At 69.3% G+C, this 172,468-nt stretch carries 176 protein-coding genes (1 of these 176 only partly in view); 106 read left to right on the forward strand and 70 right to left on the reverse strand.

The window, feature by feature from the left end; translation table 11 throughout:
• A protein-coding gene (locus BM109_RS21445) for a LysR substrate-binding domain-containing protein (RefSeq protein WP_093346788.1) crosses the window boundary here: on the reverse strand, positions 1-240 show its 5' end (the start). Its footprint begins 648 nt before the window's first position; only the first 240 of its 888 coding nucleotides appear in the window; the start codon lies at positions 238-240; its stop codon lies off the left edge, out of view.
• Positions 241-385: 145 nt separating this feature from the next.
• Here BM109_RS21445 and phnD point away from each other — a divergent pair, with 145 nt between their 5' ends.
• From phnD to psrA, 4 genes are all read left to right on the forward strand, one after another.
• A complete protein-coding gene (phnD, locus tag BM109_RS21450) occupies positions 386-1,264 on the forward strand; it encodes a phosphonate ABC transporter substrate-binding protein (RefSeq protein ID WP_093346791.1) in 879 nt (292 codons plus the stop codon).
• Positions 1,261-2,067, forward strand: coding sequence for a phosphonate ABC transporter ATP-binding protein (phnC, locus tag BM109_RS21455; RefSeq protein ID WP_093346793.1), 807 nt, complete (start codon positions 1,261-1,263; stop codon positions 2,065-2,067). Before phnD ends, phnC begins: the two co-directional genes overlap by 4 nt.
• Complete coding sequence (gene phnE / locus BM109_RS21460) at positions 2,064-2,888, forward strand: phosphonate ABC transporter, permease protein PhnE (protein ID WP_093346796.1); 825 nt, start codon at positions 2,064-2,066, stop codon at positions 2,886-2,888. The genes phnC and phnE overlap by 4 nt, the downstream gene beginning before the upstream one ends.
• Before the next feature lie 76 nt (positions 2,889-2,964).
• The gene (gene psrA / locus BM109_RS21465; protein WP_093346798.1) at positions 2,965-4,062 is read left to right on the forward strand and encodes an iron-containing alcohol dehydrogenase PsrA; all 1,098 of its coding nucleotides are present in this window, start codon (positions 2,965-2,967) and stop codon (positions 4,060-4,062) included.
• Here the strand turns inward: psrA and BM109_RS21470 are convergent, their stop codons facing one another.
• On the reverse strand, positions 4,063-5,208 hold the full coding sequence (locus BM109_RS21470; protein WP_093346801.1) for a DJ-1/PfpI family protein: 1,146 nt from the start codon (positions 5,206-5,208) through the stop codon (positions 4,063-4,065).
• A 40-nt stretch (positions 5,209-5,248) separates the two neighbouring features.
• Here BM109_RS21470 and BM109_RS21475 point away from each other — a divergent pair, with 40 nt between their 5' ends.
• Positions 5,249-6,241, forward strand: a complete 993-nt coding sequence (locus tag BM109_RS21475; RefSeq protein WP_093346803.1) for a GlxA family transcriptional regulator — start codon at positions 5,249-5,251, stop codon at positions 6,239-6,241.
• A gap of 15 nt (positions 6,242-6,256) precedes the next feature.
• Here BM109_RS21475 and BM109_RS40840 read toward each other — a convergent pair whose 3' ends face one another.
• A complete protein-coding gene (locus tag BM109_RS40840; protein WP_143129227.1) occupies positions 6,257-6,763 on the reverse strand; it encodes a hypothetical protein in 507 nt (168 codons plus the stop codon).
• Positions 6,764-6,922: 159 nt separating this feature from the next.
• Positions 6,923-7,420, reverse strand: coding sequence for a glutaredoxin family protein (locus tag BM109_RS21480; protein ID WP_093346806.1), 498 nt, complete (start codon positions 7,418-7,420; stop codon positions 6,923-6,925).
• Positions 7,421-7,522: 102 nt separating this feature from the next.
• Here BM109_RS21480 and BM109_RS21485 point away from each other — a divergent pair, with 102 nt between their 5' ends.
• Positions 7,523-9,052: an FAD-dependent monooxygenase gene (locus tag BM109_RS21485; RefSeq protein ID WP_093346809.1), complete on the forward strand. Its 1,530-nt coding sequence runs from the start codon at positions 7,523-7,525 to the stop codon at positions 9,050-9,052.
• A gap of 12 nt (positions 9,053-9,064) precedes the next feature.
• On the opposite strand, the gene BM109_RS21490 is transcribed toward BM109_RS21485, so the two are convergent.
• Entirely contained in the window at positions 9,065-9,418 is a 354-nt protein-coding gene (locus tag BM109_RS21490) for a DUF1161 domain-containing protein (RefSeq protein ID WP_093346812.1), read from the reverse strand.
• Positions 9,419-9,441: 23 nt separating this feature from the next.
• Positions 9,442-11,679 carry an NADP-dependent isocitrate dehydrogenase gene (locus BM109_RS21495; protein WP_093346814.1) on the reverse strand — a complete coding sequence of 746 codons (2,238 nt, stop codon included), beginning with the start codon at positions 11,677-11,679 and terminating at the stop codon, positions 9,442-9,444.
• A gap of 323 nt (positions 11,680-12,002) precedes the next feature.
• Here BM109_RS21495 and BM109_RS21500 point away from each other — a divergent pair, with 323 nt between their 5' ends.
• On the forward strand, positions 12,003-12,752 hold the full coding sequence (locus BM109_RS21500; protein WP_093346817.1) for a response regulator transcription factor: 750 nt from the start codon (positions 12,003-12,005) through the stop codon (positions 12,750-12,752).
• A gap of 67 nt (positions 12,753-12,819) precedes the next feature.
• Here the strand turns inward: BM109_RS21500 and oxlT are convergent, their stop codons facing one another.
• Complete coding sequence (oxlT, locus tag BM109_RS21505; protein WP_093346820.1) at positions 12,820-14,151, reverse strand: oxalate/formate MFS antiporter; 1,332 nt, start codon at positions 14,149-14,151, stop codon at positions 12,820-12,822.
• A 283-nt stretch (positions 14,152-14,434) separates the two neighbouring features.
• Here oxlT and BM109_RS21510 point away from each other — a divergent pair, with 283 nt between their 5' ends.
• Entirely contained in the window at positions 14,435-16,264 is a 1,830-nt protein-coding gene (locus tag BM109_RS21510) for a sensor histidine kinase (RefSeq protein WP_093346822.1), read from the forward strand.
• On the opposite strand, the gene BM109_RS21515 is transcribed toward BM109_RS21510, so the two are convergent.
• The 4 genes from BM109_RS21515 to BM109_RS21530 are packed head-to-tail and all read right to left on the reverse strand — an operon-like array spanning position 16,246 to position 21,411.
• Positions 16,246-17,952 (reverse strand): FAD-dependent oxidoreductase, encoded by a 1,707-nt coding sequence (locus tag BM109_RS21515; protein ID WP_093346825.1) that lies wholly within the window; start codon positions 17,950-17,952, stop codon positions 16,246-16,248. The two genes, BM109_RS21510 and BM109_RS21515, sit on opposite strands and share 19 nt — an antisense overlap.
• Before the next feature lie 35 nt (positions 17,953-17,987).
• Positions 17,988-18,980 carry an NADPH:quinone reductase gene (locus tag BM109_RS21520; RefSeq protein ID WP_256222698.1) on the reverse strand — a complete coding sequence of 331 codons (993 nt, stop codon included), beginning with the start codon at positions 18,978-18,980 and terminating at the stop codon, positions 17,988-17,990.
• Complete coding sequence (locus tag BM109_RS21525; protein WP_093346827.1) at positions 18,977-20,197, reverse strand: CaiB/BaiF CoA transferase family protein; 1,221 nt, start codon at positions 20,195-20,197, stop codon at positions 18,977-18,979. The genes BM109_RS21520 and BM109_RS21525 overlap by 4 nt, the downstream gene beginning before the upstream one ends.
• Positions 20,194-21,411, reverse strand: coding sequence for a cytochrome P450 (locus tag BM109_RS21530; protein WP_093346830.1), 1,218 nt, complete (start codon positions 21,409-21,411; stop codon positions 20,194-20,196). Before BM109_RS21530 ends, BM109_RS21525 begins: the two co-directional genes overlap by 4 nt.
• Positions 21,412-21,603: 192 nt before the next feature.
• Here BM109_RS21530 and BM109_RS21535 point away from each other — a divergent pair, with 192 nt between their 5' ends.
• Positions 21,604-22,812, forward strand: a complete 1,209-nt coding sequence (locus BM109_RS21535; protein ID WP_093346833.1) for an ABC transporter substrate-binding protein — start codon at positions 21,604-21,606, stop codon at positions 22,810-22,812.
• Between the two features lie 12 nt (positions 22,813-22,824).
• Here the strand turns inward: BM109_RS21535 and BM109_RS21540 are convergent, their stop codons facing one another.
• The 4 genes from BM109_RS21540 to BM109_RS21555 form a co-directional block, all read right to left on the reverse strand.
• The gene (locus tag BM109_RS21540) at positions 22,825-23,127 is read right to left on the reverse strand and encodes a hypothetical protein (RefSeq protein ID WP_143129228.1); all 303 of its coding nucleotides are present in this window, start codon (positions 23,125-23,127) and stop codon (positions 22,825-22,827) included.
• Between the two features lie 116 nt (positions 23,128-23,243).
• On the reverse strand, positions 23,244-23,660 hold the full coding sequence (locus BM109_RS21545) for a MarR family winged helix-turn-helix transcriptional regulator (RefSeq protein ID WP_093346839.1): 417 nt from the start codon (positions 23,658-23,660) through the stop codon (positions 23,244-23,246).
• A 43-nt stretch (positions 23,661-23,703) separates the two neighbouring features.
• The gene (locus BM109_RS21550) at positions 23,704-24,129 is read right to left on the reverse strand and encodes a type II toxin-antitoxin system VapC family toxin (protein ID WP_093346843.1); all 426 of its coding nucleotides are present in this window, start codon (positions 24,127-24,129) and stop codon (positions 23,704-23,706) included.
• A gap of 46 nt (positions 24,130-24,175) precedes the next feature.
• Complete coding sequence (locus BM109_RS21555; RefSeq protein WP_177239426.1) at positions 24,176-24,439, reverse strand: type II toxin-antitoxin system Phd/YefM family antitoxin; 264 nt, start codon at positions 24,437-24,439, stop codon at positions 24,176-24,178.
• 235 nt (positions 24,440-24,674) lie between these two features.
• On the opposite strand from BM109_RS21555, the gene BM109_RS21560 reads away from it, so the two are divergent.
• From BM109_RS21560 to BM109_RS21600, 9 genes are read left to right on the forward strand one after another with little or no spacing between them, the layout of a single operon-like run.
• Positions 24,675-26,111 (forward strand): amidase, encoded by a 1,437-nt coding sequence (locus tag BM109_RS21560; RefSeq protein WP_256222699.1) that lies wholly within the window; start codon positions 24,675-24,677, stop codon positions 26,109-26,111.
• Between the two features lies 1 nt (position 26,112).
• Entirely contained in the window at positions 26,113-26,991 is an 879-nt protein-coding gene (locus BM109_RS21565) for a polysaccharide deacetylase family protein (protein ID WP_093346852.1), read from the forward strand.
• Between the two features lie 38 nt (positions 26,992-27,029).
• The gene (locus BM109_RS21570) at positions 27,030-28,445 is read left to right on the forward strand and encodes an MFS transporter (protein ID WP_093346855.1); all 1,416 of its coding nucleotides are present in this window, start codon (positions 27,030-27,032) and stop codon (positions 28,443-28,445) included.
• 12 nt (positions 28,446-28,457) lie between these two features.
• Entirely contained in the window at positions 28,458-29,237 is a 780-nt protein-coding gene (locus tag BM109_RS21575; RefSeq protein WP_093346858.1) for an SDR family NAD(P)-dependent oxidoreductase, read from the forward strand.
• 16 nt (positions 29,238-29,253) lie between these two features.
• A complete protein-coding gene (locus BM109_RS21580; RefSeq protein ID WP_093346861.1) occupies positions 29,254-30,009 on the forward strand; it encodes an SDR family NAD(P)-dependent oxidoreductase in 756 nt (251 codons plus the stop codon).
• 22 nt (positions 30,010-30,031) lie between these two features.
• Positions 30,032-30,319 (forward strand): hypothetical protein, encoded by a 288-nt coding sequence (locus tag BM109_RS21585; protein WP_256222711.1) that lies wholly within the window; start codon positions 30,032-30,034, stop codon positions 30,317-30,319.
• A complete protein-coding gene (locus BM109_RS21590; RefSeq protein ID WP_093346866.1) occupies positions 30,316-31,419 on the forward strand; it encodes a CobW family GTP-binding protein in 1,104 nt (367 codons plus the stop codon). The genes BM109_RS21585 and BM109_RS21590 overlap by 4 nt, the downstream gene beginning before the upstream one ends.
• Positions 31,420-31,421: 2 nt before the next feature.
• Positions 31,422-32,609, forward strand: a complete 1,188-nt coding sequence (locus BM109_RS21595; protein WP_093346868.1) for an ABC transporter substrate-binding protein — start codon at positions 31,422-31,424, stop codon at positions 32,607-32,609.
• Between the two features lie 50 nt (positions 32,610-32,659).
• Positions 32,660-33,679 carry a GntR family transcriptional regulator gene (locus tag BM109_RS21600; protein ID WP_093346873.1) on the forward strand — a complete coding sequence of 340 codons (1,020 nt, stop codon included), beginning with the start codon at positions 32,660-32,662 and terminating at the stop codon, positions 33,677-33,679.
• Positions 33,680-33,699: 20 nt separating this feature from the next.
• On the opposite strand, the gene BM109_RS21605 is transcribed toward BM109_RS21600, so the two are convergent.
• Genes BM109_RS21605 through BM109_RS21615 form a run of 3 tightly spaced genes read right to left on the reverse strand, consistent with a single transcriptional unit; the run spans position 33,700 to position 37,309 of the window.
• Entirely contained in the window at positions 33,700-35,700 is a 2,001-nt protein-coding gene (locus BM109_RS21605; RefSeq protein WP_093346877.1) for an oxidoreductase, read from the reverse strand.
• A gap of 7 nt (positions 35,701-35,707) precedes the next feature.
• On the reverse strand, positions 35,708-36,439 hold the full coding sequence (locus tag BM109_RS21610; RefSeq protein ID WP_093346880.1) for an SDR family NAD(P)-dependent oxidoreductase: 732 nt from the start codon (positions 36,437-36,439) through the stop codon (positions 35,708-35,710).
• 39 nt (positions 36,440-36,478) lie between these two features.
• On the reverse strand, positions 36,479-37,309 hold the full coding sequence (locus BM109_RS21615; protein WP_093346884.1) for an SDR family NAD(P)-dependent oxidoreductase: 831 nt from the start codon (positions 37,307-37,309) through the stop codon (positions 36,479-36,481).
• A gap of 167 nt (positions 37,310-37,476) precedes the next feature.
• On the opposite strand from BM109_RS21615, the gene BM109_RS21620 reads away from it, so the two are divergent.
• The 19 genes from BM109_RS21620 (at position 37,477) to BM109_RS21705 (ending at position 50,765) form a co-directional block, all read left to right on the forward strand.
• The gene (locus BM109_RS21620; RefSeq protein WP_093346886.1) at positions 37,477-38,283 is read left to right on the forward strand and encodes an ABC transporter ATP-binding protein; all 807 of its coding nucleotides are present in this window, start codon (positions 37,477-37,479) and stop codon (positions 38,281-38,283) included.
• Positions 38,283-38,996 carry an ABC transporter ATP-binding protein gene (locus BM109_RS21625; protein ID WP_093346890.1) on the forward strand — a complete coding sequence of 238 codons (714 nt, stop codon included), beginning with the start codon at positions 38,283-38,285 and terminating at the stop codon, positions 38,994-38,996. The genes BM109_RS21620 and BM109_RS21625 overlap by 1 nt, the downstream gene beginning before the upstream one ends.
• Positions 38,997-39,010: 14 nt before the next feature.
• On the forward strand, positions 39,011-39,883 hold the full coding sequence (locus tag BM109_RS21630) for a branched-chain amino acid ABC transporter permease (RefSeq protein ID WP_093346894.1): 873 nt from the start codon (positions 39,011-39,013) through the stop codon (positions 39,881-39,883).
• Between the two features lie 2 nt (positions 39,884-39,885).
• Positions 39,886-40,923: a branched-chain amino acid ABC transporter permease gene (locus BM109_RS21635; protein WP_093346896.1), complete on the forward strand. Its 1,038-nt coding sequence runs from the start codon at positions 39,886-39,888 to the stop codon at positions 40,921-40,923.
• Between the two features lie 31 nt (positions 40,924-40,954).
• A complete protein-coding gene (locus tag BM109_RS21640) occupies positions 40,955-41,278 on the forward strand; it encodes a 2Fe-2S iron-sulfur cluster-binding protein (protein WP_093346899.1) in 324 nt (107 codons plus the stop codon).
• Positions 41,279-41,320: 42 nt separating this feature from the next.
• A complete protein-coding gene (locus BM109_RS21645) occupies positions 41,321-41,977 on the forward strand; it encodes a VOC family protein (protein ID WP_256222700.1) in 657 nt (218 codons plus the stop codon).
• A 19-nt stretch (positions 41,978-41,996) separates the two neighbouring features.
• Entirely contained in the window at positions 41,997-42,458 is a 462-nt protein-coding gene (locus BM109_RS21650; protein ID WP_093346903.1) for a DUF3237 domain-containing protein, read from the forward strand.
• Complete coding sequence (locus BM109_RS21655) at positions 42,455-43,243, forward strand: SDR family NAD(P)-dependent oxidoreductase (RefSeq protein ID WP_093346906.1); 789 nt, start codon at positions 42,455-42,457, stop codon at positions 43,241-43,243. Before BM109_RS21650 ends, BM109_RS21655 begins: the two co-directional genes overlap by 4 nt.
• 17 nt (positions 43,244-43,260) lie before the next feature.
• Complete coding sequence (locus BM109_RS21660) at positions 43,261-44,025, forward strand: SDR family NAD(P)-dependent oxidoreductase (protein WP_093346908.1); 765 nt, start codon at positions 43,261-43,263, stop codon at positions 44,023-44,025.
• A gap of 41 nt (positions 44,026-44,066) precedes the next feature.
• Entirely contained in the window at positions 44,067-45,317 is a 1,251-nt protein-coding gene (locus BM109_RS21665) for a cytochrome P450 (protein WP_093346910.1), read from the forward strand.
• Positions 45,314-46,090, forward strand: coding sequence for an SDR family NAD(P)-dependent oxidoreductase (locus tag BM109_RS21670; protein WP_093346912.1), 777 nt, complete (start codon positions 45,314-45,316; stop codon positions 46,088-46,090). Before BM109_RS21665 ends, BM109_RS21670 begins: the two co-directional genes overlap by 4 nt.
• 82 nt (positions 46,091-46,172) lie before the next feature.
• Positions 46,173-46,442 carry a hypothetical protein gene (locus tag BM109_RS40845; RefSeq protein ID WP_143129229.1) on the forward strand — a complete coding sequence of 90 codons (270 nt, stop codon included), beginning with the start codon at positions 46,173-46,175 and terminating at the stop codon, positions 46,440-46,442.
• Entirely contained in the window at positions 46,439-46,864 is a 426-nt protein-coding gene (locus BM109_RS40850) for a type II toxin-antitoxin system PemK/MazF family toxin (protein ID WP_218159404.1), read from the forward strand. The genes BM109_RS40845 and BM109_RS40850 overlap by 4 nt, the downstream gene beginning before the upstream one ends.
• A 113-nt stretch (positions 46,865-46,977) precedes the next feature.
• Entirely contained in the window at positions 46,978-47,397 is a 420-nt protein-coding gene (locus tag BM109_RS21680; protein ID WP_093346917.1) for a hypothetical protein, read from the forward strand.
• Positions 47,398-47,480: 83 nt separating this feature from the next.
• Positions 47,481-47,948, forward strand: coding sequence for an antitoxin PaaA2 family protein (locus BM109_RS21685; RefSeq protein ID WP_093346920.1), 468 nt, complete (start codon positions 47,481-47,483; stop codon positions 47,946-47,948).
• On the forward strand, positions 47,945-48,241 hold the full coding sequence (locus BM109_RS21690; RefSeq protein WP_093346923.1) for a type II toxin-antitoxin system RelE/ParE family toxin: 297 nt from the start codon (positions 47,945-47,947) through the stop codon (positions 48,239-48,241). Before BM109_RS21685 ends, BM109_RS21690 begins: the two co-directional genes overlap by 4 nt.
• 182 nt (positions 48,242-48,423) lie before the next feature.
• Positions 48,424-48,720 (forward strand): iron uptake protein, encoded by a 297-nt coding sequence (locus tag BM109_RS21695; RefSeq protein ID WP_093346926.1) that lies wholly within the window; start codon positions 48,424-48,426, stop codon positions 48,718-48,720.
• A 40-nt stretch (positions 48,721-48,760) separates the two neighbouring features.
• The gene (locus tag BM109_RS21700) at positions 48,761-50,434 is read left to right on the forward strand and encodes a PepSY-associated TM helix domain-containing protein (protein ID WP_093346929.1); all 1,674 of its coding nucleotides are present in this window, start codon (positions 48,761-48,763) and stop codon (positions 50,432-50,434) included.
• Entirely contained in the window at positions 50,427-50,765 is a 339-nt protein-coding gene (locus tag BM109_RS21705) for a DUF3325 domain-containing protein (protein WP_256222701.1), read from the forward strand. Before BM109_RS21700 ends, BM109_RS21705 begins: the two co-directional genes overlap by 8 nt.
• On the opposite strand, the gene BM109_RS21710 is transcribed toward BM109_RS21705, so the two are convergent.
• Positions 50,686-51,564, reverse strand: coding sequence for a helix-turn-helix transcriptional regulator (locus BM109_RS21710; RefSeq protein WP_093346936.1), 879 nt, complete (start codon positions 51,562-51,564; stop codon positions 50,686-50,688). The genes BM109_RS21705 and BM109_RS21710 overlap by 80 nt on opposite strands.
• A gap of 109 nt (positions 51,565-51,673) precedes the next feature.
• Between BM109_RS21710 and BM109_RS21715 the strand changes: the two genes are divergently transcribed.
• Positions 51,674-53,287, forward strand: coding sequence for an MFS transporter (locus BM109_RS21715; protein WP_218159405.1), 1,614 nt, complete (start codon positions 51,674-51,676; stop codon positions 53,285-53,287).
• Here BM109_RS21715 and BM109_RS21720 read toward each other — a convergent pair.
• Together BM109_RS21720 and BM109_RS21725 are read right to left on the reverse strand one after the other, a co-directional pair.
• Positions 53,235-54,764, reverse strand: coding sequence for an esterase-like activity of phytase family protein (locus BM109_RS21720; protein WP_093346939.1), 1,530 nt, complete (start codon positions 54,762-54,764; stop codon positions 53,235-53,237). The two genes, BM109_RS21715 and BM109_RS21720, sit on opposite strands and share 53 nt — an antisense overlap.
• A gap of 20 nt (positions 54,765-54,784) precedes the next feature.
• Positions 54,785-57,022 carry a metallophosphoesterase gene (locus BM109_RS21725; RefSeq protein ID WP_093346943.1) on the reverse strand — a complete coding sequence of 746 codons (2,238 nt, stop codon included), beginning with the start codon at positions 57,020-57,022 and terminating at the stop codon, positions 54,785-54,787.
• Positions 57,023-57,274: 252 nt separating this feature from the next.
• Between BM109_RS21725 and BM109_RS21730 the strand changes: the two genes are divergently transcribed.
• Together BM109_RS21730 and BM109_RS21735 are read left to right on the forward strand one after the other, a co-directional pair.
• Positions 57,275-57,835: a hypothetical protein gene (locus tag BM109_RS21730; protein ID WP_057594117.1), complete on the forward strand. Its 561-nt coding sequence runs from the start codon at positions 57,275-57,277 to the stop codon at positions 57,833-57,835.
• Complete coding sequence (locus BM109_RS21735) at positions 57,832-59,037, forward strand: PrsW family intramembrane metalloprotease (RefSeq protein ID WP_256222702.1); 1,206 nt, start codon at positions 57,832-57,834, stop codon at positions 59,035-59,037. The genes BM109_RS21730 and BM109_RS21735 overlap by 4 nt, the downstream gene beginning before the upstream one ends.
• Before the next feature lie 24 nt (positions 59,038-59,061).
• On the opposite strand, the gene BM109_RS21740 is transcribed toward BM109_RS21735, so the two are convergent.
• Positions 59,062-59,970 (reverse strand): LysR family transcriptional regulator, encoded by a 909-nt coding sequence (locus BM109_RS21740; RefSeq protein WP_093346945.1) that lies wholly within the window; start codon positions 59,968-59,970, stop codon positions 59,062-59,064.
• A 117-nt stretch (positions 59,971-60,087) separates the two neighbouring features.
• Between BM109_RS21740 and BM109_RS21745 the strand changes: the two genes are divergently transcribed.
• A complete protein-coding gene (locus BM109_RS21745; RefSeq protein WP_093346948.1) occupies positions 60,088-60,921 on the forward strand; it encodes a hypothetical protein in 834 nt (277 codons plus the stop codon).
• 2 nt (positions 60,922-60,923) lie between these two features.
• A complete protein-coding gene (locus BM109_RS21750; protein WP_093346951.1) occupies positions 60,924-61,910 on the forward strand; it encodes a Bug family tripartite tricarboxylate transporter substrate binding protein in 987 nt (328 codons plus the stop codon).
• 57 nt (positions 61,911-61,967) lie between these two features.
• Here BM109_RS21750 and BM109_RS21755 read toward each other — a convergent pair whose 3' ends face one another.
• From BM109_RS21755 to BM109_RS21775, 5 genes are all read right to left on the reverse strand, one after another.
• Positions 61,968-62,498: a hypothetical protein gene (locus BM109_RS21755; protein WP_093346953.1), complete on the reverse strand. Its 531-nt coding sequence runs from the start codon at positions 62,496-62,498 to the stop codon at positions 61,968-61,970.
• A 43-nt stretch (positions 62,499-62,541) separates the two neighbouring features.
• Positions 62,542-66,885 (reverse strand): RHS repeat-associated core domain-containing protein, encoded by a 4,344-nt coding sequence (locus BM109_RS21760; RefSeq protein WP_093346956.1) that lies wholly within the window; start codon positions 66,883-66,885, stop codon positions 62,542-62,544.
• Between the two features lie 34 nt (positions 66,886-66,919).
• A complete protein-coding gene (locus BM109_RS21765) occupies positions 66,920-68,515 on the reverse strand; it encodes a hypothetical protein (RefSeq protein ID WP_093346958.1) in 1,596 nt (531 codons plus the stop codon).
• Between the two features lie 11 nt (positions 68,516-68,526).
• A complete protein-coding gene (locus BM109_RS21770; RefSeq protein WP_093346961.1) occupies positions 68,527-70,917 on the reverse strand; it encodes a type VI secretion system Vgr family protein in 2,391 nt (796 codons plus the stop codon).
• A 324-nt stretch (positions 70,918-71,241) separates the two neighbouring features.
• A complete protein-coding gene (locus tag BM109_RS21775; protein WP_093347291.1) occupies positions 71,242-72,213 on the reverse strand; it encodes a GlxA family transcriptional regulator in 972 nt (323 codons plus the stop codon).
• A gap of 113 nt (positions 72,214-72,326) precedes the next feature.
• On the opposite strand from BM109_RS21775, the gene BM109_RS21780 reads away from it, so the two are divergent.
• Positions 72,327-72,632: a DUF3817 domain-containing protein gene (locus tag BM109_RS21780; RefSeq protein WP_256222703.1), complete on the forward strand. Its 306-nt coding sequence runs from the start codon at positions 72,327-72,329 to the stop codon at positions 72,630-72,632.
• A complete protein-coding gene (locus tag BM109_RS21785; protein WP_093346963.1) occupies positions 72,629-73,054 on the forward strand; it encodes a CopD family protein in 426 nt (141 codons plus the stop codon). Before BM109_RS21780 ends, BM109_RS21785 begins: the two co-directional genes overlap by 4 nt.
• On the opposite strand, the gene BM109_RS21790 is transcribed toward BM109_RS21785, so the two are convergent.
• Positions 73,044-73,949 carry a LysR family transcriptional regulator gene (locus tag BM109_RS21790; protein WP_093346966.1) on the reverse strand — a complete coding sequence of 302 codons (906 nt, stop codon included), beginning with the start codon at positions 73,947-73,949 and terminating at the stop codon, positions 73,044-73,046. The genes BM109_RS21785 and BM109_RS21790 overlap by 11 nt on opposite strands.
• Before the next feature lie 118 nt (positions 73,950-74,067).
• On the opposite strand from BM109_RS21790, the gene BM109_RS21795 reads away from it, so the two are divergent.
• Positions 74,068-74,937, forward strand: coding sequence for an NmrA family NAD(P)-binding protein (locus tag BM109_RS21795; RefSeq protein ID WP_093346969.1), 870 nt, complete (start codon positions 74,068-74,070; stop codon positions 74,935-74,937).
• Positions 74,934-75,185 carry a DUF2798 domain-containing protein gene (locus BM109_RS21800; protein WP_093346974.1) on the forward strand — a complete coding sequence of 84 codons (252 nt, stop codon included), beginning with the start codon at positions 74,934-74,936 and terminating at the stop codon, positions 75,183-75,185. The genes BM109_RS21795 and BM109_RS21800 overlap by 4 nt, the downstream gene beginning before the upstream one ends.
• A 23-nt stretch (positions 75,186-75,208) precedes the next feature.
• Here BM109_RS21800 and BM109_RS21805 read toward each other — a convergent pair whose 3' ends face one another.
• Positions 75,209-75,844, reverse strand: coding sequence for a cysteine hydrolase family protein (locus BM109_RS21805; protein WP_093346978.1), 636 nt, complete (start codon positions 75,842-75,844; stop codon positions 75,209-75,211).
• A gap of 115 nt (positions 75,845-75,959) precedes the next feature.
• On the opposite strand from BM109_RS21805, the gene BM109_RS21810 reads away from it, so the two are divergent.
• The 3 genes from BM109_RS21810 to BM109_RS21820 are packed head-to-tail and all read left to right on the forward strand — an operon-like array spanning position 75,960 to position 80,275.
• Positions 75,960-76,892: a helix-turn-helix domain-containing protein gene (locus tag BM109_RS21810; RefSeq protein ID WP_093346981.1), complete on the forward strand. Its 933-nt coding sequence runs from the start codon at positions 75,960-75,962 to the stop codon at positions 76,890-76,892.
• A gap of 20 nt (positions 76,893-76,912) precedes the next feature.
• Positions 76,913-77,287, forward strand: a complete 375-nt coding sequence (locus tag BM109_RS21815; protein WP_093346983.1) for an iron chaperone — start codon at positions 76,913-76,915, stop codon at positions 77,285-77,287.
• 60 nt (positions 77,288-77,347) lie between these two features.
• Positions 77,348-80,275 carry a hypothetical protein gene (locus BM109_RS21820; RefSeq protein ID WP_093346985.1) on the forward strand — a complete coding sequence of 976 codons (2,928 nt, stop codon included), beginning with the start codon at positions 77,348-77,350 and terminating at the stop codon, positions 80,273-80,275.
• A gap of 48 nt (positions 80,276-80,323) precedes the next feature.
• Here the strand turns inward: BM109_RS21820 and BM109_RS21825 are convergent, their stop codons facing one another.
• Positions 80,324-80,593, reverse strand: coding sequence for a hypothetical protein (locus BM109_RS21825; RefSeq protein WP_093346988.1), 270 nt, complete (start codon positions 80,591-80,593; stop codon positions 80,324-80,326).
• 77 nt (positions 80,594-80,670) lie between these two features.
• Positions 80,671-81,804 (reverse strand): ABC transporter substrate-binding protein, encoded by a 1,134-nt coding sequence (locus BM109_RS21830; RefSeq protein ID WP_371268829.1) that lies wholly within the window; start codon positions 81,802-81,804, stop codon positions 80,671-80,673.
• A 204-nt stretch (positions 81,805-82,008) separates the two neighbouring features.
• Here BM109_RS21830 and BM109_RS21835 point away from each other — a divergent pair, with 204 nt between their 5' ends.
• Entirely contained in the window at positions 82,009-82,458 is a 450-nt protein-coding gene (locus tag BM109_RS21835; protein WP_143129232.1) for a hypothetical protein, read from the forward strand.
• A gap of 21 nt (positions 82,459-82,479) precedes the next feature.
• Here the strand turns inward: BM109_RS21835 and BM109_RS21840 are convergent, their stop codons facing one another.
• From BM109_RS21840 to BM109_RS21860, 5 genes are all read right to left on the reverse strand, one after another.
• The gene (locus tag BM109_RS21840) at positions 82,480-82,914 is read right to left on the reverse strand and encodes a hypothetical protein (protein ID WP_093346994.1); all 435 of its coding nucleotides are present in this window, start codon (positions 82,912-82,914) and stop codon (positions 82,480-82,482) included.
• A gap of 91 nt (positions 82,915-83,005) precedes the next feature.
• Positions 83,006-84,217 (reverse strand): MFS transporter, encoded by a 1,212-nt coding sequence (locus tag BM109_RS21845; protein ID WP_093346998.1) that lies wholly within the window; start codon positions 84,215-84,217, stop codon positions 83,006-83,008.
• Positions 84,218-84,292: 75 nt separating this feature from the next.
• Positions 84,293-85,423, reverse strand: coding sequence for an ABC transporter substrate-binding protein (locus tag BM109_RS21850; RefSeq protein ID WP_093347002.1), 1,131 nt, complete (start codon positions 85,421-85,423; stop codon positions 84,293-84,295).
• Positions 85,424-85,548: 125 nt separating this feature from the next.
• Positions 85,549-86,760 carry a cytochrome P450 gene (locus BM109_RS21855; RefSeq protein WP_093347004.1) on the reverse strand — a complete coding sequence of 404 codons (1,212 nt, stop codon included), beginning with the start codon at positions 86,758-86,760 and terminating at the stop codon, positions 85,549-85,551.
• Between the two features lie 13 nt (positions 86,761-86,773).
• Positions 86,774-87,229, reverse strand: coding sequence for a nuclear transport factor 2 family protein (locus BM109_RS21860; RefSeq protein ID WP_093347007.1), 456 nt, complete (start codon positions 87,227-87,229; stop codon positions 86,774-86,776).
• 137 nt (positions 87,230-87,366) lie between these two features.
• On the opposite strand from BM109_RS21860, the gene BM109_RS21865 reads away from it, so the two are divergent.
• Genes BM109_RS21865 through BM109_RS21880 form a run of 4 tightly spaced genes read left to right on the forward strand, consistent with a single transcriptional unit; the run spans position 87,367 to position 90,682 of the window.
• The gene (locus BM109_RS21865; protein WP_256222704.1) at positions 87,367-88,272 is read left to right on the forward strand and encodes a branched-chain amino acid ABC transporter permease; all 906 of its coding nucleotides are present in this window, start codon (positions 87,367-87,369) and stop codon (positions 88,270-88,272) included.
• On the forward strand, positions 88,269-89,207 hold the full coding sequence (locus BM109_RS21870) for a branched-chain amino acid ABC transporter permease (protein WP_093347010.1): 939 nt from the start codon (positions 88,269-88,271) through the stop codon (positions 89,205-89,207). The genes BM109_RS21865 and BM109_RS21870 overlap by 4 nt, the downstream gene beginning before the upstream one ends.
• Positions 89,204-89,962: an ABC transporter ATP-binding protein gene (locus BM109_RS21875; protein WP_057594135.1), complete on the forward strand. Its 759-nt coding sequence runs from the start codon at positions 89,204-89,206 to the stop codon at positions 89,960-89,962. Before BM109_RS21870 ends, BM109_RS21875 begins: the two co-directional genes overlap by 4 nt.
• Positions 89,963-89,965: 3 nt before the next feature.
• Positions 89,966-90,682 (forward strand): ABC transporter ATP-binding protein, encoded by a 717-nt coding sequence (locus BM109_RS21880; RefSeq protein WP_093347013.1) that lies wholly within the window; start codon positions 89,966-89,968, stop codon positions 90,680-90,682.
• Positions 90,683-90,697: 15 nt separating this feature from the next.
• Here the strand turns inward: BM109_RS21880 and BM109_RS21885 are convergent, their stop codons facing one another.
• On the reverse strand, positions 90,698-92,116 hold the full coding sequence (locus tag BM109_RS21885; RefSeq protein WP_093347016.1) for an aldehyde dehydrogenase family protein: 1,419 nt from the start codon (positions 92,114-92,116) through the stop codon (positions 90,698-90,700).
• Between the two features lie 113 nt (positions 92,117-92,229).
• Here BM109_RS21885 and BM109_RS21890 point away from each other — a divergent pair, with 113 nt between their 5' ends.
• The 3 genes from BM109_RS21890 to BM109_RS21900 all read left to right on the forward strand — a co-directional run bounded on the left by BM109_RS21890 (position 92,230) and on the right by BM109_RS21900 (position 94,066).
• Positions 92,230-93,201: a LysR family transcriptional regulator gene (locus BM109_RS21890; RefSeq protein WP_093347019.1), complete on the forward strand. Its 972-nt coding sequence runs from the start codon at positions 92,230-92,232 to the stop codon at positions 93,199-93,201.
• Positions 93,202-93,423: 222 nt separating this feature from the next.
• Positions 93,424-93,774 carry a type II toxin-antitoxin system RelE/ParE family toxin gene (locus BM109_RS21895; protein WP_093347022.1) on the forward strand — a complete coding sequence of 117 codons (351 nt, stop codon included), beginning with the start codon at positions 93,424-93,426 and terminating at the stop codon, positions 93,772-93,774.
• Positions 93,755-94,066, forward strand: coding sequence for a helix-turn-helix domain-containing transcriptional regulator (locus BM109_RS21900; protein ID WP_093347024.1), 312 nt, complete (start codon positions 93,755-93,757; stop codon positions 94,064-94,066). The genes BM109_RS21895 and BM109_RS21900 overlap by 20 nt, the downstream gene beginning before the upstream one ends.
• Positions 94,067-94,129: 63 nt before the next feature.
• On the opposite strand, the gene BM109_RS21905 is transcribed toward BM109_RS21900, so the two are convergent.
• The 6 genes from BM109_RS21905 to BM109_RS21930 all read right to left on the reverse strand — a co-directional run bounded on the left by BM109_RS21905 (position 94,130) and on the right by BM109_RS21930 (position 99,377).
• Complete coding sequence (locus BM109_RS21905) at positions 94,130-94,939, reverse strand: AadA family aminoglycoside 3''-O-nucleotidyltransferase (RefSeq protein WP_093347026.1); 810 nt, start codon at positions 94,937-94,939, stop codon at positions 94,130-94,132.
• 69 nt (positions 94,940-95,008) lie between these two features.
• Positions 95,009-95,632: a hypothetical protein gene (locus tag BM109_RS21910; protein ID WP_177239427.1), complete on the reverse strand. Its 624-nt coding sequence runs from the start codon at positions 95,630-95,632 to the stop codon at positions 95,009-95,011.
• Positions 95,633-95,654: 22 nt separating this feature from the next.
• Positions 95,655-96,425 carry a DUF899 domain-containing protein gene (locus BM109_RS21915; RefSeq protein ID WP_093347028.1) on the reverse strand — a complete coding sequence of 257 codons (771 nt, stop codon included), beginning with the start codon at positions 96,423-96,425 and terminating at the stop codon, positions 95,655-95,657.
• A 29-nt stretch (positions 96,426-96,454) separates the two neighbouring features.
• Positions 96,455-97,117 (reverse strand): Vgb family protein, encoded by a 663-nt coding sequence (locus BM109_RS21920; protein ID WP_093347031.1) that lies wholly within the window; start codon positions 97,115-97,117, stop codon positions 96,455-96,457.
• 48 nt (positions 97,118-97,165) lie between these two features.
• Positions 97,166-98,386 carry a helix-turn-helix domain-containing protein gene (locus BM109_RS21925; RefSeq protein ID WP_093347033.1) on the reverse strand — a complete coding sequence of 407 codons (1,221 nt, stop codon included), beginning with the start codon at positions 98,384-98,386 and terminating at the stop codon, positions 97,166-97,168.
• Positions 98,387-98,399: 13 nt separating this feature from the next.
• The gene (locus BM109_RS21930; protein WP_256222706.1) at positions 98,400-99,377 is read right to left on the reverse strand and encodes an AraC family transcriptional regulator; all 978 of its coding nucleotides are present in this window, start codon (positions 99,375-99,377) and stop codon (positions 98,400-98,402) included.
• Positions 99,378-99,503: 126 nt separating this feature from the next.
• On the opposite strand from BM109_RS21930, the gene BM109_RS21935 reads away from it, so the two are divergent.
• From BM109_RS21935 to BM109_RS21955, 5 genes are all read left to right on the forward strand, one after another.
• Positions 99,504-100,208, forward strand: a complete 705-nt coding sequence (locus tag BM109_RS21935; protein WP_177239428.1) for a fumarylacetoacetate hydrolase family protein — start codon at positions 99,504-99,506, stop codon at positions 100,206-100,208.
• 25 nt (positions 100,209-100,233) lie between these two features.
• Positions 100,234-101,112: a polysaccharide deacetylase family protein gene (locus tag BM109_RS21940; RefSeq protein ID WP_093347036.1), complete on the forward strand. Its 879-nt coding sequence runs from the start codon at positions 100,234-100,236 to the stop codon at positions 101,110-101,112.
• A 77-nt stretch (positions 101,113-101,189) separates the two neighbouring features.
• Positions 101,190-102,440 carry an MFS transporter gene (locus BM109_RS21945; protein ID WP_093347039.1) on the forward strand — a complete coding sequence of 417 codons (1,251 nt, stop codon included), beginning with the start codon at positions 101,190-101,192 and terminating at the stop codon, positions 102,438-102,440.
• A gap of 5 nt (positions 102,441-102,445) precedes the next feature.
• On the forward strand, positions 102,446-103,195 hold the full coding sequence (locus tag BM109_RS21950; protein WP_093347306.1) for a sulfite exporter TauE/SafE family protein: 750 nt from the start codon (positions 102,446-102,448) through the stop codon (positions 103,193-103,195).
• Between the two features lie 41 nt (positions 103,196-103,236).
• The gene (locus BM109_RS21955) at positions 103,237-104,658 is read left to right on the forward strand and encodes an amidohydrolase family protein (RefSeq protein ID WP_093347042.1); all 1,422 of its coding nucleotides are present in this window, start codon (positions 103,237-103,239) and stop codon (positions 104,656-104,658) included.
• A gap of 18 nt (positions 104,659-104,676) precedes the next feature.
• Here the strand turns inward: BM109_RS21955 and BM109_RS41275 are convergent, their stop codons facing one another.
• Positions 104,677-105,036 (reverse strand): hypothetical protein, encoded by a 360-nt coding sequence (locus tag BM109_RS41275; protein ID WP_093347044.1) that lies wholly within the window; start codon positions 105,034-105,036, stop codon positions 104,677-104,679.
• On the opposite strand from BM109_RS41275, the gene BM109_RS21965 reads away from it, so the two are divergent.
• Positions 105,036-106,091: a hypothetical protein gene (locus BM109_RS21965; RefSeq protein ID WP_143129234.1), complete on the forward strand. Its 1,056-nt coding sequence runs from the start codon at positions 105,036-105,038 to the stop codon at positions 106,089-106,091. The two genes, BM109_RS41275 and BM109_RS21965, sit on opposite strands and share 1 nt — an antisense overlap.
• A gap of 117 nt (positions 106,092-106,208) precedes the next feature.
• Complete coding sequence (locus tag BM109_RS40865; protein WP_143129235.1) at positions 106,209-106,403, forward strand: hypothetical protein; 195 nt, start codon at positions 106,209-106,211, stop codon at positions 106,401-106,403.
• A 3-nt stretch (positions 106,404-106,406) separates the two neighbouring features.
• Here BM109_RS40865 and BM109_RS21970 read toward each other — a convergent pair whose 3' ends face one another.
• From BM109_RS21970 to BM109_RS21990, 5 genes are all read right to left on the reverse strand, one after another.
• The gene (locus BM109_RS21970) at positions 106,407-107,390 is read right to left on the reverse strand and encodes a Bug family tripartite tricarboxylate transporter substrate binding protein (RefSeq protein ID WP_093347050.1); all 984 of its coding nucleotides are present in this window, start codon (positions 107,388-107,390) and stop codon (positions 106,407-106,409) included.
• A 28-nt stretch (positions 107,391-107,418) separates the two neighbouring features.
• Positions 107,419-109,200, reverse strand: a complete 1,782-nt coding sequence (locus BM109_RS21975) for an FAD-dependent monooxygenase (protein ID WP_218159406.1) — start codon at positions 109,198-109,200, stop codon at positions 107,419-107,421.
• Positions 109,197-109,787, reverse strand: coding sequence for a hemerythrin domain-containing protein (locus BM109_RS21980; protein WP_093347053.1), 591 nt, complete (start codon positions 109,785-109,787; stop codon positions 109,197-109,199). The genes BM109_RS21975 and BM109_RS21980 overlap by 4 nt, the downstream gene beginning before the upstream one ends.
• Positions 109,788-109,870: 83 nt before the next feature.
• Positions 109,871-110,719: a helix-turn-helix transcriptional regulator gene (locus tag BM109_RS21985; protein WP_093347057.1), complete on the reverse strand. Its 849-nt coding sequence runs from the start codon at positions 110,717-110,719 to the stop codon at positions 109,871-109,873.
• A gap of 154 nt (positions 110,720-110,873) precedes the next feature.
• Complete coding sequence (locus BM109_RS21990) at positions 110,874-111,746, reverse strand: IclR family transcriptional regulator (RefSeq protein ID WP_093347060.1); 873 nt, start codon at positions 111,744-111,746, stop codon at positions 110,874-110,876.
• Positions 111,747-111,832: 86 nt separating this feature from the next.
• On the opposite strand from BM109_RS21990, the gene BM109_RS21995 reads away from it, so the two are divergent.
• Together BM109_RS21995 and BM109_RS22000 are read left to right on the forward strand one after the other, a co-directional pair.
• The gene (locus BM109_RS21995; protein ID WP_177239429.1) at positions 111,833-112,540 is read left to right on the forward strand and encodes an NIPSNAP family protein; all 708 of its coding nucleotides are present in this window, start codon (positions 111,833-111,835) and stop codon (positions 112,538-112,540) included.
• The gene (locus BM109_RS22000; protein ID WP_093347064.1) at positions 112,540-113,139 is read left to right on the forward strand and encodes an NAD(P)-dependent oxidoreductase; all 600 of its coding nucleotides are present in this window, start codon (positions 112,540-112,542) and stop codon (positions 113,137-113,139) included. Before BM109_RS21995 ends, BM109_RS22000 begins: the two co-directional genes overlap by 1 nt.
• 18 nt (positions 113,140-113,157) lie before the next feature.
• Here the strand turns inward: BM109_RS22000 and BM109_RS22005 are convergent, their stop codons facing one another.
• From BM109_RS22005 to BM109_RS22020, 4 genes are all read right to left on the reverse strand, one after another.
• Positions 113,158-113,574, reverse strand: a complete 417-nt coding sequence (locus BM109_RS22005) for a DUF1801 domain-containing protein (protein WP_093347067.1) — start codon at positions 113,572-113,574, stop codon at positions 113,158-113,160.
• A 112-nt stretch (positions 113,575-113,686) separates the two neighbouring features.
• Positions 113,687-114,880 (reverse strand): MFS transporter, encoded by a 1,194-nt coding sequence (locus BM109_RS22010; RefSeq protein ID WP_093347070.1) that lies wholly within the window; start codon positions 114,878-114,880, stop codon positions 113,687-113,689.
• Positions 114,877-115,695: an SDR family NAD(P)-dependent oxidoreductase gene (locus BM109_RS22015; protein WP_093347073.1), complete on the reverse strand. Its 819-nt coding sequence runs from the start codon at positions 115,693-115,695 to the stop codon at positions 114,877-114,879. The genes BM109_RS22010 and BM109_RS22015 overlap by 4 nt, the downstream gene beginning before the upstream one ends.
• Positions 115,696-115,699: 4 nt before the next feature.
• Positions 115,700-116,023, reverse strand: a complete 324-nt coding sequence (locus tag BM109_RS22020; RefSeq protein WP_093347077.1) for a 2Fe-2S iron-sulfur cluster-binding protein — start codon at positions 116,021-116,023, stop codon at positions 115,700-115,702.
• 86 nt (positions 116,024-116,109) lie between these two features.
• On the opposite strand from BM109_RS22020, the gene BM109_RS22025 reads away from it, so the two are divergent.
• The gene (locus BM109_RS22025) at positions 116,110-117,108 is read left to right on the forward strand and encodes a quinone oxidoreductase family protein (RefSeq protein WP_093347081.1); all 999 of its coding nucleotides are present in this window, start codon (positions 116,110-116,112) and stop codon (positions 117,106-117,108) included.
• A gap of 24 nt (positions 117,109-117,132) precedes the next feature.
• On the opposite strand, the gene BM109_RS22030 is transcribed toward BM109_RS22025, so the two are convergent.
• Positions 117,133-117,621, reverse strand: a complete 489-nt coding sequence (locus tag BM109_RS22030; RefSeq protein ID WP_093347084.1) for a carboxymuconolactone decarboxylase family protein — start codon at positions 117,619-117,621, stop codon at positions 117,133-117,135.
• Positions 117,622-117,884: 263 nt separating this feature from the next.
• Between BM109_RS22030 and BM109_RS22040 the strand changes: the two genes are divergently transcribed.
• The 4 genes from BM109_RS22040 to BM109_RS22055 all read left to right on the forward strand — a co-directional run bounded on the left by BM109_RS22040 (position 117,885) and on the right by BM109_RS22055 (position 120,558).
• Entirely contained in the window at positions 117,885-118,826 is a 942-nt protein-coding gene (locus tag BM109_RS22040; RefSeq protein ID WP_256222707.1) for an AraC family transcriptional regulator, read from the forward strand.
• 129 nt (positions 118,827-118,955) lie between these two features.
• Positions 118,956-119,321, forward strand: a complete 366-nt coding sequence (locus BM109_RS22045) for a VOC family protein (protein ID WP_093347087.1) — start codon at positions 118,956-118,958, stop codon at positions 119,319-119,321.
• Between the two features lie 24 nt (positions 119,322-119,345).
• The gene (locus tag BM109_RS22050) at positions 119,346-119,987 is read left to right on the forward strand and encodes a hypothetical protein (protein WP_143129237.1); all 642 of its coding nucleotides are present in this window, start codon (positions 119,346-119,348) and stop codon (positions 119,985-119,987) included.
• A gap of 160 nt (positions 119,988-120,147) precedes the next feature.
• Positions 120,148-120,558 (forward strand): hypothetical protein, encoded by a 411-nt coding sequence (locus tag BM109_RS22055; protein ID WP_057594179.1) that lies wholly within the window; start codon positions 120,148-120,150, stop codon positions 120,556-120,558.
• A 61-nt stretch (positions 120,559-120,619) separates the two neighbouring features.
• Here the strand turns inward: BM109_RS22055 and BM109_RS22060 are convergent, their stop codons facing one another.
• The gene (locus BM109_RS22060) at positions 120,620-121,558 is read right to left on the reverse strand and encodes a LysR family transcriptional regulator (protein WP_093347092.1); all 939 of its coding nucleotides are present in this window, start codon (positions 121,556-121,558) and stop codon (positions 120,620-120,622) included.
• Positions 121,559-121,680: 122 nt separating this feature from the next.
• On the opposite strand from BM109_RS22060, the gene BM109_RS22065 reads away from it, so the two are divergent.
• The 7 genes from BM109_RS22065 to BM109_RS40875 all read left to right on the forward strand — a co-directional run bounded on the left by BM109_RS22065 (position 121,681) and on the right by BM109_RS40875 (position 129,966).
• Complete coding sequence (locus BM109_RS22065; RefSeq protein ID WP_093347096.1) at positions 121,681-122,913, forward strand: MFS transporter; 1,233 nt, start codon at positions 121,681-121,683, stop codon at positions 122,911-122,913.
• Positions 122,914-123,014: 101 nt separating this feature from the next.
• On the forward strand, positions 123,015-123,290 hold the full coding sequence (locus tag BM109_RS22070; RefSeq protein ID WP_143129238.1) for a hypothetical protein: 276 nt from the start codon (positions 123,015-123,017) through the stop codon (positions 123,288-123,290).
• Between the two features lie 34 nt (positions 123,291-123,324).
• The gene (locus tag BM109_RS22075; RefSeq protein WP_093347103.1) at positions 123,325-123,747 is read left to right on the forward strand and encodes a GNAT family N-acetyltransferase; all 423 of its coding nucleotides are present in this window, start codon (positions 123,325-123,327) and stop codon (positions 123,745-123,747) included.
• A 549-nt stretch (positions 123,748-124,296) separates the two neighbouring features.
• Entirely contained in the window at positions 124,297-125,046 is a 750-nt protein-coding gene (locus BM109_RS22080) for a hypothetical protein (protein ID WP_143129239.1), read from the forward strand.
• Between the two features lie 114 nt (positions 125,047-125,160).
• Positions 125,161-126,465, forward strand: coding sequence for a DnaB-like helicase C-terminal domain-containing protein (locus tag BM109_RS22085; RefSeq protein WP_093347108.1), 1,305 nt, complete (start codon positions 125,161-125,163; stop codon positions 126,463-126,465).
• Positions 126,466-126,560: 95 nt separating this feature from the next.
• Positions 126,561-127,733 (forward strand): hypothetical protein, encoded by a 1,173-nt coding sequence (locus BM109_RS40870; protein ID WP_143129240.1) that lies wholly within the window; start codon positions 126,561-126,563, stop codon positions 127,731-127,733.
• A 1-nt stretch (position 127,734) separates the two neighbouring features.
• Positions 127,735-129,966, forward strand: coding sequence for a hypothetical protein (locus BM109_RS40875; protein WP_143129241.1), 2,232 nt, complete (start codon positions 127,735-127,737; stop codon positions 129,964-129,966).
• Positions 129,967-130,277: 311 nt separating this feature from the next.
• On the opposite strand, the gene BM109_RS22090 is transcribed toward BM109_RS40875, so the two are convergent.
• Together BM109_RS22090 and BM109_RS22100 are read right to left on the reverse strand one after the other, a co-directional pair.
• Positions 130,278-130,787, reverse strand: coding sequence for a DUF1993 domain-containing protein (locus BM109_RS22090; protein ID WP_093347111.1), 510 nt, complete (start codon positions 130,785-130,787; stop codon positions 130,278-130,280).
• A 926-nt stretch (positions 130,788-131,713) separates the two neighbouring features.
• Positions 131,714-132,565, reverse strand: a complete 852-nt coding sequence (locus BM109_RS22100) for a LysR family transcriptional regulator (protein WP_093347116.1) — start codon at positions 132,563-132,565, stop codon at positions 131,714-131,716.
• A gap of 89 nt (positions 132,566-132,654) precedes the next feature.
• Here BM109_RS22100 and BM109_RS22105 point away from each other — a divergent pair, with 89 nt between their 5' ends.
• The 5 genes from BM109_RS22105 (at position 132,655) to BM109_RS22125 (ending at position 138,854) form a co-directional block, all read left to right on the forward strand.
• A complete protein-coding gene (locus BM109_RS22105; RefSeq protein WP_093347119.1) occupies positions 132,655-133,542 on the forward strand; it encodes a DMT family transporter in 888 nt (295 codons plus the stop codon).
• An 88-nt stretch (positions 133,543-133,630) separates the two neighbouring features.
• On the forward strand, positions 133,631-134,809 hold the full coding sequence (locus BM109_RS22110) for an alpha/beta hydrolase family protein (RefSeq protein ID WP_093347122.1): 1,179 nt from the start codon (positions 133,631-133,633) through the stop codon (positions 134,807-134,809).
• Between the two features lie 4 nt (positions 134,810-134,813).
• Positions 134,814-136,055, forward strand: a complete 1,242-nt coding sequence (locus BM109_RS22115) for an MFS transporter (RefSeq protein ID WP_143129242.1) — start codon at positions 134,814-134,816, stop codon at positions 136,053-136,055.
• A gap of 31 nt (positions 136,056-136,086) precedes the next feature.
• The gene (locus tag BM109_RS22120; protein ID WP_093347129.1) at positions 136,087-137,262 is read left to right on the forward strand and encodes an acetyl-CoA acetyltransferase; all 1,176 of its coding nucleotides are present in this window, start codon (positions 136,087-136,089) and stop codon (positions 137,260-137,262) included.
• Between the two features lie 14 nt (positions 137,263-137,276).
• Entirely contained in the window at positions 137,277-138,854 is a 1,578-nt protein-coding gene (locus tag BM109_RS22125) for an acyl-CoA synthetase (protein WP_256222712.1), read from the forward strand.
• Between the two features lie 13 nt (positions 138,855-138,867).
• On the opposite strand, the gene BM109_RS22130 is transcribed toward BM109_RS22125, so the two are convergent.
• A complete protein-coding gene (locus BM109_RS22130) occupies positions 138,868-139,692 on the reverse strand; it encodes a glycerophosphodiester phosphodiesterase (protein ID WP_143129243.1) in 825 nt (274 codons plus the stop codon).
• Positions 139,693-139,837: 145 nt separating this feature from the next.
• Between BM109_RS22130 and BM109_RS22135 the strand changes: the two genes are divergently transcribed.
• On the forward strand, positions 139,838-140,128 hold the full coding sequence (locus BM109_RS22135) for a DUF1330 domain-containing protein (RefSeq protein WP_093347137.1): 291 nt from the start codon (positions 139,838-139,840) through the stop codon (positions 140,126-140,128).
• A gap of 33 nt (positions 140,129-140,161) precedes the next feature.
• Here BM109_RS22135 and BM109_RS22140 read toward each other — a convergent pair whose 3' ends face one another.
• Both BM109_RS22140 and BM109_RS22145 read right to left on the reverse strand, forming a co-directional pair.
• Positions 140,162-141,142 carry a tripartite tricarboxylate transporter substrate-binding protein gene (locus BM109_RS22140; protein WP_093347140.1) on the reverse strand — a complete coding sequence of 327 codons (981 nt, stop codon included), beginning with the start codon at positions 141,140-141,142 and terminating at the stop codon, positions 140,162-140,164.
• The gene (locus BM109_RS22145; protein WP_057594162.1) at positions 141,139-142,035 is read right to left on the reverse strand and encodes a LysR family transcriptional regulator; all 897 of its coding nucleotides are present in this window, start codon (positions 142,033-142,035) and stop codon (positions 141,139-141,141) included. The genes BM109_RS22140 and BM109_RS22145 overlap by 4 nt, the downstream gene beginning before the upstream one ends.
• 314 nt (positions 142,036-142,349) lie before the next feature.
• Here BM109_RS22145 and BM109_RS22150 point away from each other — a divergent pair, with 314 nt between their 5' ends.
• Entirely contained in the window at positions 142,350-144,644 is a 2,295-nt protein-coding gene (locus BM109_RS22150) for a TonB-dependent receptor (RefSeq protein ID WP_093347145.1), read from the forward strand.
• A gap of 15 nt (positions 144,645-144,659) precedes the next feature.
• Here the strand turns inward: BM109_RS22150 and BM109_RS22155 are convergent, their stop codons facing one another.
• Positions 144,660-145,127: a YybH family protein gene (locus BM109_RS22155; RefSeq protein WP_093347148.1), complete on the reverse strand. Its 468-nt coding sequence runs from the start codon at positions 145,125-145,127 to the stop codon at positions 144,660-144,662.
• Positions 145,120-145,527, reverse strand: coding sequence for a hypothetical protein (locus BM109_RS22160; RefSeq protein ID WP_093347152.1), 408 nt, complete (start codon positions 145,525-145,527; stop codon positions 145,120-145,122). Before BM109_RS22160 ends, BM109_RS22155 begins: the two co-directional genes overlap by 8 nt.
• A 271-nt stretch (positions 145,528-145,798) precedes the next feature.
• Between BM109_RS22160 and BM109_RS22165 the strand changes: the two genes are divergently transcribed.
• The 3 genes from BM109_RS22165 to BM109_RS22175 all read left to right on the forward strand — a co-directional run bounded on the left by BM109_RS22165 (position 145,799) and on the right by BM109_RS22175 (position 149,035).
• Positions 145,799-146,302: a hypothetical protein gene (locus tag BM109_RS22165; RefSeq protein ID WP_093347153.1), complete on the forward strand. Its 504-nt coding sequence runs from the start codon at positions 145,799-145,801 to the stop codon at positions 146,300-146,302.
• Between the two features lie 51 nt (positions 146,303-146,353).
• Positions 146,354-148,588: an LVIVD repeat-containing protein gene (locus BM109_RS22170; RefSeq protein WP_143129244.1), complete on the forward strand. Its 2,235-nt coding sequence runs from the start codon at positions 146,354-146,356 to the stop codon at positions 148,586-148,588.
• Between the two features lie 192 nt (positions 148,589-148,780).
• Positions 148,781-149,035, forward strand: coding sequence for a FitA-like ribbon-helix-helix domain-containing protein (locus tag BM109_RS22175; RefSeq protein WP_093347159.1), 255 nt, complete (start codon positions 148,781-148,783; stop codon positions 149,033-149,035).
• A gap of 106 nt (positions 149,036-149,141) precedes the next feature.
• Here the strand turns inward: BM109_RS22175 and BM109_RS22180 are convergent, their stop codons facing one another.
• From BM109_RS22180 to BM109_RS22195, 4 genes are all read right to left on the reverse strand, one after another.
• Complete coding sequence (locus BM109_RS22180; RefSeq protein ID WP_093347162.1) at positions 149,142-150,464, reverse strand: hypothetical protein; 1,323 nt, start codon at positions 150,462-150,464, stop codon at positions 149,142-149,144.
• A 142-nt stretch (positions 150,465-150,606) separates the two neighbouring features.
• Positions 150,607-150,963, reverse strand: a complete 357-nt coding sequence (locus BM109_RS22185) for a hypothetical protein (protein ID WP_143129245.1) — start codon at positions 150,961-150,963, stop codon at positions 150,607-150,609.
• 14 nt (positions 150,964-150,977) lie between these two features.
• Positions 150,978-151,949, reverse strand: a complete 972-nt coding sequence (locus tag BM109_RS22190) for a tripartite tricarboxylate transporter substrate-binding protein (RefSeq protein WP_093347169.1) — start codon at positions 151,947-151,949, stop codon at positions 150,978-150,980.
• A gap of 140 nt (positions 151,950-152,089) precedes the next feature.
• Positions 152,090-152,836 (reverse strand): GntR family transcriptional regulator, encoded by a 747-nt coding sequence (locus tag BM109_RS22195; protein WP_093347174.1) that lies wholly within the window; start codon positions 152,834-152,836, stop codon positions 152,090-152,092.
• Positions 152,837-152,898: 62 nt separating this feature from the next.
• Between BM109_RS22195 and BM109_RS22200 the strand changes: the two genes are divergently transcribed.
• From BM109_RS22200 to BM109_RS22270, 15 genes are all read left to right on the forward strand, one after another.
• Complete coding sequence (locus BM109_RS22200) at positions 152,899-153,876, forward strand: Bug family tripartite tricarboxylate transporter substrate binding protein (protein ID WP_093347177.1); 978 nt, start codon at positions 152,899-152,901, stop codon at positions 153,874-153,876.
• Between the two features lie 10 nt (positions 153,877-153,886).
• Positions 153,887-154,735 carry an HpcH/HpaI aldolase/citrate lyase family protein gene (locus tag BM109_RS22205; protein ID WP_093347180.1) on the forward strand — a complete coding sequence of 283 codons (849 nt, stop codon included), beginning with the start codon at positions 153,887-153,889 and terminating at the stop codon, positions 154,733-154,735.
• A 38-nt stretch (positions 154,736-154,773) separates the two neighbouring features.
• A complete protein-coding gene (locus BM109_RS22210; RefSeq protein WP_093347183.1) occupies positions 154,774-155,904 on the forward strand; it encodes a CaiB/BaiF CoA transferase family protein in 1,131 nt (376 codons plus the stop codon).
• A 76-nt stretch (positions 155,905-155,980) separates the two neighbouring features.
• A complete protein-coding gene (locus BM109_RS22215; RefSeq protein ID WP_093347187.1) occupies positions 155,981-156,274 on the forward strand; it encodes a type II toxin-antitoxin system prevent-host-death family antitoxin in 294 nt (97 codons plus the stop codon).
• 85 nt (positions 156,275-156,359) lie between these two features.
• A complete protein-coding gene (locus BM109_RS22220; protein WP_093347190.1) occupies positions 156,360-156,677 on the forward strand; it encodes a toxin-antitoxin system YwqK family antitoxin in 318 nt (105 codons plus the stop codon).
• 116 nt (positions 156,678-156,793) lie between these two features.
• Positions 156,794-157,303 (forward strand): hypothetical protein, encoded by a 510-nt coding sequence (locus BM109_RS22225; RefSeq protein ID WP_093347193.1) that lies wholly within the window; start codon positions 156,794-156,796, stop codon positions 157,301-157,303.
• Between the two features lie 217 nt (positions 157,304-157,520).
• Complete coding sequence (locus tag BM109_RS22230; RefSeq protein WP_218159407.1) at positions 157,521-158,135, forward strand: isochorismatase family protein; 615 nt, start codon at positions 157,521-157,523, stop codon at positions 158,133-158,135.
• Positions 158,132-159,637 carry a GMC family oxidoreductase gene (locus BM109_RS22235; RefSeq protein WP_093347199.1) on the forward strand — a complete coding sequence of 502 codons (1,506 nt, stop codon included), beginning with the start codon at positions 158,132-158,134 and terminating at the stop codon, positions 159,635-159,637. Before BM109_RS22230 ends, BM109_RS22235 begins: the two co-directional genes overlap by 4 nt.
• Positions 159,637-160,536: an alpha/beta hydrolase fold domain-containing protein gene (locus BM109_RS22240; protein ID WP_093347202.1), complete on the forward strand. Its 900-nt coding sequence runs from the start codon at positions 159,637-159,639 to the stop codon at positions 160,534-160,536. Before BM109_RS22235 ends, BM109_RS22240 begins: the two co-directional genes overlap by 1 nt.
• Before the next feature lie 88 nt (positions 160,537-160,624).
• A complete protein-coding gene (locus BM109_RS22245) occupies positions 160,625-161,539 on the forward strand; it encodes a LysR substrate-binding domain-containing protein (protein ID WP_093347205.1) in 915 nt (304 codons plus the stop codon).
• A gap of 141 nt (positions 161,540-161,680) precedes the next feature.
• Positions 161,681-162,208 carry a 2,4'-dihydroxyacetophenone dioxygenase family protein gene (locus BM109_RS22250; RefSeq protein ID WP_093347207.1) on the forward strand — a complete coding sequence of 176 codons (528 nt, stop codon included), beginning with the start codon at positions 161,681-161,683 and terminating at the stop codon, positions 162,206-162,208.
• On the forward strand, positions 162,205-162,945 hold the full coding sequence (locus BM109_RS22255) for an SDR family NAD(P)-dependent oxidoreductase (RefSeq protein ID WP_093347210.1): 741 nt from the start codon (positions 162,205-162,207) through the stop codon (positions 162,943-162,945). Before BM109_RS22250 ends, BM109_RS22255 begins: the two co-directional genes overlap by 4 nt.
• Before the next feature lie 55 nt (positions 162,946-163,000).
• The gene (locus tag BM109_RS22260) at positions 163,001-163,984 is read left to right on the forward strand and encodes a tripartite tricarboxylate transporter substrate binding protein (protein WP_093347213.1); all 984 of its coding nucleotides are present in this window, start codon (positions 163,001-163,003) and stop codon (positions 163,982-163,984) included.
• A gap of 25 nt (positions 163,985-164,009) precedes the next feature.
• Complete coding sequence (locus BM109_RS22265; RefSeq protein WP_093347216.1) at positions 164,010-164,729, forward strand: SDR family NAD(P)-dependent oxidoreductase; 720 nt, start codon at positions 164,010-164,012, stop codon at positions 164,727-164,729.
• 95 nt (positions 164,730-164,824) lie between these two features.
• Entirely contained in the window at positions 164,825-165,667 is an 843-nt protein-coding gene (locus BM109_RS22270; RefSeq protein WP_093347219.1) for an IclR family transcriptional regulator, read from the forward strand.
• 12 nt (positions 165,668-165,679) lie between these two features.
• Here BM109_RS22270 and BM109_RS22275 read toward each other — a convergent pair whose 3' ends face one another.
• Both BM109_RS22275 and BM109_RS22280 read right to left on the reverse strand, forming a co-directional pair.
• On the reverse strand, positions 165,680-166,900 hold the full coding sequence (locus BM109_RS22275; protein ID WP_093347222.1) for an NAD(P)/FAD-dependent oxidoreductase: 1,221 nt from the start codon (positions 166,898-166,900) through the stop codon (positions 165,680-165,682).
• Positions 166,885-167,064: a hypothetical protein gene (locus BM109_RS22280; protein WP_093347225.1), complete on the reverse strand. Its 180-nt coding sequence runs from the start codon at positions 167,062-167,064 to the stop codon at positions 166,885-166,887. Before BM109_RS22280 ends, BM109_RS22275 begins: the two co-directional genes overlap by 16 nt.
• A 200-nt stretch (positions 167,065-167,264) precedes the next feature.
• Here BM109_RS22280 and BM109_RS22285 point away from each other — a divergent pair, with 200 nt between their 5' ends.
• Both BM109_RS22285 and BM109_RS22290 read left to right on the forward strand, forming a co-directional pair.
• Positions 167,265-167,687, forward strand: a complete 423-nt coding sequence (locus tag BM109_RS22285; protein WP_143129246.1) for a hypothetical protein — start codon at positions 167,265-167,267, stop codon at positions 167,685-167,687.
• Between the two features lie 388 nt (positions 167,688-168,075).
• On the forward strand, positions 168,076-170,031 hold the full coding sequence (locus BM109_RS22290) for a hybrid sensor histidine kinase/response regulator (RefSeq protein ID WP_093347230.1): 1,956 nt from the start codon (positions 168,076-168,078) through the stop codon (positions 170,029-170,031).
• Between the two features lie 22 nt (positions 170,032-170,053).
• On the opposite strand, the gene BM109_RS22295 is transcribed toward BM109_RS22290, so the two are convergent.
• Positions 170,054-170,524, reverse strand: coding sequence for a surface-adhesin E family protein (locus BM109_RS22295; RefSeq protein ID WP_093347233.1), 471 nt, complete (start codon positions 170,522-170,524; stop codon positions 170,054-170,056).
• 66 nt (positions 170,525-170,590) lie between these two features.
• Entirely contained in the window at positions 170,591-171,877 is a 1,287-nt protein-coding gene (locus BM109_RS22300) for a retroviral-like aspartic protease family protein (protein ID WP_177239430.1), read from the reverse strand.
• 165 nt (positions 171,878-172,042) lie between these two features.
• Here BM109_RS22300 and BM109_RS22305 point away from each other — a divergent pair, with 165 nt between their 5' ends.
• Complete coding sequence (locus BM109_RS22305; protein WP_093347314.1) at positions 172,043-172,378, forward strand: YnfA family protein; 336 nt, start codon at positions 172,043-172,045, stop codon at positions 172,376-172,378.
• Positions 172,379-172,468: the final 90 nt, after the last annotated feature.

Raw genomic sequence — 172,468 nt, forward strand, 5'->3', positions numbered from 1 at the left:
GTTGTACGAATCGAGCTCGAGCGCCGCGATCTGGCGCGCGATGGGCAGCAGGCGCTCGCCGACGCTGGTGAGCTCGATGCGGTGACCCTGGCGGTGGAACAGCATCACCTTGTGCTGGCGCTCCAGCGCCTGGACCTGGGTGGTCAGCGTGGGCTGGCTCAGGCCCACGGCGCGCGCGGCGGCGCTGAAGCTGCCGTGCTGGGCGACGGCGAGGAAGGCGCGGAGTTTGGCAGCGGACATCCATAGATTGTTTGAATGGAATCGTGACAAATCCGTGATCGATCTGATATGCGCCTGTCACATGGCGTTCTTAGCCTTGGGGTAGTCGCAGGCCGATGCCTGCCGTTCCGGTCCCATTCCGTCCTCTTTCACCCCAGACACCACCATGAACACCCTCCTTCGCCTGCGCCGCAGCCTGATCGCCCTGGCCCTTTCGGCAGTTTCCGCGGTCGCCGCCCTGCCGGCCCTGGCCGCGCAGCCCCTCACCATCGGGCTGATCCCGGCTGAGGACTCGCAGGCCATGATCGAGAGCAGCCGCCAGGTGCTCGACAGCCTGCAGCAGCAGCTCGGCATGCCGGTCAAGCCCTTCGTGGCGACCGACTACAACGGCGTGATCGAGGCGCTGCGCTCCAAGAAGCTCGACGTGGCCTACCTCGGCCCGTTCTCGTACGTGCTCGCGAACCAGGTCGCGGACGTGGAAGCCTTCGCGGTGGCCGTGACGAAGAAGACCGGCCAGAGCTCCTACAAGAGCGTGATCATCGCGCGCAAGGAAAGCGGCATCGCCAAGACCGCCGACCTCAAGGGCCGCAGCTTCGCCTTCGTCGACCCGACCTCGGCCTCGGGCCACCTGTTCCCCAAGTCGGGCCTGCTGCAGGCCGGCTACGACCCCGAGACCTTCTTCGGCCGCGTGATCTTCTCGGGCTCGCACGACGCCAGCATCCTGGCCGTGGCCAACAAGAAGGTCGATGCCGCCGCCGTGGCCGACCGCATCCTCGCGAGCGCCATCGCCAAGGGCCAGGTCAAGCAGGACGAGCTCGAGATCGTCTGGTCGTCGAACCCGATCCCCGAGTCGCCGATGGTCTGGCGCAAGGACCTCGATCCGGCGCTGAAGGCGAAGATCGCGAAGGCGCTGGCCAACGTGAAGGACCTGCCCTGGGGCGACCAGGGCGTGCTCAACGGCTTCCAGCCCACCACCGACGCGGCCTACAACGTGGTGCGCGACACCGCCAAGGTGCTCAAGCTCGACCTGCGGAGCATGAAGTGATCCGCATCCGGCAGCTCACCAAGCGCTATGGCGACAACGCCGTGCTGCGCGGTGTGGACCTCGATGCCGCGGCGGGCGAGTTCGTGGTGGTGCTCGGCGAATCGGGCGCCGGCAAGTCGACCCTGCTGCGCTGCGTGAACCGGCTGGCGCTGGCCGACGGCGGCGAGCTCAGGGTCGACGGCATGGACGCCGTGAACTGCGCCGACACGCGCGCGCTGCGCCAGCGCGTGGCCATGATCTTCCAGCACCACAACGTGGTGCCGCGGCTCAGCGCGCTGAAGAACGTGCTCACGGGCCGGCTCGGCGCGGTGTCGACCCTGGCCTCGGTGCTGCATTTCTTCAGCCGCGCCGACATCGCGCTGGCGCACGAATGCCTGGGCCGCGTGGGCCTCGCGCACAAGGCCCATGCGCGCACCGATTCGCTCTCGGGCGGCCAGATGCAGCGCGTGGGCATCGCGCGCGCGCTCGCGCAGCAGCCGCGGCTGATCCTCGCCGATGAGCCAGTGGCGAGCCTCGACCCGCAGACCTCGCGCAAGGTGCTGCAGTACCTGCGCGATGCCTCGCGCGACCTCGGCATCACCGTGCTGTGCAACCTGCACCAGGTCGACTATGCGCGCGAGTTCGCCGACCGCATCGTCGGCCTCTCGCAGGGCCGCGTCGTGTTCGACGGCGCGCCGCAGGCCATGGGCCCCGACGACATCGACCGCATCTACGTGCCGCAGCCCGCGGCCGACCGCAAGGAGCCCGCCGCCCCGGCGGCCGTGCCGCTGCCGCTGCTGGCACGCACCGAAGGACACGCATGAACACCCCCTCGACCCGATATGCCTGGACCGGCCCGCTGCCCGAGAGTCGCCGCGGCTGGTTCAACCTGCTGATCGGCCTGTGCGTGGTCGGCTGGGCGCTGCAATGGAGCGCCGGCGGCGCGCAGCTCAGTTGGTCCGAACTGGCGGCGGGCCTGCCGCAGATCCTCGATTTCCTGGGCCGCACCATGCCGCCCGACACGAACATCCTGGGCCGTCTGGTCGCACCAGCGCTCGAGACCATCCAGATCGCCGTCTGGGGCACGCTGCTGGCGGTACTGCCGGCCATTCCGCTGTCCTTCCTGGCGGCGCGCAACCTGCAGAGCCGGCGCTGGGTCTACCAGTGCACGCGCCAGGCCCTCAACGTGGTGCGCAGCATCAACGAGCTGATCCTCGCGCTGGTGTTCGTGTCGGCCGTGGGGCTCGGTCCGTTCCCCGGCGTGCTGGCGCTCGCGCTGCATGGCGCGGGCATGCTCGGCAAGTTCTTCGCCGATGCCATCGAGGAGATCGACCAGGGCCCGCTCGAGGCCCTGCGCGCCACCGGCGCGCGGCCGTTGCAGGTCATCGTGTTCGGCGTGCTGCCGCAGGTCGTCACGGCCTGGATCGCCGTCGTGCTGTACCGCTTCGAGGTGAACCTGCGCTCGGCCACCGTGCTGGGCATGGTGGGCGCGGGCGGGCTGGGCTTCGAGCTGGTGAGCAGCCTCAAGCTGTTCCGCTACCAGGAGACCGCCACCTGCATCATCGTGATCACCGTGATGGTGATCGTGGCCGACCTGCTCTCGAGCCAATTGCGCCACCGCATCCAGCACAGCGGCCGGCACTGAAGGCCGCGCGGATCTTTTCTCTCTCGCGCGCCCGGCCGCATGACGCGGCCGTGGCGCCAGCTTTCCCGAACCCATCATGTGGACCTATTACAACCCCGTCGACGTGCATGCCGGCTGCGGCTCGCTCGATGCGTTGCCCGGGCTGCTCGGCGCACGCCGCGCGATCCTGATCGCCTTCCCCGAGGCGGTCGGCCTCGGCCTCGTCGATCGCATCCGTGGCCTGCTGGGCGAGCGCCTCGTGGCCGTCGAGACCGAGGTGCTGCCGAACCCCGACGTGGCCTGGCTGGCGCCGATGTACGAACGGCTGTGGCGCGAGCATGCGGAGGTCGATTGCGTCATCGCACTCGGCGGCGGCAGCGTGATCGACTGCGCGAAGGTGATGCTCACGCGCCCCGCGGCCGGGCGCTTCGACGAACTGCTCGCGCTACTCGAAGGCGCGGACAGCGCGCCGGCCGCGGTCCGGCGGCACCGACAGCTGCTGGCCATTCCCACGACCGCGGGCACCGGCAGCGAGGTCACGCCCTGGGCCACCGTGTGGGACCAGGCGCGCGCGCGCAAGCTGTCGCTGCAACTGCCGTGGACCTGGCCCGAGGCCGCCATCGTCGATGCCGACCTGATGCTGAGCCTGCCGCATGCGGCCACCCTGGCCAGCGGCCTCGATGCGCTGTCGCATGCGCTCGAGTCGCTGTGGAACGTGCACCGCAACCCGGTGTCGGCAAGCCTGGCCGTGAGCGCGGCCCGCAGCATCGTCGCCACGCTGCCCGAACTGCTGGCGCGGCCCGACCGGCCCGAGCTGCGCGAGCGCCTGGCCACCGCGGCGCTGCAGGCCGGCCTGGCGTTCTCCAACACGCGCACCGCGCTCGCGCATTCGCTGTCCTACGACATCACGCTGCGGCATGGCGTGCCGCATGGCATCGCGTGTTCGTTCAGCCTGCCGCGCATCATGCAGCTCGCGGCCGGGCGCGATCCGGCGCTCGATGCGTTGCTGCTCTCGGTGTTCGATGCGCATGACATCGAGCATGCCGTCGCGTCGCTGAGCGCCTTTCTCGAGGGACTGGGCGTGAGCGTCGATCCGCTGAGCTATGGCATTCCCGAGGCGGACTGGAGCGAACGCATCCTGCAGGCGCTGGCCGGCGCGCGCGGGCGCAACTTCATCGCCGCGGACGGTGGCTGATCAGGACGCGCAGGCCGTGTTCGCCGCCGTGCGCGGGTACTCCATCTCCTGCATCACCCAGTCCCGCCGCGCGTTGCCGTAGCGACCCGCGATCTCGCACAGCGTGCGGTCGAGCTGCTGCACCGGCTTCAGGGTGACCACCAGCGGCAGGGGCTCTGCCTCGCGCGTGGCGGGGCCGGCCACCAGCACGAGCCCGCTGCGCAGCTTCACCGGTCCCGAGGCCGAGACCGCCTCGACATCGACATGCCCCGTGCGCGTCCACGCATCGGTGGCCAGCGCGAGCGCGATGTCGTCGGCACCGTCGCGCACCTCGAGCTGCCGACGCTCGCCGCGCCAGAACGCGGCCTTGTTGAACAGGTACTCGGCACCGCGGCCGGTCGTGAGGCCGAAGGGCGCGCTCGCATGCGCCGGACCCCAGCTGCCCACGCCGAGTTCGGCCGCCATCGCCGCGGCCTTCGCGGGCCCGCCGATCGCCTCGACCAGCGCGAGCGTCGCGGGCACCGAGGCCGTGATGCCGGTGGTCGTCGCCACGTCGCGATCGACCAGGTAGCGCCGGTCGGGCACATGCGTGGCGCCGGGCCGCTGGCGCAGCGTGCCGCGGTCGTACCAGTGGCCGGCAAAGCGCCGGCCGTCGAGCAGGCCGGCCTGCGCGAGCACGAGCGCGCCCGAGCACACGCCGATCACGCGCGCGCCTCGGCTGGCCTGTTGTTGCAGCCAGGCCCTCACCGCGGGTGCGTCGGCTGGCTCCATCGCGGGCACGATCACGTAATCGGCGCCCGCGGGATGGGCGCGGTCGAAGGTGGCGAAGTCCTGCGCGCCCTCGACCTGCAGCGCCGGGAACAGCGTGACCCGGCCCGCGCGCGGTGCCACGATCCGCACTTCGGCCACGTCGGCGTGTTGCAGCACCGCGTGCGGCAGCAGCAGGTCGGTGAGCTCGGTGCCTTCGTTGAGCGCCAGCATCGCGACCACCGGCCGGCCGGGCCGGCGCGGCTTCATGGCCTCGACGAAGGCCTGCCGGTCGCGCGCGAGCGCCGCCTCGTCGTGCGCCGCGGGCGGCACCGCCGCATCGCGCGTGCCCGTGCCGCATCCCGCCAACCCGATCGCCGCCATACTCGCGCACAGCAGCGCACGCAGCCCGTTCCACATGGAGAATCCCCTTCATGACCTCGATGCACCGAGCTTAGGAATGCCGACCCCCACCCACAAGGACGAAGAAGCCGCGGTTCCTGCCAGCACCGTCGTGCTGATCGCGTTCGACGGCGTCGAGGCCATCGACGTCGCGGGCCCCGCCAGCGTGTTCAGCAAGGCCGAGCAATTGCGCCCCGGCAGCTACGAAGTGCTGATCGCCTCGCCGGACGGCGGCACCGTGTCGACCAACAGCGGCCTGCAGCTGGGCGACACCCGCAGCCTCGACGCGCTGCCCGCCGCCATCGACACCCTGATCGTGGCCGGCGGCGACGAGCCCGCCGTGCGCCACGCCATCCTCGAGCAGCGCATCGGCGACTGGATCGCCCAGGCCGCGCCGCGCGCGCGCCGCGTCGCGAGCGTGTGCAGCGGCGCCTTCGCGCTCGCCGCGGCCGGCCTGCTCGACGGGCGCGAGGCCACCACCCATTGGCGCGTGTGCGAGATGCTGCAGGAACTGCGGCCGCAGGTGCGCGTGCGGCAGCAGCGCATCTACGTGCGCGACGGCAAGGTCTGGACTTCAGCGGGCGTGGTCACCGGCATCGAACTCGCGCTCGCGCTGGTCGAGGACGATCTGGGCCATGAGGTCTCGATGGACATCGCGCGCACCCTGGCGCTGCCGATGCTGCGCGGCGGCGAGCAGCCGCAGCTCACCCCCGCGCTGCAGGCGCAGGCCAGCGCGAGCCACCGGCTGCGCGAACTCGTGGCGTGGATCGGCACGCATCCGCAGGAAGAGCTCGCCGTCGAGGTGCTGGCCGAACGCGTGGGCATGAGCCCGCGCAACTTCGCGCGTGCCTTTGCGGCCGAGACGGGGTGCACGCCCGCGCGCTTCGTCGAGCGCACGCGCGTGGCGGCGGCGGCGCAGTTGCTGCGGCAGACCGGGTGGACGCAGGAACGGATCGCGAGCCGCAGCGGGTTCCGGTCGGTGGATGCGTTGCAGCGGGCGTTCGTGCGGCTGCATGGGGTGACGCCGGGGGGGTGGAGGGAGGGGAGTTAGGCTGAGGCCCGCTTGCTATTCCGTGGGCTTCACGACTTCGCACCATTGGGGGCCGAACGCTGGTCGATGAACCTTGATGAGTACCAGTGGAATGTCCTTCTTGCCTGTCGCGCTGTTCTGAGTAGCCGTGAGCCAGCAAATCTTGCTATCCCTGCGCAGGGTGATCTCATACTCGCCATTCGGTTCGGGAACGAGTCCGGCGGGAACGCCACAGAGCTTCAGAGCGCTCACACCCGAGAAACTGACGACGAACAGCTTGTTGGGCCGGGCCTGTGTCGATGCCGATTGGCCATGTCCCACGCCCTCTCCCGTCTTGGCGAGGTGGTTGCCGAATACCTGGGTGTCCCTGCAATCGCCCTGAGGTGACTCGAACGGAATCACGTTGTCGAAGCCCAGATTGACGAACCGTACGGTTGCCAGATCCGGACCTTCGGCCGAATGGTAGGGGAATGCGCATCCCGACAGCGCGGCGGCTATCGTCGCGAGGAGGCCGGTGTTGGGTCTTGCGGTTCCGGGCAGCATGGGAATTTTCTTCTCGATGAGCGTCGATTGTGTCTATCCCATGCGGTCGCGCTCGATATGCCGCATTCGACCCGCGACATCCTGGACGTTCTTCGCAGTTGGGTCGAAAAGCCCGACACGAAAAAATCGCAATCCGAATGAGCTCGCTTCGACGCGGTCCTATTTGCGGGGCTGCAGAAAGGCGTCGTAAGCAGAGGCCGTGAAGCCGGTGAGACCTCGGCCATTCACGAACAGTTGGGGCACGCCATTGTTGCCACCCAGTTGCGCATAGGCCAGCTTGCCTTCGTTGGTGTCGATGTCCACTTCACGATAGCCGATGCCCTTGGCCGCCAGGTAGGCCTTCGCCTGCCGACAGAAGCCGCACCACTTGGCCGAGAACAGCACCGTGTCGCGAGGAGGCGGTGCCGATGCCCGGCTGTCCGCGGATTGGCGCAACTGCTCGATGTAAGCGAGGGTCTCCGCGGACAGGGGGCTGGCCGGCAGGTTCTTGAACGTCAGCGTTTTCGATTCGCGTGCCTGTGGCGGTGGAACGTCGCTGTAGATCGTTCGGCCGTCGGGGCCGATGGACTTGTAGAGCGTGGTCGTCGTGGCGGTCGGGCCGTCGGCGGCGGATGCCGCGCTCGCAAGCAGAACCACGAAAATGGGGAGCAACCGCATGGGGGCGTACCTGTTGTCTGGTCGAGGCCAAGCAGGGCGATGTTACAGGGCCCTGGTGGTATCCGAACAAGCCGTACGCCATCGCATGGAGGACCGCAGGCAATGAGTCGATCGAACGAGACGGGCCGAACCCAGGACGAGATTTCCGCAAGCGTCACTGCGCCTGGCGATGGGCATGCGGTGCTGATCGCGGGCGCGGGCCCGACCGGCATGATGCTCGCGGGCGAACTGGCGCTGGCCGGCGTCGATGTCGCGATCCTCGAGCGGCGCTCGAACCAGGAGATCGAAGGATCGCGCGCCGGCGGCCTGCATGCGCGCACCCTCGAGATCTTCGACCAGCGCGGCATCGTCGACCGGTTCCTGGCCGAAGGGCAGACCGCCCAGGTGGCCGCGTTCGGCCTCAACCGGCTCGACATCAGCGACTTTCCGACGCGGCACAACTACGGACTGGCGCTGTGGCAGAAGCACATCGAGCGCATTCTTGCGGGCTGGATTGCCGAACTGGGGGTGACCACGTATCGGGAGCGCGAGGTGGTCGGTTTCGATCAGGACGAGGCCGGTGTCGACGTCCATCTGCGCGACGGCCAGACGCTGCGTGCGCAATACCTGGTTGGTTGCGATGGCGGGCGCAGCGTGATCCGGAAGGCGGCGGGGATCGAGTTTCCGGGATGGGACCCGACCGTGAGCCACATCCTCGCCGAGGCCGAGATCGCCGACGAACCCACCTGGGGCATGCGTCACGACGCGATCGGCATCCATGGCCTCAGCCGGATGGACGACGGGAAGACTGTGCGGATCATGGTGACGGAGCGCGAAGTGGGGCGCGCGGACCCGCTCACGCTGCGCGATCTGAGCGAATGCTTGATGGCGCACTACGGCACCGACTTCAGCGTCCACAGCCCGCTTCATATCTCGCGATTCACGGACATGGCCCGGCAGGCCGCCAGCTATCGGCAGGGGCGCGTGCTGTTGGCTGGCGATGCGGCGCATGTGCACTACCCGGCGGGCGGGCAGGGGCTCAATCTCGGCGTGCAGGATGCCTTCAACCTCGGGTGGAAGCTGGCGCAGGTGGTGAAGGGGATCTCGCCGGACAGCCTGCTCGATACCTATCAGGCGGAGCGGCATCCGGTGGGGGCGCTGGTGCTGCGCAATTCGCTGGCGCAGGTCGCGCTGCGGCGGCAGGACGAACGCAGCAAGGCGCTGGCGGAAAGCATGTCGGAGCTGCTTCGGATGGAGGAGCCGCGCAAGCGCTTCGCGGGGATGATGTCGGGATTGGATATCCGGTACGACCTGGGAGAGGGGCATCCACTGGTGGGCAGGAGGATGCCGGATCTCGAGGTCGTGACCGCGGAAGGTACGAAGCGCGTCTTCACGCTGATGCACTCGGCGCGGCCGCTGCTGCTGAATTTCGGGATGCCGGGCAGCCCCGATGTGGAACGCCTGGCCGACAAGGTCCAGGTGGTCGATGCCAGCTTCGATGGCACCTGGGAGCTTCCGGTGATCGGCGAGGTCGGTGCACCGGCGGCCGTGTGGGTCAGGCCCGACGGCTACGTGGCATGGGTTGGAGGGCCATCGTGGGAGGGTCTTGAAGAAGCCCTGACCACCTGGGTTGCAGCGCCACGCAGGACGTGATGCCTCAGGAAACTACTTGCAGTCCCCACCCATCGACACAGTCCCGTCCCTGCACTCGGTCAACATCGGCTCCCCCACCGAAGCCGAGCCCGGTCCCGCCGCCACCGGCGCCGACCCCGCCCCAGTGCCGACGTCCCTTTCATAGACGATCTTCCTGCTGCCAAGCTCGCAGCTCCCCACCACCTGCCCGTTCGTCGACGCATTGGCATCGACGACGGCCACGGTGAAGCGCGCCACGCCGGCGGCGGCGATCTTCGACTCGATGCGGGTGCGCAGGGCCTCGCAGTCCTCGGCCGCGTGGACGGTGCCCGCCGCGCCGGCCAGGGCCAGCACGGCGGGGAGCATCGCGAGCCAGGAGGGCTTCACGGCTGCCACCCGCGCGCTGTCGATCAGCCCTGGGCCGAGGCCAGCGCTGCGTTGAGCGTGGCGCTCGGGCGCATCACGGCTTCGAACTTCGCCTTGTCGGCCAGGTAGTAGCCGCCGATGTCCACGGCCTTGCCCTGCACGGCCGCGAGTTCGTCGACGATCTTCTGCTCGTTGGACGAGAGGGCCTCCGCCAGCTTCTTGAAGCGGCCCTGCAGTTCCGTGTCGTCGGTCTGCGCGGCGAGTTCCTGTGCCCAGTACATCGCCAGGTAGAACTGGCTGCCGCGGTTGTCGAGCTGGCCGGTCTTGGGCGAGGGGTTCTTGTTGTTGTCGAGCAGCTTGCCGGTGGCGGTGTCGAGCGTCTTGGCCAGGATGGCGGCCTGCTTGTTGCCGGTCTTCAGGCCCAGGTCTTCGAGGCTCACGGCCAGCGCGAGGAACTCGCCCAGCGAGTCCCAGCGCAGGTGGTTCTCTTCCACCAGCTGCTGCACGTGCTTGGGGGCCGAGCCGCCCGCGCCGGTCTCGTACAGGCCGCCGCCGGCCATCAGCGGCACGATCGACAGCATCTTGGCCGAGGTGCCCAGTTCCATGATCGGGAACAGGTCGGTCAGGTAGTCGCGCAGGATGTTGCCGGTGGCGCTGATGGTGTCGAGGCCGCGGACCACGCGCTCCAGGGTGTAGCGCATGGCGCGCACCTGGCTCATGATCTGGATGTCCAGGCCCGAGGTGTTGTGCTCGTGCAGGTACATCTTGACCTTGGTGATCAGCTGGGCCTCGTGCGGGCGATAGGCGTCGAGCCAGAACACCACCGGCATGCCGGAGTTGCGCGCGCGGTTGACGGCCAGCTTGACCCAGTCGCGGATCGCGGCGTCCTTGACCTGGCACATGCGCCAGATGTCGCCCTGCTCGACGTCCTCGCTCATCAGCACTTCGCCGGTGTCCAGGTCGGTGATGTTGGCGACGCCGTCTTCCGGGATCTCGAAGGTCTTGTCGTGCGAACCGTATTCCTCGGCCTTCTGGGCCATCAGGCCGACGTTGGGCACGGTGCCCATGGTCTTGGGGTCGAAGGCGCCGTGCCACTTGCAGAAGTTGATGATCTCCTGGTAGATGCGGGCGAAGGTCGATTCGGGCATCACGGCCTTGACGTCCTTCAGGCGGCCGTCGGCGCCCCACATCTTGCCGCCGTTGCGGATCATCGCGGGCATGGAGGCGTCCACGATCACGTCGTTGGGCGAGTGGAAGTTGGTGATGCCCTTGGCCGAGTCGACCATCGCGAGTTCGGGGCGGTGCTCGTGGCAGGCGTGCAGGTCGCGCTTGATCTCGTCCTGGGTGCTCTGGGGCAGCGTGGCGATCTTGGTGTAGAGGTCGACCATGCCGTTGTTGACGTTGATGCCCAGTTCGTCGAACAGCTTGCCGTGCTTCTCGAAGGCTTCCTTGTAGAAGATCTTCACGCAGTGGCCGAACACGATGGGGTGCGAGACCTTCATCATGGTGGCCTTGACGTGCAGCGAGAACATCACGCCGGTCTTGTGCGCGTCCTCGATCTCCTTCTCGTAGAAGGCCAGCAGCGCCTTCTTGCTCATGAACATCGAGTCGATGACCTCGCGGTCCAGCAGCGCGACCTTGGGCTTGAGCACGATGGTCTTGCCGCTCTTGGTGATGAGCTCCATCTTGACGTTGCGCGCGCGGTCCAGGGTCATGGACTTCTCGCCGTGGTAGAAGTCGCCGCCGTGCATGTGCGAGACGTGCGAGCGCGAGGCCTGGCTCCAGTCGGCCATGCTGTGCGGGTTCTTGCGGGCGTATTCCTTGACGGCCTTGGGCGCGCGGCGGTCGGAATTGCCTTCGCGCAGCACGGGGTTCACGGCGCTGCCGGTGCACTTGTTGTAGCGCGCGCGGATGTCCTTGTCCTCGTCCGTGGTCGGGTTTTCGGGGTAGTCGGGGATCTTGTAGCCCTTGCCCTGCAGTTCCTTGATGGCCGACTTGAGCTGGGACACCGAGGCGCTGATGTTGGGCAGCTTGATGATGTTGGCTTCGGGCTTGAGCGTGAGCTTGCCCAGCTCGGCGAGGTTGTCCGGCACTTTCTGGTCGTCGCTCAGCAGCTCGGGGAACTCGCCCAGGATGCGGGCCGCCACGGAGATATCGCTGGTTTCGACGTTGATGCCGGCCGGGTTCGCGAAGGCGCGAATGATGGGCAGGAATGCGTAGGTCGCCAGCAGGGGCGCCTCGTCGGTCAGGGTGTAGATGATGGTAGGTTGCTTCGTGCTCATGCGCTTCTTCCGTAGATGCTGGGCTGTCGGGTCACTGGGATTTCCGGCCGTCGGGGGGCCCTTTTTCTGGCCGTAGACCCGGATTGTCGCGCGGACGGGACCCGGTTCCGCCGCGCGGGCTCCGAAACCCTGGCGTGGGGGTATGTCTCCAGGGGGCACCGACCGGCCGGATACGGTCTTTTTCGGGGTATTTTCGCGCCACGCCGGGGGCGGCGGCCGGCCCGGGCCCCGGGGCCCGAAAATACCCGGCTGCCTCAGGGCCATCCCTGTCCGCCACGGGCCATCCTGCATCGCACAATGGGCGCATCTCCCCCGATGCCCCCATGAGCGCCACCACCGTTTCGCCCGTTCCATCCCTTGCGCCCGCCGACCCGCGGATCCGGGTCCTCGTCGCCGACGACCAGCCGCTGATCCGCCGCGGCATGGCCATGCTGCTCGATGCGGCATCCGACATCCAGGTCGTCGGCCAGGCCGCCGACGGCATGGAGGTGGTGGAACTCGCCCGGCGCCTGCTGCCCGACGTGGTGCTGATGGACCTGCGCATGCCGCGCCAGAGCGGCGTGCTGGCCACGCGCGAGATCACGGCCGCGCTGCCGCGCACCCGCGTGATGGTGCTGACCACCTTCGACCGCGACGACCTGGTGTTCGACGCGGTGCGCGCCGGCGCGCAGGCCTACCTGCTCAAGGATGCGTCGGAGGAGGAGGTGCTGGACACGGTGCGCGCGGTGCACCGCGGCGAGTCGCGCATGACGCCGCAGATCGCGCGCAAGGTGATGGACCAGTTCCGGCTGCTGGCCAACCACGTGGCGCAGGACGTGACGGTGGAAGACCCGCCGGCTTCCGCCGAGCCCGCGTCGGCCGAGCCGCAGGAGGCGCCCGATCCGCTGACCGAGCGCGAGGCCGTGGTGCTCGACCTGATCGCCAAGGGGCAGAGCAACCGCCAGATCGCGGCGGCGCTGAACCTGGCCGAGGGCACGGTGAAGAACCACGCGAGCCGCATCATGCAAAAGCTTCACGCGAACACGCGCACCGAACTGGCGGTGCTCGTGCTCGCGCGAAGAAAACAGTCCTGAAGAAAAAAAGACGCCGGGTCGTGCCCGGCGTCGTTCATTCGCTCAGTCGCTCATTTGCTCGAGCGGGTCATTCGCTCAATCCGAAGCGTCCATGCTTGCCCGCGGGATTCGCGGACGAGGCCTCGACGTGCGCCTTGAGCATCGGCCGCAGCGCCACGATGGCCAGGAAGGCGGCGAACAGGTCCAGCGCCGCCACGGTGTAGAGCACGGTCGACCAGGTGCCGGTGGCTTCCATCATCAGGTTGCCGATGGGCACGAACAGCGCGCCGACGCCCTTGGCGCAGTACAGCACGCCGTAGATCTTGCCGATGTGCTTGGTGCCGAAGGCATCGCCGGCCAGCGCGGAGAACAGCGAATAGACCTCGCCCCAGGCCAGGAACACGACGCCCGACAGGATCAGGAAGGCCCACGGGTTGTGGCCGAAGTAGCCCAGCGCGATGATGCCGATGCCCTCGAGCGTGAAGGCGATCACCATGGTCTTCTCGCGGCCGATGTGGTCGGAGATCCAGCCGAACAGGGGGCGCGAGATGCCGTTCATCACGCGGTCGAGCATCAGCGCCAGCGGCAGCGCGGCCATGACGAAGAAGTACAGGTCGACCTTGAACTCCTTCACGCCCAGGTCCTGCGCGATCACGCCCAGCTGCGCCACGGCCATCATGCCGCCGGTGACCACGCACGAGAACATCAGCAGCATCAGCCAGAACAGGCGGGTGTTCAGCGCTTCCTTCAGCGTGTAGTCGCGGCGGCTCTGCGTGAGCTTGGCCGAGGCGCGGATCTCGTGCGCCTTCGGGGCGCGCAGGAACCACGCGGCCAGGAAGGCCAGCGAACCCTGCATCACGCCGAAGAAGAAGAAGGCTTCCTGGAAGCCGGACGACTCGATCATCGCGGCGATCGGCAGGATGGTCGCGGCCGAGCCGGCGCCGTAGCCGCCGGCCGTCAGGCCCACGGCCAGGCCGCGGCGGTCGGGGAACCACTTGAGCGCGTTGTTGATGCAGGTGGCGTAGATCGATCCCACGCCGATGCCGCCGACGGCCGCGCCGATGTAGAAGCCCAGCAGCGTGGTCGCCTGCGAGTTGATGACCCAGGCCGCGCCGATGAACAGCGCGCCGAAGGCCACGATCAGCCGTGGCCCGAACTTGTCGATGAAGTAGCCCTCGATCGGCGCGAGCCAGGTCTGGACCAGCACGAAGATGGTGAAGGCGATCTGGATCGAGGCGCGCTCCCAGCCGAAGGACTTCTGGATTTCCGGCACGAACAGCGTCCACGCGTACTGGATGTTCGCGGTCGCGATCATGCAGACGATGCCGACGACCAGCTGCGTCCAGCGGCTGGCGTACCAGCGTACCGGGACGCCGGCTGAGGCGCCGACGGCCGGCGAGAGGGATGTGGGGGTGCTCATTGTCGAATGTCTCCTTGGCAGGTCACGCCGATCGCGTCGCGGCGTTGTCGAACGGGGTGGATGTGGCGCATCTCTCGACACGCTGCGCGATGGACGCAACTGTCGTCTCGAAAATAACTGCTCGCGCCTGCCGGAAGTCACGCCGCGACCCGAGGAAAACCCCGAGATCTCAGGGTAAGTGCCCATACCGAAAGTCATGGGCTGACGCGCCCCGGGTCCTTTGCGACAATGCGCCGCCCATGACCGCGCGCCCCCCTCCCGCCCCGCCGGCTTCGACCTCTCGATGAGCCTGCTGCAGCGCATCGACCCCCGACGCAGCCTCGCCGCCGCGATCGGCTGGCTGATGATCGCGCTGGCCATCTGCCTGGCGCTGGCGGCCAACCTCTGGCTGCGCAGCTTCGTGCGCTCGACCCTGCTCGAGGTGCACTCGCAGCGGCTGGAGACGGCCGGCGAGCACGTCAGCGCCGAGCTCGACACCGCGATGCTGCTGCGCCTGCAGTCGGTGAGCGTGGTGGCCTCGATCCTGTCGCAGGACGTGCAGGGCGACGACGCCGCGTGGCGGCAGCGCTCGCTCGAGGCGGTGCACCGCGGCGTGCCGGACCTGATCTGGCTGGCGCTGACCGACGCGGACGGTTTCATCGTCGCGGCCACCGACCCGAAGGTGGTGGGCGAGAACGTCAACCAGCATGCGTGGATCTCGCAGGGGCTGGCCGATGCGTGGATCGAGGAGGGCCGCTCGCCGGGCGAGCACTTCCTCAAGCTCAGCGCGCCGGTGAGCAACGCCGACGGCGCCATCGTCGGCGTGGTCGCGGCGCAGCTCAGCTGGCAATGGGTGGACCACACGGTGTCCGGCATCAAGGCCTCGCCGGGCGAGTGGCTGCTGATCGACCGCGACGGCATGGTGCGCCACGGCCCGGCGGCCCTGCTCGGCACGCGCTGGCGCGAGAGGGGCGACCTGGCCGCGCCCTTCGACCCGACGGTCGCCGGGCTGGGCACCGATGGCGCCGACCTGCCGGCGCGCATCCGGGTGCGGCGGCTGGTCGACAACAAGCCCTTCCTGGTGGCGGCGCCGCGCACCGAGCGCGACGGCACCCTGCGGCGCCTGGGCTGGCGCGTGGTGGTGGTGGAGCCGGTGGCCTCGCTGGCCTCGTTCGCGACCGCCATCGAATGGCGCATCACGCTGGTGCTCAGCATGCTGGGCCTGTGCGCCGCGGTGGTCGGCGTGGCCATGACGCACCGCCTGACCCACCGCGTGAGCGTGATCGCGAGCTCGGCCGACGCGGTGCTCGCCGGCAGCGCCTCGCGCATCGAGGTGCCCGAGGGCGCCGACGAGGCCGCGCGCCTGGGCACGGCGCTCGACCGGCTGCTCGACACGCTGCAGCGCGAGCGCGACGAGCTGCGTCTGCTCAACGCCGAACTCGACGAGCGCGTGCGCCAGCGCACCGCCGAGATCAGCCGGCTGGCGCAGGAGTCGCGCGAGTCCGCCGTGATGCGCGAGCGTCTGCGCATGGCGCGCGACCTGCACGACACGCTGGCGCATTCGATGATGGCCATGCTCACCGAGATCCGCGTGCTCAAGCACATCGCGACCACGCAGCCGCAGGAACTGCCCGACGAGCTGATGCGCGCCGAGCAGGCCGCGCGCGAGGGCCTGGACGAGGCGCGCCGCGCCATCGAGCAACTGCGCAGCAACCCGGTGCGCGACATCGGGCTGGGCGCGGCGCTGGTCGAGCTGGCCCGGGGCATGAACGAGCGCACGGGCATCGTGCTCGACTGCGAGCTCGCGCCCGACCTGCCGGCGCTGGCCGCCGAGCCCGCCGAGACCGTGTACCGCATGTGCGAGGAACTGCTGCGCAATGTCGAGCGCCATGCGGGCGCGCGGCACCTGGGCCTGCGCCTGCAGCCTGCCGACCCGGGCGTGCTGCAGCTGGAGATCGTCGACGACGGCGTGGGCTTCGACAGCCGGGCCATCGCGCCCGGGCACTACGGGCTGGTGGGGTTGCGCGAGCAGGCCGAGGCCATGGGCGTGCGGCTGGCCATCGACAGCCGGCCCGGCCAGGGCACGCGCGTGACCCTGCGCTGGGCCGCGCCCGGCTACGCGCCGATCGTCTGAGCGCGGGCCTCGGCCGGCCGCGTCGCCGGGCGCGCCTGCGCCATCTGCCGCGCCGCGATGTAGCCGAAGGTCATCGCCGGCCCGATGCTGCTGCCGCCGCCCGGATAGCGCCCGCGCATGATCGAGTTCATGTCGAGCCCGGCCGCGTAGAGCCCCTCGATCGGCGTGCCCTGGGGCGTCAGCACCCGTGCCTCGGCATCGGTCTCGAGGCCGCCCACCGTGCTGAGATCGCCCGGATGCAGCGCGAGCGCGTAGTAGGGCCCGTCGCCGATCGGTGCCACGCCCGGATTGGGCGCATGCGCCTGGTCGCCGCGAAAGCGCGAGTGCGCGTCGGCGCCCTTGCCGAACTCGGGGTCCTCGCCGCGCGCCGCGCCTTCGTTGAAGCGCCGCACCGTGGCCTCGAGCTCGTGCGGATCGATGTGGAGGCGCCCGGCCAGCTGCGCCAGGGTCGGCGCCTCGATCAGGTAGCCCGCCTCGATCAGCGAGCGTGCGCTGAAGGGCGCGGGCCGCGCGAGGCCGAGGCCGTAGCGGCGCAGGAAGTCGCGGTTCGCGATCAGGTGCGCGGTGGTGATGCCCCGCCGGTGCATCGTGCCCACGAAGGTCTGGTACGACCCGCCTTCGTTGACGAAGCGCCGCCCGTCGGGCCCGACCGCGATGCAACCGGGCATGGCACGGTCGATGAAGATGTGCGGGTACTTGACGATGCCGCCGTCGGGCTTGCGCAGCACCGACACCGGCGTCCAGATGCAGTCGCCCGCGTGGGCCGGATCGTGCAGGCCGCCGACCGCCACGCCGAGGCGCACGCCGTCGCCGACGTTGCCCTCGGGCTGCAGCGAATGGTGGTGCTCGGCGAAAGGAATGTGCTTGCGGCGCATCGCCTCGCTCGCGCCATAGCCGCCGGTGGCCAGCAGCACGCCGCGCCGCGCGACCACCTGCAGGCGGCGGCCCTCGCGCTCGATCTCCACGCCGGTCACGCGGCCGTCCCGCATCGTGAGCTCGAGCGCGGGCGTGTTCTTCCACAGGGTCACGCCGGCCTGGATCGCCGAATGGAACAGCCGCGCGGCCAGCGCGTTGCCGTTGACGATGCGCGTGCCGCGCCCGTAGCGCAGCCGGTCGGCGACGAAGCGCCGCATCACGCGCGCGGTGTGGCGAAACCCGGCCCAGGTCTTGAGCGCATGGCGCATCGGATGGATGTCGGCGCCCTCGATCTGCATGCTGCCGAACAGCATCAGCTGCGGCAGCGGCATGCGCAGGTCGGCCAGGCGGTGGCCGAGCAGCCGGCCGTCGAAGGCCTGCGTCAACAGCGAGCGGCTGCGCGCCGCGCCCGGCAGGTCCGATTCGTAGTCGGGCAGCGGAAAGGGCTTGAAGCGCACCTCGGAGTGCCGCTCCATGAAGGCCAGCATCTCGGGCGCATGGTCGAGGTAGCTGGCGACGAGCTCGTCGCGGTAGGCGTCGCCGAGCACGGCGCGCAGGTAGGTCTCGGCGGCCGCGCGCGAATCGTCGAGGCCGATCTGCTTCATCACGTGGTTGCACGGAATCCACGGCGCGCCGCCCGAGTAGGCGGTGGTGCCGCCGAACAGCGCGGTCTTCTCGACCACCAGCACCTCCAGGCCCGACTGGCGCGCGGTGATGGCGGCGGTGAGTCCGGCCGCGCCGCTGCCGATGATGACCACGTCGGTTTCGATCATGGGGAACCTCTGGGAAACGATGGGGTGGAAGGGCGTCAGTCGATGCCGAGCACGACGTTGCCGAGGACCTCGCCGCGCTCGACCAGCTCGTGCGCGCGCACGATCTCCTCGAGCGGCAGCAGCTGGCCGATGGTGTGCAGCAGCAGGTCGTCCTCGAGCAGCGGCAGCAACTCGCGCAGGCAGGCCTCGCGCTCGCCCGGCGCGATCTCGTAGATGGTGAAGAAGCTCAGCGCGGCGCTCTTCTGCATCAGCACCACGGCCGGCAGCACGGCATCGAGGCCGGTCGTGCCGTAGACCACGACGCGCGCGCCGGGCTTCAGCAACTTCGGGTAGTGCGCCGCGTTGTTCGCGAGATCGACCTCGATCACGCGGTCCACGCCCGCGCCGCCCGTGAGGGCCTGCACGCCGTCGCCGAGCTCCTGCTCGCGGTAGTCCACGACATGGTCGGCACCGGCCGCGATGGCGTGCGCGGCCTTGCGCGCCGAACTCACGCTGGCGATGACCTCGGCGCCGCGCAGCTTCGCGAACTGGATCGCGTAGTGGCCCACCGATCCCGCGCCGCCCGCCACCAGCACGCGTTGGCCGGGGCCGCAGTCGGCCAGGCGCACGGCATGCAGCGCGGTGAAGGCCGGAATGCCGAGGCAGGCGCCCTCGGCGAAGCCCAGCGCGGCCGGCAGCGGCACGGCCTGCGCCGACGGCAGCGCGACGTAGTCGGCCGCGGTGCCGAAGGCGCGCCGCCACTGGGCGTTCCAGGTCCACACACGTTCGCCGATGCGCGCGGCGGGCACGCCATCGCCCACGGCGTCGATCACGCCGGCGCCGTCGCTGTGCGGAACGATCAGCGGCGCCACCAGCGCGCGACCACCGCCGCCGCGCCGCATCTTCCAGTCGGAGGGGTTCACGCCCGAGCTGCGAAGCCGCACCCGCACTTCGCCCGGGCCGGGCTCGGGCCGCGGCTGCTCGCCGATGCGGATCACCTCGGCCGCCTCGCCCTGCCGCGTGTAGAAGGCGGCGCGCATCGTGCTCATGCCTCGCAGCCCGCGACGACGCCGCGCCGCTTGAGCTCGGCGATCTGCGCGGGCGTGAGGCCGATCTCGGCGAGCACCGCGTCGGTGTCCTGCCCGAGGCGCGGTGCGTTGCGCCGCTGCGCACCGGGCGTGCGCGAGAGCTTGGGCACGATGCCCGGCACCTGCAGCGCATCGCCGTCGCCCATGGCGATGGTCTGCAGCATGCCGCGCGCGAGGTAGTGCGGATCGGCCGCGATGTCGGCCACCGAGTAGATGCGGCCGGCCGGCACCGAGGCCTCGTCGAGCCGCGCGAGCACCTCGGCCACGTCGCGTTGCGCGGTCCAGGCGCCGATGGCGGCATCGAGTTCCGCCACGCGCGCCACGCGGCCGGCGTTGTCGGCCAGCGCCGGATCGGCCGCGAGATCGGGGCGCTCGATCGTGGCCATGAGCCGGCGGAAGATGCTGTCGCCGTTGCCCGCGATCAGCGCATAGCCGCCGTCGCCGCAGAGGTAGGCGTTGCTCGGCGCGATGCCGGGCAGGGCGCTGCCGGCCGCGCCGCGCACCGCGCCGAAGGCGCCGTACTCGGGCAGCAGGCTTTCCATGCAGTTGAACACCGCCTCGTAGAGCGCCACGTCGATCACCTGGCCGCGGCCCGAGCGCTGGCGCTCCTGCAGCGCCATCAGGATGCCGATCACGCCATGCAGCGCGGCCAGCGTGTCGCCCAGCGAGATGCCCACGCGCACCGGCACCCGGCCGGGTTCGGCCGTGAGATGGCGCAGCCCGCCCATGGCCTCGGCCACCACGCCGAAGCCGGGGCGGTCGCGGTAGGGGCCGGTCTGGCCGTAGCCGCTCACGCGCAGCACGATCAGCCGCGGGTTGGCCTCGAGCAGCGCCTCGGGGCCGAGCCCCCAGCCCTCGAGCGCGCCGGGGCGGAAGTTCTCGATCAGCACGTCCGACTCGGCGGCGAGACGGCGCACGATGGCCTGCGCCTCGCTGTCCTTGAGGTCGAGCGCGATCGAGCGCTTGTTGCGCGACTGCACCTGCCACCAGACCGAGGTGCCGTCCTTCAGCAGCCGCCACTTGCGCAGCGGGTCGCCGGCGCCGGGCGGCTCGATCTTGATGACCTCGGCACCGAAGTCGCCGAGCGTCTTGGCGGCGAAGGGGCCCGCGATGAGCTGGCCCATCTCGAGCACCTTCAGGCCCGCGAGCGGACCGCGCGCTTCGCTGCCTGTTGTCATGCCGGCACGATGCGCATCGGCAGCCGGTCGAGCGTGCGCATCTGGTTGATCGGCCGGTAGCTGGCCGGCGCCGTGAGTTCCATGCGCGCCACGCGGCGGCTCAGCGCGCCGATCAGCGCTTCCGATTCCTGGCGCGCGAGCATCTGGCCGATGCAGGCATGGATGCCGTTGCCCAGCGCGACGTGGCTGCCCGCGAGCGCGGGGCGGTCGACGTCGAAGCGCTCGGGCTCGGGGAACTGGCGCGGGTCGCGGTTGGCCGCGCCCATGAACACGCCGATCTTGGTGTCGGGGGCCAGGCGCACGCCCGAGAGCTCGGTCTCGCCGCGCGTGGTGCGGTAGGTGACCTGGAACGGCGTCTCGTGGCGGATGCCTTCCTCGAACGCGGCCTTGACCTTGGCCGGCTCGTTGCGCACGCGCTCCCACTGCGCGGGATTCCTCGCGAGCTGGTGCAGCGTGAAGCCGATGCCGGCGATGGTCGAGTCGGTGCCGCCGCCCACGAAGCTGCGCACCACGTTCGAGGCGATGCCCTCGTCGAGTTCGCCCGCGTCCTCGGCGCGGAACAGCAGCTCGGCGATCGAGTCGGGAATCACGCCCTGGCGCGACACGCTCTGCTCGAACCACGCGAGATAGGGCTGCGCGGCCTGCATCGCGCGTTCGTAGAGCGCGTTGCGCGGGCCGCTCTGGTTGAAGCGCATCTCGCCGATGGCCAGGGTCTCGGTGCGCGGCAGGCGCACGCCCACCGCGGCCGGAAAGGCCTCGAGCACGAAGCGTTCGGCGCAGTCCTCCACGCCGTCGAACTCGCGTTGCTCGAGCAGTCGTTCGACCAGCGACTCGGCCTTGCGCTCGAAGCCTTCCTTCCAGCGCCGGATCACCAGCGGCGACAGCAGGCGCGTGACCACCGAGCGGATCTTCGTGTGGTCGGGCGGGTCGGCCTCGAGCAGCCGGCTCGGGATGCGGAACTCGCCGGGCTTGCGGATGTCCTGGATGCCGATGCCGCCCGCGTTGGTGAAGCGCGCATGGTCGGCCAGCACGGTCTTGGCCTCGGCATGGCGGCCCACGGCATAGATGCCGTGCGGCGCGATGTAGGCCACGGGACCGGCTTCGCGCAGCGCCTCGTGGAACGGATAGGGATCGAGCAGCACCTCGATCGCGTACGGGTCGATGTCCAGCACGGGCGCGTCGCGCAGCGCGACGGGTTCGGCGGTGGTGGTCATGCAGGGGCTCCTGGCGTGGGGGAATGCATCGAGTCTCGATGGCTGTCCGCCGCGCGTCAGTCCCCTTGACGGGGACGGCGCGGGCCCGTCGAGAGGCTGCGTCCCCGGCAAGGGGACAGACGCCGCGCGCGCCGCTTGATGTACTCGCGCCGGCTCGAAGAACGACCATCCCCGGAACCAGGAGACACACACATGCGCGCTTCCCTGCTAGCCCTCGTGGCCTGCACCGCCTTCGCGACCGCGGCGACGGCACAGGCCCAGAAGACCTACGGCCCCGGTGCCAGCGACACCGAGATCAAGCTCGGCCAGACCGTGGCCTACAGCGGTCCCGGCTCGGCCTATTCGATGGTGGGCCGCATGTCGGTGGCCTACTTCAAGATGCTCAATGACACCAAGGGCGGGGTCAACGGACGCAAGATCAACCTGCTGTCGGTCGACGATGCCTACAGTCCGCCCAAGACCGTGGAGGGCACGCGCAAGCTGGTCGAGTCCGACCAGGTGCTGGCGCTGGTCAATTCCATGGGCACGGCCTCGCAGACCTCGGTGCAGAAGTACCTCAACGGCAAGAAGGTGCCGCAGGTTTTCTTCTATGCCTCGAGCCCGAACCTGCACGACTCCGCCACCACGCCGTGGACCGTGCCCTTCTCCTTCGCCTACGACATCGAGGGCTCGATCTACGGCAAGTACCTCGTCGAGGCCAAGCCCAACGCGAAGATCGGCGTGCTCTACCAGAACGACGACGTGGGCAAGTCGTACATGCGCGGTTTCCGCAAGGCGCTGGGCGCGAAGCAGTCGAACATCGTGAAGGAGGTGAGCCAGGAGATGAGCGACCCGACCGTCGACTCGCAGATCCTGCAGCTGCAGGCTTCGGGCGCCGAGGTGCTGGTGGCCTTCACCTCGAACAAGGCGCAGGCGCAGGCGATCCGCAAGGCGGCGGCGATCGGCTGGAAGCCGTTCTACATCGTGCCCTACGTGTCGAGCTCGATCAGCGGCGTGCTGACGCCGGCCGGCCTCGACAACTCGGTGGGGCTGGTGTCGAGCTACTGGTTCAAGACGCCGTCGGACCCGACCTGGAACAACGACAAGGCGATGCAGGAGTACCTGGCCTTCTTCAAGAAGTACCTGCCCAACGACGATCCGGGCGACACCACCTCGGTCTACACCTACATGGGGGCGCAGCTCACGGCGCTGGTGCTCGAGCGCTGCGGCGACAACCTCACGCGCGAGAACTTCCTCAAGCAGGTGCAGGGGCTGAAGGACATCGAGCTCGGCATGCTGCTGCCCGGCATGAAGATCAACTTCCGCGCCGACGACTACTACCCGATCCGCCAGGCGCGGCTCGCGCAGTTCGATGGCAAGTCATGGAAGCCCATGACTGAACTCATCACCATCGAGCGCTGAGCATGCGCGGTGTCAGGGCCGCGGCTGGCGCTCGATGCTCAGTTCGCGCCGGCAGCTCATGTCGGCCATGCGGATCGCCTGCGGCGCGCTGTCCATCGAGCGGCCCGTGGGCTCGAGCGCGCCCCACTGGTTGCGCGCGAGTTCGACGCCATAGCGCATCTCCCAGCGCTTGCCGACGATCTGCTCCATGCAGTGCTCGGCATCCGCATAGCGCTCGGCCATCTCCATCGCATCGGCGGGCTCCGCTCGAACGGCGGCGGTGGCGAGCAGCGAACACAGGAGGAGGGCGGAGCGTGCGGGGAAGCGAAGGAGCATGGGGAGGCGAATGAGGGGATTGAAGGAAAGTCGCGGATTTTAACGACCGGCCCGCGCACGATGCCGGCCGTTGCGGATGCCCGACCCGCGGGCGCAGCAGGTTCATTCACACCTTATCAGTCGCGCAGGCTGCTCGCGAGCCGCACCACCTCGGCCAAGGTCGCGAGCTGGTCGGCATGCGCGGTCGCGAGGCGCGCGAGCTTCTTGCGGCCCGCGGGCAGCAGGTGCACTTCCACCTGCCGGCGATCGACGGTGCTGGGCTTGCGCACGACCAGGCCCGCTTCCTCGCAGCGCGACACCAGGGCCACCACGCCATGCGGCTGCGCCTGCAGCCGTTCGGCCAGCTCGCCGATCGAGGCCCAGTCGCGGTCCGGAAAGCCCTGTGTGTGAAGCAGCAGCTGGTACTGCAGCGCCGTGATGCCTTGCTCGCGCGCGGCGTCCTCGCTGAAGCGCAGGAAGCTGCGCAGCGTGTGGCGGAAATTGGAGAGGGCCTCGAAGCGCTGCTTCTGGGCTGGGCCGGAGGAGGTCGACATGGGCGGGATCGGCGGGGGACGCGGGAATGTAGCAGCCGGTCCGTCAGCCGCCTGTGTAGTCCCAGGGATTCATCAGCGGCACGCCGGACGCTTCGAAGTGCTTGAGGTTGCGCGTCACCACCGTGGCGCCGTGCACCAGCGCCGTCGCGGCGATCAGGGGATCGCGGTAGTCGCGGCCATCGGCCCAAGCAAGGCTGGCGGCACGCCGGGCCACCACGTGATCGACGGGCAGGATCCGGCCGGCGAAGGCCGGGAGCACCATGGTCTCGAGCCAGCGATGGAAGACCTCGGCCTGCAATTCGTCGCCGCGCTGCGCGGCCTGGCTGATGCCGCGCTGGATCTCCAGCACCGTGACGGCGGACAGGTACATGTCCCCGGTGGCATGAGCGACCATCCAGGCCTGCACGTTCGCATGGCAACTGCTCTTGCGGACTTCGGAAACGACGTTGGTGTCCAGCAGCCACATCATGCGCGCCGTCCTCCCTCGGGCTCGTTCGTGTGCGAGCAATCGCGCGTCATGCGTCGATGTCCTTGGCGCCGATGCGGATCGGCTCGACGTCCAGGTCGAAGGCGTCGGCTTCGGGCATGCGCAGCAGCTCGACCAGGTTCTTGTCGGTCTTCGTGAGGCGGCGGTATTCGGCGATCGGAATGAGCGCCTGGGTCGGCTCGCCGCGGTCGGTGATGATGACCGTGCCGCCCTCGCTCACCACGCGCCGGGCGGCGCTGACGTTGTGCACGAACTCGCGGCTGGAAACCGTCTTGATCTGTGCGTGTCCCATGGTGCGTCCTTTCGATGAGGCGGAACCCGCCATGCAATGTGCATCGCGCCGTTGTCGCCTTCTATGAGAATGTTAGCTACGTTGCTAACTTGCGTCAAGACAAGCGTTCGCGCACGCGTGATCCAAAGATCGAGTCCACGCGTCAATAAGCATTAACGCCTAAGGCAGGCACGTCAAAAGCACCTACGATCCGCCTGAAATGTACTTTGTCATCAAAGTACAAAACAAACGGATCATGAACTTCACCGACGCACAACAAGCAACGACGGCCAGTGCCTTGGCCGCCGCCTACGCCCGGCGCGAGCTCACGCCCACGCAGGTCGCCGAGCGCTGCCTGGCGCGGGCGCAGACCGCGCGCGGCGTGTTCACGCAGCTCACCGTGTCGCGCGCCCTCGCGCAGGCCGAACGGGCCACCGCGCGCTGGCGGGCCGGCACGCCGCTCGGTCCGATGGACGGCGTGCCGCTGACCTGGAAGGACCTGTTCGACATCCGCGGCACACCGACCACGGCCGGCTCGGCCTTGCTCGCGCACGCGGAACCGGCGAAGGCCGATGCCACGCTGGTGGCGCATGCCGAGGCGGCCGGCATGGTCTGCATCGGCAAGACCAACCTGAGCGAGTTCGCCTATTCGGGGCTGGGCCTGAATCCGTTCTTCGGCACGCCGGTGAACCCGGCCCTCGGCACGCGTGCCAGGGCACCCGGCGGATCGTCCTCGGGGGCCGCGCTGGCCGTCGCGCTCGGCATCGCGCCGATCGGCATCGGCACCGACACCGCCGGCTCGGTGCGCGTTCCGGCATCGTTCAACGGGCTGGTCGGCTACCGGGCCAGCAGGCTGCGCCATGCGATGACGGGCGTGTTCGCGCTCGCCCCGTCGCTCGACACCGTCGGGCCGCTCGCGCACTCGGTGGCCGATTGCATCGCCATGGATGCGGTGCTCCAGGGCGGCCGCGGCGACGAAGCACGCGAACTGCTCGCCGGCGGCTTCGACGCAGCCCGCCGCACCCTGGCGCAGCAGACCTTCGTTGTCGACCCCGCCATCCTCGACAGCGAGCGCGTCACGACGGCGGTGCGCGAGAACCTGCGGGCGCGGATGCGCTGGCTGCGCGCCGCGGGCGCGACGGTCGTGGAGCGCGAAGCGAAGAGCCTGCACCTCGTGCAGGCGCTGATCGACAACCACGGCTGGCTCGGCGCCAGCGAGGCCTTCGCGATTCACCAGGCGCGGCTCGATGCGCCGCAGGCCGAGGCCATGGACCCGCGCGTGCGCCGCCGGCTCGAAGCGGCGCGCGATGTCAGCGCCGCGCGCTATCTGCACCTGCGCTGGGAGCGGCAGCGGCTGATCGCCGCCTTCGAGCGCGATCTCGAGGGCGCGACCCTGGTGCTGCCCGCCACCGCGCACACCGCGCCGCTGCTGCAGCCGCTGGAGGCCGACGACGAGCTCTTCGCGCGCACCAACCTCGCGACGCTGCGGCTCACGATGCCCGGCAGCTTCCTCGACACGCCCGCCGTCGCGATGCCCAGCGGCGTCGAGCGCGTGGCCGCGCCCGATGGCAGCACCGATCTCCTGCCCACCGGCCTGCAGCTGATGCGCCCCCGCGGCGAGGACGCACGGCTGCTGCAGATCGCCCTTTCCCTCGGGCACCTGTTTTCTTCACCCCACTTCAAGGAGCAATGACATGACCAAGGAAATCTTCATCACCTTCGGCGTCGACGTGGACGCCGTCGGCGGCTGGCTCGGTTCGTACGGCGGCGAGGACTCGCCGGACGACATCTCGCGCGGCATGTTCGCGGGCGAGGTGGGATCGCCGCGGCTGCTGAAGCTGTTCAGGAAGTACGGCCTGACCACCACCTGGTTCGTGCCCGGGCACTCGGCCGAGACCTTTCCGGACCAGATGAAGGCCGTGGTCGACGCGGGCCACGAGCTGGGCATCCACGGCTACAGCCACGAGAACCCGATCGCGATGACGCCCGAGCAGGAAGAGGCCGTGCTCGACCGCAGCATCGACGTCATCACGCGCCTCGCGGGCCGGGCGCCGACCGGCTATGTCGCGCCGTGGTGGGAGTTCAGTCCTGTCACCAACGAGCTGCTGATCAAGAAGGGCATCAAGTACGACCACAGCCTGATGCACAACGACTTCCACCCTTACTACGTCCGCGTCGGCGACCGGTGGACCCGGATCGACTACAGCAAGCATCCGGACAGCTGGATGAAGCCGCTCGAGCGCGGTACCGAGACCTCGCTGGTCGAGATCCCGGCCAACTGGTACCTGGACGACCTGCCGCCGATGATGTTCATCAAGAAGGCGCCCAACAGCCACGGCTTCGTGAACCCGCGCGACATCGAGCAGATGTGGCGCGACCAGTTCGACTGGGTCTACCGCGAGCACGACTACGCGGTGTTCCCGATCACGATCCATCCGGACGTCTCGGGCCGGCCCCAGGTGCTGCTGATGCTCGAGCGGCTGATCGAGCACTTCCAGTCCCACGCCGGCGTGCGCTTCATGACCTGCGACCAGATCGCGGACGACTTCCTGCGCCGCCATCCGCGCGGCTAGGCCCCGGCATTGCACCGCCCCTTCCACAGAGAACGACCATGACCGCCTCGATCCCTCCCCAAGCCGCGGCCGACGCCGCCTGGACGCCGCCGACCGTGACGAAGAAGCAGGTGAACTACGCCACCTGGGTGTGCTTCTTCGCCTGGGTGTTCGCCGTCTACGACTTCATCCTGTTCGGTACGCTGCTGCCCCGGCTCGGCGACCACTTCAAGTGGACCGCCGACCAGCAGACCAACCTCAACACCTGGGTCACGCTCGGCACGGTCATCGTGGCCTTCGGCATCGGGCCGATCGCCGACCGGCTGGGCCGGCGCAAGGGCATCATCATCGCGGTCGCCGGCGCGGCCCTGTGCTCGGGGCTGACGGCCTTCGCGGGCTGGGTGATCGGCCTGTCGGCCGGGGTGGGCTTCGTGCTGCTGATCCTGGTGCGCTCGCTGGCCGGGCTCGGCTATGCCGAGCAGAGCATCAACGCCACCTACCTCAGCGAACTGTTCTCGCTGGTGCACACCGATCCGGCCGCCACCAGGCGGCGCGGCTTCATCTACTCGCTGGTGCAGGGCGGCTGGCCGGTGGGCGCGGTGCTCACCGCGGCGCTGGTGGCGGCGCTCTATCCGCTGGGCGAACGCTGGTTCGGCGAAGGCGGCGGCTGGGCGCTGTCCTTCGTGTTCGCGATGTTCCCCGCCATCGTGATCGCGATCCTCGGCCGCCGGCTGGTCGAGACGCCGCAGTTCATCACCGGCCAGCGCATCGCGCGGCTGCAGCGCGAAGGCCGGGCCGCCGATGCGCAGCGGCTCGCGCAGGCACAGGGCATCGACCTGTCGGCGCGGCATCACACCGGCATCTCCGCCATGTTCAAGGGCGCGTCGCTGCGGCCCACGCTGTCGCTGGCCCTGAGCTTCTTCCTCAACTGGTTCGCCATCGTGATCTTCGCGGTGCTGGGCACCTCGGTGCTCGGCGGTTCGGGCGGCACGCCCGGCAAGGGCGTGGACTTCTCCAATGCGCTGCAGGTGCTGATCGTCTCGAACCTGGCCGGCTTCCTCGGCTACATGTTCCACGGCTGGCTCGGCGACCGCATCGGCCGGCGCAATGCCGTCGCCATCGGCTGGGTGCTGGGCGGGCTCGCGTTCTACCTGATGCTGCAGGCGCCGCAGGGCGACTTCTGGCGCATCGTGCCGCTGTACTCGCTCGGCCTGTTCTTCCTGATCGGCCCCTATGCCGCGGTGCTGTTCCTGGTCGGCGAGAGCTTCCCGAGCCACATCCGCGCCACCGCCAGCTCCTTCGTCAACGCGATGGGGCAGGTGGGCGCCATCGCGGCGGGCTTCGGCGTGACCTACACGCTGTCGCACGGCGCCGACTGGGTGCAGGCCGCGGTCTACTGGGGCGCGATTCCCTGCACGATCTCCGGCGTCGTGATGCTGCTGGTGCCGCACGTCGACCCGAAGTCGGTGCGCTGAAGGAGCAACCCGATGACTACATCAGGAGCACGAACAGGCCGCGTGGCATTGATCACCGGCGCCGCGAGCGGCATCGGCCAGGCGCTGGCGCTGGCCTATGCGCAAATCGATGTCGCGGTCGTGGGCGGCTATTTCCCCGGCGATCCGCACGACCCGGCGCAGACCGAGCGGCTGGTGAGCGACGCCGGCGGCCGCTGCGTCATGGTGCCTGTCGACGTCGGCGATGCCGACCAGGTCGAGCGCTTCGCGCAGACCGCCATCGAGCGTTTCGGCCGCCTCGACCATGCGGTGGCGAACGCGGGCCTGCTGCGCCAGGCGGCGCTCACCGCCATGAGCGATGCGCAATGGATGGACGTGATCAACGTCGACCTCAGCGGCGTGATGCGCACCTTCCGCGCCGCGGCGCGCCACATGGGCGAGGGCGGCGCGATGGTCGCGGTGTCGTCGATCGCCGGCGGCGTGTACGGGTGGGAGAACCATGCCCACTACTCGGCCGCGAAGGCCGGCGTGCCCGGCCTGTGCCGTGCCGTGGCGATGGAGCTCGCGCCGCGCGGCATCCGCTGCAACTGCGTGATTCCCGGACTGATCGAGACGCCGCAATCGCTCGACCCGGTCAATTCGCTCGGTCCCGAGGGACTGCGGCAGGCGGCCGCCGGCATTCCGCTCGGCCGGGTCGGCAGGGCGCGCGAGATCGCGACGCTGATCCGCTTCCTGACCGGCGACGACGCGTCGTACATCACGGGCCAGTCGGTGATCGCCGATGGCGGCCTCACCGTGCGCTGGCCCGGTTGAACCGGCAGGAGCACCCATGAACGACAGACTCCTCAACGGGCGGCGCGCCGTCGTGACCGGCGCCGGCAGCGGCATCGGCGCCGCCATCGCGCTGGCCTATGCGCGCGCCGGCGCCGACCTGCTGCTGGCCGACATCGATCGCGCGCGGGTGGACGACACCGCGCGCCGCTGCCGCGAAGCCGGTGGCCGCGTCGAGACCGCCGTCGGCGACATCGGCGACGAGGCGGTGGCCAACGCGGCCATCGATGCCTGCGTGGCGGCCTTCGGCGGCATCGACATCCTGGTCAACAACGCCGGCATGCTGACCCAGTCGCGCTGCGCCGACATGCCGACCGCCATGTGGGACGACATGCTGCGCGTCGACCTGCGCAGCGTGTTCCTCTGCGCGCGCCGCGCCATTCCGTACATGGCGGCGCAGCGCTGGGGGCGTGTGATCAACGTGGCTTCGCAGCTCGGCATCAAGGGCGGTGTCGAGCTGTGCCACTACGCGGCCGCCAAGGCGGGCGTGATCGGCTTCACCAAGTCGCTGGCGCTCGAGATGGCGCCGGCCAACGTGCTGGTCAACGCCATCGCGCCCGGTCCGATCGCCACGCCGCTGGTCGACGGCATCAGCGCCGACTGGAAGCGGGCCAAGGAGGCCAGCCTGCCGCTGGGCCGCTTCGGCCGCGTGGAAGAGGTGGCGCCCACCGCGGTGTTGCTGGCCTCCGATCCCGGCGGCAATCTCTACGTGGGCCAGACGCTCGGGCCCAATTCCGGCGACGTGATGCCCTGAAAGGCGGTGGACCATGTGCGGGATGTGCGGCTTGCTGCAGGGGACGGCGCACTGGAGCCATGCGGCGGCCGGTTCGGTGCAGGGACGGCGCCAGCGGCTGCTCCAGGTGGCGCGGGCCAACCGCCTGCTGCGGCTGTTCCGGCTCGAGCTGCAGGACTTCCACGGGCAGTCCTACCTGCTGCAGGGCCCGACCGGCGCGAGCGTGCTGGTGCCCGATTTCAGCGCGCTGTGGAGCGCGGCCGAGCAGCTGCTGGGCCGCACCATCGATCCGCTGGCCATGCCATGGCCCGCGAAGGACGACGCGCCATGAAGGACATCGCCTTCGAGGTCCTGCCCGTCGGCATCCTGACCGGCTTCCTGGGCAGCGGCAAGACCACCTTGCTGCGGCGCTGGCTGCAGGGCAGCGCCGCGGGCGACACGGCCGTGCTCATCAACGAGTTCGGCGATGTCGGCCTCGACCACCTGCTGGTCGGCGCGATCGACGCCGACACCGTGCTGCTCGACAACGGCTGCATCTGCTGCTCGATCCGCGGCGAACTCAAGGAGGCGCTGATGCGCCTGCTGTCGCGCCGCCAGCGCGGGGAACTGCCGGCCTTCCGCCGCGTGCTGATCGAGACCACGGGCCTGGCCACGCCGGGGCCGGTGCTGGGCACGCTGCTGGGCGATGCGCAGCTGCGCCATCACTTCCGGCCGGCCTTCGTCGCCACCGTGGTCGATGCCCTGCATGCCGAGCGCCAGCAGGCGCAGCATCCCGAATGGATCGCGCAGGTCGCGGCGGCCGACACGCTGTGGCTCAGCAAGACCGACCTGGTGGCACCCGGGCAGGCGACGCGGCTGCGGGCGATGCTGGCGGAACTCAACCCCGTGGCCCGCCAACTGGACGCGCCTTCGGCGGCGTCCGTGCCCTGGCTCGACGATCTCGCGGACGGCGCTTCTCGCGACGACACCGCGGGCTGGATCGCGCGCGTCGCCGCGGGCACGCTGCGGCCGCGTGCCGGCGCACGGCCGGTGCCCGCGCGCATCGGCGGCACCCATGCGCAGCAGCTGGCCGGCACGGGCGCGCGCTCGTTCTGCCTGGTGTTCGAGCGGCCCCTAGAATGGTTCACCCTCACTCTCTGGCTCACGCTGCTGGTGCATCGTCATGGCGATCGATTGCTGCGCATCAAGGGCTTGCTGGGCATCGCGGCCGACGGTTTCGCGCACGGGCAACCCACGGTCTTGCACGGGATCGGGCACCTGATGCACCCGCCCGAACACCTGGCCGACTGGCCCGACGACGACCGGCGCTCGCGCCTGGTCTTCATCGTGCAGGGCCTGTCCGAGGCGGACGTGCGCGCTTCGTGGGAAGCCTTCGAACGCTTCTACGCGCCGCGGGAAGCCGGGCCGAATCCTCTCACCTCGAAAGCGTAGCCATGGCCGCCCTGGCATCGAAGAGAACCGAGCTGCGCGTGCTGGGCACGTCGGTCACGCTCACGGAAGCCGTGCGCAAGCGCGCCATGTCGGACCTCGGCCTGCGCATCCACTTCGAGGTGCTCGACGGCTTCGACGCGCAGCGCCAGGCCGTGATCGAGCAGGGCAGCTTCGACGTCTACGACCAATGGTTCCACAGTATCGACTACCTCTGGCCGGCCGGCGCGCTGCAGCCGATCGAGCTGGACCGGATCGAGCACTGGTCCGAGGTCAATGCGCTGCCCAAGACCGGGCGGATCGCGCCGGACGCGCGCTACGGGCAGGGCTGCAATCCCGTGACGCGCCTCTACGTGCAGCCCGACGGCAGCGTGGGCGACGCGCCGAGCGCGCAGATCAGCATGCTGCCGCTCACGCACAACGCCGACAGCTTCGTCTACCTGCCGGCCGAGATCCCGTCGCTGTTCGGCACCGAGGAGAGCTGGTCGTGGCTGGTGTCGCCGGCCTGCAATGGCCGCGTGGCGCTGCAGGCCGATGCCGCGATCGGCGCGCTCGACGCCGTGCTGGCGCTGCGCGCGAGCGGCGAGATGGCGTTCGGCGACATCAGCAACCTCGAGATCGAGGAGGTCGACCGGATGATCGCGCTGCTGATGGCCAAGAAGAAGGCCGGCCTGTTCCGCGGCTTCTGGGGCAACTACGCCGATGCCGCGCGCATGATGATCGATGCGCGCGTCGCGATCCAGAGCAACTGGTCGCCCGCCATCGCGCAGTACGAGCAGGCCGGCCTGGCCTACCGGCTGGCACGTCCGCGCGAAGGCTATCGGGCCTGGTACGGCGGCCTGGGCATCGCGCGCCGCGCGCAGGGGCCCAAGCTCGACGCGGCCTACCGCTACCTGAACTGGTGGCATTCGGGCTGGGCCGGCGCGGTGATGGCGCGCCAGGGCTTCTACATCTCGAACCCGCTGCGCACGCGCGCGCACCTGAGTGCGGCCGAATGGGGCTATTGGTACGCGGGCCTGCCAGCGGCCGAGGACCTGCCGGGAACTGACGGTACCATCCTGATCCGCCAAGGCAGCGTGCGCGACGGCGGTTCCTACGCGCAGCGCATGAGCGACGTGGCCGTGTGGAACACCGTCATGGACGAGCACAACTATCTGGTGCGCAAATGGACCGAGTTCCTGCGCAGCGGCTGAACCCCTGTTGAGACACCGAGACGCGACTGCACGACAGCGATGAGAAGACCATGAGTCCGCCAGCCTCCGACCCCGCGTCGGCCGAGGAAAGCACCGAAGCTGGTGAACGGAAGCTGCGCTACGAACTGATCCGCCACCGGCTGCGCCAGGCCATCGTCGACCGGCGCATCGTGCCCGGGCTGGTGCTGCTCGAAGGTCCGGTCGCCGACGTGTTCGGCACCAGCCGCGTGCCGGTGCGCAAGGCCTTCCACCTGCTCCATGAAGAAGGCCTGCTGCAGAAGTTCATGGGCCGCGGCTACATGGTCGCGCCGCGCGGCCAGCAGGTGGAGCCGCTGCGGCTGCCGATCGACGAGGCCTCGCTCGGGCAGGATGCGCAGGACGCGACCATCTACATCCCTTCCGAGAGCGAGCGCATCTACAGCGAGTTCGAGCAGTCGATCTCGGCCGCCATCGTGTTCGGCCACTTCCGCATCGACGAAGCGCAGGCCATGCAGCATTTCAGCGTGAACCGCGGCGCGCTGCGCGAGGTGCTGAGCCGGCTGGTCGACCGCGGCCTGGTCGAGAAGAGCGCCTATGCGGCCTGGCGTGCCGGCCCGCTGACGGCACGTGCCATGGCGCAGGACTTCGAGGTCCGGCTGCTGCTGGCGCCGGCCGCGCTGCGCGAGAGCGCACCGAAGCTCGATGCGCAGTTCCTGTCGGGCCTGCGCGAGGTGCTGCGCGATCCCGCGGCCGTCGACACGGAAGAGCTGCTGCGCATCGAGAGCCAGATCCACGACACCTGCCTGGCGCACCACCCCAACACCAAGATGCTCGGCATCCTGCGGCAATGCCAGATGCCGCTGATCGTCCATCAGACCTTCTGCCGCATGTTCCACCAGCCGGTGCATCCCGCGCTGATCGAGGAGTACCGGCAGATCGTCGAGCACCTGTGCGAGGGCCGTTTCGCGCAGGCGGCCGAGGCGCTCGCGGCGCACCTGCAGGCCGCGCGCAAGCGCACGCAGCAGCAGCTCAAGGTGCTGGCCGTGCTGCCCGAGCCGCCGTTGCCGGCTTACCTCGTGCGCATTGCCTGAACGCGGGCCGTGGCCCGGCCTCAGCCGATCGCCTGCGCCTCCCTGAAGCCCTCGAGCACCGCATCGTCCACCTCGCGCGGCGCCACGCAGTCGCCGATGCGGCGCACCGCGAGGCCGCGTGACCTCAGCTGGTGGTACAGCCCGTCCTCGCTCTCGCGCAGCATCGACAGCACGACCGTGTCGGCCGCCAGCGTCTCGCTCGCGCCACCCAGCGTGCTGCGCAGCACCACGCGGCCCGGCTCGATGCGCTCGACCGTGGTCGAGGCGCGCAGCGCCACGCCGGCCGCGGCCACGCGCGGCATCAGCCAGGGCCAGTCGAGCGTGGGCTCGAGCTTGCGGCCGAGCAGCGCGTCGGCGCCGACCACCGTGACCTCGCGGCCCGCGGCGCTCAGCAGCCGGGCCAGGCCCAGCGGCAGGTAGTCGCCGTTGTCGTCGACGATCAGCACGCGGCGTCCGCAGGCGGGCAGGTCGTCGAGCGCCGAGAGCGCGTCCGTCACGTGTGGCAGTTCCGCGCCCGGGATCGCGTCGCGGTCAGTGCGGAACATCGAGCGGCCGCCGCGCTGCCAGCGCGCGCCGGTAGCCACCACGACCTCGTCGGCGCCGAAGGCGGCCACCGCGTCGGCCGTGGCCTCGCGGCGCAGCACGATCTCCACGCCGCGCCGGCGCAGCGAGGCCTCGAGGTCGTCGACCAGGAAGTTCCAAGAGGCGTAGTCGGGCAGCAGGCCGGCGCGGCGGATCTGGCCGCCGAGCCGGTCCGTGCGTTCCCACAGGGTGACGCGATGGCCGCGCGCGGCCGCGCTGTCCGCGAACTTAAGGCCGCCCGGGCCGCCACCGATCACGAGCAGCGTGCGCGGCGTGGCGGCGGGACGCGGCAGCGCCGCGCCGAACTGCAGTTCGCGGCCCGCCTCGGGGTTCACGGTGCAGCTCACGTTCTGCCCCAGCCGTCGCCAGCAGCCCTGGTTGGCGCCGACGCAGCGCCGGGTCTGGTCGGCGCGGCCCTCTTTCGCCTTGCGCACGATCTCGGGGTCGGCGATCTGGGCGCGCACCAGGCCGACCATGTCGGACTGTCCGTGCGCGACGATCCGTGCGGCCGTGGCGATGTCGCGCACCGAACCCTGGATCAGCAGCGGGATGCGCCCGCGCAGCGCCTCGCGCACGCGCGCGGCGTTGGCGGCCAGCGGCGCGGTCTCGCCGCTCGACTGCGGCGGCACCAGCCGGTGGTTCTGGTGGTAGTCGGTGTGCGAGAGGCACACGTAGTCGAACAGGCGCTCGGCTTCGAGCAGCGCGACCACGCGCAGCGTTTCCTCGGGCGTGGTGCCGGCCTCGCCGAGGTATTCGTCGAGGCTCAGCTTGATGCCGATCGCGAAATCGCTGCCGCAGCGCGCGCGCACCGCGCGGCCGATCTCCAGCGCGAGCCGGGTGCGGCGCTCGGTGTCGCCGCCCCATTCGTCATCGCGCCGGTTCCAGTACGGCGAGAGGAAGTTGCTCAGCAGGTAGCCGTGCGAGCCGTGAATCTCCACGCCGTCGCCGCCACCGGCCTTCACGTTGGCGCAGGTCGCGGCGAAGCCTTCGATCACCGCGCGGATGTCGTCCTCCTCCATCGGCTGCGGCATCGCACGGTGCACCGGCGAGGCCAGCTGCGAAGGCGCGAGCACGGCGCCCCAGTGCGCGATGTCGTCGGTGCGGCGCGTGCCGCTGGCACCCATGTGCGTGACCTGCACGATCACCGGCACGCCGAGCCGCTTGCTTGGGGTGACGAAGGCTCGTACCGCATCGGCCCAGCCGGGCTCCCACGGCGACACGCCGGCGCGCGCGCTGGCCGGATGCACATGGAAACCGTGCGTGACGATCAGGCCGACGCCGCCGCGCGCGCGTTCGGCCAGGTAGGCGCCATAGGCCAGCGGCGGCAGGCTGACCTGGTGCGCGGGCAGGTAGATGCGGTTGAGCGCCTGCACGGGGCCGATGCGCACCGGCTCCCACAGGCCGTCGAGCGCGGTGGGCGTCGCAGGCTGCGTCGTCATGCGCGGCTCAGGAGAAGCACATGCCGCCGTTGACGTCGAGCACTGCGCCGGTGGTGAAGCTGGCGCCGCGCGAGGCCAGGAAGGCGGCGGGCCAGCCGATCTCCTCGGGCTGGCCCAGGCGCTTCATCGGGTACTGGTCGACGGTGAAGGGCTGGTTCGCCGACACCAGCAGCGGCGTGAAGATCGGCCCCGGCGCCACGCCGTTGACCACCACGCCCGAGGCCGCGGCCTGGCGCGCGAAGTAGCGCACCAGCGCCGACAGCCCGCCCTTCGAGGCCGCGTAGGCCGGCTCCACCGCCAGCGTCGAGCCCGCGTTGCGCGCGGCCATCGAGCTGGTCAGCACGATGCGGCCGCTGCCGCGCTTCATCATCGCGGGCAGGGCCGCGCGCAACAGGTTGACCGGGCCCTTCACGTTCACGGCCATGGTGCGCTCGAACAGCTGCTCCCATTCGTCGCCGCCATCGAGCCAGTCGCCCTTGACGTAATAGCCGCTGGTGTCGATCAGCGCGTCGATCTCGCCGATGTCCTGCAGCAGTGCATTGACGTCGTCGCGCTTCGTGTTGTCGAGCGCGGCGGCGCGTGCCTTCAGCTCATCGGCCAGCTCGGTCGGCGCCTTCAGGTCGGCGAGGAACAGCTCGGCACCGAGCGCGGCGCACACGCGCGCGGTGGCGCCGCCGATGGCGCCGCCGGCGCCGGTGATCAGGATGCGCTCGCCGCGCAGGTCGAAGAGGTTCTTCATGGGTGGTTGTCCTTCAGGGAGTGGTGCAAAGAGTCCGGTTCAGTCGGGCGCGCCGTAGGCGCCCGCCTCGAGCAGCGCGCGCGAGCCGAGGTCGGCGCCGTTCCAGCGCGTGAAGAAGCCCGCGGCGCTGCCGCCGTCGACGGTCATCACCGAGCCGGTGACGTAGCTCGCGGCGTCGGATAGCAGGAACAGCGCGGGGCCGGCCTGCTCCTCGGCCCGGCACAGGCGGCCCAGCGGGTTGCGGTCGACCATCGCGTACTGCAGGTGGTCGGGCGGGATGTTGGCCTGCACGAGCGGCGTGTCGACCACGCCCGGCGCGAGCGCATTCACGCGCACGCCGAAGCGGCCCCACTCGATGGCGAGCGCGCGCGTGAGGCCGATCACGCCATGCTTCGAGGCGCTGTAGTGCGCGCGGCCCGCATGGCCGCCGAGGCCGTCGATCGAGGCCACGGTGACGATCGCGCCGCGCCGGCGTTCGAGCATGCGCCGGCCCACGGGCTGCAGCGAGCGGAACATGCCCGTGAGGTTGACGTCGAGGCAGCGGGTCCAGAGCTCGTCGGGCATGGTGTGGGCGGGCGCCGGCGGCGAGATGCCGGCGCAGGCCACCATGCCGTCGATGGCGCCGAGCTGTTCTTCGATGCGCGCCACCGCGGCTTCGCAGGCGGCGGCATCGCGCACGTCGAGCGTCCGCGCGACGGCTTGCGCGCCGAGTTCGCGCAGCTCGGCCGCCACGCTCGTGGCGCGCTCGGCCACCGCGTCGACGACGGCGATGCGCGCGCCGCCGCGCGCGGCCTCGATGCCGATCGCGCGACCGATGCCGCTGCCGCCGCCGGTGACGAGGATCACGCGGTCCTGCAGTCCGTAGTCCATGGCTGTGCCTCCACGAGGGAATGAGTGAATGAGGAGTGGGAAGAGGGGAGTGCGGCGAATGTGGCAGCCGCGTCGCGCGGCGTCTGTCCCCGTGGCAAGGGACAGCGCGGCCTGTACCACGGGCAGGGGACTGACGGGCCCGCGATGCGCGGCGAATACTGCCCGCCATGACAACCCCCTCCGCCTCCACCACCGCCGCCGCCGACGACGTGCTGCTGCGCGTCAGCGGCCTCGGCGTGCGCTTCGGCGGCATCGTGGCGCTCGACGGCATCTCCTTCGAGGTGCGCCGCGGCCAGATCTGCGGGCTGATCGGTCCCAACGGGGCCGGCAAGACCACGCTGTTCAACTGCCTGAGCCGCATCTACACGCCGGCCGCGGGAGCTATCGTGTTCGATGGTGTCGACCTGCTCGCGCAGCCGCAGCACGCGATCGCGGCGGCGGGCATCGGCCGCACCTTCCAGAACGTGGCGCTCTTCCCCGCGATGACGGTGCGCGAGAACGTGATGGTGGGCCGCCATTGCCGTACCGGCACGGGCTACCTCGCCAATGCCTTCCGCCTGCCTTCGGTGCGGCGCGAGGAGGCCGAGGTGCGCGAGCGCACCGAGCGGCTGCTGGCCCTGCTCGACCTCTCGGCGCTGGCCGAGACGCCGGTGAAGAACCTCTCGTTCGGCACCCGCAAGCGCGTGGAGATGGCGCGCGCGCTGGTGGCCGATCCCAAGCTGCTGCTGCTCGACGAGCCCGCGGCCGGCCTCAACCACGAGGAGGTCGACGGGCTGCGCCAGCTGATCCTCGACGTGCGCGAGCGCTTCCACGTGACCGTGCTGCTGGTCGAGCATCACCTGAACCTGGTGATGCGGGTGTCCGACCAGGTGGTGGCGATGAACTTCGGCCGCAAGATCGCCGACGGACCGCCCGCGCAGGTGCAGGCCGACCCGGAAGTGGTGCGCGCCTACCTCGGCACGGAGACCGCCTGATGGCCGCGCTGCTGGAGGTGAAGAACCTCGAGGCCTTCTACGGCCCCACGCGCGTGCTCGAGGGCATCGACTTCGAGGTCGCCGAGGGCGGCATCACCACCATCCTCGGCGCCAACGGCGCGGGCAAGACCACGACGCTGCGCGCGCTGAGCGGCCTGGTGCGGCGCACCGGCGAGATCCGCCTCGCGGGCCAGCGCATCGATGGCCACAGCACCGAGAAGACCGCGGCGCTGGGCATCGCGCACGTGCCCGACGGCCGCGGCACGCTGGTCAACATGACGGTGGAGGAGAACCTGCGCGTGGGCGCCTACCTGCGCCGCGGCAAGGCCGAGGTCGAGCAGGACATGGCGCGCATGTTCGGCTACTTCCCGCGGCTGCGCGAGCGGCGCGGGCAGCAGGCCGGCACGCTCTCGGGCGGCGAGCAGCAGATGCTGGCGATCAGCCGCGCGCTGATGCAGCGCCCGCGCCTCTTGCTGATGGACGAGCCCTCGTTCGGCCTCGCGCCGCTGGTGATCCGCGAGATCTTCGAGATCATGCGCGTGGTCAATCGCGAGGAGGGCGTGGGCATCCTGCTGGTCGAGCAGAACGTGGCGCGCGCGCTCGAGATCGCCGACCACGCCTGGCTGCTCGAGACCGGCCGCACCGTCATCTCGGGCACCGCGAAGCAGCTGCGCGACGACGCGCAGATCCGCCGCTCCTACCTCGGCTTCTGACAAGGACCCATCCCATGTACAGCCTGCTGCAACAGATCGCCTCCGGCATCGCCATGGGCGGCATCTACGCCTGCCTCGGCCTGGCGCTGGTGATGATCTACCAGTCCACCCACCACATCAATTTCGCGCAGGGCGAGATGGCGATGTTCTCCACCTTCATCGCCTTCCTGCTGCTGAAGTGGGGCCTGCCGTACTGGGCCGCCGCGCTCGCCACGCTGGCCTTCGGCTTCGTGGCCGGCTTCGCCATCGAGCGGCTGGTGCTGCGGCCGCTGGGCGACGTGCCCGAGCTGTCGGTGATCGTGGTCTTCATCGGCCTGTTCGTCGGCATCAACTCGCTGGCCGGCTGGATCTTCGGCCACCAGCTCGAACCGTTCCCGAGTCCGTTCCCCGACAAGCTGCCCGGCGGCAGCATGCTGATCTCGGGCCACGAGCTCGGCACGGTGGCGGTGGTGCTGCTGGTGATGGCGCTGCTCTATGTCTTCCTGCGCTTCACCAAGGTCGGGCTCGCGATGCGCGCCTCGGCCGAGAACCCGGTGTCCTCGCGCCTCGCGGGCATCCCGGTGTCGCTGATGCTCTCGCTGGGCTGGGGCCTGTCGGCGCTGATCGGCGCGGTGGCCGGGCTGATGGTGGCGCCCGTGGTCTTCCTCGAGCCCAACATGATGGGCGGCGTGCTGATCTACGCCTTCGCGGCGGCGCTGCTCGGCGGCATCGACAACCCCTGGGGCGCGGTGGTCGGGGGCCTGATCGTGGGCGTGGTCGAGAACCTCGCGGGCACCTACCTCGTGGGCACCGAGCTCAAGCTCACGCTGGCCCTGGTGCTGATCGTGGCCGTGCTGCTGGTGCGGCCCTCGGGCCTGTTCGGCCGCAAGCTGGTGGCGAGGGTCTGACGATGTCGGCCCTGCCCTTCATTCCCGACCAGGCACCGGCCCTGGCCGCCGATGCCGCGCCCGCGCGCTCGCCCTGGCGCATCGCCGCCTTCGCGCTGCTGGCCATCGCATCGCTCGCGCTGCCCTTCGCGCTGTCGGACTACCGCCTCTTCCTCGTCACCATGACGCTGATCACCGCCATCGGCGTGCTCGGCCTCAACATGCTGGTGGGCTACAACGGACAGCTCTCGCTGGGCCATGGCGCGCTGTACGCGCTCGGTGCCTATGTCACCGCGGTGCTGATGGAGCACGGCGGCGTCGCCTGGTGGGCCACCCTGCCGGTGTCGGCCGCGGTGTGCTTCGGCTTCGGCTTCCTGTTCGGCTGGCCGGCGCTGCGGCTCAAGGGCCACTACCTCGCGCTCGCCACCTTCGCGCTCGCGCTGGCCACGCCGCAGCTGCTCAAGCACAAGGCGCTCGAGCCCTGGACCGGCGGCGTGCAGGGCATCGTGCTGACGAAGCCCGAGGCGCCCTTCGGCCTGCAGCTGTCGGCCGACCAGTGGCTCTACCTCGTGGTGCTCGCGATCGCGGCGCTGATGTTCGTCTGCGCCTGGAACATGCTGCGCGGCCGGCTGGGCCGCGCCACCATCGCGATCCGCGAGCAGCCGACCGCGGCGGCCGCGATGGGCGTCAACGTGCCGCACGTGAAGGCCATGACCTTCGGCATCAGCGCGCTCTACACTGGCGTGGCCGGCTCGCTCGGCGCCATCGCCACCGCCTTCGTGGCGCCCGACAGCTTCGGCATGTTCGTGTCGGTGTTCTTCCTCGTGGGCGTGGTGGTGGGCGGGCTCGGCACCATCTCGGGCGCGCTGGTGGGCGCGGCCTTCATCCAGTTCATACCGAACGTCGCCGACCAGATCTCGAAGTCGGCGCCCTCGGCGATCTTCGCGGGCTTCCTGATCCTGTGCATGTTCCTGATGCCGCAGGGCTTCGTGGGGCTGGTGCGCAATGTGCTGCGCCGCCTGCGCGGTGGCGAGGCCCCACGTCCCCGTCGAGGGGACTGACGCGAACGGCCGCCTGAGAGAAAGTCCTTCCATGCCCCGTGCCATTTACATCCATCCCGACGGCCAGCGCACCGAGCTCGAGGTCGCCGACGGCCAGAGCCTGATGCTGGCCGCCACCAGCCACGACCTGCAAGGCATCGTCGGCGACTGCGGCGGCGTCATGAGCTGCGCCACCTGCCACGTGATCGTCGACGCGGCCTTCATCGACAGGCTGCCGCCCGCGGTCGACACCGAGAACCAGATGCTCGACTACACGGCCGCGCCGCGCGAAGCGGGCAGCCGGCTGTCGTGCCAGATCGTCATGAGCGAGGCGCTCGACGGCATCGCCGTTCGCATCGCCGACCCTCAGCTGTAAGAACCAGTTCCAAGAGCCGACATCAACACGGAGAAACGCTTCATGCAAGCCACTGCACCCGATCTCAGCACCAAGCCCAAGGCCCCGCTGACCCCGAACCCCGGCCTCACGCCGATGATGCTGAACCATGCGGCCTGGGTCACGCCCGACGCGGCGGCCACCACCGACTTCTACACCCGCATCATGGGCATGGAGCTCGCGAGCACGGTGCTCGACGACAGCGTGCCCTCGACCGGCGACGCGATTCCCTACTTCCACATCTTCTTCCGCATGGGCGACGGCTCCACGCTGGCCTTCTTCGAGGCACCGGGCGTGCCCGCGCCCTCGAAGTCCAGCCATCCGGCCTACGACATCTTCAACCACATCGCGCTGCAGGCGAAGGATCGCGCCGAGGTGACGAAGTGGTACGAGTGGCTGACCTCGCAGGGCGTGGAGGTGATCGGGCCGACCGACCACAAGGGGCTGATCCTGTCGATCTATTTCCACGACCCGGCCGGCGTGCGCCTCGAGATCACCACGCCGCTGGACAAGGAATGGAACCGCCACACCGACAAGGGCTATGCCGACCTCAAGCTGTGGGAGGACTGCAAGCGCAAGGCCAAGGCGGAGGGCCGCGACGTGCCCGAGGCGCTGCTGGAACTGATCCAGGACGTGCGCAAGCGCTACGGCGGCGGCCACGGCGAGAAGGCCGGCGAGTGAGTGGTTTGTGGGCACGACCATGATCGAATTGCGTCCGCTTTTCAAGATCAAGGCTGAGGTCACTGCACCGCCCCAGCTCATCGGAGCCGTGCCACTTGGCTACACGCGGCGCGTGATGTGCGTGAGCGGCGGCAGTTTTGAGGGAGAACGGCTGCGCGGCCGGGTGCTGCCTGGCGGCGCCGACGTGGTGCTCGAGCGGCCGGATGGCGGCCTGCACCTCGACGTGCGGCTGGTGCTCGAGGCCGAGGGCGGCGGACTCATTTACATGACCTACAACGGACGTCGCAACGGGCCCACTCGCGAGATCATGCGCAAGATCGTGAATCGTGAGCCGATCGCGCGCGGAGAGGACTACTTCCGCGTCGCGGTGCAGTTCGAAACGGCTGTACCAAACCTAGAGTGGCTCAACGACCGCATCGCCATTGGTACCGGTACGCGCGAGAGCGACGGGCCGATCTACGAAGTGTGGGAAGTTGTATGAAACGCTTCGACGGCCGGGCCGCCATCGTGACCGCCGCGGCCTCGGGCATCGGCCGCGCCATCGCGCTGCGCCTGCATGCCGAGGGCGCGCGCGTGCTCGCGGTCGACATCAACGCCGAGGGGCTCGCGCAACTGCCGCGCGACGAGCACCTGCAGGTCTTCGCCGCCGACGTCACGGCCGATGGCGCGCCGCAGGCCATCGTCGACGAATGCATGGAGCGCTTCGGCGACCTGCGCGTGCTGGTCAACAACGCGGGCCTGGGCAACTGCCCGCCGTTCCACGAGACCACCGACGACGACTACCGCAGGTTCGCCGACATCAACCAGAAGGCCACCTTCATGGTCACGCGCGCGGCCTTCCCGGCGCTGATCGCGGCGCGCGGCGTGGTGCTCAACATCGCGTCCACGCTGGGGCTGGTGGGCTACCGCCGGCAGGCCGTGTACTCGATGGCCAAGGCCGGCGTGATCGGCCTCACGCGCAACCTCGCGGCCGACTATGCCGACCAGGGCATCCGCGTCAACGCGATCGCGCCCGGCATCATCGCCACGCCGCAGACCGCAGGGCGGCTGAATACCGCGCGCTTCCAGGCCACTATCGTCGGCACCACGCCGATGGGCCGGCCCGGCCTGCCCGAGGAGGTGGCCGGCGCGGCCGCCTTCCTCTGCAGCGACGACGCGGGCTACGTCACGGGCCAGGTGCTGGCGGTCGACGGGGGCCAGACCACGAGCGCCTACATCAGCGAACCGCTGGTGCAGTGCTGGGCCGACGCCCATCCAGACCGCTGAATCCCAGGAGTCTTCTCATGCGCATCGCACTCATCACCGGCGCCGCTGGCGGGCTGGGGCTGGCCAGCGCCCGGCGGCTGGCCGAGGACGGCCTGACCGTCGCCGTGGCCGACCTGCATGCGGAGGCCGCCGAGCGCGCCGCCGCCGCTCTGCCGGGCCAGGGCCACATCGGCCTGGGCTGCAACGTGGCCGACGAGGACAGCGTGCGCGCCGCCTTCGACACGGTGCAGGAGAAGCTCGGCAGCGTGGCCGTGCTGGCCTGCTTCGCGGGCATCCTCAGCGCGCAGCCCGCGCCGGGGCGGCTGCCCACGGTCGACATCACGCTGCAGGAGTGGGACACCGTGCTGCGCGTGAATGCGCTCGGCACCTTCCTCTGCGTGCGCGAGATGCTGCGCCGCTGCGGCGGCCAGGCCATCGAGCATGGCCGCATCGTCACCGTCGCCTCGCTCGCGGGGCAGATGGGCGGCATGCAGAGCGGCGCGGCCTACAGCGCCTCGAAGGGCGCGGTGCTCGCGCTGGCGAAGGTGGTGGCGCGCGAGGCCGCCGCGCTGGGCATCACCGTCAACACCGTGGCGCCGGGACCGATCGACACGCCGATGCTGCAGCAGACCGTGCCCGAGGCGCAGCGCGGCCAGAAGTACCTCGGCACCGCGGCCGTGCCGCTGGGCCGCATCGGCACGCCCGAGGAGATCGCGGCCGCGGTGTCCTACCTCGTGTCGCCCGGTGCCGGCTTCGTGACGGGCGCCACGATCGACGTCAACGGCGGCATGTTGATGCGCTGACGCTTCCTCTTCCAAGACAACCCACGCCAGGAGACTTCCCGATGAATGCCATTGCCGGTTGCCCCTTTCATGCGGGGACTTCGCCGTCCGCCGACTTCAAGCCCTACTTCAGCCCCGAGCTGCATGCGGCCTTCGAGACCCAGCGGCGCGACGAGCCCGTGTTCTGGTGCGAGGAGATCGGCTACTGGGTGCTGACCAGGCATGCCGACGTCTACAGCGTGCTGCACGACGGCGCGCGCTTCTCGTCGCAGAACACCACGCGGCCCGTGACGCCGATGCATCCCGATGCGCAGGCGATCCTGAAGGAGGGCGGCTATGCGCAGACCGGCAGCCACTCGAGCCTCGACGGCGCGGTGCACAAGCGCATCCGCGGCGTGACAGGACAGGTGCTGAACCTGCGCGAGTTCGTCAAGCTCGACGGCCACATCCGCCGGCTCGTGAACGAGGCCATCGACCGCGTCGAGGGCAAGGATGCCGTCGACCTGCTGCGCGAGGTCAACTACGAGCTGCCGGCGCAGGTGGTGTTCAAGGTGCTGGGCATTCCCGATTCGGACATTCCGAGCGTCAAGCACTGGGCCGGCGCACGCAGCGTGATCGACTTCAGCCCCGCCACCCATGCCGAGCAGCTCGAGGGCGCGCGCAACATGGTGGCGTTCTGGCAGTACTGCACCGAGATGGTCCGCGAGCGCGAGAAGCATCCGCAGGACGACTTCACCAGCCGCATGCTCGCGATCCGCAATGGCGACGACGCCGTGATGACCATTCCCGAAATCATCACCCACACCTTCGGCGTTGCCTTCGCGGGCCACGAGACCACCACCAACCAGCTCACCAACACCTTCCGCAGCCTGCTCGAGAACCGCGAGCAGTGGGAGGCGCTGTGCGCCGATCCCTCGCTCGCGGCCAACACCGTGGAGGAGGGCATGCGCTATGCCGGCGCCGTGATCGGCTGGCGCCGCATCGCGCTCGAGGACGTGGAGTTCCGCGGCGTGACGATCCCGAAGGGCGCGCCGATCGTGCTGTCCTTCGCCTCGGCCAACCGCGACGAGGAGGTGTTCGAGAACCCGCAGCGCTTCGATATCCGTCGCGCGAATGCGCGCAAGCAGCTCACCTTCGGCAACGGCGTGCACTTCTGCCTGGGTGCGCCGCTCGCACGGCTCGAGATGAAGATCGTGTTCGAGGAGTTCGCCAAGCGCTTCCCGCGCATGCGGCTGGTCGAGCCCGACCGCGCGACGCACCTGCATACCTTCGTGTTTCGCGCGCCGAGCGCGCTGGAGGTCACGCTGCAATGAGCGCGCCCGTGTTCGAGGGCCAAGTGGCGGTCGTCACCGGCGGTGCCAGCGGCGTGGGGCTGGCGCTCGCGCGCCAATTGCTCGAGGCCGGCGCGCGTGTCGCCATCGTCGACCGCGACGAGGCCGCGCTGGACCGCGCGCTCGAGGGGCTCGATGCGCGCGACGCGATCGGCGTCGCGGCCGATGTCGCGCAGGAGGCGGATGTGCAGCGCTACGTCGACACGGCACTGCGCAAGTTCGGCCGCATCGACCTGTTCCACAACAACGCCGCCATCGTCGGCCCGCAGTCCTCGCTGCTCGACTTCCGCATGCAGGACTTCGAGTGCATCTTCGCGGTCAATGTGCGCGGCGTGCTGCTCGGCATGCAGGCCGTGGCGCGCGCGATGCGCGACCAGGGCGGCGGCACCATGGTCAACACCGCTTCGGTGTCGGGCCAGCGCAGCAGCCGCGCCGAGGCCGGGCTCGGCGTCTACGGCGCCTCGAAGGCCGCGGTGATCCGCATGACGCAGCAGGCGGCGCTCGAGTTCGCGCCGCTCGGCATCCGCATCAACGCCATCTGCCCGGGGCCGATCGACACGCCGCTGTTGCGCAGCACCTTCCTCGTCGACGGCCGCACCGAGGCGCAGGCCGAGGCGGCGCTGAAGCAGCACTTCCTGAACCAGCCGCTCAAGCGCGCGGCGAGCGCGCAGGAGGTGGCGAACCTGGTGTTCTGGCTGCTGGGGCCGCAGGCGAGCTTCGTGACGGGTGGGGTTTACAACGTGGATGGGGGATGACGGCTTGAGCGTATGGCAGCAGCCTTGAGATGCCTATTCGATGCATATAAAATATGCATCCTGTACCCATCTCGGAGGCCCCATGCCCGCCACCACCAACCAACAATCGCTGAAGCTGAACTTCAAGGATGACACGCTGACCACTGTGTCGAGAGATGCATTGCGGGCGCTGGCCAAGAAGTTGGGCTTCAACGAAACCCAGACGGTCTTGTACGCCCTTGCCAGGCTGCGAGACGAAGTCTTCATCGAACAGGACAGAGAGCGTCTGGTTCCGCTCACGAAGACGCAGCATCAGGCCATCGCGCAGGCCGAGCCGAAGAAAAAAGGCAAGGTCATCGACTCGCTGCTGTGAGCGGGCTCTACTGGAAACCCCGGCCGCGGCTCGGGGACATCGTCGAATGCTGCTTTCCGCAGCAGGTGGGAGTTCCCGGTCCCAAGAACCGTCCGGCATTGGTGCTCCAGATCGAAGAGGCGAACGATGACCCGAGCGGCTCGGTGGTGGTGGTCGCTTATGCCACTTCCCAGAACACCTCGATGGTGTATCCGGGAGAGTTCGTCATCGAGGCCAGCGAAAAGACGGGCCTGACCAAGGCAACCAAGTTCGATCTGGTCAACCATCATCGCCTGCCCTTCGATGACGTCTGGTTCGCCCCTGTGCCCGGAAAGACGCCGAGGTATCCGCGGCGCGGGCGGCTCGACCTGCAGGATGGGGTCGTGAAGCGAAAGCTGCAGTCGGCCATTCTGGAAGCCAGGAGCCAACCCAAGGGCTTCTGAGACGGCGATCGCACCCAACGCGGTGGCCCGCCGAAGCACCTTCGCAATGTCTGCATGAACGGCTACAGTCCGCCTCGGCCCCGGCAAGCGCCGCGAGGTCGCGGAGGATCCCGATGCTCCCTATCGTCGTCGCGCTCGCTGCCACCGTCGTCCTGCTGGTCTGGATGGGCTTCTTCATGATGGGCTCGTTGCCCTTGCTCGTGCTCAAGCACGACACGCCGCTGGACGGACGCTTCATCCGGGGCCTGTTCAACGTCTACTACGTGGCGGTGATCCTGACGGCGAGCGCCGCGGCGCTCAGCTATGTCTGGTCGGGCAAGCTCGTCTTCGCATTCGGGGCCGCAGTCATCGGAGGGCTCGCCTTCGCCCTGCGGGGCTGGATCATCATCCCGCGCATGGACGCGCTGCGCGGCACGATCCCGGGCGTCGACGCCTCGATCGTCGCGTTCCGCAAGCTGCACATCGCGGGGATGCTGGTGAACGTCGCACAGCTGGCGATGGTGGCCTGGGCGCTGACGCAATTGAAGATGTGACGGGGGCCTCGAACCGGCGCCGCGATTTGCACGATTTCAACAAGTCTTGCACAATGGACGTTGTTTGACTGCAAGGAGGCACCATGCAGAGCATGACCCTGGAGCAACTCCGCACGGCCTCCGAAGCCGGCGGTGTTTCGAGCGTGACGCTCAAAGGGCAGGGGGGCGCGTTTCTCGTCCAGATCGCCACGCGCAACGGCGACGGCGCCGTTCTGGCGAAGGCCCGCAGCACCGAGCCGCGCCGCTTCGGAAATCCGGCCACCGCACTGAGCGTGCTGCGCGACCTGGGCATCACCGTCGGGCAGTTCGATGCCAGCGAGTGGAATCCGGCCGAGCGCGAGCCCGTGGAGCGTTCCACCGACAACCGTGCGCAGGCCCTGCGCAAGGCGCACGAAGCCGCTGCCTACAACGAGTGGCTGGCAGCGGAAATCCAGGAGGCCGTCGACGACCCCCGGCCGAATCTTTCGCACGATGAAGTGATGGCCCTCATCGAGGCCGACATCGCGGCCCCGACGGCCGGACGAAAGCCCGCCGCGAAGAAACGCGCATGACGCCTTGCCGCATCGAGTGGCGGCCGAAGGCGGTCGACGATCTGCGTGCCATCGTTCGCTACATCGGCAAGGACAACCCGGCGCGGGCACGCAGCTTCGGCCAGGAGTTGCGCGACAAGACCCTGCCCCTTGCGCAACACCCCGAACTCGGCCGAAGTGGAAGGCCCGGTCTGCCGAGCCACGTGCGCGAGCTGGTCGTGCACCGGAACTACATCGTGTTCTATCGCGTGCTGCGCGAAGCGCGCATCGTCGAGATCCTGCGCGTCAAGCACGCGGCGCAGCAGACCCCTTGACTGCCGCTTCGAATCGAATGCCCTTCGGATCGTGACGAGATCGGGCCCGCCCGAACCTGCTTGATAGAATGAGAACGACTATCAATTGCCTCGAACAGCCGCGCATGCGGGCCCACTGAAACGAGGCTGGCATCGGCAAGGCATCACGCCTGCCGCCGTCATCCATCCCGTCGAAGAAAGCCATGGCCCAGAACGCTGTCCCCGCCCTGCAGATCGTCTCCCGCATCGGCGCCGCCGTGCTCGGCGGCTATGCGTTCTCTTGGGGCTTCGTCGCGCTCGGCATTGGGTTGCTGTTCGCCGCGGGCATGCCGTTCCACGACGCGGAGTCGCTCGCCAGCATGCTGGCCTTCCTGGTGTTCCTGGTCGCGTTCCTCTGGGCGTTCTCGGCCGCCAACATCAAGCGCGTGTGGCTGGTGCTGGCCGGCGGCGGCCTGTCGATGACGGCGGCGGCTTCCCTGGTGCAGCGGGCGCTGCTCTGACCCGACCCGACCCGAACCATTCCCGCGAGGAGAGACTTCCGTGTTCCAGAACTTCCGCCTCTCGATGGCCTGGCTCCACACCTGGTTCGGGCTGGTGCTCGGCTTCGTGCTGATGGTCGTGTTCTTCTTCGGCTCGCTGTCGGTGTTCGACCGCGAGATCGACCGCTGGGCGATCCCCGAGACGCGCTTCGAGCCGCAGCGCATGCCCTCGTTCGACCAGGTGCTGCTGCCGCTGTTCAAGGAGGTGAAGCCCGCCCCCGCCAACATCGAGCAGGCGCGCTCGCGCGTGAACGGCCCGATGGCGACGAGCTTCGAGCCCAAGCAGTGGCTGGCCTACACCACGCACCGCGACCCGGTGCTGAGCATCTATTCGGGCTTCATCCTGCCCAATGCCAAGGACCCCGAAGACGCGGTCTGGGGCTACGCCACCATCGACCCGCGCACCGGCAAGACGCTGTCGGAAGACCGCCTGAAGATCGGCAGCGACTTCTTCTATCCGCTGCACTACAGCCTGCACATCAACTGGCTGAACCTCGGCACCTGGATCGTCGGCTTCGCGGCGCTGGTGATGCTGATCGCGCTGGTGAGCGGCGTGGTGATGCACCGCAAGATCTTCCGCGAGCTGTTCACCTTCCGTCCGGCCAAGCACGTGCAGCGCAGCGCGCTCGACCTGCACAACCTCACGGGCGTGGTCGCGCTGCCCTTCCATTTCATCTTCGCGCTGTCGGGGCTGGTGGTGTTCGCGGGCGTCTATTTCCCTGTCAGCCACACCCAGCTCGAGCCGCTGCACGAACTGCACGAGAAGCTCGAGGCCCAGGAGACCGGCCTGCCGCACGACCGCGCGGGCACGCCGGGCACGCTGGCCTCGGTCGACGCGATGGTGGCCGAGGCCCAGCGCCGCTGGGCCAGCCGCGGCATGGCGGGCGAGGTCGGCATGCTCAACGTGCAGCACGTGAACGATGCCAACGCCTACGTCAGCGTCTACCGCGCGGGCACCGACCGGGTCACGCTCACGGGCGAGGGCATCCACTTCAACGGCGCGACCGGCGAAGTGATCCGCGAGGATCCGGCGCCCACGGTGGTCGCGGGCATCAAGGACTTCCTGACCGGGCTGCACCTGCAGCACTTCAGGCACTGGCTGCTGCGCTGGTTCTACGTGCTGGGCGGGCTGGCCGGCTGCGCCTGCATCGCCACCGGCTTCATCTTCTTCGTCGAGAAGCGCAAGCGCCAGCATGCGAAGCAGGGCCTGCAGGGCGCGCGCTGGGTCGATGCCTTCGCGGTCGCGACGGTGCCGGGCCTGCTGATCGCGACCTTCTCCATGCTGGTCGCCAACCGCCTGCTGCCGGCCGAGCTGCCGCTGCGCGGCAACTGGGAGATCGGTGTCTTCGCGGGCGCCTGGCTGGTCTCGCTGCTCCATGGCCTGTGGCGCACCGCGCCCACGGCGCAGGGCCGTCTCGCACCGGCCTGGGCCGAACAGTGCTGGGCCGTGGCGCTGCTGGGCGTGGCCGCGGTGCTGCTGAACTGGATCACCACGGGCGACCACCTGCTGCGCACCATCGGCAGCGGCTACTGGCCGGTGGCGGGCGTCGACCTGTCGGTGCTCGCGGCGGTCTCGCTGGCCGTGGTGGCCGCGCGCAGGCTGCGGCGCCGTGCCGCCGCGACTGCCGTTACCACCGTGTCGGCGTCGAACGGATCGGCGGTGGCCCGTGTCTGAGGCCCTGATGCTCGCGGCCGCGCTGGCCGCCAACCTCGTGGGCGCGGGCCTGTTCGCGCTGTCGATGGACGTGCACTGGGAGCAGGCGCGCCCCGGCACGGCCTACCCGGTGCGCATGGCGCGCGTGTTGCGCGTGCTGGGTGCCGCCTGCCTGGTGGTGTCGTTGCTGCTGTGCCTGCGCGTCGACCATGTCTCGATGGCCTCGCTGGTCTGGTTCATGGCGCTCGCGGGTGCCGCGCTCGCCGTGACCTTCACGCTGAGCTGGCGACCGCGCTGGCTGGCGCCGCTGGTGGCGTGGATTCCCGCGCGGCCGGCAACGAGCTCTCGCTGAGCGGCCCGGCGCCGTCCTCGAAGTACACCACCATGCGCAGGTGGCGGTACTCGTCCACCGTCAGCGCCTCGTGTTCGAAGGCCACGCGCCGGCCCTCGGCCAGCAGGGCCGAGATGCCGCGCGAGGGCTGCGGATCGCGCGGCGTGTCCCACCAGCGCCGGAAGTCGGGCGACAGCCGCCGCAACTGATCGACCAGCTCCAGCATCGCGGGATCGTCGGGCGCGACCGCGAGCTCGCGGCGAAACGCGGCCAGCAGGCGCGGCGCATCCTCCTTCCAGTCCGGCAAGCGCCGGCGCAGCTCGGGATCGGCGAAGGCCAGGCGCAGGAAGTTGCGCTGCGCGGGCTCCCGGCCCGAGAAGCCGAACAACCGGTCGGCCGCGGCATTCCACGCGACCACGTCCCAGCGCAGGTTGGTGACGTAGGCGGGGCGCGCGACCAGCTCGTCCATCAGGCGTTGCACCAGCGGAGGGATGCTCGGCCAGTGATGGGCCTCGGCCGAGGGCGGCCGCTGCTGCGCGAGCAGAAACAGGTGGCAGCACTCGGCATCGTCGAGCCGCAGGATCTTGCCGATGCGCAGCAGGAAGGCTTCCGAGACACCGATCTCGCGGCCCTGTTCGAACCATGTGTACCAGGTGATGCCCACGCCCGCGAGCGCCGCCACCTCCTCGCGGCGCAGGCCCGGCGTGCGGCGCCGTCCGCCGCTGGGCAGGCCCACGTCCGCGGGCGCGAGCCGCTCGCGATGGGCGCGCAGGAAGGCCGAGAGTTCGGTGCGCGTGCGGTCGAGCGATCTAGACGCCATGGCGCACCGCGCTTCGTATTGCTGCCAGTAATAGCATGAGAGGAAATATTGTCCTGTTGCCGCTCCGTTCCCAGAATGATCGCTCCTTCATCATTCAGGAGTGGCTCGCATGGCTTTCGGTCTCAAGAAGCACAACGGCAACAGCGTTGCGACAACGCCGCCGGCGCGCGCGGGCCTGGCCCAATGGGCCGGCCTCGCCATGCTCGCGCTGCCCACGATGCTGCTCGGGCTCGACGTGACGCTGCTCTACCTCGCGCTGCCCAAGCTGGCCGAGGACCTGCAGCCCAGCGCCACGCAGGCGCTGTGGATCATGGATGCCTACGGCTTCATGATCGCGGGCTTCCTGGTCACGATGGGCGCGCTGGGCGATGCGATCGGGCGCCGCCGCCTGTTGCTGATCGGCGCCGCGGCCTTCGCCGTCACCTCGGTGCTGGCCGCGTTCGCGCCCAGCGCCAACCTGCTGATCGCCGCGCGGGCCCTGCTCGGCATCGCGGGCGCGGCGCTGATGCCCTCCACGCTGGCGCTGATCCGCAACATGTTCCTCGATGCGCGCCAGCGCGCGCTGGCGATCGGCGTGTGGGCCACCATGTTCGCCTTCGGCATGGCCGCGGGGCCGCTGGTCGGCGGCCTGCTGCTCGCGCACTTCTGGTGGGGCTCGGCCTTCCTGGTGGCGATTCCCGTGGTGCTGCTGCTGTGGATCGGCGGGCCGCTGCTGCTGCCCGAATACCGGGCACCGGAACGCGCGCGCCTCGACCTCGCGAGCGTCGCGCTGTCGCTGGCGGCGATCCTGCCGCTGGTCTACGTGGTCAAGCAGAGCGCGAAGAGCGGCTGGGGCATTGCCACCACGCTGGCGCTGCTGCTCGGCATCGCCTGCGCGATCGCGTTCGTGCGGCGCCAGCGCAGACTCGCGAATCCGCTGCTCGACATCGGGCTGTTCGCCGACCGCAGCTTCAGCGTCGCACTCGGTGTGCTGCTGGTCGGGCTGACCGGCGTCGGCGGCGCGTTGCTGCTGGTCACGCAGTACCTGCAGCTCGTGATCGGCCTGCCGCCGGTGACGGCCGGCCTGTGGATGGCGCCGCCCGCGCTCGCGATGCTGGTGGCCGGCATCGGCGCGCCGCTGGTCGCGCGGCGCGTGCGCCCGGGTTTCGTGATGGCCGCGTCGCTCGCGCTGTCGGCGCTGGGCCATGGCCTGCTCGCGCTGCTGCCCGTGCTGCCGGCAACGCAGGGCCTGGGCTGGGCGGTGGCCGGCTATTCGCTGATCTACCTGGGACTGGGAACGCTGGCCGCGCTGGGCACCGACCTCGTGATCGGCGCGGCGCCGGCCGCCCATGCGGGCTCGGCCTCGGCGTTGTCGGAAACGGTGCAGGAACTCGGCGTCGCACTCGGCGTGGCGATCTTCGGCAGCCTGACGACCGTGGTCTATCGCGCAGGCGTCGCCGAGCACCTGCCGCGCGGGTTGCCCGAACAGGCCGCCCGCGCGGTGGAAGAGGGCCTCTGGACCGCGACCTCGCTCGCGCAAAGCCTGCCCGCGGGCCTGCTCGACGAGGCCCGGCACGCCTTCGTGGCCGGGCTCGGCGTGTCGTCCGCCGTGGCGGCCGTGGGGATCGCGGCCCTGGCCGTGGTGTCGGCCGTGGCGCTGCGGCGCATCGCGATCCCCGCGCCGCGCGCGCTCAAGCCTTCGCGGGCGGCAGCGCCAGCGGCTTCGGCAGCCGGATGCGGATGAACTCGTTGCCGTCCACCTTGTTCGGCAGGCGCGAGGGCGAGCCGCCGGGGTAGTTGTTGTCGTTCACCAGCATCAGCGTCTGCGCGTCGGCGATCGTCACCACCTCCACGCACTCCATCGGGAACGCGAAGACGCCGTCGATGGTGGCATCGCCGCCCAGGCCCTTCGGGTCCCTCAGCGCCATCAGGTCGACGATCTCCTCCTTCTTGAGGTAACCGCTGCTGTCGACCTGCGCGAGGTCGATCCTGTAGACGCGCTTGAAGCGCGCCGCGTTGCGCCAGGTGCCCGAGGCCGGGAACTTGCCGCTGCGCACATCGCCCGCGCCGCTGTCCTTCTCGACCACGAGGAACTCGGTGTCGTTGATCGCGACCATGTCGTTGACGCTGTAGACCTCGGTCTCGAGGTTGCCGTCGCCGTTGATGCGCTGGCCGGTGCTGACCTTGTAGGCGTAGACGCGCGGCTCGAAGTTCTGCGAGGCCAGGTCGAACACGCTGATGATGCGGCGTTGCGCGTTGTCGCCGTTCATCTCCTTCTCGTACATCGCATAGAGCTTGGTGCGGCTGGCGTTGATCGCCATGCTTTCCAGGCCGCCCGAACCGCCGAGGTTGGCCACCGAGGTGTTCGACTGGATGTACGGGTTGTTCGGCGTCTGCACCAGCGGATTGCCGCCGATCTTCGCGAGGTTGGGCATCTGCACCTCGCGTGCGACCAGCCGGCCCTGGCGGTCGAACTTCAGCAGGAAGGGACCGAACTCGTCGCCGATCCAGAAGTTGCCCTGCGCATCGACCTGCAGCGACTCGGGGTCGATGTCGTAGCCGGTCAGCAGGCGGCCCGAGACGATCGCCGGGTCCACGGCCAGCGTCTGGCCGGCCGGCGACACCGAGGCGCCGGGATAGTTGACCATGTCGGCCACGGCCGGATAGCCGAGGTTGCGATAGGGGTCGCTCAGGCGGATGTAGCTCTGCTCGCTGAAGGACGCGAGCGTCTCGCCGGTCTGGAAGTTGGCCGGGATCACCTGGCCCTTGGCCCAGTCGAACTTCACCGCGTAGATGTGCAGCAGGGCATCGGGCGAGGCGGCGCGGCCGCCGAAGCCGTTGTCCTGCATCGCGTAGAAGACGCCCGGCATGCCGCTGGGCACCAGCGCCGAGAAGCCCTGCATTGGCTGCTTGCCCTGGAAGGGCAGGGTGTAGCCATAGGTGTCCTTGGCGCGCGTGTAGTCGCCGCCCGAGATGAACTGGCCCGAGGTCGGGCCGGCCACGTAGCTGTCGGCCGGCAGCACGGCGCGGCCGGTCAGCGTGGGGGCGGTGACCTCGGGTTCTGCCACCGGCGCGGGTGCCGGTGCGGGAGCCGGGGCCGGCGCGGGTGCCGGCACGAAGGGGAAGCCGCCACTGCTTCCGCCGCCGCCGCAACCGGCCAGCAGCGCGCCGCCCGCGCCGAGCAGCAGGCCGCGGCGCTGGATGTTGTTCTTCGATGTCATGTCTGGGTCTTCGCTGCGATTCAGAAGGGCGCCGGTGCCGACGTCATGTCGGTCAGCTTGTTGGTCTGCAGATCGATCACGAAATGCTGCGTCGGCGCGCCGCGGGCGAGCTTCAGCAGGATCTGCATCAGCGGCTTGAAGCGCGCCTGGAACACCGCATGGGCCGGGTTGTCGTTCATCACCTGCTGGCTGCCGTTGAGCGTCAGCGCGGTGTTGGTGCCTTCGAGGGCCTGGGCGATCAGCTTGTACTGGCGCGCGCGGTCGGCCGGGATGTCGGTGAACGCGAGGTCGCCGGCATTGGCCAGGCGCACGAAGTCGCCAGCCAGGTCGATCGCCTTCCACTGGTTGAAGTCCTCCAGCCGCATGCCGTTGGCACCCGCGAGCGCGCGCGCCCTGGCTTCCGCATCCGCGTAGTCCTTGGCATAGGCCGCCTGCTGCGCGCTGCCGTCGCCGCCGGCGTCGCCCAGGCACGAGAAGAAGGCGCTGCTCAGCAGGCCGCGGTTGCCGGTGTTGCCCAGTTGCTTGAGCGTGACCTTGGTCTGCAGCTGCGACAGCACCAGCAGGTCGGAGCCGTAGATCGGGCTCTTCACCAGCTCGCGCATCTCGCAGCGCCAGTCGTCGTTGAGCAGCCGCAGGCGCACCAGCTCCGACATGTAGCGCGTGCTGAACTCGCCGTAGCTCTTCGCGTCGAGCACGGTCCGGTCCCACAGCACGCCGTTGCTGCCGCCCGGCAGCCGGCCCGGGAAGTCGGTGAAGAAGCGGTGTTCCTCGCGGTAGAGGTCGAACAGCTCGTCGAAGCGCGCCACGTTGTCCAGGCGCACGGTCTGCACGTCGATGTGCGTCGCGTCCTTGAAGGTCAGCAGCTTGTAGGCCGGCACGTAGGCGGCCATCGACGGTGCCTGGATGTTCACCAGGCCATGGCCGTCGTCGTAGTTGCGCACGGCGGTGTCGTTGAAGTGCATGTGGCCGCCCACGTGCACCTGCAGGCCGGTGTCGGCCAGTGCCTTGGTCACGTCCTCGGCGGGACGGCGCACCATCTGCATCTTGCCCGCGCCGAGCAGCGCGATGATGTCGTCGGAGGCGCCGTTGAAGAACTCGCTCATCGGGAAGTGGCTGAAGGCCACGACCTGCTTGCCCTGCTTCTTGCCGCGTGCCACCACGTCCTTGAGCCACGCGATCACGTGCGGCTTGTGGGTCAGCATCTTGTTGTAGCCGGCGTCGCCCGAGCCGTTGAAGTCGTTGGGGCCGGTGCCGGTGGGCACGTAGACGTTGGCATCGATGCCCACGAGCCACAGGCCTTCGACCGGCTCGACCAGGTAGCTGGTGTCGGGCACGTCATGGCAGAAGGTGTAGCCGTCCTTCTTGTAGGTGCCGCCCGCGCCCTGCGCGCAGATCTCGAAGGTGCGCTTGCTCCAGGCCGCCTGTTCCTTCGCCTTCGCGAAGTCGTAGTTCTGGTAGCTGTAGCTGCTGTAGGGCGTCTCGAAATAGCGGTAGCCGGCCTTGGGCATCAGGCCGTGCTGGTCGAGCGCCTCGGTGATGCCCGCGTAGCCCTGTTCCTTGACTTCCTCGGTGCAGTAGCTGCTGTTGACCTTGGCCCATTCGCCGCTGTAGTTGGACGCCGCGCAGTCGCCGTTGCCGCCGCGGCTGTAGATCGGCTGGGGCGCGCCGACGCGGTTGGTCGTGGGGTCGATGCCCAGGTAATCGGCCTTGCCGCCCGCGCGCTCGAGCGGCTTGTTCGGGTCGTGGTTGCCGGGGGCCGCGAAGAACTGGATGCCGTGCTTGTTCGCATAGTCGTCCAGCACCTTCTTCAGGCCGCGCATGTGCACCGGTTGTCCGTCGTCCGAGAAGTCGCCGGGCAGCGCGATCAGCTTCACGCCGCGCGCCACCGCGTCGTCGAGCGCGGTGATGAAGGCGAAGTAGTTCTCGTTGAACAGGCGCGTCGAGGTCATCTGCGCATGCATCAGGCGGATCGTCGCGTTGCGGCCCGACTTCTGATTGAACACGCCGGGGAACGAACCGTCCTTGAAGTTGGCGTAGACGTCGTGGAAGTGGATGTCGGGCATGAACGCGACCTGCACCGGCGGCGCGGATTCGGCCGGCGGGGGCGTGGTCTGGCCGGGGTTGGAGCCCGAGGGCGGCAGCGGGAAGAAGCCGGCGTTCTGGTTGTCGCTGCCGCCGCAGGCGGACAGCAGCAGCACCGCTGCGGCGACGGCGATCGTCGAGGTCGCGCGCGCAGTGCGAGGAAGGGAAAAAATCATGAAAAAAGATCCGCGAAAAAGGTGACGAAACGCCCGCCGCCCCTGCGAAGGGGCCGGCGGGCGCGGGGCGGATCATGCGGGGGTCGTATGACCTCCCGGTGGCAGATGCATGACATAGGACGACTGACCGCACACTGACGCCGAAGTGAAAAGTTCGCATCGGATGCGCGCCGCTTCGCGGGCCCTCGCCGCGCCGCGCCGGCCGCGCGCCAGGCGGAATCGCCCCCGCCGCGCCATGGCACCATCGCCCCCATGCACGAGCCCTCCCGCCGCATCCCCTACCGCACCTGGCCGGGCGCCCTCGCGGTCTTCCTCGCCATCGCCGCCTATGTCGGCGGCCTGATCTTCTGGGACCGCCACACGCCCGGCGCGCGTCCGCTGCCGGCCGGCGAGACCGTGTCGGTCGGCCATGCGCGCTTCGAGCCCGCGCGCGGCTGGCAGATGGACGTGGCGCGCTCCAAGGCCGGGCGCTCGCTGATGCTGTTCAAGGGCAACCACAAGTTCCTCGTGACCACGCTGCCCTGGGCCGGCGGGCCCGACGGTCCGCTGGTGCGCCAGCAGCGGCTGATGGAGCGCGGCCAGGGCCTGAGCATCGAGGGCGACGTGTCCGACTTCGTCACCATGTGGGGCCTGCAGGGCAAGACCTTCGCCTACTACGGCAGCAAGATCGCCGGGCGCTTCTGGCAGGTGGTGGACCAGCGCCGCAAGTCGCTGGTGCAGATCGACGTCTACGGCGGCAGCGACGGCCTCGACGAGGCCATGGCCGACGCGCGCAGCATGCTCGAGTCGATGGACCTGGAGGCGCCGCTGTGAGCCACGACACCACCATCACCACCACCGCCTTCGACAGCGACGAGTCGCCGTGGCCGGTCGGCACCGACTCCTTCTTCCAGCCGCGCCGCGCCGCCTTCTGGCTGCTGAGCGCGCTGATCGTCAACGGCCTGTTCTACACCGTGCAGATGTTCTCGATGGGCTTTCGCGTGGTGCCCATCACGGCCTTCCTGGGGCTCGTGGTGTGGGGCCTCTACACGCTGGCCTTCCTGCTGGTGTTCCGCACGCTCGACCTGCTCGAGCAGCATCCGCCCGAGGCCTTCGTGCTGGCCTTCGCCTGGGGCGGCATGGGCGCCGTGTACTTCGCGGCGCCGGCCAACATCGCGATCCAGAGCCTGTGCGCCAAGCTGATCTCGCCCGAATTCGTGGCGGCCTGGGGGCCCGCGGTCGCGGGACCGATCACCGAGGAATTCCTCAAGCTCGCGGGCGTGGTGCTGCTGGTGCTGGTGGCGCGCAACCAGTTCCAGACCTATCTGTCGGTGCTCATCGTCGGCGCCATGGCGGGGCTCGGTTTCCAGGTGGTCGAGAACCTGACCTACACCGTCAATGCCTCGATGCGCTTCCCGCTCGAGAACCAGGTCTACCCGGTGCTGCTGAACCTGCTCACGCGCGGACTCATGAGCGGGCTGTGGAGCCACGCGGCCTACACCGCCATCGCCTCCTTCGGCGTCGCCTGGTTCCTGCTGCATCCCGAGCGGCGGCTGGTCACGCGCATCGGCGCCGCCGTGCTGTGCTTCGTGCTGGCCTGGGCCATGCACTTCGTCTGGAACTCGCCGCTGCTCGAGGACTACTTCGACGGCGGCTATGGCGAGATGGCGCTGCTGCTGCTGGTCAAGGGCATCCCGGTGCTGATCGCGGCCTGGCTGTTCTGGCGCGAGGCCGCGCGCGAGAACGGTGCCTACCTGCACGCGCTCGCGGCCTACTTCGTGCCCGAGCGCGAACTGATCCGCGACGACGAGTGGGTGCGCCTGGGCCAGCCGCTGGCACGCTGGCGCGTGCGCCGCGAAATGGGCCGGGCCTTCGGCGCCAGGGCGCGGCGGCTCAAGACGCGGCTGCAGCGCGAGCAGCTGCGGCTGATCCGGCTCGCGGGCACCTATGGGCGCGGGCCGCAGACGCTGGCGAGCGAGCTGGCGGTGCGGAGGATCCGGGCGGCGCTCGATCCGTTGATACAGGCGCCGCGCTGAGGCCGGGGCCTGCCCCGGAACCGCTCAAAGCCCCATCAACGCCTGCAATAGCATCCGGCTCGCCGGCGCCGGCTCGGCCAGCGCGGGCACCGCCAGGTAGCTGACCCGATGCGCCCAGGGCTCGTCGAGCGGCACGAAGGCCAGGTTCGGAAACTTCGCCTGCTGCTCCAGGCTGGCCTGGGGCAGCAGCCCGATGCCGAGGCCGCACTGCACCATGCGGCTGGCCGAGTCCATGCCCTTGACCTGGATGCGCGTGCGCAACCGAACGCCGTGCCGCAGCGCTTCCTTGGCCACGCGGCTCGCGAGCGCGGTGCCGGGCGGCAGCTCCACCCACTCCTCCTTCAGCAACTGCTCGAAGCGCAGGCGCTTGCGTTTCGCGAGCCGGTGGTTCATGGGCAGGATCACGACCAGTTGCTCGGTGCGGTAGGGCTGCAGCTTGAGGCCCGGGATGTCGCCCTCGGCGACGAACACGCCGACGTCGGCCTTGCGCTGCAGCAGCAGCTCGACGATCTCCGCGCTCGTGTGCTCGGCCAGCTCGATCTTGATGCCCGGGTGCTGCTGCAGGAACAGCGCGAGGTCCTGCGGCAGGTGCTGCACGATGGCCGAGATCGAGGCGACGAGCTGGATGCGGCCCGACACGCCGGCCTGCAGGTTCTGCAGCTCTGCATCGAGGGTGTCGACGTCCTCCATCATCGCGCGCGCATAGCGCGCGATCGACAGGCCCGCCGCGGTCAGGCCGGCGCCGCGCGCGGTGCGGTGCAGCAGCTCGACGCCCATCGCGTTCTCGAGTTGCGTGATGCGGCGGCTCGCGGCCGAGGGCACGATGTGCAGCGTGGCGGCCGCGCGCGACAGGCTGCCTTCGTGCTCGATCGCCGCGACGAGCTTCAGGGTGGCGAGGTTCAGATGGTCGAGCAGGGGGCGTCGGGGTTTCATGGTGGGCTGCGAGCAGCGTTGCCGCAATGGCAACGCTGCCGTGAATTAATGTCGCTGGGCTTGTGGCGGGGACTGCGTCAGCATGCGGACTATTCCAACAAGGAGACGAGTTCTTCCATGCAGCAGATTCTGAACCTGCGCGATCTCACGATGATCGAGCGCACCCATGCCCGCGGCGGCAAGTTCCGCTACCACCCGCTGCTGTCCGGCCGCGATGGCAGCGCGGGCAACTTCTTCCTCCAGCTCTCGAACACCTTCAACGACTTCGACTCGCCGCGCCATCGCCACAACTTCGACCAGGTGCGCGTGCAGCTCGAGGGCGACGCCGACTTCGCGCGCGACGGCGTCATGAAGCCGGGAATGATCGGCTACTTCCCCGAGGGCGTGTTCTACGGCCCGCAGAGCATCGCGGGCGAGTCGCTCACCCTGGTGCTGCAGTTCGGCGGCGCGAGCCGCAGCGGCTACGTGTCGGAGGCGGCGTTCCAGCGCGGCATCGCCGAACTGAAGAAGAACGGGCGCTTCGAGGCCGGTGTCTACAAGGTCGACAAGCCCGAGGGCGGCACGCGCAACCAGGATGCCTACGAAGCCGTCTGGGAGCACATCAACGGCCGCGAGCTGCGCTATCCCGAGAGCCGCTACGACAAGCCGATCTTCATTCGCCCCGCTGCCGCGCAATGGCTGGGCGATGCGCAGCGGCCCGGCGTGTCGCGCAAGCACCTGGGCAGCTTCTCCGAGGCGCGGACCGTGCTGTCGCTGATCGCGCTCGAGGCGGGCCGGAGCATCGAGGTGCCGCCGAACACCATCGTGTTCGTGCTGGCCGGCAAGGGTCACGCGGATGAAGGCAAGCGCGACTGGGAAGCGCGGTCTTCGCTCTACAGCGGCGAGGCGGCCAGCGCGATGACGGCCGATGCCGCGAGCGAGCTGCTGCAGATCGAGCTGCCGAGGCTGTGAGCATGCGCGACCTTCAGTCCGGCGGCCGACGCCGTCGCATCGTGCTGGGGCTCGGTGCGGCTCTTGCGGCATCGCCGCTGCCGCGCGCATGGGCTGCCGAGGAATTCCCATCGCGCCCGATCTCGATGGTGGTCCCGTTTCCGCCGGGCGGCGGTTTCGACACCATCGCGCGGCCCTTCGCGGAGCGGCTCGGCCAGCTGCTCGGACGCGCGGTGGTCGTGGACAACCGCCCGGGCAGTGGCGGCAACATGGGCACCGACTTCGTCGCGCGCGCGCCGGCCGACGGCCACACGCTGCTGTTCGCCAACGACTACCTCGCGACCAACCCGAGCGTGAACCGCAACACGCGCTTCGATCCGCTCAAGGACTTCGCGCCCGTGAGCATGGTCGGCAGCACGCAGGTGGTGATGGCCGTGCGGCCCGACTTCCCCGCGAAGAATTTCGAGGAGCTGGTCGCGCTATCGAAAAAGCGCTCGCTGAGCTACGGCACGCCGGGCGCGGGCACCTCTCCGCACCTGGTGGGCGAGTACCTCTCGACCATCTCGCCGCTGCAGTCGCTGCACGTGCCCTACAAGGGCACGGCGCCGGCGGTCAACGATGCGATGGGCGGGCAGATCGACATGGTCTATGCCACCTCGCCCTCGGTCGCGAGCCAGATCGCGGCCGGGCGGCTGCGCGGCATCGCGGTGTTCGGCGCGCAGCGCAGCACGCAGCTGCCCGAGGTGCCCACGCTCAGGGAGATCGGCGGGCCCTCGGTCGACTACGAGGTTTGGTACTGCCTGCTGGCACCGGCCGGCGTGCCGGCCTCCGTGCTCGCGACGATCCGCTCCGCCACGCGCAAGGCCCTCGATGCCGAGCTGGCCGCGCGGCTGGCGCGCCTGGGCTATGCGGTGAAATCCAGCGAGCCCGAGGCGGTCACGCAGGCGATCCGGCAGGGGCTGGAGCGCTGGAGGGACGTGGTCGCGCGGGCGAAGATCGCGATCGACTAGGCGCGACCTCTCTCGACGCCGGCGGGCGGATCAGGCGGATCAGGCGGATCAGGCGGATCAGGACACGGACGACTTGTCGCCCTCGTACTCGGCGGCCACGGCCTCGAAGGCCTGCGTCATGGTCCGCGCCAGCGCGTCCACCGACACTTCGACGACCCGGATCCCGGGCTGCTGCGGCGTCTCCCGCGAAGGCGTTTCGCAGCTCAGGTACACGCCGTGCGCGGTGGGGATCAGGAAGCTCATCACCCGCAGCGTGACGTCCCCGAACTGGAGGAAGGCCCAGAGGTCCGGCAAGTCGCCGGGATCGGGCGATGGCTCCGGCGCGTCGGCGAGTATCCGGTGGATGTCCACGGGTCCGCGGTCGCCGAAGATGTCCGCCCTGGGCTGGAAGCGGGCCGGGTTGCGGAAGCTCTTCAGGGTCCTGTGCAGCGTGAAGAGGAAGCTGGGCACGTAGACGCCGTTGTCGGTCGCGGTCACGTGCGTGCCGGCCGCGTGGATGTCCACCTGCCGCATCGCGAAGCTCTCGGGGTCCTTGGGCGCGATGTCGAACTGCAGGGTCTCCCGGGTACCGAAGATGTGTGCGGGCATGGTGGTGCGATTGTCCTTGAAGCCGTCGGTTCGAGGCGCGCCGCTAGGCGCGGCACACGGGCACGGTCGACGCGAAGCGGCGCCGCGCGGCATTGATGCGCAGGTGGTCGACCGTGCCGTGCAGCGAGACGCCGTTGTCGGAACCGGCCCAGTGGAAGATCCGCGCGCCCGAGTCCTGGAACTGGTGCACGTTGCCTTGGCTGTCGCGGGCATAGCGCACGCTGCGATCGCCAGGGTAGGAGCGGCTGCTCTCGAACAGTTCGCGATGGTTGGCGGGCAGCACGCTCTTGCCCGTGTTGTAGCGATCGGTTCCGCGGCCGGGCGAGCGCATGTTGGGATCGTGATGGCCAGGGTTCTCGTAGTGGTCGAACTTGCCGTCGTCGCCGGTGACGCGCGCGAGGATGGGGCGCCCGTGCTGGCCCGTTTCGTTGATCTCCCAATAGGGGATTCTTTCGCCGCCCACCAGCCCCAGCGGATCGATGCCCAGCAGCGGGTTCTCGGCATAGCGCACGAGGTTCTCGCCCGCGCCCAGGCGCAGCGGATCGAGCGAGACGAACTGGCCGCTGCGGGGATCGAAGTAGCGGTGGCGGTTGTAGTGAAGCCCGGTCTCCTGGTCGAAGTACTGGCCCTGGAAGCGCAGCGGATTGCCGACCTCCTCGCACTGCAGCGCGCGGATCGCGCCCCAGGCCGCATGGCTCGCCGACCAGACCGTGCGGCCTTGCCCGTCCGTGAGGCGGGTCGGACAGCCGTTCGGATCGACGTGGTAGTGGAAGACCGCGCTCCGGACGCCGTCGTGCTCGACGAGGGCGAGCGGCACGAAGGTGGATGGATAGTGCACGTACTCGCGCGCCGTCAGGTAGCGCGCGTCGTTCGTTCCGGAGGCCGCCGAGGAACGGCGCGCGCCCGCCAGTTGGAGCACGGGATTCGACGGCAGGGCCGGCGGTGGCCGCGGCGCGTCGTTGTCCTCGGTCAGCTCGCCCAGCAGGGTGTTCCCGTCCCAGAAGAACCACGTGGTGCGCTGAGGACCGCGCTTGAAGACGCGCCGGCCGACCGGGTCGTAGCCATAGCGGGTGACAGCCGTTCCCCTGCGGCTCTCGACCAGCCGGTGGTTGGCATCCCAGACGAGCTGCAGCGCGTCCCCGGCCGGCATGCCATCGTGCATCTGCACGAGGTCGCCCGCGCGGTCGAACACGTAGTGGGTGCCGTCGAGGCTGCCCTCGCGCGTCCAGTGCACGGCCTCGGGGTCGTTCTCGCCGCCGGCAACGCGGGCCCGCGGCGCCTGCCGCACGCGCGTGTGCAGCCGGTCGCCGGCCGGATCGTGCAGGAAGCGCTGGATCCGGCCCTGCGGGTCCGCATGTTCGAGCAACTGGCCGAGCGCGTCGTAGCGGTAGAGATCGGTCCCCTGCCGGCTGTCGGCGCGGCACTCGAGGTTGCCGGCGCCGTCGTAGTCGTAGCGCGTGTCGAACACCGGACCCGCATCCTCGAGCAGGCGCTGCGCGGTCAGCAGGTCGCGCTCGTCGTAGGCGAAGCGGCGCTCCAGCCCCGTTCCCAAGCGCTCGCTCAGCGTGCGGCCCAGCGCGTCGCGCGTCATGGCGATCAGCGGGTCGTCGTCGATCGTCATGCCCTGCAGCTGGTTGCCCAGGTCGAACGCATAGCGCAGGCGATGGCCCGCGCTCGTCTCGCGCAGGATCCGATGGCCGACCTCGTCGTAGCGGTAGCTCGCGCGAAAGCCGCCCTGGCGCTCCTCGAGCAGGTTGCCGACGGCATCGAAGCGACGCCGCACGTGCATCGCGTCGTTGCGCATCTCCACCAGCTGGCCGAGGCGGTCGTAGACGAAATGCTCCTGGCGCTGGCGCCCCGCCTGCAGCGGATCGTCGAAGGTCTTGCGCGTGATGCGGCCCATCGCGTCGCACGCGAAGGCCACGCGCTGTCCCAGCGCGTCGACGGTGGCGCTCAGGCGGCCCGCGCCGTCGTAGACATAGCGGCGCGACTGGTTCCAGTAGTCCACCTCCTCGACGATCCGGCCGAGCGCGTCGCGCCGCAGCGCATAGCGCTCGCCGCGCTGGTTGGTCAGCCCGACCAGCCGTTCCTCGGTGTCGTAGTGGTAGCGCACCGCCTGGCCGTCGGGCTGCACGCGCGCGGCGAGGCTTCCGGTCCCGAAGTACTGCATGCGCGTGCGCGCGCCTGCTTCGTCGACGTAGAGCAGCAGTTGATCCTCGGCGTCGTAGGCGCAGGCGGCATGTCCGCCCCCGGGGCGCTCGATGCGCAGCGTGCGCCCCTTGGCATCGTGGTGGTAGTGCGTCGTGCGCCCGAGCGCGTCGCGCTGCGCCTTCAGCCGACCCAGCACGTCGTGTTCGAAGCGGGTGCGCGCGCCCAGCGGATGGGTCAGCACGAGAAGCCGTCCGTGCCGGTCGTACTGGAGCTGCGTGACGGCGCCGCGCGCATCGACATGGCGCACGAGCTGTCCGTGCGCGTCGTGCTCGAAGCGCGTGACCGCGCCGCGGGGATCGCGCTGGTTCGCCAGCAGGCCGCGTTCGTCGTAGCCCTGCGACCAGCGCTGGCCGTTCGGGTCGACGACCGCGAGCACGCGATCCTCGTCGTCGAATTCGTTGCGGATCGTGCTGCCGTCGGGCCAGCGCGTGCTTTGCAGGTTGCCGTGCGCGTCGTAGACGAACGCGGTGCGCAGCCCCTCGGGCCGTGTCACGGCCACTGTGCGGCCCGAGTCGTCGTACTCGAAGGTGGTCACGCCGTCGAGCGGGTCGATCTCCGCGAGCGGCAGCCCGGATTCGTCGAACTTGACCACCGTGAGATGACCGAGCGAGTCGGTCGCCTCCGTCTGCCGCAATGCCTCGTCGTAGGCGAAGCGGTAGTCCTGCAGGCCGCCGTCGCCCCAGGCATGCGCCACCCGCCACCGGTCGTCGTAGGCGTAGTGAAAGCTCAGGCCCAGGCGATCCGTGTGGCGGACCATGCGGTGCTGCAGGTAAGCGAACTCGCGTGCCGCGCCGAGCGCGTCGATGGCCGCCACGAGATCGCCGCCGGCATGGCGATAGCTCACCAGCGGATGTTCCAGCCCGGTGAGCGGGTCGCGCAGCGCCATCGCCTCGATGCGGCCGCCGCCGGACCGCACTTCGATGCTGCGCCCCGGCTGCCCGTGCGCGCCGCTCTCGACGATGCGCACCAGCGCGCCGCCCTCGTCGCGCACGAAGCGCCAGCCGTTGCCGCAGGCATCCTCGATGCACGCGATCGGCAGCGCCGCCGCCCGCAGTTCGTCCGCCGGCGAGAGGGCATCGTCGAAGTGCAGGCGCAGCCCGTCCTTGAATCGCACCGTCAGGCGCATGCCCTGCCGCTCGAGGCGCGCGCCGTCCACCAGGTCGCGCACCGGCTCGCGCTCGGACCGGGGCAGGGAGGGGAAGAGCGCGCAGCTCTCCGGCCCGTGCAGGCTCAGCAGGCCGTCGGGTTCGGCCACGAGGCGCAGGTCCGCCGGCGTCTGCCAGCCCCGGCCGCAGTGGCCCGCGAAGTCGTGGTCGCGCGATGCGTAGGCGCGGGTCCAGGTCAGCGGCAGGCGCCCGGGAACGTGGAAGTCCTCGTGCGTCACGCAGACGCTGCCGTCGCGGATGTCCACGGGCTCGGCGCGCAGCACCCGGCACTTGAGGAAGCCCGGCGGCATGTTCTTGAACACGCGCCGCGCGATGCGCGTGTAGGCGCGGCCCAGCGCCTTGAACAGGCCGCGCTGGATCATCGCGCCCCAGGAGATGGTGGGCGGTCCGCCGACGAACACCTGCGGCGGGATCGCCACGTTGAAGGTGGTCGGCAGCATCAGGCTCAGGCGCACGGGCTTGACCAGCTTGCGCGGACGAAACGGCGGCACCAGGCCGACGATGTTGCAGCCGAGCACCGGCATCGTGATGCGCGAGAACGGATCGCCATCGGCGAGCACGGTGCGGCTGCCCATGAACAGCTCGTCGTCGAACTGCGGGCCGCCCGGCCCCTTGATGATTGGCATCGGCGCGCCGACCAGGATGTGGAAGTCCACGCCGCCGGTGCCGGCGTTGGCGCGCCGCACGCCGGCCACCTCGACGGTGGCGCCGAGCGGCAGCGAGATGCTCTCGGGCATCGCGCCCTCGGCCGGCGGCGCGCCGGGCGGCGCCGGTATCTCAGGCGACGCCGTACCTTCGCCGATGGCGTTCTTGGCGGCCTCGGTCGCCGTGCCGAGCGCGCCCAGTCCCTTGACGATCGGGTTGTCGGGCGACACCTGGATGGTCGGCAGGTAGTCGAACGGGTCCATCACGATGCCGATGTGCACCGTGGGCCACACGCCGGGCGGCGCCAGGTAGGTGTGGGCATCGATGCCCAGCTGCGGATCGAAATGCTTGGCCGCGAAGAACACGTGCTTTCCTTGTGGCGTGAGGAGTCGGCGCCCTTCAGGCGGCTTCGACGAAAGGTTGCGGATCGGGCAGGCGCGCGAACGCGGGCGGCTCGCGCCATTCGCCGGGCGCGAGGTCCAGCGGATGCTTCACGTGCGGCAGCCCGCTCCAGACCGGGTCGAGCCACTGGCGCCCCATGGCGACGACGGTGCGGAACACCTCCTCGCCGCCTTGCACCAGCTGTTCGCGCTCGCGCAGCTGGCCCTGGAACAGTTGCTCGTAGCGCTGCACCAGCTGCGTCTCGATCGCCGCGATGGCGCTCGGCGGTGGATGGGTGCCGAGCCGATGGCCCGCGAGATCCGCCTCGACCAGGGCCGCGCGCGCCTCGCGCTCGTAGGCCGTGGCGCATTGCGCGATGCGCTCGCAGCGTCGGGGGTCCTGCAGCGCGAGCATGTCCTGCAGCAGTTGCGGCACCGTGCTGTTCGGCCGGTCGGCGTCGGCCATGGCGCGCGCCTCGCGCACGCCGGCCAGCGCCGAGGCCCAGGCCCGGTCGCGCTCGCCGGCCCCGAGCCAGGCCTGGGCCGCGGCGCGCTGGCCCTCGACCGCGAACAGGCTGTTGGGCACGCGGCGGGCCGCTTCGGCGGCCTGCTCGAAGGCATGGGCCGACTGCTTCATGTCGCCGGCCGCGGCCCATGCGCCGCCTTCGGCCATCCAGCCCTGCATCAGCAGCATCGGGCCCATCGGATTGCCGGCCTGCGTGGCCTGCGCCGCCGCGGCGCGGGCCTGGCGGTAGCGCGCGACCGCGCGCGCGACGTCGCGCGCCTGCAGCCAGGCGCCGCCCACCATCACGTCGAGCACGGCGCGCTGGTCGGACCAGCCGTTGCGCGTGGCCAGCCGCGCGGCGCGTTCGGCGGTCGCTTCCACGGCGGCCGCGTCGCCGCGGCGAAGCAGCACCAGCATGTCGGCATAGAGCTGCCGAAACAGCGCGGCCCCGCCACTCCCGCCGCCCGCCTGGGCCGCGATCTCGCGCGCGGCCTCCAGGATGTCGAGCGGCGCATCGACCACGCGCACGACGCCCGCATGCCGCTCCACCAGCGGCTGCCAGGCGCGCGAGTCGCTGTCGTCGACCAGCACCAGCCGCAGCAGCCCGGCATCCTGTGGCGGCACGGGCGCCTGCATCGCCGCGTCGAGCCAGCGCTCGAAGCAGGCCGCGTCGCTCACGCCACCCGGTTGCAGCACGACCGACAGCCGCTGGCGGCGCAGGTGACGCGCCAGCGACAGGCCGGTGTCGACGAAGCCGGCGGCGCTGTCGCGGCCGGGTGCGTGTTCCTCTTCCCAGGGATCGGTCACGCCCTGCTTCGCGAGCTGCGGCCGGTTGTGCAGGAAGGTCTCGATCAGGGCCTGGCGCAGCTCGTGGCTGTAGCGGTAGCCGGTCTCGAAGGCCGCGTCCAGCCGCAGGAAGAGGTCGGGCGTGGCGTAGTCGCTGTCCACCATCTGCAAGGTGAAGAAGGCATCGAGCATGCGCTGCGAGTCGGGCGGCAGCCGCAGCACGACCGCGCGCAGCGATGCATCGTCGGTGCGCTCCCACCACAGGTCGTGGAGCCGGGCCATGCGTTTTTCGACCGGGTTGCGCACCGGTGCCGCGGAGGACATCGATGCGGCCCTCAGCAGTTCAGGAAGATCTTGGTGCCGTTCACCGTGACGCCCGAGGCATCGAGCATCAGCGTGGCGCTGCCCGCGCGCAGCACGATGCGCCCCGGCGTGACCTCCACCGCCGTGCCGTCGACATCGAGCACCACGCTGGTCGGGCTCGCATGCGTCATGGCGCCCGAGGCGAAGGTATCGAGCGTGCCGCCCTCGGCGCTCACGCCCACGCTGCCCGAGGCCACGGCCGAGAAATCACCGCCCTGCGCCAGCAGGCCCATGTTGAGGGCGGCCGTTCCGAACAGGTTGGCGGCCGAGCTGGTCAGCGAGACGTCGCCCTGCGCGGTGGCCGAGGCCGGGCCGGCCGGCACGTTGAGCGTCATCGCGTCGTTGTAGGTCGCGGCATGCGAGCGGGCCGAGACCTTGTAGGCCTGCCCGATGGTGGTGGTCTGGCCCAGCGTGACGTTCCACAGGTCGTTGTCCTGCGCCGTGACGGTGCGGGCCTGGGTGACCGTCAGCGAATCCGTGCCCGTGACCGAGGTGGTCTGGTTGCCCGTGACGCTGGCGGTGCGGTGCGCCTTGGCGATGTGCGTCTGGTCGCCCGTGACCGTCAGGGTCTCGGTGCCGGTGATGGCATGGCTGCGGTTCGACTTGACGGTGACCGCCTCGTCGCCGTCCACGGTCTCTTCGCGCTGGCCGTGGATCGTGATCGTCTCGTTTCGGTCGACGGTCTTGGTGCGGTCGTTCTTGATGTGGTGGGTCTCGTCGCGCTCGACGGTCTTGTTGCGGTCGCGGCCCACGGTGTGGACCTCGTCGTTCTCGACCTCGAGCAGCTGGTCGCGCTCCGCATGCAGCCAGAGCTGCTCCTCGCCGAGCTTGTCCTCGAAGCGCAGCGCGTTCGCGTTCGCGGCGTTGCCGCCTTCGGAGCTGCGCGACAGCAGGCCGCTCTGGGTCGCATTGGCGGGCAGGTCCCACGGCGGCATGTTGTCCGCGTTGTAGACCCGGCCCGTGATCAGCGGGCGGTCGGGGTCGCCGTACTCGAAGTCGACCACCACCTCCTGGCCCACGCGCGGGATCTGCATGCCGCCGAAGTTGCTGCCGGCCCAGGGCGAGGACACGCGCACCCAGCACGAGCTGCTCTCGTCCTTGCTGCAGTAGCGGTTCCAGTGGAAGCTGAGCTTCACGCGCCCGTACTGGTCGGTCCAGATATCGCGGCCCGCGGGGCCGGTGACCACCGCCGTCTGCGGGCCCGTGGTGCGCGGCTTGGTCGCGTCGGGCGTGGGGCGGAAGATGTTGTTCGCCGGCAGCACCTCGAACTCGACCCGGCAGCGGAACTCCTCCAGCCCCGTCGCGTCGCCCGCTTCCTGCAGCGACAGGCGCGCGGCGGTCACGAGGTAGTCGGCATTCGCGCTGTCCTGCGGATGGTCGGTCAGCGTGAAGCGGTAGCCGGCCGCCAGGCCGCGCAGGTTGCCCGCGCCGCTGGCGACCTGGCCGGGGGCGCCGGTCTCCTCCATCCGTGCGCGCGCGATCTGCTCGCCGTCGGCCTCGGCCGCGTAGTTGCCCGGCCAGGCGAACACTTCGCGCGTCGCATGCCGGGTGCGACGCGGCATCGCCTTGGTGCGCAGCAGGTCGGCCTTGGGGCGCGTGAAGTCGAAGTCGCCCGTCACCCACTGGCCGCTTTGCAGCGCCTCGGCCAGCTGGAAGTGATGGCAGTGCTCCTCGTTGGACGAGGCCTCGGCGGCGCTGAAGGGAATGCGCTCGTAGCCCCCGGCGGGGAAGGGACCGTGCGCCTGCATGTCGTCGACGATCACCAGCGTGTGGCTGTTGGCCGCGTGCTCGAAGTAGTAGTAGAGGCCCCACTCGTGCAGCAGGCGACTCGCGAAGTCGTAGTCGGTCTCGCCGTACTGCACCACGAACTCGCGCGGCGGATAGCTGCCCGTGGCGCGGATCGAGAGCGCGAAGCCGTAGGCCCCGAGCACCTCGTCGACGATGTCGAGCACGTTCCTGTTCTGGAAGATCCGGAAGTCCCGCGAGCGCTGGGCCAGACTCAGCCACGACTCGATGACCACCTCGTAGAGCGCGCGCCGCTGCTCCAGGCGCAGGAAGCGCGCCCGGGTCACCAGCCCCGAGAGATGGCGCTGCTGCTGCGCGCCGCCGGGCCGGCCGTCGAGCAGGATGTGCACGCCGAACTCCTCGCCGATCAGGGGCTTGAGCTTGACGTTCGCGGCCGAGCGCACATCGATGGCGCTCGACGCCGGCGTGGTCAGCGTGAGGGTGTAGCGATAGGGGCGGCTCAATGCTTCCTCGCCCTCGATCAGGACGGGTTCGAGGGCGGCCACCCCATCGAGCATGGGCATGGCATCGGAGGTCGCGGTGATCTTGCGGCCCCGGCTGGAGGCGGGCGTGGGCATGGAACTCCCTGAAGCGAAACGTGAAGGGCGACGACAGGAGCGGACCGTCTCCCGCATGCAAAACCGAGCACTGTAGAGAAGCTCGTGCCGCTCAACCGTAAGAAGCTGCAACCAAATTGCAATGGCGACACATCCATTCCACTACGTTCGGCGACGGATATCAGTCGAAGGTTCGAAGGAAGGCCTTCGTTTGGCCACATGGCATCGAACCGGGGGTGCAAACGTTTCCGCTCCGGGCGGCACTCTACTGCCGTTTGGGCCGGCCGAAGACGCGACTACTAGGATTCGTAGTCGCGCGCCGATGCACCGTCGGCGCCGCGGAATTCAGGCCTTCGGCCCCGCGCCGAAGCTCTGCCGGTACGCGCTGGGACTCACGCCCGCCACGCGCTGGAACTGGGCCCTGAAGTTCGCCGCCGACCCCAGCCCGACCTTGGCGACGATCTGCTCGATGCCCAGGCGCGTGCGCTCCAGCAGCTCTTGCGCGCGGCGCACGCGCGCGCGGATCAGCCATTGCGCGGGCGAGACGCCGAACTGGTCCTGGAAGCGCCGGTTCAGCGTGCGTTGGCTGCTGCAGGCCTGGCGCGCGAGCTCGTCGAGCGACAGCGGCCGGTGCAGGTTGCGCTCCACCCAGGCGAGCAGCGGCTGCAGGTCGCGCTCGGCGGGCAGGTCGAGCGGCTGGATGAACTGGGCCTGGCCGCCCTCGCGGTGCAGCGGCACCACCGACAGCCGCGCCACGCGCGCCGCGACGGCCGCGCCGAAGTCCTTGCGCACCATGTGCAGGCACAGGTCCAGGCCCGCGGCCGCGCCCGCGGAGGTCAGGATCTGGCCGTGGTCGATGTAGAGCACCTTGGCATCGACCTCCACCCGCGGATGAAGCTCGGCGAGCAGCGGCGCCGCGACCCAGTGCGTGGTGGCGCTCAGCCCGTCGAGCAGCCCGGCCTGCGCCAGCACGAAAGCGCCCGAGCAGATGGAGGCGATGCGCGCGCCGCGTGCCGAGGCCGTGCGCAGTGCCTGCAGCACGGCGCGGCTGATCGGTGCCGCGGGATCGGCGATGCCGGGCACGACGATGGTCTGCGCCGCTTCGAGTACCGAGAGCCCGTGCCGGACCGTGAGCGTGAAGCTGCCGTTGTCGAAGGACTTCCGTTCGCCGCAGACGGCGATGCGGTAGCAGGGCTGGCCGGGCGCGAGTTCCGCATGGCCGAAGACCTCGCAGGCGCTCGCGAGATCGAAGGCGATGAGGCCGGGCAGGGCGAGCACGGCGAGCCGGTGCGGTGTGTTCGGGGCACGGGATGTCATGGCGGCGGATTCTTCCATGGTTGGCGAGAAACAGTCGAAGCTTGTCAATCCGGCCACTTTCGCTTCGGGCAATGCATGGGGAGACTACGGGGGTTCCCGTCATGGAGTTGCTCTTGCTGTCCCGAGCCCTGCGCCTTTCCCGTCTCCGGCTTTTCTGCCTGCTCGAAGCCGCCACGCTGCTGATCCTGCTGCTGGTCGCGGTGCCGATGAAACACCTCGCCGGCCTGCCCTGGGCCGTGAGCCTCATGGGGCCGCTGCATGGCCTGGTCTTCCTGGGCTTCTGCTGGAAGGTCGTGAACGCGGCGACGCTCGAGGACGTCTCCCAGCGCATGGGCTTCAAGCTCGTGCTCTTCGCCTGCCTGCCGGGCGGTGGCTTCTACAGCTGGAAGCTGCTCGACCGCGAGCCGGCCTCCCCATGACCTATCTGTGGCTCAAAGCGTTGCACCTGGCCGCGGTGCTCGCCTGGACCGGCGGCCTGCTGCTGCTCGGCGTGGCGGCCGCCGCGCTCGGCCGCTCGGGCAGCGTGCTGCTGCCGCACGAGAAGCGCATGGGGCAAGCCTTCCTGCGCTGGGACCGCCGCGTCACCGTGCCCGCGATGGTCGCGACATGGGGCCTGGGCATCGCGCTCGCAAGCCTGGGCGGCTGGTTCGGCGCGGGCTGGCTCTACGCGAAGCTGGTGCTGGTGTTCGCGCTGTCGGGACTGCACGGCGTGCTGTCGGCTTGTCTCAGAAGGCAGCTCGAGGGCACGAACACCCGCGAGCGCGCATGGATCCGGATCAGCCCGGGACTGTGCGTCGCGGCGCTCGGCGGCATCGCACTGCTCGTCGTGCTCAAGCCTTGAACCCGGGCTCGAGCGAAGGCAGGTTCTGCGCCGCGAAGTCCGCGAACAGCTTCGCGCGCGCGAAGCTGCCCCGGGCCGCGGGCCACACCGCATGCACCGGAACCCTCGGCGACTCGAATTCGGTCAGCACCAGCTCGATGCGGCCGCTCTCGAGCAGATGGCGGATCTGCCACAGCGGCGTGAAGCACAGTCCCAGGCCGTTCGCCACCGCGGCATAGAGCGAAGCGGTGTTGTCCGCCCGGAAGCGTCCCGAGACCTTCACCCGCCGCGGCCGGCCATCGATGGTGAACGGCCAGTTGGCGTCGTTGCCGTGGGTGGTGCGCACCAGGCATTGGTGATCGACCAGGTCCTCGGGGCGTTGCGGGCGCCCGTGCCGCGCGAAGTAGTCGGTCGCGCCGAACACCACGAGCCGCAGGTCGCCGAGCCGCCGCGCCGCCAGTTCGGAATCGGGCAGTTCGCCGATGCGGATCGCGAGGTCGATGTCGCCTTCGATCAGGTCGACGAAACGGTCGGAGGCGGTGAGGTCCACCTCGATGCCTGCGTAGCGTTGCATGAACGCGCCGATCAGCGGCACGACGAAGGCCGGCGCGAACTGCACGGGCGCGGCCACGCGCAGCAGGCCGCGCGGCGCGCTCGACTGGCTGCTCGCCTCCGCCGCGGCCGCGTCGAACTCCGCCAGCGCGGCCTGCACGCGCCGGTGGTAGGCCCGTCCCACCTCGGTGGGGGACGACTGCCGCGTGGTCCGCCGGATCAACTGCACGCCGATGCTGCGCTCGAGCACGCCCAGCGAACGGCTGATGGACTGCACCGAGCGCCCCAGCTGGCGAGCCGCGGCGCTCTGGCTGCCCAGCTCGACGATGGCGACGAAGGCGCGGATGTCCTGAATCTGGTCCATGGATTCTTCCGTTCTGGATGAAGGTCTTTGGCGGCCGCCGTGGATTCACGCGTGCGGTGGTCGTCCCTATCTTCGGGACTCCGCGGCCTGGTGCCGCTCATCGATCGAGGAATCATCCATGGAACAACATAGACCCACGGTGCTGGTGGTCGGCGCCACCGGCCGCGTGGCCGCGCTCGTGGTGCCCGCGCTGGTACGGCGGGGTGCCACGGTGCGCGCGCTGGTGCGCAGCGAATCCGGCCGGCGCCAGGCGATCGGCAACGGCGCCGCCGAAGCCGTCGTTGCCGACCTGCGCGATCCGCCGAGCCTGCGGCGCGCGGCCGCGGGTGCGGACGGCGTGTTTCACATCGGCCCGGCCTTTCAGGCGGACGAAACGCAGATGGGTTGCAATCTCGTCGCCGCCGCGCAGCAGGCCGGGGCGCGCAAGTTCGTGTTCTCGTCGGTGATCCAGCCGACGCACGTCACGCTCGCGAACCACGCGAGCAAGGTCCCGGTGGAGGCCGCGCTGTTCGAGTCGAAGCTCGAATACACGCTGCTGCATCCCGCCAACTTCTTCCAGAACCTGCGGGGCGCCTGGCCCGGCATGGCGCGGGACGGCGTCTTCGCGGAGCCCTACCCGGTGCACACGCGGATCGCGCGCGTGGACTATCGCGACGTCGCCGAGGTCGCGGCCATCGCGCTGACCGAAGACCGGCTGGCCTACGGCTCGTTCGAGCTGTGCGCGCCCGGCCGCTTCAATCCGCAGGAGATCGCCGCGATGGCCGGCGAGGCGCTCGGCCGGCCGGTGGCGGCGCGGGAGCTGGACTTCGAAGGCTGGGTCGAGCGGACGCGCCCGCCCTATGACGCGCGCCAGTTGCAGCTGCTGTCGAAGGTCCACGCGCACTATGCGGCGCACGGGCTCGGCGGCAATGCCCTCACGCTCGAGGCCATCCTCGGCCGCGCGCCGCGCACGCTGGCGAAATACATCCGCGAGCTGGCCGCCGCATGAGCCGCGGCCTCCGGAAACTGCCGGCGCGCTGCGCGGGCATCCTCATGCCGCTGCTGCTGTCGGTCTTCATGTCGTGCATCGTGGCCGGCATCGCGACGCTCAAGAGCGTGGGGCTCAGCGAAGAATGGCCTCGAATGTGGATGGGCGCCTGGGGCGTCTCGTGGCTGGCCGCGTTTCCCTCCTTGCTCGTGCTGCTGCCGGTGGTGCGCCGCATCGTCGCGGCGACCGTGCAGAGCCCGCCGCGCTGACCGACGCGCAAGGCCGCGAAGGCTCAGCGATCGATCCGCGCGACGAACTCCTCGCTCGTCATCACGTGCGCGGTCGAGAAGGCCAGGATGGTCAGCGTGGCCTGGTGCACCGCCTCGGCCGGCATCGCGCCCTGGCCCACGTCGGGGTAGTCGAAGGTGCCGGTCGCATCCGACAGGAAGGCGACCTTGTAGTTGCGGAACATCGCGTCGCGCGCCGTCGCATGGCAGCAGTTCTCGGTCGTGGTGCCGGTGATCGCCACGGTGTCGATGCCCCACTCGCGCAGGATCAGGTCGAGGTCGGTCGCGAAGAAGCCGCTGTAGCGGTGCTTCTTGACCACGTGCTCGCCCGCGGCGGGTGCGAGCGCCGCGAAGATCTCGCTGCCGGGCGTCTCGTCGACCAGCGCGCTGCGGTCGGCGATCGGGCCGTAGAGGTCGTCGTACAGGCCCATGTCGCAGCCGTCGCGCCGGTGCACGTGGGCGGTGTAGATCACGCGGATGCCGCGCTCGCGGCAGGTGGCCAGCGTGCGCGCCAAGGTCGGCACCATGGCCGCGGCCTGGGCGGAGCGCAGCTGGGCGCCCTCGGCGACGAAGTCGTTCTGCATGTCGACGACGATGACGGCGGTGGTCGCCGGATTGATGCGATCGATCTGATAAGGCATATTGGCCCCTCGGTGGGTGAGTCGGATGGTGGCGGGTGCGGCGATCTTGGGTCGCGCCGGCCGTCCGCGCTGGCCCCGGCTTGCCAAGCTTTGTTCTCCACCTGCCATCCATTCCATGAAAACCCTGGTCGAACCCGGCGACAGCTTCGAGAAGTGGCACCAGGTCACGTGCCGCAGCTACTCGGTCACGCAGTGCGCGAACGCGCCGGGCGGCGCGGCGTTCCGCGCCAGGGTGTCGCAGCGCGGGCTCGGCGCGCTCGCGCTCAACGAGATCGAGTCGAAGCTGCCCGGCGCGGCGACGATCCGCGTCACGCGCGGCGCCACCGACATCCGGCGCGATCCGCGCGATGAATTCTTCCTCTGGTTCGCGCTCGGCGGCAACACGCGCTTCAGCCAGGACGAGCGGCGCGTGAGCATGCGCCCCGGCGACATGGTGCTGCACGACCAGTCGCGTCCCTTCAGCCTCGAGTTCGGCGAGTGGTCGCATGCGGTCATGGTCGCGATCCCGCGCGCGCTGCTGACCAGCCGCATCGGCGCGGCCGACGAATTCGTGGCCCGGCCGGTCGGTCGCGAGGCCAAGCTGGCCGCGCTCGCGGGATCGGTGCTGCAGCAGTTGATGGCGCTGCACGACGATGCGCCGCCGGCGCTCGCGCAGGCCGCGATGGACATCTGGTCGACGGCGCTCGAGGCGGAGCTCGCGCCCTCGCAGGTCGAGGCCGGCGCGCGCGACGGGCGCCTGGCGGCCGTGAAGCGCTACCTCCGTGCCCGGCTCGGCGACCCGACGCTCGACGGCGAGACCATCGCGCGCGACTGCCACCTGTCGCTGCGCACGCTGATGCGGCTGTTCGCCGCCGAGGGCACCACGCCCGGCCGTTGGCTCTGGCAGCAGCGGCTCGAGGCCAGCTACCGGGCCCTCGCCGAAGGGCGCGTGCGGCAGGTGTCGCAGGCCGCGCTCGAGTTCGGTTTCACCGATCTCAGCCATTTCAGCCGCGCCTTCAAGGCGAGGTTTGGCCGGTCGCCGAAGGACGTGCAGGGCAAGGGCGGTTGAGCCCGCGACAGGGGAACGAAATGGCCAGCAAGACGCCCGCCACGGTCGACGACTACATCGCCGCCGCCCCGCCCGAGGCCCATGCGCACCTGCGGCGCCTGCGCGCGCTGCTGCGGCGCGTGGCACCCGAGGCCCAGGAGGCCATCAAGTGGGGCACGCCCTTCTTCATCGAGCCGCGCTTCCTGTTCGCCTTCTCGGCCCACAAGGCCCACCTGGGCTTCGCGCCCTCGGCCGCGGCGCTCGAGGCGTTCCGCAAGGAGCTGGCCGGGCACCAGACCACCAAGGAGCTGCTCAAGGTGCGCTACGACGAGCCGCTGCCCGAGGACCTGATCCGCCGCATCGCCGAGCACCGGCTGCGCGTGGTGAAGGCACGCGAGGACGATTCGTTCTGGTGAAGCGCGGGCCAGCCGGCCGGCGGCGAGAATGAAACGCAGAGCCCCAGCCAGGACACGAGATTGCACGACATCGATCGCCCGGACCCTTCGCCTCGCTTCGCCAACCCTTCCACCGCCGCATCGGCCCTCGCGGAGGCCGAAGCGCTCGTCGCGCGGCTGCTGCCGCTGAGCACGCCCGCCGACAGCGCCTCGCCCGACCTGCAGGAGCACCTGGCCTCGGCCTGGTTCCGGCAGGTCGAGGCACTGGACTCGCTCGGGCGCACGGCCGAGGTGGTGGCGGTGGCCGATGTGCTGTGCGCGCATTTCGAGCCCGGTGCGCGCGATGTGCTGGCGCCGGTGTTCGCACCGGTCGCGGCCTGGCCGTGGATCGCGCGTGCGCAGTGCGAGAAGGCCCGCGCGCTGGCTGCGACCGGCCACGCCGAGGCCGCGCTGGGCCTGCTGCGGGAAGTGCAGCGCCGCTTCGAGCAGGCGCAGTCGCTGGCGCTGCGCGAATGGATCGTCGCCGCGGGGCTCGAGGAGGCGAGGCTGCGCGCCGCCGGTGGCGCGACCTTCGCGCGGGTCGACATGGTGCGGCATTGCGAGGACCTGGCGCGGCGCTTCGGCGGCGACGACTGGCCCGCGACGCGCGTGCTCGTGGCTCGCGTGCGTGCCGCGCAGGCCCGGATGCTGGCGGAGCTCGACTACCACGAGGAGGCGCTGAAGCAATACGCGGCCCTGCATGACGACCTGCAAGCCGTCGACGAGCCCGCGCTGAAGGCGCAGGCCGCCGAAGCGTTGCATGCCCATGCACGCCTGCTCGAGACTCTGGGCCGCAACGAGGAAGCCCGTGCGCTGCTGCGCACCCTGATCGACGCCCATGCCGAGGCCGCCGAGCCGGACCGGCGCCAGACCCTCGCGCTGGCGCGGACCGACCTCGCGCTCGCCTTGCAGCGCGACCTGCTGCGCGGCGCGCAGGACGAGGACCTCGAGGAGCGCCTGCTCGCGGCCTGCGATGCCGTGCTGGACCCGCATGCGGACAGCGAAGACGCCACCGTGTTGCGTTGCGTGAACCGCATCCTGCGCGTCAAGGCGCAACTGCTGCGCGACCGCGAAGCCGAACCCGACGACGAGGACCGTGCCGACGAACTGGCCGAATGGCAGTGGTCGCGCTATGCCGGGCAGGCCGATGCGCAGGTCCGCAAGGAACTGCTGCTCGCGATGCTCGACCAGCTGGTGCCGCTCGACGACCCGGCGCGCGAGCTGGCCGGCTACCGCCGCCTGCTCGAACGCTTCGGCGACGACCGCAGCGCGTTGCTGCAGCCGCAGCTGGCACGCACGCGCCTGCTCGAGGCCTGGGCGCTGCGCGCGCTCGACCGTGGCGACGAGGCGCTGTCGGCGCTCTCGGAACTCGATGCGCTGCATGCCGAGTCCGCCGATGCCTACACGCGGCTGCAATGCGTGCACGGCCGCATCGAGCGCGCGCGGATCCTGGAGGCCCGTGGCGATGTCGAAGGCGCCCTGCGCGCGCTCGAAGGCTGGACCGAGGCCCGCGGCGCGGAGGACACGGCCCTGCGCCGCGCCATCGCGCGCGCCATGGACCTGCGCTGCGACATCCTGCGGGCGCGAGCGCCCGCCGCGCATCCGCGCCCGAACGGCAAGGACGAGGAGGGCCGCGCGATCGAGGTCGCCGTGACCGAGGCCGAACATCGTTTCGCCGCGGCGGTCGATGCGCTCGTCGCGCGCTTCGCGAAGGACCCCGCCGAGGACCTGCGCACGATCGCGGTGAAGGCGCAGTACGCGCTCGCGGCCCATTGGCGCGGGCGCCTGCAGTTCCAGCGCGCGGTCGATGCCTACGCGGCGCTGGTGCAGGCCTTCGCGGCCGACACCTGCGCCGAGGTCGAGGGCGTGGTCGCCAGCGCCTACCTCAACCAAGCCTATGCACTGATGATGCTGCTGGAGCGCGAGGCCGACGCGCTGCCGGTCTACGACGCACTGCTCGCGCGCTTTCCGAATGCCACCGGCGCGGCGATGCGCGACACGCTGGCCAAGGCCGCGGCCAGCCGGCTGACCTGCCTCAACCGGCTGCAGCGCCAGGGCGCGGCGGTGAACTACGGCGACCAGTACGAGGACCTGACGCTGGCGCAGCGCGATGCGATCGACGCCACCATCGAGCGCGGGCGCGTGCTGGCCGTGGAAGGCAAGCACCGCGAGGCCATCGCCTGCTACGACGAGGTGCTGCAGGCCCATGTCGAATCGCTGCACCCGGAGCTGCGGCGCCATTACCTCGACGCGATGGTGCGCAAGGGCTACAGCCTCGGCTGCCTGTCGCAGCGCGAGGCCGCGCTGGCGGTCAACGACGAGGTCATCGCGCGCTACGGCAACGAGCTCTCGACCTCGGCCGAGAAGGACGTCGCGCTCGCGATGTCGAACCGCGCGGTGCAGCTCGACAAGCTCGGCCGCCGCGCCGAGGAGCTGCAGACCTACGACGCGATCATCGTGCGCTGGGCCCGCTCCGACGTGGCCTACCTGCGCGAGCGCGTGGCCAATGCGCGCTATTGCAAGGCGATCACGATTGCCGACACCGACCTGGATGCCGCGCTCGCGCTCTACGGCCATGTGATCGACACCTGCCTGCGGGCGCCCGAGGTCGCGCTGCGCACCTATGCCGCGAAGTCCAGCGTCAACCGCGGCGTGCGCCTGCGCAAGGCCGGCCGCTACGAGGAGGCGGTGGCCTGCTGCGAGGCGCTGGTGGAGGCCTGCGGCGAAGAGGCCGACAAGGGCATCGCGGCCCAGGTCGTGAAGGCGCGCATCGGACTCGCGCGCAGCTATGGCCACGTGGGGCAGGTGGAGCGGCAGGTCGAGACGCTGGAACTGCTGCTGGCCTTGCCCGCCGGGAAGATCGACGAGGGCTTGCGCACCGAGTTGCGCGCGGAGTACCAGCAGCTGCGGCCGTCGCCGCTGGTCAAGGCGGCGCGGGCGCTGGGCGCGTTGTTCGCCCCGAAGAAATGAGCCACCACCGTTCGGGCCGAGCTCAGCCCGAACGGTGGGGGTATCGCATCAATCCCCGAACTCGCGCGTCGTGCGCGGCGCCTCGGCCGCCTGCTGCTCCAGCGACTGCCGGTACTTCACGCAGCCGCGCATGAACTGCGGCCAGGCCGGCACCGCGATCGCGGGCGGCGTCTTCTCGGGCAGCAGCGACCACAGGTCGGGGTGGTGCCAGCACAGGTCGTGGCCGGTGGCATCGCGATGGCGGCGCACGCCCTCGCGCAGCTTCCGGACCTCGGCGATCAGGTCATCGCGCGACAGGGTGTCCAGGTCTTCGTCCATGAACGGCTCCTTCCGGATGGGGGAGGCTTCAAGCTAGCAGAAGCTTCGCGCGGAAGGAATCGGACGGGAGGAGGGCGCTACTGCCGGATCTTGCCGGCGTTGCTGAGGATCGTGAGCTCGACGAAGCGCGTGCCGTTGCCGCCGGCGTTGGGGCCGAGGTCGACCACGTAGCCGCCGAAGTCGAAGTTCACCAGCGAGGCCAGCGCCGCGGCCATGCCTTCGCGCGTGGGCGTGCGCCCTTGCCGGCGCACCGCCTCGGCGATCACGCGGCCCGTGATGTAGCCCTCGAACATCGAGTAGCTGACCGGTACCTCCAATGTCTGCCCGGCCGTGGCCTCGATGAACTCGCGCGTCAGCTTGCTCGAGATGCGGAACGGGCTCGGCGTGACCTGCGCGATCACGATGCCCTGCATGTGCTGCTCCGACAGCCGCTGCGACAGCTGCTCCACGTCGACGCCCGAATGCGCGACCAGTTGCGCCGTGCCCTTGGGCGCCATGCGGTAGCGTTCGATGAAGGCCGCGGCGGCGCCGGTGCTGGTCAGCATCACGATGGCCTGCGGCGGCTCCTTGAGGAAGGCCTCGGCGGCGTCGCCCACCTTGGTGGTACCTGCCGGGTAGGAAGCCCGCACCACGATGCGCGACGACGAGGCCGCGGCGAGTTCGTCCATCAGCTTGAGCAGTTCGCCCGAGGCGGGCACGTCCTCGTAGAAGACGCCGAGCCGGTTGATGCCGATGGTGGCGAGGTGGCGCGTGATCTTGGTCAGCTCCTCGCGCAGGTCGGCGTGCATGTTGAACAGCAGCGGCGGCGGCGCGCGCAGCTCGGACGAGCGATAGCCCACCAGCGCGAGCCGCTCCTTCTCGAGCGTGCCCGAGGCCACGAGCGCCGCGATGTTGCGCGTGCCGAAGTAGCCCGCGAGCACCATCGGCCGGTTCTCCGCGACCAGGGCCTTGGTCAGCGCCACGGTCTGCTCGGGCTGGCCCAGGTCGTCCTTGCGCACCAGGCTCAGCGTGTGGCCGTTGACGCCGCCGGCCTTGTTGATCGCGTCGAAGCTCAGCTTGAGCCCGACCCCGAAGGCCCGCCCCTGCCGCGCCTCGAGCCCCGACATCGGGGCCACCTGCCCGACCACCACCTGCACCGCCGCGGCGGGCAGAGCCGCAACCGCCATCATGGCGGCCGCGAGCAGCGGACGCCAGAACGCCATCGATTTCATCTGTCTCTCTCCGTCTCCGGGCGGTGAACGCCCCTTCTTGCAAGGGCCGGATCTTGGTGTCCGGGCGGGGCGGAGGATAACGGAAAACGGTGAATCTGCGCGCGGGCCGTGGTGCGCCATCCCGGCGATATGATCTCGCGCGCTCGCAAGCGCATCGATGCAACCGTGTTGCTCGATCCATTCGATCACCAGGAGGGAGACAGGATGATGAAGACGCTCGTGTTGGCGGCCACGGCCGCATTGCTCGCCGGTTGCGGCACGACCTCGGGCAGGCTCGGTCCGTTGCCCGAGGTTCCGGATGCCTCGGTCGCCGCCAAGGTGGTGGTGGTCCGCATCAGCAGCATCGTCGGCGCGGCCAATGGCTACACGGTGGCGATGGATGGCAAGGACATCTTCGGCATCGGCTCCGGCGAGCACGCCGAATTCCAGGTGTCGCCCGGCGAGCACTACCTGGGGGTGAAATGCTTCGGCGGCTTCACGCCGACGTGGAAGGAGGACTCGCTGAAGTTCGACGCCGCGAAGGCATCGTCGAACTACTTCGTCGTCAGCCCCAGCATGACTTGCGCGGCGGTCAGAGGGGCCGACGAGGCGGAAGCGAAGAAGCTGCTGTCCGGCAGCAAGGCCGTCAACCTCGCGAATCCCGCCGGCCGATAGAGCGCCCGGGGGCGCGGCGAATCAATCGCTGCCGTCCTCGCGCGCCGCCATCCGCCCCGCTTCGCGATCGAAGGCCTCGTACTGCCCGTCGCAGAACAGTTCGCACAGCCGATCGAGCTCGCCGCGGTCGCGGGTCTCGAACACCGCGACGTCCTGCTCGAGCTTGCCCTTGCCGAAGAGGCCCTTGCGCGGACGCATCGCCACCGACTGCAGCTGGTACTCGCCGCGCCGGTCGGTGCCGTCGCCCAGCAGCGTGACCCACAGCTCGCGCTGGTCGGCCTCATTGCGCAGCACCAGCGCGGGCAGCGGGCCGTCCTGCTGCTCGTTCCATTCGCTGTGCTGCTGCTGCCACGGATGGGCATCGATCGCGGCCATGAAGCCGAGGAGGGTGGTCTCGCCCTGCGGGTGGGTCTGCTGGAAGTCGTCGCCGACCTTCTGGATTGCGTAGCTCAGCATGCGGTGGAGCGCCGGGTGCGCCCGTGTGGTGTCGATGACCGAGTGTGCCCAGCCGCGCGATGCGGGCGTGTCGGTCGCCGCCCCGTCTTCCTCAACCCGCGGCGGGGCGGGACAGCGGCCGCGGCGCGCGCGCGGCGCGGTGCTCCTGCAGCAGGGTCAGCATCACGGTCAGCGCCATGAAGACCACCGCGGCCCAGAAGACGCCGCTGAAATGGCCGCGGTCGAGCAGCCAGCCGAACAGCATCGGGCCGACCGCGCCGCCGATGTTGAAGCCGGTGGAGACGATGCCGAAGGCGCGGCCCTCGGCGCCGGGCGGTGCGGCGGCGCGTACGAGCATGTCGCGCGAGGGCGTGATCACGCCGGTCAGGAAGCCGGTGGCGCCCAGGCACAGCACAAGCGCGAGATCGGGCAGCCGGCCCCAGGCCGCGAGCGCCGCGAGCACGGCCGCGCCCGCGAACGCGACGGCCGCCACCAGGCCGTGGCGGCGCGTGCGGTCGGCCAGCGCGCCGCCGGCCAGCACGCCGAAGGCACTGGCGAACAGGAAGGCCGTGACCGCCGCATTGGCCCATGTGAGGTTCACGCCGTAGCCGCCGACCAGTGCCGACACCGAGAAGCTGCCGATCGAGTTCGTGCTGAGGCTCAGCAGCACGTAGAGCAGGGTCAGCGTGAGGATCGCGGGCGTGAGGATGCGAACGCCGGCACCGCCGCCGGCCGCGGTCTTCGGCTTGCTCGCGGGCCGTGCGGCAAGCGCCGGCTTCTCGCCCGCGAACAGGAAGACCCAGGCCAGCAGCCCCGCGAGGCCGGTGGCGGCGAAGGCCCAGCGCACGCCCAGCGTGCTGGCGATGCCCATCAGCAGGGCCGGCGCGATGGCGCCGCCGACGAAGCCCGCGAAGGTGTGGACCGAGAAGGCCTTGCCCATGCGCGCGCTGTCGATGCCGGCCGAGAGCATCGCGTAGTCGGCCGGGTGGTAGACGCCGTTGGCGATGCCCGCCAGCGCCATCGCGGTGAGCAGCCAGGCGTAGTGGCCCGAGAACGCGAGCGAGCCGAAGGCCGCGCTGCCCAGCAGCAGGCCGGCCATCAGCAGGCGCCGCGCGCCGAAGCGGTCGACCGCGAAGCCCAGCGGCGCCTGTACCAGCGCCGAGACCACGTTGAACACGCTGAGCGCGAGGCCGAGCTCGACGAAGCTCAGGCCCCACGCGCCGGGCAACACCGGCAGCAGCGCGGGCAGCGCCATGATGTGCAGGTGGCTGACGAGGTGGGCGGCGGAGACCTGCGCGAGCAGGCCGGTCTTGGGAAGGGGCATGGCCGGGGGCGTCGAAAGGACGGCGCATTGTGCGGCAAGCCCGCCGTCCGCGCTCGCCGCGCCCCGCTCAGGCAATCACTGCACCGCCACGAACTCCCCGCCCTTCACCTGCAGCAGCACGCCGCCATAGCTCGGGTTGCGCCCCGCATCCACGCTCCAGGTGCCGTTGCCCAGCACCATCGGCACCTTGTTGAGCTTCGCGAGCTCGTCGCGAATCTTCGTGCGGTCGGGGTTCGGGCCGGCGTTCTTCACCGCCTGCACCGCGACCTGGCCCAGCGCATAGCCCATGCCGGCCCAGTTGTCGGGCGCGGCCTTGTACTTGGCCTGGTAGGCCTTCACGAAGGCCTGGTTCATCGGCGAGGGATTGTTGGGCGAATAGTCCGACACGAAGTAGGTGCCCTCGACCGCCTTGCCGCCGGCCTTGATGAAGCCGGCCGAGCCCAGCGTCGACGGGCCGATGAACTTGACCTTCGACTCGAGCCCGGCCTGGCGGATCTGGAGGATCAGGTTGGCCGAGACCTCGGCCGGCGCGGCGATGAAGATGGCATCGGTGGGCGTGGTCGCGACCTTGGTCGCGAGCGCGAGGAAGTTGGAGTCGGAGGAGATGAACTTCTCGTCGGCCGCGATGGTGACGCCGGCCTTGGTGAAGTAGTCGGCCAGCGCGTTCTTCTGGCCGATGTAGCCGTCGCTGCTCTGGTCGTGCAGCAGCACCACGCGCTTCACGCCGAGCTTCTCCGAGGCCAGCTTGCCGAGGAAGCCCATGATGTCGGTCGGCGTGGCCTGGATCTTGAAGGCCCAGGGGCCGGTGGCGAGGATGCCGGGCGAGCTGCCGATGGCGAGGATCGGCAGCTTGAGGTCGTTGGCCACCGGCGCGCCGGCCAGCGCCTCGGCGCTGACCGTGGGGCCGAGGATCAGCATCACGTTGTCGCGCTTGCCGAACTGGTTGACGAGGTTGATGACCTGGCCCTTGTCGCCCGCGGTGTCGCCCTCGACGATCCTGAACTTGTTGCCGCCGGGCAGCCCCTGCGCGTTGGCTTCCTCCAGCGCCAGCTTCATGGCGTTCTGGATCGGCACGCCGCCGAAGGCGTAGGTGCCGGTCATGGCGTTGAACACGCCGACGGGAATCTCCTTGCCCTGCCCGAAGGCGAGGCCGCTGAAGGCGAGAAGCAGCGCGCCGGCGACGGCGGCTCTGCGATGCATGGTCATGGTGTGTCTCCAAGGGCGCGCGAAGGTGCGCGGTTTTTCTCAGGGGGCCATGGCAGTGTCTTCATGCATCCGGGTTGCGTCAGTCCCCATCACAGGGGACGGACCGACCCGAAGCGGCGCCGAAGCTATTCGGCCACCAGCTGCAGCGGCAGCACGTCGAGCGTGCGCAGCGTGTTGACCGGCCGCCAGCGCGATGCGCCCGCGGGTTCGATGCGCTGCACGCGCCGCACCAGCGCGCCGAGGATGCTCTCGGCCTCGAGCCGCGAGATCATCTGGCCGATGCACACGTGCGCGCCGACGCCGAAGGCGCGGTGCACGCCCGCGGTCTGGCGCGTGACGTCGAAGCGCGCCGGATCGGGCCACTGGCGCGGGTCGCGGTTGGCGGCGCCCATGTGGTAGCCGACCTTGGTGTCGGCGCGCAGCCGGACGCCGCCGAGCTCGACCTCGCCCGTGGTGGTGCGGAACATCACCTGCGCGGGCGACTCCAGGCGCAGCGCCTCCTCGAACGCGCCCTTGATGAGCGCCGGGTTGGCTTTCACGAGCGCGAACTGGTCGGGGTGCTCGGCCAGCAGCTTGAGCGTCGATCCGATGCCGGCGATGGTGGTGTCGACCCCGGCGCGGAAGAAGGAGCGCACGTGCAGCGGCGCCGTGCCCTTGTCGAAATGGCCCGCGTCCTCGGCCTCGTAGATCTTCTCGGCGAAGCCGCCGGGCAGCGTGTGCTCGCGCTGCAGCACCTGCTGGTACCAGTCCATGATCGGCGCGGCACGCTCGAGCGCTTGCGCCACGCGCGCGTTGTTCGGCCCGAGCTGGTTGAAGTTGAGCTCGCCCGTGAGCTTGATGCGCTCGGGCGGCACCGCGATGCCGAGCACGGCCGGGAACACCTCGAGCACGTAGGCCTCGGTGATGTCGGCCACGCCGTCGATGCGGCCGCGCGCCACCGCGGCCTCGGCGATCTCCTCGGCGCGCTGCGCGAACTTCTCCTTCCAGCTCTTCACGACCAGCGGCGACAGGATGCGCTGCAGCGCGGCGCGAACGCGCGTGTGCTCGGGCGGGTCGATCTCCGAGATCGGGCTGCGCGTGCGCCAGGCGCCGGGCTTGCGGATGTCGCTCATGCCCACGCCGCCCTCGACCGTGAAGCGCTCGAAGTCGCTCGCGACGATGCCGGCCTCGGCATGGCGCGTGACGGCGTAGTAGCCGTGCGGCGCGACGTAGACCGCGGGCGCCATCTCGCGCATGCGGTCGAACAGCGGATAGGGATCGGCGATGTTCGCGTCGGAGAACGGATCCTCGTCGAGGACCGGTGCGTCGGGGATCGACAGGGTGGCGGTGGCGTTCATGGGTCGGTCCTTTTCAATCCGCGCTCGGCAGCACGCGCACGGTCATGTCGGCGATGCGCCAGCCCTCGTCGGTGCGCCGGAAGCGCAGGTCGTACTTGCCGAACATCGCGATCTTGCCGGGACCATCGCGCCAGTCGGTGATCAGCGCGCGCGCATGGCCGTGGGCCTCGTCGGCGCCTGCGCCGGGCACGGCGTAGAAGTCGGTCATCTGGTGGTGCATGCGCTGCCTGAACTTCTTCTTCATCACCTCCTCCATCAGCGCGAGCAGATGGTCGCGGCCATGGATGGTTTCGGGCGGCAGGCCGCTGCCGCCCTGCGAGGCGGGTGGCGAGTTGGCGCGGGTCCAGCTGGCGTCCTCGGTGAACAGTTGGGCGAAGTCGGGGTCGCCGGCATCGGCCAGGTGGCCGTAGCGGGCGAACAGGGAACGGATCTCGAGCTCGTCCTCGACGGGCAGTTGCGGAAAGCGCATGGGGTCTCCAGGGTCGGCACAGTGCTGCGCCCAGTGTCCGCAGGCCCGCCGCGCGCGTCTGTCCCCATGCGGGGGACGGCGGCCCCGGGCGCACCCGTACCGTCGCAAGGGGACATACAACCAAGGGCCGCATTCCGATGATCGCCGCCATGCTGATGCAACAACTACTCAATGGCGTGGTCGTGGGCAGCGTCTATGCGCTGTTCGCGCTCGGGTTTACCCTTCTGTTCGGGGTCAACCACATCATGAACATGGCCCACGGCTCGGTGTTCATGTGGGGCGCGTTCGCGGGCCTGTACGCGGTCACGGTGCTCGACGCGCCGATCTATGTCGCCCTGCTGATCGGCATGCTCGCGGGCGGGCTGGTGTCGGTGGCGCTCGACCTGTTCGCGTTCCGGCCGCTGCGCCGCCGCGGCGCGCCGGAGTTCTCGGCCATCGTGTCATCGATCGGCGCCGACCTGGTGCTGCTCGCGCTTGCGCAGAAGCTGTCGAACACGGCCGTGATGCGCTTTCCCTTCGATGCCTTCCCGGTGGTCATCTACACCATCGGCGGCGTGCGCGTGCAGCTGCTGCAGCTGGTGATCGTGGCGCTGGTGGTGGCGATGGTGTTTGGCCTGGTCTGGTACCTCTACCGCACCGGCTTCGGCCAGCGCATCCGCTGCGTGGCCTATTCGGAGCAGACCTCGCGATTGCTGGGCATCAACCCCGGGCCGGTGAACATGCAGGTGTTCCTGATCTCGGGCGCGCTCGCGGGCATGGCCGGCGTGCTGATCGGGCTGGTCTTCAACTCGGTGCACTTCGCGATGGGCGAGCCGCTGCTGCTGCGCGCCTTCGTGATCATCATCCTCGGCGGGCTCGGCAGCATCCCGGGCGCGCTGATCGCGGGGCTCGCGATCGGCATCGTGCAGACGCTCGCGGTGGCCTACGTCTCCTCGGGCGTGGCGGAGGCGATCGTCTTCACCGCGCTGTTCGTCGTCATCCTGGTCCGGCCCACCGGCCTGTTCGGTCAATCGTCCGCCGCCATGCGGGTGCAACGCGCATGATGAACTTCTTCTACACCTACCAGTCGCTGTTCGACCACATTCTGGTCTACGCGATGCTCGCGATGAGCCAGTACGTCGTGCTGCGCGCGGGCGTGTTCTCGCTCGGCAGCGCGGGTTTCGCCGCCATCGGCGCCTATGGCTGCGCGCTGCTGGTGGTCAAGGCCGGCTGGCCGCCGCTGGCGGCGATCGCCGCGGGCACCGCGCTGGGCGGCGTGGCGAGCGCGGTGCTGGCCTTTCCGCTGTCGCGGCTGCGCGGCGTGTTCCAGGCGGTCGCCACCCTGGCCATGGTGCAGATCGTGCTGTCGGCCACGCAGAACTGGACCAGCGTCACCAACGGCGCGATCGGCATCAGCGGCATTCCGAAGGTGGCCGGCACCGGCGAGCTGCTGCTGATCGTGGTCGCGGTGGTGGTGCTGCTGGCCGCGATGGGCCGCCACAGCATCGGCCGCGCGATGGACGTGATCCGCGAGGACGAGACCGTGGCCGTGTCGCTCGGCATCTCGGTGCCTTACCACCAGCGCATCGCCTTCATCCTCTCGGGCCTGCTCGCGGGCCTGGGCGGCGCGCTGCAGGCTTCGAGCAGCTACGCCATCACGCCCGGCGAGTTCGGCTTCGGCATGCTGGTGGCGGTGCTCGCGATGGTGGTGCTCGGCGGGCGCACCTCGGTGTGGGGCGCGCTCGTGGGCGCGGCCATCCTCACCACCCTGCCCGAGCTGTTCCGCGTGTTCGCCGACTACCGCAACGTGGTGCAGGGCATCCTGCTGATGCTGGTGATCGTCTACCTGCCGCGCGGCGTGGCCGACACCGCGATCGCGCTGCTGCACGACCGCCGGCTGCGGCGCCAGGCGGGGCATGCATCGCGCGCGCCCGCGGCACCGGCGGTGCCCAAGGCACCCATCGTCAAGACATCGATCGAAGGAGGCGTGCGCCCATGACCGCGACCCTGGTTCTCGAAGGCGTGGCCCGCCATTTCGGCGGCGTGCCGGCCGTCGACGGCCTGAGCCTGCAGGTGCCGGCCGGCCAGATCACCGGCCTGATCGGCCCCAACGGCGCGGGCAAGACCACGGTGGTCAACCTGATCACCGGGCTGCTGCACCTCACGGCAGGCCGGGTGCTGCTCGAGGGCCGCGACGTGTCGCGCGACGAGGCGCCCGCGCTCGCGCGCGCCGGCGTGGCGCGCACCTTCCAGAACATCCGGCTGGTGCCCGACGCGAGCGTGCGCGAGAACGTGGTGGCGGGCTTCCATCGGCACGAGAAGTCCGGCCTGTGGGCCAACCTGTTGGGTTTGCCGTCGGCGCGCGCCGAGGCGCGCGAGCTCGATGCGCGCGCGATGGAGCTGCTCGAGCGCTTCGGCATGGCCGCGCTGGCCGAGCACCGCGCGGGCAGCCTCTCGTACGGCCATCAGCGGCGCATCGAGATGATGCGCGCGCTGGCCACCAGCCCGAAGCTGCTGCTGCTCGACGAGCCCGTGGCCGGCATGAATGATGCCGAGGCCGAGAGCCTCGCGGGCATCTTCCGCAACGTGGCTGCCAGCGGCGTGGCGGTGCTGTTGATCGAGCACAACATGCGCTTCGTCATGTCGCTGTGCTCGCACCTGTACGTGCTGGCCTCGGGCCGGCTGATCGCCGACGGCCTGCCCGAGGCGGTGGGACGCGACCCGAAGGTCGTCGAAGCCTATCTGGGGGCCTGAACCATGCTCGAGATCCGAAACCTCGACGTCCACTACCGCGGCATCCAGGCGCTGCGCGGCGTGAGCCTCCATGTGAAGCAGGGCGAGATCTTCGCGCTGATCGGCCCCAACGGCGCTGGCAAGTCGAGCCTGGTGAACGCGCTCTCGGGCCTCGTACCCACGGGCGGCGAGATCCGCTTCGAGGGCCAGCCGCTGGGCCGCATGCCCGCGCACCTGCGTTCGCGCGCCGGCATCATCCAGGTGCCCGAGGGCCGGCGCGTGATCGCGCCCTTGTCGGTGGCCGAGAACCTCGAACTCGGCCGCCAGGCCGCCGGCGTGCGCGGCAGCGACGCGCAGGACCTGGAGCGCGTGCATGCGCTGTTCCCGGTGCTCAAGGACCGGCGCCACCAGCTCTCGGGCTCGCTGTCGGGCGGCCAGCAGCAGATGCTCGCGATCGGCCGAGCGCTGATGGCGCGCCCGCGCGTGCTGATGCTCGACGAGCCCAGCCTCGGGCTTGCGCCCGTGATCATCAAGGAGGTGTTCCGCGCGCTGGTGCAGCTCAACCGCGAGGGCATGACCATCCTGCTGGTGGAGCAGAACGCGCGCCTCGCGCTGCAGACCGCGCACCGCGCCGCGGTGCTCGAGCAGGGGCGCATCGTGCACGAGGGCATGGCTTGCGATCTGGCGAACGATCCGGTGATTGCGGACCACTACTTCGGGCGCGCGGGATTGATCGCCTGATCGGCGCGCTCGGGGTCAGGCGGTGGTGATCGTCTTCGGCTCGAGGAACGCCTCTAGCCCGAACACCCCGAACTCCCGGCCGATCCCCGACTGCTTGACCCCGCCGAAGGGCGCGAGCAGGTCGGGTGCGATGCGGTTGACGAGCACGGTGCCGGCCTCGAGGCGCGCGGCGACGCGGCCGGCGCGTTGCGCATCGGAGGAGAACACGTAGGCCTGCAGTCCGTAGGGCGAGTCGTTGGCGATCGCGACGGCCTCGTCCTCACCCTCGTAGCTGAGCACCGACAGCACCGGCCCGAAGATCTCCTCGCGTGCGATGTCCATGTCGTTGCGCACATCGGCGAACACCGTGGGCCTGACGTACCAGCCGCGCGACAGCCCCTCGGGCCTGCCCTCGCCGCCGGCCACGAGCGTCGCGCCCTGTTCCCGGCCCCGCCGGATGAAGCGCTGGATGCGCTCGAACTGGGCCGCGTTCAGCAGCGGCCCGATGGCCGTGGCCGGATCGCGCGGATCGCCCACGCGCAACGCTGTTGCGATGGCGGCGATGCGCTCGATCGCTTCCCGCATGCGCGCACGCGGGATCAGCAGCCGCGTGCCCGCGACGCAGGCCTGGCCGTTGTTCATGAAGGCCGCGTTCAGCGCCAGCGGCAGCGCGCTCGCGAAGTCGGCGTCGTCGAGCACGATCGAGGCCGACTTGCCGGTGAGCGCGAGGCTCACGCGCTTCATGGTGTCGAGCGCGGCGCGCGCGATCAGCTTGCCCGTGGGTGTCGAGCCCGTGAACGAGAGCTTCGCGATGCCGGGATGGGTGGCGATCTCGTCGCCCACGTCGGCGCCGCGGCCGAGCAGCACATTGAACGCGCCCGCGGGCAGGTCCGCGTCGTGCAGCGCCTCGGTCACCACCTGGGCCTGGATCGGTCCCAGCTCGCTCGGCTTGATGACCGATGCGCAGCCCGCCGCGATCGCCGAGGCGAGCTTGCTGCAGACCGAGCCGGCGACGCTGTTCCAGGGCGCGATCAGCCCGGCCACGCCGACCGGTGCCATCGTCACCGTGGAGTCGCCCACGCGGCGCGTGAACTCGAAGGCCTCGAGCGTGCGCGCCGCGTTGGCGAAGCATTGCGAGGCGTAGTCGCTGACCCACTGGGCGCGCGCGAGCGGGCCGCCGTACTCCTCGATGGTCGCGTCGCGGATCGCGTCGGTGCGCGCGAGCACGGCGGTGCGCAGCCGCTCGAGCATCTCGATGCGCTCGGCCTTGCCGGTGGCGGCCAGCGCGGGCTGGGCGCGCTGCGCGGCCGCGATGGCGCGCTTCGCATCGTTGCGGTTGGCGAGCGTCGCGCTGCCGATGCGCTGTTCGGTCGCGGGGTTGGCGATCTCCACGACCTCGGTGCCCTGTACGGGCACGAAGGCGCCGTCGATGTAGGCCTTGTCGATGTTCCACATGGTGCTGACTCCTGACGGGTACCGCCGGATGGCGGGTCGAAGGCAGTCTAGGAATCCGCCATCGTTTTGAGAATCCGATCAAAATGAGATGACTCATCCAGAAAATCGGAACAATGCACAAGAGCGGCCTGATCGAACTCGAGGTGGTGCTGGCTGTCGCGCGGCGGCAGGGCTTTCGCGCCGCGGCGGTGGAGCTCGAGATGTCGACCACCGCCGTCAGCAATGCCGTGTCGAGCCTCGAGGCCCGGCTCGGCGCGCGGCTGTTCCATCGCACCACGCGCAGCGTCTCGCTGACCGAGGCCGGCCGGCAGTTCGTCGAGCAGATCCGCCCGGCCGTCACGAACATCCGCGATGCGATGGACAGCGTCGGCGAGCGCCGCGCCACGCTGGGGGGCACCCTGCGCATCAACAGCGCGCTGGGCGCTGCGCTGATGGTGTTCCGGCCCCTCGTGGCGGAGTTCCTGCGCCGTCATCCGGGCGTGACCGTCGACATCGTCACCGAGGGCCGCATGGTCGACATCGTCGCCGAGGGTTTCGACGCCGGCCTGCGCCTCGCGCCGCTGGTGCCGCGCGACATGGTGCGCGTGCCGCTCGGCGGCAGCCTGCGCATGGCCGTGGTGGCGTCGGCCGAGTACTTCGCGAACCGCCCCCGGCCCGAGGTGCCCGCCGACCTGATGCAACACGCCTGCATTCGCGCGCGCCTGCCGAGTGGCGTGCCCTCACCGTGGGAGTTCGCGAAGGGCGGCGAGCCGTTCACTGTCGATGTGCCGGGGCCGCTGGTGCTCGATGCGCCGATGCTGATGCTGGAGGCGGTGCGGCAAGGCGTGGGCGTGGCGCAGTTGGCCGAGTGGTATGTGGCGGAGGACCTCGCGAGTGGGCGGCTGGTGCGCGTGCTCGACGAGTGGACGGTGCCGGTGGCGGGGTTGTGCCTTTATTACGCGGGGCATCGGCATCTGCCGGCGGCGTTGCGGGCGCTGGTGGATTTGGTGCATGAGCTGCGGGTGGGTGAGGAGAAACGAAGTGGCGGGGCCGGCGTTGCGAAAGGAAAGCGCGGGAGCGGCAAGGCGAGATCGAAACGCGGTTGATTCTTTCGGGAGCCCCTGTGTGCGACTGCGCGCCCGCACCTTCCTTGCACTTCTGCCAAGTTTCTGCCGCGCCGCGGTTCCACCTGAGCGTGGCGCGCCTTCAGACGGAGGTCCATCGGGTTAGTCTTCACCTCACAAGAGCAGCGTGAGGGAGGGGGCGAAAGATGGCAAGTCGATGCGGCCTTGCATCGGTGGGTTGACATTTTTCGTCTATAAACGAAAATGAATGCCTATAGCGTCGAGCACTATCTGACGGCGGACGAACACCGCGATCCCTACCTGGACTGGTTGCAGCGCCTGCGTGACAACCAGGCGAAGGTGTCGGTGATTCGTCGTGTAGCCCGGATCGAGCTGGGCAATTTCGGCGATCACAAGTTTTGCCGCGATGGTGTCTGGGAATTGCGTATCGACCTGGGGCCAGGCTACCGGGTGTACTACGCCCTGTCCGGCCATCGCGTGGTGCTGCTGCTGTGCGGTGGCGACAAGCGGACTCAGGAGACGGACATCGCCAAAGCGGTGATTCACTGGCAGGACTGGCAACGGAGAGCGGACGATGAGAAGCAAGCCCCATGACGAAGCGATGGCCGAGCTGTATCGCAGCGATCCGGCCCTCGCGCTCGAGGTCATCAACACCATCCTGGCCGACGGCGATCAGGCCGAGCTGCTGATCGTGCTGCGCCAGATGACGCAGGCATTCGGCGGGGTGCAGGCCGTGGCCGAGCAGGCGCAGCTGAATCCGACCCAGCTCTATCGCACGTTGTCGCCGAAGGGCAATCCTGCGCTCAGCAGCCTGTCGGCCATTCTCAGGGCCATGGGACTGCGATTGGCGGTGCAGCCGCTGGCGGTGTCTACGCCGGCCAACTGAACTCGTACGGTCGGAGCGTCGTGGACGGCCCCACGGACGGCAAGTCGATGACCGGCCGAATGTTCAGTGCGGCCCATCCCCTTGCGATGCCAACGCCCGTTCGACAGCCGGCTTGGCATACGCCACGAATGCCGCCACCTCCCCCTGCCGCGCCGCCAGATCGTCCTCCGCCCGCCCCAGGTAAGCCTCCCTCGCCCGCGCGATCAATGGCCGCAACGCATCGGGCAGCCGTTCGATCACCCAAGCCGCAGCCGCATCCTTCGAAGCAATGCCACCGGTCGCGGCACTGAACCAGATGCGCGCCAGCGCGAGCACCACGTTGCGCTCGTCGCCGTCCCAGTCCGCAGGTTCGTTCCAGATGCCGATGGTGTCGTGCAGCGCCTGTGCGAAGTCGCTCGCGGGTACCGGATCGAACAGGGTCTCGGCGGCAGGGCCGATCAGCGGGACGCTGTGCTGCCTTGCCTTGGTCAGAAGGATCGCGAGGTCGCGGTCGAGCTCGGGCGCGTCGAAGACGCCAGCCTTCAACTGGTCGCGCAGCCATTCGCCGAACTGCAGTTCGCGCCGCGCCGGGTAGCGCCAGGGCAGCACCTCGTCGCGCACGACGATCGTCACTTCCAACGGGCGCAGCGCCGCGTCGGTGCCGGGCGAGGCCGACACCGAGAGCAGGTCGGTCATCAGCGCCTGCCGGGTCGCGGCCGTCAGCGGTGCGATCACGCAGACCAACAGGTCGATGTCGCTCTCGGGCTGGAGGCCGCCGTCGACGGCCGAGCCGAACAGGTGCAGCGATTCGAGGGTGCCGGCCAAGTGGCGTTCGAGCACGACGCGGGCGAGCGAGAGTTGCGGTGCGATGTCGATGGGGAGCCATGCGGTCATCGGGCTATTCGAACGTCGGCGCATCGCAGTTGCAATCGTGCACCTGCTGGCCCAAGGGGTTTTCGCCCCTCAGCGCAGCGCGATCAGCAGCAAGCCTGTAGCCGCCAGTGCCGCGGTCCAGCCGCATTTCAGCGCCCGCCCTTCGAACCACCGCGGATGCCGCACGATGCCGCGGCATACGCCGGTCGCGATCAACCCGGTGGCCAGCAGCATCGCCGCCGTGTGTACCGCGACCGCGGCGAGCGCCAGCGCCATCGAGCCCGATGCGGTGATGGCCCGCGCGGGGTCGCCGGTGAGGCACAGCGGCACGAGCGCGGGCACCAGCATGAGTCCGGCGCCGTGCGCGGTCGCCATCACGAAGGACCAGCCCGCGAGGCCTGCATGGCCGGCTCGCAAGCCGATGGTGGATCGACTGCTGCGAAACAACCGGTAAACCGCCGCGCCTAGAAGCACCGCACCAGCCAGCACCTGCACCAGCGCACGGTCCAGCCACAGCCCCTGCGCGACGACCAAGGCCACGATCGCGACCGATGCGAAATGCCCGACGGCGATCGGCAGCAGCGCGCGCCGTGCCCTGCCATCGTCACGTGCCTGCACGCCCCACGCCGCGGCAAACATCCAGCCATTGGCCGGACTCAGGCCATGGAAGGCGCCGAGTCCCGCGACGGCCAGCCAGGGCCAGAGCGCGGTCATGGAGCATGCCTCGCGTCGGGTCTCAGCCGCGCGATCCGCAGCACGCATGCGCCGCGGGCCGCGCCTCGTAGCGGTCGTGATGCCGCACCCACGCCATCGTGTGCTCGAGCCCTTCCTCGTCGCGCCCCTTGGGCACGAGGTCGATCAGCGGATAGGCGCCCATCATCACTTCCACGCCGCGGCCATAGCGCGAGTAGGTGTGGAACACCTGGCCCGACCCGTCCTTGTAGAACACGCTGATGCCCGGCGCCTCGGCCTGCGGAAAGGGCTGCATGGCGAAGTTGTAGTAGACCGAGCCGCTCGCGAATTCCTCGGGTGTGAAGCTGACATGGAAGTCGTGGTTGAAGTCGTTGCGCGCCGACGAGACCCACTTGAACCGCCAGCCCATGCGTTCGCGAAAGCGCTCGATCTCGGGCAGCGCATTGCGCGAGACCACGAGCAGCGTGACGTCGCGCGCGGCCAGGTGCGGAGCGGCGCCGTCGTTGTGGTCGGCCATGTACGAACAGCTCGGGCAGCCCTGTTCCCAGCCCGGCGCGAACATGAAGTGCTGTACCAGCAGTTGGCTGCGGCCCTCGAACAGGTCGGCCAGCGCGCGCGGGCCGTCGGGCGTGTCGAAGACGTAGTCCTTCTCGACACGCACCCAGGGCAGGGCGCGGCGTTCGCGCGCGATCTGGTCGCCCAGTCGCGTGAGTTCCTTCTCGCGTTCCAGCAGGGCGCGGCGCGCCTCGGTCCATTGCGTCCTGGAGACGACGGCGTGGTGCGCCGTGCCTGCTTCGGTGGTCGTTGCATTCATCGGATGCTCCTTGCGTGAGGTTCGGTGGATCAGTGCGCGGGCCGGCGCACCGCGCGGACCTTGCCGCTCGGGCCACCGCCGCAGTAGAAGAGGCCGGCACCATCGGACTCGAGCCCGCTGACACCGGTGCCGCGCGGCATCTCGAGCCGCTCGAGCACCTCGCCGCTGCGCGGGTCGATGCGGCGGATGTCGCTCTCCTCGGCCTCCCAGGTGCCGTGCCACAGCTCGCCGTCGACCCAGGTCACGCCGGTCACGAAGCGGTTGCACTCGATGGTGCGGCGCACGGCGCCGGTCGCGGGATCGATCTCGTGGATCTTGCGGTCGCGGTACTGGCCCACCCACAGGCTGCCCTCGGCCCAGGTGAGGCCCGAGTCGCTGCCCTGGCCGGGCGCGGGGATCGAGGCCAGCACCTGGCCGGTGGCGGGATCGATCTTGTCGATGCGGGCCTCGGCGATCTGGTAGAAATGCGTGCCGTCGAAGGCCGTGCCGGCATCGCAGGTGCGGTCCAGCGCCTTGGTGGTCTCGCCGCTGTCGGGGTCGAAGGCCACCAGCTTCTCGCCGGTGGCGGCCCAGACGCGCTGGCCGTCGTGGGTCACGCCGTGCACCTGGGTGGCGCCCGCGAAGGGCCCGTACTCGCGCACGATCTCGGCCGCCCGGGCCCTGGAACTGTCGTGGATGGTCTTGGCTGTCATGGTTGGCTCCTTGGGAGGGCACCGGACATCGGCGCCTTGGAGACAACTCTATGCAATCGCGAGCGTGGAGGGGAGTAACAAGATCGTCGTGAAACCGGCCAGCGGCGGCGCCAGCCAGCGGCGCGCGCGGGTCTGGCCGATGGCGCGCACGCGGCCCTCGGCCTCGAGATCGGCCAGCGCGCGCTGCACGGTGCGCTGGCTGGCGTCGAGCGCGAGTGCCAGCGCCGAGGTCGACCAGGCGGCGCCGTCGGACAGCAGCGCGAGCAGCGCGGCTTGCTCGCCGGCGATCGGCGGCGCCAGCACCGAGACGGGCCGCTCGTCGTGCGGCCGCAGCACGAAGCCGCGCGCGCTGGCCTCGATGCGCGCCAGCGGCTTGACGAGCGCGCGCAGCCGGCCGATCTCGACGCGCAGACGCGCGCGGTGGGTCTCGTCGGGGTCGCGCGTGCGGAACACCTGCGCGATCAAGGCTTCGCGATCGACGTCGCCGGGCCAGGCCTCGGCCAGCGCGAGGGCGAGCGCGAACAGCACCGGCCGGCGCGCCAGCGCGCGCCACGTCGTGCCCGCGCCCACGGCGCGGCGGCAGGCATCGACCACCAGCGTGCCCGAGTCGAGCAGCGCCTCGACCTCGTCGAGCTGCAGCATCCGTTCGCCACCGGCAAAGCGTTGCCGCGCGGCGGGCCGGTCGAGCGCGGCGCGCGTGTCGACCACCTCGGCCAGCAGGGCCGGCACGCCCGCATGCTCGGCGGCGATGCGCGCACGGGCCAGGGCTTCGCGCGCGGGTGCGGTGCGCAGGGAACGCAGCGCCAGCTCGGCGGTGGCGAGCTCGGCCACGGCCGCGAGCGAAGCCGGCAGGCCCTGGCCGTCGAGATGGTCCAGCGCGTCGCGCGCCTCGTCGAGCCGGCCGAGCAGCAGCGATCGCCGCGCCGCGATCAGCCAGGCCTGCAGCGCGTTGGCGGGATCGGCATGCGCCTCGAGCGTGGCGGCCGCCGCCAGCAGCGCGCGCGGCGAGCCGCCGAGGTCGCGCATCGCCAGCGCCACCTCGGCCTCGGCGACCACGCAGCGCGCGCGTGCCAGCGCCTCGTGAGCGCCGAAACCACGCGCGGCGCGCCGCAGCAGTTCGCGGGCGCGCGCATGGTCGCCGAGCTGGGCCATGGCGATGCCGCGCAGCGCCAGCGCCGGCGGATCGTCGCGCAGCGCGACCCGCTTGAGCGCGCCGAGCGCATCGCCCGCGGCCAGCGCGCGCGCGGCGGCGGCGATCAGGGAGTCCATCGAAGCGGCGCCGCTATTCGATCCAGGTCCGCGCGCCCACGCCCTGGTACTGGCGCCGGTAGGCCGAGGGCGTGGTGCCCACCACCTGCCGGAACCGGCGCGCGAAGTGGGCCGGTTCGGCGAAGCCCGTGCTCTCGCCGATCTCGGCCGCCGAGGTCGAGGTGAAGACCAGCAGCGTCTTGGCGCGGTCGATGCGCCGTTCGGTCACGATCTCGAGGAAGGTCTTGCCGGTCTCGCTCTTGAGCAGGTGCGCCAGGTGGGTGGCCGACACGTGGCTGGCCTGCGCCGCGTCGCCCAGGGTCAGTTCCTGCGCCAGGTTCTGCGTGATGTAGCGGATGCAGCGCAGCACCGCCTGCTTGTACGACTGCAGCACCAGGCCCTGGGCCTCGCAATGGCGGAAGTCCTCGCCGTAGCGCCGCCACACCATGCCGATCAGGTTGAGCAGGTGGCCGCGGATCAGCAGGTGGCTGGCCGTGTCCTCGCCCGAGGGCCGCTGCGCCTCCTGCGTCATGCGCTCGCACAGCGCCTGCAGCGCTTCGGTCTCGGCCGCGTCGAAGCGGAAGTCCAGGCAGTGCTGGAAGCGGAACGGCGCGAGCTCGGGCGCGCGCGCCAGCGGCACCTCCGACAGTTCGAACACGTCGAGGTCGAGCGAGGGCAGCAGGTAGTCCTTGCTGATGTTGATGATGTGGAACACGCCGTCGGGCGCGTTCGGGATGTAGTGGACCAGGAAGGGCAGCACGAAGCTCACCGTGCCCGGACCGATCGGGCGCTGGCCGCCGCCGATGTAGTGCGTGGTCTCGCCGCGCGTGTTGACGTAGATCTGGAAGTACTCGTGCCGGTGCGGCACCGGGTTCGGCAGGATGTTGGTCTGGTCGTGGATGCCGAAGTAGGCGCGCTGTGCCCGCGTGGCCATGGTGTAGTTGCCGATGGCGGGGCGTGCGGCACCGGAGCGCGGCAGGGGCGGGTCGATGAGGGAGGGCGCTGGTTGCATGGCGGGCCTGGCACGAGGAATCGCAAGGATTGCATATCTTTGCGCAAGCCTGTGCGTTGAGGCCGAAGGGCCTCGTTCCTAGACTCTAGCCACTCCTTCCACAACCTTCCAGAGAGACAAACCGCAATGTCCCCCAGCCCAGCGCCCGGCGCCGCCGACGCCCTCCAGGTCGCCCCCATCTCCATCGACATCGTCGGCAGCGACCGGCAGTTCCCCGTGCGCCGCGTCTACTGCGTGGGCCGCAACTACCTGGCCCACATCCGCGAGATGAAGGAGGGCGACGAGCGCGATCCGCCGTTTTTCTTCCAGAAGCCGGCCGATGCGGTGGTGACCGATGGCCGCGTGCCCTATCCGGCGCTGACCGAGGACTTCCAGTTCGAGTTCGAGCTGGTGGTGGCGATCGGCAGCGAGGCATCGAACGTCTCGCCCGACACCGCGCTCGACCATGTGTTCGGCTACGCGGCCGGCCTCGACATGACGCGCCGCGATCGCCAGCGCGAGTGCAACAAGCGCGGCCTGCCGTGGGAGCAGGGCAAGTCCTTCGACCATTCGGCGCCCTGCGGCCCGATCCACCCGGTGGCGCGCGTCGGCCACATCCGCTCGGGCGCGCTGAACCTCGCGGTCAACGGCAGCGTGCGGCAGGATTCGGTGCTCGAGAAGATGATCTGGAACGTGCACGAGATCGTCAGCGAGCTGTCGAAGCAGTACCGCCTGCTGCCCGGCGACCTGATCTTCACCGGCACGCCCGAGGGCGTGGGCCCGGTGCAGCGCGGCGACCGGCTCACGGGCCGCATCGAGGGGCTCGCGCCGCTGCAGGTCGAGATCGTCTGAACGCACAAGGCCAAGGAGACACCGCATGAAACCGCTCGAACGCATCGCCTATTCGGCCATCGCCGACCGTCCTGCCCGCCGGCTGCCCGGCGGCAAGCGGCTCGCCGTCTGGGTCATCGTCAACGTCGAGGAATGGAACATCGACGAGACCATGCCGCGCACCGTGCTGACGCCGCCGGCCGGCGGCTCGCCCATGCCCGACATCCCGAACTGGGCCTGGCACGAGTACGGCAACCGCGTCGGCTTCTGGCGCATGCTCGAGGCGATCGACGCGCTCGGCATTCCCGCCACGCTCGCCATCAACGGCTCGGCCATCGGGGCCTACGAGCCGATCGCCCGGGCGGCGAAGGCGCGCGATTGGGAGTTCATCGGCCACGGCTTCGGCCAGCGCAACATGCAGAAGGTGCCCGACGAGGCCGAGGACATCGCCAAAACCACCGAGGCGATCCGCGCCTACACCGGCAAGCGGCCGCGCGGCTGGCTCGGCCCGGGCCTCACCGAGACCTGGCACACGCCCGACATCCTGGCCGAGCAGGGCTACGAGTACGTCTGCGACTGGGTGCTCGACGACCAGCCGGTGGAGCTGAAGACGCGCAACGGCGGCCACATCGTCAACGTGCCCTACACGCAGGAATGCAACGACGTGGCGATGATGCTGATCCAGCACCACAAGGCCAGCGAGTACCGCGACCGCGCCATCGACCAGTTCGAGCAGCTCTACGCCGACGCCAGGGATTCGGCGCGCGTGATGGCGCTGGTGGTGCATCCGTACATCATGGGCGCGCCGCACCGGCTGCGCTATTTCCGCGAGGCGCTGGCGCACATCCGCGAGCGCGAGGACGTCGGCTTCTTCACCGGCGAGCAGATCCTCGACTGGCATCTCGCGACGCGCAACGCCGCTTGAGACTTGCCCTCGGCGCGCGGCGCCGGGGCTCCCTTTCCCAGAACAAGAGTCTCGCCCCGGCGAGAAGGAGACAGACCGTGCATTCCACCACCTCGGCCCTGCCGCTGGCCGGCGACGCGCGCCGCGAGGCGCCCATCAGCGGCCTCGAGATCGCCATGTTCCTGGTGCTGCTCGCGTCCTACGCGCTCAATGCGATGGACCGGCAGATCTTTCCGCTGATCGCGGCCGACGTGCGCCGCGAGTTCGGCTTCGGGCTGGCCGACACCGGCCTGCTGTCGACCATCTTCACGCTCGGCATGGCGGTGGCCGGCGTGCCCACCGGCTACCTGCTGGCGCGGCTGTCGCGCAAGACCGTGCTGCAGATCGGCATCGCCATCTTCTCGCTGGGCACGCTGCTCACGGCCTACTCGCACGGCTTCGCCGACATGATCGCCTACCGCGCGGCCACCGGCATCGGCGAGGCGATGCAGCTCACGGTGGTGATCGCGATCGCGGCCAGCCATTTCGCGCGCTACCGCGCCACGGCCGTGGGCGCGATCAACTTCTCGTTCGGCATCGGCGCGATCGTCGGACCGCTGCTCGGCGGCCACCTGATCGGCGCCGAGCGCGACTGGCGGCTGCCGCTGGTGGTGTTCGGTGTGGCGGGCTTCGCGGCCATGGCGCTGATCGCGCTCACCGTGGGCCGGCGCATGACCGAGAACGTGGCCGCGGCCGACACGCGCGCCGACCAGCGCGGCGCCGAGCGCATGTGGAACCGCAACACCGTGCTGCTGACCGCGATGAGCGTGATCGGCGGCCTGTGCATCTACGGCTACCTCGGCATGTACCCGACCTTCCTGCGCGAGCACCTGCACTACACGCCGGCCGACACCGGCCGCGTCATGAGCATCTTCGGCTTCGGCGTGTTCGCCTCCATCTTCGGCGGCTGGCTCGGCGACCGCTTCCATCCCAAGCTGGTGCTGTCGCTGAGCTTCGTCGGCACCGGGCTGCTGGGCTTCCTGCTGTTCTCGGGCCCCACCGGCATCTGGGTGCAGTCCGCGCTGTCCTTCGCCTGGGGCCTGGTGGTCAGCGGCGTGCTCTACGTGAACCTGGCCGGCTACCACATCAAGGCCGTGCGCGCCGCGCTCACCAACCGCGCCACCGGCGTGTTCGTCACCACGCTCTACGGCGCCGGTGCCTTCGCGGGCTACATCATCGGCGCCATCGCCGCGCGCCTGGGCTGGGGCTCGGCCGGGTTGCTGCAGATCACGCTGCTGGCGGCGCTGGGCGTGGTGCTGACGGCGTTGCTGCGCACCGACCGCATGTCGCTGCCGGCGCGCAAGCCGTGACCACGGTGTTCGAATGGGCGCTGCTCGGCGGCGCCGCGGCGCTGGCCGGCGCGCTCAACGCCGTGGCGGGTGGCGGCAGCTTCCTCACCTTGCCGGCGCTGGCGCTGGTCGGCGTGCCGCTGGTGTCGGCCAATGCCACCGGCACCGCGGCGCTGTTGCCGGGCTACCTGGCCGGGGCCTGGGCGCTGCGGCGCGAGCTCGCGGGGCCGATGTCGCCCTCGCTGCTTCGGCTGGGCGTGCTCTCGGTGCTCGGCGGCGCGGCGGGTGCGGCGCTGCTGCTGTCGACCTCGAACCAGGCCTTCGGCCGCATCGTGCCCTGGCTGCTGCTGGCCGCGACGCTGCTGTTCGCGATCGGGCCTGCGCTGGTGCGTCGGCGGACCGCGGCCGCCACGCCGGGGCGCGCCTGGCTCGCCGACCTGGGCATCGTGGCGGTCGCGGTCTACGGCGGCTACTTCAACGGCGGCCTCGGCATCCTGCTGCTCGCGGTGCTCGGCGCGCTCGGGCATGCGGACATGGGCCGCATGAACGGCATCAAGAACTTCGTCTCGGCCATCCTCACGCTGATGGCGGTCGCGATCTACGCGGCCAGCGGCGCGATCGTCTGGACCCACGCGCTGTGGATGGCGCTCGGCGCCACGGCCGGCGGCTATGCGGGCGGCACGGCCGCGCGGCGGCTGCGGCCGGAGCTGGTGCGTGGGTTCGTGGTGTTGACGGGGCTCGCGATGACCGGGGCCTTCTTTCTCAACGCGCGCTGAGGCGCGCGATCCTTTTCCTCACTTCCTCACCGGGACAGCCCATGCAAACCAGCAAGAGAGACTTCATCCGCCTGGCCGGCGCCCTGGCGGTGGCCGCCACCGGCGCGCCAGCGCTCGCCACTCCGGCCCGGGCCAGCCGCGGCAGCTACCTGATCCGCAACGGCGCGGTGATCACGGTCGACCGCGCCACCGGCACCCTGCCGCGCGCCGATGTGCTGGTGCGCGACGGCACCATCGAGAAGGTGGGCCGCGGCCTGCGCGCGCCGGGCGTCGAGGTGATCGACGCCACCGACCGCATCGTGATGCCGGGCTTCGTCAATTCCCACTACCACCTGTGGAGCGCGATCGGCCGCAGCTTCACGGCGCGCGACGGCTTCTCCTACTACCCGGCCAAGGGCGCGACCTCCACGCTCTACACGCCCGAGGACTTCTACAACAGCGTGCTGCTGGGCTGCGCCGAGCTGGCCCATGGCGGGACCACCACCGTGCACAACTGGTCGCACAACACGCGCTCGCCGGCCCATGCCGACGCCGAGCTGCGCGCGCACCGGCAGTCGCTGCTGCGCGCACGCTATTCCTACGGCCACGTCGACCAGATGCCGGCCGATGAACTCAACCGCTACGAGGACCTGGCGCGCGTGCGGCGCGACTGGTTCTCCGAACGCTCGCCGCTGGCCGGCCTGGTGCACCTGGGTCTGAACCTGCGCGGCCCGCAGCAGAGCACCGAGGCCGTCTTCCACGAGGAGATGAAGTTCGCCAAGGCCAGCGGGCTGCCGGTCGCGATCCATGCGCCGCAGGAGGCGCCCAACAACGTCGATGCGCTCGACTACGAGCGGCGCGGCTACCTCGGGCCCGATTTCATGATCGCCCACTACGTGCCCGCGAGCCCGGCCGACCTCGCGGCGCTGGCGCGCACCAGGACGCCGCTGAGCTTCGCCACCCATTCCGAGCTGCGCCTGAGCGGTACCGGCGACGCGCGCGCCGCGCTGTTCGCGATGCGCGCGGCGGGCCTCGCGGTCTCGCTGTCGAGCGACGCCACCTCGATCGCGCCGCCCGACATGTTCGAGGCGATGCGCTTCACATGGAACCTCGGCGTGCCCTGGGCCGGCACGCCGAGCGCGGGCGCGAAGCCGGTGGGCGTGCACGAGGTGATCGAGATGGCGACGATCAACGGCGCCATCGCGCTGGGGCTCGGCAATGTCACGGGCTCGATCGTCGAGGGCAAGCGTGCCGACATCATCCTGGTGCGCACCGATGACCTCAACATCGGCCCGGTGGGCAACACCGAGACCGCGATCGTGCAGAGCGGCAGCGCCGCCAACGTCGAGACCGTGATGGTCGACGGCCGCATCGTCAAGCGCGGCGGCCGTCTGGTGGCCTACGACACTCCGGCCATCATGCGTCGCGCACGCCAGTCGGCCGAGCGGATTCGCGCGGCGGCGGGGGCGGCCCTGCAGTCCTGAACACAGCGCCCGCCCATTTCAGACCGCCGCACCGGCCTGCGAGGCGACGGCCTGGTCTTCCTTGGCGCCTGGCAGCGCCAGCAACTCTCGCTTGGCGACAGCCAGCACTTCATCGGAGCGCTTCGGATCGGTGATCACGCGCGACACGATCACCGCACCGATCATCGCGGCAACGGTGGGCGCGGCGATCGTACTCATCGACTTCTTCGTGGCGCAGGAAAGCAAGATCCTGCTGCCTGCCGCGTCCGAGCTTGGATCGTTGCGAGCACGCCACTGAGCGGAAAACGGCAGGAACGACTCTGAGATGATGTCGAGGGGGTCACACCCCTTGAAGCTGATGACGAATGTCAGCGCATATAAGAACCTGAGGAGCTCCAATGTCGAAGAATGGAAAAGGGCGGGTCGCCCTTTCGGTTTGTCTTGCCCTGTCGATTTCTGCGTGTGGAGGTGGAGGAGGCGGCGGTGGAGGGTTTCCCGTACTGCCCGTGACGACGCCACCCACGTCGGGCTCGGATACGCCACAGGCGGAGACGCCGGTCGATCCGCCGAAGCCTCCCATGGCGACGACGCGCTACACCTTTGCGTTGGGAGATGCCGGGCTCGCCGGCCTGGATCCGCTTTTGACGGAGCTCCAGACTCCCAAGTTTTCGGGGCAGAGACTTTTCTATCTGCTTCCGATTTCCAGCGCGGGCGGGGCGCTCCGAGGGGTGTATTGGGGTGTAGAAAAAACCGAATATGTTCATCGCCTGGCTCCCGCATCCGACGCCGTGGACCTTTCCAGGCTGCAGGCCCTCGGTGCAGAAGGCTACAAGCTCAACTCGATGGCAAGGCTCCTTCTTGAGCCCGGAGCGGGCCGTGTCCTCTTCAGCAAGGACACCGCGGCGAACATCAAGTACGAATACGCCGATGCAGGTGCATTTCCGATGAAGGACTCGGACAAGCCGGAATTCCTGGCGTCCTTGAACAAGATGGGAAGCGATGGATATTGCAATGTCGAGGTCGGGATCGATACGACAGGTGGCACGCCACAGATACGTGCACGGGTCGTGCGCGAACAACCGACGACTGCTCGCTGTTCCTTCACATTGAACCCCGTTGCAAAGACCTATGAGGAGCGCGTTTCCCAGGGAAACCGGCTAGGCGCTGACGGCAAGATCTTCTTGACGGACATTCCCACCGCGACGACGGAGAGCTTGTACGTTCAAGACACGGCTCAGAAGACGGTGTTCAAGCATCACCTGACGAAGCTGGATCTGAAGGGTGGCGCGGCGATCGGTTTGAGCGATCCCGAATACCAGAAGGCATTCGTTGCCCTGTTGAACGAGGAGGGAAGCAAGGGCGCGTTTCCCAGCAACATTGGCGTGGAGGAGACTCGGAGCAATCTTGTTTTCACTACCGCCTACGATTGCACCGGCCTGCTCTGCCATTACTGAAATAAGCGCCCGCCTACAAGTGCCGTGCTCCGGCACTGACGGGTTCCCACCCGCCCGGCCCCCACCATCGGTCCCCATGCGCCGGGCCTGTTGCCCGGCAAGCACCAGGAGCCGCACATGACGAAAAAAATAGGATCGCTGGCAGCCGGTGCTGCCCTGTTGGGATCGTTCTTCCTCGCGATCCTCGCGCCCATGGCGTGGGCGGTGGAGAAGGACGATGCCGCCGGCGCCACGGTCATCCAGACCGCCGCGCCGGCCTGCGAGGCCACGGCCGCGCACGACGGCGTCTTCACCAAGACCTGCCTCAAGTAGCCGTCATTCGGCCTTGATGCCGCGCTCGCGCACCACGCGGCCCCACTTGGCGGTCTCGGACTGGATGTACTGGGTGAACTGCTCGGGCGTGCCGCCCACCGGGTCGATGCCCGCCTCGCCGAGCTTGCGCCGGATCTCGGCCGGCGCGATGGCTTTGAGATAGGCCGCCTGCAGCGCCTGCACCACGGCGTCGGGCGTGCCGGTGCGCACGGTGAAGCCCTGCCAGCCCTCGACCTCGAAACCCTTCACGCCCTGCTCGGCCACGGTCGGCACCTCGGGATAGGCCGCGATGCGCTTGGCGCCGGCGGCGGCGATCGGGCGCAGCCGGCCCGACTCGATGTGCGGCCGCGCGGTGGCGCGGTCGAGGAACATCAAACCCACCTGGCCGCCCAGCAGGTCCTGCACCGCGGGGCCGCCGCCCTTGTAGGTGATGGCCACCAGCTTCATGCGGGTCTCGCGCGCCAGCAGTTCGGTGGCGAGATGGTGCGTGGTGCCCACGCTCGGCGAGGCGTAGTTCAGGCCTTCTGGGGTGCGCGCCGCCAGCGCGATCAGTTCCTGCAGGTTGCGCACCGGCAGCGTGTTTGGATTGACCACCAACAGGAAGTCGAACTTCGCCGTCATGGTCACGGTGCGCAGGTCCCTGAGCGGGTCGTACGACAGCTTGTCGAACATCGCGGGGTTGACCGCGTAGGTGGTCATGTCGCCGAGCAGGAAGGTGTGGCCGTCGGGCGCGAGCTGCTTGGCCACGGCGGTCGCGCCGATGATGCCGGAGGCGCCCGGGCGGTTGTCCACGATCACCGGCTGGCCCAGCACCTCGCCCATGCCGGGGGCGACCAGGCGCGCGAAGAAGTCGGTGCCGCCGCCGGCCGGGTAGGGCACGATCAGGCGGATCGGCTGGCTGGGCCAGTTGCCTTGGGCAGCGGCGCCGAAGGCCGCGGGGGCCAGGGCGCCGGTGGCCAGGAGCGAAAGCAGGGTGCGTCGTTGCATGGTGGCTGTCTCCTCGTTCGTTGGAATGTCAGGCCGCGAGATCGCGCTGCAGGATCTTCGCGAAGGCCGCCGCGAGCTGGCCGTGCGCGCTGTCGCCGCGGCCCATGGCGCGCCAGGCCACGTGCTGGTCGGGCCGCACCAGGATCGCGCCGTCCGACGAGACGCCGCGCAGGCAGCGCCAGGTGCCCTCGAGGTCACGCACCGCGGCCGTGTCGTGGATCTCGACGATGTCCACCGGCAGGCCGGCACCATGCGCCAGCGTGGCCGCGGCATCGGCCCAGGCCGAGCCCTGGCGGCCGGTCAGCAGCGTGAAGCGGCCCGGGCGCACCAGGTCGAGCGTGGAGATCTTCTTCCCGTCGCGCTCGAGCCAGGCATGCGGCAGCCGGTGGCCGGGCCGCGTGGTGGGCACGTAGGTCTGGCCCAGCGGATCGCGCTCGGGCGTGGGCGTGCCGTCGGGCATCACCGCGCCGAGCTCGTAGTGGTAGCCGAGCTCGATGTCGTGCGCCTGCCATTCCATGCGCTGCACTTCCATGATCTGCGCGAGGCGCGCGCGCCGCGTGCGGCCCTCGGCGTCGTCGGCGAAGTAGCGGCGGAAGTTCGCCTGGCTCAGCTCGGCGTTGCCGCGCACCAGGCCGATGCCGGCATCGGTGAGCTGGTGGTTCTGGAAGGTCATCAGCGCCCACTGGATGTTGAACGCGGCCACCGGGCGGCGCTCGGCCTCGTAGCTGTCGAGCAGGCTGTCGTGCGCCTCGCCCTTCAACACGGCCGCGAGCTTCCAGGCCAGGTTGTGCGCGTCCTGGATCGCCGAGTTCAGGCCCAGGCCGGTGGTCGGCGGATGGCGGTGCGCGGCATCGCCCGCGAGCAGCGCGCGGCCCCAGCGGTAGCGGTCGACCAGCACGCCCTCGACCGTCCAGTGGCCGATGCCGATGATGTCGGGATGCAGGTCGGGGATCTTGAGCAGCTCGCGCATGCGCGGCAGCAGCGACGACTCCTCGAAGCGCGAGGGATCGTCGGGCCGGAAGCTGAAGTGGAACATCCACTCCTCGGAATGCCGGCCGAAGCGCGTGGGCCCGAGCTGGCCCAGCACGCCGCTGGCCCAGGAGCCGCCCTCGGGGTTGACGAACCAGGTGGTCATCGAGTGGTCGTCGTCCCAGTACTTCGAGAGGTCGGCGCGGAAGTAGACCGTGACCATGTGCGCGAGGTCGGTCGCGCCGCTCATCGCCGCGCCCAGTGCCGGGCCCACGGTCTTGCCGCCGTCGGCGCCGATCAGGTACTTCGCGCGCACGCGGTATTCCTCGCCGCTGTCGCGATCGAGCACGCGCGCGGTCACGCCGTTGTCGTCCTGCTCGAAGGACTGCAGCTGGTGGTGGTAGCGCACCTGCGCGTTCGCCTCGGCCGAGGCCAGCTCGCGCAGCAGCGGCTCCATGCGCACCTGCGGGTAGAGCGTGGATTCGCAGGGGCTGTCCTTCGCATAGTGCTGCGCGAGCGAGCCGCCGCCGAAGGATTCGATGCGGTAGAAGGTGCGGCGGTCGAGCTCGCCGTCGCCGGCCAGCGTGGTGCACCAGCGGATGTGAGAGATGTGGGCCAGCGGCATCGAGCGTTCGTAGACGCGCTCGGCCACCTCGAACTGGCGCAGCAGCTCCATGGTGCGCTGGCTGATGTAACGCGCCTTGGGCAGCCGGCCCGGCGCCGGATGGCGTTCGATCAGCAGGCTGGCGATGCCCTGGCGCGAGAGGAACAGCGAGGCCGCGAGGCCGCAGCCTCCGCCGCCGACGATGAGAATGGGAACGTCGATGTCTTGCATGGTCATTTCTGGAGCGTGGGATCGGGGCAGGAGGTGCGGGCCGTGATGCGCGCGAACAGCGCGCGGTGGCCCTGCGTCATCGCGGCATCGGTGTCGCCGCGCTGGCGCGCCAGCGCCTCGGCGAGTTCGCGCCAGTCGGCGGGCGAGAGGTAGTCGGCCGCTACCGGCAGCACATAGCTTTCCTCGACCTCCATGTGGCCAAGGTAGACGGTGGCATGCGTGTGCAGCAGCAGCTGGAAGGATTCGCGGTGCACCTCGCCCATCAGCTCCCAGGCGGTCAGCGCATGCTCGAGCTCGCGCACCGAGGACTCGCCGCGCTCGTGCTCGGCCTCGAGCCGGGCCAGCACCGGGCGCAGCGCCGGACAGCGCTCGCGGATCTTCGGAAACAGCAGCTCGCTCTCGCTCGCGTGGTGCATGCGCGCGGGCATCTCGTCGAGGTAGAACAGCATGGCGCGCAGCTCGTCGAAATCGGGCCGGCGGGCCGAGCGGCGCGCCTGCTCGACGCTGTCGCCCAGGGCCCGCAGCACCGTCGCGAGGGCCTGGTGATCCTCGAGGATCAGCTGGACGGCGGAGGGTTGGAGCAGGGGCGGCATCGGTGCGACTCGGGCATGGCCTCATTGGGGCACAGCCGGGCGCCGGGGTCAGTCCCGCTGCAGGGGACGCGTGACGTCGCGCTCTAGTGCAGCGCGCGCGAGGCCATCGTCTGGAAGCGCTCCGCGCTCCAGCGGCCCCAGCGCGCGAGATACCAGGTCAGCAGCTCGCGTTCGCTGCCGATCACCAGCCGCTGGTAGGCGCGCTTGCGGTAGGTCTTCACGGTCTCCTCGCTCACGGCGAGGTCGAGCGCGATGCCGACCGACGACAGCCCGTAGAGGATGCGCGCGCAGACCTCGGCCTCGCGGCGCGGCAGCGGGCTGGTCGCCACGATGCAGTTCTCGATCTCGTCGAGGGTGGTCAGCGCCTGCGCCACGTCGGGCCGGCTCTGGCAGACGTCGGCGTGCTTCGAGAGCATCGCCAGCAGCAGCTCGGCCGCCTGCGCGAGGCGCTCGATGCCGTCGTGCGCGAACGGCGTGTGCGGGTCGGCGCGCAGCACGCTGAGGCCGAAGGCGCCGTTGGTGCCGCGGCCGCACAGCAGGATGCGGTCGCGCACGTGCGGATAGACGCGCGGGCGCAGGGCGTCGTATTCGTGGTCGCTGAAGTCGACGTGGATGATGGTCGCGGCCGCGCCGTCGACGCGGCGCTGGGCTTCGGTCATGGCCGGGTCGTGCTTCCACAGGCCCTGCTTGACGTAGCTCTCGACGCGGTCGCGCGCGGTGCGCTCGGGCTGCACGCAGCAGGCCGCCACTTCGCGCAGCTCGTCCTGGCCGAGGCGGAAGGCCGCGAAGTGATCGGCGCCGCACAGCGCATGCAGGTAGTTCGCGAGCGCGGGCGCGAAGCGCTCGCTGCCCATGCCGTCGACCAGGCGCGCGAGCTGCGCTTCCGAGGTGGAGGCGACCGGGGGCCGGTCCTGGATCGTCACCGTCATCATCGTTGTCTCCTGGGGGGCTGCCATGCGCCTTCGAGGGCGCTCGCTGCCCGGACTTCTGTGTTCCGGGCAGGTTTCAAATTCCGTAATCAGATTACGCTCATCGAAATCCTGACTGTGTGAGGAGAAACCCTCCGCTGCGCTGCGGCAGGCGGTTTCAGCCCCAGCCCATGCGGCGCGAAACGTCCTCGGCGCGCGCCGACAGCACGGTCGCCACATGGCCGTCGAGCCGGGTGTCGATCAGGCCGGCCGAGCCCATCACGGTGATCACGCCGGCCACCGCGCCCGCGTGGTCGAAGATCGGCGCCGACACGCCGTGCAGCCCCGGATTGAGGTCGCCCTGGATGCGCGCGAGCTTGCGTTTGCGCACCGACTCGAACAGTGCGTCGACGTCGGCGCGCGTCATCCTGCCGGCGGCCGGGTTCGGCGTCGCGCCCGGATGCGGCACGCCCGAGAGTTCGCGGTCGATCAGCGGCGCCGTCACCGAGGCCGGCAGGTAGGCGCCGAAGATGCGGCCGGTGGAGGAGGTCAGCATCGGCATCACCGAGCCGGGGCGGCCGCTGATGATCAGCGCGTCGTTGGTCTCTTCGAAGCGCACGAAGGTCGGCCCGGCCGCGCCCCAGACCGCGAGGCCGACGGTGAAGCCGAGCTCGTCGCGCAGCTCGCCGAGCGTGGGCGAGGCCACCTGCACCACGTTGAGCCGGCGCAGCGCCGCGAGGCCCAGCCGCACCGCCAGCGGCCCGAGCCGGTAGCCGCCGCTGGCGGCATCGCGCTCGGCCAGCCCGTTGCGGCAGAAGCTCACGAGGTAGCGGTGCGCCTTCGGCGGCTGCATCTCGGCGCGCTCGGCCACGGTCTTGAGCATCAGCGGCGCGCCGGTGTCGATCAGCGCGGACAGCACGCGCACCGCGGTGTCGACCGCCTGCACGCCGCCCGCGTCCTCGTCGCCGGCACCGGCACCGGGGCCCGCGCCGGTCGTCTCGTCGGCGCCATGGCCGGACTTCGCATCTTTCAGGGGGGAGGGCGGGACCATCCGCACGAGACTAGCACGCGCATAGTCGCTGCCTGCCCCCCTGCGGCGGGACAGACAGCCGCCGCGCCATGGCTATGGTGGCGGCCATGATCCATGAGCTGCGCCTTTACTCGGTGGCACCGGGCCGCATGGCCGACGTGCACGACCGCTTCAATCACCACTTCCCGGCCCTGTTCGAGAAGCACGGCGTCGATTGCGTCGCGCGCTGGCAGGCCGTGGCCGGCCCCGACGCGCCGCGCTTCGCCTACCTGATGGCCTACCGTGACTATGCGCACCGCGAGGCCGTGTGGGCCAGCTTCTATGCCGATGCCGAGTGGTGGCGCGTGCGCGCCGAGACCAACGCGGGCCACGAGATGGTGGAGCGCCACGACCTGTTCTTCCTGAAGCCGAACGCAGCCTGGCCGGCGCTCGCGGCGGCCGAGGCCGCGGAGCCCGTGGGCGGCCTGCACGAGCTGGTGCAGCAGCAGATCGCGCCCGGGCAGAACGCCAACGCCAATGTCTTCCTGCACGAGACCTGGCTGCCGCGCGTGCGCGAGGCCGGCGCGCGCGTGCTCGCCGTGTGGGACATGGCGGCCGGCGCCGGCATGCAGAAGATCGTGCTGCTCTATGCCTGGCCCGATGCCGCGGCCTGGCATGCCGGCCGCCAGCGGCTGGACCGCGATGCCGCGCTGCAGGCCGAGTTCGCGGCGCAGCGTGCGCGCCATGGCACGGCGCTGTTCCAGCGCGCCGAGGTCAACCTGCTCGAACCCGCGCCGGGCGCGACCCTTCGCGCCGGGCTCGGCCGCATCGCCTGATGCCGCCGCTGAAGATCGCGCTGGTGGGCGGCAGCGGGCGCGTCGGGCGCCATGTCGCGCTCGAGGCCGAGCGGCGCGGCCACCTGCTGCGGTCGTTGCCGCGCGCCGAGTTCGATGTGTTCGATGCGGCCGCGCTCGCGCGCGGGCTGCAGGGGCGGGATGTGCTGGTCAGCGCTTATGGCGCGCCGGCCGAGCTGGCGCAGCTGCTGGTGCGCGCCACGGCCTCGATGCTGGAGGCCGCGCGCACGGCGGGCGTTGCACGCATCGTCACCGTGGGCGGTGCCGGCGGCCTCGCGGTGGCGCCGGGCCGGCGGCTGGCCGACACGGCGGACTTCCCGGCCGAGCTGTTGCCCAAGGTGCGAGCGCACGAGGAAGCGGTGGCCCTGCTCGCGGCCTCGGAGCTCGACTGGACCTGCCTCGCGCCCGCCGCGCGCATCGCGCCGGGCGAGCGCAGCGGCCGCTATCGTTGCGCGGTCGGCGCGCTGGTCAGCGATGCGCAGGGCCGCAGCGGCATCTCGTATGCGGACTTCGCCTGCGCGCTGGTCGACGAGCTCGAGGCGCGGCGGTATCCGCGGCAGCTGGTGGGCATCGGCGACTGAGCGTTCGTCCGCGGCGGACTATGCCGGGCGCTTCGCCTTCGCCGCCTTCTTCGTCACGTTGAACGCCACCGCTTCCTGGATCAGCGCCTTGAAGGCCTGCGCATCGACCGTCTCGCCTTCGCCGATGTCGATCGCGCGCCGCGCATTGCCCTCGAGGCTCGCGTTGAACAGGCCGGCCGCATCCGCGAGCGAGGCGCCCTTGGCGAAGGTCAGCTTCACCTTCGCCTTGTACGACTCGCCGGTGCAGACGATGCCGTCGTGCGACCAGGTCGGCGTGCCCATCCACTTGAGTTCCTCGACGATCTCCGGATCGGCCTCCTTGATCAGTTGCCGCATGCGGCCCAGGGTCTGGGTGCGCCAGTCGCCGAGCTCGGCGATCTTCTGGTCGATCTGCGCGGAGATCGCGGGGTCGGTGCCCGACTCGGATTTCTTCATGGGTGCTCCTGGCTTTTTTCCATGAGGCCCGGCGGATCCGGCGCCCCTGCGTGGGAACGCATTCTGCATACGCGCGGCGCATGCCGAAAAAAAGCACCGCAGGCGCGCGACTTCAGCCGGCCGGGCGCGGATTCGCCGCCGCCCGCTGCCGCAAGCTCAGCGCGAAGCCCGCGCCGATCGCCAGCAGCGCGGCCGCGCAGGCCAGGAACACCGGCCGCGTGCCGATGCGGTCCACCGCCGCCGAGGCCACGGCCACGCCGAGCGCGATGCCTAGGAACATGGTGGAGGCGAACAGGCTCACCGCGGTGCCGCGCAGCGCGGGCACCATCTGCGTGGCATGGGTCTGCAGCGTGCCGTGCAGCGCGTAGAAGCCCAGGCCCGCCACCAGGCAGGCCGGCAGCGCCAGCGCCCAGTGCCGGCCGAGCGCGAGCGCCAGCCAGCCCAGGCCCAGCGCGATGCCGCCGCCCAGCACCAGCCCGCCTTCGCCAAATATCGTCAGCAGCCGGCGCGCCGCGAAGGCATAGAAGAAGCCACCGACGCCGTAGAGCGCCACCACGCCCGCCGCGCTCGAGAGCCCGAGGCCGTATTCGCGCACCAGGAAGGCCGGCAGGAAGGCCAGGCCCGAGAAGGCGAAGGCACCCTCGGCCATCACCACCAGCAGCATCCAGCGCGCCCAGGGTTCGGCCAGCACGCGCAGGATGTCGCGCAGGTGCCCATGGCCGTGACCGGAGGGCGCGCGCACCGGCTCGGCGCGCACCTCGCGGTTGAGGCTGATCGCGAGTCCGCCGACGCAGAACACCACCGCGAGCAGCGCGAACACCGCGCGCCAGCCCAGCCATTCGGTGAGCACGCCCGACACCCACTGCCCGGCGATCATGCCGCCCAGCGACAGCATCAGGAAGCGCGCCAGCACCGGCTGCCGCTCGGCGTAGGGCACGGTGTCGCCGACCCAGGCCAGCACCAGCGCGATGATGCCGGCCGCCGCGGCGCCGGCGAGGAAGCGTGCCACCACGAGCATCTCGAGGCTCATCGCCGCCAGCGCGAGCAGGTTGCCGGCCACGCAGCCCAGCGCCGCGAAGCCGATGGTGCGGCGCTTGCCGAAGCGGTCGCCGAGCGGGCCGAACAGCAGCTGCAGCAGCCCATAGGCCACCGCGTAGACCGACACCGTGAGCGCCGCGCGGCCGGTGGTGACGCCGAAGGTCTGCGCCAGCGCGGGCAGCATCGGATCGCAGACGCGCATCATCGCGCTGCTGCAGCAGTGCACCGTGGCCAACGCCGCCAGGCCACCGGGCCGCACGCGGGTCATCGGGCCTGCGCGTCCTGTTTCTCGAAGCCGGGGCGCGGAATCAGCGACAGCCAGGCGGTGCTGAGACCGCCGTCGACCAGCAGGTCCTGCCCGTTCACGTAGCCCGAGCGCGGGCTGGCCAGGAAGGCCACCACCTCGGCGATGTCCTTCGGTCCGCTGATGCGTCCGGCCGGCACGATGGCCTCGCGCCTGGCGAGCACCTCGGGCTGGGTGTAGATGCCTTCGGTGAGCGGCGTGCGCACCATCGCCGGGCTCACCACGTTGCTGCGGATGCGGTGCTCGCCGAGCTCCACCGCCAGCAGCTGCGACAGCATCTTCACGCCCGCCTTGCTGATGCTGTAGGGGCCGCTGTAGGGCTGCGGCACGCGGCCCGAGATCGAGGCCACGTGCACCATGCTGCCGCCGCCCGCGGCGATCATCTGGCGGCCGAAGGCCTGCGCGCACAGCAGGAAGCCGTCGAGGTTCACCGCCATCAGCCGGTGCCAGCGCTCGATGTCGATGTCCATCAGCGCCGCGGCGTAGATCGTGGCCGCGTTGTTCACCAGCACGTCGCAGCGCCCGAGCTCGCGCTCCACCGCGGCCGCGGCGCGTTCCACGTCGGCCTTGTCGGTGATGTCGCAGCCCAGCGCGATCGCGCGCGCACCGCTTTCCGCGATGTCGGCCGCGGCGCGGGCCGCGCCCGCTTCGTCGCGGTCGAGCAGCGCCACCCTGGCACCCACCGACGCGAGCTCGCGCGCGATCTCGATGCCGATGCCGCCGGCCGCGCCGGTGACCACGCAGACCTTGTCTTCCAATTGCAGCCAGTTCGCGGTCATGGCGTCAGACCTGCGGGTTGGCGATGCGCAGCACCAGGCCGTCGAGCGCCGCGCTCATCACGAGCTGGCACGAGAGCCGGCTCATGGCCTGGCGCGGCGCGGCCGTGTAGTCGAGCATCTGGTCCTCGGTCGAGGCCATGGCGGGCAGTGCGTCCGCGGGGCCGTCTTCCACGAAGACATGGCAGGTGGCGCAGCTCAGCGAGCCGCCGCAGTCGCCGACGATCTCGTCGATGCCGTGGTCGCAGGCGGCGCGCATGAGGTTGGTGCCGACGGGAACGTCGACGTCGCGGCGGGCGCCGTCGGCGCAGATGAAGGTGGCCTTGGTCATGGCGCCACTGTCGGGCGCGCTCGCCGTGGTGTCAGTCCCCTCGGAGGGGACGGGCGCGGCGCGGCACTCCTGCGCACACTCGCGGCATGCAATCCATCGCCATCCATCGCCACGGCGGACCCGAGGTCCTCGAAGCCCTGAACCTCGAACTGCCGCCGCCCGCGCCGCGCCAGGTGCGCGTGCGCCACACCGCCATCGGCCTCAACTTCTCCGACATCAACGTGCGCAACGGCGGCTTCTACCTCGGCCGCGGGCCGCGCTTCCCCGTCATCCTCGGCAACGAGGCGGCCGGCGTGGTGGAGGCCGTGGGCGCCGAGGTCACCGAATGGCGCGCGGGCGACCGCGTGGCCTATGCCGGCACCGGCGGCCTGTTCTTCCAGGACACCGGCGCCTACGCCGAGGCGCGCAACCTGCCGGCCGATTGCCTGGTGCGGCTGCCCGACGACATCGACGACCGCCAGGCCGCCGCCATGTTGCTCAAGGGACTGACCGCCTCGGTGGTCATCCACCGCTGCCACCGGCCGCAGCCCGGCGACACCATCCTCGTGCATGCCGCCGCGAGCGGCGTCGGCAGCCTGCTCGCGCAATGGAGCCGGCACCTGGGCGCCACCGTGATCGGCACCGTCGGTTCGCAGGCCAAGGCCGAGTTCGCGCGCGCGTACGGCTGCGACCACACCATCCTCTACCGCCAGGAGGACTTCGTGGCCGCCACCAAGCAGCTCGCGCCCCAGGGCCTGGCCGCGGTGTTCGACGGCGTCGGCAAGGACACCTTCATTCCATCGTTCGACTGCATGCGCCCCTTCGGCGCCGTGGTGAACTACGGCAACGCCTCGGGCCCGGTGCCGCCCTTCGACCTGATGCTGCTGGCGCAGAAGGGCTGCCTCGCGCTGCACCGGCCGGGCTTCGGCTTCCACGCCATCACGCCCGAGACCCGGGCCCAGGCCTGCGGCGAACTGTTCGACCTGGTGCGCAGCGGTGCGCTGAAGGTCGAGGTGAGCCGGACCTACGCGCTGGCCGATGCGGCGCTGGCGCATGCGGACGTGGAGCAGGGGAGGACGGTGGGGTCGGTGTTGTTGATTCCTTGAGATGGCGCTGCATCGCGGTCCCTGTCACCTGCTTCCCTGCGATGGCTTGGTGCCCGCTGCACGCCGCTCGGCAAACAGCTCCGACAGCACCTGCGAGGCCCGGATCGCCTTGGGGAAGCCCGCCGGCACCGTCACCATGTAGATGATCTCCTTCAGCTCGTCTTCGCTCACGCCGATGTTCAGCGCATAGCCGGCGTGGACCTTCATGAACACCGGCTCGCCGATCGCCGCGAAGGCGGCGACGGCCGCCAGTTGGCGCGTGCGGTTGTCGAGCTGCGTGCGCGACCACACGTCGCCCAGGGCATAGGCCTCGGTCGCTTCGGCCAGGAAGGGGAACTCCTGGCGCATGCGTTCCAGATTCGATTGCGTCTGCCCCTTGTTCAGTTGCAGCACGGTGGCATTGCCGCGCTGCGCGCGCTCCTGCGTCGTCTGCGAGAGGGCGAGGGTGGGGAGGCTTCCGAGCAGCAGAACGGCAATGGCTGTGCGCGCGAAGGTGGGGATGCGGATGTTCATGAGGAGGCTTTCAAACACGGGCGGTGGGGCGCACGACGATCTCGTTCGCGTCGATGTCGGCGGGTTGTGCGATCACGTGGGCGACGGTGTTGACGATCGCCGCCGGCTTCGGTGCGATCGGGTGATAGGTCTTTGCCGCCTCGGCGCGATGCTATGCAGCGAAGGAAGGAAGCAGCAGGCCCGTTCCTCCACGATCGTTGCCTATTCCTATTTCGGGTGATGCCTTTGTACGCGATGCATCGGCGTCCCCCTACGATGAAGCCATGCTTCTGGAACGCGAACGGCGCATGAGCGCCTTGCTGCTGCGGCTGGCGCCCCACGAGGGCTATACCCAATCGCTGCTCGACGGCGTGCGCTTCCTGCGCTCCGACCGGCCGGTCGCGCGCACTCCGGTGCTCTACGAACCGAGCATCGTCATCGTGTGCCAGGGCCTCAAGCGCGGCTATCTCGACGGCCAGGTCTATCGCTACGACGCACAGCACTACCTCGTGCTGTCGGTGCCGCTGCCGTTCTCGTCGGAAACCGATGCCAGCCCCGAGCATCCGATGCTGGCCGTGTCGATCCGCCTGGACATGACCGCCGTCGCCGATCTGGTCATGGCGCTGGCCGAGGCGGGCAAGCACCCGGCCGCGCCACCGCAGGGCATCGTCTCCACGCCGCTCGACGAACCCTTGCAGGATGCGACGCTGCGCCTGCTCGACGCCCTGAGCTCACCGCTGGAGGCCAAGGTGCTCGCGCCCGCCATCGTGCGCGAGATGTGCTATCGCGTGCTGATCGGCGAGCAGGGCGGCGCCATCCGTGCGGCACTGGGACAGCAGGGGCACTTCGGCCGCGTGTCGCGGGTTCTGCGGCGCATCCACGTCGATTACTCGCAGCAGCTGGACGTGAGCGGCATGGCGCGCGATGCCGGGCTCAGCGTGGCCGCCTTCCATACCTACTTCAAGACGGTCACGCGCACCTCGCCGATCCAGTACATCAAGTCGATCCGGTTGCATCAGGCACGGCTGATGATGATCCGCGACCGGCTGACGGCGGCGGCCGCATCGGCGCGCGTGGGTTACGAAAGCCCGTCACAGTTCAATCGCGAATTCAAGCGGCTGTTTGGACGCAGCCCCGGGGAAGAGGCGCGGTGCATGGCGGTGGCGTTTTCGTTGTTTCCGGCGGTGGAATTTCGGGCCGAGGGGGAGGCCGGGAGGTCGGGTTGAGGCGAAGCCTTTCTCGACGTGTTCAAGCGTCGGCTGGAGCGGCATCCTTAGCTCATGATCGAGCTTGCCGCAGGCAAGGCACGCGTTAGCATCCCGTTCGACCGCAACCACATAGCCCCGGGAGGCACCATGGAACTTCACACCGCGCGAATCTTCGTCCAGGACCTCGGCGATGCCGCCCGTTTCTACGAACAGACACTGGGCCTGCCGCTGAAGGCCGACGGGCGCGAACATGGCTACTGCGTGTTCGGCTCGGGGCCGTTGAGCCTGGTGGTCGAACGTGTCGACGAGGACGCCCCGACGGAGGACCAGGTGCTCGTGGGACGCTTCACGGGGTTGTCCTTCGACGTGAAGGACATCGATGCGAAGTACAAGGAACTCTCGTCGCTCGGCGTCGCGTTCAGCGGACTTCCCGAGCGGCAGCAATGGGGCGGGATTCTCGCGACGCTGCGCGACCCGGCGGGCAACGAGATCCAGATCGTGCAGCAGCCCTGACGGCCCCACCCAAGGAAAGAAAACGTGCCGAAGAAATTCTTCAACCTGCGCTTCGACAGCGAATCTCCTCAGGACTCCGTGGGCGGTGCCTATCTGGCGCCCGAGGGCCAGGGCCTGCCGTGTTGCACCCAGTGCGATCGGCAGATGATTCCCTTCCTCCAGTTCACGCTGCCTCGCGCGGCCGAGCTTCCGTTTGTCGACGGAAGCAGGCTGTCGGTGCTGATGTGCCCCGAGCACAACGAGATCCCGAGCTTCGAATCCTTCGAAGCGTTGCCGCCGGCCTATTGGGACCAGGGCGAAGGCCACTGGTTCGCATCGCTCGAGAAGCCGCGGGCCATGCATCGCGTGCCCAGTCCCCCCGTTCTACAGACCGCCGAACTCGTGATGGCCGATGCGCCCGACGACGAGTACTACCGCATCGCGGTGGGTGGCGAGCCCGAGTGGGTGCAGGACGAAGAAAGCTTCACCTGTTCCTGCGGTTCGCCGATGGAATTCGTTTGCCAGGTCAGCGACAGCTTCCAGTTTCTCAAGCTGCCCGATGCACCCGAGCAGCCCGACGGTTCTTCGGCCCGAGGCTATGTGCTGTTTCTGAGCAACGAGGTCTACGTGTTCGCATGCGCGCGGCAATGCGATCCGCGGGCCGTGTGGGTCACGGTGCAGAACTGAGCGCGCCCTCTCTGCGCTTGCGCGCAGCCGTGGCGTCTGCCTAGCCGCCCGAGCGCCGTCGTCCTACCTGCTCGTCCCCCTTGTTTTCCTAGAGTGCATTCACTGCAGCCGCACAGGGCGGCTCGGTGACAAAGACACTCAACCAGACAGGGGCCTTCTCATGAAAAAACATCTTCTCGTTCTCGCCATCGCATCGTCGTTCTTCGCCATGGGCGCAGCCAACGCGGCCGACGGCATGACCAAGGACCAGTACAAGGTCGCCAAGGAAAAGATCGAGGCCGACTACAAGGTCGCCAAGGCCCAGTGCGACACGATGAAGGACAACGCCAAGGACGTCTGCGAGAAGCAGGCCAAGGGCACGGAGAACGTGGCCAAGGCCGAACTCGAACAGCAATACAAGCCGACCGCCGGCCACGCCAAGAAGGTCGCCGAAGAGAAGGCCACGGCCACCTACGAAGTCGCCAAGGAAAAGTGCGATGACCAGTCGGGCGACGCCAAGAGCGCTTGCGTGAACCAGGCCAAGGCCGATCACGACAAGGCCAAGGCCGACATCAAGGCCATGAAGGGCTGAGAAAGCCCATGAAGGTGCCCGCGCGAGCGGGCGCCTTGCAGTGGCCGCAGCCGCTGCAGGCCTAGCGTTCGCCGGGCCAGATATCCCGCATCCGCTCGGCTTCCTGCGCGAATTGCTCGACCAGGAAGTCCAGCAGCGCCCGCACCCGCGGGACCATGTACTGCGTGGCATGCCGTATCGCGTACACACCCGGTTCCTTCGCCACGTACTCCGGTAGCAGGATCCGAAGCCGGCCGCACCGCACATCCTCGGCCGCATCCCATATCGTCTTGCGCGCGATGCCTCGTCCCGACAGCGTCCAGGCGCGCACGAGTCCTCCATCATTCGTTTCCCATGCATCGGCCATCGGCACCGTGTGCTGCCAGGTCTCGCCGCCTCGCGCGAAGTGGAATTCGTTGAGCGGCCCGGCCGCGGTCACCAGCACGATGAAGCGATGGCCCGCGAGCGCCTCGGGCGTGCGTGGCGTGCCGTGGCGCTCCAGGTAGTCGGGTGAGGCGCAGAGCACCCGGCAATTGGGTGCCAGCCGCCGTGCGACCAGGGCGCTGCTCTCGGGCTGCCCGAAACGGATCGCGAGGTCGACGTTGTCCTGGTGCAGGTTCGACACCGAGTCGGTCAAGGTCAATGCCACCCGGACGCCGGGATGAAGGCTCGCGAACATGTCCAGCCACCGATCGAGCACCTGCCGCCCGAAGTCGGTGGAGGCCGAGATCCTGACCTTGCCCTGCACCATGCCCTGCCCCTCGCGCAGCAGGGCTTCCACCTCATGGATGCTCTGCAGCGCGACCTCGCAGTGCGCCAGATAGAGCCGGCCTTCCTCGGTCAGCCGCAGGTGCCGGGTCGTGCGGTCGAGCAGCTTCGCGCGCAAGGCCGTCTCCAGCTTCTTCAGCCGGGCGCTCGCCGCCGCGGGCGACAAGCCCAGCTTGCGTCCGGCGGCGGAGAGGCTGCCCGTCGAAGCCGTCTCCGCGAACAGGCGCATGTCGCCCCATCGATCGGTTGCCATCTTTCACTTGGATTTGAAGTTCATTCAATTTTCCGCCCAATTCTCAAAGTTGGAGCGCAGCCACACACTGCCTGCTTCCGTCCTGGCTGGCCAGGACCCCGCACACACAGGAAGCATCCGACATGACACGAGCCATCGGCGCCGCAGCGCGCCTCAGCGACCTTTCTTCCGAGCCGGATGCAGCCACGCGGCTGCCCTGGGCCGCGCTGCTCGCGCTGACCCTGACCAGCTTCATGGCCACGGCGAACGAGGCGGTGCCCGCGGGACTGCTGCCGCAGATCGCGCGGGGCCTGGGGGTGTCCGAGGCCTGGGCCGGACAGTTCGTCACGCTGTGCGCGCTCGGCGCCGGATTGGCCGCCATTCCGCTCACGGCGGCCACCCGTGCGTGGTCGCGCCGCAAGGTGCTGCTGCTCGCGCTGGCCGGGTTCTGTGCCTGCAATGCCGTGACCGCGCTCTCCACCCACCTCGCGCTCTCGCTGGCTGCGCGCCTCGTCGTCGGCCTCGCGACCGGCCTGGCCTGGAGCGAACTGGCGACCTGTGCCCGCCGCCTGGTGCCGAGCCACCTGCAAGGTCGCGCGCTGGCGATCGTCATGGTCGGCATCCCGCTGGCCTTGTCGTTCGGCGTGCCGCTGGCGGCGTGGCTCGGCCGTCAGATCGGCTGGCGCTGGATGTTCGGCGGCATGTCCGCGATCGGACTGGTGCTGGTGGTCTGGGTGCGCGCGAGCGTTCCGGACCTGCCGGGCCGGGACAGCGGCGAGCGGGCGGACTATCGCCGGGTGCTGGCCACGCCCGGTGTCGGGCCGGTGCTGCTGATCGTCATGCTCTGGATCTTCGCGCACTACCTGCTCTACACGTACATCGCGCCATTCCTTGCGCAGCGCGGCCTGCTCGACCGGCTCGATACCCTGCTGCTCAGCTTCGGGCTGGCCACGGCCATCGGCCTCTGGGGTGTGGGCTGGCTCGTCGACCGTCATCTGCGTGCGTTGCTCCTGGGGTCGCTCGGCACCTTCGCGGCGGTCGGCGTGGCGCTGGGAGAGGCCGGTTCATCCTTCGCGCTCGTGTTCATCGGCGTGTGCTTGTGGGGATTGAGCTTCAGCGGCGCGCCCACGCTGCTGCAGACCGCGCTGGCCGATGCGGCCGGAGACGCGTCCGACATCGCGCAGTCGATGCTGGTCACGGTCTTCAACCTGTCTTTCGCGGCCAGCGGACTGCTGGGAGGCGTGCTGCTCGGCACCGTGGGCAGCGCGGTGTTTCCCTGGCTCATGGCGGCGTTGGCATGCGCGGGAGCATGGGTGGCGTGGCGCTTTCGGGCCAGCGCCTTCCCTTCGGACCGGCATCGCACGTCGACGCGCTGAGATCGGGTCTTGACCCGATGCTGACGGCGGTACGGTCCGGAACGGGCACTCGGCTCTATGGCACGATGCGCGCAAAGAAACCCGAAGACGAGGAGACGGCCATGTCCTTGCTGCGACGCTTGCGCGGAGAGCCCCGATTTGCGATGCCCTGCCTTGGCAGAACCTTGACGCTGTATCGGCAGGGCTCGCAGCTCGGATTGCTCACCGGTCTGGGGACTGTTGCGCTGTTCAATCTTCCCTGGCATCTGGTGGTGGGAGGCGAGGAAGTGGCCCGGCCCTTGGTCGCCGTTGCCGGGGCCTATCTTGCTGCGACGCTCATCGCGTCGCGTGCGCCGGTCGAGATGGATGCGCGTGACGCTGCGTCTCGCTGGCTTTGACTACCGCTGCCGGCTGGAAGCCGGTTCTTGAATCATGAGCAACTTCGAGATCTACACCCCAACCGCTGAAGAGGTGCACTCGGGCGAGTTGGGTCGCCGCATGCGGCAGTTCAACTATCGGGTTGTCGGCGAGTATGGGCAGGTGCAGCCGGTCTGGGTCAGCGCAAAGGACGACACGGGCGGGCTCGTGGGTGGGTTGCGCGGATTCGTGTTATTGCACTGGCTAAACGTGGAGCTGCTGTTCGTGGACGATGCGGCTCGGCACCAAGGCCTGGGTCGAAGGTTGCTCGAAACGGCGGAACAGAAAGCCCGCGAGCTGGGTGCCCGCAATGCGACGTTGAACACCTTCGAATGGCAAGCGCGTGAGTTCTATCTCAAGCAGGGCTACGAGGAGTTCGGGCGCATCGATGACTACGTTCAGGGCTTCTATGTGGCGTACATGAAGAAGGCGCTGTAGCCGTAGTGCTTGCTGACCATGGCGGGAATTCATTGGATGAGCGAGCGCGAAGCACGTAGGGCCGGTCGAAGTACGGATTCCATTTCGATAACGCGGACTTCAATTTTAAGGAAACGGCTGCTTTGATGGCCTTGACCGGCCACAGAAAGCTTTCGGGCTGATGTGACCGATGTCTGCTTGAGACTGTGAGCAGCCAGTCGCGTACGCAGCCGCAGACGACTGCTTTCCCAGAGAGCTGCTGCTCGGGAGCATCGATCGCTCGTCGCATGGCGAGCAGTCGCGCCGTGAAATAAGGCTACGATGCCGCACGCTCTAATCCGGTTATCACTTCACCAATCAGTTGGCTGCAATACAGCCCTTCACTCTAGGTTCTGAACGCTTGCTGGCTCTAGCCCCCCAGCTAATGCTTGCGGAGTTTCTCGGATGCTAATATTTAGATATTCCGACAAGTGAGTTTTCGGAAACCTATGCTGCAAACCGCTTTCAGAAAAAAACCAGTGTCCAAAATATCTCGCAGGTTCTCCTGCACACATCGCGTTAGGCATCACCTTGAATATTGAGCGCGTCCTCTCAATTCTTGAACGGATTGTCGATCTCATTCGACCGAAGTTTTACAACCGGCTTACTTGGGCAGTGATTCTCACGGGCCTGCTCCTCCTCGCGGCACCGTGGTGGTCAGACCTAGTGGTCGCCGTAGCTGCCAAATACTTGGAAGTCAAGCTGCCAGAGGCAGACTCGCACTTCGGCTGGGGCTTAGGACTGGTTGCCCTTGGTCTTGTGTACCACGCCTTCGTTCACTACGTGGGGGAACTTGTCTCTGCCCAGAAATCATCGCAGGTATTGATAGACCAGAAAGCGCATGACCGGCGCATGTTCGATCAATTCAGCGGAATCGTCTCCGAAGAGGATCTTGCGTGGATCTTGGCCGACCTCCAGAATCAACACGCCTATGTCTCACGACAAGGTCGGCATCTCGATGACGCGGTGCGACACCTACTCGCGCCTGCTTCTCAGTTCATTGACGCCCAAGTGCAAAACGCAGCTCGAACGCTTGGCGCCTCTCTGCGGGAATTGAGGAATTGGACGAGCCTCAACTTCTTTGTGCATGGGGCACAGCGAGAAGATGGCGGTTACAGATTTTGCCTCTATCCGGACTTGAATCCGGACCTGGGTAGGCCTACCGAGGAGGAGTCCGTTCGGTACGGCAGGTTCGCTGAGGAACTCTATGCGAAAGTGGATGACGCTAACGATAAGTACGGCCAGTTTCGTTCCACGATCAAGCGCGTTCTCGCGGCGTAGCGCCTGTGATGTCTCACGTACCGGTCACCTTCACGTCGAACGCCCGCCTTGCCTTTCTGTGCGCTGCTGGCAGATGCACGTAGCATTGCAACTGACCTACCCTAGACTGAGCACATGAAATACCACGTGTTTATCAGCCACGCCAGCGAGGACAAACAAGAGGTGGTGCGTCCTTTGGCCGAGGGGCTTGAAGCTCGAGGCCTCAAGGTATGGCTAGACGAGGTCCAGATGACCTTGGGCGACAACCTGCGCAGGGAGATTGACAAGGGGCTTGCACAGTCGCGTTACGGGGTGGTGGTGCTTAGCCCAGACTACCTGCGCAAGGAGTGGCCGCTGAAAGAGCTCGACAGTCTCATGTCGCTCGAGACGGGGTTACACAAGAAAATCTTGCCGATCTGGCACAAGGTCAACAGTGAAGACATCGCCAAATATTCCCCGCTCATGGCCGGCAAGCTGGCCGCACCGAGCTCCAAAGGACTTAACCACCTGATCAACGAAGTAGTGCGAGCTGTAGGAGCCGCGCAAGATGGGGACTCCGACGAGGAAGAACGACCCGGCGCCAGTGGTCACGCGATGCACCAACTGATCGTGGATCTGCTCGACCGTGTTGTGCAAGCCGCTGACAATCAGCTAGGGATGATCACAGGCGTTAGGACCGGCTTGGTCGAACTCGACAGCTTCATGGGCGGATTGCAGCCCGGAACTCTGAGCTTCGTGGCTGGCCGCCCGTTGCACGGCAAAACGGCTTTTGCCCTAGCTGTGGCTCAGCATGTCGCCATGAATGAGGGACTTCCCGTGCTGTTGTACACACCGTCGGCCACCGCGCGACAAACTGCCGAAAGAATGTTCTGTTCAGATGCGCAGATTGCGGTATCGCATCTCAGGGCCGGTACGCTCAGCGACGATGAATGGCCGCGTCTGGTGCAAGCAGTGGAGCGATTTCGAACCTGCGAGATTCATCTGCTGGATGACCAGGCGCTGTCCGTTGAAGAACTGCAAGCGCAGGCACGCAAACAGGCCAAGCTTTGGGGACGTGTCGGTCTGATTGTGATCGATGCAGTCCAGGATATTCCGGGCAAGAAAGGCGGTGGCGTCAGAGACATCGTGCGCGCGCTGCGTGCGTTGGCCCGCGAGCTGAACTGTCCGGTCCTAGTAACCTCCAACCTGCCGCGCTCGGTTGAGTTGCGCGTCGATAAGCGGCCTACAATTGCGGACTTGGCCGAAATTGAGGATCTGACGTCCTCAGCAGATCGCGTCATGTTCCTGTTCCGGCGCGCTCTCTATGAACGCGACCTGCTGGATCCTGGAATGCTCGAGGTCTTGATACCGTACCAACGTGACGCGCCACGTGTAGGCACTGTGTTGTTGGATATCGGAGCGCACGGCGTCACAGGGAGGATCGCCACCAGCGCCGATTGAGCCGTTGACTGCGCAGTCTTGGGATGGTCGGCGCAGAGGTCTTTGAGAGAGGAGACAGCACGACGCAATACACTCAAAGGGCATTTCGTTGATTCATGCAAAGCCACATCACGAGAATTCAACTGCCCATCGGTCTGGCCGACATGTCCTCCGACCGATGGATGGCCGCACTCGGCGGTAGCGTCGATCTGGAAATCTCTGCAGACTATGAGCGACTGCTGCCGTCAGGCCCCAGCGGGGAAGTCTTCTCGATCCAGCGCCTACTAAGTCTTGCCAGAAATAGGACACCGATAAGAGTTTTGTGGCCTGCTGGCCTGCTTGCGCGGATGCCTAGTGCGGCTTCGTTGTACCCCTTGCTTGCAGTTGCGGTGAGCTTACAGGGAGCGACTCACGAGAGCGAAGATATTGGCGGTGAAGAACTCAGCAGCTTGCTCGCCCGTGCCAGGCGCCAGATCTTCAACTACAGGCTCCGCGGTGACTTGTTTTCCGACAACCAAGCCTTGCTCTGCGTCGATGCTCGAGGCCATGGGAGGCCGCAGGATTTGTACGACCGCTCTAGTAATGGGCTGAGAAGTCGCGAAGACATCGAGACCACAGTTCTGAGCGTGCTTTCACCACACTTGTCCAACACGGAGACGGCAAGTCAAAAGTTTGTGCTAGCTAGTGCGTTGGCTGTGATCGTCGCTGAGCTATTTGAGAACACCCACCTCCACGGTCGGCTGGACTCATCGAAAGCGCCAATGGGGCCTGATGCGATGCGAGGGCTTCTTTTCAACCGCATCGCTGTCACCCTGCCCTCACATCGAAAGTCCGGGCACCTCATCGAAGCACATGAGGTACCGGGCTTAGAGGTTTCGGTCTTTGACTCTGGATTGGGCTACTTCGCCTCCTACACCCGGCAAGCACTGGACTCTTCAACGAGTCTCGACGATGAATGGAAAGTCATGCATAAGTGCTTCTCAAGGCACTTTAGTCCGGAGCACAACGACTTCAGGCAGCGGCAGCGAGGCATGGGCTTGTACGAGGTCCTTAGGGCACTTCAGGAGCTCAAAGGCAGCATAGAGGTGAGAACGGGACGGCTGTTCGCGTATCGAACGTTTTTTGAAGGCGAGCTTCTTCCCCAAATGCATGCACCTTCGGGTCAATGGGCGCGTATTCGCTTACCAAAGCCCGTTCTCCTGGATGTGCAGAACAAGCTCACGCCCCGTCCGAGCGCCAATGACGCGGTGGTTGGCGCTGCGATCCGAATCGTAATTCCGTTGGCTTGACATGCGGGCCCTTGCTCTTAGTACCCGATTCCGCAAAGACGACGCCGAAGGCGATGCCTGTCTTCTTGTGTATGACGAGACAGACCTGAGCTCGGCAATGGTAAGTAGCGACGTGCGCGATGTTCTGAATGCTCGGCCGAACACGTGGAAGATTTACGTCGTCGCGCCTTTCTTGGATGAAGAGAAAGTGGTGCAGTCAGCGCTCGAAGGAAGCGCGTTCGAGCGTGCTGCGGGGAAAATCGGCGCGCTTGTAGGACGCCCGTCGGCTGCCGAGCCTATGTGCCTGCATTTCATTCACCGGAATGAAGCGACCGGGGAGATTGAAGCTGCATCTCCAGCAGCGGACGAGCTCATCCAGGGTTGGCTGTTTAGTCTCTTCGACCAGTGTCGCGCCCTTGTAGATGCGCCCGCTGGTATTCACTTCGGCAAAGGATCGGGCAAGCATGCACGCCACTTTCTGCGTGCAAGTAACGTCTTACTTTCATCGGCGGCCTGCGGATTTGTCGGCCTCGCAACACTTGCGCGACTCTCTGTCGAAGAGCCCCGTCGAATCTTTGTCGACACGGCTCCGTTGATCACCGTGGCGCAGGCGATGCAAAGAATTGCTTGTGCTCTCGGACACTGGAAGTTCGCCCAACCAGTAATTTCTTTCAGTTCATATGGCGGCATTGACCGAGCTCCGACCATGGGCTACGGTGATCTATCACTCGTCTCCGCATCGACTTCCGGCTCTCTTGCAGACCGATTGGTCGACATGGGAATTTCGGCCGACAACGTCATCACACTCTTCCAGTTAAAGGATCCGTCGAAGCCAGCGTCTAGAGGAAAAGTCGTATGTGATCTGACTGCAGGACCCAAGCGGACCTTCGGCTACAAACCTATTGAAAGTCATCTGCCAGAAACCTGCCCAAGCTGCATTCGCGGCGACATACTCGCAGAATTGGCTGGCGATCAGTTCATGCTGGAGAAGCGAGCGATCAAGAGGTTACGAGTTTCGACGGCGTCGCAGAAGAAAGATGCACGCGCATTTTTTGAGCGCCACTCCCGCACTGGGCAGGTTCGGATCCAGCCGTATGCAGCCGATGGGACCACGACTCTGGTTAGCTTTGACATCGACTTGCTATCTCAAGAAGCGGAGACTTCACAGGCAGTTGTCAGGCTTTTGCGCCGCTTCACGCCTTCTCCACTGCATGTGATCGTCCTCGTCGACATCCGCGAGGACACTGCCCAACGTCTGTTTGAACAGGCTGGCATGCTGCAGGAATTTGAGGCTGCCGTGCGCATTGGCTGGGAACAGCTGCAGTCACTAGATCCAGTTGATCGCGGGTCGATGCTGGTACTGACGGGTTGCTTGAATGATCATGGTCGAATGCGGGGCATCAACGCGACGATGCGCACGAAGGCGCCTCAAGGCAATGTCGCGTACCTGAGCATCATCACGCTTGCAGACTCGCCTCGAAATCTAGGTGACCTTCGAATGTTCTTGAGCTATGGGCAACACGGCGGAGAGACGTTCATCGTGCGGTCCGCTTACGACTTGATGTTGCCGTGGCATCGCGAGCCTTTGACTGCTTGGGATGCTGAGGTTGAACTGCTCCAACGCATCGCTTCCGATGACACGTTGGCGCCCGAGCTTGAGGCTCGGCTTGCTCGACTTGTAAGCATGTCAAGTGAGAGCCGAGAGATTCTTCTACCCGGTTCCAACGGCGACCTCGCCATCGCCGCAGACTTCGTGTATCTGGACACTGATGTGAACTTGGCCGCTATCAGCCAAGCGGACGTACTTGCCGTTGTAAGTAACTTGCTTGCGACTGTTCGCTGCAACGATGTTGCTTTGCCAGCAGCCCACGTCAAGCCCGCAGGCGAAGATATCCAGTGGAATCAGACGCTGTATGGCCAGGTGCTGCTTTCACCTGCCACGCTTTGTGCGCGCAATATGCGCGACTACAACGACTCCATACTGCGTGCAGCATTCCTACGCATGGCATTTGCTCAAGAGCTCGATTTTTCGATCGATGAACATATCAGCCGTGAGGTGCTAGATGTAGTCTTAGCGGAGCTCGCTGGCTGGCCAAGCGGACGCGGTAACGCTCTGCCTGAATGGTTGTTGTCTATGGCCTGTGAGCGGCTGCGTTTGCACTCCTTTCACACGCCGATCCTTCTGGAAGCTGTGCGAACTGCTGAGTTGCCCGAGTGGTTGGCTCAGCTTGCAGGACGAATTCGGAGCGACTAAAGCAGACTTTGGGCGCAAAGTACTTGCTGGGGCTGGTATAGCGCGACGAAGCAGTCGTTTGGCGCCGGGATTCGAACGACAGTTTGCGCTGCATAGCCGCAATCAGCAGACCAACCTCGAACGCCCGCAGCGGGTCGACTGCTTAATTCGCAGCCCGACGCAGCAGACATTTGGTCAGCGTTGACCAGGCGCCAAGCAAAACAAGGCAGATAGAGCCTCCATCCACAGTCAGCTGAATCGCGCAGCAACGGAGGCTCTAGTTGCTATCGAGCCGCAGTGGCTCGAGTCGCTGAACTTCTATCTGTCTTGAGTTAGTAGGCACCCATGTAGTCGCGCTTACCGACCTCAATACCGTTGTGGCGCAAGATGGCATAGGTGGTTGTCACGTGGAAGAAGAACTGCGGCAGCCCGTAGTGCAGAAGATATGCGCCTGCGGTCAGCTTCTTTTCCTTGGGGGTGCCGGGGCGCAATACGATCTCGCGGCTCTCGCTTGAATCAAATTGCTCAGACTCGAAGGAGCCGATATGGGCCAAAGCTTTGGCGATCAACGCTTGCAGGTCGGCGAAGCTGACCTCGGTGTCGGGCCAGGACGGCACCTCGGCACCAGCCAGGCGGGAAGCAATGCCCTTGGAGAAGTCCGCGGCGATCTGTACCTGACGTACCAGCGGGAACATGTCAGGGAACAGCCGCGCCTGCAGCAGCGCATTTGGATCGATGTTCTTCTGCGTCGCGTGGTCTTCGGCCTTCTTGAGCACGTCGGACATGGCGCGCAGCATCTGCTGCAGGACGGGAATGGAGGCGTTGTAGAGCGGGCTGGTCATAGTGAGTTCAGTTCTGAAATTGGGCGCGATGGCCGGAGTTGGCGTGGCAGAGGTCCTGCCGACCATGTGAGGCTAACAGCACAGGGTGAACTGAATCGGCCCGGCTTTTGGGGCCAGCTTTTCTTCCGGCGCTCACGCCGATCGGGACCGGCCCGCCACGGCCTCTTCGAGGTCCGTACGCAGTGCGTTGCAGAAGCTGCATTTATTGGCGCTTACCGCAACTTAATGCCAAACGGCACCGCACCCCGCCCACTTCTTCCCTAGAGTGGATGCCCCTCTCACTCGCTACCCCACCTAGGGGAGAAGAAAGGCGCAACACACCAACCCACCGAGATGTTCGAAGGCTGCTTGCCTCGCGGCAGGTCGTCGTTGCGAAAGCAGCGATGCAGATGCGAGGTATCAAAAGGCGACGGCCGAGGTGTTATCAGCACCCCAGCCGTCTAACCAAGTTCGTGCAAGACCCTCGAAAGGAACGCACAAAAATGGCTACCAAGACTATAGCCCGGCGTCGCACGCCGGTATCCACCGGAGAAAACGCCCAGGGCCCGGCGGATCTCCTCGAAAACACCCTCTCCCAACTCGAAGCGCTTCTGTGGGCCTCCCACGGAAGAGACATCGATTGGTGTAGCGGTGACGGGCCACGCCAACTGGACAACCTGCTCTGGCTCGCGGCGGACCTCGCTCGAAAGGCCGGGGAGCTGTTTCAATTGAGCGAGATGCCGCGACGTGGAGCGCTTGAGACCGGCGGGTAAGTGCTGGTCTGCGGGCCGCGGTTTCGCGGCCCGCTTGAGGGACAGGTCCTTGGTTGAACGCTTACGGTTGCAGGGCGGGATCGACTGGCGTCTTGCGCGCTCGCGACATCGCTCTGGATGGAGAAAGACCTTCCGTCCCCGCTATTCGCAATGGCTGCTCGCTGATCGCGCCAGTCAGAGCGCAATGGCCCCCACGATGTGATCCGCCAACAACCCAGCCGCCCGCGACAGACCCGCCGCCCGATGCAGCCGTATATCCGCCCCAGGCAGCCGCGGCATGCCATCGCGCTCCGATAGCGCCCGCAGCCTCGGCGGAAAAGTGCCCGACTTCACCACCGTCACCGCCAGTCCCTGCGCCGCAATGGACTCCACGGCCGCGAGGCTGTGGCTCACGAAGGCCAGTCGCCATGGTCGTCCCGACGCATCGAGCGCCTCGGTCGCCCATTGGCGGAACAGGCAGCTCTGCGGATAGAGCGCAACCGGCAGCGGGTCCTGCGATTCCACCGAATGGGAAACGGCGGTGGCCCAGACCGCCTGCTCGCGCCGCAGCAGCTCGCCGCCGCCCTGGCCTTCGGGATGCATCGCGATCACGAGGTCGAAGTCCTCGCCCAGGCGCTCGGGCATGCGCGCGGTCAGGCCGGTCTCCATCTCGATGTGGATGCGCGGGTACGCGGCCACGAAGCTGGCGAGCACCGGCGGCACGACGAAGCTGCCGTAGTCGTCCATGACGCCCAGCCGCACGCGGCCCTCGACCTTGTGCTGCTGCAGATGACCCACCGCCTCGTCGTTGAGCAGCAGGATGCGGCGCGCATAGCCCAGCAGCCCCTCGCCCGCGAGGCTCAGGTCGACGTTGACCTTGGTGCGGTGAAAGAGCGCGGTGCCCAGCCGCTCCTCGAGCCGCTTGATCTGCATGCTCACGGCCGACTGCGTGCGGTTCAGTGCAGTTGCCGCGCGGGTGAACGAACGGTGGTCGGCCACGGCCACGAAGGCCTTCAGCAGCTCGGGGTCGAGCGTCGGGATGCTCATTCGATTCGTTGATCAGGGTGACCAAATAAATTCCATTGATTGATGATAGAGGGCTGCCTACGCTGCTGTCACTTCATCGATCAGGGAGCATGAGCGTGGGAGAACTCTTGGGCATCGCGGCCGCGATGCTGTCCAGCGCGCTGGGCGGTGCCGCGGTGGGCGCAACGCGCTATGTCGCGGGCGCCATCGATCCAGTGGCGCTCGGCGCCTTCCGCTTCGGCATCGGCTTCTGCCTCTTGCTGCCGATGGCGCTGCTGCGTTCCGGCGAGTCGTGGCCCGCGCCGCGCGACTGGCCCGCGGCCGCCGGGCTGGGGCTGCTGTTCTTCGGTCTGTTCCCGCTGCTCTTCAATGCCTCGCTGCACCACACGACCGCCGCGCGCGGCGCGCTGGCGCTGTCGGCGCTGCCGCTGCTCACCATGGCCGTGGCGGGCCTGCTGCGCGTCGAGCCCTTCACGCGCCGCAAGACGATCGGCGTGCTGGTCGCGATGGCGGGCGTGGGGCTGGCGCTGCTGTCCGGGCTGCGCACCGCGCCGCCCGATGCCTGGCGCGGCGACCTGCTGATGCTGGCGGCCGCGCTGTGCATGGCGTTCTACAGCGTGGGCTCGCGCCCGCTGATCCGCCGCTCGGGGCCGCTGACCTTCACAGCCATGGCGATGGCGGTCGGTGCGCTGTGCCTCACCGGCATCGCCTGGCAGGGCGGCAGCTTCGCGCCCGTGGTGTCCTTCGGCACGGCCCAGTGGCTGGCCATCGCCTATCTCGGCGTGTTCGGCGGTGCAATCGTCTTCTTCCTCTGGGCTTTCGCGCTGGGCCGCACCACGCCCACGCGCGTGGCGATCTCGGTGACGGTCAATCCGGTGGCGGCGGGCCTGGTGGGCGCCTGGCTGCTGGGGGAGCCGCTGCGGTGGAACCTCTTCGCGGGGCTGCTGGCGGTGATGGCGGGGATCGTGATTGCGGCGACCGGGGCGGCGCGCGGGTAGGCCGATTGCGCACTCGGCCAGGAAGGCCTGGCCCCTGTACCTCCACCGGGGGACTGCCATCCCCCCCGCCCGGTCCTACATTCCCCCCATGACCGAGTCCTTCACCGTCCAGACCGAGTGGGTGCACCTCCAGTACGACGAGCACGCCGCCTTCACCGAGACCTACGGCTTCTCCGGCAACCAGGGCGCGGTGAACCTCGAGGCGATCCGCTTCAGGCCCGAGGGCCAGGCGTCCGACACGCTGATGGTCTTCATGCATCCCGCGTCGACGCTGCAGCTGCTGCCGGTGCCGCGCGCGATGGCGGCCACCGGCGCGCACGTGCTGTGCGCGGGCAGCCGCTACCAGCGCAACGACACGGCGCTGATCATGGAAAAAGTGTTCCTCGACCTGAGCGCCTACATCCGCCATGCGAAGCAGGTCTGGGGCTACCACCACGTGGTGCTGGTGGGCTGGTCGGGCGGCGGGGCGCTGGCGGTGAGCTACCAGGCCGAGGCCGAGGATCCGCGCATCACGCACACGCCAGCCGGTGATGCGGTCGATCTCAAGGGCAAGGGGCTGATCCCGGCCGACGCGGTGATCTACCAGGCCGCGCATCTCTCGCGCGCGCACCTGCTGGCCGAGACCATCGACCCCTCGGTGAAGGACGAGCTCAGTCCCGACGACCGTGACGTCGAACTCGACATCTACGATCCGCGCAACCCGAACCAGCCGCCGTATTCGCCGGCCTACATCCAGCGCTACCGCGTGGCGCAGCTCGACCGCATGCGCCGCATCACGGCCTGGGCGCGGGCGAAGCTGGCCGAACTTCAGGCGCGCAACACCGGCGAGATGGAGCGGCCCTTCCTCGTGCACCGCACGCTGGCCGATCCGCGCTTCCTCGATCCCACGCTCGATCCCAACGACCGCCGGCCGCGCTGGTGCTACATGGGCAATCCCGAGACGGTGAACTCCGGGCCGGTCGGGCTCGCGCGCTTCACCACCTTGCGCAGCTGGCTGTCGCAATGGTCGCTCGACGATTCCTGCGGCAACGGGCTCGAAGGCGCGCGCCGCATCCGCGTGCCGCTGCTGGTGATCGAGAACAGCGCCGACGACGCGGTGCCGACCACGCATCCCAAGATGCTGTTCGAGGCCGCGGCCTCGCCCGACAAGCTCTTTCGCGTGGTGAAGGGCGCCACCCACTACTACGCCGGCCAGCCCGAGCTGCTGCAGGAAGCCACGGCGCTGATCCGCGGCTGGCTGCAGGAGCGCGACCTGCTCGAGCGCTGAGTCCGTGAAGACCGGCGCTGTCGCCGCAGTCGCTGCGATGGGGCCGGCGCTGGTCGTCGGCGTGGTCACGCTCTCGACCGCGGTCCAGCCGCTGGGCACCGACCTCTACCTCGCGGCGCTGCCCGCGATCCGCAACGAGTACGCGGCGCGCGTGGGCGTGGTGCAGCTCACGCTCGCGGTGCTGGTGTTCAGCTTCGGATTGAGCCAACTGCTGTGGGGCCCGGCGTCCGACCGCTTCGGCCGCCGGCCGGTGCTGGTGGCGGGCTTCCTGCTGTACGCGGCGGGCGCCGCGGTGGGCGCGATGGCGCCGAACATCGAGGTGCTGATCGCCGCGCGCGCGGCGCAGGGGCTGGGCATCGCGGCTTGCATGGTCTGCGGCCGCGCGATCGTGCGCGACCTGTTCGAGCAGCAACACGGCACGCACGTGATGACGGTGGCGATGTCGGTGCTGGCCTGCCTGACGATGCTGATCCCGGTGACCGGTGCGCTGCTGGCCCAGACCCTGGGCTGGCGCGCCACGCTGTGGTCGATGGCGTTGTGCGGCCTGGCCGGCGCGCTGCTGGTGCTCGCACGCGTGCCCGAGACCGCGCGCTCGCTCAAGCCCGATGCGCTGCGCCTCGGCCCGTTGCTCGCGGGCTATGCGCGCATCGCGCGCGATCCGGCCTTCCAGTCGTGGACCCTGCTCAACGCCTTCGGCTATGCGGCCAACTTCGGCTTCTTCTCGAGCTCGGCCTACCTCTTCATCGAGACCTTCGGCGTCTCGCGCGTGGGCTTCGGGCTGGTGATCGGCGGCGCCTCGGTCACCTACCTCGCGGGCACCATGCTGTGCCGGCGCTGGATCGCGGCGCACGGCATCGTGACCTCGGTGCGGCGCGCGGGTTTCCTGTCGCTGCTGGCCGCGCTGCTGCTGGTGGTGCCGCAGCTCGCCGGCGCGCACACGGCCGCCACGCTCACGGCGGGCCTGTGGCTGATGCTGCTGGCCTACGGCATCCATCAGCCCTGCGGCCACGTCGGCATGGCCACGCCGTTCCCGCTGCAGGCCGGCGCGGCCTCGGCGCTCGGCGGCTTCATCTTCGCGGGCGCGGCCTTCGTCTGCGGCGGCTGGATGGGCCTGATGTACCGCAGCGGCAGCGCCGCCGTGCTGTCGCTCACCACGGGCGTGCTCGCGGCCGCGGCCGGCACGATCGCGCTGACCTTGGTACAACGTCATGGCCGGCCCGTGCCCGCGCGGCCCGCCGTGCCCTGAATCCCGCTTCTCACCCCTTCCAGGAGACATCATGCGCAACGACAACGCCTACATCGTCGGCTGGGGCCACACGCCCTTCGGCAAGCTCGACAACGCCGAGCTCGAGCAGCTCATCCGCGACGCCGTGCAACCCGCGCTCGACAGCGCGGGCGTGGCGGCCGAGGACATCGACGGCATCTTCGTGGGCCACTTCAACGCCGGCTTCGTCGGCCAGGACTTCACGGCCTCGCTGCCCGCGGTGGCCATGCCCGAGTTCCGCCACACGCCGGCCGTGCGCTGCGAGAACGCCTGCGCCACCGGCTCGGCCGCGATCTGGGCCGCGCTCGACGCCATGGCCGCGGGCCGCATGAAGCGCACGCTGGTGATCGGCATGGAGCGCATGAACGGCCTGCGCACGCCCGAGGTGGCGGCCACGCTGATCAAGTGCTCGTACGTGAAGGAAGAGGGCGCCGACCCGGCCGGCTTCGCGGGCATCTTCGGCGGCATCGCGAGCAACTACTTCGAGCGCTTCGGCGACCAGTCGGACGCGCTCGCGGCCATCGCGGCCAAGAACCACGCCAACGGCATGCACAACCCCTATGCCCACATGCGGCGCGACTTCGGTTTCGACTTCTGCCGCACGCCCTCGGACAAGAACCCCTTCGTGTCGGGACCGCTCAAGCGTTCCGACTGTTCGCTGGTGTCGGACGGCGCGGCCGCGCTGGTGCTGTCGACCGAGCCGCTCGCGGGCGCCAAGGTGCCGGCGGTGCGCTGGCGCTCGCGCACGCACGTCAACGACTTCCTGCCGATGTCGCGGCGCGACCCGACGAAGTTCGAGGGCGCGGCCATGGCGTGGAAGAAGGGCCTGGCCTCGGCCGGCGCCTCGCTCGACGACCTGGGCTTCGTCGAGACGCACGACTGCTTCACCATCGCCGAGCTGCTCGAATACGAGGCCATGGGGTTGGCGCCGCACGGCGAGGGCGCGCGCGTGATCCTCGACGGCGTCACGCGCAAGGACGGCCGGCTGCCGGTCAACCCTTCGGGCGGACTCAAGTCCAAGGGCCATCCGATCGGCGCCACCGGCGTGTCGCAGCACGTGATGGCCGCGATGCAGCTCTCGGGCACGGCCGGCGGCATGCAGGTCGAGCGCACGCGCATGGGCGCGGTGTTCAACATGGGCGGTTCGGCGGTGGCCAGCTACCTCAGCATCCTGGAGCCGGCCTCGTGAGTGCGGCGCAGGCGATGAACCTGGGCCGGCTGCTCACGCAGACGGCCGCGCTCTTTGCCGAGCGGCCCGGCCTCATCCAGGAGGGCGGGCGCAGCTGGACCTGGGGCGAGATCGAGGCGCGCGTGGCCGCGATGACCGCGGCGCTGCGCGCGCTCGGATTGAAGAAGGGCGACCGCATCCTCGTGCAGTCGCGCAACAACCTGCAGATGTTCGAGAGCTGCTGGGTCGCGTTCCGTCTCGGCTGCGTCTGGGTGCCGACCAATTTCCGGCTCACTCCCCCCGAGGTGGCCTACCTCGGCGCATCGAGCGGTGCGGTCGCGATGATCGTGGAGGACATCTTCCCCGGCCACACCGACGCGGTGCGCGCGGCCTCGCCGGCGCTCGCGCACGTGGTCGCGATCGGCCGCGCGCGCGAGGGCGAGCATTCGTACGAGGCGCTGCTGCGCGCGCATGAGGCGCACGACGCATCGCAGTCCGAGCACGAGACCGTCGACCGCGACGACCCGCTGTGGTTCTTCTACACCTCGGGCACCACCGGCCGGCCCAAGGCCGGCGTGCTCACGCACGGGCAGATGGCCTTCGTGGTCGCCAACCACCTGGCCGACCTGATCCCGGGAACGACCGAGCACGACCGCTCGATCGCGGTCGCGCCGCTGTCGCACGGCGCGGGCATCCATGCGCTGCTCAACGTGGCGCGCGGCGCGGCCACCGTGCTGCCGGCTAGCGAGAAGCTCGACCCCGAGGCCTTCTGGGCCTCGGTGCAGGCGCATCGCGTCAGCAATCTCTTCACCGTGCCGACCATCGTCAAGATGCTGGTCGAGCATCCGGCGGTCGACCGCTACGACCACAGCTCGCTGCGCCATGTGATCTACGCGGGCGCGCCGATGTACCGCGCCGACCAGAAGCTCGCGCTGCAGAAGCTCGGCAAGGTGCTGGTGCAGTACTTCGGCCTCGGCGAGGTCACCGGCAACATCACGGTGCTGCCGGCCGCCATGCATTCGGCCGACGACGAGGACCCGAACGCCAACATCGGTTCGTGCGGCCGCGCGCGCACCGGCATGGAGGTGGCGATCCTCGATGCCGACTTGCAGCGCCTGCCCACGGGCGAGGTCGGCGAGATCTGCGTGCGCGGCCCCGCCGTGTTCGCGGGCTACCACGGCAACGAGGAAGCCACGCGCAAGGCGCTGCGCGGCGGCTGGTTCCACACCGGCGACCTCGGCCGGCTCGATGCGCGCGGCCTGCTCTACATCACCGGCCGCGAGTCCGACATGTACATCTCTGGCGGCTCCAACGTCTATCCGCGCGAGGTCGAGGAGGTGCTGCTCACCCATCCCGCGGTGGCCGAGGTGGCGGTGCTCGGCGTGCCCGATCCCAAGTGGGGCGAGGTGGGCGTGGCCGTGGTGGTGCGGCGCGAGGGCGCGCAGGTCGATTGCGATGCGCTGATCGCGCACCTCGACGGGCGCTGCGCGCGCTACCGCTGGCCGCACCACGTGTTCTTCTGGGAGGCCTTGCCGAAGTCGGGCTACGGGAAGATCGCGAAGAAGGACATCCGGCAACTGCTGGTCGAGCGCGGGGAGATTGCGAACCCGTAGCGCGTGGCCACGATCATTGGCGTGGGCGATCCGCGCAGGCCGTGACGGCGTAGTGGTCGTCGTCGGTCAGGATGGCCTTCACCTCGGGCAGCGCCGACAGGTGCCGCAGCAGCCCGGCATCGTTGACGGTCGACAGCAGGATCGCGGCCTCGCCGAAGGTGGCGGCCGTGACCGGCGTGTAGCGCGCGGCGTTCATCGAGAAGGCATCGGCCCCCACGAACGCATAGGCCAGCTTCATGAAGGCCGCATGCAGCCGGTACAGCGGCGCGCTGTACTTCCGATCGTTGGGGCTGATGGCGTAGCTGGTGTGGACGCCCTGGTCGGCCAGCCAGGACAGGTACAGCGGCTGGCTCGATTCCACGAACGCGCGCTCGGTGAGGCCGTAGCGCTCGAGCAGTGCGCTGAGCCGGTGCGTCGCCTGGTGGGCGGTCCAGGGCGAGAGCTTTCGCAGATCCTTCGCATCGAGCCAGAAGAGGCCGTTGTGCGGGGCGCTCGACAGCACCGCTTCCAGCCGCAGCGGCCGGCCGTCGAACAGGGTGTAGGGCCGGTCGTGCGAGACCACGAAGTCGTCGAGCTCGGGGTCGAAGAGCACGTCGATCTCCACGCCGGCGGCGCCGCGCCTGAAGGCCTCCGCCACGGCCCGCAGGCTGTTCTCGCCGCCGGTGGCCGCATGGCCGCGATGGGCCCAGACCTTCTGGCAGGAGGCAAAGACGAAGGCCGATGCCCGTGCCGCCGCCTGCCGGTAGAGCAGGTCGCTCAGCGACAGCAGGAGGCCGAGCAGGAAGAGCGGCACCAGCAGCCATTGCCACCGGCGCCATCGAACGGTTGCACCAGCCATGGAACCTCGCGGGCGGAAAGTGGAGGGAGTGCGATGCGGGCCAGCGGATTGGCCGGTGCAGTGTAGGTGGCTTGCGGCCGGGCCGAGGCGCGAGGCGCCTTGCCCCGCTATATTGAAAGCCTTTGGCAACTACAGAGAAATCAACATGGCAAAAGCCTATTGGGTCAGTGCATACCGTGCCGTCAAGGACGCCGACAAACTCGCGGCCTACGCGAAGCTGGCCGGTCCGGCCATCGCCGCGGGCGGCGGGCGTTTCCTGGCACGCGGCCTGCCCGCCAAGACCTACGAATACGGCCTGGCCGAACGCACCGTGCTGATCGAGTTCGACAGCGTGGCGCAGGCGACGGCCACCCACGACAGCCCCGACTACCAGGCCGCGCTGGTCGCGCTGGGCGACGGCGCCGAGCGCGATCTGCGGATCATCGAAGGCACCTGAGCGAAGCGGGAGCGGGCCGGACCGGGGCCCGCTTCAGTCCAGCGTGATCCCCGTGCGCCTGGACAGCGCCGCGTACTTGTCGACCTGCTGACGCAGGAAGGCGGCGAAGGCCGCCGGCGGCGCGACCGAAACCTCGACCCCGCCCGCTGTCAGCCGGTCATGCACCTGCGGGGTCTGCAGGGTCCGTGCGAGTGCGCTGCTCAGCGCCTCGACCTGCACTGGCGGCGTGTGCGCCGGTGCCACGAAACCATAGAAGCCGATCAGCTCGAAGCCGGGCAGCGACTCCGCGATCGCCGGCAGTTGCGGATAGGACGCGGCCCGCCGCGCACTGGTGATGCCCAGCGCGCGCAGGCGCTGCGATTGCAGGTGCGGCAGCGCGCTCTCCAGGGTGACGAAAGCTAGCGGCAGATCGCCGTTGAGCAGCGCGCGGTAGATCTGCGCGCTGCCGTTGTAGGGCACGTGCTCGAGTGTCACGTCGGCTTCGATGGCGAGCAGCTCGCCGGCCAGGTGCGACACCGAGCCGATGCCCAGCGACGCGTACTGCAGCGGCGGATCGGTGCGCCTTGCCAGTGCGATCAACTGAGCTACGTCGCGCGCGGCGAAGCCCGGCTGCGTGACCAGCACGACGATCGAATGGCCGCCGAGGCACAGGGGCTCGAAATCGTCGAGCGCGTCGTAGGGCATCTGCTGGCGCATCGCCTCGTTGGCGGCATGCGGCGAGAACACCATGCCGATGGTGTTGCCGTCGGGCGCGGCCATGGCCACGGCCTGCGTGCCGACGATCATGCCGCCGCCCGCACGGTTGTCGACCACCACCGGGCGATCGAGCACGCTCGACAGTTCCCTGGCGATCAGCCGTGCCATGAAGTCGGCGGCGCCGCCCGGGGCCTGCGGCACGATCATGCGCAAGGGCCGGCCCGTGTCATTGGCGGCCAGCGCGTGGCGGCCGGAGAGGCCGGCGCACGCGATGGCGGCGAGCAGAGCGCGCCGCGTCGCCAGCGTGTTGCCGTTCACCGCCGCAGCCTGCGCGAGGCGCGCCGGAACTCGTCGGCCAGCGCCGCGGCCGAGGGGGTCAGCGGCCGCTTCGTCGGCGTCACGAGGTGCTGCACGGCCGGCGGCAGATCGAGCTTGATGGGCAGGACCTTGAGCAGCCCGCGTTCGCGCAAGGGCTCCAGCCCGCCCAGGCTGTTGAGCGTGACGAGGTCGCTCTGCAGCAGCATCGACACCAGCGCGCTCGAGGAATCGCAATGCGCCACCAGCGTCGGCGCCGGCAGGCCCTGCCGGGTCATCAGCGTGACGATCATCGGCCCGCCCGACTGCTGCACGCTGTAGAGCCAGCCATAGGGCACCAGCGCGGCCAGGTCGCGCGCATCGGCGGCCGGGTGGCCCGCGCGCACGACGATGCCCATGTCGGAACTGCACAGCTGCTCGGTGTGCAGGTCGGACAGGCTCTGGTCGGTGGGCAGCGGGCCGACCGCGAAGTCGATCCGGGCTTCGCGCAGCGCCGCGATGGTCGACGACGAGCGGCCGCCGAGCACGCTGATCAGCGCGTTCGGCGTGTGCTCGCGAAAGCGCGCCACGGCGGTGGGCAGCAGCATGGCCTCGGCCGTGGCCGACAGGCCCACCGTGATCAGCTTGCGGCCCTCGCCGCCGGCGCTCTCGAGCTCTTCCTGCAGATGGCGCAGCTCGGCATCGATCACGCGCGCGCGGCGCAGCACGATGCGGCCGAACTCGGTGGGCTCGACGCCGCGCGCGGAGCGCACCAGCAGCGGCACGCCCAGCGATTTCTCGAGCGCGGTGAGGTTCTTGCTGACGGCCGCCTGCGCAAGGCCGAGCTTGCGCGCGGCGGATCGAACGCTGCCGGTTTCGATGACGGCTATCAGATCTCGGAGGTGGGCCTCGCGCACTTTGTCTCGTGTCTCGTTGTCGTTGTGATCGGCCGGATTATCCGGCAAGCGTTCCCGGGGCGCAGCGCGGCCGCAGGCGTGTGCTGCATGCGCCGCAACGAGGGAAACGCCAGCATCCATGCGGGTTTGCGGCGTTCGCGGTGCATCGGGAGCCGATGACATGTGCCCACCTTTGGTGAACGAGTTAACCGCCGATGTCCTTCCGGGGCGCCACGGGCCGCGACTAACCTCTGCCGCTTTCGCGCCGCGGCGCCGGCGCATCCGAACAAGAACAGAGACATGCGACTTCCCGCTACAGATCGCGCCAGGCCTTCATGAACAGGTCCCTCCTGTCGCTCGCGCTGGTCGCGGCCTTTCCCTGCGTTGCAACCGATGCCATGGCCCAGGACACGCCCGAGCGCGCCAAGTCGCTCGGCATCGTCACGGTCACCGGCGCCCGGCCGAGTTCGCTGCCCACGCAGATACCCACCACCATCGAGGGCGTGACGCGTGCCGAGATCGAGACGCGCGTGAACGCCACCGACAGCGAGGACGCGCTCAAGTACTTGCCGAGCCTGCTGGTGCGCAAGCGCTACATCGGCGACTACAACCACGCGATCCTTTCCACGCGCGCCTCGGGCACCGGCAACAGCGCGCGCTCGGCCGTCTATGCCGACGGCATCCTGCTGTCGAACTACCTGGGCAACGGCATCGCCAACGGCACCAACTTCACGCCGCGCTGGGGCCTGGTCACGGCCGAGGAGATCGAGCGGGTCGACGTGATGTACGGCCCGTTCTCGGCCGCGTACCCGGGCAACTCGGCCGGCGCGGTGGTCGACTACGTGACGCGCATGCCCGACAAGCTCGAGGCCCATGTGAAGGCGGGCTTCTCCTCGCAGCCCAACGAGCTCTACCGCACGAAGAAGAGCTTCAACGGCTGGCAGACCAGCGCCTCGCTGGGCAGCCGCAGCGGCGACTGGTCCTGGTGGATCGACGTCAACCGAACCGACAGCCAGGGGCAGCCGCTGACCTTCACCACGGCGACGCTGGCGTCCACCGTGGCCGGCGCGGCGGGAACACCGGTGTTCGGCGCGGTGCCGGGCCTCAACACCACCAACGCCCCGTGGCTGATCCTCGGCGCGGGCACGCAGTACCGCACCGTGCAGGACCACGCCAAGCTCAAGCTGGCCTACGACATCTCGCCCACGCTGCGCGCGAGCTACACGCTCGGCTGGTGGCAGAACGCGGGCAGCGGGCAGAGCGAGAGCTACCTCGTCGATGCACGCGGCCGGCCGGTCTACAGCGGGCCGGTCAACATCGGCGGGCGCAGCTTCACGCTCGCGCCCACGGCCTTTCCGTGGACCGAGGACCGCGCCACGCACTTCATGCACGGGCTGTCCGTCAAGAGCAACACCCAGGGTGCCTTCGACTGGGAGGTGGCCGCCAGCCTCTACGACTACGCCAAGGACACGCAGCGCTCGCCCACGGTCGCGCTGCCGCTGGCGGCCCTCGGCGGTGCCGGCACCTTGCAGGACCAGGGCGGCACCGGTTGGAACACGCTCGCGGCCAAGGGCACCTGGCGCCCGCAGGGCGTGGGCGGCGCGCACGTGGTCGACTTCGGCGTCGGCCGCGATGCCTACAAGCTCGTCATCGCCAAGACCAACGTGCTCGGCGACTGGCAGGACGGCCCCGCGTTCACGCCCGTGAGCCAGGTGGGAGGGCGCAGCCAGACGCTCAGTGCCTGGGCGCAGGACGCGTGGTCCTTCGCACCGCAATGGAAGACCGTGCTCGGGCTTCGCTACGAGAAGTGGAAGGCCACGGACGGCTTCACCGCCACGGCCACGAGCGCACAGCCTTACGCTGCGCGCAGCGAGTCCGACCTCTCGCCCAAGGCCGCCCTGGCCTACCAGCTCGCGCCTTCGACGGTGATCAAGGCCTCGGTGGGCCGCGCGGTGCGCTATCCGACGGTGGGCGAACTCTATGGCGCGACCTCGGGCGGCGCGCTCTCGTTCGTCAACGACCCGAACCTGAAGCCCGAGAAGTCGTGGACCGGCGAACTCACGGCCGAACAGGACCTGGGCAACGGCCTGCTGCGTGCCACGCTGTTCCACGAGACCACGAAGAACGCGCTCTACAGCCAGTTGATCCCGAACTCGACAGTCTCGCGCGTGCAGAACGTCGACCGGATGCGCACCACCGGCGTGGAGCTTGCCTACACCGGGCAGGACGTCGGCATCCAGGGCCTCGATCTGGGCGGCAGCCTGACCTATGCCGATTCGAAGACGGTGGCCGACGCGGCCTTTCCGGCGGCGGTGGGCAAGTGGCAGCCACGCGTGCCGCGCTGGCGCGCCACGGCCTACGCCACCTACAAGCCCGATGCGCGCTGGGCCTTCACGGTGGCCGCGCGCTACAGCGGCCGGCAGTATTCGAACCTCGACAACAGCGACGTCAACGCCTTCGCCTACTTCGGCGCGAGCCGCTACTTCACGGTGGACCTGCGCGTCCGCTACCAGATCGACAAGCAGTGGTCGGCGGCCTTCGGCATCGACAACGCGAACAACGACCGCTACTGGAACTTCCACCCGTACCCGCAGCGCACCTACACGGCCGAACTGCGCTTCGACCTGTGAGGGGCCGCGCTGCGCTCAAGGCGCGGCGGGCCGCGGCGGTTGCGCCCAGAGCTTGTCGCTCGACCAGTGCAGGTGGACGATGCGGAAGCTGTCGCCGGCGCGGCGCACGATCGCCGTTTCCTGCATCACCTGGTCGATGGGCTTGCCGTCGGGCAGCTTGCCGGTCACGTGGTAGGTGCTGAGCACCCAGCGCTCGTTGCCGCTGCCGCCGAGGCGGCGCGCCTGCAGGGTCCAGGTGGAGACGGCCGCCATGTCGATGTCGCCCGGCAGGTGGCTCAGCGCATAGGCCTCGATCGTCGGGTCGGTGACGCCGAACTCGAACACCACCAATGAACGGTCGAGGTAGGAGAGCGCACCGCCCGTGTCCTTGCGCTTGAGCGCGGCGTGGAAGCCGTCGACCGCGTCGGCCGGCAGCTTCACGGTCTGCGCTCCCGCCGCGGCGGCCAGGACCAGGCTCGCGGCGGCGAGCAGCAGCCTACGCATGGGGGTCGACCAGCTTGGGGTCGATCAATTCGATGATGACGATGTCACCCGCATTCACGCCTTCCATCGAGGGATCGGTGGCGCGCACCGTGAGCTCGTCGGGCGTATTGCTCTTGAGCCACAGGGTGCGGCCGAACATCTTGCCGCGGATGAAGGTCAGCCGCCAGCCGCGCATCTCGTTGCGCTGGGGCGCCACCATGCCCGGGCCGATCGGCTCGAAGCGCAAGGTGGCGATGCGGCCCGCCTTGCCGGCCTGGCCCACGCCGGTCACCTTGGCCGTGAAGCGCCGCAGCGCGGGGTCGACCGCGTCGTGGCCGGCCACCGCGTGCTGTGCGAGCAGCAGGGCCGCGGCCATGGCCGAGGCCCGCGCGCCGGCGAGGATCCATGTCGTCAGCAACATCGCTGTCCCTTGCCTCCATTCAAAGAAGCCGGCGATGTTATCGACGCGGCGCGCGCGCGCAAGGGATCACGATGCGTCGCGATCGACGTCCGCATGCGATGAAAACACGCGGCTTTCGCGCCGCGACGCCAGTGTCGGCGAGGGTCTCGGGCAGGGCCCGCGATGCGATTCATGCGCTCACCTGCGACGAACGTTTTAACCGTTGGTCGTCTTCTGACGCAGGGCTTTCACAACTAATCTCTGCGCCCACTCCACAACCACATCGACATCCATGCAGGCTTCCGTGACGCATCGCATCCGCTGGCCCTGGTGGCTCGTGGCGGTGCTCGCCGTCGCGCTGTCGGCCATGTGGTGGTGGCCGTCGTCCGATGAGGCCGTCGTGCCGATGCCGCCGGTCGCTGCGGCTCCCACGCCGGTGATGCCGCCGGCACCGAAGCCCGTGCCGGTGGCTGCGAAGCCGGTCGATGCCGCGCTGTCGGTCTCGGCCTTCAAGCTCGTCGGCACGGTCGTGGCGGCCGATGGCGTGGACAGCTTCGCGCTGATGCGCCGCGCCGGCGATTCGCAGCTGTTGCAACTGCGTGTCGGTGGCCACGTCGAGGGCCTCACCGTCAGCGCGATCCAGCCCGACAGCGTCGTGCTCGCGGGCGCGGGGCAGTCGGTCGTGATCGAGACCGACCGCACCGTCGCATCGCCGCTGCCTTCCCGCCCGGCCCACCCGCCGGAGCCGGACGTGGAACCGGCATTCGCGGGAGACCCCGCCCCCTTCGGACATTGACGCGAAGACTTTCCCCTGGCCCCGTGTTTTTTTGACAGAGAAAGAAGAACCATGAAGAGAAGACAAGCCCCCAGAGCCAACCTGCTGTTGGTTGGCGCCCTCGCCAGCGCCTTGCTGCTCGCCGCGTGCGGCGGCAGCAACGACAGCGCGCCGCTCATCGTCGGCTCCGCGCTGCCACCCGCGGGATCCACCGACCAGCCGCCCACCGACACCGGGCCGGTGGCCCAGGACTACGTGACACCGCCGCGGCTGTGCGAGCCCGGCCCCGGGGACCAGGGAGAGCCGGGCGTCAATGGCCACATCCCCAAGTCGGCGATGTACGACGCCACCGCCAATCCCGATGGCTTCCAGGGCTACTGGTGCGGCGCGCGCAAGGTCGCGCAGAACACGCTGTTCGGCCGCGGCGCCTTCGGCGACCTGCAGATCAAGGCCAAGGGCTCGACGCGCTGCGCCTATGCCTCCAACCGCGATGGCGCGGCCGGCGGCGATGCCGCGCTGACCACCGGCATCATCGTGTTCGACATGAAGACGCCGACCAAGATGCAGGTCGTGCCCGCGAGCGGCGACACCACCGTCGTCGGCACCGCGCCGTCGGCCAGCGTCAAGGCCACGAGCACCAACAAGTGGGGCGAGGAGACCACCGCCGCCACGCCGGTCAACCCGAACGGCAAGATCCTGCGCACCCCGGCCGCGCTCGAAGCCTACTCGGGGCTCGAGCTGTCGGGCGACCTGCTGGTGGCCGGCTACAAGGACAACAAGATGGTGGACGTCTACGACGTCAGCGACTGCCTGCACCCGGTGCCGCTGAACGCGAGCTACCAGTCCTCGGGCGGCCACCACGACGGCTGGCTCTCGCCTGATGGCAAGACCTGGTACGGCGTGCCCTTCGGCACCACGGCCAAGGACGGCGGCACCACGCTCATCACCGGCGGCACCTCGCCCACGGACGACAACTTCGCCAACTACACCATCGACAACAAGCGCGTCGACCTGCACATCACCAACCTCGACGATCCGAAGAATCCGAAGCTGCTGCTGAGCTGGAACCGCTCGCAGCTGCCCGACGAGGTGAAGAACAACAAGAACTGGCGCATCATGGCCGCGACCAACATCCATGACGTCAGCACCAACCCCGACGGCACGCGGCTCTATCTCGCGGTGTACGGCGGCGGCGGCCAGGTGGCGGGCAACCTGCCGACGCCCACCACCACCTTCTGGCGCGACCAGACCTGCGCCAACGGCCTGCTGATCATGGACTCGAGCGACATCGTCAAGCGCGCGGCCGATCCGAAGCTGAAGTACGTCAGCTTCCTCTCGTGGTGCGACCAGCAGCCCAACCCCGAGTTCGAGCAGGGCGGCTATGCGCGCATGACCTCGACCGCCGCGACGCACGCCACCGAATGGGTGCGGCACGTCAACGGCAAGGAGTACATCGTCTCGACCGACGAGTCGTACGCCCTGACGACCAGCGACACCAACGGCCTGCCGAACCAGTGCAAGCAGCAGAGCTTCGGCCGCATGATCGACATCTCGGACGAGAAGCATCCGAAGATCGTCGGCACCTACGAGCAGGATGCCAACAAGGCCAGCGTCTGCCCGACGCTGGTGGCCGAGGGCGGCAACGTCCCGATGGTCCACTACCTGAACTTCGACGACCGCAACCACATGCGTGTGGCCGTCTACGCGGCCGCATCGGGCGGCATCCGCTTCGCCGACTGGACCGATCCGACCAGCCCGAAGGAGATCGGCTACTACGTCGCGCGGCGCAACACGCCGAGCAAGATGGACTTCACCCGTCCCGACCCGCGCTACGACGCCGAGAACTGCCTCTACTACACCGGCTGGAACCAGGGCGGCCTGGTCTCGCTCGAGCTGACCAACCCGCAGTACAACCCGTGCATGAGCCGCAGCGCGAACGTCAGCGGCAAGGTGGCGACGGCGCAGGGCGACATCACGGTGGCGCTGAAGGCCGGCCGCGACAGCAAGGGCGCTAGCGTCAGCCTGAGCATCGAAGGCCTGGGCAACAAGGTGCAGCTGGGCGCGGTGACGCGCCTGGGCTCGGCCATCGACGCCGATGGCGCGCAGGTCACGGCCACCAGCAACTCGGTGCAGATCGACGCCGACGGCAGCTTCGACGGCCAGCCCGCGAAGTTCCGCCTGCAGGTGACCGACAACGGCGGCAACAAGGGCTTCTTCTCGCTGAGCTGCACCGAAGGCTGCTCGTTCACGACCAATGGCTACCTGCAGAGCGGCGGGAAGCTGGCGGTGGCGAACCTGAAGAGCTGATCCACATCGGACCGTATCGACGACCGCAGCCCCCGACGAGGAGTCGGGGGCTTTTTTGTTTCAGGGTGGTTCGCAGGCAAGCCGAGAAGGCGAGATGTCAGGGCACGACCGGGCATGCGATCTGGCGCTTGCATGGGTGGCGGCATTCATCAATGATGGCGGCCGTCGAAAGCAAGAGATCCGCTCGGAAACATGCGCACCTTGACTGTCAGGAATCTGTCCGATGACGTGCATCGCGCCTTGCGCGAACGCGCGGTTCGGCACGGCCGGACTGTGGAAGCGGAGGTACGCGAGATTCTGTCGGCCGCGGTCAAGCCGGAGCGCCGCGAGCCGATGGGAGAGGCCTTGGCCGCGATCGGTCGCGGGATCGGGCTGACTCATGAGGACTTTTCGATCCCCGAAGGCGTGCGCGACAAGACGCCGGCCAAACCGTTGAGCTTCGACTGAATGCTGGGTGCAGCAGCGTACGTCATCACGCGCACGCTGCCCCATGAAGCCGTTGCTCTGACGGTCATCAACCCCCGGAAAAGAGGCGTAGGGCCGCAGGCCCCGCTCACCCCACGATCGGCTGCGCCATGATCCAGAGGCTCAGGCTCGTATAGGCCACCATCAGCACCAGCATCGGCAACTGGCTCAGCATCGCCGCGCGGTGGTTCGCGAAGCGCCGCGTGGCCTCGACATGGGCGACGACGACCGCGAGCACATGGCCGACGACGATCAGCGTCACGGCCGTGTACCAGTAGACGGCCGGGCTCACGATGCCGAGGTCGACCGCGCGGCCGCGCGTGCCGAACAGGTTCCAGCCCCAGCCGAAGGGATCGGAGGCGAGCGGAACGATGAACTGCCCTGTCGTCAGCAGCAGCGAGGCGTAGTGGGCGAGGTGGTAGGCCACGGCGATCGGCACCAGGCTCCAGACCATCGCGTTCACGGCCGCGCGTTCGGTGCTGCCGGCCAGCCGCAGCATCCACGCGCCCACGCCGCGAAAGATCAGCACGAAGGCCACGGGGAACAGCAGCAGCATGACGCTGTTGAGCCATTGCGTCTCGTCCATGCCGGTCACGGAAGACAGCGTGAACAGCGTCTCGGCCACCGTGCGCGAGGTCTGCGCGGCGGTGCCGATGCGGTCCATCAGCGGGGTTTCGTGGAAGCCGTCGAAGGTGACGGTGGCGAGCATCAGCAGCACGAAGGCCGCCACCGAATTCGGCACCGGCTCGGTCGTCAGCAGGCCGGCGCCGTAGGGCCGAAGCCGCAGGCGCGCGGGCTCGGTCGGCGTCGAGCCGCGCAGCTCGAGCGGCGCGAAGCGGCCCAGCACGCGGAAGGCCATCGCGAAGGCATCGGCCCGGTGGCGCCAGGCCTCCACGCCGAACAGCAGCATGCCGGCCCAGCTCAGCAGCGCATAGCCCAGCAGGGCGCCGGCGAGGGCGGAGGGCAGGTCCTTGTCCTGCCACACCAGCTCGGTCCAGGCGAAGGCGAAGAACAGCGCGACCGCCGGCCACGCGCCCAGCCATTTCGGCCAGGGCAGGCCCAGCGATTCGCGGCCGCCGCCGACCAGGCGCGCGGCGGCGCGGTACAGCGTGGGCAGCGGGTTGACGATCTCCCACAGGTCGCCGACCAGCGCGCAGAAGAAGGCCATGCCGACCCACCACAGCACCCAGACCATGGTGACGATCAGGTTCGCGTAGGCGTCGGAATTGCCGAGGAAGCCGGTGGCCAGCGTCAGCACGAACAGCGCGCAGCCCAGCGTTCGCAGCACCACCGCGAGCGGATGCGCGATGCGGCGCAGCGGCGCGAAGCGCAGCAGGTCGGTGTCGCGCAGGAAGGAGGAACCGAAGTCGTGGCGCCGCGCGAACAGCGCGAGCGCCGCGAAGGTCAGCACGAGGGTCGCGCCGGCCCCCGTGAGCCACAGCCACAGCGGCAGCGGCAGGTCGAAGCGCTGGCCGAAGCCGTGCGCCTGCGCACCGGCCGTGGCGCACGCGATCGCGAGACCGGTCCCGAAGCGAAGCGTTTTCAGGGCGCGCCTAGGGATGGACTTCGATGAACATCACGGCACGGTGGTTGCCCGGGCCGTGGCGATGCTCGTGCACCGGGAAGCGGCCCGCGAGGCTGGCCTTGAAGCTCAGCAGCGCGGGCGCGGGCGGCGTCACCTGGGCCTCGATGTCGTAGCCGTGCAGGTGCAGCACCAGGGGCTGGTCGCTGACCACGCTGATCTGCACCTGGTCGCCCTGGCGCACCTTCAGCGTGTCGTCGCCCTTGATGCGGCCTCCCACGAGCTCGACCGAGAACTTCGGCGAGGCGGCCGCGGCGGCGCCCGCGAGCGGCGCCAGCGCCGCCAGGGCGATCAGCCGCAGGCGCAGGCGGTTCGGATTCGTCGTCATGGCGCGGTCCATGCTCAGTCCGCGTACTGGCCGGCCGCCTTGATGACCGCGCCCCACTTCTCGATCTCGGTCTCGACGAACTTCTTGTGCTCCGGACCATTGACGCGGGCGTCGGTGATGATCACGGCGCCGAGCCCTTCCTGGCTCTTGATGAAGGCCGGGTCCTTGAGCGCCACCTTCAGCGCCGCATTGAGCTTGTCGGTGACCGCCTTGGGCGTGCCCGCGGGCGCGAACAGGCCATGCCAGATGCTGACGTTGAAGCCCTTGAGGCCGCTCTCGTCGAGCGTGGGCAGGGCGGCCAGCACCGGCGTCTTCAGGCGCTGCTGCGTGGTCACGGCATAGGCCCTGACCATGTTGCCCTCGATCTGCGCGGTGGTGTTGGTGGTCTGGTCGCACATGATGTCGACCTGGCCGCCGATCAGGTCGGTCATGGCCGGTGCCGTGCCCTTGTAGGGGATGGTCTGCGGCGCGATCTTCAGCGCGCTCTGCAGCATCAGGCCGCACAGGTGCGAGGCCGAGCCGATGCCGGCGTTGGCGAGGTTGGTCTTGCTGCCGTTGGTCTCGAGCCACTTGCGCAGCTCGGTGAAGTTGTTCGCGGGCACCGACTTCGAGCTGATGAGCGTCATCGGCACTTCGTTGATCAGGCCCAGGTATTCGAAGCCCTCGAGGGTCTTGTAGGGCAGCTTGCGGTACAGCGAGGGCGAGGTCGCCATGCTCACGTGGTGCAGCATCAGCGTGTAGCCGTCGTTGGCTGCGCGCGCGGCCTTGGCGGCGCCGAGCGTGCCGCCGGCGCCGCCGGTGTTGTCGATGGTGATCGCCACGTTGCCCAGCGGCTTGCGCAGCGCTTCGGCGAAGTCGCGCGCCACCTTGTCGGTGGGGCCGCCGGCCGCGAAGGGCACCACGATCATGATCGGTTTGTCGGGATACTCGGCGAACGCAGGAAGGGCGGCGAGGGCCGCGATCGCGATCGTGAACAGGCGCTTCATTGATGTCTCGTTATGGGTGAAGCCGAAAATGCTATAGCCCACCCACGCCGCGCAGAAGACGCCTGGTTGTTAAGGCGGTCACCTTAGGTGAACACCGACAGCCTGGGCATCGGTGGCGCCCGATGCCCGGCCGTTCGAACTCAGAGGCTCGCGAGCGGCAGCCGCGATCGATAGCGCGAGCGCCCCTGCGGATAGAGGCCGACCGAGCACTGCACCAGCTTGCCCGCGCCATCGAACCAGTGGCGCGTGACCTGCAGGCAGGGCGAGCCGGGCACTGCATCCAGGCGCTCGGCCAGGCGCGATTCGAGCGGCGCCGCGTCGATCTCCTGTTCCACCACCGCGACACCCACGCCGTAGAGCCGCTCGATCAGCTTGAAGACCGGGCCGTTCCATGCTTCCAGCCGCTCGGCCACGCCCGCGAACTCGGGCCGCATGTAGAGCCACAGCGCGCCGGTCGGGCGCGCTTCGCCGCGCAGGTAGCGCAGCGTGTCGAGGAAAAGCCACTGGCTGCCCGGCTCGGCCTGCAGCAGGCCGGCCAGTTGCTCGTCGGCGGCGACGAGCCCGGCGCGTTCGAGCTTGAGCTGCGTGGTGCGCGCGGCCTCCATGATGCTTTCGAGCGTCTGCTGCGAATGCACGAAGAAGGGCGTGGGATTGCGCGCCAGCACATGGGTGCCGATGCCGGCGCGCGAATCGATCACGCCGAGCTTGCGCAGCGCGCTCATGGCTTCGCGCAGGCGGTAGCGCGTGGCACCGAACTGCGCCTGCAGCTGGGCTTCGGAAGGCAGCAGGCTGCCGACGGGATAACGGCCTTCGTCGATCTCGCGGACGATGGCGTCGACGATGTCCTGGATGGTCAGTGCCGCGCCGGCACTTGTTGGATGCGCCATGAAGAGATAATATTCGAATATTCGACTAATTAGGCGAAGCAGACGCCACTGGAGACAAACGCATGCATCGTAGAGACTTTATCCGCGCGCTGTCCGCAGGCGCCGCACTGCCGCTGGCCGGCGTGGCACCGCTGGCGCTGGCCGACACCTACCCCAGCAAGCCGATCCGGCTGGTGGTGACGCAGGGCACGGGCTCGGGCAGCGACGTGATCGGGCGCCTGCTCGCGAGCAAGCTCGGCGAGCGGCTCAAGCAGAGCGTGTACGTGGAGAACAAGGCCGGCGGTGGCGGCATCATCGGCCACCAGTTCGTGCTCGACCAGCCGGCCGACGGCTACACGCTGCTGCTGAGCACCACCGCGCCGCTGGTGGTCGTGCCCGCGATGAACCGCAACGCGAAGTTCCACCTGCGCGACTTCACCGCGGTGGCCGCGGCGCTGCGCAGTCCCTACATGGTGCTGGTCGGCACCCAGCCCGACAGCCCGCGCAGCCTGCAGGAACTGACGAAGCGGCTGGCCGCGGCGCCATCGAGCTACTCGTCCTCCGGCACCGGCACGCTCACGCACCTGGCGACCGAGATGTACCTGCAGCAGGTCCATGTCAAGGCCACCCACGTGCCCTACAAGGGCAGCGGGCAGTCGCTGGCCGACCTCGCGGGTGGGCAGGTGCTGTTCTCGACCGACTCCCCGATCGCCGCCGGCGCGCTGATCCGCGGCGGGCGGCTGCGGGCCCTGGCCGTGACCTCGGCGCAGCGCCTGGCCACTTATCCCGAGGTGCCGACGATGGCCGAGCTCGGCTATCCCGGCCTCACGCTCAACACCATGGGCGGGTTGTTCGGCCCCTCGAAGCTGCCCGCGCCCATCGTCGAGCGCATCAGCACCGAGATGGCCGCCGTGATGTCCTCGCCCGAGGTCAAGGCCCAGTTCGCGAGCATGGAGACCGAGCCGCTGGTGATGCCGGTCGAGAGCTTCCGCACCCAGATGCTGAAGGACGCGCCGGTGTGGGAAGGCGTGGTGGCCCGCCTGGGCATCACCGCCGATTGAGGAGCCGCCGATGGACGCCCACCGCATTCGCTGCGCGCTGTTCGTGCCGGTGCTCGAGCCGCGCTTCTTCGCGCGCGCGGGCGAGCGCGGCGCGCAGGCGCTGATCCTCGATCTCGAGGACGCGATCGCGCCGCAGCGCAAGGCCGAGGCGCGGCTCGCGCTGGCACATGCGGCCGGCGCGCTGCGCGGCACCGGCCTGCCGCTGATGGCGCGCGTGAATGCCGAGGCCGAACTGCTCGACGCCGACCTCGAGGCCTGCGTCGCCGCAGGCGTGGATGCCGTCATGCTGCCCAAGGTCGAGTCGCCGAGCGAGGTGCGCGCGGCGGTCGTGCACCTCGAGCGGCATGCGCGCGAGCGCGGCTCGAACGGACCGCGCTCGCTGGTCGCGCTGATCGAAACCCCGCGCGGCGTGTTGCGCGCCGATGCGATCGCGGCGGCCCATCCCGCCTTGCGCGCGCTGGGCTTCGGCGCCGAGGACTATGCGGCCGCGATTGGCCGGCCGCCGCATGCCGACCTGCTGGTGCCCGCGGCCGCGCGCGTCGCCATGTGCGCCGCTGCCGAGGGCCTGGCCTGCTGGGGACTGGCCGCCTCCATCGCCGAACTCGACGACCTGGATGCGCTCGAAGACGCGGCGCGGCTGTCGCACCGGCTCGGCTTCGGCGGCACGCCCGCCGTGCATCCGGCGCAGGTGCAGGTCTTCAACCGTGTCTTCGCGCCCACCGAGGCCGAGATCGCGCAGGCGCGCAAGGTGCTCGAGGCGCATGCCCGCGCCGACGCCGAGGGCCTGGGCGCGCTGCGGCTCGATGGCCGCATGATCGATCGCCCGATGGTCGATCGCGCGCGGCGCCTGCTCGCCTGAGCCTTCTTCACACCACAAGACCCGAAACGACGACATCGATGGCGCAACAGATACTCGACGGCATCCAGGTGCTGGACTTCACCACCTACATCGCGGGCCCCTACGGCGCGAGCCTGCTGGGCGACCTGGGCGCCGACGTGATCAAGATCGAGGCGCCCGAGGGCGACCCGATGCGTTACTACCCCTCGACCCTGCCCGGCGAGAGCCGCGCCTTCATCGGCGTGAACCGCAACAAGCGCAGCATCGTGCTCGACCTCAAGCAGCCCGCGGATCGCGAGGCCTGCCACCGGCTCGTGGCGCAGGCCGACGTGGTGCTGCACAACTTCCGCCCCGGCGTGGCCGGGCGGCTCGCGCTGGACTGCGACACGCTGACTGCGATCCAGCCGCGCCTGATCTATTGCAGCTTCACCGGCTATGGCCCCGACGGCCCGCAGGCGCAGCGCCCCGGTTTCGACCAGGTGCTGCAATGCCGCACCGGCATCGCCAAGGCGCAGGGCTATCCGGGCGACGAGCCGCGCGTGGTCTGGGGTTCGGCCGTCGATTTCTACGGCGCGAGCCTGATCGCCACCGGCATCTGCGCCGCCTTGTTCCAGCGCGAACGCACCGGCCTGCCGCAGCGGGTCGATACGTCGTTGCTGCAAGCGGCGCTCGCGATGCAGGCGGGCCGCATGGTGTGGGCCGAGGACGAGGGCCCCGGCGTCGATCGCGACCTGCGCGGCGGCGCGCTCTCGGGCATCCACCCCACGCGCGAAGGCTACGTCTACCTGCAGGCCCAGACCCAGCCGTTCTGGGAGGCGCTGTGCGAACTCACGGGCCTCGCGCATCTGGCGCGCGATCCGCGCTTTGCCGACATGCGCCTGCGCAAGGCCAATGAGGCCGAGCTGGTGCCGCAGTTGCGCGCCGCGCTGATGCAGCGCGGCGCCCGCGAATGGGAAGCGATCTTCGGCACGCGCGTGCCATGCACCGTGGTGCGCGGCATCGAGGAGGTGTTCGACGACGAGCAGGTCGAACACCAGGGGCTGCTGGCGACGCACGCGCATCCCACACTGGGCAGCTATCGCGCGGTGGTGGAACCGATCCGATTCAATGGTGAGCGCGGGGTGAAGCGGGAGGCGAGGGCGCCGATGCTGGGGGAGCATACGGTGCAGGTCGTGGGTGGGGCTGGATAAGTCGAGCGGGCTTTTGGCTACGAGCGAAGGCGGTTGCTAGACTGACGTCGACGCAATCCCTATCGGACTCAGCGAAATGGCATCGAGAGCATCGGACATTGTTCCCATCAGCGAAGCTCGCGCTCGTCTCTCTGCACTCGCCGCGGAGGTGGTCGAAAGCGGATCGGAGAAGGTGCTGACCAGGAATGGCGTGCCTTACGTCGCGTTGGTCGATGCGCGTCGCCTGGACTACTACCATGTCCTCCAAGCGGAGCACGCGAAGCTCGTGTTGGCTGAAGATGCCATCGCTGGCTTGCGGGAGGCCTTGATCGGGTCGTTCGTGCCCGATGAGGAATTGGAAGAAGCACTCGGCGTTCGACCGGCACCGTGAGCGCTCGCGCCTGCGGCAGGATTCCGGCGATTCCATTGGCCGCCACTACCATCCGCCTGTCAACGCGTTTCTCAGCAACCACGACATGACCGCCGACCCCGACCTCCACATCGCCGAGATCCCCTACGAATCGGGAACCATCCGATTCCGCTACGCGAGGGTGATGTCGCCCGACAGGACGCGATGGATCCGGCATGGCTTGTTCGTGGCCTATCACGAGAATGGCACGGTGGCATCGGAAGGCCACTACGTCGACGGGAAGGAGGACGGGCTCTGGCGCGACTTCCACCCCGATGGCCGGCCGGCCTCCGAGGGCCACTATCGAGATGGGCGCGAAGTCGGCGTGTGGCGCTTCTGGAATGCCGATGGGACTGAAGGGCCGAGTGAGAGCCACGGCGGTTGAGGGCAGAGGCCGTGCCGAGGCTGTGGCAAATCAAGCTTCGATGAGCGCGCGTGGCGCGTCACCCAATGCACGAAACGACCCGGATTTCTGGACGTTGAAACCAGGAGGGAACCAGGATGAATATCGGATTTCGCATCGCCACCTTCGCCGCTTTTTTCGTGGTCATCAACAGGGTGGTCGGCGGTGCGTGGGGTGTCATCCTCGGCTTGAGCATGGCATTCATCGGGACCGTGTTTCTTCACAGCTACGTGAAGGAGCGCAGGGAAAAGGCAGGCTTGGGCTCCGAGGCTGAACTCCAGCGCACGCCACCGCCGGCGGCCGAACTTCGCCTGATCGATGCGCACAAGACCTTGAATTGGGCACGCCTGTGTTTCCTGCTGATGGTGATGGGCTTCTTCTTCGCGGGCTCTCCGGACACACGGTATGCAACGTACAGCACGGCGGGATATGTCACGCTTTTCTTCGCGTTCCACGTGCTGATCGGGCGTGCGGCGGTCCTGGCCGAACGAAGCTGGGTCGGCTATGGGCTGCTGCCTCTCTTGCTGCCCGGCCTCGGCGGGCTCGTCGCCTTTGGCGTGCTGCGTCACAAGGTCCCCTATCCCGACCAGCGTTCCCTGCCGCGGTAGTCCATTGAGGCTTTGGACGCCGGCCATGCTGAGGCGCGGTCGCTTGCGCTCGCGATCTCCAAAGCATCCGTCCCATTGGAACCTCTTCCACCCTCCAACCCATTGGAAGATCCTTCCAGCCCCGATCCCCGCCGATCTCGTTGACCCTGCCTGGCGCATCCGTTCGAATGCCTCACGTTTCGAACCCGCACCAACCCATCGCCAGGAGTCACACCCCATGCAAACCCAACGCACCCGCATGACGCGGGACAACACCGCCGTTCTGCTCATCGATCACCAGGTCGGCCTGATGACCGGCGTGCGCGACATGACGGTCAGCGACCTCAAGCACAACGTGGTCGGTCTCGCGAAGGCGGCCAAGGTCCTGGGCCTGCCGATCGTCGCGGTGACGACGGCGCGCGACAGCATGTGGGGGCCGACGGCCTCCGAGCTCAAGGAAGCCTTGGGCGGCGGCGAGATCATGGACCGCTCGACGGTCAATGCCTGGGACTACCCGCCTTTCGTGGAGGCCGTGAAGGCGACCAAGCGCGATCACCTGATCATCGCGGGGCTGTCGTTCGAGGTCTGCGCCTCGCTGCCGGCGATCTCGGCGCGCGAGGAGGGCTACCAGCCGATCATCGCCATCGACGCCTGCGGCACCTTCTCGACCGCCAAGCGCGAAGCGGGCATCGCACGCCTGACGACGCTCGGCATCGAGATCTCCGACTACGCGACCCTGATGGTCGAGATCATGGGCGACAACGCCGATCCGAAGGCGCTCGACGTGTATGCCGCGCTCGACATGCCGTTCGCGGTGCTGATGGGCCAGGTGGCCGGAGCGCTGTCGCGATGAGCGCTGCCTTCGACGTCATCGTCGTCGGCGGCGGCTCGGCGGGTGCGGTGCTCGCGCATCGGCTCAGCGCCGATCCCGCGCGCCAGGTGCTGCTGCTCGAGGCCGGCGAAGCCTACCGGCCGAACGTGTTTCCGCGCGACCTCGCGGATGCCGACACGGCCGGCGGGCCCGATGGCCACGACTGGGGCTACCAGGCCGAGACCGGCCTCGCGGGCCGCAGCATCCACGCGCCGCGCGGCAAGACGCTGGGCGGCAGCTCGGCCGTCAACGCGGCGGTGGCGATGCGCTCGCGGCCCGAGGACTTCGCGAAGTGGCGCGCGCTCGGCATCGAGGGCTGGCAATGGCCCGAGCTGCTCGAGGCCTTCAAGGCGATCGAGAACACGCCCGATGGCGACGACGCGTTCCGCGGCCGCGCGGGTCCGCTGCCGATCCGCAACCGGCGGCGCGACGAGCTGACGCCGGCGCTCAATGGCTTCGTCGATGCAACGGCCGCACTCGGCTTCGCGCGCGTCGCGGACTTCAACGGCGAGCAGCAGGCCGGCGTCGCGCCCTATCCGCTCAACGTGATCTCGGGCCGGCGCATCAACACCGGCATCGCCTTCCTCGGCGAGGACGTGCGCGCGCGGCCCAACCTCACGATCCGTGGCGGCGTGGAGATCGACCGCGTGCTGTTCGAGGAAGGCCGCGCCGTGGGCGTGGTCGATGCCGAGGGCCAGAGCCATCGCGCGGGCCAGGTGATCCTCAGCGCGGGCGCCTTCGGCAGTCCGGCGATCCTCATGCGATCGGGCATCGGTCCCGCGCCGCACCTGGCGTCGCTGGGCATTCCGCTGGTGGCGGAACTGCCGGTGGGGCAGGGCCTGCAGGAGCATCCGTTCTACTACAACGTCTATGCGCTGACGCCCGAGGCGGCGGGCATGCATCCCGCGGCGGGCGCGATCCTCTGGGCCGCGTCCTCGCAGGCCGAGCCGGGCGACCTCGACCTGCACATCTCGGCCACCCATCTGTTCGACCCGGCGTTGAGCCCGACGGGCGGCGCGATCGTGCTGGCGGTGTCGGTGACGCAGCCCGAGGCGACCGGCAGCCTCGAGCTGGCCGACCGCGATCCGCGCAGCGCGCCGCGCATCCGCTACAACCTGCTGGGCACGCCACGCGACATGGCGCGCATGCTCGAGGCCGTGCGGCTGTCGCGCGCGATCGGGCGGCAGTCGCCGTTCGCGCAGATGGTTGCGGCCGAGATGGCGCCGGGGCCTGAGTTCTCGGATGGCGACGACCTGCAGCGCGCGATCGAGCAGCAGCTCGACGGCTATGCGCATCCGACCTCGACCTGCCGCATGGGACCGCCCGGCCAGGGCGTGGTCGATGGCGGTGGCCGCGTGCATGGCGTGCCGGGCCTGTTCGTGATCGACGCGTCGATCATGCCCAGGGCACCGAGCGCGCCGCCCAACATCACCACCATGATGATGGCCTGGCTTCTCTCGGGCCATAGCTTCGGAGTCCGCTGATGGCCCTCGTTCCCATCGATCCACAGGACATCGCCGCGGCGCGCGCGCTGCGCCTCGAGTTCGGCCGCTTCTGGTCCACCGCGCCCGGCACGCCGCGCGACATCTACGACCGCTTCATCGCGCAGACGCCCACCGCTTCCGAAGTCGCGGCGCGCGAGGCCGCCGACGAAGCCGCTTCCGGCTGGTGGGTCGAGCCCGCGCAGGCCGTGCCCGGGCGCGCGCTGCTGTTCATCCATGGCGGCGGCTATGGCCTGGGCCATGCGAGCGCCTATGTCGGATTGGCCAGCCAGCTCGCGGCACGCACGCGCGTGCCGGCCTTCGTGCTCGAGTACCCGCTGGCGCCCGAGGCCGTGCTGCCCGCCGCGCGCGACCTCGCGCTGCGCACGCTCGCGGGGCTGGCATCGCGCTTCGGCGCGGTGGCGGTGGCGGGCGACTCGGCCGGTGGCGGCCTGTCGCTCGCGACCGTGCTCGAGGCCGCGAGGCAGGGCATCGCCGTGTCCTCGCTGGTCGCGTTCTCGCCCTGGACCGACCTGAGCCTGAGCGGCGCGAGCGCACAGGAACTGGCCGTCGGCGATCCGCTGCTCGACGTCGGCTACCTGCGTGCTTCGGCCGCGGCCTATCTGGGCGGCGCGCCGGCCATCGATCCGCGCGGCTCTCCGTTGTTCGATGCCGACCTGCGGCGCCTGCCGCCCACGTTGATCCAGGTCGGCTCGGACGAGGTGCTGCGCGACGATTCGCGCCGTCTCGCGGAGGCGGCCGGCCAGGCGGGCGCGCAGGTCGAGCTCGAGGAGTGGCAGGGCATGCACCACGTGTTCCAGCTCAACACCCGCGAGCTGGCCAGCGCGCGCAAGGCACTCGATCGCGCGGCCGCGTCCGTGTCGCGCCACTGGAACGCCTGACCCTTTGTCCGGGTCCGCGCGTGGCCGGTGCGCGCGGAACGTGCTAAGTTGCCGCGGACTCGGAAGAACCCATCGGCGAAAGATACGCGTGCTCGACCTCAACGACTTTCGGTACTTCGTGGAAGTGATCGACCGGGGCAGCCTCTCGGCCGCGGCGCGCGCGCTGCAGCGGCCGGTCTCGACGATCAGCTACCGCATCCAGCAGCTCGAGGCCGAGCTCGGCCTGACGCTGCTGGCGCGCACCTCGCGGCGCATCACGCTGACCGAATCGGGCGAGGCCTTCTACGGCCACGCGGTCGCCACCATCGCGCGCGCCAACGAGGCCGAGGCGGCGATGCGCAGCCGCAGCACGGAGCCGACGGGCACCGTGCGCTACACGGTGTCGGTCGCGACCTCGCAGTTCGCGATGACCGAGATGGTCGCGAGCTTTCTCGCCAAGTACCCGAAGGTCAACCTGCTGCAGGACGCGAGCGATGCCAACGTCGACATCGTGGCCGATCGCTACGACTTCGCGATCCGTGCCTACTCGGGCGCGCTGCCCGATTCGAACCTGGTGCAGCGCCCGCTCGCGGAAGCGCCCTGGCACCTGTTCGCGGCGCCCGAGTTCCTCGAAACCGCCGGCGCCATCGAGACGCCCGACGACCTGCGGGGTTGCGCCACCCTGATCATGAAGCGCGGGTCGCTCACGCCCGCGTGGCTGCTCAAGCGCGAGGACGACCGCGCGCAGACCGCGCAGGTCGCGATCCGCCCGCGCATGGAGGGCACCTGCATGGTGACCCTGAAGCGCGCGGCCGAGGCGCGCATGGGCGTGGTCGCATTGCCGGCCTACATCTGCCGCGACGAGCTGCGCGCCGGCCGCCTGCGGCGCGTGCTGCCCGACTGGGTGGCGGCCGACTCGACCATCTCGGCGCTGATGCCGAGCCGGCGCGGCATGAGCGCCGCGGCGCGCGCCTTCATCGAGCACCTCGTCGAGGCCTTTCCCGCCGCCGTCCGGCTCGACTGAGCGCAAGCGCAACCCCCGTGATCCGACCCGCCGCGCCGATGCGGCGGTGCGTTCGCGCGCGCCATCAGGGTTTACGCAAAGACGTGGCCTCGGCATCGATGTCTACAATATGGACATACATCCACAATATGGACAAGCGACATGCCCCTCGATGATTCGGACCCGACCCCGAAGATGCCCTACCAGTACCCGAATCCTCCGGACGCGTTGCCCGAGATCGTGGTGCAGCATGCGATCCCGACCGACGAACGCCTGTGGGTGCCGCAGGCCGAGAACGTGTGGTTCCGGCCGCTGTGCCTGAACGCGAGCCAGGGCTACTGGATGAACCTGCTGAAGGTGCGCAAGTCGGGCGTGCTGAGCCGCCACCGCCATCCGCAGGCGGTGCACGGCTTCGTACTCAAGGGGCGCTGGCGCTATCTCGAGCACGACTGGGAAGCCACCGAGGGCAGCTACGTGTTCGAGCCGCCGGGCGAGACGCACACGCTGTACGTGCCCGAGGACGTCGAGGAAATGATCACCTACTTCCAGGTCAACGGTGTCATGTACTACACCGACCCCTGGGGCAAGGGCATGGGCTACGAGGACGTGTTCACCAAGATCGACATGTGCCGCAAGCACTTCGACAACGTCGGCCTCGGCGCGGACTACGTCAAGCAGTTCATCCGATGAGCACGACGGCCTACGGCCGCGCCGGCTACGACTTCGCGGGCGCGGTGGCGGTGGTCACCGGCGGTGCCGGCGGCATCGGCGCGGAAGTCGCGGCGCAGCTGCGGCGCAGCGGCGCGCGGGTGGCGGTGTGGGACATGGCCGAGGCCACTGCGAACGACGACGCCTGGCAGGTCGACGTGAGCGATCTCGCCACGGTCGAGCGTGCCGCCGCCGCGGTGGCCGCGCGCTTCGGCCGCATCGACTTCGTGGTCAACAGCGCGGGCTTCGCGGGACCGACGGTGCCGCTCGATGCCTACGACCCCGCCACCTGGCGCCGCATCGTCGACGTGAACCTGGTCGGCACCTTCAACGTGTGCCGCGCCGTGGTGCCGCATCTGCGTGCCGCGGGCGCGGGCCGCATCGTCAACATCGCCTCGCTGGCCGGCAAGGAGGGCACGCCCAATGCCTCGGCCTACAGCGCGGCCAAGGCCGGCGTGATCGCGCTGACCAAGTCGCTCGGCAAAGAGCTCGCGACCACCGGCATCCTGGTGAACGCGATCGCGCCGGCCGCGGTGCGCACGCCGATCCTCGAGCAGATGTCGGCCGAGCACGTGCGGACCATGATCGGCAAGAGCCCGATGCAGCGCCTGGGCGAGAGCGCCGAGGTGGCCGAGATGGTGGCCTGGCTGTGCTCGGGCTCGTGCAGCTTCAGCACCGGCGCCACCTTCGACCTCTCGGGCGGTCGGGCCACGTACTGAAGCGCCGCCAAGTTTTTTCGGTCCCATTCCTTTTCAAACCACGGAGACACACCCCATGATTCGCTTCGCCTCGAAACTGCAACGCCTCGCGGCGCTGTCGCTGCTGCCGGTGGCGGCGCTGCTGGCCGCCGCGCCCGCCTCGGCGCAATCGCGCGACTATCCCAACAAGCCGGTCGAGCTGGTGGTGCCGTTCCAGCCCGGCGGCGGCACCGACGCACTGGCGCGCGCCTTCGCCGATGCCACGCGCAAGCACATGCCGCAGAGCATGATCATCGTCAACAAGCCCGGCGCCAGCGGCGCCATCGGCTGGCAGGACGTGATCAATGCCAAGCCCGACGGCTACCGCCTCGCGGTGGTCACGGTGGAACTCACGACGCTGCCGCACATGGGCCTCGCGAAGTTCACCTACGAGGACCTCGCGCCCATCGCGCGCCTCAATGCCGACCAGGCCGCGATCACCGTGCGCGCCGATGCGCCGTGGAACACCATCGAGGAATTCCTGGCCGCCGCGAAGAAGGACAGCGGCAAGCTCAGCGTGGGCAATGCCGGCAACGGCTCGATCTGGCACCTGGCGGCCGCCGCGCTCGAGGACAAGACCAGCGTGAAGTTCAACCACACGCCGTTCCAGGGCGCCGGCCCCGCGGTGCTCGCGCTGATGGGCGGCCACATCGACGCGGTGGCGGTGAGCCCGGCCGAGGTCACGACCTACGTGCAGGCCGGCAAGCTCAAGACGCTGGCCGTGATGGCCGAGCAGCGCGTGAAGGGCTTCGAGAAGGTGCCCACGCTCAAGGAACGCAACATCGACCTGGTGATCGGCACCTGGCGCGGCATCGCGGCGCCGAAGAACACGCCGCCCGAGGTCATCGCCTACCTGAAGACCGTGAGCCAGCAGGCCGCCAACGAGCCCGCCTTCCGCGAGGTGCTCGACAAGCAGAACCTGGGCTTCGCCTATGCCGACGACGTCGCCTTCAAGGCCACGATGGCCAAAGACAGCGCCTACTTCAAGACGCTGATGGGCAAGCTCGACATCAAGAACTGATCCACGCAAAGGCAACTCCCGTTTCATGACTTACGAGGCAGCACTCTTCAAGGGCAAGCGGGCACTGGTGTCCGGTGCCACCCAGGGCATCGGCGCCGTGATCGCCAACCACCTGGCCGCGCTCGGCGCGCAGGTCACGGCCATCGGCCTGGGCAACGGCGACGGCACGCTCGATGCCGCGGTCGAGGTCCGGCAGGCCGACGTGACCTCGGACGCGAGCCTCGAGGCCGCGATCGGCGGCATCGAGCGCCTGGACATCGTCTTCAACTGCGCCGGCATCATCCTGCGCGGCGCGGAGCACGACCTCGCGGTGTTCGAGAAGGTGCTGGCCGTGAACCTCACCGGCACGATGCGCGTGTGCGGCATGACGCGCGAGCGCCTCAAGGCGAGCGGCGGCTGCATCGTCAACACGGCCTCGATGCTGAGCTTCTTCGGCGGCGGCCTGGTGCCCGGCTATGCCTCGAGCAAGGGCGGCGTGGCCCAGCTCACCAAGTCGCTGGCGATCGCCTACGCGGCCGACGGCATCCGCGTGAACGCGATCGCGCCGGGCTGGATCGCGACGCCGCTGACCAAACCGCTGCAGGACGATCCCGCGCGCGCGGGCCCGATCCTCGCGCGCACGCCGCTGGGCCGCTGGGGCACGCCCGACGACGTGGCGCGCGCCGCGATGTTCCTCTGCACGCCGGCCGCGTCGTTCATGACCGGCGTGGTGCTGCCGGTCGACGGCGGCTACATGGTGAGCTGAGGGCGCGCCCGATGCGCGTGGACTGGATGGAGGGTATGGATAATGGCCCGGCCCTCGTTCCCGCCGGTGCCCGCGCCGGCCTCGTCCCTTTGTCCATGCCCGCTCCCCGGTCTTCCTCCGCCGCTTCCGCTTCTTCCGCCGCTTCCGCGAACCAGGTCGCGGGCACCGCTTCGTTCTCCAAGTTCATGCACGTGCTGCAACTGGTGGCCGATGCGCAGGAGCCGGTCAACGTCGCGGCGCTGATGCGCGCGAGCGGCTATCCGCGGCCCACGGTGCACCGCATCGTCGCGGCGCTGATCGCCGAGCGCCTGCTGGTCGAGCATCCGCACAGCGCGACCCTGGGGCTGGGCCCGCGGCTGATCCAGCTCGCGAGCCGCAGTTGGGGCCGTTCCGAGCTGCGGCTGGCCGCGGTCGACGAGCTCAAGCGGCTGCGCGACCTCACGGGCGAGACCGTGCACCTGGCCGTGCCCAACGACACGACCATGGTCTACATCGAGAAGCTCGAGAGCCCGAGCGCGGTGCGCATGGCCTCGCGCATCGGCACCAGCGTGTCGCTGCATGCCACCGCCGTCGGCAAGGCCTACATGGCGGCGCTCGACGACGGCGCGCTCAAGGCGCTGGTCAAGCGCCTGCCGACGCCGCGCTACACGCCCAACACCACCGTCGATGCGGCCGCGCTGCGCGCCGAGGTGCAGAAGACGCGCGAGCGCGGCTGGTCGGTCGACAACGAGGAGAACGAAGCCGGCATCTTCTGTTTCGGCGCGGTGATCCGCGGCGTGGGCGGCGTGCCGGTGGCGGCGATCAGCGTGAGCACGCTGGTGTTCCGCCAGAAGGAGGACCCGGCCCAGGCCTACGTGGCACCGCTGCTCGAGGCCTGCCGCGTCATCTCCGAGCGCATCGCGCAGACGCCTTCGCTGTCGGGCAGCGACGTGCTCTGACGCGCGTGCGGCTCAGGCCAGCGCCTTGAGCTGGAAGCCCGGCGCCAGCGCTTCTTCTTCGCTCAGCGCCACGCCCTTGGCCAGCAGCCGGCGCGCCAGCATGTGATCGCCCGCGCGGTTGAGGGTCTCGACCGCCGCGAGGCGTCCTTCGCGAATGCACAGCACGGTCGCGGCCGATGAAGCCGCATCGCGCAGCACCACGTGCGTGTCGTCGGCCGCGCGCAGCCCGGCGATCTGCAGCCTGAGTTCGCCCTGGTCGCTCCAGAACCATGGCACCGGGCCATGCGCCACCGTCTTGCCCGCGAGCCGCGCCGCCACGCTGCGCGCCTGGTCGCCGGCGTTCTGCACCGACTCGAGCCGGATCGGGCGGCCGCTGACCGGATCCGGAAAGGCCGCCACGTCGCCGATGGCCGAGATCGCCGGATCGGAACTCAGCAGCTGCGCATCGACGCGGATGCCGTTGTCGACCGCGAGCCCGGCTTGCGCCGCGAGCTGCGTGCGCGGCTCGGCACCGATGCCGACCACCACGAGGTCGGCCGGCAACGTCTCGCCGTCGGCGGTGCGCACCGCCGCGATCCCGCCCTCGCGGCCCGCGTGGCCCTCCAGCGCCGTCACGCCGCAGCCGAAGCGCAGCCGCGTGCCGCGGCCCTCGTGCGAGGCCGCCACGGCCTGCGCGCTGTGCGGCGAGGCGGCCCGCGCCAGCGCGCGATCGGCCACGTCGAGCACCGTCACGTCCAGGCCGAGGGCACGCGCCACCGAGGCGAACTCGAGTCCGATGAAGCCGGCGCCGATCACCACCGCGCGCCGGCTGTCGGCCAGCCGCTCGCGCAGCCGGTCGGCATCGACCAGCGTCTGCAGGCTCATCACGCCCTCGAGCTCCGCGCCCTCGACGCGCATGCGGCGCGGGCTCGATCCGGTGGCGATCACGAGATGGTCGTAGGCGATCGCCTGGCCCGACGTCAGCACCACGCGCTGCGCGGCGCGATCGATCAGCTCGACGCGGCCCTGCACGCGCTGCACGCGCTGTTCCTCGAAGAAACGCTCGGGGCGGAAATGCAGGTCGCTCGCGCTCGCCTTCGCGAGCAGGTAGGCCTTCGACAGCGGCGGCCGCTGGTAGGGCAGGCTGGCCTCGTCGCCGACCAGCACGATGGCGCCCTCGAAGCCTTCCTGGCGCAGCGAGGCGCAGCACTGGAAGCCGGCATGGCCCGCGCCGACTATCACGACCTGTTGCATGGCGCGCGCATCGGGGTGGGGAAGAAGAGGGTGCGCACGCGCGTCCATGCGCTGCGATGCCGCGCGGCGTGCGGCACCGGTTCCGGCGCGCATGGCGCCTGGAGCGAGGGCCGGCCGCCGTCGGGCGCGTCGGTGTCGAGCTTGTAAGGGATCAGCCATTCCATCTGCGTGTCTCCTGCAGCGCGATGGTGTTCGCAGGGGCCCGGCTTGTCTGTCCCCGCTGTAGGGGACGTGTGCGGCGCCTGCCAAGGATCTACTTGATTCGAAGGATGCCAAGGAACGGGTCCGTCTCAATACTTCCGCCGCGGAGCACCCGGAGGGGGAGCTTCAACTCACGCCTCGAGGCGGACAGGAGATCGAAAGCATGAGAACCCTGCAACATATCCGTCGCTGCGCATTCGCAGCGGCTGCGCTCGGGATCGCTCTGCCGGCTGCGCTGGCCCAGTCGGCCGCGCCGGAGTTTCCGGCGGAGGCCGTGGCACTGACGCCCGAGACGCTCAAGGGCCTCAACGGCAAGAAGTTCGTGGGCACGCGAATGGATGGCACGGGCTGGACGATGGACTTCGGCCCCGACGACTACTTCCGGCTGGCGTACCGGCGCGGCGGCACCGGTGCCGGGCCCGGTGGAGGCATCTTCGACGGCACGGTCCGGCTCGATGGCACGAAGCTCTGCCAGGACATGCGCAAGGCCCTCGAAAGCCGGTGCAACGAGGTGCGCCTGAAAGGCAACGAGCTGTTCTATCAGCGCGGTTCCAACGGCGAGATCGTGGTTCTCACGGCACAGTGAGATCCGATCCCGCTGGCCTGCGGTTCAGCGCACGGGGGGCGCTGCTGCGTGACCGGGTTGCAGCGGCGCATGCACCGATGCGAAAACCCGCCAGTCCTGGCCGCTGAATTCCTAGCGCCCCGGACGGCGATACAGCGCGATCGCCGTCGACGGTGCCGCCGAGGGCGCCGATCCCTCGTCCACGCTCGAGTGGGTCGAACTGCTCGCATCTCTCTTTCGACACCTCGGCAGTCCGGCCGCCAGGCCAACCGAATCCAGTGGCCCCAGCAGGATGGCCGACCGCAAATGTCGGCAACGTCCCACGGATCGGGCCGCCGGGCGGGGGAATACTCCCCGGTCCAGCCGAGGGGGAACCGGCGCGAACCCACTGTCCGAGAGAACAAAACACATGCCAGATCCCGCCGCCGAGTGGCTGTCCATCGCCAACCTGTCGGACGCCGATCACCGGCAGATGATCGATGCGGTCACCGACTACGCGATCTTCTTCCTCGATCCCGACGGCATGGTGCTGAGCTGGAATGCCGGTGCGCGGCTCGTCAGCGGCTACGAAGGTTCCGAGATCCTCGGGCGCCATGTCTCGATGCTCTATCCGGCCGAAGCGCAGCAGCGCGACGGGCCGCGCCAGGAGCTCGCGCAGGCACGCGAGGCGGGCCATTTCGAGGACGAGGGCTGGCGCGTGCGCAAGGACGGCACGCGCTTCTGGGCCAGCGTGGTCATCACGCGGCTCACCGGGCCCGACGGCACGGTGCGCGGCTTCTCCAAGATCACACGCGACCTCAGCGAGCGGCGCCTGCAGGACGAACTGCTGCGCGCGAGCGAGGAGCGCTTCCGGCTGCTGGTCGAGGGCGTGAAGGACTATGCGATCTTCATGCTCGACCCCGCGGGCCACGTGATCAGCTGGAACGCGGGCGCGCAGAAGAACAAGGGCTACGAGGCGGCCGAGATCATCGGCCGGCACTTCTCGACCTTCTATCCGCCCGACGTGGCCGCCAGCGGCTGGCCCGCGCAGGAGCTGCGCAATGCGCTGCGCGACGGCCGCTTCGAGGACGAGGGCTGGCGCGTGCGCAAGGACGGCAGCCGCTTCTGGGCCAGCGTGGTCATCACGGCGCTGTACGACGCGGCGGGGCACCACAAGGGCTTCGCCAAGGTCACGCGCGACCTCAGCGAGCGCCGGCGCATCACCGCGCTGGAGGACGAGGGACGGCGCATGGCCACCTTCCTCGCGATGCTCGGGCACGAGCTGCGCAACCCGCTCGCGCCGATCTCGAATGCGCTCGAGTTGCTCAAGCGCGAGAAGATCGAGTCGCGCATCTTCAACAGCACGCGCGACATCATCGACCGGCAACTGCGGCAGATGACCCGGCTGATCGACGACCTGCTCGACGTGGGCCGCATCACCAGCGGCAAGATCCACCTCGAGGCCAAGCCGGTGCGGCTGCGCGACGTGATCCACGACGCGGTCGAGACGGTGCGTCCGCTGGTCGCGTTGAAGTCGCAAGTGCTCGAGCTGCAGGTCGACGGCGCCGACCCCTGGGTCACGGGCGACCGGGCGCGGCTGGTGCAGGTGGTCAGCAACCTGGTGCACAACGCCGCCAAGTTCACCGACAACGGCGGGCGCATCGAGTTGCGGCTCGGCGCCGGCCCCACCGCGCCCGGCGTCGCGGGCGCCAGCCCGATCGAGGCCGAGATCGTGGTGCGCGACACCGGCCCGGGCATCGCGCCGCAGGACGTCCACCGCATCTTCGACCTGTTCGTGCAGGGCGAGCAGGACGCTGCGCGTTCCAAGGGCGGGCTCGGCCTCGGGCTGAGCCTGGTGCAGCAGCTGGTCGCGCTGCATGGCGGCCGGGTCAGCGTGTTCAGCAGCGGGCGCGCGGGCGAGGGCAGCGAATTCATCGTCAACCTGGCGGCCGTGGCCGAGCCGCTGGCGGGCGAGGGTATCTCGGGCCGGGCGCCCGGCGAACGGTTGGTGCTGGTGGTCGACGACAACCAGGACGCCGCCGAGACCATGGCGCTGCTGATGGACGCGCTGGGCTATGCCAGCGCGGTCGTGCACGACGGCTTCGCGGCGATCGAGGCGGTCAAGGCCGGGCGGCCCGACGTCGTGCTGCTCGACATCGGCCTGCCCGGCATCGACGGCCACGAGGTCGCGCGCCGGCTGCGCGCCGAGCTGGTCGACCCGCCCGCGCTGATCGCCGTGACCGGCTACGGCCAGCCCAGCGACCGCGACACCAGCTTCGAGACCGGCTTCCTCGGGCACCTGACCAAGCCGGTGGACGTGGACCGGCTGGCGCGGATGCTGGAGCGGCTGTTCCAGGAGGAGCGGCCAGGGAGCACGACAGGCTGAGCCCGGCGCCACGTCGGACGGCTCAAGGCGGTGGCTTGTAGCCCCGCGGCTTGCCGCGCACCATGAGTTCGCACACGGCCCAGACGATGGCCTGCCCGGTGGAGTGCTGGAGCGCGGGTTCCATGGCGGCCTCGGCCTCCGAGGGTGGGCGCACCATGCGTCGAACCACCGGTCCCTGGCTGGCACGTCCCGCGTAGCTCACGATGCTCTGGTCCGCGAGGCGTTCGCGCTGGCAATCGATCCGCGTGATCCGGACGTCGGACCCATAGGCGCGACCGTCGGCGGTCCGATGTTCCTGCCCATAGTCGAACAGCAGACTCGCGACGACATGGCCGCCGGGCTCCCGCGCGGGGCCGTTCACGTCGAGGTAGATGTTGTCGCCATCCGGTGTCGGGTTGCCGACGCGGCGCCAATCGGTGGCAAGCGCATGGGGCGCGGTGCAGGCGCAGGCGAGGGCCAGCGCGATGTGGCGCAGCCGGGTCGGTGAGTTCATCGCATCCTCCTGCGCGTCTTTTCTTCTCGGGGTTCCGCGGGGCCTGTCGCGCTCGAGCACCGGCGCTCAGCCGCCGCGCTTCACCAGCGTCATGAACTCCAGCCCCTGGACCTTGCTGGAGCGCATGTCGAACATCGACAGCACCGACTGCCCGAGCAGCGGCAGGCAGTCGGCACAGGTGATGGCCTGCACGTTCTTCAGCTCGAAGCGGCCGATGCGGATGGCATCGATCACGATCGCCTTGGCGACGACCCGGCGGCCGTCGGCGGTGAACATCCTGACGCTCGGATCGACGACGCGGTAGGCCACCTTCGATTGCCGCAGCGTCTCTTCCGCCAGCGACAGCCGCGTGGCGCCGGTGTCGACCATGAAGGCCATGGCCTTGGCTTCGCCGAGGTTGACCGGCGCGAAGAAGTGCCCGCCGTAGGCCGGCAGGCGCAGGCCGGCGCGTTCGGGGGCCGCGGCGCCGCCGCTCTGGTCGATGGCGGTCTCGATGGCGATGCGCTGGCCCGCGAAATAGAGCGGGCTGCCGCGCGCCTGGGCCTGGCTGTCGTAGGCCTGCAGCAGCGACAGGGCTTCGTAGGGCCGGCCGGCCGCGACCAGCAGGCGCGCGAGCCTGGCGCGCACGTCCACCAGCGCGGGCTGCGCCGCCAGCGCCTTGTAGGACCACGCGATGGCCTCCTCGCCGCGGCCCAGCTTCGAGAGGCTGTCGGCATGGAAGGCGAACAGGTCGTAGGCGCCTTCGCCGAGCGCTTCGGCGCGCTCGAAGTTCTCGACCGCCTGCTGGTGCTTGCCGCGCCGGGCCTGTGCCATGCCGAGGTTGGCGAGGCCGAGGGTGTCGCCGGGCAGCAGGCGCACGTAGTCCTGCCAGTTGGCTTCCTCGCAGGCCAGGTCGGCTTCGCGCGCGCAGCGTCCGGCCTGGCGTCGGAAGTCCTCGGCGGTGAGGTTGTCCTTGTTGAGCCAGCGCTGCCAGTAGCCGCGGGTGGTGGCGATGCTCGCGAAGGACACGGCCGCCAGCACGAGGCAGGTCCAGGCGAAGACCTTGACGCCGCGGCGCTGGCTGAAGCGGTGGTCCCAGAGCGAGCAGAGCAGCACCACGACGAGGGGCCAGAGCAGGGCGCCCAGCGCGGTGCCGATGCGGAACGCCGGGGACATGGCTTCCGAGCGTCCGAAGAACAGCGTGGTGGCCTCGAGTGCCGCCAGCGAGAGGGCCGCCAGGCCCCACAGCAGCGGACCGGCCTTGCGCCCGCGCTCGCGGTCGTCGCGCAGGAAGCCCGGCTCCCAGCCGGGGGCCGCGGCTGCGATGTCTCCCGTCCACTGCGGTTCGCGCCGTGATCCCGTGTGCTCGTCCATGAGGTCCTCCCGAGGCACCGGCGTTGTGTGCGTGTTCCCGCGCGAGCGGGGGCCGGTTGCCGCAAAAATGTGTCGGAAAGTATACCTAGCCGGGGTGTCGCGGGCCTGGCATCGCGCCGGGCCCGAGCGGCCGGCGGTGGCGCGATCCGCGCCGAGAATCCCCGCATGGACCTGCTCAAGACCTTCGCCCTCTTCGTCGCCACCGCGCTGGCCGAGATCGTGGGCTGCTACCTGCCCTATCTCTGGCTGCGGCAGGGCCATTCGGCCTGGCTGCTGCTGCCCGCGGCGGTCTCGCTGGCGCTGTTCGCCTGGCTGCTGACCCTGCACCCGACCGCGGCGGGCCGGGTGTACGCGGCCTATGGCGGGGTCTACATCGGCGTGGCGGTGCTGTGGCTCTGGGCGGTCGACAAGGTGCAGCCGAGCGTGACCGACTGGGTGGGCGTGGGGGTCAGCCTGCTCGGCATGTTCATCATCATGGCCGGGCCGCGGCTGGTGCGCTGAGAGGGTGTATTTGAAATGATCTACGCGGCCAGCCTAGTAGCGAGGATACGTGCTTCAGCGAGCCAGACCCAAGCGACAGGTGCCCAATTG

Source organism: Variovorax sp. PDC80 (assembly GCF_900115375.1).
In the GTDB taxonomy this organism is placed as follows: domain Bacteria; phylum Pseudomonadota; class Gammaproteobacteria; order Burkholderiales; family Burkholderiaceae_C; genus Variovorax.

Excerpts from the sequence above, each read along its gene's own strand:
- BM109_RS21855 (WP_093347004.1), bottom strand. The coding sequence starts at position 86,760 with ATGAACGCCACCGCCACCCTGTCGATCCCCGACGCACCGGTCCTCGAC.
- BM109_RS21510 (WP_093346822.1), top strand. The coding sequence starts at position 14,435 with ATGAGCCTGCTGCAGCGCATCGACCCCCGACGCAGCCTCGCCGCCGCG.
- BM109_RS21975 (WP_218159406.1), bottom strand. The coding sequence starts at position 109,200 with ATGACCATGCAAGACATCGACGTTCCCATTCTCATCGTCGGCGGCGGA.
- BM109_RS22155 (WP_093347148.1), bottom strand. The coding sequence starts at position 145,127 with ATGCGTAGGCTGCTGCTCGCCGCCGCGAGCCTGGTCCTGGCCGCCGCG.
- BM109_RS21765 (WP_093346958.1), bottom strand. The coding sequence starts at position 68,515 with ATGTCCTCCGCGGCACCGGTGCGCAACCCGGTCGAAAAACGCATGGCC.
- BM109_RS21690 (WP_093346923.1), top strand. The coding sequence starts at position 47,945 with ATGACGCCTTGCCGCATCGAGTGGCGGCCGAAGGCGGTCGACGATCTG.
- BM109_RS21570 (WP_093346855.1), top strand. The coding sequence starts at position 27,030 with ATGACCGCCTCGATCCCTCCCCAAGCCGCGGCCGACGCCGCCTGGACG.
- BM109_RS22165 (WP_093347153.1), top strand. The coding sequence starts at position 145,799 with ATGCAGGCTTCCGTGACGCATCGCATCCGCTGGCCCTGGTGGCTCGTG.
- BM109_RS21500 (WP_093346817.1), top strand. The coding sequence starts at position 12,003 with ATGAGCGCCACCACCGTTTCGCCCGTTCCATCCCTTGCGCCCGCCGAC.
- BM109_RS22210 (WP_093347183.1), top strand. The coding sequence starts at position 154,774 with ATGGCGCAACAGATACTCGACGGCATCCAGGTGCTGGACTTCACCACC.
- BM109_RS22070 (WP_143129238.1), top strand. The coding sequence starts at position 123,015 with ATGTCCTTGCTGCGACGCTTGCGCGGAGAGCCCCGATTTGCGATGCCC.
- BM109_RS22300 (WP_177239430.1), bottom strand. The coding sequence starts at position 171,877 with ATGGACGAGCACACGGGATCACGGCGCGAACCGCAGTGGACGGGAGAC.
- BM109_RS21575 (WP_093346858.1), top strand. The coding sequence starts at position 28,458 with ATGACTACATCAGGAGCACGAACAGGCCGCGTGGCATTGATCACCGGC.
- BM109_RS22240 (WP_093347202.1), top strand. The coding sequence starts at position 159,637 with ATGGCCCTCGTTCCCATCGATCCACAGGACATCGCCGCGGCGCGCGCG.
- BM109_RS22100 (WP_093347116.1), bottom strand. The coding sequence starts at position 132,565 with ATGAGCATCCCGACGCTCGACCCCGAGCTGCTGAAGGCCTTCGTGGCC.
- BM109_RS22255 (WP_093347210.1), top strand. The coding sequence starts at position 162,205 with ATGAGCACGACGGCCTACGGCCGCGCCGGCTACGACTTCGCGGGCGCG.
- BM109_RS21720 (WP_093346939.1), bottom strand. The coding sequence starts at position 54,764 with ATGACATCGAAGAACAACATCCAGCGCCGCGGCCTGCTGCTCGGCGCG.
- BM109_RS21800 (WP_093346974.1), top strand. The coding sequence starts at position 74,934 with ATGAGCCGCGGCCTCCGGAAACTGCCGGCGCGCTGCGCGGGCATCCTC.
- BM109_RS21895 (WP_093347022.1), top strand. The coding sequence starts at position 93,424 with ATGAATGCCTATAGCGTCGAGCACTATCTGACGGCGGACGAACACCGC.
- BM109_RS21865 (WP_256222704.1), top strand. The coding sequence starts at position 87,367 with ATGATCGCCGCCATGCTGATGCAACAACTACTCAATGGCGTGGTCGTG.
- BM109_RS21545 (WP_093346839.1), bottom strand. The coding sequence starts at position 23,660 with ATGTCGACCTCCTCCGGCCCAGCCCAGAAGCAGCGCTTCGAGGCCCTC.
- BM109_RS22175 (WP_093347159.1), top strand. The coding sequence starts at position 148,781 with ATGCGCACCTTGACTGTCAGGAATCTGTCCGATGACGTGCATCGCGCC.
- BM109_RS21655 (WP_093346906.1), top strand. The coding sequence starts at position 42,455 with ATGAAACGCTTCGACGGCCGGGCCGCCATCGTGACCGCCGCGGCCTCG.
- BM109_RS21910 (WP_177239427.1), bottom strand. The coding sequence starts at position 95,632 with ATGACCGCGCTCTGGCCCTGGCTGGCCGTCGCGGGACTCGGCGCCTTC.
- BM109_RS21525 (WP_093346827.1), bottom strand. The coding sequence starts at position 20,197 with ATGACAACAGGCAGCGAAGCGCGCGGTCCGCTCGCGGGCCTGAAGGTG.
- BM109_RS22265 (WP_093347216.1), top strand. The coding sequence starts at position 164,010 with ATGACTTACGAGGCAGCACTCTTCAAGGGCAAGCGGGCACTGGTGTCC.
- BM109_RS22135 (WP_093347137.1), top strand. The coding sequence starts at position 139,838 with ATGGCAAAAGCCTATTGGGTCAGTGCATACCGTGCCGTCAAGGACGCC.
- BM109_RS21770 (WP_093346961.1), bottom strand. The coding sequence starts at position 70,917 with ATGCCCACGCCCGCCTCCAGCCGGGGCCGCAAGATCACCGCGACCTCC.
- BM109_RS22090 (WP_093347111.1), bottom strand. The coding sequence starts at position 130,787 with ATGACCAGCCCGCTCTACAACGCCTCCATTCCCGTCCTGCAGCAGATG.
- BM109_RS21775 (WP_093347291.1), bottom strand. The coding sequence starts at position 72,213 with ATGACATCCCGTGCCCCGAACACACCGCACCGGCTCGCCGTGCTCGCC.
- BM109_RS21515 (WP_093346825.1), bottom strand. The coding sequence starts at position 17,952 with ATGATCGAAACCGACGTGGTCATCATCGGCAGCGGCGCGGCCGGACTC.
- phnD (WP_093346791.1), top strand. The coding sequence starts at position 386 with ATGAACACCCTCCTTCGCCTGCGCCGCAGCCTGATCGCCCTGGCCCTT.
- BM109_RS21920 (WP_093347031.1), bottom strand. The coding sequence starts at position 97,117 with ATGACAGCCAAGACCATCCACGACAGTTCCAGGGCCCGGGCGGCCGAG.
- BM109_RS21650 (WP_093346903.1), top strand. The coding sequence starts at position 41,997 with ATGATCGAATTGCGTCCGCTTTTCAAGATCAAGGCTGAGGTCACTGCA.
- BM109_RS22060 (WP_093347092.1), bottom strand. The coding sequence starts at position 121,558 with ATGGCAACCGATCGATGGGGCGACATGCGCCTGTTCGCGGAGACGGCT.
- BM109_RS22120 (WP_093347129.1), top strand. The coding sequence starts at position 136,087 with ATGCGCAACGACAACGCCTACATCGTCGGCTGGGGCCACACGCCCTTC.
- BM109_RS21795 (WP_093346969.1), top strand. The coding sequence starts at position 74,068 with ATGGAACAACATAGACCCACGGTGCTGGTGGTCGGCGCCACCGGCCGC.
- BM109_RS22085 (WP_093347108.1), top strand. The coding sequence starts at position 125,161 with ATGAAATACCACGTGTTTATCAGCCACGCCAGCGAGGACAAACAAGAG.
- BM109_RS21875 (WP_057594135.1), top strand. The coding sequence starts at position 89,204 with ATGACCGCGACCCTGGTTCTCGAAGGCGTGGCCCGCCATTTCGGCGGC.
- BM109_RS22160 (WP_093347152.1), bottom strand. The coding sequence starts at position 145,527 with ATGTTGCTGACGACATGGATCCTCGCCGGCGCGCGGGCCTCGGCCATG.
- BM109_RS21645 (WP_256222700.1), top strand. The coding sequence starts at position 41,321 with ATGCAAGCCACTGCACCCGATCTCAGCACCAAGCCCAAGGCCCCGCTG.
- BM109_RS22285 (WP_143129246.1), top strand. The coding sequence starts at position 167,265 with ATGAGAACCCTGCAACATATCCGTCGCTGCGCATTCGCAGCGGCTGCG.
- BM109_RS21530 (WP_093346830.1), bottom strand. The coding sequence starts at position 21,411 with ATGACCACCACCGCCGAACCCGTCGCGCTGCGCGACGCGCCCGTGCTG.
- BM109_RS21835 (WP_143129232.1), top strand. The coding sequence starts at position 82,009 with ATGATGAAGACGCTCGTGTTGGCGGCCACGGCCGCATTGCTCGCCGGT.
- BM109_RS22020 (WP_093347077.1), bottom strand. The coding sequence starts at position 116,023 with ATGACCAAGGCCACCTTCATCTGCGCCGACGGCGCCCGCCGCGACGTC.
- BM109_RS21670 (WP_093346912.1), top strand. The coding sequence starts at position 45,314 with ATGAGCGCGCCCGTGTTCGAGGGCCAAGTGGCGGTCGTCACCGGCGGT.
- BM109_RS21885 (WP_093347016.1), bottom strand. The coding sequence starts at position 92,116 with ATGTGGAACATCGACAAGGCCTACATCGACGGCGCCTTCGTGCCCGTA.
- BM109_RS22205 (WP_093347180.1), top strand. The coding sequence starts at position 153,887 with ATGGACGCCCACCGCATTCGCTGCGCGCTGTTCGTGCCGGTGCTCGAG.
- BM109_RS21730 (WP_057594117.1), top strand. The coding sequence starts at position 57,275 with ATGCACGAGCCCTCCCGCCGCATCCCCTACCGCACCTGGCCGGGCGCC.
- BM109_RS21660 (WP_093346908.1), top strand. The coding sequence starts at position 43,261 with ATGCGCATCGCACTCATCACCGGCGCCGCTGGCGGGCTGGGGCTGGCC.
- BM109_RS21880 (WP_093347013.1), top strand. The coding sequence starts at position 89,966 with ATGCTCGAGATCCGAAACCTCGACGTCCACTACCGCGGCATCCAGGCG.
- BM109_RS21600 (WP_093346873.1), top strand. The coding sequence starts at position 32,660 with ATGAGTCCGCCAGCCTCCGACCCCGCGTCGGCCGAGGAAAGCACCGAA.
- BM109_RS22225 (WP_093347193.1), top strand. The coding sequence starts at position 156,794 with ATGAATATCGGATTTCGCATCGCCACCTTCGCCGCTTTTTTCGTGGTC.
- BM109_RS21900 (WP_093347024.1), top strand. The coding sequence starts at position 93,755 with ATGAGAAGCAAGCCCCATGACGAAGCGATGGCCGAGCTGTATCGCAGC.
- BM109_RS22200 (WP_093347177.1), top strand. The coding sequence starts at position 152,899 with ATGCATCGTAGAGACTTTATCCGCGCGCTGTCCGCAGGCGCCGCACTG.
- BM109_RS21585 (WP_256222711.1), top strand. The coding sequence starts at position 30,032 with ATGTGCGGCTTGCTGCAGGGGACGGCGCACTGGAGCCATGCGGCGGCC.
- BM109_RS22065 (WP_093347096.1), top strand. The coding sequence starts at position 121,681 with ATGACACGAGCCATCGGCGCCGCAGCGCGCCTCAGCGACCTTTCTTCC.
- BM109_RS21825 (WP_093346988.1), bottom strand. The coding sequence starts at position 80,593 with ATGGACGAAGACCTGGACACCCTGTCGCGCGATGACCTGATCGCCGAG.
- BM109_RS21890 (WP_093347019.1), top strand. The coding sequence starts at position 92,230 with ATGCACAAGAGCGGCCTGATCGAACTCGAGGTGGTGCTGGCTGTCGCG.
- BM109_RS22215 (WP_093347187.1), top strand. The coding sequence starts at position 155,981 with ATGGCATCGAGAGCATCGGACATTGTTCCCATCAGCGAAGCTCGCGCT.
- BM109_RS22185 (WP_143129245.1), bottom strand. The coding sequence starts at position 150,963 with ATGACGACGAATCCGAACCGCCTGCGCCTGCGGCTGATCGCCCTGGCG.
- BM109_RS22280 (WP_093347225.1), bottom strand. The coding sequence starts at position 167,064 with ATGGAATGGCTGATCCCTTACAAGCTCGACACCGACGCGCCCGACGGC.
- BM109_RS21695 (WP_093346926.1), top strand. The coding sequence starts at position 48,424 with ATGGCCCAGAACGCTGTCCCCGCCCTGCAGATCGTCTCCCGCATCGGC.
- BM109_RS21480 (WP_093346806.1), bottom strand. The coding sequence starts at position 7,420 with ATGCGGTTGCTCCCCATTTTCGTGGTTCTGCTTGCGAGCGCGGCATCC.
- BM109_RS22250 (WP_093347207.1), top strand. The coding sequence starts at position 161,681 with ATGCCCCTCGATGATTCGGACCCGACCCCGAAGATGCCCTACCAGTAC.
- BM109_RS21845 (WP_093346998.1), bottom strand. The coding sequence starts at position 84,217 with ATGCCCCTTCCCAAGACCGGCCTGCTCGCGCAGGTCTCCGCCGCCCAC.
- BM109_RS21715 (WP_218159405.1), top strand. The coding sequence starts at position 51,674 with ATGGCTTTCGGTCTCAAGAAGCACAACGGCAACAGCGTTGCGACAACG.
- BM109_RS21615 (WP_093346884.1), bottom strand. The coding sequence starts at position 37,309 with ATGGACTACGGACTGCAGGACCGCGTGATCCTCGTCACCGGCGGCGGC.
- psrA (WP_093346798.1), top strand. The coding sequence starts at position 2,965 with ATGTGGACCTATTACAACCCCGTCGACGTGCATGCCGGCTGCGGCTCG.
- BM109_RS21740 (WP_093346945.1), bottom strand. The coding sequence starts at position 59,970 with ATGAAACCCCGACGCCCCCTGCTCGACCATCTGAACCTCGCCACCCTG.
- BM109_RS21745 (WP_093346948.1), top strand. The coding sequence starts at position 60,088 with ATGCAGCAGATTCTGAACCTGCGCGATCTCACGATGATCGAGCGCACC.
- BM109_RS21940 (WP_093347036.1), top strand. The coding sequence starts at position 100,234 with ATGAAACCGCTCGAACGCATCGCCTATTCGGCCATCGCCGACCGTCCT.
- BM109_RS21965 (WP_143129234.1), top strand. The coding sequence starts at position 105,036 with ATGTCGAAGAATGGAAAAGGGCGGGTCGCCCTTTCGGTTTGTCTTGCC.
- BM109_RS21815 (WP_093346983.1), top strand. The coding sequence starts at position 76,913 with ATGGCCAGCAAGACGCCCGCCACGGTCGACGACTACATCGCCGCCGCC.
- BM109_RS22305 (WP_093347314.1), top strand. The coding sequence starts at position 172,043 with ATGGACCTGCTCAAGACCTTCGCCCTCTTCGTCGCCACCGCGCTGGCC.
- BM109_RS22260 (WP_093347213.1), top strand. The coding sequence starts at position 163,001 with ATGATTCGCTTCGCCTCGAAACTGCAACGCCTCGCGGCGCTGTCGCTG.
- BM109_RS21995 (WP_177239429.1), top strand. The coding sequence starts at position 111,833 with ATGATCCATGAGCTGCGCCTTTACTCGGTGGCACCGGGCCGCATGGCC.
- BM109_RS21870 (WP_093347010.1), top strand. The coding sequence starts at position 88,269 with ATGATGAACTTCTTCTACACCTACCAGTCGCTGTTCGACCACATTCTG.
- BM109_RS22295 (WP_093347233.1), bottom strand. The coding sequence starts at position 170,524 with ATGAACTCACCGACCCGGCTGCGCCACATCGCGCTGGCCCTCGCCTGC.
- BM109_RS22015 (WP_093347073.1), bottom strand. The coding sequence starts at position 115,695 with ATGACCGCGAACTGGCTGCAATTGGAAGACAAGGTCTGCGTGGTCACC.
- BM109_RS22055 (WP_057594179.1), top strand. The coding sequence starts at position 120,148 with ATGAAAAAACATCTTCTCGTTCTCGCCATCGCATCGTCGTTCTTCGCC.
- BM109_RS22125 (WP_256222712.1), top strand. The coding sequence starts at position 137,277 with ATGAACCTGGGCCGGCTGCTCACGCAGACGGCCGCGCTCTTTGCCGAG.
- BM109_RS21485 (WP_093346809.1), top strand. The coding sequence starts at position 7,523 with ATGAGTCGATCGAACGAGACGGGCCGAACCCAGGACGAGATTTCCGCA.
- BM109_RS21625 (WP_093346890.1), top strand. The coding sequence starts at position 38,283 with ATGGCCGCGCTGCTGGAGGTGAAGAACCTCGAGGCCTTCTACGGCCCC.
- BM109_RS21550 (WP_093346843.1), bottom strand. The coding sequence starts at position 24,129 with ATGATGTGGCTGCTGGACACCAACGTCGTTTCCGAAGTCCGCAAGAGC.
- BM109_RS21985 (WP_093347057.1), bottom strand. The coding sequence starts at position 110,719 with ATGATGACGGTGACGATCCAGGACCGGCCCCCGGTCGCCTCCACCTCG.
- BM109_RS22190 (WP_093347169.1), bottom strand. The coding sequence starts at position 151,949 with ATGAAGCGCCTGTTCACGATCGCGATCGCGGCCCTCGCCGCCCTTCCT.
- BM109_RS22010 (WP_093347070.1), bottom strand. The coding sequence starts at position 114,880 with ATGACCCGCGTGCGGCCCGGTGGCCTGGCGGCGTTGGCCACGGTGCAC.
- BM109_RS22290 (WP_093347230.1), top strand. The coding sequence starts at position 168,076 with ATGCCAGATCCCGCCGCCGAGTGGCTGTCCATCGCCAACCTGTCGGAC.
- BM109_RS21915 (WP_093347028.1), bottom strand. The coding sequence starts at position 96,425 with ATGAATGCAACGACCACCGAAGCAGGCACGGCGCACCACGCCGTCGTC.
- BM109_RS22000 (WP_093347064.1), top strand. The coding sequence starts at position 112,540 with ATGCCGCCGCTGAAGATCGCGCTGGTGGGCGGCAGCGGGCGCGTCGGG.
- BM109_RS22230 (WP_218159407.1), top strand. The coding sequence starts at position 157,521 with ATGCAAACCCAACGCACCCGCATGACGCGGGACAACACCGCCGTTCTG.
- BM109_RS21535 (WP_093346833.1), top strand. The coding sequence starts at position 21,604 with ATGCGCGCTTCCCTGCTAGCCCTCGTGGCCTGCACCGCCTTCGCGACC.
- BM109_RS21805 (WP_093346978.1), bottom strand. The coding sequence starts at position 75,844 with ATGCCTTATCAGATCGATCGCATCAATCCGGCGACCACCGCCGTCATC.
- BM109_RS22130 (WP_143129243.1), bottom strand. The coding sequence starts at position 139,692 with ATGGCTGGTGCAACCGTTCGATGGCGCCGGTGGCAATGGCTGCTGGTG.
- BM109_RS22110 (WP_093347122.1), top strand. The coding sequence starts at position 133,631 with ATGACCGAGTCCTTCACCGTCCAGACCGAGTGGGTGCACCTCCAGTAC.
- BM109_RS21605 (WP_093346877.1), bottom strand. The coding sequence starts at position 35,700 with ATGACGACGCAGCCTGCGACGCCCACCGCGCTCGACGGCCTGTGGGAG.
- BM109_RS40840 (WP_143129227.1), bottom strand. The coding sequence starts at position 6,763 with ATGCTGCCCGGAACCGCAAGACCCAACACCGGCCTCCTCGCGACGATA.
- BM109_RS22220 (WP_093347190.1), top strand. The coding sequence starts at position 156,360 with ATGACCGCCGACCCCGACCTCCACATCGCCGAGATCCCCTACGAATCG.
- BM109_RS22005 (WP_093347067.1), bottom strand. The coding sequence starts at position 113,574 with ATGAAGAAATCCGAGTCGGGCACCGACCCCGCGATCTCCGCGCAGATC.
- BM109_RS22235 (WP_093347199.1), top strand. The coding sequence starts at position 158,132 with ATGAGCGCTGCCTTCGACGTCATCGTCGTCGGCGGCGGCTCGGCGGGT.
- BM109_RS21980 (WP_093347053.1), bottom strand. The coding sequence starts at position 109,787 with ATGCCGCCCCTGCTCCAACCCTCCGCCGTCCAGCTGATCCTCGAGGAT.
- BM109_RS21620 (WP_093346886.1), top strand. The coding sequence starts at position 37,477 with ATGACAACCCCCTCCGCCTCCACCACCGCCGCCGCCGACGACGTGCTG.
- BM109_RS21495 (WP_093346814.1), bottom strand. The coding sequence starts at position 11,679 with ATGAGCACGAAGCAACCTACCATCATCTACACCCTGACCGACGAGGCG.
- BM109_RS21685 (WP_093346920.1), top strand. The coding sequence starts at position 47,481 with ATGCAGAGCATGACCCTGGAGCAACTCCGCACGGCCTCCGAAGCCGGC.
- BM109_RS21840 (WP_093346994.1), bottom strand. The coding sequence starts at position 82,914 with ATGCTGAGCTACGCAATCCAGAAGGTCGGCGACGACTTCCAGCAGACC.
- BM109_RS40875 (WP_143129241.1), top strand. The coding sequence starts at position 127,735 with ATGCGGGCCCTTGCTCTTAGTACCCGATTCCGCAAAGACGACGCCGAA.
- phnE (WP_093346796.1), top strand. The coding sequence starts at position 2,064 with ATGAACACCCCCTCGACCCGATATGCCTGGACCGGCCCGCTGCCCGAG.
- BM109_RS21930 (WP_256222706.1), bottom strand. The coding sequence starts at position 99,377 with ATGCAACCAGCGCCCTCCCTCATCGACCCGCCCCTGCCGCGCTCCGGT.
- BM109_RS40865 (WP_143129235.1), top strand. The coding sequence starts at position 106,209 with ATGACGAAAAAAATAGGATCGCTGGCAGCCGGTGCTGCCCTGTTGGGA.
- BM109_RS21580 (WP_093346861.1), top strand. The coding sequence starts at position 29,254 with ATGAACGACAGACTCCTCAACGGGCGGCGCGCCGTCGTGACCGGCGCC.
- BM109_RS21860 (WP_093347007.1), bottom strand. The coding sequence starts at position 87,229 with ATGCGCTTTCCGCAACTGCCCGTCGAGGACGAGCTCGAGATCCGTTCC.
- BM109_RS21610 (WP_093346880.1), bottom strand. The coding sequence starts at position 36,439 with ATGAAGAACCTCTTCGACCTGCGCGGCGAGCGCATCCTGATCACCGGC.
- BM109_RS21665 (WP_093346910.1), top strand. The coding sequence starts at position 44,067 with ATGAATGCCATTGCCGGTTGCCCCTTTCATGCGGGGACTTCGCCGTCC.
- BM109_RS21790 (WP_093346966.1), bottom strand. The coding sequence starts at position 73,949 with ATGGACCAGATTCAGGACATCCGCGCCTTCGTCGCCATCGTCGAGCTG.
- BM109_RS22025 (WP_093347081.1), top strand. The coding sequence starts at position 116,110 with ATGCAATCCATCGCCATCCATCGCCACGGCGGACCCGAGGTCCTCGAA.
- BM109_RS21785 (WP_093346963.1), top strand. The coding sequence starts at position 72,629 with ATGACCTATCTGTGGCTCAAAGCGTTGCACCTGGCCGCGGTGCTCGCC.
- BM109_RS21990 (WP_093347060.1), bottom strand. The coding sequence starts at position 111,746 with ATGGTCCCGCCCTCCCCCCTGAAAGATGCGAAGTCCGGCCATGGCGCC.
- BM109_RS40845 (WP_143129229.1), top strand. The coding sequence starts at position 46,173 with ATGCCCGCCACCACCAACCAACAATCGCTGAAGCTGAACTTCAAGGAT.
- BM109_RS22040 (WP_256222707.1), top strand. The coding sequence starts at position 117,885 with ATGCTTCTGGAACGCGAACGGCGCATGAGCGCCTTGCTGCTGCGGCTG.
- BM109_RS21905 (WP_093347026.1), bottom strand. The coding sequence starts at position 94,939 with ATGACCGCATGGCTCCCCATCGACATCGCACCGCAACTCTCGCTCGCC.
- BM109_RS21750 (WP_093346951.1), top strand. The coding sequence starts at position 60,924 with ATGCGCGACCTTCAGTCCGGCGGCCGACGCCGTCGCATCGTGCTGGGG.
- BM109_RS21565 (WP_093346852.1), top strand. The coding sequence starts at position 26,113 with ATGACCAAGGAAATCTTCATCACCTTCGGCGTCGACGTGGACGCCGTC.
- BM109_RS21830 (WP_371268829.1), bottom strand. The coding sequence starts at position 81,804 with ATGAAATCGATGGCGTTCTGGCGTCCGCTGCTCGCGGCCGCCATGATG.
- BM109_RS21710 (WP_093346936.1), bottom strand. The coding sequence starts at position 51,564 with ATGGCGTCTAGATCGCTCGACCGCACGCGCACCGAACTCTCGGCCTTC.
- BM109_RS21540 (WP_143129228.1), bottom strand. The coding sequence starts at position 23,127 with ATGCTCCTTCGCTTCCCCGCACGCTCCGCCCTCCTCCTGTGTTCGCTG.
- BM109_RS21755 (WP_093346953.1), bottom strand. The coding sequence starts at position 62,498 with ATGCCCGCACACATCTTCGGTACCCGGGAGACCCTGCAGTTCGACATC.
- BM109_RS21935 (WP_177239428.1), top strand. The coding sequence starts at position 99,504 with ATGTCCCCCAGCCCAGCGCCCGGCGCCGCCGACGCCCTCCAGGTCGCC.
- BM109_RS21850 (WP_093347002.1), bottom strand. The coding sequence starts at position 85,423 with ATGACCATGCATCGCAGAGCCGCCGTCGCCGGCGCGCTGCTTCTCGCC.
- BM109_RS21560 (WP_256222699.1), top strand. The coding sequence starts at position 24,675 with ATGAACTTCACCGACGCACAACAAGCAACGACGGCCAGTGCCTTGGCC.
- BM109_RS21630 (WP_093346894.1), top strand. The coding sequence starts at position 39,011 with ATGTACAGCCTGCTGCAACAGATCGCCTCCGGCATCGCCATGGGCGGC.
- BM109_RS22045 (WP_093347087.1), top strand. The coding sequence starts at position 118,956 with ATGGAACTTCACACCGCGCGAATCTTCGTCCAGGACCTCGGCGATGCC.
- oxlT (WP_093346820.1), bottom strand. The coding sequence starts at position 14,151 with ATGAGCACCCCCACATCCCTCTCGCCGGCCGTCGGCGCCTCAGCCGGC.
- BM109_RS22270 (WP_093347219.1), top strand. The coding sequence starts at position 164,825 with ATGCCCGCTCCCCGGTCTTCCTCCGCCGCTTCCGCTTCTTCCGCCGCT.
- BM109_RS21475 (WP_093346803.1), top strand. The coding sequence starts at position 5,249 with ATGCCGACCCCCACCCACAAGGACGAAGAAGCCGCGGTTCCTGCCAGC.
- BM109_RS22170 (WP_143129244.1), top strand. The coding sequence starts at position 146,354 with ATGAAGAGAAGACAAGCCCCCAGAGCCAACCTGCTGTTGGTTGGCGCC.
- BM109_RS22275 (WP_093347222.1), bottom strand. The coding sequence starts at position 166,900 with ATGCAACAGGTCGTGATAGTCGGCGCGGGCCATGCCGGCTTCCAGTGC.
- BM109_RS22075 (WP_093347103.1), top strand. The coding sequence starts at position 123,325 with ATGAGCAACTTCGAGATCTACACCCCAACCGCTGAAGAGGTGCACTCG.
- BM109_RS21595 (WP_093346868.1), top strand. The coding sequence starts at position 31,422 with ATGGCCGCCCTGGCATCGAAGAGAACCGAGCTGCGCGTGCTGGGCACG.
- BM109_RS22150 (WP_093347145.1), top strand. The coding sequence starts at position 142,350 with ATGAACAGGTCCCTCCTGTCGCTCGCGCTGGTCGCGGCCTTTCCCTGC.
- BM109_RS21925 (WP_093347033.1), bottom strand. The coding sequence starts at position 98,386 with ATGGACTCCCTGATCGCCGCCGCCGCGCGCGCGCTGGCCGCGGGCGAT.
- BM109_RS21680 (WP_093346917.1), top strand. The coding sequence starts at position 46,978 with ATGCTCCCTATCGTCGTCGCGCTCGCTGCCACCGTCGTCCTGCTGGTC.
- BM109_RS21555 (WP_177239426.1), bottom strand. The coding sequence starts at position 24,439 with ATGGGACACGCACAGATCAAGACGGTTTCCAGCCGCGAGTTCGTGCAC.
- BM109_RS21810 (WP_093346981.1), top strand. The coding sequence starts at position 75,960 with ATGAAAACCCTGGTCGAACCCGGCGACAGCTTCGAGAAGTGGCACCAG.
- BM109_RS21970 (WP_093347050.1), bottom strand. The coding sequence starts at position 107,390 with ATGCAACGACGCACCCTGCTTTCGCTCCTGGCCACCGGCGCCCTGGCC.
- BM109_RS21725 (WP_093346943.1), bottom strand. The coding sequence starts at position 57,022 with ATGATTTTTTCCCTTCCTCGCACTGCGCGCGCGACCTCGACGATCGCC.
- BM109_RS21520 (WP_256222698.1), bottom strand. The coding sequence starts at position 18,980 with ATGAGCACGATGCGCGCCGCCTTCTACACGCGGCAGGGCGAGGCGGCC.
- BM109_RS21635 (WP_093346896.1), top strand. The coding sequence starts at position 39,886 with ATGTCGGCCCTGCCCTTCATTCCCGACCAGGCACCGGCCCTGGCCGCC.
- BM109_RS21955 (WP_093347042.1), top strand. The coding sequence starts at position 103,237 with ATGCAAACCAGCAAGAGAGACTTCATCCGCCTGGCCGGCGCCCTGGCG.
- BM109_RS21590 (WP_093346866.1), top strand. The coding sequence starts at position 30,316 with ATGAAGGACATCGCCTTCGAGGTCCTGCCCGTCGGCATCCTGACCGGC.
- BM109_RS22195 (WP_093347174.1), bottom strand. The coding sequence starts at position 152,836 with ATGGCGCATCCAACAAGTGCCGGCGCGGCACTGACCATCCAGGACATC.
- BM109_RS22030 (WP_093347084.1), bottom strand. The coding sequence starts at position 117,621 with ATGAACATCCGCATCCCCACCTTCGCGCGCACAGCCATTGCCGTTCTG.
- BM109_RS40870 (WP_143129240.1), top strand. The coding sequence starts at position 126,561 with ATGCAAAGCCACATCACGAGAATTCAACTGCCCATCGGTCTGGCCGAC.
- BM109_RS22105 (WP_093347119.1), top strand. The coding sequence starts at position 132,655 with ATGAGCGTGGGAGAACTCTTGGGCATCGCGGCCGCGATGCTGTCCAGC.
- BM109_RS21470 (WP_093346801.1), bottom strand. The coding sequence starts at position 5,208 with ATGTGGAACGGGCTGCGTGCGCTGCTGTGCGCGAGTATGGCGGCGATC.
- BM109_RS21640 (WP_093346899.1), top strand. The coding sequence starts at position 40,955 with ATGCCCCGTGCCATTTACATCCATCCCGACGGCCAGCGCACCGAGCTC.